Genomic DNA, 176,317 nt, shown 5'->3' on the forward strand with positions numbered 1-176,317 from the left:
ATTGCGTCGGCGTGGCACCTTTGAAGAAGTGAAGGCCGGTCGCAGCGAAGACGGCTACAACGTTTTAGTCATTGCCAACAGTGATGTCGGCGGGATTCAGCCGCAGATGCTTCTGAGCGCCTTCACTCTGTTTCTGGTGCCGGTGCCGGTGAGTTTCGACAGCACGGTGGTGTTCAGCCTCAGCCATGGCAAGCAGATACTGGGCGTCTACACCGTGAAGAACCACACCGAATCCTGGCGCGGCGCATTCAACGCCTCGGGCGGTCAGTTCGAACACATGCGCTTGATCAGCGACACGTTCATCGCGCAGATTCTCAAGGATCAGCCGTTCCACCGCGAAGCCATGAAACGCGCCGCCAGCCTCTGATCGACGGCCACAAACAATCCCACCCGGGGTGAACCGGGCGGGATTTTTTTCGTTCAGCGCAAGGTGTTCAGCAAGGCCTGCAATTGCGTACGCCCGGCCTCAGCCAGCGGGAACACCGGCAAACGCGGATCGCCGACTTCCAGACCGGTCAGTCGCAGACCGGCCTTGATCGTCGCCGGCAAGCCACCCTTGAGGATGAAGTCCAGCAGTGGCAACTGGCGGTAGAACAGCTCTCGCGCCTTGCCGAGATCCCCCGCCAGTGTGGCTTCGTACAAATCCAGATTGAGCTGCGGGATCAGGTTCGGTGCCGCCGTGCACCAGCCTTTGGCCCCGGCAGCGAAGGCTTCCAGCGCCAGCGGGTTGCAGCCGTTGTAGAACGGCACCCGGCCTTCGCCGAGCAGTTGCAGCTTGTGCATGCGCTGGATGTCGCCGGTGCTCTCCTTGACCATGGTCACGTTTTCCACGCCGTTGACGATGCGCAGGATCAGCTCCACCGACATGTCGGTGCCGCTGGTGGCCGGGTTGTTGTAGAGCATGATCGGCACGCCGATGCTGTCACCGATGGCGCGGTAGTGGGCGAGGATTTCCGCTTCGGTCAGCTTCCAGTAAGAGGCCGGCAACACCATCACCACGTCGGCGCCATGGGCTTCGGCAAAGCGTGCGCGGCGTACCGCTTTGGCGGTGGTCAGGTCGGACACGCTGACCACGGTCGGTACGCGCTTGGCCACGTGCCTGATACTGAATTCGGCGACCTGATCCCACTCCGCATCGCTCAGGTAGGCGCCTTCGCCGGTGCTGCCCAGTGGCGCAATGGCGTGGACGCCGCCGGCGATCAGACGGTCGATGGAGCGGCCGAGGGCCGGCAGGTCAACGCCTTCGCCGTTGGCGCCGAACGGGGTGATGGTGTAGCCGATGATGCCGTGAATGTTGGACATGAGAGTGCTCCGCAAGGATGAAGTGTTCAGTTCAGGCAATCGGCGTGCTGACGCAGGTTCTGCCGGGCGTAGTAGTTGAAGGCCGCGGCGTGGCGTTTCGGTTTCGACACCCAGTCATGCGCCTCGCGACCCAGCTCGGGAATGATCGGCTTGATCGTCCCGGCGGCCATCGCCAGCAATTGCAGCTTGGCGGCGCGCTCGATCAATTGCGCGATGACACAGGCTTCCTCGATGGTCGTCCCAGTGGACAGCTGTCCGTGGTGGGAAAGCAGGATCGCCCGCTTGTCGCCCAACGCCCCGGCAATCAGTTCGCCTTCTTCGTTACCCACCGGCACACCCGGCCAGCCTTCGAGGAACGCACAATCGTCGTACAGCGGGCACAGGTCCATGTGGGAAATCTGCAGCGGCACTTCCAGCATCGACAGCGCGGCAATGTGCGTTGGGTGAGTGTGAATGATGCAGTTCACGTCCGGCCGGGCGCGGTACACCCAGCTGTGGAAACGGTTGGCCGGGTTGGCCATGCCGTGGCCTTCGAGCACTTCGAGGTCTTCGTTGACCAGCAGCAGATTACTCGCGGTGATTTCATCGAAACCCAGCCCCAGTTGCTGAGTGTAGTAAGTGCCCGGTTGCGGGCCACGGGCGGTGATCTGCCCGGCGAGGCCCGAATCGTGGCCGTTCTCGAAGAGGATCCGGCAGGTCAGGGCCAGCTTTTGCCGGTCTGTCCACGTATTATCCGCCAGGCTTTTTTGCATCTGGGTCAGCGCTTGCTTGACCAGTTCGTCTTTGGGTAGTGCTAATGTCTTCGCCATATCCGTGTCCTGTGGTGGTTGCCATGGATGACACTTAAGAGGCTATATGACACTTTGTGTCATTGGCAAGGACAAATCGTCTTTCCTTTGCTGGATTAATCGCTTCGCATGTCTATCCGTTTGAAATTATTGAGAAAAAAACTTGGCGTAACCCTTGAGGCACTGGCCGAGAAATCCGGCATGACCAAGAGTTATCTGTCGAAGGTCGAGCGCGGGTTGAACACGCCGTCGATAGCCGCCGCGCTGAAACTGGCCAAGGCGCTGAACGTGAAAGTCGAGGAGCTGTTCTCCGAAGACAACGTCAGCCTCGACGGCTACAGCCTGGTGCGCAGCCACGAACGCCAGTCGCTGGCGGCCAACGACCACAGCCCCGGCTACGCGGTGCTGGCCCATCAGGTCAGTGAGCGCAGCCTGCTGCCGTTCATCATTTACCCGCCGAGCGAATTCACCGACAAAACCTTCAAGGAACACTTGGGCGAGGAGTTTCTGTTTGTCCACGAAGGCCGGGTCGAAGTGGACTTCGTGAACGAGCGGGTGCTGCTGGAACGGGGCGATGCGCTGCACTTCAATGCGCAGAAACCCCATCGCATCCGCTCAGTGGGCGAAGTGCAGGCGCAGTTGCTGGTGGTGGTGCACAGCAGCGAGGAGTGATCAGACCTCAACCGGCACCGACAGCTTGGGATTGCCCAGCGCATGGCTTTTGGAATCAAAGAACCGCAACGCGACGCCCGTGCCCTCGAACAGCTTCGCGTAATGCCGCTTCTGGTGCTGGATGAACGCCGCGCTGCGCGGGTAGATCGAGATCGCCACGGTCTTCGGTGTCGCCAGACGCAGGGCGCGCACGAGGTGGCTGTCCTGTTCGCCGAGGGCGTGGCCGAAGATGCACAGGTTGTCGCCGTGTTCGAGTAACTGGTCGTAGCAGAACGACAGATAATCGGAACTGCGGATGGTCTTGAGCTTGTCGGCGCTCGGCCCTTCGTTGACGAACAGCGGCACATCATCCAGCGTCTTGATCGTGTTGTTGATCGCGAAACTACCGAGCAGCGTGCCCTCGGTGGCGGTCAGCTTGCGTGCCGTGCCGTCTTGGTTGCGCACCAGATGCAGACCGCCGTGCAGGTACAGCAGACGCGGTTTTTCAGTGTGGCTTTCGCACAGATCGAAACTGGCGTCGGGGCCGTTGAACAGGTCGTCGATGACCTCGCCCTGATGTTGCAGGGCCCAGTAATTGAGCAAATCGTAATTGGTGGTGAACACCGTGCGATAACTTGCCAGCTCGCTGTTCAGGGTTGCCAGGGTCGACGCTTCGATCAGCCGCCACGGGATGTGTACCGCGTGCACGGTGTTGATCAGCGCTTCCTTGATCGCGTAGTAGCGGTTACGCGGCGCGGCCGAGCTGACGGCCAGCGCCTTGTTGACCCGACTGGTGGTTTTCAGCGCGCCGAGCACCTGCTCGAAGCTGCGCGTGTGCAGGGCGTCGAACACGCTCAGTTCCGACGGGCTCAACGGTTTTTCTTCCACCGTGCGGGCGTTTTCGAACAGCGAGTCGTAGCCGAAATCGTCCCACACCGCGCGGCTGGCGCCGTTGCCCAGCAGCAGGCCACTGAAGTCGGTGGTGGCGCGCAACGCGTTCCAGTCTTCGAGTGTGGCGTCGACATCCAGAAAATCGGTCATTGCAGGGCACGTCTCAAAACAGAGGGGCAGATGGACGGCGACTTTATCACGAGCGGGCATTGAGCCAGATCAACATCCGCCGTGACCGATCGGTCGATCCTTTGCGCACCCGCCGAATTGCAAGCATCGATTTGGCCCCAGCCAGGAGACGCGCCATGAGCAGCACCTTTTTCATTCCCGCGGTAAACATCATGGGCAGCGGCTGCCTTGACGACGCCATGAACGCGATCCGCAACTACGGTTTTCGCAAGGCGCTGATTGTCACCGATGCCGGGCTGGCCAAGGCCGGCGTGGCGACGATGATCGCCGAGAAACTGGCGATGCAGGACATCGATTCGGTGGTCTTCGACGGCGCCAAACCCAATCCGAGCATCGCCAACGTTGAGTCAGGACTGGCGCTGCTCAAGGAGAGTCGCTGCGATTTCGTGGTGTCCCTCGGCGGCGGTTCGCCCCACGACTGCGCCAAGGGCATCGCCCTGTGCGCGACCAACGGCGGGCAGATCCGTGACTACGAAGGCGTCGATCAATCGACCAAGCCACAACTGCCGCTGATCGCTATCAACACCACCGCCGGCACCGCCAGCGAGATGACCCGGTTCTGCATCATCACCGACGAAACCCGCCACGTGAAAATGGCCATCGTCGACCGCAACGTCACGCCGCTGCTGTCGGTCAACGACCCGGCGCTGATGGTTGCCATGCCGAAAAGCCTGACCGCCGCCACCGGCATGGATGCGCTGACTCACGCGATCGAAGCCTACGTCTCTACCGCCGCCAACCCGATCACCGACGCCTGCGCACTGAAAGCCATGACCCTGATCAGCAACAACCTGCGCCTGGCCGTGCGCGACGGCAGCGACCTGGCGGCGCGGGAAAATATGGCCTACGCGCAGTTCCTCGCCGGCATGGCGTTCAACAATGCCTCCCTTGGCTACGTGCATGCGATGGCGCACCAGTTGGGCGGTTTCTATGACTTGCCCCATGGTGTTTGCAACGCGGTGCTGCTGCCCCATGTGCAGACGTTCAACGCACAGGTCTGTGCCGGTCGTCTGACCGATGTGGCCCACGCCATGGGCGCCGACATTCGTGGCTTCAGTCCGGAAGAGGGCGCCAAAGCCGCGATCGATGCGATTCGTTGCCTGGCCAGGGACGTGGAGATTCCCGGTGGCCTGCGTGATCTCGGCGCCAAGTGCACCGACATCCCGGTGCTCGCCGCCAACGCCTTGAAAGACGCTTGCGGCTTCACCAATCCGCGAGTGGCGGATCAGCGGCAGATCGAGGAGATTTTCCGCAGCGCGTTTTAAGCGGGCTGATGATCGGGCGTTAACCTCGTGCAGAGCAACGCGCCAAATGCCAGAACGCAGCACAGCATCGATAGCGGCCACGCCTGCGGACCAGCGAGCAGGCTGGCCATCGCGCCGATCAGTGCAGCCATCAATTGGTGGATGAAACCGCTCAGGGCCATCGCGTAAGCGCCGGCAATCGGCGCTCCATCGTTGGCCCGTGACAGGCTGATGGGATAGTTCAGCGACTGACCGAACACGGCGACGCAGTAAGGAAACCAAAGCAGCCAGGCCATCGAGCTGGCCAACAGGCTGCCAGCCAGCATCACGCCAGTGCCTGCCATCACCAACCCGACCCCCAGTGTCATCAGCCGGTGTTGACCGGTACGCAGCACAAAGCGATTGACCGCCAGCGCCGCCAGAAAATAAGCCGCACTGATCGGCCAGCCCAACAGCCCGTATTCGGTCGTCGACCAGTTGAACGGGCCTTGCAGAATCAACGGCGCAGCGCTGTTGAACGCGATGATCACGCCATAACCCAGACCGCCCGCAAGCGCCGGCAGCAGAAACGCCCGATGGATCAGGATCGTTCGATAGACCTCCCAGGGCGAAGCGGTTGTGGGCGCTTCGATGAGTTTCGGGAAACTAAGGCGCGAGACTATCGCGGCCATCAACAGGCTGACCGCGCCCAGCAGATAAAAGATCGCCTGCCAGCCCAGCGTCACCTGAATGAGCGAACCGGCGTATTGCCCGATCCCGAGCGCGACAACGAACGAAATCGAAATCCACGACAACGCCTTCGCCAGCAGATCCCCCCGAAAGCTGTCACGAATCAGCACCCGCGCCATCACCGAAATGCCGCTGGCGCCGATCCCCTGAAGCAGTCGCAGCAACAGGAACGATTCCAGCGTCGCACCCTGCGGCAGTGCCAGATTCGCCAGGCCATAAATTCCCAGCGCCGCGAGCAGCACCGGTTTGCGGCCGATGCGCTGCGCCAGACTGCCCCAGAGCAGCATCGGCAGCGCCATGCCGATCAGGTACAGCGACAACCCCCAGGCCACCTGTGTTGCATCGACGTGCAAGTGCCCGGCGATCTGCGGCAACGCCGGCAGGTAAATGCTCATGCCCAACTGGGCGAGGAACACGGTGGAGCAGGTGATGAGCAGGATAAGTCCGGGGTTCATGAGTCGTCCGTGGGGGCAGAGATGTTCGCTTTCGGTCAGTAAAAAACCAAGCGAATGATACGTCAGGCCATAATCGGCTGTGTCCGGTAGTGCTGTGTGCCTTTTCAATTTTTCCTGTAAGCGTTGCCAGTGTTGAATGCAAGGCAATTGAGTGTCTGCACGGGGCGCAACCCGGCTATCCTGCCGGATCAACGAACCCACGTTATCGAGCTTGCCATGCTGCAAAAAAGCCTGATCCGCCGCCTCGACCTGATCACCCTGCAATTGTTCGTCGCCGTCCACGAGGAAGGCACGTTGACCCGTGCCGCCTCCCGCGAGGCGATTGCCGTGTCGGCGGCGAGCAAGCGTTTGATGGAACTGGAGGAAGCGCTGGGCATCAGCCTGTTCGTGCGCCAGGCCAAGGGCATGACCCTGACCCCGGCCGGCGAAACCCTGTTGCACCACGCTCGGCAGATGTTGTTCAACGTCGAGAAAATGGGCCTCGAACTGGGCGAGCACAGCCACGGTGTGCGCGGCTATGTGCGGATGCTGGCGAACCTGTCGGCGATCATTCAGTTTCTCCCCGAAGACCTGCGCGATTTCACCGCGCAACAGCCGCAGGTCAAGACCGATCTGGAAGAGCGGCCCAGCGCCGGCGTGGTTCAGGGCGTGCTCGATGGCGTGGCGGATCTGGGCATCTGTTCCAGTGACAGCGACATCAAAGGCCTGCACAGCGTGCGCTATCGCCGGGACAAACTGGTGGTGGTGATGCTGCCCGAGCATCCGTTGGCGGTGCGCGAATCCGTGGCGTTCAGTGAAACCCTCGACAGCGATTACGTCGGTCTGCACGCCGCCAGTTCGATCAATATGCGCACCCACGCTGCCGCGCGGCAGGCCGGCAAGGTGTTGCGCATCCGCATTCATGTGCCGGGCTTCGATGCCGTGTGCCGGATGGTGCAGGCCAACATGGGCATCGGCATCCTGCCGCAGCGGGCTTATGAGTTGTTCGGTCGGGCGCTGGGGCTGCAGGCGGTGCCGCTGACCGATGGCTGGTCGGATCGTGACTTGCTCGTGGTGGTGCGTGACGAGTCCGGGCTGTCGCCGGTGAGCCGGATCCTGTTCGAGCATTTGCGCGCAGCCAGCTGAGCGTTCGCGTTTGGCGAACGGCCGTTGCCGAGTGACGGCTGGATCGCAGCCATGACGTTCCTCTAGCCTTGGCCGCAATTCCAAGAACAAGAGGTACCCCGCGATGACTGCCCCTTTGAGTGCGATCAAAGTGATCGAAATCGGCACCCTGATCGCTGCGCCGTTTGCCGCGCGGATGCTTGCCGAATTCGGCGCCGAAGTGATCAAGATCGAAGCCATGGGTCAGGGCGACCCGCTGCGCAAATGGCGCAAGCTGCACGAAGGAACGTCGCTGTGGTGGTACCTGCAATCGCGCAACAAGAAATCCCTGGCGCTCAATCTGAAATCCGCCGAAGGCATCGAGCTGGTCAAGCAACTGGCGCGCGATGCCGACGTGATCATCGAAAACCTGCGCCCCGGCGCCCTGGAAAAACTCGGCCTGGGCTGGGACGTGCTGCACGCCCTGAACCCCAACCTGACCCTGGTGCGCATTTCCGGCTACGGCCAGACCGGCCCTTACCGTGACCGCCCCGGCTTCGGTGCGATCGGCGAGGCCATGGGGGGCATTCGCTACACCACCGGCACACCCGGTTCGCCCCCGGCGCGGGTCGGAGTCAGCCTCGGCGACTCACTGGCTTCGCTGCACGCGGTGATCGGCGCGCTGATGTCGCTGCTGCGGGTCAAGACCGGGCAGGGCGGCGGGCAGGTTGTCGATGTGTCGCTGGCCGAAAGCGTGTTCAACGTCATGGAAAGCCTGGTGCCGGAATACGACATGCTCGGCCATGTCCGCGAACGCAGCGGCGGCGCGTTGCCGGGCATCGCACCTTCCAATACGTACCTCACGGCTGACGGCTCCTACGTGGTGATCGCCGGCAACAGCGACCCGATCTACAAGCGCCTGATGCAGGTCATCGGTCGGGATGATCTGGCCGAAGCCGAAGAATTCGCCCACAACGACGGTCGTGCCGCGAAAAGTGGACTGCTCGACGCCGCCATCACCCACTGGACGAGCAGCCTGCCGATCAATGACGTACTGGCGGCGCTGGAAGCCGCCGAAGTGCCGGCCGGCCGCATCTACTCGGTGGCCGACATCGTTGCCGATCCGCACTATCAGGCCCGGGACATGTTGCTTGACGCCGCGTTGCCCGGCGGGGCGACCGTGAAGATGCCGGGCATCGTGCCCAAACTCTCGGAAACCCCCGGTGGTGTGAACTGGTCGGGCCCCGGCCTCGGTCAGCACACCGATGGCATCCTCGCCGGTCTCGGCCTGACCGCTTCTGACATCGAACGCCTGAAAAGCCAGGGGGTGGTGCAATGATCAGCGATTACTCGCAGACCCTGATCGTCCAGGAAGTCTCGCCCCGGGACGGCCTGCAGATCGAGCCGACCTGGGTCGAAACCGAAGACAAGATCGCCCTGATCGATCAACTGTCCCGGGCAGGATTCAGCCGCATCGAGGCCGGCTCGTTCGTCTCGCCGAAAGCGATCCCGGCCCTGCGCGATGGCGAGCAGGTGTTCAAGGGCATCCAGCGTCAGCCGGGGGTGATTTACGTCGCGCTGATTCCCAACCTCAAGGGCGCGCAACGGGCACTGGAGGCTGGCGCCGATGAACTGAACCTGGTGATGTCCGCCAGCCAGACTCACAACCTGGCGAACATGCGCATGCGGTGCGAAGCCTCGCTGGCGGCGTTTGGCGAGATCGTGAGCTTCGCCAGCGGCTCGGGCGTGCGGCTCAACGGCAGTATCGCGACGACTTTCGGTTGTCCGTTTGAGGGCAGGATTGACGAGGATCGCGTGCTGCAAATCGTCGAAGCCTATCAGGCACTCGGCATTCAGGGCATCACCCTGGCCGACACCACCGGCATGGCCAACCCGCGACAGGTCGACCGACTGGTGCGGCGGGTGTTGCAGCGGGTTTCGGCGGCGGATCTGACTCTGCACTTTCACAACACCCGAGGCCTGGGATTGTGCAACGTGCTGGCGGCTTACGAAGCGGGCGCCCGGCGTTTCGACGCGGCATTGGGCGGGCTCGGCGGTTGCCCGTTTGCGCCCGGCGCGTCGGGCAACATCTGCACCGAAGACCTGGTCAACCTCTGCGATGAAGTCGGCATTCACACCGGCATCGATCTGCCTTTGCTGCTGAAACTGTCCCGTGGCTTGCCCGCGCTGCTGGGCCACGAAGTGCCGGGGCAACTGGCCAAGGCCGGACGCAATTGCGATCTGCACCCGATCCCCACCTGATGTCACACGCTCACTGACTTACCCCCAACCAGACAACAAAAACAATCGGACGCCCACCGGCAGTCCGCCTGGAGAAAAAACTATGAGCCTCAATGTAATGGAGGCGGGCGCAAGCTCGTCCGTCGATCACGATGCCGAAAAAGCCCTGGTCAGCAAGGTCGCCTGGCGCCTGATGCCGTTGATCATGGTCTGCTACCTGTTCGCCTTCTTCGACCGCATCAACATCAGCTTCGCCAAGTTCCAGTTGCAGGCCGACCTGAGCCTGAGCGACACCGCTTACGGTCTCGGTGCCGGTCTGTTCGTGGTCGGTTACGTGCTGTTCGAAGTACCGAGCAACATGATGCTGTACAAGGTTGGCGCGCGGCGCTGGATCGCCCGGATCATGATGTCCTGGGGCGTGGCGACGGCGCTGATGGTGTTCGTCAACAGCGAATGGCAGTTCTACGTGCTGCGCTTTCTGATCGGCGCGATGGAGGCCGGTTTCGCCCCCGGCGTGCTGTATTACCTGACGCTGTGGTTCCCGCAGCACTTCCGTGGCCGCATCACTTCGATGCTGTTCCTGGCCTCGGCGTTTGCCGGGCTGGTCGGTGCGCCGTTCTCCGGACTGGTGCTGGAACACCTTGATGGCGTGTTGCAGATGCGCGGCTGGCACTGGTTGTTTCTGCTCGGTGGCGTGCCCTGTGTCGGCCTCGGGTTTTTGGTACTGACCTTGCTCAAGGACCGCATCGAGGACGCTCACTGGCTGACGCCGGAAGAGAAAAAACTGCTGGCCAGCCGCATCGCCCATCATGAACCGCACAAGAGCGGCGGCTCGTTGCTGGCGGCGCTGAAAATTCCGGGTTTCCTGACTTTGGGGCTGATCTACTTCCTGATCCAGGTTGCGTCCTACGGCTTGAATTTCTGGGCTCCGCAACTGATCCGCAGTGCCGGCACCGAGAGCCCGGTGATGATCGGCCTGCTGACCTCGATCCCCTACATTTGTGGTGCGATCAGCATGGTGGTGATCGGTCGTCTGTCCGATGCTACGGGTGAGCGGCGCAAGTTTGTCGCGGGGCTGGTGATCGTCGGCGCCATCGGCTTTTTCAGCGCGGGGATTTTTGCCAGCCACACCACGTTTTTGATCGTCGCTCTTGGCTTGTTGGGCGCCGGGATCATTGCGTCGATTCCGAGCTTCTGGACCTTGCCACCGAAACTGCTGGCGGGTGCCGGGGCCGGTGCGGCGGGCGGGATTGCGGTGATCAATACACTGGGGCAGTTCGGCGGCATCGTCAGTCCGGTGATGGTCGGCCGAATCAAGGACCTGACTGGCAGTACCACACCGGCACTGTATGTCATCGGTGTGGCGGCACTGATCGCGGCGGCGTTGCTGCTGTGGGGGCTGCCGCAGAAATTGCGCACACTCGACAAGTACTGAGTTTCCGGGCTGGTCGTTCCGATCACGCGAACGATCAGCCCGCCGGTGCCAAGGACCTGGCGGCCGAGTCACCAAACTGGATCAGCACCACTCCCGCCATCAACAACAGCGCTCCGAACAGGCGCGGCAACGTCAGATGTTTCTCTACCAGCCCGAACAGGCCGAAGTGATCCAGCACGATTGACGTGATCATTTGCCCGGCCAGGGCCAGCGCCAGAAATCCCGAAGCCCCCAGCTTCGGCAGCAACACCACCGCCAATGCGACGAAGCACACTCCGAACGCGCCGCCGGTCCACATCCACAGCGGCAGCTTGCTGGCGAGGGCCAGTGACGGCAACGGCAGGCGCAGGGCGACAATCACCGGCAACAAAACCAGCACGCTCACCACCAGCGAGGTGAACGTCGCCCACAGCGGATGCCCCAACCCCCGCGCCAGGTTGATATTGATCGCACTCTGAAACGGCACCACCGCCCCGGCAAATACTGCCAACAGCAGCAAACCGACCCACTGCATCGTTCCCATGATCGTTCTCCGGCAAGGTTTTGCTGGACTCTAGAGTATTCGTCGCGCAGATTTAAATTCTGTTTTGGTATCCGGAACATGCATCAGATGAATGATCTGCGGCGCATCGACCTCAATCTACTGGTGATCCTCGACGCCTTGCTCAGCGAGCAACACGTGACCCGCGCTGCCGAGCGTCTGCACCTGAGTCAACCGGCGGTCAGCCACGCGTTGGCGCGTCTGCGCGACTTGCTCGGTGATCCATTGTTGGTGCGTGCCGGTTCGGGGCTGGTGCCCACCGCGCGGGCGCTGGAGCTGGCGGCACCGCTGGCGGAAACCCTGGCTCAGGTGCAATCGCTGTTGGCGCCGAACACCTTTGATCCGGCCAGCGCCCGTCGGACCTTTCGCCTCGCGATGTCCGACTACGGCGCGGCGCTCATCCTGCCCGGGCTGATTCGCACCTTGCGCGCGGAAGCGCCGGGCATTGATCTGCAAATCAGCCACGCCAGCCGCGAAGGCATGGTCGAAGGCCTGCTTAACGGCGACATCGACCTTGCTGCCGGCGTGCTCCCTGAGTTGCCCGGCGAACTGCGCAGCACGCCGTTGTTCGAAGAGCGCTACGTCTGCCTCCTGGATCGTCAGAGCCTTCCCGCCGGAGGTGTTCTCGACTTGCCAACCTATCTCTCCCGTCCCCATGTCTTGCTGGAAATGCGCGGCAGCGGCACCCCGGAAATCGAACGCACCCTGACCGCCCTGCGTGAACGCCGCCGCGTCGCCATCAGCCTGCCGCACTGGAGCGTTGCGCCGCGGTTCATCAGCGGCACGGATCTGATCCTGACCGTGGCTTCGCGAGCGTTGAATGAGGTGGATGACGAATCGCTGATCGTCCTGCCGCCACCGTTTGAAATTGCACCGTTCACGTTTGTCTCGGCGTGGCACAAGCGGCGGTGCGGGGATCAGGCGTTGAACTGGTTGAATCGGCGGATTGAGCAGGGGATAGTGCGCGGCTGAAAAACATCAAGGAGCGGGGCGTGACAGTGAAGTCTGGGGTCGTTGGTTGGGTGGCGCTGTGTGGGGCGTTGATGGCGGGGCAGGTGTTGGCTGATTGTGTGCCTGCGCCGGTGATCGGTGATCTGGATTTCTCCGTGTGCAAGCAGTGGCCGGCGTATCCGGGGTTGAACATCAGCGCGGATGCGAAATTTGAGCGCAGCTCCGTGCCGGGTGGCACCGACACGAGCGGCACTTATGATTTCAATTTATCGCTCATTAAAAGCGACCAAACGGAACCGGTTGCCACTTATCACCAAGCCTCCGCTTTCTTCTCGGGTGGGGTGGCATTGCGAGATCTCTCGCTCGATACCGCGCGCTACAAGCTCACCCCTGAGGTACGGGCGTTTGGCGTTCGCGTGCAATTCACCAATGCCTCTCGCCTCAACCCGCTTGAGGAAACGCACCTCTCTCTTTATGTGAGAGAGGGCGATAAGTTACGTCCCGTGCTCAGTCAATTAGTGGTTTATGAGTACGGCGGCGAATGGGACGGTGATTGCGCCGGCGAGCGATATGAGACGACCAGAACGGTAGAAATCGCCAAGACCAGCTCCCATGGTTATGCCGATCTGATCATCAAAACCAAGACGACAGGGACGACCAATGTCGTCGAAGGCGACACTTGTGAAGATAAGATCAGTGTCAGCAGCCCTGAACTGACAACCCTTCACTACGACGGAAAATCATACGTTTTGCCTAAAGGTTTCAAAGCCATCGAGTGATACAGAGCCAACGCGACTTATTTCAAGGAAGAACAATGTTTACCCCAACCCGACTTCTCATCGTCCTAGGCTTCCTGGCCGTAACCACTCAGGCCCACGCCGCCTGTGAGATCAAGAAATTCGACGGTCACTCCCTGTCACGCTGCAAAGTGTGGCCGGCCTTCCCGGACAAGGCGATCTCGGCAAAATCTACCTTCGTGTCCGACTCCGAAGGTGATCACGACGGCGTTTTCGATCTTGAGTTGTCGCTCCTCAACGCCGCGAATGCCAAGCCTTTGGCGAGTTACGTCAAGCCTGGAGCCTATAACTCCGACGCGATCCGCTTCGATGACTTGAAGATCGATACCGCGCGATACCGCCTGGCGTCGGACGTTCGTGCCTTTGGCCTGCGTTCGGATTTCGCCGACCGTCTCTCAAGAGCCAACCCCTACGCGAAAACCGATTTGGCGCTGTATGTGCGCGAAGGCAGCAAGTTGCGACCGGTGCTGGAAGGTCTGGTCATTCGGAAAGAATTTGGCGAGGGTAGCGGGGAGTGCGAAACCAAGGACACGAAAATCCTCAGGACAGTGGAAATCGGCTCGTCCAGCCATAACGGGTTCGCTGATCTGATCGTCTCCTCAAGTGGTGTGGTGTACACCTCGACCCAGTCAGGCAAAGAGTGCGTTTCCAAAACCACCGACCTGACCAAAACCCAAATCACCCTGACCTACGACGGCAAGCAATACCTCATCCCCGAAGACCTCCGAGGTTACTGACCCGATGCTCACCGGCCTCAACCACCTGACCCTCGCCGTCACTGACCTGGACCGCAGCCTCGCGTTCTACCGTGACTTGCTGAAGCTGCGAGTCGAAGCCACGTGGGACGCCGGTGCCTACTTGTCGCTCCCGGGTCTGTGGTTGTGCCTGTCCCTCGATCCGAAGCGCCATCCCGAGCCCGCCGCCGACTACACCCACTACGCCTTCAGCATTGGCGCGGCGGATTTCCCGCTGTTCGTGCAACTGCTTCGCGCCGCCAACGTGCAGGAATGGCGCGACAACCGCAGCGAAGGCGCGTCGTTCTACTTCCTCGACCCGGACGGTCACAAGCTCGAAGCCCACGTCGGCGATCTGGCCTCGCGACTGGCCGCGTGTCGGCAAAAGCCCTACGCGGGCATGGGTTTTTTCAACGAGCCGTGATCATCCGTTAATCGCTGATATAGACTGGCGGCCACGTTTTCCGGGACTTGCAGGTTTTCCATGACTCCATCGTTGCTAATGGCCGTGCTGGCCTCCGGTTTCATCTACGGCATCACGCCGGGGCCGCGGGTGTGCTGGCGGTGTTCGGCATCGGCGCCGCGCGCGGGCGGCGGGCCGGGGCGGGGTTTCTGTGTGGGCATCTGCTGGGCGATGTGATCTGGTGCAGCACTGCGCTGATCGCGATTGTCGGCGCCCGGGAAATCGGCAGCACCGCGTTCGATGTGCTCGGCGTGCTCAGCGGCCTGTACCTGTTCTGGCTCGGCTGGCGCGCGGTGCGGGCCAAGCGCAGCAATGGCGATCAGCCCCAGGGCGCGGCGCGTCAACCGTTCTGGCACGGCATCCTGTTCGGCCTGACCAACCCCAAGGCTTACCCGGTCGCAGTGGCGACTTTCACCGCGCTGCTATCGAGCCGTGCCGAACTGCTCAACTGGTCGATGTTGCCGATGCTGATCGCCTTGAGTTTCCTCGGCGGATTGCTCGCCTACGCTATCCTCATTGGCATCGTCGGGGCGCGCCAGGTGCGCACGTTGTACCAGCGTCATGAACTGGCGATCACCCGGTTGTGCGGGATCATGTTCATCGGTTTTGCCATCAACGCGCTGGTGCATGCGCTGCCAGGGCTGATACCGAACAAGGCTTGAAAACATTCGCTGGGATGCGAGGTCGAGGTCATGGATGGTTGAACAGTGCTGCATTGCCCGGACACCCACGCTGAACCATGGAAAGCCGAAATTCTGCGCCATTGGCGAGTTACATCGATCTGTTGCTGGACGCCGTTTGTGCGGTAGACAAACAAGGTCGCTTCGTTTTTGTCAGTGCGGCCTGCGAGCGGATTCTCGGCTACACGCCTGACGAACTGATCGGCCAGTCGATGATCGACTACGTCTACCCGGCCGACCGTGAGCGCACCCTGGCCGCCGCGAGCGACATCATGGGCGGCGAGCCCAAGCACAATTTCGAAAACCGCTACGTGCGCAAGGACGGCAGCGTCGTGCACATCCTGTGGTCGGCGCGCTGGTCGGAAGTCGATCAACTGCGCATCGCCGTGGCCCGGGACATCACCGAACGCAAACTCGCCGAATCCCGTCAGGCGGCGTTGTACGCGATCTCCGAAGCGGCGCACGCGGCGGAGGATCTGCTGGCGCTGTTCAAGCGCATCCACCTGATCATCGGCGAGTGGCTGCCGGCGCTGAACTTCTCCGTGGCGCTGTACGACGAACATTGCGCGCAGCTGAATTTTCCCTATCACGTCGACGATGACGAGTTGCAACCGGAACAACCCGGCACCGTCACCGGGCGTCTGTGTGCGGAAGTGATCCGCAGCCGTCAGCCAATCCTCCTGACCCCGGATTGCCCTCACGCGCCGCCGGAGTTCGCCGCGCTGGTGGCCGGCCAGCAATCGCCGTGCTGGCTGGGCGTGCCGCTGAGTTCGAAAGACCGCACCATCGGCGCGCTGATCGTCAAAAGCCTGGCCGGCGGCGAGCGTTACACCGAGCGCGATAAGGAACTGCTGCAATACGTCTGCGCCCAGGTCGCCACCGCCATCGAACGCCAGCAACTGCACGCCCGCCTGCGGCGCATGGCGCAATATGACCAACTGACCCAGTTGCCCAACCGCGAACTGCTGCGCGACCGGCTCAAGGCTGCGCTGAACCATGCGCGGGAACAGTCCGGGCACATGGCGCTGCTGTATGTCGATCTGGATCGCTTCAAACAGGTCAACGACACGTTTGGCCATGGGGTCGGCGACATGCTGTTGCAGGCGGTGGCCAACCGGCTCAAGGGCTGCGTGCGCGAGACCGACACCGTGGCGCGGATCGGCGGCGACGAGTTCGTGGTGCTGTTGCACAGCGTCCACGCCGCCGACGATGCCGACAGCGTGGCGGAAAAAATCCGACAGGTACTGGTGCAACCCATGCGCCTGGACGGGCACAACCTGCACATCGAGCCGAGCATCGGCGTGGCCCGTTACCCCGAGCATGGCGATGAGGAACAGCAACTGTTTCGTCACGCCGATCAAGTGATGTACGCCGCCAAACGGCAGAATCATAAAAGGCTGGACAGCTGATCGGCGGGTCACCGTTCGTCGCGGCGACGGCAACTTTTCTAAACCTTTGTCAGTCAGGAAATTCTCAATCTAGGCGGGCACCTGCTCGCTTACGATCAATGCCAAGAGGTAGAGAATCATGCCTAACTCAAGAAACTCGAACTCGGGAAACTTCGCCAACGATCGAACGAAGGCGTCTGAAGCCGGTCGCAAAGGTGGGAAAACCACCACCACGACGGTCGACAAAGAGCCTAAAACCGACATGGGCCGCAAGCCTGCTCAGAAATCGAAGTAGTCGGCGAAGGTTGTTTTGATTGAGAGGCGGGGGCGCAAGCTCCCGCTTGAATCTGCACAGAAGGAGGGCGCGACCATGAGCCGGATGGCCACCCGAGTACGCCACATCAGTTTTGTCAGCCTGCTGGGGTTGTTCGCCAGCAGCGCGTTTGCCCAGTCGCCCGCCGACTTCATCAACGAAGCCTCGGCCAAAGGCATGGCCGACATCGAGGCCAGTCGTCTGGCACACAGCAAGGCCGAGTCCAAAGAGGTCAAGGACTACACCATCCAGGTCATCAACGACCGCACCACCGCCAATCAGCATCTGGCGAAAATCGCCAAGAAACTGGACCTGCCGGTTGCACCCCGCGAAGAAGTCGCCGACAAGGCCAAGACTTTGATGCCGGAGGTCAAAGAGGGCGCCAGCTTCGATCAGGCCTACGCTGCCAGCCAAGTCAAAGCCACCGAAGAAGCCATCGAACAGATCCAGCAGGAAGCGCAAACCACCGACGTGCCGGAGATCAAGGCGTTTGCCGACGAGACCCTGCCAAAACTGCAGAGTCATCTGGAAATGGCCCGAGCCCTTCAGGCCAGTCGCTGAATCCGCAGCAATGAAAACGGCGCTTTTTTAGCGCCGTTTTTTTTGCCTGTCAGCATTCATTCAGATCCTGCTTCGGCTTGCTCTTGTCCCCCAGACCTTCCAGGTCAAACACCTCGTTTTCACCCATCGCCCGGTAATGCCGACGCAACGCTTCCAGCTGCTTGAGATCCAGCGACTCCAGCCCGAGCATCGCGTTCTGCGCCTCCTTGTTCACCCGCAGCAGTTCATCGAGTTTCAAATGCAGGATGTCGGTGTCGCGGTTCTGGGTGTTCTGGATCAGGAACACCATCAGGAACGTGATGATCGTGGTCGAGGTGTTGATGATCAGTTGCCAGGTGTCGTTGTAATCGAAAATCGGCCCGCTCAACCCCCAGAGCCCGATCAGAATCAACGCCCCCATGAACGTCTTGGGGCTGCCGGCCCAGAGGGCGAGCTTCTGGGAGATTTTTGCGAATTTCATGGCTGTGTTCCTTGTGGGGGCGCTTGAAATTCAGACATCGGGGGTGGTGTGAAAATTCTACTTACAGTTTTCTGATCGTGTGGGTACAGCCAAGACTGCGCTCTTGGCTATATCGGACGTACGTAGGGGAAGGCAGCTCAACATGATCGCGGTATCGTGACGGCACTCGCTTTTCCACGTTCCGCCAAAACGTCCAAGACAGGAGAACGCAATGACCTGGTCCGCCAAGCAATACGTCACTTTCGAAGATGAACGCACCCGCCCGGCCCGCGACCTGCTGGCGGCGATTCCCACGGCCGAGGCGCGTTCCGTGGTTGATATCGGGTGTGGCCCCGGCAACTCGACCGAGTTGTTGGTGGAGCGTTTTCCGGGGGCGAAAGTGCAGGGGCTCGACAGTTCGCCGGACATGATCGATGCCGCGCGCAAGCGTCTGCCGCAGTTGCAGTTCGAGGTGGCGGACATCGATAAATGGGCGGATGCAGGGCCATTCGATGTGATCTTTGCCAACGCCGTTTTGCAGTGGGTGCCGGATCACGCGACGTTGTTGCCGGCGCTGGTGGGCAAGTTGGCGCAGGGCGGCACTCTGGCGATTCAGATGCCGGACAACCTCAACGAGCCGTCCCACCGGTTGATGCGTGAAGTGGCGGCCAACGGGCCGTGGGCCAGCAAACTGGCCGGTGCGGCGGGGCAGCGGACCGAGATGGCGGATGCCAGTTCTTATTTCTCGATGCTGCGGCCGCATTGTGCGCGGGTCGATGTGTGGCGCACCACCTATCACCATCAGTTGGCGGGCGGGGCTTCAGGCGTAGTCGAGTGGTTCAAGGGCAGCGGTTTGATTCCGTTCCTCAGTCCGCTGACGGAAGCCGAGCGGGCGGAATATCTGGCGCACTATCTGGCGGAGGTTGCCAAGGCTTATCCGGCGCTGGCGGATGGTTCGGTGTTGTTGCCGTTTCCGCGGTTGTTCATCGTTGCCACACGTTGAAATGAAAAAGGGCCGATTGGATCGGCCCTTTCTTTTTTGCGGTCAGCGCTGTACGGCGACCAGCATCATCATCGGTCGCTCACGCTCTTCAGCGAGGGCGGGTTGCGCAGCCACTTCGGCATCGCTCGGGCCCCATTCATTGACGTGTTGAATCGTGAATCCGGCGTCGATCAGCGCGTTAAGCAGCGTGCCGACCGTACGATGCTGCTTGATCACACCGTCGGCCAGCCAGTTCGTAACTCGCTCGCCTTCCATCTGATAACTGTCCAGTGGCCAGCGCTTGTTGCCTTCGCTGTCGATCAGCCAGCCCGGATTGCGCGGCGCCATGAAGATCGGGTGCTCGATGGAAAACACAAAATGCGCACCGGGTTTAAGTGCCGAATGCAGGTTGGCAAACAGCCCTGAGAGATCCTTGATGTAGTGCAGCGCCAGCGAGCTGTAGGCCAGATCGTAAGTGCATGCAGGCAAGTCGAGGTGTTCCAGGTCGGCACGTTCGTAGCGGATGTTTGCGGCCGAGGTGGTTTCCTTCGCCCGCTCGAGCATTTTCTCCGAGACATCCAGCCCCAGCACTTGGGCAGCTCCGTGTTCGCTGGCCCAGCGGCAGAACCAGCCGTAGCCGCAGCCCAGATCCACCACCTGCAAACCGTGCAGGGAGGGCAACAAGGCTTTCAGCGCCGGCCATTCCGGCGCAGCATCGAGGCCGCCGATGGAGCGGGTCATCTGGCTGTAGCCGTGGAAAAATTCGGGGTCGTCGTAGATGTTCTGGGTCATGGATTGCTGCTCTTTTGAATTTGATTTGGGTGGCTCGCAGGCCACGGTTTTGAATCCCTCGAACGGTGATGGCGCGTATTCGTCGATGGCCGCGCAGGGGGAGGGTGGTGGGCGATGGGGAAATGCTAGCGGGTCGTGGCGAGTGTGAGAACCGGCGGAGTGTTGGGGATCTGTAAACGCGGTTTTTCGATACGGGATGTTTAAAGAGTGGGTTCCGTTCACTGAACCTTCCCACAAGGTTTTCAGGTTGTCCGTCGGAAGTGCGGACTCTAGCCTGTGAGGGTCGCTGATGAATCGGCGATCGGGATTGGAACCCCGGCGACTTCCCAAAAAAGCAAAAGCAGCTTTCATGACGTATGCTTGCCCGCCTTCATGGTGTGCACTCTGTTATGGCGGCTGTGCGCGAGAGACTTCGAGTCTGTCGGGCTTTTGGCTTTTTTCGCCCGGGTTCCAACTCGTGTACAGCTGCCACCTCTTCGATTGGAACCGAGTAGGTCAGCTCCACCTATCGACTAGAAAGAAGCCATTATGAAGAAGCCAACCCCGAATCCCCCCGAAGTCGAAACCGACCCAACATCCCCGTACACCTCAGTCGACTCCAGAAAACTCAACGACGCCGCCAACCGCGCCCTCGATCACTACCTCTGCCCCGGCGCCCATGTCATGGGCACGACCAACCAACCCGACCCGATGTACTTCGCCAACCCGGCCTACGACACCGAATCCCTGCTGGCCAACGCCAGCGAATCACTGGGCTCGGCATCCGAGATGCTCAACAACTTCGCCGCCACCCTAGACCCCGCCCACCGCAGAACCGCGATAGGCATTGCGCAATTGGTGATGCTGGGTGAATTGGCGGTGAATCAGGCGCTGGATCATGTTGAGGTGAAGGACTGAAATGCAGCTGTTCTGGCAGGCATAAAAAAACCGGTCATCGCGACCGGTTTTTTCATTTTGGCGCTTTGGCAGAGCAATCTCAGCGAAGTCGCTCGACGTTTTCATCGATTCGTTTCTGGATAGTCTGCAACGTGTCCTGAGTGATGACGCCGGGGTACATCGTTTCTGCCATGGTCGCGAACTGATCAGCCACCTCGCAGAATCGGTTGATGATGCCGTCGGCCGTTTCAGCCGATACTTCCGCTTCCTCTGCAAGGTCGAGCATGGCTTTTCGTCCGATCTCCAATGCTTCGCCCATAACGTCCATCTGGTGGTATCCGCCGGGACCCTCACAGAAGGTCACATCGTAGGCGGGCGCCAGCGTCCATTGGCCCGATTTAGACATGATGTAGGCGAAGTTCTTCGGGTGGTCATCGCGGTTGTTGAACGCGACGTTGAAGATTACACGCTCAAACGCGAGCGCTTTCTCTCGTACGTCATTGGTGCAGAGATGGGTCGCACGCAAGAAGTTGACGTAGTCCAGCGCACCGGCATTCTGGAAGTCGGCGGCAGTGAAGGCCGCGAGACTTTGCATCGGCACGCGTAAGTCGTCTTCGCGATCAAAGCGTCTGGTAGCAAACGCTGCCAGCCCGTTCGGCAGGCTGAAGTACTGAGTTTCAGGTGTCTTTATTCCACACATCCGCAAGCATTCGGCGTAGACCATTTCGATGGCACATACCTCGGGGTGCTCCTGCCGGGCGGGAAACTTGACCAGCCAGGCCTCGAAGCCTGATCTGGCTATGGTGGTAAAGATGCCTGTTCTCGGATCGCGATAGACCAAGGCTTTTGGTCTGGCACCCTGCGGAGATCCACCCACCAGCAACAGCTGTTGCAAGAACTCGCCACCCTCACCCTTGAGGACTTCCTGCACCTCGGCAGCCAGCAGATCAATGGAGACCTCAACTTGCGGCTCCAGCGCCTCGGGTGCCACCGGCTCGAATGACATTGCGCCCATGGCATTGTTGCCGATGTAAGCGAGGCGCTCGAGTGGGCCGATGCGTGCGGAATTAAGGCCGCGCCGCTTGAACAAGCGATCCATCAGCAGCATGCCCCAGCCATCCGGCAGCGCATCGTAGACCGGTCCAGGCAAACCCAATTGATGGAGCGGAAAGTCCCGCCGTAACTTGGGGCCTTCCAATGGAAGTCTGTACGCCGACAATTCCAGGCCTCTGTTCTTTGCCTCGTCGCTGTACTCGAACACGATCAGTGGGCGACCGGTGATAGCCGTCGTGGAAACGAGCGTGCCCCACCGCCAGTGTTCACCCCAGCCATCGTAGTAGACGTCCACTTGTTCAAGCATTTCCTGATTTCCTTTTTATGCGCTGACGCCTGGAGCTGTCTTCGTAACGAAGGATGTCGTCCAGGCTGTCCAGTTTTGGCAAGAACAGGTCTTCGATTTCCTGGACGCGCCCCACAACCATGGCCACTCGGACTACGGTTTCGAAACTGACATTCCGCCCGGCTTCAAGGTTGGCCACCGTATTGGTGCCGACACCGGCGCGAGCAGCCACATCGGCTTGCGTCATCTGCAGGGCTATCCGCTCTGTGCGCAGGCGTTGGCAGAGCCGTTTGACGATCTCGCTTGGTTTGCTGAGGCTTAATTCCAGCATGGTGTGCCTTATGTCGCATAAAGGTCGGTTAATACCCAAAATTATAGAGTTAACCTTCATTGCGTCAAATCAGTTAACTCCATTTTGATATGGGTTAACTGCGATTAATGCTGATAAACCACAATTGTGCAGAATTAAATTGTCGGTGTTCAAACCGCTTCAGCTTGGCTTTACGTTGAGCACTCCATCGAAACCATTGCAATCGCATACCCTTGATCGTCTCTGGCCGAGAAGCAGCCGGGAAGAAATGCGGATATCTCCCTTGAAGCCGAACGCTTCGATAACAAGCGCTCACGACATGAGTGACTGACTGTCAGGAGCGTAAGCGCAGACGGGGGGAATTCAATCAACGTGTTGTTTCTGAATGGTTCAAGGCTGGCTTGCTCGCTGCCAAATCCGAGGCATAAAAAAACCGGCCCTGCAGGCCGGTTTTTCTGTTTGCGCATCCCCCGTCAAACCACAACGCAGGACATAAATTCGATTGGAGCGGGTGAAGGGAATCGAACCCTCGTTATCAGCTTGGGAAGCTGGAGTAATGCCATTATACGACACCCGCTCAGAGCGGCTGACTTTGTACCAGACTCGGCCACGGATTTGAAGTTTTCTTTGCACGCGAACTACGGAAAGTCCAGAAACAGAGCCGAAACCGGTCAATCGCGGGCAAGCGCTGCGGGCTGGAGGACGGCTGAATCTCAGCCTCGCAGGCTTGCTCGCGACGACACTGTTTCAAATGGCCAATGCATGGTGATCCTGGACAAACTGGTAACGCGTTCGGCTGGCCTGTTGCGCCGGTTTCAGGAAACCGAGCAGGGCGTTCTGGCTGTCCCGGCAGGCGGATTTGTGTTCCATGTCGAGGAAGTGCCCGGTGGCCTGCAGGGTGGTGAAGGTGCTCTGCGCGACGTGGTTGCCGAACAGGCGCGCATCTTCGGCGGCGGTGTATTCGTCCCATTCGCCGTTCAGGAACAGCACCGGTACGTTGATTTTCTTCGCCGCGTTCAAATAGCACTGACGATCGCTGTGCAGCACGTCGTTGATGTGGAAATGCATCTGCCCGTATTCGTGCTCGGCCAGGCTGCTGACGTGGCGATAGTTGAAGCGCTTGAACAGCGACGGCAGGTGTTTGCCGATGGTGTCGTTGACGAGGTGCCCGACCCGATCGCCGTCGCGTTTGCCGAGGCATTCGACACCGCGTTCGAGGTAATCAAGCATGTGTGCATTGATCACCGGGGAGAACGAGCTGATCACGGCTTTTTCGATGCGCCGAGGCTGATGCGCGAGGGCGACCATGGTCGCGGCGCCACCCCAGGAGAACGACAGCACGTGTTCGGCCGCGAAGTGATCGATCAGCTCCAGCAGGATCAGACCTTCGACTTCTTTCGTCAGATGTTTCTCGTGGCGGTTGTGGACTTTCGACTTGCCCGCGTAGGGCTGGTCGTAGCAAACCACGTTGAATTGCGGGTGCAGATTTTTCACGGTTTGTGCAAACGACGCAGTCGTGGCCATCGAGCCGTTGACCAGGATGATGGTCTTTTCTGCGGCGTCTGCGCGATAGAACTCCGTGTAAACCCGATACTGACCCTGTATATCCAGCACAGCGATTTCTGGCCTCATGTCATAAGACTCCTGGCAAGCAAGCGGGTATGCGCGCAAATGAGATTGCACGAGCTTTGTGACAGGTAGGCATATGCCTGGAATTTTGTGGCCCATGTCGATCCGATACGGCAGGTCGACGGGTGTTGTTATTGGCGGGCAGTCTGTCGGCTGAGGCGCAGCCCTTGAGGGCTGTCTACCGACAAAAAGTTTCTTGGATGTTATGTGTGACTCATCGGTCACAATTTGGCCGACGACCTGATTCAAGCAGGGGGATCCGGATCGCGCAAGTGCCGTTGGTAAATTGTTCGACAACTTCTGCTGAGCGGTCGGCTGCTTAGAACAAATGAATCTCTTCGGTGCGCAAAGCGCGGTACTCGCCCGGTTTTAGCGCGTGATCCAGCGCCAGCGGGCCCATGGATTCGCGGTGCAGGCGCAGCACTTTGTTGTTGAAATGGCCGAACATGCGCTTCACCTGATGGTAACGACCTTCGACGATGCTCAACCGCGCCGTTCGCGGGCCGAGCACTTGCAGCTGCGCCGGTTGGGTGGTCAGGTCTTCGAAGGCGAAGTAGATCCCTTCAGCGAACTTGATCGCATATTCCGGGCCGATCTCCTGTTCGGTCTCGACGTAATAGACCTTCGGCAGTTTGGTCTGCGGCTGGGTCAGGCGCCGCGACCAGCTGCCGTCGTTGGTGATCAGCATCAGCCCGGTGGTGTTGAAATCCAGACGCCCGGCGATGTGCAGGTCATCCTTGTCCGGTTCGTGGATCAGGTCGAGCACGGTCGGATGTTCGGGATCGCGGGTGGCGCTGACGCAGCCCTGCGGTTTGTTCAGCATGAAGTAGCGCGCCGGTTTGCCGGGTTGCAGCACTTCGTCGTCGACCTCCACGCGGCTGAACTCCAGGACTTCGCTGTGGGGATCGCTGACGACTTTTCCGTCAATGCGCACGCGCTTTTCCACCAGCAACAGGCGAACCTGTTTACGGTTGTAGCGGGGCAGGTTACTCAGGAAACGGTCGACGCGCATGATCAGGAATTGGCAGGAAGCGGGGCGCGCATCTTACGGGATCGACCGCCCGGCCGCTTGCAGTTGCGCCTCGACCTGAGCGCAGCGTGGGCACAGGCAGGACTTGTCGCGCAGTTCCGCCGGCAGGGCTTCGAGCACTGCCGGGTCGATGGAAACACCGTAGCACCAGCAGGCACGGTCGGCGGTGCGCGGGTCGGCCAGGGTGCAGTCGTTGCGGGCGCCGCAGGCCGGGCAGAGGTCAGGTGTGTTCTTGGCGTCAGGCATAGGTCGAGTGAGGCATTTCCACGCAGGTGCGGTTACGGCCGGTCTGTTTGGCCCGGTACATCGCATGATCGGCCCGGGACAGCAGACTGTGCAAGGTGTCATCCGGTTGCAGGGTGGTGGCGCCGATGCTGACGGTCAGATTCAGGGTGTGACCGTTGTAGGCATATTCATGCTGTTCGACGTGCTGGCGGATCTTCTCGGCAATCTTCTGACCGGTCTCGCCGTCGGTGTCCTTCAGCAGCACGATAAATTCCTCACCGCCCCAACGGCAGACAATGTCGGAATGCCGCAGACAACTTTGCAGGTCCCGGGCGAATCCGATCAGCACCTGATCGCCGGCCATGTGCCCGTAGGTGTCGTTCAAAACCTTGAAGTGATCCAGATCCAGCAGCAGCGCGGTCAGCGGTTTCGGCTCACGGTGCGCTTCGTGCAGCGCTTGCACGGCGAGCAGGTCGAAGCCGCGGCGGTTGGGAAGTTCGGTGAGGCTGTCGAGGGTGGCCTGAGCGTGGATCTTGTCCTGATAGCGCTTGATCAATCGATTGACCAGCGCCAGCACGATCAGCGTCACCAGCAGGCAGATCAGCAGGTTGAGATAGAGCGACTGGCGGATTTCACTCAGCGCGCCGTCTTCGCGTTTGTCGACGAACAAGTACCAGTTCAGCTCTGGAATAAACCGCACGTTGAGGAAATGCCCCTGGCCGTGGGTGGAATATTCGTAGCTGCCGCTGTGGGGTTTGGGCAGCTGGCTGACCAGGCTTTTCATGCTGTCGAGGTCGGTCAGGCTTTTCCCGACCCGCGCCCCTTCCGGCCCGCCCTCGGCGCCGGTCAGCACCAGTCGGCCGAAGGTGTCGACGAAGTACACACTGCGTTGATAGCGCTGCTGATACTTGTCGATTAGCTTGATCACCGCGTCCACCGTCAGCCCCACGCCAGCGGCGCCGATGAAGCGATTGTTGTAGTCGTAGACCTTGTAGTTGATGAAGAACGTCATGTTGTCTTTGTTGGCCAGATCCGGGTCGACATTGATCTCGTATGGATCCTTCATGTCGCGCACACGAAAGTACCAGGCGTCGCGCGGCTCGTCGATTTTCACCTGCTTTAGCACACCTTTGGCGTGGTAGTAAGTGTGGGTGCTGTTGGAGACGAAAAACGCGGTGTAGGCGCCGTAGTGGGTCATGACCTCGTCGAGGTAGCGGGTCATCTGGTCGCTGTCTTTCTCGCCGTTCACCACCCAGTCGCGCATGAAGGTGTCGCGGGACATCATCGAAGAAATAAGGATCGGTCTGACCAGGTCTTTCTGGATTTCCGAATAGACCGTGTCGGAGGTTAGCGGCAGTTCGGTGTTGACGATGTTGTCGCGGATCGACGCCCGCGAGGCGTAGTAGCTGAGCAGCGAGGTGGCGAGAAAACCTGCGCCGAGCAGGGCGACGAGGGTCAGTACCAGCGAACGTTGGGAGTGAAACGCAGATCTGAGCGGCATTGGCAATTCCGTTGACAGTGACCCGATGGGCAGCATTCTAGTGGCACGGCGGGGAAAAGACTGCGGGATTTGTGCCTGAAATGCGGGGGGATCAGCCGGGCAGGGGTGTCTGGAGAATGGCTCACTCATCCAGCCCCCTCCCGGAACGAGAGGGGGCCGCTGTTCGGATCAGTTTCCGGTTTGCAGATACGCTCGCCACCCACCCAAATGGCTGATGTCGGTTGCACCTTCCAGGCCGTAGGGTTCGCAGATGAATCCGCTTTCCCAGCGGCCATCCGCCAGTTGTACCTTGCCCAGACCCAGCGGCGCCGGGATGCCGGTCAGGAACGAGCCCAGCTCACGGCTCGGCAACTCCCAGACTTCCACTGCGATGGCCACGCCGCCTTCGGCCACGCGCAGCATGCCCGGGCGCAACGGCGGGCCGCCGGCCAGGGCATAGAGTTTGTAGTTCTTCGAGCTGTAGGTGGCCTCGATCAGGCGTGCGCCGCGTTGCCGCAACTGCCAGTTCAGGGCCAGTCCGTCCAGATGCGCACCGCAGACCACCAGTCGTGCACGGTCATGGCGCGCCGGGTTGTTCGGCGTCGGCAGCGCGGGATCCTGCTGGCGCTGCAAGGCATCGGCCACGCCCAGCAGATACTGATCGGTGAACGCTCGGCCAAACAGCGTTACACCCCACGGCAGCCCGTTGGCCATGAAACCGCTGGGCACGGCGACGGCAGCGTAATCGAGCAGGTTCATGAAGTTGGTGTAGTAGCCCAGTTCGGAATTGCGCAGCACCGGTTCGGCGTCGAGTTCCGCCAGCGTCACCGGACGACCGATGGTGGGCGTGAGCACGCAGTCGAGTCCTTCCAGTGCTTTATCGCAAACGGCTTTCAGCGCTTGCAGGCGATATTGCGCGCGGAACGTCTGCACGCCGCTGACGGCCGGTGCTTTGGCCAGCACCGCGCGGATCACCGGCAGCACTGCTTCGGGATTTTCTTCCATCAACTCGCCGGCCACGCTGTAGCGCTCGGCCACCCACGGCCCTTCATAGAGCAACCGCGCCGCTTCGAGGAACGGCGACAGGTCCAGTTCGACCGCTTCACCGCCCAGAGCTTTCAGACGGTCGATGGCATCGCCGAACAGCCGCGGGCCTTCCTCACAGCCGAAAAACGCCAGGTCTCGCGCACGCGGTACACCGAAGCGAAACGGCCGTGGCGCGCCGAACGCGGTGCCGTCGTTCCATGACGGATTGCTGCGGCTGTATTCGTCCCTCGGATCGAGGCGCGCGGTCAGCGCCAGCAGCTGACTGGCTTCCCGGGCCGTTGCGGTGAACGTGGTGACGCAGTCCAGCGTGCGACAGGCCGGCAGCACGCCGGCGGTGGAAATCAGGCCTTTGCTGGCCTTCAGTCCCACCAGATTGTTCAACGCCGCCGGCACCCGGCCGGAGCCGGCGGTGTCGGTGCCCAACGCGAAACTGGCTACACCGAGCGCCACGGCCAATGACGAACCGGCGCTGGAGCCGCCCGACGGATACTCCGGCAACACGCTGTTCGGGCAGGCGCCGTAAGGCGAACGGCTGCCGTTGAGGCCGGTGGCGAACTGGTCGAGGTTGGTCTTGCCCAGCGGAATCGCGCCCAGCGCCAGCAGCTGCTCGACGATGGTCGCCGAACGCTCCGGTACGTAGGCGAACGCCGGGCATGCAGCGGTGGTCGGGACACCGGCCAGATCAATGTTGTCCTTGATCGCAAACGGCACGCCATACAACGGCAGGCTGTCGAGATCGCGACCGTCGAGGGCGGCCAGATACGGCTCCAGTTCTTCGGCGCTGAGCAGATGGATGAACAGGTGATAGTCCGGGTTCAGCGCAGCGGCTTTTTCCCGCAACGCCAACAGCAATTGCCGGGGTGTGGTGTCGCCATTGCGGTAGGCCTGGCGCAGGGCATCGAGTTGCAGATTCATGGGTTGATCCTTTGGCAAATGGTTTCAGTCGAGTTCCAGCACCACGACCCGTTGTCCGGCACGCACCGCCGATCCCGGCTGCACGCGAATGTCCTGCACCACCCCGGCCATGGGCGCGAGCACGGGGATTTCCATCTTCATCGACTCCAGAATCACCAGCACATCACCGGCCGCCACGCGGCTGCCGACCTCGACCTGCACCTGCCAGAGATTGCCGGCAATGTGGCTGTCGATACTCTGCTGGCCGCTGGTCAGCGGTGTGTCTTCGCTGCTGCCCGGCACGGCTTCTTCGCTGTCGAAGTGCGCCTGGCCACTGGCGATCCAACGTTCGCGCTCAGCCTGGAAGGCACCCTGTTGCTGCGTTCGGAAGGCGTCGATGGTCTCGGCTTCGCGTTGCAGAAAGGCCTGGTAGTCGGCGAGGTTGAGCTGGCTCTGTTCGATGTTCAGGTCGAAACGCCCGAGGGGAAAATCCCGGCGGATACGCAGCAGTTCTTCGGCGCTGACCGGGTAGAAACGGATCTGATCGAAAAACCGCAGCAGCCACGGTTTGCCGTCGAACGCGGCGACTTCGCGATAGCGGTTCCACATCTGCAAGGTGCGCCCGACAAACTGGTAACCGCCGGGGCCTTCCATGCCGTACACGCACATGTAGGCGCCGCCGATGCCCACCGAGTTCTCGGCGGTCCAGGTGCGCGCCGGGTTGTATTTGGTGGTCACCAGCCGATGGCGCGGGTCGAGCGGGGTGGCGACCGGCGCACCGAGGTAGACGTCACCCAGGCCCATCACCAGATAGCTGGCATCGAACACCGTGCGCTGCACCTCGTCGAGATTCGGCAGGTCGTTGATGCGGCGGATGAACTCCAGATTGCTCGGGCACCACGGCGCGTCCTTGCGCACGGTGGTCATGTATTTCTCGATCGCCAACTGGCAGGCCGGATCGTCCCAGGACAGCGGCAGATGGACGATGCGCGACGGTACTTGCAAGTCCTGGGCGGCGCACACCGCATCCCATTCACCGGCGACGATGCCGAGCAGATCGGCCAGCGGCAATTGTTCGGGCTGGTAGTGGATCTGCAGCGAACGAATGCCCGGTGTCAGGTCGATCACGCCGTGCAGGTTTTTGCCTTCCAGCGCCTGCATCAGGGCATGGGCGCGAAAGCGCAGGACCAGATCCAGTTCCGGCGCACCTATTTCCAGCAGCAGATGGGTATCGCCGGACACACGGCCGACCAGCCGCTTGTCGTCCTGACCCAATTCCAGAACCACAGGCGAAACCAGGGCCTGTGGGAGCGGGCTTGCCAGCGATGAAGTTGACGCGGTGTCTGCTCGGGCCCCATCGCTGGCAAGCCAGCTCCCACAGGTGTCCCATTTGAGGGCGAGATCGCGTGCGGTCTTGAGATCGACGGGCACGAACTGCACTTTGTCCCCGGCCTTGAGTTGACCCAGTTGCCACAGATCGGCCTCGATCACCGTCACCGGGCACACGAAACCGCCAAGGCTCGGGCCATCCGGGCCGAGGATTACTGGCATGTCGCCGGTGAAGTCCACCGCACCGATGGCGTAGGGATTGTCGTGGATGTTCGACGGATGCAGCCCGGCCTCGCCGCCGTCGGCGCGCACCCATTCCGGTTTCGGCCCGATCAGGCGCACGCCGGTGCGGCTGGAGTTGAAATGCACTTCCCATTGCGTGGCGAAAAAGGTGCCGATGTAGTTTTCAGTGAAGTATTCAGGCGCGCCATGGGGGCCGTAGATGACGCGGATCCGGCGCACGGCAGGTAATTCGCTGACCTGATGGGGTGCCAGGGTCTGCCCGGCGCTTCGGTCGCTCAGTGGGGCCAGGTGCAGCACGTCCCCGGCACGCAGGGCTCGCCCGCCATGACCGCCGAACTGACCGAGGGTGAAGGTGCTTTTGCTGCCCAGATAGTCCGGCACCTGCAGGCCGCCGCGCAGGCACAGGTAGCTGCGGGCGCCGGCGTCGAGCAAACCGCCGAGATGTAACTGGCTGCCCGCTTCAATCAACAGCGCGGTGTTCATCGGCACCGCTTCGCCGTCGAGGGTCAGCGCCAACGGTGCTCCGGTCACCGCTACCACCGCGTCGCAATTGAAGCGCAGCAGCGGCCCGTTCATGGTGATTTCCAGTGCCGCCGCGCCTTCGGCATTGCCCAGCAAGCGATTGCCCAGACGCAACGCGCGACTGTCCATCGGCCCCGAGGGTGGCACGCCGACCGCCCAGTAACCGAGACGACCGGGGTAGTCCTGGACGCTGGTCTGGGTGCCGGCGCTCAGCACTTCAAACGTGTTGGCCCGGTACACCAGACCTTCCAGGCAACGGGTCCAGGGCTGACCGCTGGCAAACGGCGTATCTAGCAGAATCTGCCGCAGGTAATCGCGGTTGGTTTCCACGCCGTACAGCAGGCTGTCGCCGAGGGCCTGGTGCAGTTCGGCGCGGGCCTGTTCGCGGGTTGGCGCCCAACTGATGACTTTGGCGATCATCGGATCGAAGTAGGGCGGGATCTCGCAGCCAGCCTCGACCCAGGTGTCGATGCGCAGTTGAATACCGTTGGCCGCAGGAAATTCCACAGCGGTCAGCAGCCCTGGGCTCGGCTGGAAATCGCGCCCCGGATCCTCCGCGTACAGTCGCGCCTGAATCGCGTGGCCGTCCGGTTTCAGGCCCTCAAACAATGTGCTCAGCGGCGGCAGATCTCCCGCCGCCAGTTCAATCATCCAGCGCACCAGATCAACGCCCCACACCTGTTCGGTGACGCCGTGCTCAACCTGCAACCGGGTGTTCACTTCCAGAAAATAGAAGCGCTGCGCATCGCTGTCGAAAACGAATTCGACGGTGCCGGCGCTGCGGTAATTCACTGCTTTGGCCAGTTTGATCGCCGCCGCGCACAGCTCATCCGCCATGCCGTCGGGCAGGTTCGGTGCCGGGGTTTCCTCGAGGACTTTCTGATTGCGCCGCTGCACCGAGCAGTCGCGCACGCCAAGGGCGATCACTTCGCCATGGCCGTCGCCGAACACCTGGACTTCCAGATGCCGCGCACGCTGGATGTACTTCTCGATGAACACCCCGGCGTCGCTGAAATTGTTCTGGCCGAGACGCTTCACCGCCTCGAACGACTCGCTCAGTTCGCTGGCGTTACGGCACACGCGCATGCCGATGCCACCGCCCCCAGCGGTGCTTTTGAGCATCACCGGATAACCGACCTGCGCGCCGGCAATCAGCGCGGCGTCGAGGCTGTCGAGCAGTTCGGTGCCTTCGAGCATCGGCACGCCGTGCTGTTTGGCCAGGGCCCGTGCAGTGTGCTTGAGGCCGAACACCCGCAGTTGTTCCGGTGTCGGGCCGATGAAGGCAATGCCGTGGTTGGCGCAGGCTTCGGCGAACGCGGCGTTTTCCGAGAGGAACCCGTAGCCTGGGTGGATCGCGGTGGCGCCGCTGGCTTTGGCGATGGCAAGGATTTTTTCGACGGCCAGATAAGTGCCGGCCGCTGCGCCTTCACCGAGGCTGTGGGCTTCGTCCGCTTGCAGGATGTGCAGGCTGGCGGCATCGGCTTCGGAGTACACCGCGACGCCTTCAACGTGCAGTTCACGCAAGGTGCGCAGGATGCGGCAGGCAATCGCGCCACGGTTGGCAATCAGGACTTTTTTGAACATGGCAAAACCCCTGAAGGGGATGCGGGCCGTCCCGCAGTTTTTCGATGAGCGCCGGGGTCGTCCCCGACGGCAAAATCACAATTCGAAAGTCACCATTGACCTTGTGGGAGCGGGCTTGCCCGCGATGGCGGTGTGTCAGTCATCATCAATGTTGGCTGTGCCGACGCCATCGCTGGCAAGCCAGCTCCCACAGGGTTCAGGGGTGTTTTGGGGATTTCAGACACTGGCCGGAACGGGCCTGGCACAGGGCGAAAAGCCAACGGCGCAGACGGACGAATGTCAGTTCCATACCAGTAACTCCGCAGGCGTCGGGTTGTAGGCGTTGCACGGGTTGTTCAGTTGAGGGCAATTGGAGATCAGCACGATCACGTCCATCTCGGCGCGCAGGTCGACGTACTTGCCCGGCGCGGAGATCCCGTCCTCGAAGGTCAGGCCGCCGTCGGCGGTCACCGGTACGTTCATGAAGAAATTGATGTTCGGCCCGATATCACCTTTGCTCAGGCGCCCGTCGTGGGCACAGGCGCGCAGGTAATTGTCGCGGCAGCTGTGCATGTAGCGTTTTTCCAGGGCGTAGCGCACGGTGTTGCTCTCCTGCGCGCAGGCGCCGCCGAGGGTGTCGTGGCGGCCGCAGGTGTCGGCGATGATCGTCAGCATCGGGTTGCCAAGGTTGGAATACAAAACGCTGCCGGTGCTCAGGTAAACGCTGTTCTGGCGGCGCAATGTGCGTTGCACGTCATAGCGTTCACGGGGATTGGCGAGGCTGTAGAACAGCGTATCGACCGCCTGATTGCCTTCCAGGTCGAGGATGCGCAGGGTCTGGCCGGCCTTGACCTCCATCAGCCAGGGTTCGCCGGCAGGAATGGTGGCGCGGTACACCGCGGTGTCGGGTTGTTTTTGCGAAGTGGCGATAGCAACTGACATGGCGATGATCCTCAGGCAAACAAACGGTCGGTGTTGATAAATCCGCGCTCGTTCTCCGGGCGCGAGATACGGCAGTGCTCGGCGACGCTGGCGTCGGCGTTCATCCAGCTCAGCTTCAACGGTTTTGGCGCGTAGTCGGGCGACGGGTCCATCGGGTGTTGCAGGGCAGTGAGGACGACGAGGGTGTCCATCGGTGCGTACAGCTCGATGTGATCGCCGGCCTTCGAATGGCCTTCGACGAAATGGAAGCGCCCGGTTTCATCGACGTTGACCCGGCTGAACAGGTTGAGGGTCATCAGCAGGTCGGACAGGCCCAGGCCCCACTTGCCCAGTTCCACCAGCAGGTTGTCGGTGCCGTTGCGAAAGAAGCCGTTGCGCAGTTCCTGATAGCGGCCCTGGCCGTATTTTTCCGCGACCTCTTCAGCGCACAGCACGCCGCCGAGGCTGTCGCTCCAGCCACAAGTGTCTGCGGTGATTGCCGCCAGCACCCGGCCCATGTCCGAGTACAGGCAATGGCCTGCGGTCAGCTTGGCGGTGTGTTGGCACTTGAGGCTGTCGGGCAGGTTCAGGCGCTCGGTTTTCTCGTTGGCGTTGAGCAGGGTCAGGCTGACGTTGGCCCCACCGCGCAGGTCGGTCAGGCGCAGCAGCTGGCCGCGTTTCAGGACGAAGGAACGGTGGCCGCCACCGGGCAGGGTTTCCTCGGCGAAGGGTGGAAACAGTTGGGTCGAATCAGTCATGGGAGCAGTCCTCTCAGGCAATACGAAGCGTGCCGGCCAGCTCGGCGGGCAGGGCGTCGACGGCGGCGCGTTGGGCGCGTCGGTCACTGTTCAAAGGGATGTCGTAGGTGATGCGGGCGCCATAGGCGCCGGGGGCGTGCGGGTCGAGGCGGACCTTGTCGAACACCAGCAAACGGGTGCCGAGGCTGAAACCTTCGGACAGGTCGTGGGTGACCATGAACACCGTCAGTTGCGTCTCGCGCCACAGCTCCAGCAGCAGCGCGTGCATGTCCTTGCGAATGCCCGGATCGAGCGCACCGAACGGTTCGTCGAGCAGCAACACTCGCGGCTTCATGATCAACGCCTGGGCGATCGCCAACCGCTGTTGCATGCCGCCGGACAGTTGCGCCGGGTACTTGTCCAGCGCATGGCCGAGGCCGACTTTGTGCAGCAGCGCCCAGGCCTGTTCGCGGGCGTCCCGTTTGGCGCCGCCGAACAGACGTCCAAGCAGTGGCGCGCGAGGCAGTTCGAGGCCGAGGGCGACGTTGTCCAGTACGCTCAGGTGTGGGAACACCGAGTAGCGCTGGAACACCACGCCACGGCTCGCATCCGGCTCGCGCGCCAGTGGCTGACCGTCGAGCAGAATCTCGCCGCGACTGGCGGTTTCCTGACCCAGCAGCAGGCGCAGGAAGGTCGACTTGCCGCAGCCCGAGGCACCGACCAGCGTGCAGAACTCGCCCTCGTTGACGCTGAGGTTCAAGCCTTCCAGCACCACCTGGTCGGCGTATTGCTGCCAGACGTTTTTCACCGTGATGAAGCTCATTTGGCGGCCCCCTCATACCAGGGGAATGCCCGACGGGTCAGGTATTTGAGAGCCCAATCCATCAGCCAGGCAAGCAGGGTGATCCAGACCACGTACGGCAGGATCACGTCCATCGCCAGGTAACGGCGCACGAGGAAAATCCGGTAGCCCAGACCGTCGGTGGAGGCGATGGCTTCGGCGGCGATCAGGAACAGCCACGCCGAACCGAGCATCAGCCGCAGCGAGATCAGCAGGCGCGGCAACAGTTGCGGCAGAACCACACGCAGCATCAATGTCCAGGTCGAGGCGCCGAGGGTCTGGGCCTTGATCAGCAGTTCGACGGGGATGTCCCGCGCGCGCTGTTCCAGATCACGGGCCAGGGCCGGGGTGATACCGATCACGATCAGCATCACTTTCGACAGCTCGCCGAGGCCGAAGACGATGAACAGAATCGGCAGGATCGCCAGTGGCGGCACCATCGACAACACCGTCAGCAATGGCGAGAGCGGTGCGCCGAACAGCGGCAGGGTGCCGGCCGCCATGCCCAGGCACAACCCGGCCAGCGCCGCGATGCCGAGGCCGGTGGCCAGGCGTTGCAGGCTCGACGCGGTGTCCTGCCAGAGCAGGTATTCACCGGTGCGGCTGTCGGCGTTGAAGGCCAGGCGTTTCACCGCATCGGTCATCTGCACCGCGCTGGGCAGCAGTTTGTCGTTGGGGTTGTCCGCCAAGCGCTCGGCCGAGCCCATGAAGTAGGCGAACAGCACCAGGGCGAACGGCAGGATCACCAGCAACAGGCGACTCGGGCGATCCGGGTGGCGATTGATCAGGCGCATGGCCAAATCCTCCGTGGCTTACAGCTTGGCGTCGGCGGCCATCTGCACGTAGGTCGGATCGAAACGCAGCTTGAGGTTGCCGGTGTCGCCGCTGGTCACGCCGTTGGCGAACGCCATGCCGACCGCGCTGGTGTCTTTCGCGCCTTCACCGAGCAAACCGTGCTGGAACGAAAACTCGGCGACCCTGCGCATGGTTTCCGGCAGTTGCTTGCTGGTGGCGAACGCCAGGGCTTCTTTCGGTGTGGCGAACAGTTTGGTGGTGTCCAGTTGCGCCTGGAATCCGGCCAGATCGGTACCCGAGGCTTTTGCCATGTGCTCAAGTGCGGCTTTGCCCGCCGCGTTCTTGGCGTTCATCAAGTCGACCACTTCGAACCACGCGCCGGTCAGCGCCTTGCCCAGCGCCGGGTTGTCTTTGAGGGTGGCGCTGTTGACCACCATCATGTCCATGATTTCGCCGGGGATCTGGCTGGAGTTGAAGACTTCGGTCACACCGGGTTTGGCCTTGATGTCCGAGAGCATCGGGTTCCAGGTGGTGACGGCGTTGACCTGCTCGGTGTTGAAGGCGGCGGAAATGTCGGCGTCGGAGGTGTTGACCACTTTCAGGTCTTTCTCGGTCAGGTCCACCGAGTCCAGCGCGCGGGCCAGCAGGTAATGCGAGACCGACAGTTCGACCAGGTTGACGTCCATGCCCTTGAGGTCGGCGACTTTCTTGCCTTCGCCCTTGAGGACGATGCCGTCGTTGCCGTTGGAGAAATCGCTGACGATCAGCGCGGTGCTGTCGACGCCACCGGCGGCCGGAATGGTCAGCGCATCCATGTTGGTCATGGTGCAGCCATCGAACTGACCGGCGGTGTACTGGTTGATCGACTCGACGTAATCGTTGAGTTGCACGACATCAATCTTGATCCCGTACTTCTTCGCCCATTTGTCGACGATGCCCTGGCTGCCGGCGTATTCCCATGGCATCCAGCCGGCATAGATCGTCCAGCAGACGCTGAAGTGGTCTTTCTGCGCGGCGGGGGATTGAGTGCTGATGAGCGCGGCGAACGCGGCGGCGAGCAGGGCGGGCAAACGTAGTCGGGACATGGTGGCTTCTCCAGTTGATCGAGGGCGGACAGGAAGGCAACGCGGCACCGCGAACGGTGGCTTGTCTCCCGGGCTTTTGTCCCGCCGTGTAACCTCAACTGGAGGTCGCCAACTCTCGGACCAGCCACTCGCAGATGCGAGCCGGAACCCTAGTCAGCCATTGCAAATTGTGGTGCCGCGAACCTGTGATGACTCCTGCACGGGTTTGTTAAAGCGAGAGGCGTGCCAAGTTGCGGCGAGCCCTCTGCCACTTGGCTTGCGGGTGGATGGGCCAGGTTGGCGGGTGCAGACGACGCTTTGTGTTGGTGCGCGCTTGCACCGTCATGCAGCGTCCGGTGCCGCTGATCCGATGCCCGTGAGGCGTGGGCACTCGCTGCCGGTCCGCCAGTCAAAACTGTTGTCAGCCGGTCTGTGCCGACTGCTGTCACAGGTCTTTCAGGAGGCCGCCATGCGTATTTCAAAATTGCTGCGTCGGGTGCTGCTGGGAGCAGTGCTCGGTCTAGGGCTGTCCGGTTGTTACTACTACGCCGGCGGTTACGATGTTTACTCCACGCCTTATTACTATCCCGGCTATTACTCGCCCTATTACTACGGTGGTTATTACGGTCCGCGCTACTACGGTGGCGCCCGCTATTACTACGGCGGCCATGGCTATCGCGGCGGTTACGGACGGGGTTATCACGGCGGTGGATACCACGGTGGGCACCACTAATCAGCGGCTGAATGACGGCGTTTCTGCATGAACAAGGTTTCATCAATCACTTGTTTCAAGTTGTTGCAGAAACGCACCGGATGCCGAAATCGCTGTCAGATATCTCGTCAGTCGCCGAATGAAAGACTGACGCCTGCCAGCGTCGCTGGTGTGGCTACCCGCGGTCCAGGAGGCCGCCATGTATCGCCGAATTCTTCTGTTTACCGTGATGCTTTTTTCCCTTGGCGGATGCGTCCCTTATTCCTACGGAGATGGCTACTACAGCTCAGAGGTCTACACATCGCAGGCACCTTCGTATTACAGCGGTGGCACCTATTACAGCGGCGGCAGCACCTACTATTCAGCCCCGCGCTACTACCAGCCAGCCCCGCGCTATTACCAACCGGCGCCCCGTTATTATTCAGCGCCCCGTTACTACCAACCGGCTCCGCGCTACTACGAAAGCCGTCGCTGGCACGACCATGATCGCGGACGCTGGGACGACCACCGTCGCGGTGGCTGGGATGACCGCCGGGGTCGTGGCAATTACGACCGTCACAGTGGACGTGGCGATTACGGCCGACACGGCAACCGCTGGTAACCACCCGCAAAAAAGCGGCGCATTGAGCGCCGCTTTTTTTGTGCCTGTTTTTTTGCAATGCGTGTATCGCACCATCTCCTAGGAGGTTCTCGGAACCCTCCTACAGTTTTATTTCTGGGCATTTGTTAGCGTTTGTATGCATATGTTGATGTTGAAAAACTTCAATTTCATGGAGGTGTATAAGCGCGGGATATTGCTCGGATATGAATCTTCTTATCATTCATCAGAATTTTCCCGGTCAGTTTCGTCATGTGGCGTTGGAAGCATTGCGCAGGCGTCTGGGCGTCATTGCAATTGGACGCGATACAGCGCCAGGTATTGCCGGGGTAAAGTTATTTCGATATCGACCATCAAGGAATATGACTAATGACGCTCACGACTATTTGCATAGATATCAAGAGGCTGTTTCGGACGGGCAACAAGTTCAAAGAATATTGAAGAAGCTCAGCCATGCAGGCTTTCAGCCTGATGTAGTTCTCGCTCATCCTGGGTGGGGTGAATCGCTATTCGTCAAAGATGTGTATCCCGATGTACCTCTGGTTCATTTCTGTGAGTATTATTACCGAGCGCACGGGGCAGACTCTGGTTTTGATCCTGAATTTCCCAGTGCGATGGACGCGTCCTCAAGGCTTAGAGTCTTGAATTCGATGCATCTCCTGAATGTTGAACAGTGTGATGCCGGGATTGCACCTACACAATGGCAGCGCGGTCTTTTTCCTAAAACATATCAGTCTAAAATTCGCGTCATTCACGAAGGCATTGTTCAGTTTGCCGAATCAGAAAAGGTCGCGTCTGTAACGCTGCCGAGTGGGCGCGTGATAAAAGCAGGTCAGCCTATCGTGACTTATGTCGCCAGAAACCTCGAACCTTACCGAGGCTTTCATAGTTTTATGAGATCCATTCCCTATATTCAGGAAAAGTGCCCGAGCGCGCAGGTCATTGTAGTGGGTGGGGATGGTGTCAGTTATGGGCGGATGCCCATTGGATACCGGAACTGGCGAAGCAAGATGGTCGCGGAGGTGGATGTTGATATTTCCAATGTTCACTTTGTTGGGAAGTTGCCTTATCAAACATACAGGTCGGTTCTGAGTCTTTCAAAGGCTCACGTGTATTTGACATATCCGTTTGTTTTGTCTTGGTCTCTGTTGGAAGCCATGGCATCTGGCTGTGTTGTCATAGGTTCAAATACCGCTCCCGTGCAGGAAGTTATCGAAGATGGAATCAGCGGGATACTTGTTGATTTTTTTGACGCTGAAGAAATCGCCACGGCAGTGTGCAGGGTTTTAACGTCTTTCGCTGGTTTTGAGTCTGTGAAGGATGCGGCGAGGTTGAAGGCAAGCGAATTCGATGTGGTTAAAGGAGTAAGCGGTTACTTTGGAGTGTTTAAGGAGTTGATGAGGTGAGTTGTTTCAAGTGATGTGACTGGTCATTTTAAAATGGAGATTTGAAATGCTTAAGATGTCTCGCAAGGAAGTTTTTCGCCAGTGCAGAAGGGGAATTAAATATGGAGTGGTACTGGCGATCTGTTATTGGGTCGTTGATTTCTGTATCCGATGGGAGGAGGCCGCAGAAGCGCGGGAGATTTATCAGAAGAAACAAGGGGCGTGCAGCAAGAAGCTGGCGGGTATGGAGCAGGTCCCGATACTTGGCGGCAGCCTGCTGGATCGTACAAGGATTCCCGGGTTCTATTTTGGATCGACTTTAAGGAGCGACGGTTCCTGTATTGCCGATCTTCTTGATGGGTCATTCTGGTGGACGGGAAAAGAACTGGTTCCTGTGTATGAAACTCTTGGGGTAGAACCACCCACCAGCTGGACGCATTTCCACGTTACCGCCAGGCTTTTCACAAGAAGGGATACCACGGCACCGCACAACATGGGCGGGCGGCATGTGAATTGGCCGGATGAACTGATTGTTAAGCTGAAAAATTATCCAGGCTTGGAACTTTGGCTTACCGCGCCACCACCCAGTATTAAAAATGAATTCTCTGTTGTAACTTTTGTTATGCAGGACTGGCGCCGGCGTGATGGAACACCACGGACGATAAATTGTGATGGTTTGAATTCGCCAGAATCTAAAGCTTCGGCCAGTGGTTTGAGTAAGGCATATCTTCTGAAAATGAATAAGGAACAGTTGGAGAATTTGGAGTTTGGGAGTTTGCGTGCGTACTGTACGGTCGAGTTGCACAGTTTTGACTTTGCAGGTGGGGATGGCCGTATACATTTGGGTACAGAAGGATTACGGGGCGCTCCTGAAGCGCTTAAGTCTGTTAGTGACTATCTTTCACGTTCAATTATTACAGGGAAGTAAATATGACTTATATATTCAGCGATTTGGAAAAGACGGCAATTTTGCAGGCTGCAAATGTTTGTGATGGGATGGAATTCAATGTCGAGCGGCAAGAGTATCGTGCTGTGGCGGTAGAGGGGCGAAGCTGTGCTGTACTTTACCGCGCATTGTCAAATATTTTGGGTGAAAAATTTTTAGATTGTTCTGCGTTCGATGAGAACGTAATGGGCATTTTTAAAAATGCCAAACTCTGGCTCGATGTAGCAATTGATGCGAATGGCGGGGTGGGCGCTTACTCTACGTTGATCCGAGCCTACACCCTGCGGCAGGGGGAGTTGAGGCTAAATAAAAAGTTTAGCGATTTCAAGATGCAAGAGTCATCTAATCAGGTGGCTGTCAATCTCATGAATACGTTGATAAAAGGCTCCGTTGAGCATGATTTGGCGCCATGGGCTGTGCCCTCCATAAGCCAAATTGCAGCAATCGATGCGAGCGCTATTGGTAAAGTATTATTTCGTGAAGATGTTGGTGACATTGATACAGCTACCAGTCGTAATGCGGGATGGTCTGGAACAATCGGCTTCAGCCTGTTGGGTGGAGAAAAACCCTATGAAACCTGGCGATTGATCTCCGCCGGTGATCCGGACTCCCACATCAAAGGTAATCATGATCTCGCCAAGTTCAATAGGCGGGACGATCTAAAGAATATTCTGTTTGCCGTGGACTCATACAGTGTTGCATTGCAGGCAGTGATTAAAAACTTCGGGTCGAATATGGTTGAAAGCCTGTTTTCAGTCCTGCCCGAACAAATAAATATCGCTCTTGCCAGTGGCAGCATCAATCCGCTGATTCAGCATGTGGTGAAAGGTACGCCCATCTCACCCATTGTCAGCCTGATATTGCGATATAACCTGAATGATTTCTTTGACATGTTCAGGCGAACCTACGACGGGAACTCGGCCGCCACGCCTACCACCGACGAAACCTTCGCCTCCAATGCCTACACATTTTTCTCCGCACTTTCTCCGTCTCAATCGCAAAGCATCGTTACCAGTACCATTGGCGAGTATGGCAGTGCCAAGGACTGGGCAACGTTGGCCAGTCAGGCAACGCCCATCGGCGCCGCGTTACGCAATTCCCTCAAGCAACTAAGCGAAATCGTGATTGAGCGAGCCGACGGTTTTTCCGGACGCGAACTGGAGCTTTACGATCCCGAAACGGGGGAGGGTTTCATCACTGAGCAGTGGCTTGCTGATCGCTCTGAAATGCTGGCCCGGCTGATTGCCCGAACCAATGGATCGTTCGGTCGAAACACTGTCCAGACCTTTTCCTATTCGGATTTGGCTTCGGGCAAACAGGCCCCGATGACCACAGGCGTCTCAAACCCTCTGGTCATGTTTGGTGATGACGGCGGTCGATCATTTGGTGGCGGAACGAATACCGATCATCTTTACGGCGGTGGCGGCAACGATTCCATGAGCGGACTGTCTGGTAACGACTTTATCCAAGGGGCTCGCGGCAATGACTCTTTAACAGGAGGCGATGGCAATGATGCGTTGTACGGTATGGCCGGTGACGATGTGTTGGTGGGTGGCAAGGGTAACGACTCGCTGACTGGCGGGCCGGGTAACGATCGGTATGAGTTCTCCAGCGGAGATGGAGTCGACGAAATTTTTGATGCGCCCGTTGGGGGCGGATTGCTGATAAATGGACTTCCGGTCCCACCTCTCGAACGGAGTGCTCCGCTCAGCAATATCTGGCTTACGGAGGATCGAGCCATCACCTTGACGCTCATTGAAGATCTGGCTGAAACCACGCTGAACATTCAATACGGACTGAATGATCTCATCGTCATAAAGAACTTCAAGCCGGGGATGCTCGGCATTGATCTTCCTGATTACCAGAGCCAGACGTTCCCCGCTCCCGATCTGGTCCTTCAAGGCGACTGGAAAGTTAAAGATTCCGACCCGAATGTTCGTGGGGATCAGCCTTCCTATGATGAGTTGGGTAACGCCAAGCTTTTGCCCAATATTAAACAGAGAAACAAAGCCGACTTGCTTTACGGATCACCGAAAGACGACCTGATCGTTGGTCTTGGCGGGTCTGATCGATTGTTCGGCAAAGAAGGCAACGATCGTTTGTTCGGCGACAAGCAGTCGTCTCTTGAAAAAGCCTTTGCCGATGCAACAAAAGGAAAGGCCAGCCGCGGCGACTGGCTGGATGGTGGGCAGGGTGATGATTTGCTTGTGGGCACTGCCTCGCGAGATGTGCTGCTCGGTGGCAATGGTCAAGACACGCTGATTGGCGGAGCAGGTGATGACAATTTATCCGGTGATGAAGCAACGGGCGCACATGAGCAAAATTGGGAATACAAGCAGATCAACGTTCAAATCCCCGGTGGAGTCACTAGCTTTCGTACCGTCTTCGAGAACTCCTCTTTGAACCAACCCTTGGAGGGAGGCAATGACGTTCTCTATGGCCAAGGGGGCCGGGACTTTATCAATGGAGGCTGGGGAGATGATCTGCTTGACGGCGGAAGTGAAGACGACACGTTGGCCGGGGAGGGAGGTAATGACACGCTGGCTGGCGGGAGTGGCAATGACACATTGTTTGGAGACAACCTCGATTGGGGTGGCGGTCTCCACGGCATCCATCATGGCAACGATTTTTTGCAGGGCGGCGATGGCGATGACGCTCTAGCCGGCAACGGTGGTAACGACGTGCTGTACGGTGGCGCTGGCAATGATGTTCTGAACGGAGATGACAGCGTACTGCAAGGAATTTCGGGTGATGCGGCGCATTTTTTCGGGAGTGATTTTCTGGATGGCGGCGCGGGGGACGATACCCTCTGGGGCGGAGGTGCGGATGACTTACTTTTCGGTGGCAGCGGTAACGACGAATTGGTCGGTGATTACCATGAACACCCGATTCGTTATCACGGTGATGATTATCTCGATGGCGGTGCGGGTGACAACACACTCCGTGGGTTGGGTGGTTCCGACACACTGATAGGCGGATCAGGCGCCGACGCTCTGGATGGCGATGAGCCCAACTTGAAAGCGGGCGGAGCCAACGATGACTACATTCAAGGTAATTCAGGAAACGATACGCTCTGGGGTGGTTTGGGCGCCGATACGCTCTTGGGCGGTGCCGATGATGACTTTTTGATGGGGGACTACGAGCAAACATCCGAAGCAGAACATGGCGCCGATTATCTTGACGGCGGTTCAGGCAACGACACTTTGCTGGGCGGTGGCGGAAACGACACGTTGGTTGGCGGGGAGGGAGTCGATTATTTGCGCGGCGGCCCTGGCGATAACGTGTTTGAGGGTGGCGCCGGCAACGATTATCTGGAAGGGATGCAGGGCAACGATGTTTTCTACTTCGGAGTGGGCGATGGACTGGACGTTGTTACCGATACAGGTGGCAACAATCTTGTAAATTTTGGCGGTGGATTTTCTGCTGAGAACTTGCAGGCCGAGATCGTCAGTCTTGATGCGGGCATAGCGTTGCGGCTGTCGAATGGTACTGGTGACATTCTTCTGATTCGTCACCATGAAAATTGGGCAAGTTCTACGTTCAGGTTCAGCGATGGTGTGATCCTGAGTTTCCAGGATGTAATCAAATTAACGGTGCAACCGGTAGATGTAACGGATCCGTCCGCGACAATTGCTAGGGTGCCCGATGCCGGAAAAATTCAGGACATGGAGAGTGAGATCGTGGCAGTCGTCCAGACACTGCCCGATGACTTAGCCGCTTCTACTGAGAGGGAAGGTAGTGAAACCAGTCGTCACATCGACTGGGATAGTCTTTTTCTTTCGGAACTGAAAGCAAAGCGCTCAGCGGACAGGCAGGCATCAGGATTTGCACTGAACGATCAGGGTGTTTGGGTAAGAAATCATATTGCTACCGACGAAAGTGGCTATGCCATCAGCGCCGACCTGATCCATGAGGACGTTGAAGTCGGAGTCTTTTCCAATACACCTGAGTGGATGGGGGCGATTGCCGCAGACGCCGTGGTGAGTGAAAGGCAGTCAATCTCTGCAACGAAAACCACGTTCAAGTATGTAAAAGCTGAAGCTGCGCAATTACCGAAACAGAAGCCAAAATATTACCCCTCTGGCTCCAGTTATTCGGGGTTCTCGTTCAACTTGGGTGATGCTGTAGTCGAAGATATAGACCACTCGGGCGCCATTAAGGGGTGGTACGTGTACCCCGCTGGCAGTTTTGAAAATCATGAAACTGTTCGTAAAGCGTTTCGCTGGAGCTCTACTACCCAAACGATCAAGCATAAAGTTGTTCATGGTAATGACGCTGGCGGCAGGGTAAATCTCGAAGTGGGAAATCTCTTTCATGGCGGTGCAGGAGATGACTTGGTGGTTACCTATGCTGGTTCAGTGCTTGAGTACGGCGGGGTGAACGACAGGATCCCAGGCGCATTTTTATCAGCTGGCGCAGGCAACGACACACTGCTCGGTTCCGCGGGGGCCGATTTTTTGATCAGTGGATCGGGAGAAGATTGGCTTTACGGCGAAAACGGTCCCGACACTTACATAGTTGAAGCGCATGATGGCGCAACCACCATTATTGCCGATGTTCTTGACCCTGTTTTTTTGCGTCCCGAGGTTGGAGCCTCTGGGTGGCATGAAGAGTTTGGGGTGCTTGATATTGATACAGTCGTTCTTCCGGAAGAGGCGAAACCAGATAAGTTGAAGCTAACTTGGGGCGCTGTATTGGTTGAGACGGTAAATATCGAACTTTCACCCGCCCCACCACGTAACGCTCATCGTCAACCGCCTCGGGCCCAGATGTTGTACACGACACTCGATATCGAATGGGGCGGAACTCAAAAAGTACGAATCGTTTTGCCCAATCCGAATGACATCGGTGGTTCCGGAATTGAACGGGTGAGGTTTTCTGACGGATCGAGCATCAGTTTTAAAGATCTCGTCAGCCGATTAGGCATTGCCCCCGATACTTATCATCACGGCATCACCGTTCAGGACGCTGCTCAGGTTAAGTCCTTTCGAGAGAACCGTTTTCTACCGCTCGTGGGCGGTCGCGGTAATGACACCCTCAGAGGCGCTGGTGAAATAAGAGGGATGCAAGGGGATGATCTGCTCGGCGGTGGCTCAGGCGATGACGTGCTTTACGGTGGGCCGGGCAATGACACCTTGTCCGGTGGCGGGGGCAATGATGTTTATAAATATGATGGGCTTGGGCGAGATCTGGTAGTCAATGCCGGTGGCGGAACTGACGGTATAGATTTTTCGGAGGTCGGACTGTCGATTGGTCAACTCAAGTTCCACCGTGAACGGAATGATCTCGTCATCGTAGTGAGTTATGGCATGTCTCCAAAGATTCGTGTCTCCGAACACTTTTCAGGAGGCGGTGCCGCTATCAGCTTCATCAGCGTTCATGGAGAAGAAGGAACTGTTAAAAATTACACGGCGAATCAACTCGCTGAGCTGTTGCACCCTCTACCTCCCTTACGGGATGTAGAGGATATCTTGCCGAAAAATGATGAAGAGGCGTTGCGGGCAATGAAGGAAATAATCGCGTTTTACGAGTTGAATGTTTGATCGCAGATAGTTTCGCAACGGGCTCAAACTTCCCGCGACAGAGCTTAGGAGACTGCCATCGCGGGCAATGATCGGTTTTAGTATTGCGACAGATCCGCCAACGGATGCCGCCCCTCCCAGACCTTGTGAAAGTGCGCCTCGACCACCGCGTCCGGCACCCGGGCGATGTCCGGCCAGTGCCAGTGCGGTTTGTGATCCTTGTCGATCAGTCGTGCCCGGACTCCTTCGCTGAATTCCGGATGCCGGCAGCAATTGAGGCTCAGGGTGTATTCCATCTGAAAGACTTCGGCCAGCGACATGTGGCGGGCGCGGATGATCTGTTCCCAGACCAGATGCGCGGTAAGCGGCGAGCCTTCACTCATGGTTTTCGCCGCACGGGCAATCAACAGGTCGCTGCTGTCGCGATGCAGGCTGATGGCTTTCCAGGCACAGGTCACGTCGCTGACATCCAGCCATTCATCGATTTGCTGCCGACGCGGCAGCCATTGCGCCTCGGGCATCTGCGCCACGGCTTCCTGCTGCAACGCCTTGAGCAGGCTGTTGAGCTGCATCGCGGTCTGTTCCTGCCAGTTCAACTGCAACAGGCCGTCGATCAGTTCCTGCTGCTGTTCGTCGAGCAGGAAGCGGTCGGCCAGGTCCAGATCGATCGCATCGCGACCGTTCATGTGCGCACCGGTCAAACCAAGGAACAAGCCGAGCTTGCCCGGCAGCCGTGACAGAAACCAGCTGGCGCCGACATCCGGGTAAAGGCCGATGCTGATTTCCGGCATCGCCAGACGACTGCTCGGCGTGACGATCCGGATGCTCGCGCCTTGCAGCAGGCCCATGCCGCCGCCGAGCACATAACCATGGCCCCAGCAGATCAACGGTTTCGGGTAAGTATGCAGGCTGTAGTCCAGACGGTATTCAGCGTTGAAAAACTGGGCGGCCAGCGGCGGCACCTCGCCGGGATGGGCGCGACAGGCTTCCACCAGGCTGCGCACTTCGCCGCCGGCGCAGAAGGCCTTGGCGCCGTTGCCGCGCAGCAGCACGCAGACGATTTGCGGATCCTTGGCCCAGGCGTTCAGTTTGTCGCTCAGGGCGTGGATCATCGGCAGGGACAGCGCATTGAGCGACTTTTCGGCATCCAGCGTGGCCACGCCGATGCGCGCGCCGTCGGTGCCGGTGAGTTCTTCGAAGTGCAGATTCATCGTGACCTCGATCGGGAATTTGAACGATCAGTATGATCGCTGTGTGGGAAAGTGCCGGATCTGCGTCAGATCAATTGACAAGCGTGGTCGGCTTTCCTAGGGTTCGCCCCATTGTTTTTGCCGGGTATGACCATGACTGCTGACGACCGTATCAAACTCGAACCGAGCTGGAAGGAGGCACTGCGTGCCGAATTCGACCAGCCCTACATGGCAGAGTTGCGCACTTTTCTGCAGCAGGAGCGGGCGGCCGGCAAGGAAATCTATCCTCCGGGACCGATGATCTTCAACGCGTTGAACTCGACACCGCTGGACAAGGTGAAAGTGGTCATCCTCGGCCAGGACCCGTACCACGGCCCGGGCCAGGCTCATGGCTTGTGCTTCTCGGTGCAACCGGGCGTGCCGGCACCACCGTCGCTGGTCAACATCTATAAAGAGTTGAAGCGCGACCTGAACATCGACATCCCCAACCACGGCTATCTGCAGAGCTGGGCCGATCAGGGCGTGCTGATGCTCAACACCACCATGACCGTCGAGCGCGCCAACGCCAATGCGCACAAGGACAAGGGCTGGCAGTTCTTCACGGACCGGATCATTGAGGTGGTCAGCCAGAAACAACCGCATCTGGTATTCATGCTGTGGGGCGCCCATGCGCAGAGCAAGCAGAAGCTGATCGATGCCACCAAGCATCTGGTACTGACTTCGGTGCACCCGTCGCCGCTGTCGGCCTATCGCGGTTTCCTTGGCTGCGGGCATTTCAGCCGCACCAACAAATTCCTCGAGCAGAACGGCGAAGCGGCGATCGAGTGGCGCCTGCCATCGGTGGTTTGATGCTCAGGGCTGGCAGCTAATCTCGTTCCCATGCTTTGCGTGGGAACGCCTCAATGGACGCTCTGCGTCCGCTTTGGGACGCGGAGCGTCCCAGGCTGCATTCCCACGCAGAGCGTGGGAACGATCAGTAACCGGATCAGGCTTCGGAATTACGGTTCCAGTATTTGAACAGCGGTTCCGCCAGAAACAGCACGAACAACAACCGCATCACCTGCATTGCCGTCACCAACGGCACTGACAGTTGCAGGGTTTCCGCCGTTAGGCTCATCTCGGCGATCCCGCCGGGCATCATGCCCAGCGTCAGTGAGCGCAGGTCGAGCTGGGTCAGCGCACTCAATCCCAACGCCGCCAGGGTCGCGATTAACATGGTCAGCGCCGTGCCGATCAATGTGCGCCCCATGAACGATGGTGCGCGGCGGAAGAACTGCCGGTTGAAGTGGCAACCCAGGCCGCTACCGATCAACCACTGGCCAATCTGACTGCCGCCATTGGGCAAACCGATGTGCAGATCCCAGCCGATGCTCACCGCCGCGCTGACCAGCAGCGGGCCGAACAGCCACGGGTTGGGTTGACGCAAACGTTGCCAGAGCCAGGCGAGCATGCCGCCCGCCGGAAAAAGAATCGCCAGCCAGCGCCAATCGACGCTGCCGGCGTGTGAAATCGGTGTGCCGTCACCCAGCAGATATTTGAACGCCGCCGGTACACACAACACCACCACCAGCACCCGCAGACTCTGCCCCGCCGCGACATGGCTGAGCAGTGCACCGTTGCGGGCGCCGAGGTTGACCATCTCGCCGGAGCCGCCGGGCATGCTGGAGAAAAACGCTGTGGCGCGATCCTCGCCGGTTCGACGCATCAGCCACACGCCGACCACCGCCGAAAGGCTGGTGACCAGCGCGCCGAAGAAGATCAGGCCGAAGTGGCTGAGTACCTGCTCCATCACCAGCGGGGTGAAGTGCAGGCCGATACCGATGCCGACGATCCACTGGCCGCACTTGCGGCCACCAGGGATTTCGGTGAGTTGCCACGGAGTCAGGCAGCGCACCAGGATGATCGCCAGCAACGAGCCGACCATCCACGGCAGCGGCCAGCCGATCTGGCTGGCGATGAAACCGCCAAGCAGACCGACCAGCGGGGTTCCCCACCAGGTTTTGAGGGAGAGCCGATCAGACATCGGCAACGGCGCGTTGCGCGGCCGAGCGTTTGCGCCAGATGCGCAGCAGCGGCATCAGCAACATGATCGCGGTCAGCACCCAGACGCCGAAGGTGATCGGGCTCGACCAGAGAATCTCCAGCGCACCGTTGGAAATCGACAGCGCCCGGCGCAGGTTCTGCTCCATCAGGCCGCCGAGGATGAACCCCAGCAGGACTGGCGACAGCGGGAAGTCCAGTTTGCGCAGGATGTAGCCGAAGATGCCGATGCCGACCATCAGGAACAGATCGAACGTAGTCGCGTGCACGGCGTAGACGCCGATCCCGGTAATGATCGCGATCACCGGCACCAGTGCCCAGTTCGGCACGGCGAGGATGCGGGTGAAGATGCGGATCATCGGGATGTTCAGGATCACCAGCATGATGTTGGCGATGAACAGCGAAGCGATCAGGCCCCAGACGATGTCCGGCTGTTGCTGGAACAGCAGCGGGCCGGGGGTGATGTTGTACAGCGACAGGGCGCCGATCATCACCGCTGTGGTACCCGAACCCGGAACACCGAGGGTCAGCATCGGCACCAGCGCGCCGCAAGCGGAGGCACCGATGGCGGTTTCCGGTGCGGCGAGGCCGCGGGCGTCGCCCTGGCCAAACTTGCCGCTGGCACCGGCGATGCGTTTCTCGGTCATGTAGGCCACGGCGCTGGCGAGGGTCGCACCGGCACCCGGCAACACGCCCATGATGAAACCGAGCAGGCCGCAACGGATGTTCACCACGAACACCGACGCCGCTTCCTTGAAGTTGAACATCATCCGCCCGGTGGCTTTCACCGCTTCCTGGCCGCGGTGGGTTTTCTCCAGCAGCAGAAGGATTTCGCTGACCGAGAACAGACCCAGTACCAGCACCACGAACTGAATGCCGTCAGTCAGGTGAATGTTGTCGCCGGTGAAACGGTACACACCGCTGTTGGCGTCGATGCCGACACTGGACAGGAACAGACCGATCAACGCCGCGATAAAGGTTTTCACCGGTCGGTCACCGGCCATGCCGCCGAGACAGACAATCGCGAACACCATCAGTACGAAATATTCCGCGGGTCCGAAGGCTATCGCCCATTTCGCCAGCAGCGGAGCGAACAGCACCATGCCGCAGGTGGCGATGAAGGCGCCGATGAACGAACTCCACGCCGACAACGACAGCGCCACGCCGGCCAGGCCTTTGCGGGCCATCGGGTAACCGTCGAGGGTGGTCATCACGGTGGAGGCTTCGCCCGGAATGTTCAGCAGGATAGAGCTGATCCGGCCGCCGTATTCGCAGCCCAGATAAACCGCCGCCAGCAGGATCAGGGCCGATTCCGGCGGCAGTCCGAGGGCGAACGCGATCGGGATCAGCAGCGCCACACCATTGATCGGGCCCAGGCCCGGCAACAAGCCGACCACGGTGCCGATCAGCGTGCCGGTCAGGGCGGTGACCAGGTTGTACGGACTCAGCGCGACGCCGAAGCCCTGACCCAAATAACCGAGAGTATCCATATCAGTTCTCCAGAACGTCGAGCAGGCCGAGGGGCAGCGGTACGTCCATCACGCGGTCGAACAGCACGTACAGACCGATCGCCATCAGCGTTGTGACGATGACGCTCGGTAACCAGCGCCCGCCATACAGACGCGCCATCGGAATGCCGATCAGAATGCTGCTGAGAATGAAGCCCAGCGGCTCGAACAAGCCGGCAAACACCAGCAGCAGGGCGACGCAGATCGCGATCTTGGTCAGGGTTTCGCGATCCAGCGGCGGCTCGTCATCGCTGTGTTTGATCGGCGCCGGGCGAAACACCATGTACAGCAGCGCCAGGCTCATCAGGCCCAGCATCAACAGAGGGAATGCCCGAGGACCGACCGGTTCGTAGGAAAAAGCCGCCTGATACGGCCACGCCATCAGCGCCAGGCCGGCACAGGCCAGCAACAGCACCGAGGCAAAAATGCGTTGAATAAGCATGAGGGAACTCCTGCCATGGCCCCGCTGAAAGGGCCATGGACGCTAGACCGAGACGATCACTGAATCAGGCCGAACTCTTTGGCCAGCACCTTGTAGTCCGCCACTTGCTTCTTGACGTAGGTGTCCAGCTCGGGACCGGTCATGGCGAACGGGAAGAGTTCACGCTGATCGCGCAGCTTGGCGAAGTCTTCCGAGGCCAGCAGTTTGTCGAAGGAGTCTTTCCACCAGGCGTAGTCTTCATCGCTGACTTTTGGCCCGAGGTAGAAGCCGCGCACCACCGGCCAGACGATGTCGTAGCCTTGTTCACGCGCGGTAGGAATGTCCTTCATTTCCGGCTCATCCAGGCGTTTTTCGGCAAACACGGCCAGCAGGCGCATGTCGCCGCTCTGGATATGCGGCATGGAGTCGGAGATGTCGGTACTGCCGACCTGAATGTGGCCGCCGAGCAGGGCGGTGGCGATCTCGCCGCCCCCTTCGAGGGCGACGTAGCGCAGGTCGCGCGGGTTGATCCCGGCGGCTTTGGCGATCAGCGCAGTCTGCATCCAGTCCTGGCTGCCGACGGTACCGCCGGAGCCGATGACCACGGAGCTCGGATCTTTCTTCAGCGCCTGCACGAGATCATCGAGGGTTTTGTAGGGCGAATCGCTTTTCACCGCGATGGCGCCGTAGCTGGTGCCGACCGCGGCCAGCCAGCGTACGTTGGTTTCATCGAACCGACCGAACTTGCCCTGAGCCAGGTTGAGCAGCGAGCCGCTGGACCACGCCACCAGCGTGCCGGCATCGGCGGGACGCTGCGCTACCACCGCGTTGTACGCTACCGCACCGACGCCGCCGGGCATGTAGGTCACGCGCATCGGTTTGGTCAGCAGCTTTTCGTTGACCAGCGCGCTTTGCGCCAGTTTGCAGGTCAGGTCGAAACCGCCGCCGGGGGAGGCGGGGGCAATGCATTCCGGACGTTTCGGTTCGGCCATCAGTTGGCCGGCGAACAGCACGCAACCGGCGGCGAGGGCGAAACGGCGCAGGGATCGGTTCATGAGTGTCTCCACGGGAGTTGTTGTTTTTGGGGATGTTTCAGGTGCGGCAGTTTCGCGCGCGCAGGCTATCAGGCTCAGACCCGGACGGGTTGAACGCCGCGCAGCCGAGGATGGCGCTGACAAGCGAAAACGGGGAAATTCGAGAGGAAGAATGAAACGGGTCAACCTGAAGCTGTGTCGACAGCATGGTGCAGTACCTCGTTATTGTTCTTATTGGCGAAAACGCATCGAGGCGTTTTTCGAGAGCTACGTTTTGAAGCTACGGTGCAAGTACAGGCAAAACGGCGAAGGTCGGCAGTCGGGACCTTCGGTGAAACGACTCTAACGGCCCAACCTTTCGCTAACCTTTCAGTATTCTTTCGCGTGTTTTCGGGCTTCACAGTGGCGGTTGCGGCTGTAAACTCCGCCGCAAAGAATGGCGCCGGCCATCCCTGAATGAGGTAGAGATCCATGCGTGTCCTGCTCGTCGAAGACCATTTGCCGCTAGCTGAAAGCGTCGCCCAGGCGCTCAAGAGCACCGGTCTGACCGTGGACGTTTTGCACGACGGCGTGGCTGCCGACCTGGCCTTGGGCAGCGAGGAATACGCGGTGGCGATTCTCGATGTCGGCCTGCCGCGCATGGACGGATTTGAAGTGCTGGCGCGTCTGCGGGCCCGGGGCAAGAACCTGCCGGTGCTGATGCTGACGGCCCGTAGTGACGTCAAGGATCGGGTCCATGGGCTCAATCTCGGCGCCGATGACTACCTGGCCAAGCCGTTCGAACTCACCGAGCTCGAAGCGCGCGTCAAGGCGTTGCTGCGCCGCAGCGTGCTCGGCGGCGAACGCCAGCAGCGTTGTGGTGTGCTGGCCTATGACCTCGACACCCGGCGCTTCACCCTCGGCGATGAATTGCTGACGCTGACCTCTCGCGAGCAGGCAGTGCTCGAAGCGCTGATTGCCCGTCCGGGGCGGGTGATGAGCAAGGAACAACTGGCTGCGCAGGTATTCGGTCTCGACGAAGAGGCCAGCCCCGACGCCATCGAAATCTACGTGCATCGCCTGCGCAAGAAGCTCGACGGCCATTCGGTGGCCATCGTGACCTTCCGCGGCCTGGGCTATCTGCTGGAAAGCCGCGATGCATAAGCCCAGCAGCCTGCGCTGGCGGTTGCTGTGGAACCTCGCGTTGCTGCTGGTGGTGTTGATGCTCGCCAGCGGATTGAGCGCGTACTGGAACGGTCGCGAGGCCGCCGACACCGCCTATGACCGCACGCTGCTGGCCTCGGCGCGGACCATCGCCGCCGGTCTGTCGCAGCGCGATGGCAGTCTCAGTGCCGACGTGCCGTATGTGGCGCTCGATACGTTTGCTTACGACAGCGCGGGTCGTATCTATTACCAGGTCAACGACATCAACCAGAAGTTGATTTCCGGCTATGAAAATTTGCCGGGCCCGCCGCCAGGCACCCCGAGAACCGACAGCTATCCCGCCCTCGCGCGCTTTTACGACGCGAAATATCAGGGGCAGAACGTGCGTGTGGTGAGTCTGCTCAAGGCGGTCAGCGAGCCGAATATGAACGGCATGGCGGAAATCCGCGTTGCCGAAACCGATGAGGCACGCGTCAGCATGGCCCGCAGTCTGGCGGCCGACACCTTGCTGCGATTGGGCATGCTGGCGATTGGCGCGTTGTTGCTGGTGTGGTTTGCGGTGAGTGCTGCGCTACGGCCGATCGAACGTCTGCGCACGGCAGTGGAAGAGCGCCAACCTGACGACTTGCGTCCGTTGCCGCTGGTGGAAGTCCAGCATGAGTTGTCGCCGCTGGTGCGTGCGCTCAACCATTTCACCGAACGCCTGCGTGGCCAGTTCGAGCGGCAGGCGCAATTCATCGCCGATGCGGCCCATGAACTGCGCACGCCACTGGCGGCACTCAAGGCTCGACTTGAACTGGGCTTGCGCTCAAACGAGCCGCAGACCTGGCGCGACACACTGGAATCCTCGGCGCAAAGCACGGATCGCCTGACCCATCTGGCCAACCAGTTGTTGTCGCTGGCGCGGGTGGAAAACGGCGCCCGGGCGATCGCCGAGGGCGGGGCGCAGTTGCTCGATCTGAGTCAGTTGGCCCGCGAGCTGGGCATGGCCATGGCGCCACTGGCTCACGCTCGTGGCGTGGCGTTGGCGCTGGAAGCGGACGAGCCGGTGTGGCTGCGCGGCGAGCCGACATTGCTCAACGAGTTGCTGAGCAATCTGGTGGACAACGCGCTGGCGCACACGCCGCCGGGTGGCAACGTGATTCTGCGAGTCACGGCGCCGGCGGTGCTGGAGGTTGAAGACGATGGGCCGGGCATTCCGCTGGAAGAGCGGGATCGGGTGTTCGAACGTTTTTACCGGCGTAACCAGCAGGTGGCCGGTTCCGGGCTGGGGTTGGCGATTGTCGGGGAAATCTGCCGCGCGCATCTGGCGCAGATCAGCCTGCACGATGGTGAACAGGCGGGTTTGAAGGTGCGGGTGAGCTTTATCGCCAGTTGATCAATAGAACATCGACCGCGATTCTTCCAGATCGGCGCACAGCGCCTTGTTCTCCGGGTCGATGCCGAGCTTGCGGAATGCCGGCACGCTGAACGGATCGATGCGGGCCAGCGGGTGATCGGTGTCCTTGTGGCAATACAGGCTGGCCACTTGCACGATGTCGACGTAATCGATCTGCTGCGATTCGCGCTTGAGGTCCTGATACAGCCCCGGCAGCTCCACCAGGCGCTCCGGAAACTCCCAGACCCGCAGTAATTTGTCGCCGAGCAACGGGTGAATGTGATCGATCACATGGTTGAGGCTGACCGGATCCGACAGCAACTCGTAGTGATCTTCGGCATAGGTCAGGATCGGCAGCACGCCGATCTGATGAACCAGTCCGCCGAGCGCGGCCTGATCGGGCTTGAGCTGGGTATACCGACGGCACAGGGCGTAGCTGACGCCGGCGATTTCCAGGCTTTTGCGCCAGACTTCGCGCATCTTCTGTTCGACCACGTCGGAACGGGCGTGAAAGATCTGCTCCATCACCAGACCGATCGCCAGGTTGCTGCTGTAATTGACGCCGAGCCGGGTAATGGCGGTGTGCAGGTCGGTGACTTCCTGGGTGGCGCGCAGCAGCGGGCTGTTCACCACTTTGATCAGGCGCGCCGACAGCGCCGTGTCGCGGCCGATCACTTTGCTCAGGTCGCTGACGCTGATATCCGGATCTTCAGCGGCCTTGCGAATCTGCAGGGCCACTTCCGGTAACGTTGGCAGAACCAGGTCATCGTTATCGATGGCCTCAACCAAATCCTGTTGGACCTTATCCGCCAGCTCACTCATGTCGTTTCTCTAGGGTGTTGCAACAAATGCTGCGATCAACGCTGGATTTCGCGGTCGCGATCCAGTTCGTATGGCAGGTCGAGCAAGTGCAGCGCCGGACCTTCGGCCGAGCCCAGATGCAAGTCGCCCGCTTCGGCAGCTTCGGCCTGCAACACCGCCAGCAGTTCAATATTCTTTTCGGTACGGGCGGCCAGCACCACTTCGCCGATCGAACTGCCGTGGCTCGGGGCGAACAGCGCGGTGCCGGGCTCCGGCAACTCAGCGGCATCCAGTTTCACGCGATACAGGCGACGTTTGAGTTTGCCCAGGTACTGCATGCGCGCGACGATTTCCTGGCCGGTGTAGCAGCCTTTCTTGAAGCTCACACCGCCGACGGCCTGCAGATTGAGCATCTGCGGGATGAACAGCTCGCGGGTGCTCGGCATGACCTGGCCGATACCGGCGCGGATCTGGCCCAGCAGCCATTGATTGAGTTCGGCTTCGGTCAATTGCGCGCACAGCTTGCCTTTGACGGTGTCGGCCTGATCGGCAGGCACCCAGAGTTCGGCACGATTAGGGGAGACGCGAATCGCGATCAGCCCTTCGTGGCGGGCCACGCTGTCTGTTTCTGCCGGCAGTTCCAGACCCAGGCTGCTCAGGGCCGCATCGCCATGATCCAGACCGAAGCGCACCCAGGAGGCGCTTTCGTCGGTCAGTTTCGATTTGGAGAACACGGCGTACTTCTTCAGATCGGCCAGTTGCGGTTCCAGCAGCGCGCCGGCCATCGCCAGCAGCACGCCGTCGTCTTCGAGCACGATGCGGAAACTCGACTGCATCCGGCCTTTCTGTGTGCAGCGGGCACCAAGGCTGGCCTGGGTTTCGCTCAAGTAATTGATGTTGCAGGTCAGCTGGCCTTGCAGGAATTTGCCGGCATCCGCGCCGCGAACCGCGAGAACGCCTTCATGAGACAGGGTGCAGAAAAAAGCAGAATCGGCCATGGGTCATCGCAGGGTAAATAGACTGGGGCACATCATAAGGGGGTGGTGTTGAAATGGGTAGTTCATAAAGGATCGATGGCGCCCGACCAAAGCCGACTGTTCGGCCCGCTTCGGGCCTGTATACTTGCGGCCTATTTGAGGAGGGCTCCATGGTCGAACAAGTTGAACTGAATCGCCTCTTTTGGCACAGCCGTCGCGGCATGCTGGAACTCGACGTGTTGCTGGTGCCGTTCGTGAAAGAGGTCTACGCCAATCTGAACGAGGTGGATCGCGCGCTGTATGTCCGCCTGCTCGAGTGCGAGGATCAGGACATGTTCGGCTGGTTCATGGAGCGCAGCGAATCGGAAGATCCCGAGCTGCAACGCATGGTTCGCATGATTCTGGATCGTGTCCAGCCCAAGTAACACGTTCGAATGCCGCTGGCATGCCTCACGGCAGTTGCTGGCGGCGTATCTGCTGGCCCAAGCATTCGCGCTGGGTACTCTGCTTATATTGTCGATTCCGTTCTGGGCTTCTCTGCTCGGGGTATTCGCGTGTCTCGGTCATGCTGCCTGGGTGTTGCCGCGCCAGATCCTGCTGAGTCATCCCAAGGCATTTTGCCGATTGCGCCGGGACGCCGATGGCTGGCAGTTGTGGAACAAGGCCGATGGCTGGCGGGCGGTGCAATTGCGACCGGACAGCCTGGCGCTGCCATTGATTGTGGTGCTGCGCTTTCGCTTGCGCAGTGAGCGGCGGGTCAGGTCGATCTGTGTGCCCCGAGACTCGCAGGCGGCGGATCTGCACCGACGCCTGCGGGTACGCCTCAAGTTCAGCCGACGTAGGTGGGCGGCACCAGAATAGTGTCAAGTGCTTCGGGCAGCAGGTCTGGGTAGTCGAGTGTGTAATGCAGGCCCCGGCTTTCCTTGCGCTCCATGGCCGAGCGGATCATCAGTTCCGCTACCTGCGCCAGGTTGCGCAACTCGATCAGGTCGCGACTGACTTTATAGTTGCTGTAGAACTCGTCGATTTCATCCAGCAGCAAACGCACCCGATGCTGTGCCCGTTGCAGGCGCTTGTTGGTGCGCACGATGCCCACGTAGTCCCACATGAAGCGCCGTAATTCGTCCCAGTTGTGGGCGATGATCACGTCTTCATCGGAGTCGGTCACCTGGCTGGCGTCCCAGGCGGGCAGGGCACGCGGGATGGCGACGTCGGGCAGTTGCTCAAGAATGTCTGCTGCCGCCGAACGGGCGTAGACGAAGCATTCGAGCAGCGAGTTGCTGGCCATGCGGTTGGCGCCGTGCAGACCGGTGAAGCTGGTTTCGCCGATGGCGTACAGACCCGGCACGTCGGTGCGGCCCTGTTGATCGACCATCACGCCTCCGCAGGTGTAATGCGCAGCCGGTACGACCGGAATCGGTTGCTTGGTGATGTCGATGCCGAATCCGAGGCAGCGCTCGTAGACGGTCGGGAAGTGCGATTTGATAAAGGCTTCGGGTTTGTGACTGATGTCGAGGTAGACGCAATCGATACCCAGGCGCTTCATTTCATGGTCGATCGCACGGGCGACGATGTCTCTAGGTGCCAGTTCTGCACGTGAGTCGAAGCGTTGCATGAAGCGTTCGCCGTTCGGCAGCTTCAAATGGGCGCCTTCGCCGCGCAGGGCTTCGGTTACCAGGAAACTCTTGGCTTGCGGGTGGTAGAGGCAGGTGGGGTGGAACTGGTTGAACTCAAGGTTCGCCACTCGGCAGCCCGAGCGCCAGGCCATGGCGATGCCATCACCACAGGCGCCGTCAGGGTTGCTTGTATATAGATAGACTTTCGCGGCGCCGCCGGACGCCAGGATCACGAAGCGTGCGCCGAAGGTATCGACTTCCCCGGTTTTGCGGTTGAGTACGTAGGCGCCGAGGCAACGTTCGCCTTCCAGCCCCAGCCTGCGTTCGGTGATCAGATCGACCGCTACCCGCTGTTCGAGCAATTCGATGTTCGGGCGTTTTTTGGCTTGGGCCAGCAGGGTCGTGAATATTGCAGCGCCAGTGGCATCGGCTGCGTGGATGATCCGTCGATGGCTGTGACCGCCTTCTCGGGTCAGGTGGAATTCGAAGCCGCCGTCTTCGGTGCCGGACTGTTCGTCGCGAGTGAACGGCACGCCCTGGTCGATCAGCCACTGGATCGCCTCTTTGCTGTGCTCCACGGTGAAGCGCACCGCGTCTTCATGGCACAGGCCGCCGCCAGCATTGAGGGTGTCATCGACATGGGATTCGACGGTGTCGGTGTCGTCCAGCACGGCCGCGACGCCACCCTGTGCCCAATAGGTCGAGCCGTTGGCAAGATCGCCTTTGCTCAGGACGGCGATACGCAAGTGACCGGGCAGGGTCAGCGCAAGACTCAAACCGGCAGCACCGCTGCCAATCACCAGGACATCGTGTTGAAACTGTTGGCTCATTTCAGGATTCCGCTCAAAGCGACCCGGGTCGGGGTTGGCGCAGGACAGGCGGATGGGCGAGTCGAGACAGCCACACAGCCCACTAGTATATAGAGGGGTGGGGCGGCACAATAGCCGGGCGGATATGGCATTGTGAGACTACTGCGACGGAAAAATTCTGACGCTTTGTCGGAAGTTTTTTTCAGCGACTTTGGAAAAAAGCGACTGTATCGCAGATGAAACACGCTTTTTCCGCTCCCGGTTGCACAATGTCGACGCGGCACGTCTATAAATATTTGGAACTTTTGCCAGAGGCCCAAGATCAATAGACAGTTGCCCGAAACAAGGGACAGTGTCGGCTTCAATGCGGAACCTGCGGTTGGGTTCTTGCCGGCGAGCCGATGACAAGATTATTCGCGCAGCCGGTTCATCCCGCGCTGCGTTTTTCGTGCGTGCCAAATCAGAGCCCGCAGGAAACTTGCTTGGAGGGGGAGAACTTTTGCGAAAAGCCCGAGTCTATGTTTGCAAGTCCGGTCGTTTGGCCATGCAAGACTCCTCCGAGTTTATCGAGGAGTGTTCATGCTAACCCAGGAAGAGGATCAGCAGCTGGTCGAACGCGTTCAGCGTGGCGACAAGCGAGCTTTCGATCTGCTGGTGCTGAAGTATCAGCACAAAATTCTCGGGTTGATCGTGCGTTTTGTGCACGACACCCATGAAGCCCAGGACGTCGCACAAGAAGCCTTCATCAAGGCTTATCGAGCGCTTGGAAACTTCCGCGGCGACAGTGCGTTTTATACGTGGCTGTACCGCATCGCCATTAACACGGCGAAAAACTATCTGGTTTCACGCGGCCGCCGGCCGCCGGATAGTGATGTAAGTTCCGAAGATGCAGAGTTCTACGACGGCGATCACGGCCTGAAGGATCTCGAGTCTCCTGAACGAGCATTGCTGCGGGATGAGATCGAAGGCACCGTCCATCGAACCATTCAGCAACTGCCAGAGGATTTGCGTACGGCATTAACTTTGCGCGAATTTGATGGTCTGAGTTACGAGGACATCGCGAGCGTCATGCAATGTCCGGTTGGTACCGTGCGCTCCCGGATTTTCCGCGCCCGGGAGGCCATCGATAAAGCCCTGCAGCCGTTGCTGCAGGAGAACTAAAGACAGCGGCGACAGCCAAGAGAGGAACGCCATGAGTCGTGAAGCCCTGCAGGAATCGCTGTCCGCAGTGATGGATAACGAAGCGGACGAACTGGAATTGCGTCGAGTGCTTAACGCACTGGACGATGTTGAAACCCGTGAAACCTGGGCTCGTTACCAGATCGCTCGGGCAGCCATGCACAAGGATCTGTTGCTTCCGCGTCTGGATCTCGCTGCGGCTGTTTCTGCTGCGCTGGAAGATGAAGCCACCCCTGCGAAAGTGTCTCGCGGCCCATGGCGCAGTCTCGGTCGTCTGGCCGTAGCCGCTTCGGTGACCGTTGCCGTTCTGGCGGGTGTTCGTCTGTATAACCAGGATGAAATCGCTGGCGTTGAACTCGCCCAGCAATCCAATCAGCCTGTCCTTGCAACTCCTCAGGTCAAAGGCCCGGCGGTATTGGCAGGTTACAACGAGAGCTCCGAAGCTACTGGCCCGATGGCCAATGGCGTACTGCAAGGTCAGCCAGGCTGGCATGATCAGCGTCTGCCGGGTTACCTGCGCCAACACGCTCAACAGGCTGCCCTGAAAGGCACCGAGAGCGCGCTGCCTTATGCACGTGCAGCAAGTCTGGAAAACCGTTAAGGGGGATCATGCGCGCCATACCTCTACTTTCGCTTCTGCTTAGCGGCTGGTTCATTGTTCCAGCCCACGCCGACGAGGCTCAGGACTGGTTGACCCGCCTGGGCCAGGCCGAGCAGCAGCAAAGCTTTCACGGCACATTCGTTTACGAGCGTAACGGTAGTTTTTCTACCCACAACATCTGGCATCGCGTCCAGAATGGTCAGGTCCGCGAGCGTTTGCTTCAGCTCGACGGTTCGGCTCAGGAAGTTCTGCGCATTGATGGGCACACTCAATGCGTCAGCGGCACCCTGATTGCGGGTCTGGGGGATTCACCCAACTCTGCCGCCCGTCCGCTTGATCCTAAAAAGCTGAAGAACTGGTATGAGCTTGCCGTCATTGGCAAGTCGCGTGTGGCCGGGCGTGAAGCAGTGATTGTATCGCTGACGCCACGTGATCAGCACCGTTACGGCTTCGAACTGCATTTGGATAAGGAAACGGGTCTGCCGCTCAAGTCGCTGCTGTTGAACGACAAGGGGCAGTTACTCGAGAGATTCCAGTTTACGCGGCTGGATACCTCTGAAGTTCCCTCCGATAGGGACCTGCAAGCCAACTCCGATTGCAAGCCAGTAAATCTCGACAGCGACAAGGCTTCTGCGGTCAAGACCGCGCAGGTCTGGCGCTCTGACTGGTTGCCTCCTGGCTTCGAACTGACCAGCAGTTCCTCGCACAAGGATCCGGAAACCAAGACGCAGGTCAACAGTCTGATGTATGACGACGGTCTGGCCCGATTTTCGGTGTTTCTCGAGCCGTTGAACGGTGCAACCGTCACCGATACCCGGACTCAGCTGGGCCCGACCGTTGCTGTATCCCGCCGCCTGACAACGCCTCAAGGCGAAATGATGGTGACGGTAGTCGGCGAGATTCCAATCGGGACCGCCGAACGGATTGCCCTGTCGATGCGCAATGATGGCGCTGCAACCAGCAAACAGTGAGCTGATTCCAGCTATCTCCACTTCGTCTTCGAGACGTGAAATGTTTGCTGAGCATTTTCATTTGCAAAACACCCGAAAATTTTTTATAGGTCAGAGCCTCTCGGCTCTGGCCTTGTTTGTTGTTCCCGGAACAAAAATGCCGGCCTGTGGTTTCCGGTGTTCCTTGCTCCATATCGCTTAACCCTGCTCGTCGTAACGGGAGCTGTATGTCGATACCAAGCTTGAAGTCTTATCTCTCCATTTTCGCCACGGTGCTGGTGCTCGGTCAGGCTGTTCCTGCAGTCCATGCGGCTGGGGCGGCCAGCCCGGCCAACCTGCCTGATTTCACCCAACTGGTTGAACAGGCCTCGCCTGCGGTGGTGAACATCAGTACCACGCAAAAGCTGCCGGATCGCAAAGTGAACCAGCAAATGCCCGACCTGGAAGGCTTGCCGCCGATGCTGCGCGAGTTCTTCGAGCGCGGCATGCCGCCGCAACAGCGTTCTCCGCGTGGTGATCGCCAGCGTGAAGCGCAGTCGCTGGGGTCGGGCTTTATCATTTCGCCGGATGGCTACATCCTGACCAATAACCATGTGATCGCCGACGCCGACGAAATCCTCGTCCGTCTGGCTGATCGCAGTGAAATGAAAGCCAAGCTGATCGGCACCGACCCACGTTCCGACGTGGCGCTGCTGAAAATCGAAGGCAAGGATTTGCCAGTGCTGAAGCTGGGCAAATCCCAGGACTTGAAAGCTGGTCAGTGGGTGGTGGCAATCGGTTCGCCATTCGGCTTTGACCACACCGTGACCCAAGGCATCGTCAGTGCCGTCGGCCGCAGCCTGCCGAACGAAAACTACGTGCCATTCATCCAGACCGACGTGCCGATCAACCCGGGTAACTCCGGTGGCCCGCTGTTCAATCTGAACGGTGAAGTGGTCGGGATCAACTCGCAGATCTACACCCGTTCCGGTGGCTTCATGGGCGTGTCGTTCGCCATTCCGATCGACGTGGCCATGGACGTTTCCAATCAACTGAAAAGCGGCGGCAAGGTCAGCCGTGGCTGGTTGGGCGTCGTCATCCAGGAAGTGAACAAGGATCTGGCCGAGTCGTTCGGTCTGGACAAACCGGCCGGTGCACTGGTTGCGCAGATTCAGGATGACGGCCCGGCTGCCAAGGGCGGCCTGCAAGTGGGTGACGTGATCCTGAGCATGAACGGTCAACCGATCGTCATGTCTGCTGATCTGCCACATCTGGTCGGTGCATTGAAAGCTGGTGCCAAAGCCAATCTCGAAGTGATTCGTGACGGTAAGCGCAAGAATGTCGAGCTGACCGTAGGCGCCATTCCGGACGAAGACAAGGAGCTGGATGCCCTGCCTAAATCCGGTGCTGAAACCAACAGCAATCGTCTGGGTGTTTCGGTTGCCGAGCTGAGCGCCGAGCAGAAGAAAACCTACGACCTCAAAGGTGGTGTGGTGATCAAGGAAGTGCAGGATGGTCCTGCGGCCCTGATCGGTCTGCAACCGGGCGACATCATCACGCACCTGAACAATCAGGCCATCGGTTCTTCCAAGGAGTTCGCCGAGATCGCCAAGGCGCTACCGAAAAACCGTTCGGTGTCGATGCGCGTTCTGCGTCAGGGCCGTGCCAGCTTCATCACCTTCAAACTGGCTGAATGATCCAGTTGTCCGAGCAGTAAAAAAAACCGCCTCGAAAGAGGCGGTTTTTTTGTATCCGGAATTTGTCTCGGCGCGGGCTTAACCCATCATGTCCTTGACCATACGCTCTTGCTCCATCAGCTCGCGCTGACGGGCATCGATACGCGACGACAGCGGGAAGTTGCTGCCGGCCTTGCGCTTGGCGAAGTCCAGTTGCTGGATCGCCTGGCGATAATCGCCGACCAGCGCGAAATACTCGGCACGGGCCTGATGCAAGCCAATGATGTTGCCGGACAGTCCGCGGGTTTCTGCAACCTGGTACCAGACGTCTGGATCGTCCGGACGCGATTTCAACAAGCCTTCGAGTGCCTTCTCCGCATCGGCGGTTCGGTTCTGTTTCAGCAGCAGATCGACACGCACCTGATTCAGCGGATAGTTGCCAGGATACTGGCTGAGCATCCGGTCAACCCGGGACTGAGCATCGGGCAGTTTGTTGTTGGTGATGTCCAGGTCGATCTGCGCGAGGTTGTAGATGATCTCGTTCGGCGATTTATCCAGCAGTTGCTTGAGATTCTCCCGTGCTTCGTTCAACTGGCCGCCCTTGATCTGGGCGATCGCCAGACCGTATCGAGCCACGTCGTTTTTCGGGTTCTCATCCAGTTGCGCGCGGAAGCGCTTGGCACCAAGGCCCGGCGTTTCTTCATAGGTCAACTGCACCCGCGCCCGGATCAGTTGGTAGCGCTTGCTGTCTTCGATACCGCCGGGTTTAGCCTGTTCGGCGCGGTTGCGGGTGTCGGCGATCCGCGATTCGGTGACCGGGTGGGTCAGCAGGAATTCCGGCGGTTTGCCATCGAAACGATACTGGCGCATCAAACGCTCGAACATGGTCGGCATCGAGCGCGGATCGTAGCCGGCCTTTTCCAGGTTAAGGATGCCAATGCGGTCGGCTTCCTGCTCGTTCTGACGCGAGAAACGTCGTTGTTCCTGAATGGCTGCCGCTTGGGTGCCGGCAATCGCTGCAATCCCGGCATCGCCTGCGCCTGCCGCAGCGATCACGATACCAGCCAGCAGCGCTGCCATCATCGGTACCTGCATGCGCTGCGACGCCTCGACGCCTCGGGCAAAGTGGCGCTGAGACAAGTGAGCCAGTTCGTGGGCCAGTACCGAGGCATATTCACCTTCGGTCTGGGCGTTGAGGAACAGGCCACCGTTGACCCCGACGATCCCGCCCGGTGCGGCGAAGGCGTTCAGCTGCGGGCTGTTGATCAGGATGAACTCCAGGCGTCGGTCATTGACCTGGCTGGTTTCCACCAGCTTATAGACGCTGGACTCGACGTAGTCTTTGAGCTGTGGATCGTTGAGCTGCGAAACCTGGCTGCGCAGCAACGCCAGCCAGGCGCGACCCAATTGATATTCCTGTTGTGGCGAGACGATGGCAGAGCTGGCGTCACCGAGTGACGGCAGGTCGTCGGCGAAGCCCGGTGAGGCGAGCAGGCAAGCGAGCGTCAGCAGGGTAGGGCGCAGAAATGTCATGCACAAAGCCTTAGTCGACAAAGACCTTACTGTAGCCGGACACCGGGTCTGCGACCAGATATTCTAGGCAGCCTGACCACCTGATTCGGAGTGACGCATGACCGACGCTGTAGCCCATGACTGTGAACTGGACGCCAGTGGCCTGAATTGTCCGTTACCGTTGCTCAAGGCCAAGATGGAACTGAACAAGTTGCCCAGCGGTGCAATACTCAAGGTGATTGCCACGGATGCTGGCTCGCAACGCGACTTTCGCACCTTTGCCAAGTTGGCCGGTCATACGCTGCTGCGTGAAGAAGACGAGGCCGGTGTCTACCGTTACTGGCTGAAAAAAGCCTGAAACCGACCGCGTAAATGACCTAAGGAAAATTGATGTTCAAAGTGTTGCGCGACTGGATTCAGCGCTACTTCTCCGATGAAGAAGCGGTGGTGCTGGCGGTGCTGTTGTTTCTCGCCTTCACTGCTGTGCTCACGCTTGGCGGAATGCTTGCGCCGGTGCTGGCCGGCATGGTGCTGGCGTATCTGATGCAGGGGTTGGTGCTCACGCTCGAGCGCCTGCGTGTGCCCGGTGGGGCGGCGGTCGGTCTGGTGTTTGCGTTGTTCATGGGCGTGCTGATGGTGTTCATCGTCGTGGTGCTGCCGCTGCTCTGGCACCAGTTGATCACCCTGTTCAACGAGTTGCCGGGCATGCTTGCCAAGTGGCAATCGCTGCTGTTGCTGCTGCCCGAGCGCTATCCGCACCTGGTTTCCGACGAGCAGGTGCTGCAAGCGATCGAAGCGGCGCGGGGCGAGATCGGCAAGTTCGGCCAGTGGGCGCTGACGTTCTCGTTGTCGAGCTTGCCGCTGCTGGTGAACATCATGATCTATCTGGTGCTGGTGCCGATCCTGGTGTTCTTCTTCCTCAAGGACCGGGCAATGATCGGCGAGTGGGTGCGCGGCTATTTGCCGCGCGAACGGGCGCTGATCACCCGGGTTGCCGAGGAAATGAACCGGCAGATCGCCAACTACATTCGCGGCAAGGTCATCGAGATCGTGATTTGTGGTGGGGTGACCTACATCGCGTTCGTCGCGCTGGGGCTCAATTATGCGGCGCTGCTGGCCCTGTTGGTGGGCGTGTCGGTGGTGGTGCCGTATGTCGGTGCGGTGGTGGTGACCGTACCGGTGCTGCTGATTGCGCTGTTCCAGTGGGGCTGGAGCGATCAGTTCATCTATCTGATGGCGGTTTACGGGATCATCCAGACGCTGGATGGCAACGTGCTGGTGCCGTTGCTGTTCTCCGAAGCGGTCAACCTGCACCCGGTGGCGATCATTTGTGCGGTGCTGTTGTTCGGCGGGTTGTGGGGATTCTGGGGAGTGTTCTTCGCGATTCCGCTGGCGACGCTGTTCAAGGCTGTGCTGGATGCGTGGCCGCGCAAGGAGCCGGCGGTAGCGCCGCTGCTTTGAAAATGGAGCGGCGCCCGCGAGGGCGCCGACAGCATCAGGCCTTGTTCAGCGCCTGAGCAGCAGCCAGCACTGCATCCACATGTCCTGGCACTTTCACGCCGCGCCATTCCTGACGCAGTACGCCGTCCCTGTCGATCAGGAAGGTGCTGCGATCAACGCCCAGGTATTCCTTGCCGTAAAGTTTCTTCAGCTTGATCACGTCGAACAGCTGGCAGACGGCTTCTTCCTTGTCGCTGATCAGCTCAAACGGAAATTCCTGCTTGCACTTGAAGTTCTCGTGGGACTTCAGGCTGTCGCGGGAAATTCCGAAGATTTCCGTGTTGGCAGCCTTGAATGCTGCGTATTGATCGCGAAAGCCCTGGCCTTCGGTCGTGCAGCCCGGGGTGCTGTCCTTCGGATAGAAATAGATCACCACTTGCTTGCCCTTGAGGGCTGACAGTCTGACGGTCTGCCCGCTGGTGGCAGGTGCTTCGAAATCCGTAACCGGTTGGTCGATGACAACGGCCATGAAAGCTTCCTTACATTGGGTTCTGTGGGCGCCACGGTTCGATCAGTGCATCCAGGTTCATGGCGTCGGCGAAATCCAGGAACTGGTCGCGCAGCCAGCTGATCTGGGTGCCGGCGGGCAGGGTCACGGTGAACGTGGCGTTGAGCATGGTGCCGCCGGTCTGCGGTGCCTGATAGGTATCGCACGTCAGGTTTTCCAGCTCGACGTTGTGATCCATGAAGAACTGGCACAGCTCGTTGATGATGTCCGGACGGTACGCCGAAGACACGTAAGCCACGTACGGCAGGGCTTGCGGACGGTTTTCCAGGGCGGCGCTGCGCACCACGTTGACGGTGAACGCATGACGCTTGGCCAGCACCGGCAGGCTGCCTTCAAGGCGTGCCAGGGCGTCCCAGCTGCCGGAGACTTCGAGCACCAGCGCGCTGCACTCGCCGTGGCGGGTCAGGCGCGAGGTAACCACCGCGCAGCGGTTTTCATGGCTGGCGCGGCACAGGACGTTGGTCAGCTCCATGGGATTGGCGCCGAGGGCACTGATGACAAGGAATTGTTCGCGAACTGTGGGGGTGGACATGCAGCATTCCTAAAGCGATGAGCGGTCGGTAGGGAGAGGGCGTTGATTGCCGGGGCAATGCCTGTCCGGAAGGCCCGGTTCGTGTGGCGCTACGGCTTCATGAACAAGCAAGCGTACGGCAACGACACTGGAACGGGGCCCGGGAGGCCGAAACGGGAGGCTGGAACCCGGCGTACAAGCTGATCAGTACCGATCAAAGTCTGAAGGGTAGCGAAAAGCGGCGCCAAGGGGAATGGCGGCACAGTACTTCGCTTGTGCAAGCATCTTGGCGCCAGTACCATTACCGCTCTCTTTTTCCGGCAGGAGCGGTTTCATGATTGCGGGCAGTATGGTGGCACTGGTCACTCCCATGGATGCACAAGGGCGTCTTGACTGGGACAGCCTCAGCAAACTCGTGGACTTCCATCTCAAGAACGGCACCCATGCCATTGTCGCGGTCGGCACCACCGGCGAGTCGGCAACCCTTGATGTAGAAGAACACATCGCCGTCATCAAAGCCGTGGTCAAACAGGTCGCCGGTCGTATTCCGGTGATCGCCGGTACTGGCGCCAACTCGACCCGCGAAGCGGTCGAGCTCACCCGCAACGCTAAAGAAGCCGGCGCCGATGCCTGCCTGCTGGTCGTCCCGTACTACAACAAGCCGACCCAGGAAGGCCTGTACCAGCACTTCAAGCACATCGCCGAAGCGGTCGACATCCCACAGATTCTCTACAACGTTCCCGGCCGCACCTCCTGCGACATGCAGGCCGAGACCGTGATCCGCCTGTCCACCGTGCCGAACATCATCGGCATCAAGGAAGCGACCGGCGACCTGAAGCGTGCCAAGGCGATCATCGACGGCGTGAGCAAGGACTTCATCGTGCTGTCCGGTGATGATCCGACCGCAGTCGAGCTGATCCTGCTGGGCGGCAAGGGCAACATCTCTGTTACCGCCAACGTCGCCCCGCGCGAAATGGCCGACCTGTGCGAGGCCGCGCTCAAGGGCGACGCCGAGACCGCACGGGCCATCAACGAAAAACTGATGCCGCTGCACAAGGACCTGTTCATCGAAGCCAACCCGATTCCGGTGAAGTGGGCTTTGGTCGAAATGGGCCTGATGCACCAAGGCATCCGCCTGCCGCTGACCTGGCTGAGCGCTCCTTGTCATGAAACGCTGCGCTCGGCCCTGCGCCAGTGCAACGTCCTGGTTTAATTGAGGAAGTACAACGCATGAAGCGAATGGCCGGACTTTCCGCACTTGCCTTGATTATCTCCAGCACCAGTGGCTGCGGATGGGTCTGGGGCCCGGAAGGTTATTTCCGTGACCGTGGTAGCGATTACCTGGAAGCGCAACAGACTGCACCGATGCAACTGCCACCGGACGTCAGCACCTCCAAGCGCCTGGATCCGCTGCTGCCGATCCCGCGCAACGTGGCCGACGACACCGCCAAGGGTGAATACATCGTCCCGCGTCCTCAACCGCTGTCGACCGTTGCCGATGCCAGCGACTACTCGCTGCAGAAGAGCGGTGATTCCCGTTGGGTCATGGCCCAGCATCCACCGGCCGAAGTCTGGCCAGTGGCGGTGCAGTACTTCCAGGACAACGGTTTCCGTCTGGATGAACAGCGCCCGCAAACCGGCGAATTCACCACCACCTGGCAGCATTCCGACGAACTGTCCGCCGCCATGGCCAAGCGCCTGAGCGCCGCCGGCGTCAGCACCGACAGTGAAACCCGTGTGCGGGTGCGCATCGAGCCGGGCGTGCAGCGCAACACCAGTGAAGTCTACGTGGTCAGCGCCGAGCGTCCTGCCGGCAGCACCGCCAATGTTGATTTCACCAACCGTTCGGTCAACACCGGCCTCGACGCCGCGCTGGTCGACGACATGCTCGCGAGCATGAGCCGTACCTCCGAGAAGGGTGGTTCGGTGTCGATGCTGGCTTCGCGTGATTTCGATACCCCGAGCCGTGTCAGCCTGAGCGAAGACGGCAGCGGCAACCCGGTACTGAACGTCGGTACGGACCTGGATCGTGCCTGGTCGAGCGTCGGTCGTGCGCTGGAGCAGGGTGAATGGCGCGTTGAAGACATCAACCGCAGCCTGGGTCTCTACTACATCAACTTGTCCGAAAAGGCCGAGAAGAAAGACGAGAAACCTGGTTTCTTCAGCAGCCTGTTCGGCAGCGCGCCGACCAAGGAAGAAGTTGAAGCCCGTGCCGAGCGTTATCAGGTTCGCCTGAGCAAGGTCGGCGAGAACGTTCAGGTGACCGTCGAGAAAAACATCAACACCGTTGCGCCGGCCGATGTGGCCCGCAAAGTGTTGAGCGTGATTCAGGACAACCTGGGCTGATCCAATGCGTTTTGCCGTTCTCGGCAGCGGTAGCCAAGGGAACGGCACGCTGATCGCCAGTGCTGATACGTATGTGCTGGTGGATTGTGGTTTTTCCCTGCGGGAAACCGAAAAACGCCTGTTGCGCCTGGGTGTGAACCCGGCGCAACTGAGCGCGATACTCGTAACCCACGAACATGCCGACCACGTGCATGGCGTGGGTTTGCTGTCTCGGCGCTACAATCTGCCTGTCTACCTCAGTCGCGGCACACTGCGCGGGATGCGCAAACCGATTGAACCTGCCGGTTTCGTGACCGGTGGCGAGCAACTGCAGATCGGTGCTCTGAGCATCGGGGTCATTGCCGTGGCCCATGATGCGCAGGAGCCGACCCAGTACGTATTCAGCGATCAAGAGCAGCGGCGCTTCGGCCTGCTGACCGACCTGGGTTCCTACTGCGAGCGGGTGCTGGACGGTTATCGGGACCTCGATGCGTTGATGATCGAGTCCAATCACTGTCGCGACATGCTGGCCCGTGGTCATTACCCGTACTTTCTCAAGCAGCGGGTGGGCGGTGAGCTGGGACATTTGAACAACCATCAGGCGGCATTCCTGGTGGCCGAGTTGGGCTGGCAAGGCCTGCAACACCTGGTCCTGGCCCATCTGAGCAGCAAGAACAACCTGCCGCAGCTGGCCCGGCAATGTTTTGTCGACACCCTCGGGTGCGACCCGGACTGGCTGCAACTGGCCGATCAAGATTCAGGGCTCGACTGGCGCCACATCGCCTAGCCCATCTACTTAGCAAGCGGAGCCCATCATGGAAAAACGTGAAGAACTCTACCGCGGCAAAGCCAAATCGGTTTACAAGACCGACGACGCTGACCGCTTGATCCTGCTGTTTCGCAACGACACTTCGGCGTTCGACGGCAAGCGCATCGAGCAGCTCGACCGCAAAGGCATGGTGAACAACAAGTTCAACGCCTTCATCATGCAGAAACTCGAAGCGGCCGGCATTCCGACCCAATTCGACAAGCTGCTGGCCGACAACGAAGTGCTGGTGAAAAAACTCGACATGATCCCGGTCGAGTGCGTCGTGCGTAACTACGCCGCCGGCAGCCTGGTCAAGCGTCTGGGCGTCGAGGAGGGCATGAAGCTCAACCCGTACACCTTCGAACTGTTCCTGAAGGACGACGCCAAGGGCGATCCGTTCATCAACGAATCCCACGTTGTGGCCTTCGGCTGGGGCACCGCCGAGCAACTGGCGCGTATGAAAGAACTGTCGCTCAAGGTCAACGAAGTCCTGAGCAAACTGTTCGACGACGCAGGCCTGCTGCTGGTGGACTTCAAGCTGGAATTCGGCGTGTTCAGCGACGGCTCCATCGTCCTGGGCGACGAGTTCAGCCCGGACGGTTGCCGTCTGTGGGACAAGGACACCAAGAAGAAGATGGACAAGGACCGCTTCCGCCAGGGCCTCGGTGACGTCATCGAAGCCTACGAAGAAGTCGCCAACCGTCTGGGCGTACCGCTTTAATCGACGCAAGCATCTGATAGCACGGAAAAAATTTCGTCTGGGGGTTTCCCATTCAGCGAAAGTGTTGTTATGATGCGCGCCGTTGGAGAGATGCCAGAGTGGCCGAATGGGACGGATTCGAAATCCGTTGTACCTTCACCGGTACCTAGGGTTCGAATCCCTATCTCTCCGCCATATATAGAAAAAGCCCCGTAGCTGAGAAGCTACGGGGCTTTTTTGTTTGTACTGTTTTTGCTACTAAAGCTGCGCGCATGTTTTTCCTGCGTAGAGAAAAAAATCTGTCGCCGCTCCTGTGTACAACCTAGATCGGAGTCACCTGCTCAATCTGGTCGCAGCGCTGAAATCGTCTGGAATCTCAGGTATTGGACCGCGACTTTTTCTTTTGAGTAAGCGGTATGCAATGGGGCGACAGACGGATGTCTGATGCGGGTATACGGCTATGCCGCCTCATTGGCCACCTCGCGGACATCAAGAATGTCGTGGTCGTTCATAACGGACCGTCTCACCATCCTCAGGAAGATTTGAAGTGATCTCACCGATCACTTGAAACCCCGTGCCCTGCTCGGATTGTTCTCACAGCTACGCTGAATAGCTAGGTTTTATCGGAGTAGGGAGAAGCAGTCGCTTCTTGAGGTACCCATTGGCCTAGAGAAATTTTGTGATGTGGCGGTCTGAAAATAATGTAGGAAAACTTTCTATCTTGGCGGTCTTCGGAGGAATGCGCCGTATTGCATCAATATTGCATCGTAAAGTCGTACGACTTGTCTTTAATATTCTTACAAATTTATCCGATTTTCGGCTTCCATAGCCTTGGTGCTGATCGCACAGGTAAAGGTAGGCAATTGCGAATTTTAGATTGCGTGCCATGATTAGTAGAGAAAATTTCCAGAAGGATATTTCTTATGGCAGCTGTTGATCCTAGTCTTCGTGTAGTTGGAGGAGTGGAGGTCGGTGCGGGATTTGATGATATAACTGCAATTGATCGGACCCTCACCCCTCAGGTTGTAATCGCGCTTTGTGGGCCATTGGGTACTCCTTTGCATGAGGTTGCTAAAAATTTTAGAGATCTATTGCTTAGCACTGATTATGGTTATGAGCATGTAGAAATAATTAGGCTAAGCGATGAGATTAGAGCTAAATCGAATTTGTCTGGAGATTGCTCAGTAAAAGATTTGATTGAGGCAGGTAACGATTTGCGGAAGGACCATGGTAATGAGGTGCTCGCAAAGCTTGCGATTAGAAGGATCAGTATTGCAAGGGCTTCTGAGCAGGAGAAAGCGGCGGAAGCTAAAAAGTCCGAGCACCCTGATTTGTTTCGCACTGACTCAGATGATAGTTTGGTACCAAATGTTACTCTGAAATGGTGTCATATAATTGATTCGATTAAACATGTTGATGAGTTGCGGCTCTTAAGATCCATTTATGGGGAAATGTTGTACGTCGTAGGTGTGTATTCTCCGATAGAAATGCGAATTTCTCGTCTAGAAGGTGCTTTGAAGGGCGACGGGGTTCATGATCTGATAGATCGAGACTCTGGAGAGGAAATAGATCACGGCCAAAGGGTTGAAGATACGTTTCCTCAGTCGGATTTTTTTTTACGAGTTGAGAAAACTACAGACTCGCATCGAATTAGTAGAGTCAAGCGGTTTCTGGATTTGATGTTGGGGACAATGGTTGCAACCCCTACTGTAAATGAAAGAGCAATGTATGCTGCTTTTTCGGCAGCAAGGAATTCCGCATGCCTTTCTCGTCAAGTTGGTGCTTCAATTACAAGTTGTGAGGGGGAGGTGATTTCCACGGGCTGGAATGATGTTCCAAAGGCTTTTGGTGGTTTGTACCAGACAGAGGGAGATGGACTTAACTTTGATGAGGACCGCCGTTGTTGGAATTTGGATGGAGGTGTTTGCTCAAACGATCAGGAAAAAAAGGTAATCTCTAATTACATTGTAGATAAATTAATCGAGAGTGAACTGATTTCGTTGGATAAGAGAGAGGCTGCTTTAGCAGTGATCAGAGGGAAAACACAGCTCAAGAGTCTCATAGAATTCTCTCGTGCTGTTCACGCTGAAATGCATGCTCTTCTTAATGCAGGAGCGACAGACGGGGGCAAAATTCGCCACGGTAAATTGTTTGTGACGACCTACCCTTGCCACTCTTGTGCGCGACACCTGGTAGCTGCTGGCATCAGAGAAGTGATTTTTCTTGAGCCGTATCGTAAGAGCCTTGCTACCCGTCTTCACCAAGATGCTATAACTGAAAACGAGAGTGACGCGACGAAGGTTAGGGTGCTCCCTTTTGATGGTGTTGCGCCATCGCGATTCCTGAAATTCTTCTCTGCTCACCCCGCTGGTCGGAAAAAAGATGGGCGTATGATTCTCAGAGACGCGGAACCAGTGGCTCGCATATCAATGGAGGCAGTCTCGACTCTTGAAGGACTGGTGGTGAAGGGTCTAGAATCCCGGCGCCTTTGAAGGTGATGACTTGTGGAGCTGTTTATGGATCAGTCAGAGGATAAATGCGAAGCCGGATCTATGGCGCAGCTGTCCTTCAGTTTTGAGGCTGCAAGTTACGGAAATTCTGTTAGTAGCGTTGCTTCCTATGAAGGTGATCTGTCTACTTACAGAGGCTCAGCTAACGCAATTCAGACTAAAAGTGTAGTGCTTGCATTTCCTCAAGATCGAGCGGTTGGAGCTCAGTCTCGGCTTGTGCAGCGAATTGTTCAGCGTAATCGTTTTTTTTGATTATATAGCGTTATCAAATTACATTTAAAAGCCCCGTAGCTGAGAAGCTACGGGGCTTTTTCGTTTCTGATCCAACGCAATTCGACACCCCAACTACTTCTGCCCCAAATCCACCACCTCCCAACTATCATCCGGATCAAACCGCTTCATCGCCTTCGCCACTTTCTCCCCATCCGGCCCGAGGTCCTTCTGAAACACCTGGCCCTCATGGCTGATCATGAAACTCATCACCCCGGTGTCGGCATACTTCGCAGGCCAGGCGATCAAGGCGAATCCGCGACTCATCTTGTCTCCAATCAGATAGCTGTAGGCGCCGCCCGGTGCTGACGGGCCTTGGGCGTCGAGGATGCGGAAGTGGTAGCCGTGCCAGTCTTCGTCGTTGATAGCCTGGCCGAAGGCGGGGCCGAGGGGGCTGATCTGGCCGCTGTCGTCTTCTGGCCAATAGAGGCCGTCGTGTTTGCCGGGGGAGCTGAAGATTTTCTGTGCGTATTCGAGGGCGCCGTCGCCGTCGCGGTCTTCCGAGGCGTAGTCCATTTGGGCGTCGTGGTAGGCCAGCGCCGATTGCACTGCCGCCAGTTCGTTGCGGCCGATGCGACGGGCACGGATTTCGACCTGCGCAGCTTTCATGTCGAAGCGCCAACCGGTTTTGTCTTTGATGAGGGGGATGGGCAGCGTCCAGTGATCGGGCCCGACGGAGAGTACGGCCTTGTTGTCGCCGGTCTTTTCCAGGGTGTGCTGTTCGCGGTATTGCTGGAGGAAGGCATCGACATCGCTGCGCTGCACGCCTTCACGGGGAATGAAGCTGTGCCATTCCTCGCCCAGCAATTCAGTCAGGCGTTTTTGGTCGGCGTGTTGCGTACCGAGGGCTTCGACGAAGGCCTCAGCGGCTTTTTCCGGGGTTGGAAATACTTGCTGGGCCGAGGCGAAGCTCGAAAATGCGAGGCCGGCCGCGAGGATCAGGCAGCTCCTGAGCAGAGAATGAATGTTCATCGACGGCCACCTCCTCTCTGACGCATGCCCCCGCCGGATGGCCGGCTGATCTGATGTCCGGCTACGCGTGAGGTATTGGGACGTTGCGCAGAAATCTGGCTGGCCCGGCCACGATCAGCCTGGACGCGGGTCTGGGACGGAGAGCGCGCGCCGGCGAAGGCGTTGTTCCGCGCACTGCCCGCGGCGGTTCGGGCATGGGACGCACGGTTGTCACGTTGATTAACGCCCGGCTGCCGCGCCTCCCGCGTGTTGCCTTGAGCGCGGTCGGCGGCTCTAGGCCTGTCCGCGCCGCCTTGCATGCGATTGCCAACATTGGCGGATTGCGCTTCGCGGACTTGATTCCGGGCTTCCCGATTGCTGGTGGCGGGACGCTCGATACCGGCTTTGTCCATCGAGTTGCGAGCTCGCTCCCGAGCCTGGGCCCGCTGCGCGTTGTCACCGCGATAGGCGTCACGCTGAGCCGCGCCGTCCAGCTGCCGGCCATACTGCGCGCGACTGCGGTTGTCACGATAAGGCACGCCATCGCGATGCACGGTGTTGTGCTGCCACTTGTTCTGGTTGTTGGTGATGCGGTTATTGCCGTTGATGTTGTTGTAACGGTTTACATCGATGTCGATATCGTTGTTGCCCCAATCACAGTCGCCCCACAACGACGCGACAACCGCCACGCCCGTACCGAAGGCCAGCCCGGCCACCAGTGCCTGACCCGGGTAGTAAGCGGGTGGCGGCGGGTAATACACCGGCGGCGAGGCGGGATAAGGCCAGGTGCCGTAAGTGGTCGTCGGGTTATAGGTCGGGACGTAGACCACCTGCGGATCGGCGGGCTGAATGATGATGGTTGTGTTGTCGGCCGGCTTGGTTGTCCCGGCAGAGATGGGCGGCGTTACGTTCTGCACTGTCACGTTCTGATATTGATTGCTCTGCAGATTGCCCGCCGCCTGGGCCTGACGCCGCAAGCGCTGAACGCCGGCCATGAGTTCGTCAGGCTGGGCCAGAAAGGCATCCCCCAGACGTTGTACCCAGACCGGGTCCTGCCCCAGAGTCGCCAAGACTTGCGGGAACGCCACCAAGGCCTGCACGCTCGGATCCCACGTCTGGCTGGCCACTTGCTTGACCGCATCATCGCCCTTGGCGTCTGGATGCGCCTTGGACCAGCCCGCGGCTTCGGCAACTTCTCCCGGATAAGTGGCGGCCATCAGCACTTGAGCGAGCAGTGGGTCGGGATACAGGGCAATCGACGCGAGCATCTGGTCGAGCTGCTCTGTGGTAAACACGGCATCTTTGGCAGAAGCGGTGGCCGCCGCCGGAGCCGCAGGCGCATCGGCGGCCTGCAACAAGAGCGGTGCAGCGCTCAAGGCGAGCAGGAGCGACGCGGCGCGCAAGAGCGAACTGTGCATGACCTCTTCCCCACATCCAGATGGCAGGTTTGCAACACGCCAGGCATCAACGGCCGACATCGGACGTTGCGCCGTGATGGAGAATGGTTGGCGATTGGCATTCCGTCAAAAGTTGTACAGGCTTTTTCGAAATAAGCACGTTGCCTGTGAGTTACCGCACGTTTGCTTGCGTTTTGCGATAAATGACTAAACTTTCCGGTTCCAGGCCATGCAATGCCAACGAGCCTGGCTGTCGCTCCAACCCGAGAGGTCTGGTCATGGCAAAGGGAAAGAAGAAAGACTCGCCCCGAGAAAAACCTGAGGAACATACAAAGCTGTCAAACAAGGACTACCTTGCCGAGCTGCGCCGTCTGCATATCGAACTGGTGAAAATGCAGGAATGGGTCAAGGCCGAAGGCATCAAGATCTGCATCATCTTCGAAGGCCGTGACGGTGCGGGCAAGGGCGGCACCATCAAGGCGCTGACCGAGCGGGTCAGCCCGCGAGTCTTTCGCGTCATCGCGTTGCCAGCCCCGACTGATCGCGAGAAGAGCCAGATGTACCTGCAGCGCTATCTGCCGCATTTGCCGGCCGCTGGCGAAGTGGTGATCTTCGATCGCAGTTGGTACAACCGCGCCGGTGTCGAGCGGGTAATGGGCTTTTGCACGGACAAACAGGTCGAAAAGTTTCTCAAGACCGTGCCGCTGGTGGAGCGCGCAGTTGTCGGTTCGGGGGTGATCCTGCTCAAGTACTGGCTCAATGTCAGCCAGGAAGAACAGACCCGGCGCCTGGAGGCGCGGATTGTCGACGGGCGCAAGATCTGGAAACTGTCGCCGATGGACCTCAAGTCCTACAGCCGCTGGTATGACTACTCCCGGGCGCGGGACGACATGATCGAAGCGACCGATACCGATTACGCACCATGGCTGGTGGCCAACTCGAACGACAAGCGTCGGGCGCGGCTCAATATCATTTCCGACCTGCTCAGTCGCATCCCCTACAAAGAGGTGCCGCGAGAGAAGGTGAGATTGCCCAAGCGGCAGAAACCGGGGGGATACAAAGAGTCGGATTATCCCTTCAGGCACATTCCCGAAAGGTTCTGAAGCTACTTCAGAAGTCGCCGGAGCTGCCAACTCAGGCAGCCCGGCGTCCTGGACAGTCCTCAGATCTCCTTGACCGGCGTATCCCCCTGCACACCCTTGATCAATTCGATCACGTGCAGACAATCCGCCTTGTTCACATACGACTCGCCACTGGCGACCGTCTCGTGATTCCCCGCCCTCAATCTCCAGCGCCATTGGCCCTTGCCGGTGCTCGGGGTGCCTTTGGATTGCCTGTAAATCTCGAAATACATTCAGTTCGCTCCATGCGATTTATGTGCGACAGCCTGTGTGACGCCTCGACGCAAGCCTAGCGGAGCGCGGTTTTTTGGCTATCGGGGATTTGTTTCCAATCGTTCGTGAATGTTTCTGGAAGGCGCGGGCCAGAGCGCAGGGATCGTCCTCCGGATTGGCCGGAACGCCCTCGTTTCACCCTTGCATGACATTCCGGGCTGCTGCTTAATACGGTGCGGCTCATGGCGTCGAACAGCGTTCGGCGACCGACAATCACTATAAGAAAGAGCAGTCCATTGACCCATCCGCACGGAACGCAACACGCGGGCCCGGTGAAGTTGTCGCTGGTGATCCCCGTATTCAATGAAGAGGACAGCCTCGACGGCTTTCTCCTGCGCATTCGTCAGGTGTTCGCGCAAGAGACGCTGGTCGAACTGGAACTGGTGTTCGTCAATGACGGCAGTTCCGATGCAACGCTGGAACGTTTGCTGCATTGCCAGCAGAGCGATTCGCGCATCCGCATCGTCGATCTGAGCCGCAATTTCGGCAAGGAGGCGGCGCTTTCCGCGGGTTTGCAGATGGCCACCGGGCAAATCGTGGTGCCGATCGATGTCGATCTGCAGGATCCGCCCGAGGTCATCCTGCAAATGATCGAGCGCTGGCGCGAAGGTTTTGAAGTGGTGCTTGGCCACCGCATCAGCCGGCGCAACGACTCCTGGGCCAAGCAGACCTCTGCCAGTTGGTTCTATCGCCTGCACAACAAAATTGCCGAACAGTCATTGCCGGAAAACGTCGGTGATTTCCGACTGATGGATCGCTGCGTGGTCGACGCGCTGCTGACATTGCCCGAATCCCGGCGCTTCATGAAAGGCCTGTTCGCCTGGGTCGGATTTCGCACCACCCAGGTCGAGTACGAACGCCCGGAGCGGGCGGCGGGGCAGAGCAAGTTCAATGGCTGGCGACTGTGGAATTTCGCCCTGGAGGGCATCACCAGTTTCAGCACCGAACCGCTGCGGATCTGGACGTATCTGGGGGCGCTGGTCTCTCTGGTGTCGTTCGCCTTTGCGATGTTCATTGTGCTGCGCACGCTCATTCATGGCGTTGACTTGCCCGGTTACGCCTCGCTGATGGTTGCCGTGACGTTTCTCGGCGGCTTGCAATTGATCGGTATCGGCGTGCTCGGCGAGTATCTGGGCCGCACTTATATCGAAGCGAAGCGCCGGCCGGTTTTCCTGGTGCGCCGCATTTACGAATCCAAGGACTGACAGATGGATCTCAAGGAAACCGACATCCTCGGCGACAGCATCGGCGAGCATTGGTATTACTGCTCCAAAGCGGCCGCCACCCGCCGCTTGCTGGGTGAAACGCCGATCAAACGAATTCTCGACGTCGGCGCCGGTTCAGGATTTTTCTCCCATCACTTGTTGACCCACACGGCGGCGCGCGAAGCGTGGTGCGTGGACATCAGCTACCCGGCCGATTCAAGCGCCACCACCGTCGGCAAACCGGTGCATTACCGTCGCTCGATCGACAACGTCGACGCTGATCTGGTGTTGCTGATGGATGTGCTGGAGCACGTCGATGACGATCTAGGCCTGCTCAAATCCTACGTCGACAAAGTGCCGTCCGGCAGCCGCTTTCTGATGACCGTGCCGGCGTTCCAGTTCATGTGGAGCGGGCACGATGATTTTCTCGAACACAAACGTCGCTACACCCTGGGGCAATTCGAGGCTCTGGCGGGTAACGCCGGATTGACGGTGGAGCGGGGCGCCTATTACTTCGCAGTGGTCTTCCCGCTTGCGCTGGCGTCGCGCCTGTTACCCGGCGGCGCTCGAGGGGCGGCCCCGCGTTCGCAGCTGAAAAAACACCATCCGCTGGTCAATATGCTGCTGAAAACCCTGTGCAGTCTTGAGTTGCCGTTGATGGGCATCAACCGTGTGGGCGGTCTGAGTGTGTTCGTGCTGGCGCGCAAGCCGTGACGATACCCCAGAGATCCGCTTTGATTCAGCGCGGCCTGCGCTTCGCCGTAACCGGTCTGTTCGTTACGGCACTGCATGCACTGGTGGCGGTGCTGTTCATCAACTTCGTCAGTCCACAGCCTCCGTTGGCCAACGGCGTGGCTTTTGCCGTGGCAACGGTGGTGTCCTACGTGATCAACACCACCTGGAGTTTTTCCGCCCGGTTGCACGGCAAGACCCTGCGGCGTTTTTTGATGGTTTCGGCGGGCGGCTTCCTGTTGGCGATGTTCGTGGCCTGGGCGGCACAGAAGGCCGGGTTGCATTATCTGGCGGGTATCGGTGCGGTGGCGCTGACGATTCCGGCGTTCACGTTTGTACTGCATAACTTCTGGACGTATCGATGAGGGATTCACGCGAGCAGCCGGCTCTATTTCTATTGCCCGTGTTATTGGGTGTTCTGGTGTTTTTTCTGGTAGTCGGGCCGCAGGCGCTGAACCCGCAGAACATCGCCTGGCTGGAGCAGGGCGATCCGGCGACGCATTATCTGGGCTGGGTTTTTTTCCGGCATTCGCCGTGGACTTTTCCGCTCGGGCTCAATCCTTCTTACGGTTTGGAACTGGGTAGCGCGATCATTTTTTCCGACTCCATTCCACTGCTGGCGCTGTTGTTCAAACCATTCAATGCCTGGTTGCCGGACACCTTTCAGTATTTCGGTTTGTGGCTGTTGGCGTGTTGCGTGTTGCAAGCCTGGTTTGGCTGGAAACTGATTGGGCTGATGACGGCCAATCCCTTGATTCGACTTCTGGGTGCAGGGCTGCTGGCGTTCTCGCCAGCAATGTTCTTGCGCATGGGCGGGCACCTTTCACTGGCCGGCCATTTCCTGATCCTGGCCGCGCTGTACCTGGCGCTGCTGCCGAATCTGCGCCGGCGGCGCCTCGTCTGGGGAGTCTTGCTGGCGGTGACGGCATGGGTACACGCCTACCTGCTGGCCATGGTTGCGCTGATCTGGGTGGCGGATCTGCTGGGCAAGACTTTCAATCAGTCTTTGAGCCGGCGTCAGGGGTTGATCGAGGGCGGTACGCTTTTCGCTCTGGTGAGCGTGTGTTGCTGGCAGGCCGGTTACTTCAGCATTGCCGATGGTGCGGCCTCCGGCGGTTTTGGTTTGTACCGGATGAATCTGTTGTCGCCCGTCGACCCGGCTGGCTGGTCATTGATCCTGCCCGATCTGCCGAAGGGGAGTGGGGACTACGAAGGTTTCAACTACCTTGGCTTGGGCGTTCTCTTGTTGATGCCGCTGGCGCTGATGGCCTGGTTTCGGAACCGCCAATCGCTGAACCATCAGGTGCGTGGACGCCCATGGCTGTTGATGGCCCTGTTCGGTTTATGGCTGTTCGCGCTGTCGAATCAGATCGGCATCGGGGCGTGGAACCTCGGTTATCCGCTGCCGAAAAGTCTTGTCGCGCTGGCCAATATCTTTCGTGCCTCGGGCCGGATGTTCTGGCCGGTTCTGTACGTCTGCATCCTGGCTGCGATTTTTCTGGTGGTGCGCGGTTATCGACCGCGTATCGCCATTGGTCTGCTCGCGGTGGCGCTGCTGATCCAGGTCGCCGATAGCCGCAACGGCTGGATGGGGCTGCGGCAGGGAAAATTGGTGGCTCCTTCGTCGGTCTGGGCCAGCCCGATGACGGATCCTTTCTGGGCAAGTGCCGCTGCGCGTTATGCCAATGTCCGCAGCCTGATGCCACAGAACCAGGGTGAGCGCTGGCAGATGATCGCCGGTTTCGCAGCGACCCACGGGATGAAAACCGATGCGGTCTATCTGGGACGCATGAGCACTTCGGCGCTGGCGCGGGCACAGCAGAAAGCACGCGCGATGCTCGATTCGGGGCAATACGACGCGGACTCTCTGTACCTCCTGGACGACGATGCGCTGGTCGATGCCGCCAGAACCATCAACAGTGAAACCGATCTGCTGACGCGCGTGGATGGGGTCGCGGTGCTGGCGCCGGGCTGGAAACGCTGTGTGCAGTGTCTGTCCGTGCAGGATGAGGGGCGGCGGATGTCACTGATCCCCCTCACTCGCCCGGGACAAACTCTCACCTTCAATTATCGAAACCAACAACTGGTCAGCGGCTGGTCGACGCCTGAAAACTGGGGGACGTGGACGGAAGGGCAGCAGGCGAAGATGGAGTTGCGGGTCTTGCCTCCAGTGAGTTCGATCGTGATCGACGCATTGGCATTCATCCAGCCCCGGCACCCCGGCCAGCGGGTAATCGTCAGTCTGAACGGTCAACAGGTACTGGAGACCCGTTTGACGCAGTTTCAAGGCAATCGCCTGGAAGTTCCGATCAGCGCCGCGCTCAACCAGCGCCTCGGCAATGATGACCGGCTCGATATCGAATTACAGTTGCCGGATGCCGTCAGCCCGCGGCAACTGGGTATCAACGACGATTCGCGGATGATGGGCCTGGGGCTGAAGACGTTGACGGTGCAATGACGCAGCGTTTCGATGGACGCCGCCCCCGCGGCCTTTCTACACTGCCCGCAATCTGGGGATCGGGGGGCAATGGATGAACCGCAATGAACTACGCAAGGCCGACATCAACCTGATGGTGGTGTTCGAGACCTTGATGCTCGAACGCAACGTGACCCGGGCCGCCGAGAAGCTGTTTCTCGGCCAGCCGACCATCAGCTCGGCGCTCAACCGTCTGCGCACCATGCTCAACGATCCATTGTTCATCCGCGTCGGCCATCGCATGGAGCCGACCGCCCGTGCCGAAGACATCTATCGCCATCTCAAGCCTGCGCTCGACTCGTTGTCGGTGGCCCTTAGCCTGACCCGGGATTTCGATCCCGCCGTCAGCACCATGACCTTTCGCATCGGGCTGTCGGACGACGTTGAATTCGGACTGCTGCCACCGCTGCTGCGCGCCTTGCGCCAGGAAGCGCCGAGCGTGGTGTTTGTGGTGCAGCACGTCGATTACTGGCGGATTCCCGATCTGCTGGCCGCTGGCGACATCACCGTCGGCATCAGCCAGACCCGTGGTCTGCCGGCCAATGCCAAGCGCAAATTGTTGCGACACATTCAGCCGAGCATCCTGCGCGCCGACAAGTCCGACACGCCGCTGACCCTCGATGAATATTGCGCACGTCCCCACGTGCTGGTTTCCCACACCGCCAATGTCAGCGGCTATGCCGATGAGTGGCTGGCGGACATCGGTCGCACCCGTCAGGTGGTGCTGTCGGTGCCGCAGTACAGTTCGTTGCCGGCGCTGCTGGCCGGCACCGATCTGATCGCCAGCCTGCCGGACTACACCGCCGACGCCATGGCCGCGTCCGGGCTGCTGTTCAAGGAGCCGTTCCCGTTCAAGACTCCGACCCTCGATCTGTCGATGGTCTGGCTCAGCCACGTTGACAGCGACCCGGGCGAGCGCTGGCTGCGTTCGCGGCTGGAGCAATTCATGAGTGAGCGGCCGGTGATGTCGTCGCTGGAGTGAGTCAGGCATTGCTGTGTTATATGTACGACCTTTCCGCCGAACCACTGGAGCACCGAGATGCCGCACCTGCACCTGGAATACACCGCCAACCTGCCGCAACTGAACGCCGATGTTGCGTTGATCCGGCTCAACAACACCCTGGTGGGTTCCGGTCAATTCGGGGCGGAATTCGATATCAAGAGCCGTGCGCTCAAAGTTGAAACCTTCAAGGTCGGCACCGCCATGAACGAGCGCGCCTTTGTCGCGGTCAGGCTGGCGCTGCTCAGCGGTCGATCTTCGGAGATCAAGAAACAACTGTCGCAGAACCTGTTGGCGGTGTTGCAGGACCTGTGCGAATGGCCGGTCGGGGTCGAGGTACAGTTGAGTGTGGAACTGCTCGATATCGACCGCGAGTCCTACAGCAAAGTCGCCATCGGCGTGTAGGACTCAGGCCGCTTCCAGCTCCGCGCAGGTCTTGATGACCTGCTCGCGCAACCAGAGGTTGGCGCTGTCCTGATCGACGTTGTGGCTCCACTGCATGTCGAGGGTGAAGCCCGGCAGACCATTGGGCGCCTCGCAGTGCTGGAACACCGCGTCGTTGGTCAGCAAACGCTGAATGCGCCGGGGCAGGGTCAGGATGAAGTCGGTGCCGGTGATCATCTTCAGCGCCGCGCTGTAACTGTTGGAACGGGCGACGATCTGGCGTTTCTGCGCCTGCCGCGCCAGCCAGCCATCGACCATGTTGGTGGTCGACGTCCACGGTGTCGGGAAAACATGCCGGCGTTCGGTGAAGGCTTGCAGGCTCAGGCGCGGTTCCAGCGGCGTGGCGCGTTTGTCGAAGACGCAGACCAGGTCATCTTCCAGCAGCATGCGTGATTTCAGGTCGGCGTGACTGCGATGGAAGTTCGGACCGAAACAGATCACCAGATCGAGACTGCCGTCGCGCAACTCTTCGACCGGCACGTCGGTCTCGAACTTGTGCATGTTGATCATCACCGGCAAGTCATCGAAGTCGAAGCGTTTCAACATTCGCGGCAGGATCAGTTGTTCGAAGTATTCCGGTGCGCAGATGTTGAAGGTCACCGGTTGTGCCATCGGGTCGAAGGTCGGGGCGCCGGCGTGGCACAGGTTGATGCTTTCGAGGATTTTCTGCACATGGCCGTACATGCTGCTGGCCTTGTAGGTCGGGCGCATGCCCGTGCGGGTGTTGACGAACAACTCGTCCTCAAAACTGGTGCGCAGTTTTTTCAGGCAGTAACTGACGGTGGACTGGCTGACGAACAGCGCCTCCGACACATCGGTGACGCTGCTTTGCTCATACACGGCGACAAACACCATGAGATCCTGCATGTCGAGCTTTCTAAGCAAGTTACTGTTCAGCATCCGTTCCGTCTCGCTGTGCTCCTTGCGCCGAATCCGCGCAAACGTGTGCGCATGATCGTAACGGAACGATGGTGCCAGGAGAAAGCCCTGTAGGACGTTTCACGGTCAGTTGTGGGACAGAAAGTTTTAGTAACACGACGTGCCAACTTAAAGCCGGTGAAGATGGCCAGAAGCCTTTATCCAGACGGGTCGGCCAGATTATTCCATGTGTTGCGCGTAATGCCGTGGGTTGAAGCGCAGCACCATCAGCAGCATAAGCACCATCACTGCCGTCAGTGACCACCAGGCCCACTCGAAGCTGCCCAGTCGATCGCGAACCACCCCGGCCATCAGCGGCGACAGCCCGGCAATCAGGTAACCGATTCCTTGTACGAATGCGGTCAGCCCGCCGGCACGTTGCGGTTCGTCGAGGTGATCGAGGGACACGATCAGGCTCATCGGGAATAGCCCGCCGATGCCGAGTCCGAGCAGGCAGGGCCACAGCAGGCTCAGGTGCTGCGGGCTGAGGATCAGCCCCAGGAATCCGGCGATGATCAGGCCGAGCAGGGTGCCAAGCACCAGGCGTCGGTCACGGCTGCGATTGGCGATGGCGGGCACCACCAGCCCGGAAATCACCTCCATGGCCGTCAGAAAACCCAGCATCAGGCCGGCGTTTTGTTCGCTCCAGCCCTTTTCCACGTAGTACGGCGCCAGCCAGGCCAGCACGCAGGTGTAGGACGCGGTGCCCAGACCGAAGAAGATCGCGAGCAACCAGGCGCGGGAATTCGTGAAGAAAGATTCTTTTCTGACTACGGCCCGGGTGGTGTCCGGTGACGTGGCGCGGGTTGCCCACCACACAGGAATGGCGAGCAGTGCCAAAACCGCCCAGACGGCAAGCCCTGCCCGCCAGTTACCGGTTTGCATCAGCACCCATGGTGCGAACGAAGCGGCCAGCGCCGCGCCGCCCATGATCGAAGTGACGTAAAGCCCCATGCACAGCGCCACGTTGTCAGGAAACCGCGATTTGATCAGCGCGGGCATCAAGGCCTGGATCAGGGCAATGCCGATCCCGGCCAGCACGGCGCTGGCGATCAATCCTCCCGCCGAGTCGAGAAACAACCGTGACAGCGTCGCCAAGCCAATGATCAGCAACGACAGCAGTACCGTGCGGTGTTCACCGAGGCGCCGACTGACCGCCATGCCGAAAAACATCGCCAGCCCCATCGCCATCACCGGCAGCAGGGTCAGCAATGCTGCGAGACTGAAACTCAGCGCCATATCGCCGCGAATGGCCGAGAGCAAGGGCCCGACCGCCGCCATCGACGGGCGCAGGTTGAGGGCGACCAGGATGATGCCGAGCATCAGCCAGACAGCGGGGCGGGCAGTGGCGCGTACGTTTTCCATCGTCAGACCTTTGAACCAGAGGCTGCCGATTAGGCGGGCAGGCGAGCGGGGCGGCAAATCAGAAAGTCGGGAGCGCTATCGAGAAATTCGATACCGCGTTTTCGTTGCCCACGACTGAACCACAGCTGAACCATTCTCAAATACTCCAAAAGTTTCATGGTTATTTCATGGGCCAACTAATCGTTGGCTTCTTTTTCACAAAAAATTGATGGTTGCGTGCTTAAAGTTTGTGTGGTCTGAGTCAATGAAATTTTCACAATTGACGACGGCACTTCTTTCAAGGAAATCGCCCCTCGCCATGCTCAAGTTAAAAGCCGTGCGCCCGGAATGGGTGACGTTGTTTGCCAGCGCCTTTCTTTTGGCCGGATTCAATTTCGTTCTCTGGCAGCACCTGTTCGATATTACCGCTGCGGACGGCAAAGGCATTGCCATGCGCATTGCGTTCGGGGTGATGATCTTCGCGGCGTATAACATCGTGCTGACGTTGCTGGCGTTTCGACCCGTGTTGAAACCGGTGTTGACGTTGTTGTTCATGGTCAGTGCCGGCGTGGCTTATTTCATGAGCCAATACGGGGTCATGATCGATGCCGGCATGTTTCGCAACTTTGCCGAAACCAATGCCACTGAAGTGCGCGATCTACTGTCTTTGAAGTTGCTGGCTTATATTGTTTTTCTAGGTGTCTTGCCGTCCTGGTTGTTGTGGAAAGTTCCAGTCAACTATCGTCGTTGGCATCGCGAGTTATTAAGTAAAGTTGTGGTGAGTGTGGCGTCGGTTGCAGTCATTGGCGGCGTGGCGCTGGCCAATTATCAAGGGCTGTCGTCGCTGTTTCGCAATCACCACGAAATTCGCTTGATGCTGGTGCCGAGCAACTACATTGGCGCCTCGGCCGGTTATCTGCGTGAGCAGGTGGCCTCGGTGCATCAACCGTTCGTCACAATCGGTGAAGACGCCCAGCGCAACGCCGCCGTGCAGAACCATCCGCGCAAATCCCTGACGGTGCTGGTGGTGGGGGAGAGTGCCCGGGCGGAAAACTTCGGCATCCTCGGTTATGGCCGCGACACCACACCGAAACTGGACAAGGAAGCCGGCCTGATCGCTTTCACCGACGTGCATTCCTGCGGCACGGAAACTGCCGTGTCGGTGCCGTGCATGTTCTCCAACATGGGCCGCAAGAATTACGACGCCAGCAAGGCAAAGAATGAGGAAGGGTTGCTGGACGTGCTTAAACGGGCCGGGATCGACGTGATCTGGCGCGACAACCAGTCGGGCTGCAAAGGCACCTGCGATCGTGTCACCCTGCAGGATGTCAGCAATCTGAAAGATCCGGCGCTGTGCGCCAACAGCGAATGCCGCGACGAAATCCTGTTGCAGGGCCTGCAAAGCTTCATCGATCACCTGGACAAGGACACCGTGCTGGTCCTGCATCAGATGGGCAGCCACGGCCCGGAGTATTTCAAGCGTTATCCAAAGGAATACGAACACTTCACTCCGGTATGTGAGAGCAACGCGCTGAACAATTGCAGCCGCGAGAGCATCGTCAACGGTTACGACAACACGCTGGTGTACACCGACCATGTGCTGTCGAGCCTGATCGATGTGTTGCGCAGCAATCAGGACAAGGTCGATACCGCCATGCTGTACCTGTCCGACCACGGCGAGTCGTTGGGTGAGTACAACCTGTTCCTCCACGGTACGCCGTACATGCTGGCGCCGGAGCAGCAGAAACACGTGGCGATGCTGGCCTGGTTCTCCGACAGCTATCAGAAGTCCTACTCGGTCGACACCCATTGCCTGCAAATGAGCCGCGACAAGCCATTGAGTCAGGACAACCTGTTTCACTCGATGCTCGGTCTGCTGGAAGTCCAGAGCAAGGTCTACCAGCCCGATCTGGACATGTTTGCCGGCTGCCGGGGCGCGGTGATCGACGGGGTGTTGGCCAAGGACTGAGCCGGCAGACTCACTCTGTAAGACTATTCTTTCCCACAGGCAGGAGATTTCATCAAGCTCTTGCCCTGTAGAGGCGCGGAAAGCGCCGGTGGCGATATATACTGCGCGCCATTCTTGAAGGGAGAGCCGTGTGGCCATCGATATTCACTGGATTCGCGACAACGATAGCCTCGCGCAGTTTTGCGCCGAGTGGCAGCAGCTGCCGTTCGTTGCCCTCGACACCGAATTCATGCGGGTCGACACCTTCTATCCGATTGCCGGCCTGTTGCAGGTTGGCGACGGCAAACGCGCCTACCTGATCGACCCGCTGACCATCAACGCCTGGCAACCCTTGGCCGCGCTGCTGGAAAACCCGGCGGTGCTCAAAGTCCTGCACGCCTGCAGCGAAGACCTCGAAGTCCTGCTGCGCCTGACCGGCAGCCTGCCGGCGCCGCTGTTCGACACCCAACTGGCCGCTGCCTACCTGAACCTCGGGTTCTCGATGGGCTATTCGCGTCTGGTGCAGGAAGTGCTGGGCATCGAACTGCCGAAGGGCGAAACCCGGTCCGACTGGTTGCAGCGTCCGTTGTCCGACACGCAAATCAGCTATGCCGCCGAAGACGCCGTGCATCTGGCGGAGGTTTTCGTACAACTGCGTCCGAAACTGTCCGACGACAAATTCGCCTGGGTGCTGGAGGACGGCGCCGAACTGGTCGCCAACCTGCGCCGCGAGACCGATCCGTACGAGGTGTATCGCGAGGCCAAACTGGCGTGGAAGCTGTCCCGCGCCCAACTGGCTGTGCTGCGCGAATTGTGCGCCTGGCGCGAGCGCGAGGCCCGCGCCCGCGACCTGCCGCGCAATCGCATCGTGCGTGAACACTCGCTGTGGCCGCTGGCCCGGACCCAACCGGACAACCTCAGCGCGCTGGGCAAGATCGAAGACATGCACCCGCGTACCGTGCGTCAGGACGGCGAGTTTCTGCTTGATCTGATCAAGCGCTCTGGCAGTGTGGGGCCTGATCAATGGCCGCCAGCCGTGCCAGAGCCGTTGCCGATCGAAGCCGCCGCGCTGATCAAACAGCTGCGGGCGCTCGGTCAGGCCGAAGCTGAGCGTCTGGGCATCGCGCCGGAACTGATGCTGCGCAAGAAAACCCTCGAAGCGCTGGTCAAAAGCGGCTTCCCCGAGGGTCCTTACCAATTGCCTGATTCGCTGCGTGGCTGGCGCCGCGAATTGATGGGCCAGAAGCTGCTCGACAGCCTGGCCACCGCCGGAGAACAGCCTTGAAACGTATTTGTTCCATTTATCAAAGTTCGAAGAAAAGCGGCATGTACCTGTACGTGCTCAAGAGCGATGCGCTGGAGCGCGTGCCGGAAGGCCTGATGGCGGCGTTCGGCAAGGCCAGGCATTCCTTCGATCTGGTACTGACCCCCGAGCGCAAGCTGGCCAGCGAAGACATCGCCGTGGTCCTGGAAAACCTCGAAAAGCAGGGCTATCACCTGCAAATGCCACCGGCCGAGGAAGAGTACATCGAGCACTTGCCCGAAGAGTTGCTGCGACGCAACGATCCGGTCTGATCCGCGAGGCCCTGTCCTGGGCCTCTGGTAACCCCTGGAACGGTTTTTACGGCGACGGCTGCCACGAAGTGGACGGCCGCCTGCACGGTTTGCGAAAGGTTTGAAGATGCGCGTTCTGATTGCTGAACACGACCACGCGATATACGCCCGACTGCTGCGTCAGGCGGCCCCGGAGCTTGAAGTACTGACCAGCGGCGACTCCGCCGAACTGGCCCGCCAGGCCGTCGATTGCCCGGTGTGGCTGGGCCAGCCGGATCTGCTGGCGACCCTGTTGCGTCAGGGCCATCAGCCCCAATGGCTGCAATCGACCTGGGCCGGGATCACGCCGCTGCTGGCCGACGGCCTGCGCCGGGATTACCGCCTGACCCGGGCGGTCGGCATTTTCGGCCAGGTGATGGCTGAATACGTGCTGACCTACATGCTCGGCCACGAGCGCGAAGTGCTGGCGCGGCTGGTCAGCCAGGTCGAGCGCAAGTGGGACAACCGCACCGGCCAGAGTCTGGTCGGGCGCAAGGTGCTGATCGTCGGCACCGGTGACATCGGCCAGAGCGTGGCGCAGTTCCTGCTGCCGTTCGGCGTCGAGTTGTACGGCATCGCCAGCAGCGCCCGTGAGCAGGCGCCGTTTGTCGAAGTCGGTTCGATGGCGGACTTGCCGCGGCTGGTCGGCGAAGCGGATTACGTGGTCAACCTGCTGCCCAACACCGAGAACACCCACGACATTTACGATGCGGCGCTGTTCAAGCAATTCAAGCCGACCGGTTTGTTCATCAACGCCGGACGCGGTGTCGCGGTGGTCGATGCGGATCTGGTCGAAGCGTTGAAGGAAGGTCATCTGGCGGGCGCGGTGATCGATGTCTGCCGTCAGGAACCGTTGCCGCAACGGCATCCGTTCTGGACTGCATGGGGCTTGTTGCTGACGGGGCACAGCTCGGCGCCGACCTCGCCGCCGATGATGGTGCAGTTGTTTCTGGATAACGTGCGGGCGTATCAGGCGGGCGAAGCGTTGCGTGGGGAAGTGGATTTCGCACGCGGTTACTGACTAGAGATCGTTCCCACGCTCCGCGTGGGAATGCAGCCCGTGACGCTCCGCGTCACTGGACGCGGAGCGTCCCTTGAGGCATTCCCACGCAGAGCGTGGGAACGATCAAACGGGGCTTAGAGGGTGAAATCGCCTTCAGCCGCCAGTTCGCTCAGCGGACGACGCGGGCTCGGCGTTTCCCGTGCTTGCAGGTAATCCGCCAGGGTTGCCTTGTCACCCAGCTTGCCCACCGCTACGGCGGCATGCAGCGCATAACCTTCTGGAATGTTCAGCTCCTTGCGGGTCAGCTCCTGATCGAAGCCGGCCATGCCGTGGGTGTGCCAGCCGCTCAGGCTCGCTTGCAGCGCCAGATGGCCCCAGGCGGAACCTGTGTCGAAGGTGTGCCACAGCGCCGGTGTTTCCTCGGTCGCGCCCGGTGCGGTGAAGGTGGTTTTCGAAATCACGATCACCAGCGCCGACGCGTGCTGCGCCCAGCTGCGGTTGAATTCATTGAGCAGGCCCAGGTAACGCTCCCAGTTCGGCGTGTCGCGACGGGCGTAGAGAAAACGCCACGGCTGCGAGTTGTACGCCGACGGCGCCCAGCGTGCGGCTTCGAAGAAGCTCAGCAGGGTTTCTTCCGGGATCGCTTCGCCGGTGAAGGCGCGGGGCGACCAGCGATCAGTGAACTGCGGGTGAATGGCGTATTCGGCAACGCGAGGGTTGGCACTCATCGAAAGATTCCTTGCTACGTTTGAGAACAGGTTGGAAGCGAAACCCGGCGGGATCAGTTGGGCTGAACGATGGGGTTGTGGCGCAAGCCTGCAGATCACCGGATGCAACGCGGTCGAGCGTTTATGGCATCCGGCAAAGGCCTGGTGTGACCGGCAAAGCTACTTGGCCGCGCAAAAACTGACAAGCCCCGCACAACCGGCAGTCGCCAGCGCTTGGATCACGGGGCCTTGGGCACTAGACTGGCGGCCTTTTCACCACCTGATGTTGATGCTTGAGCCATGGCCGCCAAAGTCGAACCGTTCTGGATACGCAAAACCCTCGATCAACTCGATCACGAGGAATGGGAATCGCTGTGCGACGGTTGCGGCCTGTGCTGCCTGCAAAAGCTCGAGGATGAGGAAGACAACAGCGTCTATTACACGCGCATCGCCTGCAAACTGCTGGACCTGAAAACCTGCCAGTGCAGCGATTACCCGAACCGCATGAAGTTTGTCCCGGACTGCATCCAGCTCACCCCGGGCCAGGCGGAAGAATTCAAATGGCTGCCGCCGACCTGCGGTTATCGGCTGGTCAGCGAAGGCAAGGATCTGCCGCTGTGGCATCACCTGGTCTGCGGTGATCGCGACGCTGTACACCACGAACGGATTTCCCAGTCCGGGCGCATGCTCGCCGAAGGCAGCGTGCCGGAAGACGACTGGGAAGATCACCTGATTTTTCGCGCAGGCTGACGATTGACCCAGGAGCAGGTATGGCGACGGGATTGCGCCGGGCGCTGATCGTCACGCTGCTGGCGCTGAGTGCGCCGGTGTGGGCGGCGAAGAAAGTCGATCTGGATTATCAGGTACGCCTGCTGCCGCAGAGCGATCAGGCCGAAGTGCGCCTGACCCTGGCCAAGGGCGAAGTCGTGCGCAGCCTGGATTTCGACCTCGGCGACGGCAGCCACTACAGCGACTTCAAGGCCGACGGCCAGTGGCAACTGACGCCGGGCAAAGCGGCGCACGGGGTCTGGCGCCCGACGGCGGACAAGGCCAGCCTGACCTACCGCGTACGCATCAGCCACGGCCGCAAGAACGGCAGCTTCGACACGCGCATGACCCCGACCTGGGCGCTGATGCGCGGCGATGAACTGGTGCCGCCGGCCAAGCTTGATCAGCAGGATGGCATCGAGCTGGTCGCGCGCCTGCACTTCGAATTGCCCGACGGCTGGAAAAGCGTCGAAACCGCCTGGCCGCGCATCGGCAAGAACAAATTCCGTATCGACAATCCGTCACGCCTGTTCGACCGCCCGACCGGCTGGATGCTCGCCGGCCACCTCGGCAGCCGCCGCACGCGGTTGGGGGAAACCGAAGTCACGGTGGCCTCGCCGCAAGGGCAGGGCATGCGCCGGATGGATGTGCTGACGCTGCTGACGTTTGTCTGGCCGCAGGTGCAGGCGGTGTTTCCGCGCCATCCGAGCAAACTGCTGATTGTCGGCGCCAACGACCCGATGTGGCGTGGCAGCCTCGCGGCGCGAGAGTCGATCTACCTCAACACGCGGTTGCCGCTGGTCAGCGAAAACGGCAGCAGCGCCCTGATGCGCGAGCTGGTGCAGGTGTTCGGACGGATCAACGACGAGCAGCGCAGCGACTGGATCAGCGAGGGTTTTGCCGAGTATTACGCCATCGAACTGGTACGCCGTGCCGGGGGCATGAGCGACGAGCGTTATCAGGCGTTGCAGGCGAAACTGGCCAAGGACAGCCAGAAAGTCACGACCCTGCGCGGCGAGCAGATCAGCCCGGCGCAGCTGTCGAAAGCGGTGCTGTTGTTGCAGGAGCTGGACGGCGAGATTCGCCTGAAGACCCGCAACAAGCGCTCGCTGGATGACGTGCTGCGCGGCGCGATGCATCTGGGGACGGTGGATACCAAAGCGTTCGTGCAACTTGCCGAAAGCATTCTCGGCGAGTCGTCCAAAGTCCTTGATACCGCGTTACTGCAGTAAAACCGTCATCGCTGGCAAGCCAGCTCCCACAGGTTCGTGCGGTGAACGCTGATTTTTTGTCCCGCCCAAATCGGTTTGTGGGTTGGGCACTGATTTGTGCCCAACTCAAAACAGTGTGGGAGCTGGCTTGCCAGCGATGAGGCCATCAGCCTCAAGGCAAATCCAGGATCAAACCCCGGCTTTCGGCGATTTCACCGAGTCATTGCCGGTCACGGTGGCGGTCTTGGTCGCCGCCTCGGCATTGGCCTTGAGCTTGCTCAGTTCTTCACCGGCCCGCTCGATCTTCGCCCGCACGTTGTTCATGTCCTGACGGCTTTTCTCCAGCAGGCTTTTCACCGAACTGTGACCGGTAATGCCGCGGGCCATGGCCACGCCGCCAATCGCCACCTGAATCAGCCCGAATACCCCGCCACGGCGCAGGCCCTTACCGACCATGATCACGCCGCCGGCCAGCGAGCCGATGCGCTCCCAGCCTTCGACGTTCTGCTCAGGACGGCTCTGAAACGGGGTGGATTCGATACGTTCGACGCGTTTGAGCTCGGTCATGATCTTTCTCCAGGCAATGAGTAATGGATAAACAAGCTGACTGCGCAGGCGGTCAGCTCGTTCCATCGGATGTGCGGCGTTTCAGCGGAATTTCGGCCCGGAGCGGGTATTCAGGCCTTTGGCCATGCGGTCGTAGAGCACAACGTTGACCGTGGCGGCGAGGTTCATGCAGCCGGTGGTCGGGATGTACACGACATCTTCGCACCAGTCGCGGATCTCCTGATCCAGCGAGCCGTCTTCGGGGCCGAAGATGTACAGGGCGCGATCCGGGTGGGTGTATTCCGGCAGCGGGCGGGCGCCATCGACCAGTTCCACGGCGACCGGGACGCAATTGAGCGGCAGGATCTTTTTCAGGTCGTCGATGCCGATCAGCGGGATGTCGTAGTGCACGCGCTTGGTGTCGGTGACGAATTCGGCGGCGCGCTCATAGCGCTTGCCGGTGTAGAACACGGTCGACACGCCGTAGCAGCCTGCGGCGCGCATCACCGAACCGACGTTTTCCGGTGATTTGGGGTTATACAAACCAATGCAGCTGTACCGTTTGTCTGCCACGAGCGGGGTGCCTTCGGGAAAAAGAGGGCGATTATACGGGGATTGGGGGAGGGCGGGCAGATTCAGGATCTGCGGTGCTGATCGTTCCCACGCTCTGCGTGGGAATGCCTCAATGGACGCTCTGCGTCCGCTTTGGGACGCGGAGCGTCCCGGGCTGCATTCCCACGCGGAGCGTGGGAACGATCGGAGTGGTGGCTCAGTCTTCTTTCTTCATCAACCCGGCCAAGGCAGCAAAAGGGTTATGCGTAGCCTTGGCGATTTTCGGCGTGCTCAGCGAGCCTTCGCCAAAGTACTGCTGGTCGGTATAGCGCGAGTGTTCGTTGTCGTGGCAGTACAGGCACAGCAGTTCCCAGTTGGAACCGTCCTGCGGGTTGTTGTCGTGGTTGTGGTCACGGTGGTGCACAGTCAGCTCGCTCAGGCGCTTGCCGGAAAACTCACGGGCGCAGCGGCCGCACACGTGCGGGTACATCTTCAGGGCCTTGTCGCGGTAGCCCATTTCCTTGTCGCGCTGGTTGTCGGCGAGGATGCGATCCAGCTTCGAAGTGTTGGTCGGGGTGGACGAACTCATGGGTTCACCTTTGCAGAAGACTAATGACGGTTAGGGGGCAAGTTTAGCTCAGCCCTTGAGCTTCTCGGCAATCCAGATCGTGTGGCGCGTGCCCTTGTTGCCGTGGGCGAAGACCTGCACTTCCTCGGCCTTGAAACCGGCTTTCTTCAATTTGTCGGAAAACTGCCGGTCGGCGCTGGCCGACCATACCGCGAGCACGCCTTTGGGCCGCATCGCTTTGGCGCACGCGGCCAGGCCTGCGGCGGAATACAGCCAGCTGTTGGCCTTCTGGGTCAGGCCTTCGGGGCCGTTGTCGACGTCGAGCATGATCGCGTCGAAGCCGTTCGGCTCGCTTTGCAGCACCTTGGCCACGTCTTCCTGACGGATCACCGTGCGCGGATCGAGCAACGGACGTCCGGACTTTTCACCGAGCGGACCACGGTTCCACTCGACCACGCCGGGCACCAGTTCGGCGACCACCACTTCGGCGCTCTTGCCCAGATGCTTGAGCGCCGAGGCGAGGGTGAAGCCCATGCCCAGACCGCCGATCAACACCCGCGAGTTCGGCCGGCCGGCGACCTTGCGGCACGGGATCTCGGCCAGCGCATCTTCGGAACCGTGCATGCGGGTGTTCATCAATTGGCCGCCGTCGCCGCCCTGGATCTTGATGACGAAGTCCTCGCCATACTCGAACAGGCACAGGGCGCCGCCGTTGTCAGGGATCGGCGTGGTGTCGAGCAGAACGAAACGTTTCATGGAAATCTCTACAGGGGGGGAAGGCAAGCCGGCGCGTTGGGAGTAGCCTGAAGGCAGACTTCAGGCCAACGGAGCCCTTGATGAAGCGCACCATTCTAACGGTCATTACCCTGGCCGCGCTCTCGATAACTGCCGTACAGGCGCAACAGACGATTCCCGTCAGCCCGACACCGCAACCGGGCTCTCCCGGCACGGCGACGCCAACCCCGTATCCGCAGATCAGTCCTGTGCCGATTCCCAAGGCCGGCCCCGGCAGTGGCGGCCCGCCGCTGGTGCCGATCGAAATGCCCAGCCCGCCAACCAAGGATCAGCCCTTGCCGGGCCTGGAACAGAACGAGAGTAAACCCAAATCTCCGGGGGGCTAGATCTGCTGGGCGGCGAGCTGGCCGTCGGCCATGCGCAGGCGTTTGGACAGGGAGACGGCGAGGGCGCGGATGATCTTGGCGGCGATCTTCGGCGCGTCATTGAGCATTTTTTCCAGTGAGTCCTTGCCGAGGTTGAGCAACTGACAGTTGCTCGCCGCCACGCAGGTCGCCGAGCGGCGCTCGCCGTCGAGTACGGCCATTTCGCCGAACGCCCGGCCGCTGCGCAGGGTGGCCATGGTCACGACCTGACCGTCGCCACCGGTTTTCTGCACGGCCACCTGGCCGGTGTGGATGATGCACATGAAACTGCCGGCATCGCCTTCGCGAAAGATCGCTTCGCCTTCTGCCACGGTGCTGATGCTGAAGTAGCCCGAGGCAGCGGCAAAATCCGCCAGTTGCAATTGATCGAACAGGCCGCAGTCCATCAGCCAGTCGCGGATTTCGTTGTTCAGTAGGGTTGGTTCTGACATGTCGTCACAGTCTTTTTGTTTTCACGGTTTCCGCGCGTTACACATTCCTTGTGGGAGCGGGCTTGTCCGCTCCCACAGGGTTCTATGTGTATCGGCTCTTAATGTCTGGAATTAAGACCCAAGTGACCGGCGGAGTTCCTCAGGCGATGCCCAGAACCTTGAAAACAAATGCATATTCGAGCGCTACGTCACGTAATCCCTGATAACGCCCACTCATGCCGCCGTGGCCGGCGCCCAGTTCGGTCTTGAGCAGCAATGGATTGTCATCGGTCTTGGTCGCGCGCAATTTCGCCACCCACTTGGCCGCTTCCCAATACTGCACGCGGCTGTCGTTGTAGCCGGCGATCACCAGTGTTGCGGGATACGCCTGCGCGGTGACGTTTTCGTACGGCGCGTAGGCCTTGATCCGCTCGTAGACCTCCGGTTCTTCCGGGTTGCCCCACTCGTCGTATTCGGTGACGGTCAGCGGCAGATCCGGGTCGAGCATGGTATTGAGCACGTCGACGAACGGCACTTCGGCAATCGCCGCGCCGAACAGATCCGGACGCTGGTTGAGCACCGCGCCGATCAGCAAGCCACCGGCGCTGCCGCCGCTGATCGCCAGCTGTGGCGCGGTGGTGATGCCGTTGAGGATCAGGAATTCGGCACAGGCAATGAAGTCGCTGAAGGTGTTGTGCTTGTGCTCCTGCTTGCCGGCGCGGTACCAGGCTTCGCCCAGTTCACCACCGCCGCGAACGTGGGCGATGGCGAATGCCATGCCGCGATCCAGCAGGCTCAGGCGGGCGTGGGAGAACCACGGATCGAGGCTTGAACCGTAGGCGCCGTAACCGTAGAGGTACAGCGGCACTGCTTTGCCGACCATTTCCCGTTTCATCACCAGACTGATCGGCACCTGGGTGCCATCCGGCGCAGTCGCCCACAGGCGCTGGCTGACGTAGGCGTCGGCGTCGAACGGGCCGAGCACCGGGGTTTCCTTGAGGACGGTCTGTTCACCGGTGGCGAGGATCAGTTGCCGAACCTGAGCCGGACGATTCAGCGCTTCATAGCGCAGGCGAATGCGGTCGCTTTCGAATTCCAGGCTGTTTTGCACATAGAGGCTGTAGGCCGCGTCCGGTAATTGCACGCGATAAGGCGCCAGACCGTGTGGGCGAACTTCGATGATCGGCAGACCACCTTCACGCAGGCTCAGGGTCAGGGCTTCGGCGTTGAGGGTCACGCCATCGAGCATCACAGAGTCGCTGTGGGGAATCAGGTTCTGCCAGTCGGCTTCGCTCGGCGTGATGCCGGTGTCCGGCGCTTGATACAGGGCGAAGTTGATGCCATCGCGGTTGGTGCGGATGAACCAGGTCCACTCGCCATCGAGCTTGCCGTGATCGACGTCGTATTCGTGATCCTCGACCCGTGGCGCCAGGCAAGTGAACGGCTGCTGCGGCTGATTGGCGTCCAGTGCCCAGACTTCGCTGGTGGTCTTGCTGCCCAGCGACAACAGCAATTGCTGCTCGGAGCTGGCGCGGTAGCAATGCAGGAAGAAACGCCCGTCCGGTTCGTGGAATACCTCTTCGGCGGCGGTGCCGTCCAGGCGGTAGCGGAACAGTTTGTGCGGGCGATGGGTGTCGTCGAGCACGCCGAAGAACAGCGTCAGGCTGTCATTGGCCCAGGTCATGCTGCCATCGCAGTCCTGGAATTCCAGTTCGCTGACGCGCTCGCTGGATAATTCCTTCACGAACAGCGTGTAAATCTCGTCGCCCGAGGCATCGACGCTGTAGGCCAGACGCTGGTGATCCGGGCTGATGCTGAAGGCGCCGAGGGAGAAAAAGCCGCCGTTGGCCAGCGCGTTCGGGTCGAGCAGCAGCTGTTCGCGGCTTTCGTCGAGGGTCAGGCTGTCGTCGGCCGGACGCGGGCAGCGGTAGTGACGGGCGTATTCGTCACCTGCGGTGGTGCGGGTGTAATACAGGTACGGGCCCCATGGCGAGGGGAGGGACAGGTCGGTTTCGAGGATCCGGCCCTTGATCTCTTCGAACAGGGTTTCGCGCAGCTCGGCCTGATCGGCGGTCTGCGCCTGCTGGTAGTCGTTTTCAGCCTTGAGGTAGTCGAGCACCGCGTCGGTGTCGCGTTCCTGCAGCCAGGCGTACGGGTCGTGACCGGCGGCCTTGTGGGCAATCGGGGCGCTGCTGACGTTGGCGGATACGGGCATGGAAAGCTCTCGGACATGACAAATAAGGGCCGCACGGACGGCGGGGAAGCCTGACGTGCGAAAAGTCGTTACTATAAGCGCCTCTTTGCCTGCCTTGCCATGGACACCATGACCGAGAACGACTATCTGATCGCCTGGGGCCTTTACGCCTTTGCCGCCGTGGGCTGCCTGCTGGTGTGGATGCGCATGACCCGCTGGATGTGGCGCTGGCTGCGCGAGCCGCTGCGTGTGCTGATGGCGGTGTTGCTGTTCAGCCCGACCATCATTGACCCGGTGAAGGAAAAATTCGCCCCGGCCATCGCCATCACCGCGCTGGATCTGGCGTTCAAGGTCGGTAACAACGCCTGGCGCGCCATTTCCGAACTGCTCATGTACGCCATGATCGCGTTCGGCCTGTACCTGATTTTCGTGCTGATCCGTTTCCCGATCGAGCGCGCTTCGAACGCTCGCAAGGAACAGGCCGAAGCGGCTCGCGCAGCCGCCCGTGCCGAAGATGAGCGTGATGCCGATCAACCGTTCGGCGGCGCCGGCGATGACCGCTACGGTCGCCCGCCGGTACCGAGCAATCCGCAGCGCATGCGGGTCGAGCCGCGCCTGTAATCACGAGAGTCCGCACATGTGTGAATTACTGGGCATGAGTGCCAACGTGCCGACCGACATCGTGTTCAGCTTCACCGGGTTGATGCAGCGCGGTGGTCGCACCGGGCCACACCGCGACGGCTGGGGCATTGCCTTCTACGAAGGGCGCGGCTTGCGCCTGTTCCAGGACCCGGCGGCCAGCAGCGAGTCGGAAGTCGCCAATCTGGTGCAGCGCTATCCGATCAAGAGTGAAGTGGTCATCGGTCATATCCGTCAGGCCAACGTCGGCAAGGTCTGCCTGTCCAACACCCACCCGTTCGTCCGCGAACTGTGGGGGCGCAACTGGTGCTTCGCGCACAACGGCCAGCTCGCCGATTTCACCCCGATCAAAAGTTTCTACCGCCCGGTCGGCGACACCGACAGCGAAGCGGCATTCTGCGATTTGCTCAATCGCGTACGTGCAGCGTTTCCGGAACCGGTCGATATAGAGGTGCTGCTGCCGGATCTGGTCGCCGCGTGCGCCGAATACCGCAGCAAAGGCGTGTTCAACTGCCTGCTCAGCGACGGCGACTGGCTGTTCTGCTATTGCTCGACCAAACTGGCGCAGATCACCCGTCGTGCACCGTTTGGCCCGGCGCGGCTCAAGGACGTCGATGTGATCGTCGACTTCCAGGCCGAAACCACGCCCAACGACGTGGTGACGGTGATTGCCACCGAACCCTTGACCGAAAACGAAACCTGGACCCGCTACGAACCGGGCCAATGGAGCCTGTGGCGACGCGGCGAATGCGTCAGCCAAGGCACGACCGAATAAGGATTGCACCCCCATGTTGCTCAGTTATCTACGGCTGGTGTTGTTTGCGGCGGGCCTGTTGATCGGTGTCCAGGTGCCGGGCTTCATCAACGATTACGCCAAGCGGGTCGAAGCGCACCTGATCGAGGCGCAGACCGGTCTGCGCGGCTTCCAGGGCACCGCCGAGCAGTTCTTCAAAGGGGATATCCAGGCGCTGGTCGCCCACTATCGCGCCAGCGAAGACCCGGTGTTTCGCAGCGATGCCGACAGCTTGAGCACTTTGCTCAACCGTCAGCTGGCGCTGGACAAGCAATTCCAGGCGATGCAGGGCCCGTGGTACATCCGCTTCCTGCAGGTGGTGCTGGCCGCCGATCCGGACATCCGCAAGGAAACCTGGAATGGCTACAGCTACCAGATCCTGCTGACGCCTGAGGCGATGATCTGGGGCATGAGCGGCGCGTTGCTGCTGTCGTTCGGCCTGGAGTGCCTGTTCCGTCTGATCGACTGGGTGGTGCTGGGCGGCAAGCGCCTGCGCCAGAGCCGGCCGATCGAAGACCGGGATGTGCGCGGGCTCTGAGCCTTATGAAGATCGTTCCCACGTCGAGGCGTCGAACCGTCTGCGTGGGAATGCCTCAACGGACGCTCCGCGTTCGGCTTGCGAGGGACGCGGAGCGTCCCGGGCTGCATTCCCACGCAGAGCGTGGGAACGATCAACTTAGAACGATGTAATCCTTGCCCACCTTGCGCGCATATTCCTCCAGCACCTGCTGACACAGCGTCACAATCTCCTCGACCCATTCCCCACCGACCCGCCACGACACCACCACCTGCAGGTTCGGCGGGCGTTGTTCGATGTCGAGCAGGGTCAGTTCGCCCCGCGCCAGCTCCTCGGCCACCAGCACCGGCGGCAACGCGCCAATGCCGAACCCGTCGCGTAACAGCCGGGTAATCGCCGATACCGAATTCACACAGTTCAACCGTGGCGCCAACACACCTTGGGCCTGCATCAACGCCAGGATGTCCTGGTGCGGCCGGGAGTTTTTCGAGTAGGTGATGATCCGTTCCAGGGCCAGGTCGGCGAGGCTTTGGTAATCACGGTTGTAGATCGAGTTGCTGGCGACGATCCAGCCGATGGGGTGGCTGGCCAGTTCCAGGCTGCGCACGCTTTCCTGGCGCACCAGATCGGTTTGCAGGATCAGATCGAGAAAGCCTTTTTGCAGCTGATCGCAGAGGTTCAGCGAGGTATCCGCCACCAGCTCGATTTCCACCCGTGGGTACAGATCGGTCATCTGCGCCACCAGCGGGCTGAGCCAGGTGTGGATCACCGTGTCCATCACCCCGATCCGTACCCGGCCGACCTTGCTCGATCGGGTCTCGATCGACTGCTTCAGCGCCTGCATCGTGTCGAGCATCTGCTCGGCATAGTCCAGCACTTTCAAACCTTCGGGCGTCAGGCTGACGCCGCGTGAATCACGCAGGAACAGCTTCACCCCGAGCTCGCCTTCGAGCACCGCGATCCGGCTGGAGATCGAGGCCTGGGTGGTGAACAGCTTGTCGGCGGTCAGGCGAAAACTTTTCAGCCGGGCGACCCAGACGAAGGTTTCGAGAAACTTCAGGTTCATGGCATCAAATTTTTCTTATGTCTTGGGCGGGTTTTTATTCGTTGGACGCGACCGGGTGAAGCACCCAAGAATCGACGCATCCGGTTCCCACGATAGGCGTCGTCGGAGCTTCGAACAAGACCAATAAAAGCCTGCGGAGACATGCCATGAGTGCGCCCGACACCCTCGACCTCCCCAAGACTGCGGCCCGTTCCGGCCCGTTCGACTGGTATCGCAACATCAATCAGCAGGAGCGCCGGACCTTCTGGAGCTGCAAGATCGGCTACGGTCTGGACGGCATGGACACCCAGATGCTCAGCTTCGTGGTGCCGACCCTGATCGCGATGTGGGGCATCACCACCGGCGAAGCCGGCCTGATCCACACCAGCACCCTGATCGCTTCGGCCATCGGCGGTTGGGTGGCGGGGATTCTCTCCGACCGCATCGGCCGCGTGCGCACCCTGCAACTGACGGTCCTGTGGTTTGCCTTCTTCACTTTCCTCTGCGGCTTCGCCCAGAACTACGAGCAACTGCTGATCGCCCGCACCCTGATGGGCTTCGGTTTCGGCGGTGAATGGACGGCGGGTGCAGTGCTGATCGGCGAAGTGATCCGCGCCAAGGACCGCGGCAAGGCGGTGGGCATGGTGCAATCCGGCTGGGCCTTGGGTTGGGGCCTGACGGCAATTCTCTATGCGCTGCTGTTCTCGGTGTTGCCACCGGAAGATGCCTGGCGCGCACTGTTCATCCTCGGCATCGTGCCGGCGGTGTTCGTGATTTTCGTCCGCCGTCTGGTGAAGGACCCGGAGATTTATCGTGAAGCCAAAGCCAAACAAACCCCGGAAAGCCCGTCGAAGTTCTACGAGATCTTCGCCCCCGGCATGCTCTTCACCACGATTCGCGCCTCGTTGCTGACCACCGGCGCCCTCGGCGGTTATTACGCGATTACCTCCTGGCTGCCGACTTTTCTGAAGAACGAACGCGGTTTGAGCGTACTTGGCACCGGCGGTTATCTGGCGATGGTGATCATCGGTTCCTACGCCGGGTATGTGATCAGCGCCTATTTGACCGACCTGCTGGGCCGCAAGAAGAACTTCATCCTGTTCGCGGTCGGCTCGTTCACAATCGTTCTGCTCTACACCCAATTGCCGGTCAGCAACGGCGTGATGTTGTGGCTGGGCTTCCCGCTGGGCTTCTTCGCCTCGGGGATTTTCAGTGGCATGGGCGCGTTTCTCACCGAGCTGTTTCCAACCCGGATTCGCGGTTCGGGGCAGGGCTTCTGCTACAACATCGGCCGGGCGCTGGCGGCATTGTTCCCGCTGCTGATCGGGCTGCTCAGCCAGAAAGTACCGCTTAGTGTAGGCATCGGTGCCTTTGCGGCGGTGTCCTACGGCGTGGTGATCCTCGCGGCGTTGAGCCTGCCGGAAACCCGTGGCAAGCAACTGGACGCGCAGTAACTGATAACCTGCGACAACTGTCCTACAGCACAAAAAGATAACAGCTACAGGAGTGTTCACCGTGAGCCGCCTGCTATTGAACTGTGACATCGGCGAGAGCTTCGGCAGCTGGACCATGGGTCTGGACGCGGAAGTCATGCCTTTCATCGATTGCGCCAACATTGCCTGCGGTTTTCACGCCGGCGACCCGGGCATCATGCGCAAGACCGTCAGCCTGGCCCTGAGCCACGGCGTGCAGATCGGCGCGCATCCGGCCTATCAGGATCTGGTGGGGTTCGGCCGGCGCTCCATGGCGTACACCGCCCAGGAACTGCAAGACATCCTGCATTACCAGATCGGCGCCCTCGACGGTATTTGCCGTGCCCAGGGTGGCAAAGTCAGTTACGTCAAACCCCACGGCGCGATGTACAACGACATGATGGCGAACCCGGCGCAGTTGCGCGCGGTGATTCAGGCCATCGCGGCTTACGATCGCAGCTTGCCGTTGATGCTGATGGCCACCCGCGACAACACGGCAGCCCAGCAACTCGGTGACGAATACGGTGTGACGCTGTGGTTCGAAGCCTTCGCCGACCGCGCCTACGACAGCGCCGGCCGACTGGTCTCGCGACAACTGCCGGGCGCGGTGCACCACGATTGCGAAACCATCATCGGGCAAGCGCTGACCATCGCCCGTGGCGACAACCTCACCGCCAGCGACGGCAGCGCGCTGCACCTGCAAGCCAACACTTTGTGCGTGCACGGCGACAACGCCAGTTCAGTGGCGGCCGTGCAGCGCATTCGTCAGGCCTTGAACGAGCAGAGCGCACCATGAATCCGCGGGTGGAAGTGGTGGCGCTGGATTGCCTGATGCTGCGCCTGTTCGATGAAATCGCCGAAGCCAACATGCCGTGGATGCTCGCCGCCAGCGAGCGGTTGCGCACGGTGTTCGGCGAACATCTGATCGATCTGGTGCCGTCGTACACCACGTTGATGGTGCATTACGACTTGACCGAATTGAATCCGAGTCAGGCCCGGGAATTGATTGCCGAAGCGCTGATCGACCTGTCGCCGAATGCGCGCACCGGCGGCCAGTGTCACCTGCTGCCGGTGTGGTACGACCTGAGCGTCGGCCCGGAATTGAGCCTGCTGTCGCAACGCAGCGGTTTGTCGGTGGAAGAAGTGATCCGCCGCCACAGTGCCCGTGAATATCAGGTGTTCGCGCTCGGATTCGCACCGGGGTTTGCCTTCATGGGCCTGGTGGAAGAAGTCCTCGCGGCACCGCGTCTGAATACCCCACGCAAGAAAGTCGCCGCCGGCAGCGTCGGCATCGCCGAACGGCAGACAGCGGCGTATCCGGTGGTCTCTCCCGGTGGCTGGAATCTGATCGGTCGCACGCCGGCAAAACTGTTCGACCGTGAACGCGATGGCTACAGCCTCATGCAGCCCGGCGATACCGTGCGTTTCGAAGCGGTGAGCCATGCCGAATTCATCCGCCTCGGCGGTGACGACACGCCTCTGGAGGCCCTCGCATGAGCCGACTGACGATTGAAGCGAGTACGCCGTTGTGCCTGTTGCAGGATGCCGGACGGTTTGGCGTGCGCCATCTGGGCGTGACCCAGGGCGGCGCGGCGGACTGGCGGTCGATGGCCTGGGCCAACTGGCTGCTGGGCAATGGCCTGGACTTGCCGGTAATCGAAATTACCCTCGGCGGGTTTACGGTGGTGGCTGGAGAAGAATGCTTGCTGGCATTGGCCGGCGCCGATCTTGGCGCGCAGATCGATGGCGAGGCATTGGCGCCGTGGCGCAGTTTCAAGCTGCGCAAAGGGCAGACCTTGAAGTTCACCCAGCCGTTGCTGGGCGCGCGGGCCTATCTGGCGGCGCCCGGCGGTTTCAGTGCGCCGCAAGTGTTGGGCAGCAGTGCCACGGTCGTGCGCGAAGAACTCGGCGGGCTCGATGGTTTTGGCCTGCCGCTGGCCAAGGGCGCTTCGCTGAGTTATCAGGGTGAAACCCTGTTGGTGCGCGAGGTGCCGGCGGAGCATCGACCGGATCTGCACCTCGACGCGCCGCTCGATCTGGTGCTCGGCGCGCAGATCGGTCAGTTCAGCGGGCAGAGCCTGTTCGATGCATTCAACCGTGCCTGGACGCTGGACAGTCGTGCCGATCGCATGGGCATTCGCTTGCTGGGCACTGCGTTGCAGTATCAAGGCCAGCCGATGATTTCCGAGGGCATTCCGCTGGGCGCGGTGCAGGTGCCGCCGGACGGGCAGCCGATCGTATTGCTCAATGATCGGCAGACCATTGGCGGCTATCCACGATTGGGCGCATTGACACCGTTGGCGCTGGCCCGCCTGGCACAGTGTCTGCCGGGGGCGAAGGTCAGGTTGCGCCCGGTGGTACAGGACGTCGCACACCGGGAACACGTCGAATATCTGCGCCAGTTCAAACAACGCTAAAAGCATCGCTGGCAAGCCAGCTCCCACAGTGTTCGGCGGTGCTCACAAGATTTGTGTTCACCTCGATCCCTGTGGGAGCTGGCTTGCCAGCGATGGCGTCAGTCCAGACAACGAATTACTTGGACAGAAACCGCATCCCTTCTTCCAGCCCGCGCAACGTCAACGGATACATCTGATCCTCGATCAAATCCCGCACGATATTCGTCGATGAGGTGTAGCCCCACGTATCTTTCGGGTACGGATTGATCCAGATGAGCTTCTTGTACTTCTCCATGAAGCGCTGCATCCACACGTAACCCGGCTCTTCGTTCCAGTGCTCGACGCTGCCGCCGGCCTGGGTGATTTCATAAGGCGCCATGGCGGCGTCACCGATGAAGATCACTTTGTAGTCGGCGCCGTACTTGTGCAGCAGGTCCTGGGTCGAGGTGCGCTCGGAGGTGCGGCGCATGTTGTTCTTCCACACCGACTCATAAATGAAGTTGTGGAAATAGAAGTACTCCAGATGCTTGAACTCGGTCTTGCAGGCCGAGAACAGTTCCTCGCAGATCTTCACGTGGGCGTCCATCGAGCCGCCGATGTCGAACAGCAGCAACAGCTTCACCGTGTTACGCCGTTCCGGGCGCATCTGGATGTTCAGCAGGCCGGCGTCCTTGGCGGTATGGTCGATGGTGCCGTCGATGTCCAACTCTTCCGCCGCGCCCTGACGCGCGAATTTGCGCAGGCGGCGCAGGGCGACCTTGATGTTGCGGGTGCCCAGTTCCACGGAGTCGTCGAGGTTCTTGTACTCGCGCTGATCCCAGACTTTCACCGCTTTGCCCTGGCGTTTGCCGGCATCGCCGACCCGAATGCCTTCCGGGTTGAAACCGCCGGAGCCGAACGGGCTGGTGCCGCCGGTGCCGATCCATTTGTTGCCGCCGGCGTGGCGTTCCTTCTGTTCTTCCAGGCGTTTCTTGAACTCTTCGATCAGCTTGTCCAGACCGCCGAGGGACTGGATCTGCGCGCGTTCCTCATCGGTCAGCGAGCGCTCGAATTCCTTGCGCAACCAGTCTTCGGGAATCAGCGCCTGCAAGTGATCGTCGAGCTTTTCCAGGCCATTGAAGTAGGCGCCGAACGCACGATCGAACTTGTCGAAATGCCGTTCGTCCTTCACCAGAATCGCCCGGGACAAGTAGTAGAACTCGTCCATGTCGGCGAAGGTCACGCGCTGTTTCAGCGCGTTGATCAGGTCGAGCAGCTCGCGCACCGACACCGGCACCTTGGCTGCACGCATTTCATTGAACAGGTTGAGCAACATGGCGTCAGCCTCTTAGCGGGTGCCGCGACGGCTCATGAACGCCAGGCGCTCAAGCAGTTGCACGTCCTGTTCGTTCTTCACCAGCGCACCGGCCAGCGGCGGGATGGCTTTGGTCGGATCGCGCTCGCGCAGAACGGCTTCGCCGATGTTGTCGGCCATCAGCAGCTTCAGCCAGTCCACCAGCTCGGAGGTCGAAGGCTTCTTCTTCAGGCCCGGCACCTTGCGCACGTCGAAGAACACGTCCAGCGCTTCGCTGACCAGATCCTTCTTGATGTCCGGGTAGTGCACGTCGACGATTTTCTGCAGGGTGGTGCGGTCAGGGAAGGCGATGTAGTGGAAGAAGCAGCGGCGCAGGAAGGCGTCCGGCAGCTCTTTCTCGTTGTTGGAGGTAATGATGATGATCGGACGCTTCTTGGCTTTGATGGTCTCGTCGATCTCGTAAACGTAGAACTCCATCTTGTCGAGTTCTTGCAGCAGGTCGTTGGGAAACTCGATGTCGGCCTTGTCGATTTCGTCGATCAGCAGAATGACCCGCTCTTCGGACTCGAACGCTTCCCAGAGCTTGCCCTTCTTCAGGTAGTTGCGCACGTCGTGGACTTTTTCATTGCCCAGTTGCGAGTCGCGCAGACGGCTGACCGCATCGTACTCGTACAGGCCCTGATGGGCCTTGGTGGTGGACTTGATGTGCCAGGTGATCAGCTTGGCGCCGAACGATTCGGCCAGTTGCTCGGCGAGCATGGTCTTGCCGGTGCCCGGTTCGCCCTTGACCAGCAGCGGCCGCTCCAGGGTGATGGCGGCGTTGACCGCCAGCTTCAGGTCATCGGTGGCGACGTAGGCCTGGGTGCCTTCGAACTTCATCTGCTAATCCTCGAACGGTAACGCCGACCTGAACGGGCAGGGCGGGGGCGAAATAATCGGATGCCCGACTATAACGCGCGGCCCGGTCGACTGTGAACGCAGACGGCTTATTCAGTCTCTGAATGGGGCGTCACATGTTGACTCAGTTTCGGCACGAGGCCAGTATTCAGGTATCGCCGATTTGGCGATAGCCTTCGGGCATGACTACCAAATACCGATTTCGCGATAAATACCGCATTCAGTTGCGCGAGAAGGATCACCCGCCACCCCATGTTCACCTGACCGGTGGCGGAGTGGATGTGATGCTGAGCCTGGAAACCGTCGAGGTCATGATGGGCAAGGCACCGCCACTGATCGTCAAGGAAGCGTTGGCGTGGGTTTCGGCCCATCAGACGCAATTGCTGGAGGACTGGAAACGATGTTACCCATGAAGCGGCCTAGATTGGCGGCGGTGCAGGCTATTGGCGATGCTTGTCTGTCGTTGACCTTTATTGATGGCCAACGGCTGAACCTGGACTTGAGCCGCGATCTGCAAACCTATCCGGGGCTCGCTCCGCTACTGGACGCTGAAGTGTTCGCAAGCGCTGAGTTGGGTGACGACGGCTGGAGCGTGGAGTGGCTGGAGCCGGATATCCAGATTGGTGCCGATACCTTGTACCGGGACGCGCTCGCGCAAAATGCGCCCGACGAAAACACACGGATTTTCATGGATTGGCGCGCTCGCACCGGTCTACCGTTGAATGAGGCGGCCGAAGCGCTGGGTGTCAGCGCCCGCAGCATCAGTCGCTACAGTAATGGTCGGGAAGCGGTGCCGCGATCATTGGCCCTGGCCTGTCTGGGTTGGGATTCGTTGCAGGAGAAGCCTGCACTGATCGCGGCAGAGGATACCGGGCACTACATCGTCAACCGAAAAACTTAGCCCGCATCCGGCTTCGGCCGTTCATACCGGGCATTGAAGGCCTGGATGAACCCATTGCGCAAAATCTGCAAAAACGCTTCGAACGCGTTGATATCTTGCTGATGCACGCTGCCGCTGAGTTCGACGCGGGTGGCGAACTGGTTCTTGCCCTGGTTTTTCAGCACGGTTTCCGTGCCGCCGACCAGTGCTTCCCAGATCGAACGGAAGATCCCCTTGTTCTTGTTCTCGACATCTTGCTGCCAGTTGAACACGTCCACGTCGCGCAGCAGCGGTTTGATGTAGCCCTTGAGCTGGCCCTTGTTGGCGGCGGCTTCGATGACCACGTCGCCGTGGCCGGCGTTGAAGTCGAATTTGCCATAGGCCGAGGCGAAGTCGTTCATGCGCTTGAGTTCGATGTCGCGGGCCCGCAGGCGAAATTCGAAGTCTTCGAAATCGCTCAAGGGGTCGAAGGTGGCTGTGGTTTCCAGCGGGGCATGCCCCAGCAGCAGGGCCTTGCCTTCGAAGCGAGCGTCGCGTTTGCCCTCCTTGTCGACCACGTTGGTCAGGTTGTAAATGCTGGCGTCGACGTTGGTTGCATTCATGTTTACCGGTGGTTTGGAGTTGAAGTTGCGAAAGCTGATCCGCCCATCGCTGATCTGCACTTCGTCGAGCGTGATAGGCAACAGTTTGCCCAGTTGCTCACGCCAGTCGGTGCCCTGACCGGTCTGGGAGTTCTGCTTGTTGGCACCACCATCGACGAAGTTAACCTGAGGTTTAAAGAATTTAACCTGTGCCACGACAGCATGGTCGTACCAAAGCGAGTGCCAACTGACAGACAGGTCGATAACCGGCGCATCGACGAATGGCACCGGCACCTTGCCGTCGGCCTTGACGATTTTCAGGCCATTGATCTTGTAGGCCCCGCGCCAGAGCGCCAGGTCCACGTCGGTGATCTGGCCGCGGTAATCGCCCATGTTGGCCAGTTTGTCATTCAGATAGTCGCGCACCAGATAGGGCAGGGCGATGTGCAGGGCGATCAGCAGAACAACGGTGGTGGCAAGAGTCCACAACGGCCAGCGGTAGCGACGCTTCATGGCAATAGATCCCGGACGGTATAAGGCGGTTGACTGCCGCCTGCCGCAGACGTTCGACCGAACTGGACTGACAAAGGCAACAGGCTTACCTTGGAGAGCTGAATTCAACGCTGCACAAGGACCCAGCCATGAGCCGTATTTTTGCTGACAATGCCCATTCCATCGGCAACACGCCGCTGGTGCAGATCAACCGCATCGCGCCCCGTGGCGTGACCATTCTGGCCAAGATCGAAGGTCGCAACCCGGGCTACTCGGTCAAGTGCCGGATCGGTGCCAACATGATCTGGGACGCCGAAAGCAGCGGCAAACTCAAGCCGGGCATGACCATCGTCGAGCCGACCTCCGGTAACACCGGCATCGGCCTGGCCTTCGTGGCGGCCGCTCGCGGCTACAAATTGCTGCTGACCATGCCGGCCTCGATGAGCATCGAACGGCGCAAGGTGCTCAAGGCGCTGGGTGCGGAACTGGTGTTGACCGAGCCAGCCAAAGGCATGAAGGGCGCGATCGAAAAGGCCGCGGAGATCGTCGCCAGCGATGCCGGCAAATATTTTATGCCGGCCCAGTTCGATAACCCGGCCAACCCGGCCATTCACGAAAAAACCACCGGTCCGGAAATCTGGAACGACACCGACGGTGCAGTCGATGTGCTGGTAGCGGGCGTCGGCACTGGAGGAACCATCACCGGCGTGTCGCGGTATATCAAGAATACGGCGGGCAAACCGATTCTGTCGGTGGCGGTGGAGCCGGTGTCTTCGCCGGTGATTACCCAGGCGCTGGCGGGCGAAGAGATCAAGCCGAGCCCGCACAAGATTCAGGGCATCGGCGCCGGGTTCGTGCCGAAGAACCTTGATCTGTCGATGGTTGACCGGGTCGAGCTGGTGACGGATGACGAGTCCAAGGCCATGGCGCTGCGCCTGATGCAGGAAGAAGGGATCCTGTGCGGCATTTCCTGCGGTGCGGCCATGTCGGTGGCGGTGCGTCTGGCGGAGACCCCGGAAATGCAGGGCAAGACCATTGTGGTGGTGCTGCCCGACTCCGGTGAGCGTTATCTGTCGAGCATGCTTTTCAGTGATCTGTTCACCGATCAGGAGAACCAGCAGTAAGGGGCGCGTTGATTCAGGTCAGCCAGGGTTCAGGATCGTTATGTTAATAAGTGCTTTGTTGCGCAATTCTTAACACTGAATCTTGAGTCGGGCGGGTTTTTCCCGGAGCCGGTAGTGTTTATCATGGCCGGCCGCCATCTCGGGCAAATGACGTGGCGTGGCGTTGTCTTATTTCAAGGAGTTGTTGATGACCTTTTCGTTAGCCGCCAAGGTGTCGGTGTTGCTGCTGTTTGTGGGCAGCATCCTCTACGTGCATTTGCGCGGCAAGGCGCGTTTGCCGGTGCTGCGGCAGTTCGTCAACCATTCGGCGCTATTTGCCCCGTACAACGCCTTGATGTACTTGTTCTCGGGCGTGCCATCCAAACCGTATCTGGATCGCAGCAAATTCCCTGAACTGGACGTGTTGCGCGATAACTGGGAAACCATTCGCGACGAAGCCATGCATCTGTTCGACGAGGGCTACATCCGCGCGGCCGAGAAGAACAATGACGCCGGTTTCGGCTCGTTCTTCAAGAAAGGCTGGAAGCGTTTCTACCTCAAGTGGTACGACAAACCGCTGCCTTCGGCCGAAACCCTGTGCCCGAAAACCGTGGCGTTGGTCAGTGCCATTCCCAACGTCAAAGGCGCGATGTTCGCGCTGTTGCCGGGTGGAAGTCATTTGAACCCGCACCGCGATCCGTTCGCCGGTTCCCTGCGTTATCACCTGGGCCTTTCGACGCCGAACTCCGACGACTGCCGGATTTTCGTCGACGGTCAGGTCTACGCCTGGCGCGACGGTGAAGACGTGATGTTCGACGAGACCTACGTGCACTGGGTTAAAAATGAAACCGAACAAACCCGCGTCATCCTGTTCTGCGACATCGAGCGGCCGTTGAGCAACCGCCTGATGACCCGCATCAACCGCTTCATCAGCGCCTGGCTGGGCCGCGCCACGGCACCGCAGAACCTCGACGACGAACGTGTTGGCGGGATCAACCAGGCTTATGCGTGGAGCAAGAGTTTCAGCGACAAGTTCAGTGGTGCGGTCAAACAGTGGAAACGCCGCAATCCAAAGACCTACCGCGTAATGCGGCCGGTGCTGGCGGTGGTGGTGTTGACGTTGCTGGGGTATTGGCTATTTGGTTGAGGCTGGATTTAAAAGCATAAAAAACCGCTCGTTTGAGCGGTTTTTTGTCTTCGGAATCAGGGACGGCCAGCAAGTAAGCTTGGTTCATCGATAGCGGTGCCGGTAGCAATGATCTGTAGGAGCCGTCGTTGACTGGCTGTCAGAACCGTTGGATCAGATTCACCCCTTATTGCATGCACTTTTTTCTTTCTGGGGGATTTTTTTATTTCTTTGCGCATATTCCCACCTTGGCTGATCAATATTTGAGCGTTTTTCACAATACTAGGCTCCCTACTGTTTTGACAAGGCGACCCTCGTTATCCAAACCGAAGCCGAGCTGTTCGTAAATTGGTAGTGCTCCCTGGAATGGTTCTTGAGCCTCGATCAAGCTACTGCCAATGATGCGGGCGTATTGCTCAATTGCCAGAACGGATAGCGGTGCAACACGGTTCTTCAATGGATGTGTTTCTCTTGGCCGCCCCTCCAGTCGTACGATTCGGATGCGTTGTCGACTTTTATTCGGGTTGGCAAAGCAAAGTCCGCACAGTTCAGATTCAAACCAGATTGCGATGTCGAGAGCGAGAGGTTCGCGCGCTTTCCATCCAATGACTTCTTCCCATGAAAAATGCGGGCTCTCCCAACACTCAAAAGCACTCAGCGCCAACGAGTCGATGGGTTCGAAACGTACTTTCGAAAGGTCAAGCGTTGTGGGACCAGCCATCTCCAGGTCAATCTGGAGTTGAGTCGTGGCAAGGCGGGCAAGCTTCCTGGCTTGCGATTTGTACAACTGATACCGCAGATGATTACGTTCCCTTGGCATATGATCTCGCGCATTCCATGTCCCCCATCAATGGTCGTTGCAATTGCAAACGAGCCTATGCGCCTGCCTCCTGCCTGTCGCTACTGGCCCTTTGTCCAATTCATTGCAATCCATGTCGCGGGCTGGTTATAGTCGGCGCTCGTGAGTCCCACGACTCACCTTTCAACCCTTCAAAAAAGATCAGCCCAGATGCCTGCATCCCTCATCAACGCGGTAGTCGATTCAGCGGTCAACGCTGGCGTCGTGCCGTGCGGGAATCAGCAGCCTGTGCAGATCAGTCATTACCCTCCACCTGTCAGTAGCACGCCGGTGTGCGCAGTCGTATCACCGCCGGGCGTTGGTGTTTCGGGCTGATCAGCGTTATCTGCTGACCCCTGTGCCCGCCTGAAAAAACCTACTGAATTTCAGCTTCGGCTGAGTTGGCTATTTGCCTGACTACAGGTGGTATTCATGTTTGTCCTTTCGAAAAAGTCCGCGCTCGCGGCGGCGTCCACGAGCCTGTTCGTTCTGCTGTGGAGCAGCGGGGCGATCTTCTCCAAGTGGGGGCTGGCCCACGCTTCGCCCTTTGCCTTTTTGCTGATCCGTTTTGTGATTGCCCTGTGCGGGCTGGTGCTGCTGGTGCCGTTGCTCAAGCTGAAACTGCCCAAGGGCGGCAAGCCGATGCTGTACGCGATGGCTACCGGGGTGGTGCTGTTGGGGGCTTATCAGATTTTCTATCTGCTGGCGCTGGACCTGAAGGTCACGCCCGGAGTGATGGCGACCATCATGGGCGTGCAGCCGATCCTCACGGTGGTGATCATGGAGCGGCAGCGCTCGGCGAGCCGGATCTTTGGTCTGGCGTTGGGATTGGCCGGTCTGATCATGGTGGTTTATCAGGGCATCGGTCTGGCCGGGATGTCGCTGGCGGGGATGTTGTTCGGGCTGCTGGCGCTGGCGAGCATGACCTTCGGCTCGATCATGCAGAAACGCATCACCGACAATCCCCTCGGCACGCTGCCGGTGCAGTACTTGGCCGGTCTGCTGCTGTGCGGGATTTTCGTGCCGTTCCAGCCGTTTCACTTCGAGCACAGCGCCGGTTTCATCGTGCCGGTGTTGTGGATGGGGCTGGTGGTTTCCGTGCTGGCGACGTTGCTGCTGTATCGACTGATCGCGCGGGGCAATCTGGTGAATGTCACCAGTCTGTTCTATCTGGTGCCGGCCGTGACGGCGGTGATGGACTACCTGATCTTCGGCAATCGTCTGGCGGCGTTGAGCGTGCTGGGGATGCTGTTGATCATCGTCGGTCTGGTGTTTGTGTTCCGTAAGTCGGCGTAGACCGCCGCGCATGAAAAAGGCCCGGGAGGAAACTCCCGGGCCTTCGTGCATCTGCAAATCAGCGAGTGGCGATTTCTGCCGGTTTCACCGCCGCCGGTTTCAACACCAGCCACAGCGCAATGGCGATCAACACCCCGCCATACACGTGGGCCATCGACAGCGGCTCATCGAGAAACAGCGCCCCCCACAACACGCCGAACGGCGGAATCATGAAGGTCACGGTCATCGACTTCACCGGCCCGATGGAGCTCAGCAGGCGGAAGTAAATGATGTAGGCAAACGCGGTGCAGCCCAGACCCAGGCCCAGCAGCGACAACCAGACACTCCAGCCGCCCCAGCTCACCGGCGGCGCAGTGATGACGCTGTAACCGAACAGCGGCAACAGAAACAGGGTCGCTCCGAGCATGCTGCCCAGCGCCGACAGACGGCTGTCGAGCCCGCCGGCCTGATCCAGCCAGCGTCGGGCGAGGAACCCGGCGAAGCCGTAGCAGGTGGTTGCGAGCAGACAGGCAACCGCACCCATCAGCAGCTGCAGATCGAAGGCGACCGGCCCGGCGCGAGTCAGCACGCCCACCCCGAGCAGGCCGAGGAACACCCCGGCCAGTTTGGCCAGCGTGAGTTTTTCACTGAAGAACAAACCGCCGATCAACACGCCCATCAACGGGGTGGTGGCGTTGAAGATTGCCGAATAACCGGCGGGCAGCACCTGAGCGGCGACGGAGTACAGCGTCGCCGGCACGCCGGAGTTGATCACGCCCAGCAGCATCACGGTCTTGAGCTTGCCTTTGAAATCCCAGCTGATACGCATCAGCCCGAGGATCACCAGCAGGCCGACGGCGGCAATCGAAACACGGAAAAATCCGGTGGGAATCGTACCGATCGCCGGAGCGATGATGCGCATGAACAGGAAGCTCGCGCCCCAGATGGCGGCCAGCGACAGCATGCGGAATATATCGACAGGGCTCACGGGCCACTCCTTCCTTGATCGGGACGAGAGTGTTGCCGAGGGCCCCGGCGATGGCAACCGCTAATCGGGCATTTAATCTTCTGATCAGATCACGAAGCGCGTCACCAGGGCGTTCAGGTCGACGGCCAGCCGCGACAGTTCCTGACTGGCGGCAGACGTCTGGGTGGCGCCGGCAGCAGTCTGGGTCGACAGGTCGCGGATGGTCACCAGATTCTGATCGACTTCCCGCGCCACCAGCGCCTGCTGCTCGGCGGCGCTGGCGATCACCAGGTTGCGCTGGTTGATCTGCGAGATCGACGCGGTGATTTTCTCCAACGCCTGACCGGCGCTGTTCGCCCGACGCAGTGTGTGGCTCGCCTGTTCGGCACTGCTTTGCAAAGCCCCGACAGTGGCACCGGTGCCTTGCTGGATGCTGCTGATCATCAGCTCGATTTCTTCGGTAGAGTTCTGCGTGCGCTGGGCCAGCGAGCGGACTTCATCGGCGACCACCGCAAACCCTCGTCCGGCCTCGCCGGCCCGCGCGGCCTCAATGGCCGCGTTAAGCGCGAGCAGATTGGTCTGCCCGGCGATGCCGCGAATCACCTCCAGCACCTTGCTGATGTCCTGGGCCTGAGTCGCCAGGCCCTCGGCCTGTTCGGAGGCGCCGAGCACGGCGCTGACCAGTTCCTGAATCGAACTGATGGTCTCGCTGACCTGTACATGCCCGTGCTTGCTGTCCTCGTTCGAGGCTTCGGACGCTTCGGCACTGGACACCGCATTGGCGGCCACTTCATCGACCGCCGTGCTCATCTCGGTGACCGCCGTGGCAGCCTGTTCGATCTGGTCATTCTGCTGTTGCAGGCCGCGGGTGCTCTGTTCCATCACCGAACTCATTTCCTCGGCAGCGGAGGCCAGTTGTTGGGCCGACTCGCTGATGCCGCGAATGGTCGAGCGCAGATTGCCCTGCATCTCGGCCAGAGCCGTGAGCAACTGCCCCGCTTCATCGCGCCCCGCGCTTTCGATGCGACCACTGAGGTCTCCCGAAGCAATCCGTCGTGCCACGTTCAGCGCCTGATTGATCGGCGCGGTGATGCTGCGGGTCAGCAACCAGGCCAGCAGCAACGTGGCAATCAGCGCGACGACGATGATTGTGGCGACGATCCACAGCGCCTGCTGGTACATCGCCGCCGCGGACTTGGCGGCGGTATCCGCGCCTTGTTGGTTGAGCGTGATCATTTGCTCCAGAGTCTTGTCGAGCACCGTGCCCTGGGGCGCCAGTTCATTGGTGAGGCGCGCGTAGGCCTGATCGTTTTGTCCAGCGTCGAGCTGTTTGATGATCTGGTCGAGGATGCTCAGGTACTTGGCGGTGTCTGCGCTCAGGCCTTCCAGCATCGCCCGCTCTTGATCACTGGCAATCAGGCCTTTGTGGTCGTCGAGGCGCTTGAGCAATTCCTGGCGTTGCGCCGTGAGAAGGCCTTTGCTGCGTTCGCGCACGGCAGCCTGGGTGCTGGTGATCAGGCGCAGGGACTCAAGACGGATGCTGGCGATGTTCGCCGCCGCGTCATGGATGCTTTCGATGCTGGGCATCCACGATTCCTCGATCACCGCCGCGCTCTCGCGCAGGGTTTTCATCTGGCCCAGACCAAACAGGCCGACCACCACCAGCAGACTGGCCAGAACGGCAAAACACAAACTGGCGCGCAAACCGATGCGCAGATTCCGGATAGACATCAATGTGCTCCTTGGGCTTTGGGGGAGAGAGGTCGTCCTCGTGGGCCGAGGATCTTGTTATGAGGCGGGTGATGGCAGGCTGTATATCAAAGTGCCACTATTTTGGTAAAACGAGTTTTCAGCCGGCTGCGTCTGCAATGGAAAGGATTTAACCAACCAGGCAAACGCGCGGATTAGAGATGTCGAGTCCGAATTGGATCCTAAACCCCGACAAATCGCGGGCTGACGCCCAGTGGCGGGGAGAACCCTAAGGGGCGTTTACTGACCGAACGGTCGATTAAAAAAACTTTGATAAAAACTATGTCGTTGTACAACCCGCAAGAGGATTTCGCCGAAATTGCGCTTCTCCTGCAGCCGCTTCCGTGGCTAAGCTCAGGCCTTCGAGCACAGATTCTCCAATTCCCGCAGAGGTCTCATCCATGCCGCAGCAATGGCCAGCCACCGACATCGCCCGCCTGATCCTCGATGGGTTTGACGATTACCGCGAGCATTTCCGGCGGATCACCGACGGCGCCCGGGAGCGCTTCGAGCAGGCCCGCTGGCAGGACACGCAAACCGCGTCGGCGGCCCGGATCAACCTCTACGAAGAAAAGGTCGGTGAAACCGTCGCCCGCCTGCGCGAGTATTTCGAGCCGGACACCTTGATGGACGTCACCTGCTGGCCGCTGGTGAAAAGCGCCTACATCAGCATCATCGACCTGCGCTTCGACGATGAGCTGTCCGAGACCTGGTACAACTCGATTTTCTGCGGCCTGTTCAGCCACGACCTGATCAGCGACGGCTGCATGTTCATCCACACCACGCGCCCGAGCCTGCGCCGCGCGCGGGCCGCACAGACCCGCACCTACAAGCCCCATGGACAGATCTCGAGCATGCTCGCGAGCATCTTTGCCGATTATCGCTTCAGCGAGGCCTACGCCGATTTGCCCGGCGACTTGCAGCGCCTGGAAGCGCAACTGCGCGAGAACCTGCCGGACTGGGTGTGCAAGGATCCGGAGCTGAGTGTCGAGCTGTTTTCCTCGGTGCTCTACCGTAACAAGGGCGCGTACCTGGTCGGGCGCATCTACACCAGTGACGATCAATGGCCACTGGTGATTCCATTGCTGCACCGCGAGGGTCGGGGGATTCAGATCGACGCATTGATCACCGACGAAGCGGAGGTGTCGATCATCTTCTCCTTCACCCGTTCGTATTTCATGGTGGATGTGCCGGTGCCGGCGGAATTCATTGGCTTCCTCAAACGCATCCTGCCGGGCAAGCACATCGCCGAGCTGTACACCTCGATCGGTTTTTACAAACACGGCAAGTCCGAGTTCTACCGCGCCCTGATCAATCACCTGGCCAACACCGATGACCAGTTCATCATGGCGCCGGGCGTGCGCGGCATGGTCATGAGCGTGTTCACGCTGCCGGGCTTCAACACCGTGTTCAAGATCATCAAGGACCGCTTCTCGCCGTCGAAAAACGTCGACCGCGCCACGGTGATCGAGAAGTATCGACTGGTAAAAAGCGTCGACCGGGTCGGGCGCATGGCCGATACCCAGGAATTCGCCGACTTTCGTTTTCCCCTGAGCAAGTTCGAGCCCGCGTGCCTGGCGGAACTGCTGGAGGTTGCGCCGTCCACGGTGTCGCTGGAAGGTGAAACCGTGCTGATCCGCCACTGCTGGACCGAGCGCCGGATGACCCCGCTCAATCTCTATCTGGATAACGCCAACGAAGCCCAGGTGCGCGAAGCACTGGAGGATTACGGCCTGGCGATCAAGCAACTGGCGGCGGCCAACATCTTTCCCGGCGACATGCTGCTGAAGAACTTCGGCGTCACCCGCCATGGCCGGGTGGTGTTCTACGACTATGACGAGATCTGTTTCCTCACCGAAGCCAACTTCCGCCACATCCCGGCACCGCGCACGCCGGAGGACGAAATGGCCTCCGAACCGTGGTACTCGATCGGTCCGCTGGATGTGTTCCCCGAGGAGTTTCCGCCGTTCCTGTTTGCCGATGCGGCGCAGCGCAAATTGTTCGATCAGTTGCATGGCGAGTTGTATAACGCCGATTACTGGAAGGGATTGCAGGAGGCGATTCGGGCGGGGAAAGTCATCGATGTCTTCCCGTATCGGCGCAAGGGCCTGGATAACGAATAACCCGTTAATGATCGTTCCCATGCTCTGCGTGGGAATGCCTCACCGGACGCTCCGCGTCCGCTTTTGGGACGCGGAGCGTCCTTGGCTGCATTCCCACGCAGAGCATGGGAACGATCACAGTCAGGCGTAAATCTGCGACAATCGCGTCCTTGCGCCACTAGACGACCGAATTGCGTACCCGATGACCGACGAATCGCCCTCCATCGACAAACTGCTGAAAAACCTCGATCACGCCATGCTCGCCGACCGCCACCGGCTGCGGCGGCAGTTGCTTGAGCTGCGCAAGAAACCCGACGAAGCCAAACTGGTCCAGTGGGTGGCGCGGATGCAGGCGTCCTGCGATCAGGTGCTGGCGCGCAAGGCCAGCCTGCCGGTGATCCGTTACGACGACAGCCTGCCGATTGCGGCCAAGCGTGACGAAATCAAGAAGGCCCTGGAAAAGCATCAGGTGCTGATCATCGCCGGCGAAACCGGCTCGGGTAAAACCACCCAGTTGCCGAAAATCTGTCTGGAGATCGGTCGCGGCCAGCATGGCTTGATCGGCCACACCCAGCCTCGGCGAATTGCTGCGCGCAGTGTGGCCAGTCGGGTCGCCGAAGAACTCGGTACGCCGCTGGGCGCGCTGGTCGGCTATCAGGTGCGCTTCGAAGACCAGAGTGATTCCAACACCCTGATCAAACTGATGACCGACGGCATCCTGCTGGCGGAAACCCAGAACGATCGCTACCTCGAACGCTACGACACGATCATCGTCGACGAAGCCCACGAACGCAGCCTCAACATCGACTTCCTGCTCGGTTACCTGAAAACCCTGCTGCCGCGTCGTCCGGATCTGAAAGTCATCATCACCTCGGCGACCATCGATCTGGAGCGTTTCTCCAGGCATTTCGACGATGCGCCGATTGTCGAAGTGTCTGGCCGTACTTTCCCGGTGGACACCTGGTATCGCCCGCTGACGCTTGAGCAGGACGAAGAGGGCAACCGTGTCGAAGACGACCTGACTGTCGATCAGGCGATCCTCGCTACTCTCGACGAAATCGCCGCCTATGAGCGCAGCGAGCGCCGCAGTCCCGGTGATGTGCTGGTGTTCCTGCCCGGCGAGCGTGAGATCCGCGACGCCGCCGACATGCTGCGCAAGGCCCAGCTCAAACACACCGAAATCCTGCCGTTGTACGCGCGCCTGTCGCCGGCTGAACAGCAGCGGATTTTCCAGTCGCATCCGGGCCGTCGCGTGGTGCTGGCAACCAACGTCGCCGAAACCTCGCTGACCGTGCCGGGCATCCGTTACGTGATCGACAGCGGCACCGCGCGCATCAGTCGCTACAGCTACCGCGCCAAGGTTCAGCGGCTGCCGATCGAAGCGATTTCCCAGGCCAGCGCCAACCAGCGTAAAGGTCGCTGCGGCCGGGTCGAGCCGGGTATTTGTGTGCGCTTGTACAGCGAAGAGGATTTCCTCGGTCGCCCGGAATTTACCGATCCGGAAATCCTGCGTACCAACCTCGCGGCGGTAATTTTGCAGATGCTCCATCTGCGCCTCGGCGAGATCACCGATTTCCCGTTCATCGAGCCGCCGGACGGCAAGGCGATCAGCGATGGTTTCAACCTGCTGCAAGAACTCTCGGCGGTGGATCGCAACAGCCAGCTGACCCCGCTCGGCCGCCAGCTGGCGCGCCTGCCGGTGGACCCGCGCATGGGCCGCATGCTGCTGGAAGCGGCAAAACTCGGCAGCCTGCAGGAAGTGCTGATCGTCGCCAGCGCCATGTCGATTCAGGACCCGCGCGAGCGTCCGCCGGAGCGTCAGCAAGCCGCTGATCAGGCCCACGCGCAGTGGAAGGACGCCGATTCGGACTTCGCCGGGCTGGTCAATCTGTGGCGTGGCTTCGAAGAACAGCGCCAAGCGTTGACCGCCAGTCCGCTGCGCAATTGGTGCCGGAAGAATTTCCTCAATTATCTGCGCCTGCGCGAGTGGCGTGATTCCCACCGTCAGTTGAGCCTGATCTGTCGCGACTTGCAGCTGAGCCTGAACAAAGAGCCAGCGGATTATCCGAAGCTGCACAAAGCGGTGCTGGTCGGCCTGCTCAGCCAGATCGGCCAGAAAACCGAGGACGGCGACTATCTTGGCGCCCGTCAGCGGCGGTTCTGGATTCACCCGTCGTCAGGCATAGGCAAGAAACGCCCGCAGTGGGTGATGACCGCCGAACTGGTGGAAACCACCAAGCTCTACGCGCGGATGGTGGCGAAGATCGACGCCGACTGGATCGAGCCGCTGGCCGGGCACCTGATCAAGAAGAACCACTTCGAACCTCACTGGGAGAAGAAGCGCGGCCAGGTCGTGGCGTTCGAGCAGATCACCCTGTTCGGCCTGATCGTGGTCGGTCGCCGGCCAGTGCATTACGGCCCGGTGGATCCCGTGGTTTCGCGGGAGCTGTTCATCCGCGAAGGTCTGGTGCGGGGCGAGATTCAGTCCCGGGCCAAGTGCCTGACCGCCAACAAGCAATTGCTCGAACAGCTCGACGAACTGGAAGCCAAGGCCCGTCGCCGGGACATTCTGGCCGACGAGGAAACCCTCTTCGGGTTCTACGACGCGCGACTGCCGGCGGAGATTCACCAGACCGCGACGTTCGATAGCTGGTATCGGGTCAACAGCCAGAAAGATCCGCAACTGCTGATCATGCGCGAGGAAGACGTGCTGGCCCGCGAAGCCAGCGAAGTCACCGCCCAGCATTATCCGGACACGCTGCACATCGGCGATCTGGAACTGGCTCTGAGTTATCACTTCGAACCGAATCACCCGCGCGACGGTGTGACCCTGCGTGTGCCGGCGCCGCTGTTGCCGATGCTGCCGCCGGAGCGCCTGGAGTGGCTGGTGCCGGGGCTGATCGAAGCCAAATGCATTGCGCTGGTGCGCAACCTGCCCAAGGCATTGCGCAAAAACTTCGTGCCGGTGCCGGACTTCATCAAGGCCGCGCTGCAACGCATGACCTTTGCCGAAGGTTCGTTGCCGCAAGCGCTGGGCCGTGAACTGCTGCGCATGACCGGTGCGCGGGTCAGCGATGAGGCTTGGGCCGAAGCGGCGCAGCAGGTTGAAAGCCACCTGCGGATGAACCTGGAAATCGTCGACGGCCAAGGCAAGTTCCTAGGCGAAGGCCGGGATCTGGCCGAGCTGACCGCACGTTTCGCCGAAGCCAGCCAGGCTGCGTTGGCCGTGCCGCAAAGTGCGAAAAGTCAGCAACCGGTGGAGGCCAAGGTCTTCGCGCCGGTGGCGGAAAAGACTCAGCAGAAGATCGCCGGGCTGTCGATGACGGTCTATCCGGCGTTGGTGGAAGAGGGCGGCACGGTCAAGGAAGGGCGCTTCTCGACGCCGGCCGAAGCTGAATTCCAGCACCGCCGCGCCTTGCAACGCCTGCTGATGCAACAACTGGCGGAACCGGCCAAGTTCCTGCGCGGCAAGTTGCCGGGCCTGACCGAACTGGGTTTGCTGTACCGCGAGCTGGGTCGGGTCGATGCGCTGGTCGAAGACATTCTGCTGGCCAGCCTCGACAGCTGCATTCTCGAGGGCGAAGACCCGTTGCCGCGTGACGGCGCAGGTCTGGCGGCGCTGGCCGAGCGCAAGCGCGGCAGCTGGACCGAACACGCCGAGCGCGTGGCACGGCTGACGCTGGAAATCCTCAAGCTCTGGCACGGTCTGCAAAAACGCTTCAAGGGCAAGATCGATCTGGCTCAGGCCGTGGCGCTTAACGACATCAAGCAGCAGCTCAGCCATCTGGTGTATCCGGGCTTCGTCCGGGAAACGCCGATGCTCTGGCTCAAGGAGTTACCGCGCTATCTGAAAGCGGTCGAGCAGCGTTTCGAGAAGCTGGGCGCGCAGGTGCAGAAGGATCGGGTCTGGAGCGGCGAACTCGCCGGGCTCTGGACGCAATACCAGACCCGCGCCGCCAAACATGCTCAGGAAGGCAAACGCGATCCGCAACTCGAGCTGTATCGCTGGTGGCTGGAGGAGTATCGGGTTTCGCTGTTCGCCCAGCAGTTGGGGACGAAAGTGCCGATCTCCGACAAGCGGCTGAACAAACAATGGACGCAGGTCGAACCCTAGCGAGTGCCTGATCGCTCCCACGCTCTGCGTGGTAGCGCTTCCCCGGACGCTCTGCGTCCGCTTTTGGGACGCGGAGCGTCCCTGGCTGCTTTCCCACGCGGAGCGTGGGAACGATCAGCAAACTTGAGAATGGGGCCAAAACCTTGGGTTTATGGCAAACTTCGCCACCATAAATGCCGTTTTCGCGTCCCAGAGCCTTTGCCGGGCCGCGCAGCGGAATAAAGCGATGCCTGGTTTTTGCGTCCCTTGATACGGGAATGGACCCTTTGCGTGTTGGCACGTCGGTGCCAGCACTTTCTGCCTGAACAGATTAGAGAAACGACCATGCATAACGTCGTCATCAGCGGCACCGGCCTGTACACCCCGGCCAACAGCATCTCCAACGAAGAGCTGGTGCAGTCCTTCAATACCTACGTCGCCCAGTTCAATGCGGACAACGCCGAAGCCATCGCCAGCGGCGAAGTCCAGGCCCTGACCGAGTCCAGCGCCGCGTTCATCGAAAAAGCTTCCGGCATCAAGAGCCGCTTTGTCATGGACAAGGATGGCATCCTCGACCCTGCGCGCATGGCGCCACGCCTGCCGGAGCGTTCCAACGACGAATGGTCGGTGCTTTGCCAGATGGCCATCGGCGCTGCCGAGCAAGCCCTGCAACGTGCCGGCAAGACCGCCGCCGACATCGACGGCGTGATCGTCGCCTGCTCCAACCTGCAACGCGCCTACCCGGCCATCGCCATCGAAGTCCAGGAAGCGCTGGGCATCCAGGGTTTCGGTTTCGACATGAACGTTGCCTGCTCGTCGGCCACCTTCGGCATCCAGCAAGCCGCCAACACCGTGCAACTGGGCCAGGCCCGGGCAATCCTGATGGTCAACCCGGAAGTCTGCACCGGCCACCTGAACTTCCGTGACCGCGACAGCCACTTCATCTTCGGTGACGCGGCCACCGCCGTGATTATCGAGCGCGCCGATCTGGCAACCTCCAAGCACCAGTTCGACGTGGTCAGCACCAAACTGCTGACCAAGTTCTCCAACAACATCCGCAACAACTTCGGCTTCCTCAACCGCGCAGCGGAAGAGGGCATCGGCGCCCGCGACAAACTGTTCGTGCAGGAAGGCCGCAAGGTGTTCAAGGATGTTTGCCCGATGGTGGCCGAACTGATTGGCGAGCATCTGGAAGAGAACAAGCTCAATGTCGGTGACGTAAAGCGCTTCTGGCTGCACCAGGCCAACCTGAGCATGAACCACCTGATCGTGCGCAAGCTGCTGGGCCGCGAAGCCACCGAAGAAGAAGCCCCGGTGATTCTCGACACCTACGCCAACACCAGCTCCGCCGGTTCCGTGATTGCGTTCCACAAATATCAGGACGATCTGGCGGCCGGTTCGCTGGCGGTGCTGAGTTCGTTCGGTGCCGGTTACTCGATTGGTAGCGTGATTCTGCGTAAACGTTAAGAGCGAGTTCATTTCCTCTTAATCGCGCTGACGTTTCCTACATCCGAATCGGCGCGAACGCTGTAATTTTCGAACGTGGCGGCAGGCGAATAGTCCTGCCGCTATTCTTTCGAAGACAGAAAAAGGGGAATGATGGATGGCGGTAGACGACACCCGACTACTTGAGCGCCTGCTCGCCGGTGAGCAAAAGGCATTCAAGGAACTGGTCAGTACCTATCAAAGCCCTATGCGCGCGGTCGCGTACGCGATTGTCGGCCAGCGCCATGTCGAAGAAGTGGTGCAGGATGCCTGGCTGTCGGTGGTGCGTCATATCAGTCGCTTCGAGGGGCGCTCCAGCCTCAAGACCTGGCTGCTGACCATTACTGCCAACTCGGCCAAGAGCCGCTACAAACTCAATCGTCGCGAAGTATTGCTGGATGATCTGCCGTCCCCCCACGGCACCATCGACGACGATCGTTTTTCTCCCGGCGACGGCCACTGGCTGGTCGCACCGTTCGCCTGGCACCAGGACACCCCCGAGGCATTGCTGACCGAAGGCGAGCTGCGTGAATGCCTGGAGCATACGTTGCTCAGTCTCTCCGAACTTCAGAGCAGTGTGCTCACGCTGCGCGAGCGCCAGGGTCTGGAGCTGGAGGAGATCTGTAATCTTCTGGAGATCTCGCTCTCCAATGTCCGCGTGCTGCTGCATCGGGCGCGTTTGAAGGTCTTTGCGACCGTGGAGCATTTTGAGGAGACGGGAGAATGTTGACCTGCAAGGAGCAAGTGGCGCGATCCAGCGATTATCTTGATGGCCAGTTGAGCTTTCGCGAGAAACTGATGGTGCGTCATCACCTGATGTTCTGCCGCAATTGCCGGCGATTCATTCGCCAGATGCGTTTGATGCAGGCGACTTTGCGAGCGATGCCGCAAAAGCCTGAAGAGGGCGTGGACGCCTTGGCCGAGCAGCTGGCAGAGCTGCGGCGCAAGGATCGATCCTGAAAACACAGACTGGCGCGGCCGCAGCGAACGGATGATGGGGATCGCTGCGGCCGCGCCAGTCTGTTGAACAAAAGCTGCTTCAAGCTGCAAGTGAGGCATTCACTTGCAGCTTGAAACTTGCCGCTTGTCGCTGATTTTTTAGAACTTCGCTTCCGCATCCAGCTGCAGGGTGTTGGTGTCTGCATCACGCTGGGTACGGCTGGAGAAGTCGGCCTTGGTCAGGAAGTAAGTCGCGCCAATGGCGAAGTTCTTGTCGATGTCGTAACCGACCTTGAACTTGTGGCCACGGGAACCGGTGGTGCCGTTGGCGAAGTCCGAATCGGTGAAGGCGCCGACCACAGCGTTACGCTGCACGTCACGATAGTTGTAGTCGAGGTTCAGGCCGAAGACTTTCGATTTGGCACCGACCAGCCACGCGGTGTCCTGATCGGTCACTGCATCGTTGTTCTTCACGTACTGGCCATAGAACGACAGCGGCATTGGCAGGCCGCCGATGTCGACCTGGCTGAAGCCTTCGTACAGACGGAATTCGTTGTTCGCCGAGTTGCCGTTGACGGCCAGGGCGCACGGCGTGGAGGTGCCGGTGCAACGGCTGTCTTCGTCGTTCTGGTAGGCGTAGACGCTGCCGCCCAGGGTCAGTTTCAGGTTGTCGGTGATGGCGAAGCGGCTGCCCAACTGACCGGCGGTCAGACGCAGGTCATGACGGAATTGCACGCCGTCGCCGTCCACGTTGTCCTTGAGATTGTAATTACCCAGGCTGCCGAACAGCTCGACGCTGCTGCCCAATGGATACTTGTAGGTAACGGCCAGACCTTCCGGGTTGATGTCGCTGTCCCAGATCACGTCGCCCATGCTCACCCACGGTTGCAGCATCTTGCCGCCGATGATGTGCAGGTTCTTGATCTGATCCGGGTGGTAGTCGATGTAGCCCAGGTCGAGCCAGATCTGCTTCTTGTCGAAGTAGTTGTCCTGGTCCTGGTTGGTCGAACGGGCGTCGTCGCCGCCGCCGGTGGCGATGCGGATGCCGGTGTCGACTTGCGGGTTGATCTCGGTGTAGGCACCCAGACGGGCACGGATGCGCTGGCGATCCTTGTCGCGGCCGCCGTTATTCGGTTCGCCGTCGATCTTGATGGTTTCCTGACGGATACGCACGTCGCCCTTGAATTGGGTCTTGGCGGCCCAGGCCAGTTTCTGGTCGAAACTGCTGAGCTCGTTGGTTTTCTTCGCGGTCGCCGCGATTTGCTCGTTGGTCTCTTGCTGCGCCTGCTGCGCGATTTGCTGGGCCTTCTGATCCTTGGCCAGTTCAGTTTGCAGCTCAACGTACTGCGCCTGGGAAATCGAACCGTTAGCCTTGAGCATGTCGAGCAGTTTGGCGTCGACTGCGGCACTGGCCGGTACACTCATGGCCAGCAACAGGCCACCGCACAGGGCCGCCGCAGTTTTCGTGGAAGCAAGACGCATAGCAATCTCCGAAGATGAAAAGGGGATGGCTGAACCATCCTGGGCACAACCGACGGTTTGACGGTCGGAAAACAGTGTCCGGGGTAGAACCCGGCGCTCTAAAAACAGGCGCCAGTATCGCGATGGTTTATGACAGAGCAGTGGCACGATGATGGCAGGTTGATGACGATACAAAATGGCCGTGAACTATTGATCCAGAGCGCTGTCGCGCAATCTGACGTGGGCAACGCCCGGCCGATCAGCGATACTCGCCGGGCGTTCACGCCCGAAAGTGGAGAGGAAAATGCCGCTGCAACGTCTGCACAAACTGTCGGAAATTCCAGCGTCCGACTGGGATGTTCTGGTCCCGCAAAACCAGCCGTTTCTGCGCCATGCGTTTCTTTCTGCGCTGGAGGACAGCGGCAGCGTCGGCCCGCACACCGGTTGGCAAGCGGAGCATTTGCTGCACGTCGAAGCGGGGCGGGTGATCGCGGCGTTGCCCGGTTATCGCAAGTGGCATTCCTACGGCGAATACGTGTTCGACCACGGCTGGGCCGATGCCTGCGCCCGGGCCGGCATCGATTACTACCCCAAATTCTTGAGCGCGGTGCCCTTCAGCCCTGTCAGTGGCCCACGGTTGCTGGCAGCGAATGTCGAGGACGGATTCGAACTGCTCAAGAGCCTGCCGGGGTATCTGGAAGTCGAAGAGCTCTCCAGTGCTCACATCAACTTCACCGACGCGTTCACCGATGCCGCCATGGCCGAGCAGCCGGGCTGGCTGCAACGCATCGGCTGTCAGTACCACTGGCAGAATCGCGGCTACCGCGACTTTCAGGATTTCCTCGACGTGCTCGCCTCGCGCAAGCGCAAGCAGATGCGCAAGGAGCGCGAACAAGTGGCGGGGCAGGGTTTCGAGTTCGAATGGCTGGAAGGACGCGAGCTGGACGAGGCGCAGTGGGATTTTGTCTACGCCTGTTACGCCAACACCTACGCGGTACGCCGGCAGGCGCCGTACCTGACGCGGGAATTCTTCAGCCTGCTGGCCGAGCGCATGCCGGAATCGATTCGCGTGGTCCTGGCCCGACAGGGCTCACGGCCGGTGGCGATGGCGTTCAGCCTGGTGGGCGGCGACAGTTTTTACGGACGCTATTGGGGATGCCTGGCCGAGTTCGACCGGCTGCACTTCGAGACCTGTTTCTATCAGGGCATGGACTATGCGATTGCCAATGGATTTCAACGTTTCGATGCCGGTGCCCAGGGTGAGCACAAACTGATTCGCGGTTTCGAACCGGTGATCACCCATTCCTGGCATTACCTGCGCCATCCCGGTTTGAAAGCCGCGGTCAAAGACTTCCTGCACCAGGAGCGCGCCGGTGTACTGGCCTATGCCGAAGAGGCGAGGAGCGCCTTGCCGTATCGGCAGGTCTGATCCTCGCCGGCTCCTTCAGCTGTCTTCCTTGCCCAGCCAGCGATAGAGCACGCCGCCGACCACCGCTCCCAGCAGCGGCGCGACCCAGAACATCCACAACTGGGCGATGGCCCAGCCGCCGACCATCAGCGCCGGGCCCGTGCTGCGGGCCGGGTTGACCGAGGTGTTGGTGACCGGGATAGAGATCAGGTGGATCAGCGTCAGGGCCAGGCCGATGGCGATCGGTGCCAGACCTGCCGGGGCGCGTTTGTCGGTGGCGCCGAGGATGATCACCACGAACATGGCGGTCATCACCAGCTCGGTGACGAACCCGGATGCCATCGAGTATTTGCCCGGCGAGTGTTCGCCATAACCGTTGGAGGCAAGGCCTGCGGCGATGTCGAAACCTTCCTTGCCGCTGGCGATGTGGTAGAGCAGGGCCGCTGCCAGAATCCCGCCGATCACCTGGGCGATGACGTAGGCAGGCAGTTCTTTGGCCGGGAACCGACCGCCGACGACCAGACCGACCGACACGGCCGGGTTGAGGTGACAGCCGCTGATGTGGCCGATGGCAAACGCCATCGTCAGCACCGTCAGACCAAACGCCAGGGCGACCCCCAGCACTCCGATTCCCAAGGGTGAAGACGCGGCAATGACCGCACTGCCGCACCCGCCCAACACCAACCAGAACGTACCCAACAACTCAGTGACTGAACGTTTGAACAGAGACATGACAGAGTCCTTGATAGGCGTGCTATCGAGACTGCATCCAGTGGTGCGTCCCTGCAGATTTACGACAGGTTCCGTTCCGGAGCCTTCGCTGATTACAGCAGGGTTTCAGGGGATTTCCAGCAGGCGATAAAAAACCGCCAGAGCCCGTGGTTAAAGGGCTCTGGCGGTTTTTGTGTTTTGACGCAGGATCAATCGATGCCGACAAACCCTCCGGTCTGGTGCGCCCACAACCGCGCATACAATCCGCCGTGGGCCAGCAGTTCGGCATGGTTGCCGCTTTCGGCGATCTTGCCGTTTTCCAGCACCACCAGCCGGTCCATGCGGGCAATGGTCGAGAGGCGGTGGGCGATGGCGATCACGGTCTTGCCCTGCATCAGGGTTTCCAGGCTTTCCTGAATCGCCGCTTCGACTTCCGAGTCCAGGGCCGAGGTCGCTTCGTCCATGATCAGGATCGGTGCGTCCTTGAGCAGCACCCGCGCGATCGCGATCCGCTGACGCTGACCACCGGACAGTTTCACCCCGCGTTCGCCGACATGCGCATCGAATCCTGTGCGCCCCTCGGCGTCCGACAGCAGCGGAATGAACTCATCGGCACGGGCCTTGCGCACCGCTTCCCAGAGTTCGGCGTCAGTGGCGTCGGGCTTGCCGTACAGCAAGTTGTCGCGGATCGAACGGTGCAGCAGCGAAGTGTCCTGGGTGATCATGCCGATCCGCGCGCGCAGGCTTTCCTGGCCGACTTCGGCGATGTTCTGGCCGTCGATCAGGATCCGCCCGCCTTCGACGTCGTACAGGCGCAACAGCAGGTTGACCAGGGTCGATTTGCCGGCGCCGGACGGGCCGATCAGACCGATTTTCTCGCCGGGTTTGATGGTCAGGTTGAGGTCGCCGATGATGCCTTTCTTCTTGCCGTAGTGAAAATCCACGTGCTCGAAACGCACTTCACCACGGGCCACGGCCAGTGGTTTGGCTTGCTCCCGGTCGGTGACGCTGACCGGTTGCGAGATAGTCTGCAGACCGTCCTGGACCATGCCGATGTTTTCGAAAATGCCGGTGACCACCCACATGATCCACCCGGACATGTTGACGATGCGGATGACAAGGCCGGTGGCCAGGGCGATGGCGCCGACGCTGATCAGCGATTGCGTCCACAGCCACAGGGCCAGCGCGGTGGTGCCGACGATCAACAGGCCGTTCATGGTGGTGATGGCCACGTCCATGCTGGTGACCACGCGGCCGGCCAGTTGGGCTTTTTCGGTCTGTTCCTGGATCGCTTCGCGGGCGTAGTGCTGCTCGAAGTTGGTGTGGGCGAACAGCTTCAGGGTGGCGATGTTGGTGTAGCCGTCGACAATCCGGCCCATCAGCTTCGAGCGCGCGTCGGAGGCTTCCACCGAACGGTCCTTGACCCGTGGCACGAAGTAATAGAGCGCGCCGATGTAGGCGGCGATCCACGTCAGCAACGGGATCATCAGGCGCCAGTCGGCCTCGGCGAACAGCACCAGCGAACTGATCGCGTAGATCAGCACATGCCACAACGCGTCCACCGCTTGCACGGCGGAATCGCGCAGCGAGTTGCCGGTCTGCATGATGCGCTGGGCGATGCGCCCGGCGAAGTCGTTCTGGAAGAAGTTCAAGCTCTGCTTGAGCACGTAACTGTGATTCTGCCAGCGAATCAGGCTGGTCATGCTCGGGCTAAGGGTCTGGTGTACCAGCATGTCGTGCAGCGCCAGAAACAGCGGGCGTAGCAGTAACGCTACCACCGCCATCCACGCCAGTTCGACGCCGTGCACCTTGAAGAAGTCGACGTTCGGCGTACCCTGGGCGAGGTCGATGATGCGGCTCAGATAACTGAACAGCGCCACTTCGATCAGGGCTCCAAACAGGCCGACGATCAGCAGGGCGACGAAACTCGGCCAGACCTGCTTCAGGTAATAGGTGTAGAAGGGCAGAACGCGGTCCGGCGGGGATGCCGTAGGCGCATCGCGGAATATGTCGATCAGTTGTTCGAAACGGCGATAGAGCATCAGATAACCGCCCGGAGCACGGGCTCTCCTTTTATCAGTGTGAGCGGCGTGACATCAGCCAGCGCCGCTCGATATGCCCTGTAAAGCTTAGTCGATGCGCTTGGCCGACTTGATGATCACAGGGTCGATCGGCACGTTTTGCATGCCCTGTTTGGTGGTGGTCTGGGAGTTGACGATGATGTCGACCACGTCCATGCCCTTGACCACTTTGGCGAACACCGCGTAACCGGCGTCACGGCCCGGATCGAGGAAGGCGTTGTCGGCCACGTTGATGAAGAACTGGCTGGTTGCCGAGTCCGGGTTGGAGGTACGGGCCATCGACAGGGTGCCGCGAACGTTATGCAGGCCGTTGCTGGCCTCGTTCTTGATCGGGGCCTTGGTGTCTTTCTGTTGCATCTGCTGGGTGAAGCCGCCGCCCTGGGCCATGAAACCCGGGATCACGCGGTGGAAAATGGTGTTGTTGTAGAAACCGCTGTCGACGTACTCGAGGAAGTTCTTGGTACTGATCGGCGCCTTGACCGGGTCCAGTTCGATTTCGATCTGGCCGTTGGTAGTGTCCAGCAGCACGTGCGGCGCTTTCGCCGGCGTGGCAGCCATCAGGTTGGCGGCGAACAGCACGGTGCCGGCGGCGAGGGCGAGTTTTTTCAGCATGGGTCAGTGATCCTGAGGGTGATTATCGGCTGTGGCGAGGAACTCCAGCAGCGTTTGATTGAAGCGTTCGGGCTGGTCGAGCGGGGTGGCGTGGCGTGAATCGGCGATCACCACCAGCCGCGCATCGGGCAGCAGTCTGACATAGGTTTCTTTCAGCGAAACGGGGGTGTAGTCCCGGTCGGCGCTGACGACGAGGGTTGGACAGGTGACCCGGGAAAGGTGTTCCTGAACCCCCCAGCCAACAATCGCATCGAAGCTGGCGAGATAAGCACGTTTGTCGTTTTTTGCCCAGCGCTCTGCCATCTTCTGGCACAAATCCGCCTGCTCCGGTTTGGGGAACAGCCTGGCGCCAAGGGCCTTGCCGATGGTGGCGAGGCTGAGCAGGCGCATCAGGCTCCAGCGCTTGAACCACTGCCAGTAATCGTCGCGGCTGCGCAACTTGACCTCGGGGGCACTGTTGACGATGGTCAGGCTCTTGAGCATCCGGGGCTGATCGACAGCGAACTGGAAGCCGATCATGCCGCCCATGGACAGCCCGACGTAGTGCACCGGGCCAAGCTTCAGGTGTTCGATCAGGGCAACGATGTCGGCGCTGAAGCCGGCGATGCTGTAGCGCTCGCGGGGCTTGTCGGAGCGACCGTGACCGCGCACGTCCGGGACGATCACCCGGTAATGCGCGGCCAGTACCGGGATCTGCATTTCCCAGTCCAGGGTGCTGGAGCCCAGACCGTGAACCAGCAGCAACGGAACGCCGTGGCCATATTCCTCGTAGTGCAGGTTGCAACCTTCATGCTCGAAATACGCCATCGGTGAACTCCGTGTCAGGCTTGTTCGGGGGCGGCGAACGGTGCGTCCAGCGGCAGGGTGTCGAAGGTGCGCAGCAGTTCGATCAGGATTTGCGTGGCTGGGCCCAAGGGTTTGTCCTTGTTCGAATACAGATAGAAACTGGAGTTGCGATTGCCGCCTCTGTCCAACGGTAGCAGCTTGAGCGAGCCGTCTTTCAGTTCCCGCTCGATCATGTGGCGTGGCAGCCAGGCGAATCCCAGGCCGCTGCTGACGAACGTCGCGGCCGTGGCGAGGCTGCCGACGGTCCAGCGCTGCTCGGCGCCGAGCCAGCCGACGTCCCGGGGTTGCTGGCGGCCGGAGTCGCGGATCACCACTTGCATCTGGGTTTCCAGGTCCTGAAAGCTCAGCTCGCGGTTGAGCCGGTGCAGCGCATGGTCAGGATGGGCGACGGCGACAAATTCGACATCGCTCAATTCCGCGCCGAGGTAACCGGGAATGCTCAGGCCGGTGATGGCCAGATCGGCCACACCTTCAAGCAGCACTTCTTCGACGCCCGACAGCACTTCCTCACGCAGACGCACCCGGCAGCCACGGCTCTGCGGCATGAAAGCGGTCAATGCGCGCACGATACGGGCGCTGGGGTAGGCGGCGTCCACCACCAACCGCACTTCGGCTTCCCAACCCTGCTCCATGTGATGGGCAAGGTCTTCCAGCTGGCTGGCCTGTTTCACCAGCTGTCGCGAGCGGCGCAGCAGCACGCCGCCGGCTTCGGTCAGTACAGCCTTGCGACCGTCGATGCGCAACAGCGGCACGCCGAGCTGATCCTGCATGCGGGCGACGGTGTAGCTCACCGACGATTGCGAACGGTGCAGGGCCTCGGCGGCCTGGGCGAATCCGCCGTGGTCGACCACGGCCTGCAACGTTCGCCATTGATCAAGGGTCACGCGGGGCGCTTTCATCAATAGCTCCTCTTGTCCTAAGCTGGCGGTCCCTCATGGAGACTGCCGAATGAAAAAATTCTGTTGTGTGTTGCTGGCGCTGCTTCCGCTGACTGCGTTCGCGTACCCGATCGATGTGGAGAAAGATCTCAACGGCCTGAAGATCGACTACAACGCGTTTGACACCGATAACGACATCGGCTCCATCCAGGTCAACAACTACGGCGACGTCGACGCGACCTGCAAGGTGGTGTTCACCAACGGCCCGGAAGCGCCGCGTACCCGCAACATCGAAGTGGCTGCGGGTAAGCATAAGAACGCCACGGCCAAGTTCACCCGGACCATCATCAAGCTGCGCATCAAGCTGAGCTGCACCCCGAAATAGCGTCATGGGCCTGTGGGAGCGGGCTTCCACAGGCTGCGGCTTGCATCTAAACGAATTTTTCGATGCTTTGCAGCAATTATTTGCGCTTTTTCATCGATACGGCACTGTTTAACCTTCACTCCATCGACTTACAACATTCTCGGATGGAGGCTACACAACATGTCCCGCGTTCTGATCATCGAAAGCAGCGCCCGCCAGCAAGACTCGGTTTCCCGTCAACTGACCCAGACCTTTATCGGTCAATGGAAAGCGGCGCATCCGGCCGATCAGATCACCGTACGTGACCTCGCCGTGAACCCGGTGCCGCACCTGGACATCAACCTGCTGGGCGGCTGGATGAAGTCCGCCGAGCAGCGCAACGACAGCGAGCAGGCCTCGCTGGACCGTTCCAACGAATTGACCGATGAATTGCTGGCCGCCGACGTGCTGGTGATGGCTGCGCCGATGTACAACTTCGCCATCCCGAGCACCCTGAAAGCCTGGCTCGACCACGTCTTGCGTGCCGGCGTGACCTTCAAGTACACCGAAACCGGCCCGCAAGGCCTGCTCAGCGGCAAGCGTGCCTACGTGCTGACCGCTCGCGGCGGCATCTACGCCGGCGGCCCGGCGGATCATCAGGAACCGTACCTGCGTCAGGTGATGGGCTTCATCGGCATTAATGACGTGACCTTCATCCACGCCGAAGGCATGAACCTGGGCGGCGACTTCCAGGAGAAAGGCCTCAACCAGGCCAACGCCAAACTGTCCCAGGTCGCCTGATATGTTAATCGCCAGATAATCGCCGATTGTTCTAGTGACCTGGCGCAACCCCTTCAAGGCTCTACGCGCATCGAACCTCCCTTTGCACTTGTTGCTCCTGAGTGCTGTAGCCCGATTGAACGCTTTAGCGAGATCGGGCTTTTTTTTGCCCGGGATTTAGCGATGGCCGGCAAAAAACGCTATCGTCGCCGCCATTCGAAATCGAGGCGAGCATGGGCTATCTACTTTTTGTCACGCTGATCCAGGCGTTTTCCTTCAGTCTGATCGGCGAATACCTGGCCGGTCATGTCGACAGCTACTTCGCGGTGCTGGTGCGTGTGGTACTGGCCGGGCTGGTGTTCATTCCGCTGACCCGCTGGCGCTCGGTGGAACCGGCGTTCATGCGCGGCATGCTGCTGATCGGCGCGTTGCAGTTCGGCGTGACTTACGTCTGCCTGTATTTGAGCTTCCGGGTGCTGACGGTGCCGGAAGTGCTGCTGTTCACTATCCTCACGCCGCTGCACGTGACGCTGATCGAAGACGCGCTCAACCGACGCTTCAACCCGTGGGCGCTGATCGCGGCACTGGTGGCGGTCGCAGGCGCGGCGGTGATTCGCTACGACCGGATCAACCCGGACTTCTTCATGGGCTTTTTGCTGCTGCAACTGGCCAACTTCACCTACGCCGCCGGGCAGGTGCTGTACAAGCATCTGGTGGCGAAACACCCGAGCGATCTGCCGCATTACCGTCGTTTCGGTTTCTTCTACCTCGGCGCACTCGCGGTGGCGCTGCCGGCGTTCCTGCTGTTCGGTAAATCCAACTTCCTGCCGGAAGCGCCGCTGCAATGGGGTGTGCTGGTGTTCCTTGGTCTGGTCTCCACCGCACTCGGTTTGTACTGGTGGAACAAGGGTGCTTGCCTGGTCAACGGCGGCACCCTGGCGGTGATGAACAACCTGCATGTACCGGTTGGGTTGCTGCTGAACCTGCTGATCTGGAATCAGCACGAGGAGCTCGGGCGGTTGTTCCTCGGTGGCTGCGTGATTCTGGCGGCGGTGTGGATCAGCCGGTTGGGGATTCGCCAGTCGGCGCCAATTGCTCCACCAGAAACGCGATAAACGCCCGAGTCTTCTGCGGCACTCGTCGCGCTGACGAATACACCGCGTTGATGGTGATCGCCGGCGCCTGCCATTCGCACAGCACCGGCACCAGCCGCCCGGCCGCCAGTGCCTCTTCGACGATGAAGTCCGGCAGCAGCGCAATGCCCATGCCGGCCTCGGCCGCTTGCGCCAGCAAGTCGCCGTTGTTGGCGTGCAGCGGCCCGGTCACGTTGACCCGCTGCGTTTCTTTGCCGTTGCACAGTTGCAGGCTGACGCCGCTCTGCAGATAGCCGTAGTTCAAGCATTGATGTGAGCGCAGATCCTGCGGGGTCTGCGGCGTGCCTGCGCGTTCGAGGTAAGCGGAGGAGGCGACCATGATTCGTGGGGCGGGCGCCAGTTGCCGGGCGATCATGGTCGAGTCGGGCAGGCTGGCGATGCGGATGGTCACGTCGAAGCCGCCGCGCACCGGATCGACCTGCTGGTCGCTGAGCACCAGTTGCAGTTCGATGTTCGGGTGTTGCTCATTGAACAGCGGAATCAGCTTGCCCAGCCGCCGCAGGCCGAACGACATCGGTGCGTTCACCCGCAACACCCCGCGCAATTCGCCAACTCCGTCCCGAGCTCGCTGCTCGGCCTCGTCCAGCGCCGCAATCACTTCCCGCGCCGCTTCGAAATACTCGGCACCGGCCTCGGTCAGGTGCAGGCTGCGGGTGGTGCGTTGCAGCAGTTGCACGCCGATGGCTTCTTCCAGCGCCTGAATCTGTTTGCTGACTTTCGAGCGTGGCACGTCCATGGCACGGGCGGCGGCCGCGAAGCCGTTCTCGCCGACCGTCACCACGAAGGCGCGCATGCATTCGATGCGATCCATGATTGTCCCTATTTTAGAATCAATGATTCTCGATTTTAGGGAATTGTCCCTTTATCGGCTAGCCCCTAAAGTGACATCCAAGCCGAGACAACAACGCCGCAGACGGCAAAACGCCTCGACTCACCAATACCCAATCGAAACTTTGAATCGACATCAAAAGGAACGCGCCATGTCTATCCGTGAACTGCTGAACCCAACCAACTCCGCCCTGATCCTGATCGACCACCAGCCGCAAATGGCTTTCGGCGTACAGTCGATTGACCGTCAGACCCTGAAGAACAACACCGTTGGCCTGGCCAAGGCTGCCAAGATCTTCAACGTGCCGACCATTTACACCTCGGTCGAAACCGAAAGCTTCAGCGGCTACATCTGGCCGGAATTGCTGGCAGTACACCCTGAGCAGAAACCGATCGAGCGCACCTCGATGAACTCCTGGGAAGACAAGGCGCTGGTTGACGCCGTGAAGGCCACCGGGCGCAAAAAGCTGATTATCGCCGCGCTGTGGACCGAGGTTTGCCTGACCTTCCCGGCTCTGGAAGCCCTGGCTGAAGGCTACGAGGTGTACATCGTCACCGACGCGTCCGGCGGCACCACCAAGGAAGCCCATGACATGTCGGTACAGCGGATGATTCAGGCCGGCGCGGTGCCGGTGACCTGGCAGCAAGTGCTGCTCGAGTACCAGCGTGACTGGGCGCACAAAGACACTTATCAGGCAGTGATGGACCTGGTGCTGGAACACAGCGGCGCATACGGCATGGGCGTCGACTACGCCTACACCATGGTGCACAAGGCACCGCAGCGGCAGGCCTGATAAATCGGCGGGAAAAAAAAGACGCAACCAAGGTTGCGTCTTTTTTTGCATTTGAAGAAAGCGCTACATCAGATGTTTTTCGGCTTCTGGAATGTGGCTCGCGCCAAGGACTGCCGGCAACAACCCCGACCGCAAATCCCCACCGCTCGGCTGCTGATACAGGCTCAACCCAAACTCCGGCAGCACCGCCAGCAGGTAATCGAAAATATCCCCCTGGATCCGCTCGTAATCGGCCCACACCGTGGTCGTGGTAAAGCAGTAGATTTCCAGCGGAATGCCCTGGGCGGTGGTTTGCATCTGGCGGACCATGCAGGTCATGTTCGGCTGGATTTCCGGATGGCTCTTCAGGTAAGCCAAGGCATAGGCGCGGAAGGTGCCGATGTTGGTCATGCGCCGGCGGTTGGCCGACATCGCCGCGACGTTGCCCTGGGCTTCGTTCCAGGCCTTGAGCTCGGCTTTCTTGCGCCCCATGTAAGCGGTCAGCAGGTGCACCTGGGAGAGTTTTTCTTCTTCGTCGTCGCGGATGAAGCGCACACCGCTGGCGTCGATGAACAGGCTGCGCTTGATCCGCCGCCCGCCGGACTGCTGCATGCCGCGCCAGTTTCTGAACGACTCGGACATCAGGCGCCAGGTCGGGATGGAAACGATGGTCTTGTCGAAGTTCTGCACCTTGACCGTGTGCAGGGTGATGTCGACCACGTCGCCATCGGCGCCGACCTGCGGCATTTCGATCCAGTCGCCGACCCGCAGCATGTCGTTGCTGGTCAGTTGCACGCTGGCGACGAACGACAGCAGGGTGTCCTTGTAGACCAACAGGATCACCGCCGACATCGCACCCAGACCCGACAGCAGCAACAGCGGCGAACGGTCGATCAGGGTGGCGACGATGATGATCGCGCCGAACACGTACAGGACCATTTTCGCCAGTTGCACATACCCCTTGATCGAGCGGGTGCGGGCGTGTTCGGTGCGGGCGTAGATGTCCAGCAGCGCATTGAGCAGGGCGCTGACCGACAGCAACAGGAACAGAATGGTGAACGCCAGCGCCACGTTGCCGAGGAACACCGTGGCGGTCTTGCTCAGTTCCGGCACCAGGTGCAGGCCGAACTGGATCACCAGCGATGGCGTCATCTGCGCCAGACGCTGAAATACCTTGTTATGGCGAAAGTCGTTGATCCAGTGCAACGCGGGCTGGCGACCGAGCATGCGGCTGGCATGCAGGATCAGATAACGCGCCACTCGTCCGAGTACCAGCGCGATCACCAATAACAGGAGCAGTGCCAGGCCGGCGTGCAGGAGCGGGTGCTGTTCGAGGGCACCCCAGAGGTCTTGGGCATTGAGCCAGAGCTGTTTGAAATCCATGAGTGAAACGATTCTTCTGTAAGACGCGACGGGCGATTAGAGCATTTAAGACGCTGTGTATTACCGTTGGAGACAAATCGAGCAACAAAAAAGCCACTGATTACGGCGGATTTCACAAAGAAACTCGGCCTGAGCGCTCGAAACCGGTAACCTATGCAGCTGATTTTTTGCATATCTTCGAGGTAGCACCCGTGTTTTCCCAATTCGCCCTGCACGAACGCCTGCTCAAAGCCGTGGCCGAGCTGAAATTTGTCGAGCCAACGCCTGTGCAAGCCGCGGCCATTCCGCTGGCGCTTCAGGGGCGTGACCTGCGGGTGACGGCGCAAACCGGTAGCGGCAAGACCGCCGCTTTCGTCCTGCCGATCCTCAACCGCCTGATCGGCCCGGCCAAGGTTCGCGTCAGCATCAAGACCCTGATCCTGCTGCCGACCCGCGAGCTGGCCCAGCAGACCCTGAAGGAAGTCGAGCGCTTTTCGCAGTTCACTTTCATCAAGTCCGGCCTGATCACCGGCGGTGAAGACTTCAAGGTCCAGGCCGCCATGCTGCGCAAGGTGCCGGACATCCTGATCGGTACCCCGGGCCGGATGATCGAGCAACTGAACGCCGGCAACCTCGACCTGAAAGAAGTCGAAGTGCTGGTGCTCGACGAAGCCGACCGCATGCTCGACATGGGTTTCGCCGAAGACGTGCAGCGTCTGGTCGACGAATGCCCGAACCGTCAGCAGACCATGCTGTTTTCCGCCACCACTGGTGGTTCCGGCCTGCGCGAGATGATCGCCAAGGTGCTGAACAACCCTGAGCACCTGCAGCTCAATGCGGTCAGCCAACTGAACGACACCACCCGTCAGCAGATCATCACCGCCGACCACAACCAGCACAAAGAACAGATCGTCAACTGGCTGCTGGCCAACGAGACCTATCAGAAGGCCATCGTCTTCACCAATACCCGGGCCATGGCCGACCGCATCTACGGTCGCCTCGTCGCCCAGGAATACAAGGCGTTCGTGCTGCACGGCGAGAAAGACCAGAAGGATCGCAAGCTGGCGATCGACCGTCTGAAGCAGGGCGGCGTGAAGATCCTGGTGGCCACCGACGTGGCGGCCCGTGGTCTGGACGTTGACGGCCTGGATCTGGTGATCAACTTCGACATGCCGCGCAGCGGCGACGAATACGTGCACCGCATCGGTCGTACCGGCCGTGCCGGCAACGACGGTCTGGCGATCTCGCTGATCTGCCACGGCGACTGGAACCTGATGTCGAGCATCGAGCGTTATCTGAAGCAGAGCTTCGAGCGCCGCACCATCAAGGAAGTCAAAGGCACCTACGGCGGACCGAAAAAGGTCAAGGCCTCGGGCAAGGCTGTCGGCGTGAAGAAGAAAAAGACCGATGCCAAGGGCGACAAGAAGAAAACCGCCGCCAAGACCCCGACCAAACGCAAGAGCGCCAACCGTCCGAAGCCGGACGCTCTGGTGAGCAGCGATGGCATGGCCCCGCTGAAACGCCGCAAACCGGCAGCGCCAGCGGCGGAATAAGCCGTTTCAGGCAGGCAAAGAAAAACCCGGACATGGTCCGGGTTTTTTATTGCCAGCGTTTATCAACTGCCCAGCAGGCCAGTGGTGTCGGCATCAAAACGCCGCTTGGCCTGATCGGCTGCCGGTTTGAGCTGTGCGAACAGGGCGGCCTCGCTGTACAGCCCGGTCAGTGCCAGTTCCTTGGGGGTTGGCTCGATCGGGATCAGCACGTCTTCACCCGCCGCGTGCAGCCAGATCGCCACAAGGTGCAGCGCCGACACAAACAGCATCCGCAGCTCAACGGTTTTGCCTTTCAGTTGCGGCGATTGCTCCGCCAGTTTCAGCGCATCGACCGTGGCGCTCGCCAGGTTGCCGTGGTTCAACGAGGCGAACTCGACGTGACCGCGTACTTCGGCCAATTGCGCATCGGCAATCGATACCCCGCCGGAAAACACCAGGTAATGCCAGTCACCCACTCGGGCGTTTTTCAGGCCTTTGCCCTGGCTCAGGTCGTCCAGACTGAGCGAGTAGCCGCGATAGGCCTCGCTTAGGCTGATCCCGGCAGGCGCAGCACTGGCGAACTGGCGATTGACGCCGAAGCCCTGGGTCTGCAACGCGGCCTGCAGGGCCGGACGCAAGGTCTGTACGCCGTTGGAAGGCGCTTTTGGATAAGTCAGTTTCATGATGCCGCCCCCTGGTTTTTCGCCGTGAAGTAAGTGTGGGTCCAGTTGCCGCCACCGTTGTAGGAACCGGGGAAGGAATTCAGCGCGCGGGTCGAATAGCCGTAAATCGAATCCGCGACCAGCACGTAATTGCCGTTGGTGCCGTAGATCGCCAGAAAGTGCGCTCCGCCGCCGTACCAGGCACAGCGCAGGCCGACGGGGCGACCCATGTTGATCTGGTTCTGGATGGCCGACATTTGCAGCGAGCCCGAATTCATGCCGTTGAAACTGCGGGTGATTTTCAGCGCAACGTCGAGATAGCCATACACGTTGCACGGCCCCGGTTGATTGCAGCAGTTGCGATCCAGCGCGGCGCTGGCAACGGCGCATTGGGTCCACGACCCGGTGCCGTAATAATTGCCGACCGAGGCGGAAGCCGCAGCCCAGCACCAGTTGGTCTGGGTCTGTTGCTGCATGGTGAAGTTCAGGCTGGCGGCCGCCAAGGCACGGTTTTGTGCAGCCGCTTCGACCTCGACCAGTTGCGGGTCGAGCAGATGGCCGATCAGACATTCGGGCAGGGTGTTGCCGGTGAATGCCGTTGTTTCAGTGGTTAACATTTTTCAATCCTCCATGAATGAAAACAAACGTTCCGCGTTTGCGGGATAACGGTATTGCCGAGCGATCAGTGCTAAAGGGTTGCCATCTCCGATGGCCGGTTCCGATCAGGCTCGGGGTAACCCTAGGTGTGAATATGCATTTGTGCAAATAACAAAATGCACTAATGCAAGTTTCCGGACAAAAGAAAGCAGGCTCTGGTATCGATCCAGCCTGATCGATGCCAAAGCCTGCCGTTGTCTGCGCGGGTGCTATCCCTCGGTTTTCTTCTCGGCCGAACCCAGTTCCTTCAAGCGCTGATCAATCAACTGGCATTTGTCCGGCAGATCGGCGGAGGCCGTACCCAGATCCATTTTCTGCAACTCGGCATTGATCTCCTTGGCCTTGGTCGGGTTTTGCTCAGTGAGCTTCGCGACTTCCTTGGCCAGTTGCTCGCGTTTGGCGGTGGCTTCTTCCGGCGTACAGGCCCAGACGGGCAGGGCGCAGGCAAGCGTGGCGGCGAGGGTGAGCTTGAGCAGGTTTTTCATGGGGGCAGGCCTCAGTTCCGGTTAAGGCGGGTTACCCGGTTGAGGGTTTTGGCCAGCGAAAAGTTCACTGCGACTAGCGTTGGGGTGATGCCTTTGTCAAATGTCGACGTCGGCAATTGAAATGCCTATGCATCGGTTGAATACATCGACAAGAAGATCGTCATCACCGTGGTAGGAGTGAATACACGCCTTGATCCATTCGTCTTGATCGCATGGATAGATCGCTTCAAACAAGGTGCGGTGCACTCGTTTTAAAGTTGCAAGGCTGTAGGGAGGAGGAATGAATTCCAAACGCGCAGAGGCGACTTCATTGATGTAGCGTTCTGCTTCATCTAGGTCTTCGGCATTGCGCAAGTCGAGCAAATTGACAAGAACATCAGTGCCCGGATAACAATCCGGGGCTTGGTCAGAACCGTATTTATCGTTGCTCAAGCTTTCAAGAGCTGGACCGCTCTCAAAGCAGCGGCCCTTGTGGGAAGTTTGATATCGCCATCAGTGGGAGATGGAACAAAGCCTTCCAGGCGCAGGCTGGCCGCGAAATTGGCTCTGCGTTGCTTCGCGAACCAGGCTTTCTTGGTTTGCAGACTCAGCTTTTCCATATCGGCCTCTTGATGCGGGAATGTGCCAATTATAGTCGAACGAAGCCGTGTCGGCTCGTTCGACCTAGCATCGCACATCCTGCGGCACCATTGAACCCGTCCACGCTGACGGGCTACCCATCACGGCAGCAACTGGATTTTGCGGCGCCGTCGTAGCGATCATGATGCCGCACCCATTCCATGATCTCGTCCTCGTTCCGGCCCTTGGGCGTAAGGTCGAGAAAGTTGTACGCACCGACCAGCATGTCCAGACCTCGGGCGTACGTTGAGTAGGTGTGGAAAATGTCGCCGTTGTCGGCGCGATAAAACACGCTCAGCCCCGGCATTTCTTCCTCGGCGCTGTCGGTCTTTTCGTAGTTGTACGTAGCCTTGCCTGCTTCGACATCCTCAGCGCGGGCGCACACGCCAAAGTCGTAGTTGAAATCGCAACCGTTGGACGACACCCATTTGAATTTCCAGCCCATCCGGCGCTTGAACGCCTGGAATTCGGCGAACGGTGCGTGGGACACCGCCACCAGCGCAATGTCGTGATGGGCCAGGTGCAGGTTGGCGCCGTCGATGTGGTCGCTGAGGAATGAACAGCCCGGGCAGCCTTCCTCCCAGCCCTTGGCAAACATGAAGTGGTAAACGACGAGTTGGCTGTGGTTACCGAACAGATCGACGAGTTTCAATTCGCCGTTCGGTCCCATGAAGCGGTAATCCTCGTCGACCTTCACCCAGGGCAGGGCGCGGCGTTTGGCGCTGAGGCGGTCGCGTTCCCTGGTGAAGGCTTTTTCATCGGCCAGATGCTGCTTGCGGGCGGCGAGCCATGCTTCGCGCGACACCACCGGATGATTCTCAACGTTCATGATGATTTCTCCTGCGGGGGTTGAAACCGTCTGTCTCAGACTAGTCGTTCAACCACTCGGGAAATCGACAGACCGCCGGTCGGTCGGGGCGCCGAATAATCCTGAACGGTGACGCCACGCTCCGGTCACAACCTGTGAACGCGCCAAAAAATCACGCGCACCGGAGGTTGAATCAGGATGACGACTTATAACTGGGATTTGATTGAGCGCCTGCTGCATGAAGTGCAGAACGGCGCGGGCCACAGCTTCGCGCCACGGTCATTCGCCGAAGACTATGCGGCGGAGAAAGCGGCGGCGGGCGAGGCGATCGAGAATCTGGATCACCTGAAAACGCTGGCCTGCGACTATGAGCAATTGCTGTTGTTGCGCGGTTACATTCAGCCCCGTGGCGAAGACGAGGGCAGTACCGGCAACAACTTCAGCCTGACCCCGCGTGGCTCCAGCCTGTTGAGCCTGATCGACAGCAGCATTCCCGGCAACGATCATCCGCGTCAGGTGCTCGATGAGCAGGAAGATGCGCTGGATGAGCTGACATTCGATGAGGTGGCCTCCAAAGCGCAGATAGCCTGAGGCTTTGCACAAAAAATGTGGGAGCGATTTTGCTCGCTCCCACATGGGTTTTTCAGTGATCTCAGCTTTTTTGTGCGGCCTTCAGGCACTTCAAGTCATTGAAATCCTTGCGCACCCCCTCAATCTTTTTCAACAGGCGCTGGCGTTGCTGCGGGGTGCTGTCAGCCATTAGATCAACGAACAGCGAACGGGCCTGCGCTTCGGTATTGGCGTAGGCCTTTTGGTAATCCGCTGTCCATAAACGTTCGCGATTGACCAGAAGCGTCTCGATCCGCTGTGGGAATTCAGGACTTTTGCGTTGCGCCACCGCCGCGCTGAACTGCTTCTGCCAGTGAGCACGGTTGGCAATCCACTGGGTGTTCTGATCGCCCAGAGCGGTCGACCAGGCCATCACCCGCTGTTCCTGCTTCGCGCTCAACGGGCCGAGCAAATCGTTGAGACGCTTGTCCATGCGCGCGCCACGTTCGGCAATCTGCTGCGACAGCGGAGGCTTGAGGTATTCCTGCTCGCGCTTTTGCAGGTCTTTGGCAAAGGCGTCGTTCATTTCAGCGACCTGCCGATCATCCAGGCCTTGCAGCAATTCAATCGCCGACGGGGTGATTTCCCGGGCGGTTTCGGCGATTGCCTGCTTGGCCTCTGCGGTGCGGGCCTGAAGTGCGGCGTCGGTGACCTGATTGGTCTCGACCATGGTTTGAAGGCGATCGAGCCAGTCCAGATAACCCGGTAACTGTGTGGTGCAGTGCCAGCTCAGGTGTTCCCTGAGGCGTTCGTTGAACCAGCCTTTCTGCTCGCCGTTCATGTCCAGGTAGTCGCTGAGCGTCCACGGAATGATCACATCGAGATTGCGATAGGCCAGGCCGACGCGGCTGCAAGCGCCGAGGGCGAGGGTCAGGATCAGTAGAACGGCGAGGCGTTGGAACCAGCTAGACATGGGCGAATCCTTGCGAAAGCCAGCCTTGAGGGTCTGATTCTCATCTGAACACAGGAGGGGCCCGGCAGTTCAGCCAATCAAAAGAACGGGCGTTCGGCCTTGAGTGTGACCAGTCCGTCGCACTGACTGTTATGCCCGGAATAGGCCGAGCAATCGCTGCCGCTGAGGCTCGAATTGCTGTAGATCAGGTCAAGATCGATGCCCATGAACGGCCGGGAAAGTTTCACCGACCAATCGGTAAAACTGCTCACATAACCGCCGTCCACCGAGACCGGCGTGTTGAGCTGATGGGTGGTGTATTTCATGCTGATCCCTATGCCGAACGGCTGATTGCCGCCCAGGTCGGCAAACAGGGTGTTGTTCTGTTTATCGGGATCGTTGCTCAGGGCGATGCCGATCCGGCTGCCGAGCAGGGTCAGGCCACCGAACAGTTCCTGGCTGTCGAGGGTGTCGACCTTGGGATAGCTGTAATGGATCATCCCGACTTCGTAGCCGAGGGTTTGATCGAAAGGTTGTTTAAAGCCGACGTAGGAATCGATTTCGAGATTCTTCCCCGGCGTGAGACCCATGCTCGGTGCGTACTGGCCGACATACAGGCCGCTGTCGTGGCTCAGGTCCAGGCCGCCGTGGAACGAACCGACCGCCGAAGGCTTGACCAGCCCTTGGGCCATGCTGCGGCTGGGCGTGGTGCCGAGTTTGAGGTCGAAGTCGCCGAGCTCACGCTGGAAAATCTGCGCATGCGCCGCTGGGCTCGCCAGCAGGCCTACAAGTAATAAACAGAAGGGTTTGAGCATGCGTCACTCCTTGAATAGCGAGCGCAGGCTGGTAAACCTGCTGAAACGCTTGATCCAGACGCGTGCAAGGATACCGGCGAATGATCGGCATCGAGGGCCGTTCGTCGATTTCTGCGGTTTTGAATGTTTGATTAAACGCGAGAGAGGTCTTGCGAGGGATCCGGTCCAGACGCTTCGAAGCTCAAAGCGCCTTTGGACAGGTGTGCTGCGGGGTGTTACTTCTTGCCCAGGCTGATCTGCTTGGACGGGCCGAACGTCTGGCCGCTGACGCCCTTGGCAATTTGCTGAATCTCGCCGCCGGACTTGAGGAATGCCGCGATCTGATCGTTGATCGATTCGCTGGTTTCAACGGCTGGAGCTGGCTTTGCTTTGCTGGTGGATGCTTTTACACGCATGGCGGCCATTAACCTGTAGAAAAGTAACTCGGCCAGGCATCGTACAGGAATAACTTGACAATTGCTTGGTAAATATCCCCCGGAATAACCCGGCTTGCAGGTGGATTATTCTCGATTAATTATTCGAAATATCTCGCTAACCTGCTGTTTTAACTAACAACATTTAGGCGATTCCATGATGTTCGGCGGTGTCGGGAGCGCGTGAAAGCCATCACGCTGGCCTGACGAGCGGCGCCCATCCAACGCGAAATCCAGGAAAATCAAGGCTTCCCACAGATTTTCGCGCGGCCGGCCGATCGGACGGCCAACCAGCACGGCAAAACCGGGTAGAATGCCGCCCACGCAATGAGGGTATTGGAAATGGCTTTAGTCGGGCGTTACAACAGTTTGCAAGTGGTTAAACACACTAACTTCGGTTTATATCTGGACGGCGGTGCGGACGGCGAAATTCTTTTGCCCAACCGTTATATCCCCAAAGATATTCCCAGCGAAGATGAAGACTGGCTCAATGTTTTCATTTATCTGGACAGCGATGACAAACTTATTGCCACCACTGAAAAACCAAAAGTTCAGGTCGGTGAATTTGCCAGTTTGAAAGTTGTTGAAGTCAACAGCATCGGCGTGTTCCTCGATTGGGGCCTGCCGAAGGATCTGCTGCTGCCTTACTCCGAAGAAAAACGCCAGATGACTGCCGGCGAGTACTGCGTGGTGCATGTCTACCTCGACAAGCACACCCGCCGCATCACCGCCACCGCGCGTCTGGATCGTTATCTGGACAAGACCCCGGCCAACTACAGCGCGGGCCAGGAAGTCGATCTGCTGGTTGCCGAAGCCACCGACATGGGCTTCAAGGCGATCATCAACAACAAGCACTGGGGTTTGATTCACAAGAATGAAATCTTCAAGTTCATGCGGGCCGGCATGCGCGAGAAAGGCTTTATCAAGGAAGTGCGCGCCGACGGCAAGATCAGCCTGAGCCTGCAACCGGTAGGGCAGGAAGCGGCCAGCAGCCTGAACTCGAAGATCCTCGCCAAGTTGCGCGAAAACGATGGCACCCTGGCCGTCAGCGACAAGAGCGATCCGGCACTGATCAGCAGCCTGTTCGGTGTCAGCAAGGGCAACTTCAAGAAGGCTATCGGTTCGTTGTACAAGAACGGCCAGATTGTCATTCACGCCGATCGCATTGAACTAACCTGAGCCTGACGTGGCCCATGTTGCATGGGCTTACTTGAGGTCGGGCAGATGAAAAAAGCGCTGATTGCCTACGTTGCCACATTGCTGGCGTTTCTTTTGCTCGACGGGCTCTGGCTCGGCGTGTTGATGGCGCCGACCTATCGCGAACTGCTCGGTTCGTTGATGCTTGAAAAACCGTTGCTGGTGCCGGCAGCGGTTTTTTATTGCCTGTACGTTTTCGGCTGCGTGGTGTTTGTGGTGTTGCCGTCGCTGACCTGGCAACGCGCCGCTCGTTTTGGAGCGCTGCTCGGGCTGGTCGCTTATGGCACTTATGACCTGACCAACTGGGCGACCTTGCGCGGCTGGTCAGCACAGGTGTCGCTGATGGATTGGGCCTGGGGGACGTTTGCCACGGCGCTGGCCTGTGCGGTCGGATTTTTTGTGACCAGCCGGGTTGGTAGGTCAGTCCGTTGATTTCGGTCGCCTGAACTGACGCCATCGCTGGCAAGCCAGCTCCCACAAGTGATATGGAGTTTCTGCAAACCTGAGCACGACAAGGACTTTGTGGGAGCTGGCTTGCCAGCGATTGACGGCGCAGCCGTCAGCCATTCAGCTCTGACGCTCCATGAGAATCAAATGTCTTTTCCAGACGGCTTTTTCGAGCTGACTGGTTAATAATCCCCTCACTATTTTTTTTCGCCCCGGACAAAGAGCCGGGGCTTTGTTTGACCATTGGAAAAGCTGCCATGTCGTGTGTGTTCGAGGTGTCGAGGTGAGCGTCAGTCGGCGCAGTGCCGACGGGTTCGCCCTGCAAGTGATGATCGGCCTGTGCCTGATCTGGGGCGTGCAGCAGGTGATGATCAAGTGGGCGGCGACCGACATTGCGCCGGTAATGCAGGCGGCGGGGCGGTCGGGAATTTCCGCGTTGCTGGTAGGGTTGCTCATCTGCTGGAAGGGCGGTTGGGATCAGGTCGGCAACACTTGGCGCGGCGGCTTGCTGGCCGGTGCCTTGTTCGGTCTGGAGTTCCTGTTCATCTCCGAAGGCTTGCAGTTGACCACGGCGGCGCACATGTCGGTGTTCCTCTACACCGCGCCTATTTTCACCGCGCTGGGCGTGCATTTCCTGTTGCCGAGTGAGCGCTTGCGGCCGGTGCAATGGTTGGGGATCTTCATGGCATTCGTCGGGATCGCCGTGGCGTTTGCCGGCGGCGTGTCGTGGGACAACCTCGACCGCCGGATGTTGATGGGCGATGCCCTCGGCGTGCTGGCCGGTGCCAGTTGGGGCGCGACCACCGTGGTGGTGCGCGCTTCGCGTCTGTCGGAAGCGCCGGTGACGCTGACCCTGTTCTATCAACTGATCGTCGGCTTCATCGGCCTGTTGCTGATCGCGCTGCTCAGCGGCCAGATCACCCACGTCAGCCTGACCGTCGTAGCCGTGGGCAGCGTGCTGTTCCAGGGACTGGTGGTGTCGTTCTTCAGTTACCTGACCTGGTTCTGGCTGCTGCGCCGTTATCTGGCGGCCAACCTCGCGGTGTTTTCCTTCATGACGCCGTTGTTCGGCGTCACGTTTGGTGTGGTGTTGCTCGGCGAAGAACTGAGCCTGAACTTCATCATCGGCGCCGTGCTGGTGTTACTCGGCATCACCTTCGTCAGCGCGGAACAGTGGGTGCGTCGGCGCCTGCGCAAAGCCCTCGGTCAGCCGTAACGGATTTGCACGCCAGACCGCCGGCAATCAGCAGGCCGCTGCCGGCGATCACCAGCGCCGGTTGCAGGCCACCGCTGAAATGGCTGCTGACCGCCGCCAGCAACGGCCCGCTGAGCTGACCGACGGCGAAGCACGCGGTGAGCAGGCCGGCGTTGCGCTGGGTGGCGTGGGGCGCCAGTTCCCGGGAGCGTTGCATCACCAGTTGCATGCAGGCCAGGAACGGCGTGCCGCACAGGATCACACCGAGTGCCAGGCCGAGGCCGCTGCCCAGCAGGCAAGCGAACACACCGGCGGCTTGCAGCCATAACGTCGCCATCAGCCAGTGCCGGGTGGTTTCCGGATCGTGCCGACGCAAACTCACCAGCAGAACCCCGATTGCCGCGCCGAGGCCGAAGCACGGCCAGAACAGATCGGCCTGCCACTGTCCGTGAAACTGCGCGTTGGCCATCTGCGACAGGAACGTGGCCGGGATGATGTAGCCCACGCCATACAAGGCATACACCACCGCCAAACGCCCAATGCCGCGATTCGACGAACTCACGGCAGTCGGAGTGGCCGGCACACCGACACCCGGTTGCGGCAGGATCCGTACGATCCCCAGCAACATCAGCAGTGCCGCGGCGGCATAGATCAGCCACAAGGTAGCGGAAGTCTGCTGCGCCAGATGTGAGAACAGCGCCAGCAACCCCGTCAGAAAAATTCCCAACCCCGGCCCGGCAAACACCAGCGCGCCCAACCGTGGACGACCCGCCGCCGCAGCCAGCGGCTGACTCAGCGCAGTAATCATCACCAGCACCCAGGCGCTCGCGACACCGGTGCCGAAACGCAGCAGCAAATGCGACCAGAAACCGTTGGCCCAGAACGACGCCAGCGTCAGCAGCACACACAACCACAGGCCGCCGTGCAGGCGCCGCTGCACCTGATCGGGCCGGCGGGAAAACATCGCATCCACCGCGCCGAGCAGGTAACCGAGGTAGTTGGCCGCCGCAATCAGACCGGCGGCGGTCAGGTCGATCTGGCCTTCGCTGAGCAGGTGCGGCAGTTGCGGGGTGAGGGCGAAACGCCCGATGCCCATGGCCATCATCAGGGCAATGAAACAGGCGGATAAGCGAATCAGCGGGGACATGGTCTGAATTCCGTTGGAGGTTCAATGACCGTCAGGCTAGGACTGATTGACTTTCTTTAAAATTGAATAATAGTGAGTAACTTGTTCAGTTCGGGAGAAAGGTTGTGGAATTCAGCCAATTGCGGATCTTCCAGGCCGTGGCGGAGGAGGGCTCGATCACCCGTGCCGCCGAGCGTCTGCATCGCGTGCCGTCGAACCTGTCGACCCGGCTCAAACAGCTGGAGGAGCAACTGGGTGTTGAACTGTTCGTCCGTGAACGTCAGCGTTTGCAGTTGTCGCCTGCGGGAAAAGTCCTGCTGGACTACACCGGCAAACTGTTCGCCTTGCGCGATCAGGCCAGTGCGGCGGTGATGGGCGGGCAACCGGCGGGGGATTTCGTGCTCGGCACGCTGTACAGCACCGCCGCGATCCATTTGCCGGCACTGCTGGCGCGGTATCACAAGCAGTATCCGGCGGTGAATCTTCAGGTGCAGTCCGGGCCCAGTGGTGAACTGCTTGAAGGCCTGCTCACCGGTCGCCTCGATGCGGCGCTGGTGGACGGCCCGCCGCAACTGGCCGGGATCGACGGGGTGCCGCTGTGCAATGAACGGCTGGTGCTGATCAGCGAGGCCGATCACCCGCCGATACGCAGCGCCAGGGATGTCGAAGGTCGGGCGGTGTTCACCTTCCGTCATGGCTGCGCCTATCGCGCGCGGCTGGAAGCGTGGTTCGCGCATTATCAGGCGGCAATGGGCCGGGCGATGGAGATCGAGTCCTATCAGGGCATGCTCGCCTGCGTGATTGCCGGCAGCGGCGTGGCGCTGATGTCGGAGTCGATGCTCGCCAGCCTGCCGGGTCGCGAAAGCGTGGCGGTGCATCCGCTGGCCGAGCCTTTTGCCAGTGCGACAACATGGCTCATGTGGCGCCGGGGCATGGTCGGCGCCAACCTCAATGCGTGGATCGAACAGCAGCAGGCGCTCTATCCCGTGGCTGGCGAAGACGTGCAGGAAACGGCTTGAACGAACGGTCAGGGATTTGGATCAATTCAGTAACAGATCATTGCGGATTTGGCCGAGCATTACGTAGGACTTCGGACTATTATCAGTGCGAAGCGGCCTCAGAATTCCGGACGCTCAGCACCACCCTGAAGGGGGCATGACGATGAAAGAGAAAATTCAAAACTGGCTGCACGATTTGGGTGTTGCCCTCGGCTTGATCGAACCGCCTCTGCAACCGGTCCCGATTCGCACCGATGACGAACAGCGTCGGCGTCAGCCACGTCGGCGGTAATGCCCCGCTTTGAAGGGTCAAAGGTTTTAAACGACAAAAGATCGCACCCGGTCGTCGCTCCATGGAGTGGCGGTCGGGTGCGATTTTTTTCAATGAGTCCGATGTTGATCGGCCTTCATCAAAGTGTATCAACGCGACCATTTGCCATTAATCTCGCACAGAAACTTTGCGGTAAAAGCAATAAAGAGCGCTCATCCGTAATGAGACCGGATGAGCGAATTCACACTCAGGTGTTGCCTGGATACTGAACGTCGGCGTTGCCCAGGTGTGCTTCGGGGAAATAGGGGCTGCCCGCAGCAAATCTTACGTAATAACTTACGTTGCCCGAGACGTGTTCGACTATAAAAGAAAACGTGTTTGGCGAACTTCGCGAGAATTTCATGTCCCTCGTTCCTTCTGGATGTGGAGCATACACACTGACAGCACCATTACTGGATTCAGCCATAGACCCATTGATCGTTACAGTGTCTCCAATTTCGAGCTTGGCAGGGACTGTCCCAGCAGGCGGATGTACAGTAGCCATCTTTTTCACCTTTCAATTTGTTTATGTGGTGGGAAACCTCTCTCAGTGAGAGGCTTCCACGACTGAAAGGTAGAGTCAGCTTGTACTCGGCAGCTACTGTCAGAAATATCAGTTTCGACGAGCGGTCGCCTGAGCGCTCAGCAAGAAAAAAGCGTACGACAACCGATCGCAATTTCATGGAGTGGCGGTCGGGTGCGATCTTTTGTTTTCAGTGACGCCCGATTTCCATCAGAAACCGGCTCAGGTCATTCACGGTTTTCGCAGTCTTGAGCATCCGATCCTCTTCGGCGGTGAAGGCCGTCAGTCCGAATTCATCTTCCAGATGGAAGATCAGATCCTCGATATCCGCTTTTTCCAGCCCCAGTTGCGCAAGGCTGGTGTGGTCGTCGAATTCACGATTTTCCAGCAGGCGCAGGATGAAGCGGTGCACGGCAGCACGCACGGCAGCTCTTCTCATGGCAGATTTTTATTGTGGTTGATCTGACTGAAGTACAGCAGGCCTCAAGCGTGCCGGCGCAACCATTCGTCAATCATCCCGCGCAGGTGCTCTCCGGAAAAACTGCCGAAGTGCCCGCCATGCACCGTGCGGATCTTCAACCCCTGCAAGCGCCGCAGGCTGGCGGCGTAGTCGTCGAGGTTGGAATGGTAGGCGTCCTCGATCAACGGCCCGTCGTAAATGATGTCGCCGCTGAACAGGGTTTCGCTGGCCGCTTCGTAGAGGCTGATCCCGCCCGGTGAATGCCCCGGCGTGTGCAGCACCTGCAACGTGCGGTTGCCCAGGTCCAGCACATCGCCATCCTCGACAAACCCGGTGGCCGGCGCCGCCTTGACCCGGTATTCGGCGTAGCACAACGGGCAATCCGGGTGCGCTTCGAACATGTCGTCGCCGACGAAGGCCCGGCTCAGATCATTCTCACCATCCGGCGCCGCCAGAATGTCCGCCTCGGCCGGATGTACCAGCCGTTCGGCAAATTCGTGATGTCCGGCGATGTGATCGAAATGGCAATGACTGGCTACTGCCACCAGCGGCCGCTCGGTCAGCCACGGCAGTTGCTCGCGCAGGCTGACCAGTCCGGAACCGCTGTCGAGCAGCAAATCCTTGTCCCGCCCCTGAACATGCCACAGGTTGCAGCGGTAGAACGGGCGGATGAACGGCTCGTGAATCAGCCGAATGCCGTCGCTCAGGTGCTGCACTTCGAACCACTGATCGCGAGAAACAATCTTCATCAAGCATTTTCTCCAGACGAAAAAAACGGGTGTGGCAACCGACGCCACACCCGCCGAAGAAAGCATCAAGTCGTTATAGCGAGCTTAGACCGCGCTGGCCACCGGGGCAGGGCGACGGGAAAACAGGCTGACCACCACAAAACTCACCAGACCCACAGCCAGGCTGTAGTAGATCGGGGTGTTGGCATCCAGACCGTCCTTGAACATGAACAGCAGTGCCGTGGCGAAACCCAGGCCCATGCTGGCGATGGCGCCGGCGGTGGTCGCGCGTTTCCAGAAGATCGCACCGATCAGCGGGATCAGCATGCCGCCCACCAGCAGGTTGTAAGCGAGGGTCAGGGCGCTGATCACGTCGTTGACCACCAGCGCGATGCCCAGCACCACCACACCGGTCAGCAGGGTGAACAGACGGTTCACCCCCAGGCTCGACTGTTTGCCGCCACGCAGTTTCGGCAGCAGGTCTTCGGTCAGGGTGGTGGCGGCGGCGAGCAGGCCGGCGCTGGCGGTGGACATCATCGCGGCCAGGGCAGCGGCGATCACCAGACCACGGATACCGTCCGGCAGCGACAATTTGACGATTGCGGCGAAGGCGTTGTTGACGTTGTCCAGATCCGGGATCAACACGTGTGCAGCCATGCCGATCAGGGCGCAGGCCAGACCGTAAAGGATGCAGTAGATGCCCGCGAAGCTACCGGCGTACTGAGCCACTTTTTCGTTCTTGACGGTGAACACCCGTTGCCAGATGTCCTGACCGATCAGAATGCCGAAGAAGTAGATCATGAAGTAGGTAATGATCGTGTCCCAGCCGATGGTGGTGAAATTGAATGCCGCAGCCGGCAGCTTCAGCACCAGTTCGTCCCAGCCGCCGACACGGTACAGGCAGATCGGCAACAGGATGAACATCAGGCCAACGGTCTTGATGATGAACTGGACGATGTCGGTCAGGGTCAGCGACCACATGCCGCCGATGGCCGAGTACACCACCACCACGCCACCGCCGAGCAGTACCGAGACCCAGAACGGCAGGCCGAACAGCACTTGCAGCACGGTGCCGATGGCGAGGATCGAGGTCACGCCGATCATCAGTGCATAGGCCAGCATGATTGCCGCGCTCGCCGAGCGGGCCATCGGGTTGTAGCGTTTTTCCAGCACTTGGGTAACGGTGTAGATCTTCAGTTTCAGCAGCGGCTTGGCCAGGAACAGGTTCAGCGCCACGATGCCGCAACCCAGTGCCGCGCACAGCCAGAAACCGGAAATGCCGTGCACGTAGCCCAGACGCACGGTGCCGACGGTGGACGCGCCACCGAGAACGGTCGCGGCCATGGTGCCCATGTACAGGCTTGGCCCGAGGTTACGCCCGGCCACCAGGAAGTCCTCGTTGGTCTTGGCCTTGCGCATGCCGAAGTAGCCGAGCAAGAGCATGCCGGCGGCGTAGATGAGGACGACGAATAAATCCAAAGCCATGATGGCGTGTCTCCGATTGTCTTTTTTATGGTGAAACAAAATTGGTTCTATGAGGCTGCCCTTGTGGGAGCAAGCCCGCTCCCACAGGGTTGATCAGGCAGCCTGACGCAGCGCCGCTTCAGCCGGCGCATGCGCGCCTTTGCTGCGGGGATCCTTCGGGCCGTAGACCAGCGCCGGTTCCGGGAACAGGCTCAGCAGCATCAGGTACATCACCGAGGCCAGACCGAGGGTCACCAGCAGGCTGATGTCGATGCCGCCGGCCAGTTCACCGAGCGGGCCGACAAACTGCCCCGGCAGGTTGACGAAGCACAGGCCGACCGCCGCGCTCGGGATCCACGCGCCCAGGCCACGCCAGTTCCAGCCGTGGCTGAACCAGTAGCGTCCGCCTTGCTCGCCGCGCGTGAACACTTGCAGGTCGTCCGGGCAGTAGAAGCCGCGACGTACCACCAGGCCGATGATCATGATCACCATCCACGGGGTGGTGCAGGTGATGATCAGCACCGCGAAGGTCGACACGCTCTGCACCAGGTTCGCCGCAAAGCGCCCGATGAAGATGAAGGCAATCGACAGCACGCCGATCAGCAACGTCGCCTTGACTCGCGACAGCAGACGCGGGAACACGCTGGACATGTCCAGCCCGGTGCCATACAGCGACGTGGTGCCGGTGGACATGCCGCCGATCACCGCAATCAGGCACACCGGCAGGAAGAACCAGCTCGGCGACACCGCCAGCAGACCGCCGACGTAATTGTTGGCCGCGATGTAGTCCGGCGCCTGGATCGCCACGATGGTGGCGGTGGTCAGGCCGAACAGGAACGGGATGAAGGTAGCGATCTGCGAGAAAATCACCGCCGCCATGATCCGCTTGCGCGAGGTTTCACGCGGGATGTAGCGGGCCCAGTCGCCGAGGAACGCGCCGAAGGAAATCGGATTGCTCATGGCCACCAGCGCGGCGCCGATGAACGCGGCCCAGAAGCCCGGCTGGCCGAGGCTGACGGTACCGGCGTAGTGCGAATCGAAAGGACCGGCGAAGGCGAAGATGCCCAGCAGGAACAGCAGGCTCGCGCTCCACACCGCGACCTTGTTCACCCACAGCAGGAAGCGGAAGCCGTAGATGCACACGGTCAGCACCAGAATCGCGAACAGACCGTAGGCCAGGCCCAGGGTCAGGTCGGTTTCCGGCAGGCCGATCAGGCGTTTCGCACCACCGATCAGCGCATCTCCCGAACTCCACACCGAGAGCGAGAAGAAGGCGATGGCGGTCAGCAGTGACAGGAACGAACCGACGATCCGCCCGTGCACGCCGAAGTGCGCACCGGACGACACGGCATTGTTGGTGCCGTTGAGCGGACCGAACAGGCCCATCGGTGCGAGGATCAGCGAGCCAAGCAGCACGCCCGAGACAATCGCCCAGACGCCCGCCTGAAAGGACAGGCCGAACAGCACCGGGAAACTGCCGAGCACGGCGGTGGCAAAGGTATTCGCGCCGCCAAAGATCATGCGGAACAAGTCCACGGGACCGGCGGTGCGTTCGTTGTCCGGGATCTGTTCGACCCCGTGGGTTTCAATCTGCGTAAGGCTTTGGTCGTTGTTGTTGTTATTCATGATCTGCTCCGATCATAAAGGCGCGCTCATCGTGCGTGAGCGTCACCTGTCTTGGCTAAGGGGATGGCAGCCCTTCCGGCATTGCGGACAAATGTTCGTGGCAGGCCAGCCAATGGCCTTGTTGTTCTAGGCTCGACGCTTGTTTCTTGAAAACAATCGTCTCGCGCTCCTGGCTGAAGTGTTGCTCCCCTTGCATGCGCAGCTCGGTGGCCACGTCATGGATGAAAATCGCCACGTCACCCTGCAGGCTGACGAAGGCGTTGCTCGAAGTGCAGGACAGCACCTCGAAGCCATCCTCGGCGCGCCAGTTGTCCCACAACGCCTGATAGGCATCGCGCGACAGCAGGGGCTGTTCGAGGGTGTAGAACACGAAGCTCGCATCGGCGCTGAACGCGCCGAAGTAGGCTTCGCGATCGTTGCGGGCGAAGGCGGACACCAGATCGGCGGCCGCTTTCAGAACCTGATCACGTTCGTTCATGACCCGAGCCTCAGCGGTGGACCACGCCCGGCAGTACGCAGAGCATTTCGTACAGCAGGTTGGCGGCCAGCAGCGAGGTGTTGCCGGTGGTGTCATAAGCGGGCGAGACTTCTACCAGATCGCAGCCGATCAGGTCGAGGCCCTGACAGCCGCGAACGATTTCAATCGCCTGAATGGTCGTCAGACCACCGATTTCCGGGGTGCCGGTGCCAGGCGCCCAGGCCGGGTCGATGCCGTCGATGTCGAAGCTCAGGTACACCGGGCCGCCACCGACTTTCTCGCGCACTTCGGCCATCAGCGGTTCCAGCGACTTGTGCCAGCACTCTTCGGCCTGCACCACGCGGAAGCCCTGATCGCGGCTCCAGTTGAAGTCGTCAGCGGTGTAGCCCTGCGCCCGCAGACCGATCTGCACCACGCGGTCGCAGTCCAGAAGACCTTCTTCGACCGCACGACGGAAGGTCGTACCGTGGGCGATCTTCTCGCCGAACATGTGATCGTTGACGTCAGCGTGGGCATCGATGTGCACCAGACCGACCTTGCCGTGCTTTTTGTGGATCGCACGCAGGATCGGCAGGGTGATGGTGTGGTCGCCACCCAGGGTCATCGGGATCACGTTGTGCTCGAGGATGTTGTCGTAGGCCTCTTCGATGATGCGCACGGCGTCGAGCAGGTTGAAGGTGTTGATCGCCACGTCACCGATGTCGGCAACCGACAGCGAGTCGAACGGCGCTGCGCCGGTGGCCATGTTGTAAGGGCGGATCATCACCGATTCGGTGCGGATGTCGCGCGGCCCGAAGCGGGTGCCGGGGCGCAGCGAAGTACCGATGTCCAGCGGCACGCCAACGAAGGCAGCGTCCAGGCCGGCAGCGGTCGGTACATGGGGGAGTCGGAGCATGGTGGCGATGCCGCCGAAGCGCGGCATTTCGTTGCCGCCCAGTGGTTGGTGAAGAATCTTGTCCACGGGTAGGGCCTCATCGTCTTTGTTTTATTTATGTCGGCGCACCGCATTCGCAAGGTCACGGGCACCGCTGTGGGCCGATTCTGCGAAATGTAGTGGGGCGGAAGAATCGCTACGGGCAAATACTTAGTTCAGAAATTTCTAAACTAATGCCAGACTTCCCCCGTGCGCTCGTCACTGATCGTTCCCACGCTCCGCGTGGGAATGCCGCCCAGGACGCTCTGCGTCCGCTTCACGGCTGTGACGCGGAGCGTCACGGGATGCATTCCCACGCAGAGCGTGGGAACGATCTATGGAGAACGATCCTTGGAGTAGACATGGCCAACGCTTTACCCGACCTGAAACTGTTGCGCATCTTCGTCAGCGTCGTGCGTCATCAGGGGTTTGCCAACGCGCAGCAGGAACTCAACCTGTCGACCTCGGCGATCAGCACCTACATGAGCCAGCTCGAAGCCGCGCTCGGTCTGGTGCTGTGCCATCGCGGGCGCGGTGGTTTCAGCCTGACCAGCAAGGGCGAACTGTTCCATCAGGAAACTCTGCGCCTGCTCGCCGAGCTCGAAGGTTTCGAGCAATACGCCGCTGCGCTCAAGGGCGAACTGCGCGGCACGCTGAACCTCGGGGTGATCGACTCGACGGTCAGCGACAAGGCCCTGCCGTTCGCCGAAGCCATCGGCGCCTACAGCCAGGAACACCCGGCGGTGCATTTGCATCTGTCGGTGATGAGCCCGTATGAACTGCAACTCGGTGTGCAGGACAATCGTCTCGACCTGGCCATCGGTGCATTCTCCACGCGCATGAGCGGTCTGGTGTACATGCCGCTGTACCGCGAGCAGCACTGGCTGTATTGCAGCAACCGGCACCCGCTGTTCAACGAACGGCGGATTCCCGAACAGGTCATTACCCAGCAACGGATGGTCGGGCGCGGTTACTGGAGCCAGGCCGAACTGGCGCGCCACGGCTTCAAACACAGCGCCGCGACCGTGGAAAGTATGGAAGCGCAGCTGATTCTGGTGTTGTCCGGCGCCTACATCGGTTACCTGCCGGAGCACTACGCCCAGGCCTGGGCCGACAAGGGCGATTTGCGGGTGCTGCTGCCGGCCACCTTCGGCTATCAGGCACCGTTTTCCATGATCATGCGCCGTGGCCGCAGCCGCGAGCCGCTGATCCAGACTTTCCGCGATCTGCTCAAAGCGCAGCTCAATCAGGCATAAAGAACATGTCCAGACCCCAATGCCCGCGCTGCCTGCGCCCACAAACCCATTGCCTGTGCCCGCTGATCCCCAGCCTCGACAGCCGCACCCGGGTGTTGCTGTTGCAGCACCCGAGCGAGGTCAATCACGCACTCAACACCGCACGGCTGGCGGCGCTCGGTTTGAACAATGCCGAGCTGATCGTCGGTGAGGTTTTCGAGGATTTGCCCGCGCTGCTGAACCGACCGGGCTATCGGGCACGGTTGTTGTTTCCGGCGGACAATGCGCAACCGATGCAGGCTTACGCCGCGTCCGATGAACCGCTGTTGCTGGTGGTGCCGGACGGCACGTGGCGCAAGGCGCGCAAGATGTTGCACCTCAATCCCTTGCTGGCGGCGTTGCCACGGGTGACGCTGGCCGAGGGCGGAGTTTCACGGTATCGGCTGCGCAAGGCACCGGGGCCGGGGGCGCTGTCGACCATCGAGGCGATTGTTCAGGCGTTGCAGACGCTGGAAGCGCCGGCGTCGTTCGAGCCGCTGCTCAAGCCGTTCGAGGCGCTGATCGAGGGGCAGATTGCAGCGATGGGGGAGGCGACTTTCCAGAAGAATCACGGAGGCTGATCGGACGGGTACTGATCGCCTGATCGTTCCCACGCTCCGCGTGGGAATGCCGCCCGGGACGCTCCGAGTCCCTTCGCGACGGTGACGCAGAGCGTCACTGGATGCATTCCCACGCAGAGCGTGGGAACGATCAACGTGAGAGCGATCAATCACTAGCGCTCGCGCATCGCCTCGGTCCGGGCCTTGAGCACCGGTTTGAGCAGGTAATCCAGCACGCTTTTCTCCCCGGTAATAATGTCCACCGTCGCCACCATCCCCGGAATGATCAACAGCGGTTTCACATCCCCGCCCAAATGGTTTTTGTCGGTACGCACCTGGATCAGGTAGAAGCTGTTGCCCTTGTCGTCGGTGATGGTGTCGGCGCCGATCAGCTCAAGCTTGGCGCTGAGCCCGCCGTAGATCGTGTAGTCGTAGGCGCTGAACTTGACCATGGCTTTCTGGCCCGGGTGCAGGAACGCCACGTCCTGCGGCCGGACTTTGGCTTCGATCAGCAGGTTGTCTTCCAGCGGCACGATTTCCACCATGTCGCTGCCCGGCTGCACCACGCCGCCGATGGTGTTGACCTTCATTTGCTTGATCACCCCATGCACCGGCGAGGTCACCGTGGTACGGCTGACGCGGTCGTCGATGGCGATGCTCGAAGCAGTGATTTTCGACAGGTCGGTACGTTTCTCGTTGAGCTCCTTGGCCGCTTCGGAGCGGAAAGTCTGTTCCGATTCGTCGATCTTGCTGCGGATCTCGGCGATGGCCGATTCGGCGCGGGGAATGGCCAGGGTCGTGGCGTTCAGGGAACCGCGGATTTCCACCGCACTGCGCTTGAGCCGCAGGATCTCCACCGGCGACACGGCGCCAGTCTTGACCAGCGGTTCGGACATGTTCATTTCCTGATTCACCAACGCCAGGCTTGAGCTGTACTGACCCTGTTTCGAGCGAAACTCCGCCAGCTCCTGAGTCTTCTGCCGCAGCTGTTCGCTGAGGGTTCTCTGTTCGCTGGCCAGCCGCCGCTGCCGTTGCTCGTACAGCGAACGCTCGTCCTCGGCCACTTGCGGCGCCTTGGCGATCACTTCGTCCGAGAGCTTGAATGGCCGGCCTTCGGCTTCGGCGGACAAGCGTTCGACCTGCGCGGTCAAGGCATAACGATCGGCCTCGCTCTCACCCTTGTTCGACAGAAACCGCGTGTCGTCCAGGCGCAGCAGTTTGTCGCCCTTGTCGACCATCTGCCCTTCGCGCACGAAGATCTCGGTGACAATCCCGCCCTCAAGGTTCTGGATCACCTGGACCTTGCTCGACGGAATGGCCTTGCCTTCGCCCATGGTCACTTCCTGCAGCACCGCGAACTTGGCCCAGACCAGCGCACTGATCAGCAGCGCCGCCGCCAGCCACACGGTGATGCGCGACCAGCGTGGCGAATCCTGCAACGAGGCGCCGGCGGTTTCCGGCATGAATTCGGCTTCGGCGCTTTTACCGAAGCTGTCGAAATAACCGCGGGGTTTTGAAGAGGAAGAAGCAGACATGGGGCAACTCCTAGACCGCTGCCGAGCCGACCCGGCCCTTGCGCAACGCATCGATGACCGCTTCTTTCGGACCGTCGGCGACGATCCGGCCGTTGTCCAGCACCAGCAACCGGTCCACCAGGCTCAGCATCGAGGTGCGGTGGGTGACCAGCAGCAAGGTTTTGCCTTGCACCCAGCCGTGCAGCTTCTGGCGCAGGACGTCTTCGCTGCTGTTGTCCATGGCGCTGGTGGGTTCGTCGAGCAGCATGATCGGCGGGTCTAGCAGCAGCGCCCGCGCCAGTAACACCGCCTGGCGCTGGCCGCCGGAGAGCAATTGCCCGCGCTCGCCAACCGGCCGGTCGAAGCCTTGCGGGTGCTGCCGTGCAAGCTCGGTAACGCCGGTCAGTTCGGCCACTTCGAGCATCCGCGAATCGCTGATGTAGCGCGCGCCGAGGGTCAGGTTGTCGCGCAGGCTGCCGGCCAGCAGCGGCAGGTCATGGGCGACGTAACCGATCTGCTGGCGCAGGTCGGCGACATCCAGCTGCCGCAGGTCGAGGCCATCGAGCAGCAACTGGCCTTCTTCCGGTTCGTAGAAGCCCATCACCAGCCGCGCCAGGGTGCTTTTGCCCGAGCCGCTGCGGCCGATGATGCCGATCCGTTCGCCGGGTTTGACGCTGAAACTGACGTTGCTCAAGGCCGGGGTGTTCTGGCCGTTGTAGTGGAAGGTCACGGCGTTGGCGTCCAGCGCGCCTTGCAGTTGCGTGCGCTCCAGCGGCCGCTGTTTGCCGTCGCGTTCCTGAGGCAGGGACATCAGCGCGTCGGTGCTTTTCATGGTCAGTTGCGCTTGCTGGTAGCGGGTGATCAGCCCGGCGATCTGGCCTAGCGGCGCGAGCACGCGGCTGCCGAGCATGTAAGTCGCCACCAGTGCGCCGACGCTGAGATTGCCGGCGATGATGCTGTAGACCCCGGCCACAATCGTCGCCATCCCCGAAAACTGCTGGATGAACAGCGTGCCGTTGGTGGCCAGCGCGGAGAGATTACGGGCGTGGCTGTCGAGGCGGGTGAGGGCGCCGTGGGTGCTTTCCCATTTGTGCTGGCGCTCGCTTTCGGCGCTGCACGCCTTGAGGGTTTCCAGTCCGCCGAGGGTTTCGATCAGCAACGCCTGACGCTCGGCGCCGAGGCTCAGGCTTTTCTGCACGGTGTCGCGCAGGCGGGCTTGAATGATCATCGCGAACACGATCGTGATCGGAAACGCCAGCAGCGGAATCACCACCAGCCAGCCACCGAGCAGGCCGATCACCACCAGCATCAACACCACGAAGGGCAGATCGATCAGGCTGGTCAGGGTGACGGCGGTGAGGAATTCGCGCAGACCCTGAAAGTCGTGAATGCTCTGGGCAAAGCCGCCGATGGTCGCTGGCCGGGCCTTCATCGCCATGCCGGTGATGCGCTCGAATAAAGTGGCGGAAAGGATCACGTCGGTCTTCTTGCCGGCGGTGTCCAGCAAGTGCGCGCGCACCACCCGCAGCACCAGTTCGAACCCGGTGCCGATCAGCAGCCCGATCGACAGCACCCACAACGTTGAGGTGGCCTGGTTCGGCACCACGCGGTCGTAGGTCTGCATGACGAACAGCGGCACCATCAGGCCCAGCAGGTTGATCAGGAAACTGGCAAGAATCGCATCGCTGTACAGCCATTTCGACAGCTTCAGGGTGTCGCGAAACCACGCCTGCACCCGTGGCACCAATGGCGAGCGCAGGTCTTCCAGTTCATGCCGGGGCCGGGCGAACAAAGCCTGGCCGCTATAGTGTTCGGTGAGTTCTTCACGGCTGACCCATTGCTCGCCGCCGTCGGCTTCGCTGGGCAGGATCAGCGCCTTGCCATCTTCGCTAAAACGCCGCAGCACTGCCGTGCGCCCGTTGCCCAGCAGCAACAGCACCGGCAGGTTCAGCGGTGAAATGTCCTTGAGTTCCCGGCGCAGCAAGCGCGCCTGCAACCCGGCCCGGGCTGCGGCGCGGGGCAGCAGGTCCAGGCTCAGGCGTTGTTTGTCCAGGGGCAGCCCGGCGCTCAGGCTGGCGCGACTGACTGTCGCGCCATGGAGCTTGCAGAGGATCAACAGACCGTCGAGCAACGGGTCATCGAAGCTCAGCCGCGGATCGATCCCGGTGTTACCGGGTTGCATGCTGGTCATATTGATCGCTCCCGTTGAGCTGGCTCGGCTATCCACATCAACCCTTTGTTACTGCGAGGCGTTCAACCGTACTGATCGTTCCCACGCTCTGCGTGGGAATGCCTCTAGGGACGCTCCGCGTCCAGTGACGCGGAGCGTCACGGGCTGCATTCCCACGCGGAGCGTGGGAACGATCAAAAACACAGCCTTCGGCAGCGTGGTTATTTCAGTTCAGGCAAGCGTGCTTCGTTTTTCACCTCGGTCGCGGCAATCGCATCGGCCGGCAGCACCACGCGCTGCTTGCTCAACAACTGGCCCATGTTCGCCAGCACGCGGTACATCGAGTATTCCTCGGTGTAGCGGATTTCGGTGTAGCGACGGTTGGCGTTGTACAGCTCGTTTTCACTGTCGAGCACGTCCAGCAGGGTGCGCTGACCGAGGCCGAACTGATCCTGATACGCGGCGCGTACACGCTTGGTGGTTTCGGCGTATTCGCGGGCGGTCGGGGTTTGCTTCTTGGCGTTGAGCATGGCGTTCCACGCCAGGTGAATGTTCTCGTTGAGCTGACGCAGGGCGTTGTTGCGGATGTCCATCGCCTGGTTGATCTGGTGCGCGTCGGAGGCCAGTCGAGCCTTGTCGCTGCCGCCACGGAACAGGTTGTAGTTCATCACCACGCCGACCCGCCATTCGTTGTCGTGGCCCTCGTCGCCCTGCACGTTGTTGTTGGCGCCGACCGCCGCTTCTGCGTCGAAGCGTGGATAGAACGGCGACTTGGCAACTTCATACTGGCTCTCGGCCGATTGCACGTCGGCCTGGGCGGATTTCAGGTACGGGTTGTTCTCGACCATGCTCTGCTGGGCTTCGGGTAGCGTGGCGGGCAACTCGCCGCGGGTCGAAGCCGGCGTTTCCAGCTCATCGGGCATGCGTCCGACCACGCTGTAGAAGTTGGATTCGGCGTCGGCCAGATCGACTTCGGCGGTGTCGAGGTTGTTCTGGGCCAGCGCCTTACGGGCGACCGATTGATCGGAGTCGGCGGTGCTGCCCACGCCGCGCTCGGTGCGCAGGCCGATCTGGTCGTTGACCCGCAAGTGCGCCTGCAGGTTGTTCTTGGCCAGGGTCACCAGTTCGCGACGCTTGAGCACTTCGAGGTAGACCTCGATGGTGCGCAGCGCCAGGTCCTGGGCGGTGCCTTGGGCGTAATAGGCGCGTGAGTTGGAGACGCCCTTGGTGCGCTCGACTTCGTTGGCGGTGTTGAAACCGTCGAACAGCATCTGCCGCAGCCGCAGTTCGGACTGGGTGTAATTGAGGATTTCGGTGTGATGGTTACCGAAGGCCCGGGTGTTGGTGTTGTCGCTGTAGCCGCGCCCGTAAGCAGCGTTCAGGTCCACCGACGGATAGAAGCCGCCCTTGGCGACCTTCACCTGTTCATCAGCCGACAGGCGCGCATCCACGCGCGAGGCCAGTTCGGGGTGGGTGGCAATGGTGCTCTGAATCGCCTCGGTGAGGTTCATGGCCTGGGCTTGAGAAGTGCAAGCCATGGCCAGCAAAACCGCGCTGCAGAGGGGGGTTAGTACGCGCATGGGTGCATCTCCCTGAGTCCTGATGGTGTTTCGCTGTCGCCAATTTATTGACGATATTTTTAGTAAAAAGCGTTTCATGCCTGTAACAACAGAGCTAAGAACATCCTGAAGCGTAGCTAAGAAAAAATTTTCATAAGGGTTATGCCAAAAAAAACTTATGCGCTTCGCCAAATCCAGCACATTGTTCCACTCGAAAGCCTTTGTTTTATGCGCTTTAGGGAGCACAGAAAGGCTTGAGGAAAGTTCCACTCACTTTGCGACATACGGCGAAGTACTGCTAAAGGGGAGGGACGCGTAGCGGCTGATGAGCGACAGTTTTTTGTCACTCGGGTGATTCACCACCGTTACGTAGCGTTAGTGGGCCTGCTGCATCGAACAGAGATTCCAAGTGCTTGATGGCGCTGGCGTTTCTGGATTTGCGCAACCTGCGAAACGAACTGTCGAGGTGCGAGCGTCGCCCCGACAACCCGCTTGAGCCATGGGCTGCTTCGCGAACCAGCGCCGACGGTGGTCGGCAGCGGAGGAATGCACATGGCAACGCTCATCGGGATCGTCACTAAAGTCATTGGTCAGGTTTTCGCTCAATCGGCAGACGGCAGTCGGCGCCCATTGGTCGAAGGCGATCGGCTGTTTGCAGGGGATCAATTGATCACCGGGGCGGAGGGGGCGGTTGCCGTCCATCTGCAAAATGGCCAGGAACTGACCCTCGGTCGCGACAGCAGCCTGACCATGACCGGCCAGTTGCTCGCCGATCAGGCGGCACATGTCAATGCACCGGAAGCGGTGACCCCGAGCGAGTCGCAACTGACCGACGTCGAACAGATCCAGAAAGCCATTGCCGCCGGCGATGACCCGACCCAATCCGCCGAAGCGACCGCGGCCGGCCCCGGAGCCACCGGTGGTGCGCCGGGCGCGCTGGGTGGCGGTCACAGTTTCGTGTTGTTGACAGAAGTGGCGGGCCGGGTCGATCCGGTCATTGGTTTCCCCACCGCCGGCTTCAACGGCATTCCCGAGTTTCCCGAAGAGCGGCATAACGCCGTGATCGACAACGGTGACGGCCAGGCCGCACCGATTGTTCCGCCTCCACCCCCAGTCAACAATCCGGTCACACTCACCGGGCTGTCTGTTGCCGGTGGCGAATTGAATCTCAACGAAGCCAATCTGCCCGACGGTTCCGCTGCCAATCCGGGCGCGCTGACCCAGACCGGCAGCTTCACGGTGTCGGCGCCGGACGGTCTGAGCAGCCTGAGCATTGGCGGTATCAACGTGATCGTCGGCGGCGTGCCGATCGGTTTCCCGCAATCGATCACCACGCAACTGGGCAACACTCTGACCATTACCGGCTACAACCCGGCCACCGGCACGGTCAGTTACAGCTACACCCTCAACGGCAACGAGACCCACGCAGCGGGCGACGGCGCCAACAACCTCAGCGAACAATTCACCGTGATCGCCGGCGACAGCAATGGCGACACGGCCACCGGCACGCTGGACGTCAACATCACCGACGACGTGCCGAAAGCGTTTGATGACAACAATGGCACGGCCTCAGAGACCCAGCTGACGCTGACCGGCAACGTCCTGACCAACGACGTGCAGGGTGCTGACCGCGTGCCTGTCGGCGAAAACGCCGGCCCTATTACCCCCGGCACCTTTGTCGGGACTTACGGCACGTTGGTGCTCAACGCCAACGGCACCTACACCTACACGCTCAACACCAACGATGCGGACTTCAAAAACCTGCATGGCGGTGGCAATGGCACCGAGACGTTCACTTACACCCTGACCGATGCCGACGGCGACACCAGCACCGCCAACCTCGTCCTGCAGATTCACAACAACGACGACCCGGTGGTTATCAACGGGTTGAACGTCGAGGGCGGCGAACTCACCGTCTACGAAAAAAATCTGAGCGACGGCAGCAGCCCCGATACTCCAGCGCTGACCCAAAGCGGCACCTTCACCATCACCGCGCTGGACGGCGTCACCACGCTGACCATCGGCGGCATCGCCGTGGTCACCAATGGCGTGGCCGCCGGCTTCCCGCAATCGGTGACCACGCCACTGGGCAGCACGCTGACGATCACCGGCTTCAACGCTGCAACCGGCGTTGTCAGCTACAGCTACACCCTGGTCGATAACGAAGCGCATCCAACCGCCAACGGCGCCAACGTGCTCAACGAGCAATTCGCCGTGACCGTAGTCGATGACAACGGCACCACCGCCAATGCGACGCTGGACGTGAACATCGTCGATGACCTGCCAAAAGGCGTGGACGACAGCAACGCCGGGACTGCTTCGGAAACCAACCTCACGCTGAGCGGCAACGTCCTGACCAACGACGTGCAGGGTGCTGACCGCGTGCCTGTCGGCGAAAACGCCGGCCCTATTACCCCCGGCACCTTTGTCGGGACTTACGGCACGTTGGTGCTCAACGCCAACGGCACCTACACCTACACGCTCAACACCAACGATGCGGACTTCAAAAACCTGCATGGCGGTGGCAATGGCACCGAGACGTTCACTTACACCCTGACCGATGCCGACGGCGACACCAGCACCGCCAACCTTGTGCTGCAGATTCACAACAACGACGACCCGGTGGTTATCAACGGGTTGAACGTCGAGGGCGGCGAACTCACCGTCTACGAAAAAAATCTGAGCGACGGCAGCAGCCCCGATACTCCAGCCCTGACCCAAAGCGGCACCTTCACCATCACCGCGCTGGACGGCGTCACCACGCTGACCATCGGCGGCATTGCCGTGGTCACTAACGGCGTAGCCGCAGGTTTCCCACAATCCATCGTCACCCCGTTGGGCAGCACCCTGACCATCACCGGTTTCAACGCTGCAACCGGCGTTGTCAGCTACAGCTACACCCTGGTCGACAACGAAGCGCACCCGACTGCCAACGGCGCGAATGTGCTGAACGAGCAGTTCGCCGTGACAGTAGTCGATGACAACGGCACCACCGCCAACGCCACGCTGGACGTAAATATCGTCGATGACCTGCCAAAAGGCGTGGACGACAGCAACGCCGGCACGGCCTCGGAAACCAACCTCACCTTGAACGGCAACGTCTTGACCAACGACGTGCAAGGCGCCGACCGCGTGCCTGTCGGCGAAAACGCCGGCCCGATCACGGCGGGCACTTTCACCGGGACTTACGGCACCCTGGTGCTGAACGCCAACGGCACTTACACCTACACGCTCAATACCAGCGACGCCGATTTCAAAGCCCTGCACGGCGGTGGCAACGGCACTGAAACCTTCACCTACACCATCACCGATGCCGACGGCGATACCAGCACCGCGAACCTCGTCTTGCAGATCCACAACAACGACGACCCGGTGATCATCAACGGCCTCGACGTGAATGGCGGCGAACTCACCGTCTACGAGAAAAACCTCAGCGACGGCAGCAGCCCCGATACTCCAGCGCTGACCCAAAGCGGCACATTCACCATCACCGCGCTGGACGGCGTCACCACGCTGACCATCGGTGGCATCGCCGTGGTCACCAATGGCGTGGCCGCAGGCTTCCCGCAATCGGTGACCACGCCACTGGGCAGCACGCTGACGATTACCGGCTTCAACGCGGCGACGGGCGTCGTCAGCTACAGCTACACCCTCATCGACAACGAAGCGCATCCAACCGCCAACGGCGCCAATGTGCTCAACGAGCAATTCGCCGTCACCGTAGTCGATGACAACGGCACCACCGCCAACGCCACGCTGGACGTGAACATCGTCGATGACCTGCCAAAAGGGGTGGACGACAGCAACGCCGGGACTGCTTCGGAAACCAACCTCACGCTGAGCGGCAACGTCCTGACCAACGACGTGCAGGGCGCCGACCGCGTACCGACCGGCCCGAATGCCGGCCCGATCACGGCGGGCACTTTCACCGGGACTTACGGGACATTGGTGCTGAACGCCAACGGCACTTACACCTACACGCTCAATACCAGCGACGCCGATTTCAAAGCCCTGCACGGCGGCGGCAACGGCACTGAAACCTTCACCTACACCATCACCGATGCCGACGGCGATACCAGCACCGCGAATCTGGTGCTGAACATCCACAACAACGACGATCAGGTCTACCTCAACGGCCTCGACGTCAACGGTGGCGAACTGACCGTCTACGAGAAAAACCTTAGCGACGGCACCAGCCCCAACACCCCGGCGCTGACCCAGAGCGGCACCTTCACCGTCACCGCACTCGACGGTCTGCAAACCCTGACCGTGGGCGGCATCGCCGTGATCACCAACGGTGTCGCGGCAGGCTTCCCGCAATCGGCGGTCACCCCGCTGGGCAGCACGCTGACCATCACCGGATACGACCCGGCCACGGGCGTGGTCAGCTACAGCTACACCCTGGTGGATAACGAAACCCATCCGACCGCCAACGGCGCCAACAGCATCACCGAGAACTTCAACGTGGTGGCGACCGACACCGACGGCAGCACGGCGACCGGGCAGATCAACGTCAACATCATCGATGACCTGCCGACCGCCAAACCCGACGCGACGTCGGTGCAGGAGGGCGGCACCGTCAGCGGCAACGTGCTGGACAACGACATCGGCGGCGCCGACGGCCCGGCAGCCAGTGGCGCGGTGGTGGGCGTGCGCGCCGGCTCCGACACCTCGACCTCGGCCATCGGCGGCCTCAACAGCAACATCAACGGCACCTACGGCTACCTGACCCTCGACGCCAACGGCAATGCGGTCTACCACAGCAACCCGAATGCCGTGAGCGGCCCGGGTGCGGTGGACGTGTTCGTGTACACCGTGCGCGATTCCGACGGCGATGAAAGCACCACCACCATCACCATCGACGTCTACAACAGCAAACTGTGCGCGGTCAGCGACACCGACGTCACCGTCTACGAAAAAGCCCTCGACCTGACCAAGGACGGGCAAGACCTGGCCCCTGGCACGGTCACCGGCAGCGACCCGACCAGCACCGGGGAAACCGCGTCCGGCACGCTGGTCGGTTCGGTCACCGGCGCGGTCGGTGCGATCAGCTACGCGCTGGTCGGCAGCGCCACCGGCAACTACGGGCAGATCGTGCTCAACCCCAACGGCACGTACACCTACACCCTGACCTCACCGGCCAGTACCACCCCGCACGCCGACGATGGCGCCAACACCCTGACCGAAACCTTCACCTACCAGGCCACCGATTCGCTGGGCAACGTCGTTACCAGCACCATCGTGGTCAACATCGTCGATGACGTGCCGAAGGCGATCAACGACAGCAACGCCGGCACCGCGTCGGAAACCCAGTTGACCCTCAACGGCAACGTGCTGACCAACGACGTGCAAGGCGCCGACGTGGTGGCGACCGGCCCGAATGCCGGCCCGATCACCCCCGGCACCTTCACCGGCACTTACGGCACTCTGGTGCTTAACGCCAACGGCACGTACACCTACACGCTGAACACCAACGATGCAGACTTCAAAAACCTGCACGGCGGTGGCAACGGCACCGAGACCTTCACCTACACCCTGACCGATGCCGACGGCGACACCAGCACCGCCAACCTGGTGCTGAATATCCACAACAACGACGATCCGGTGGTCCTCAACGGCCTCGACGTGTATGGCGGCGAGCTGACTGTCTATGAGAAAAACCTCAGCGACGGCACCAGTCCCAACACCCCGGCACTGACCCAGAGCGGCACCTTCACCGTCACCGCTCTTGACGGTCTGCAAACTCTGACCGTGGGCGGCATCGCCGTGATGACCAACGGCGTGGCGGCCGGCTTCCCGCAGTCGACCGTCACCCCGCTGGGCAGCACGCTGACCATCACCGGTTACAACCCGACCACCGGCGTGGTGAGTTACAGCTACACCCTGGTGGATAACGAAACCCATCCGACCGCCAACGGCGCCAACAGCATCACCGAGAACTTCAACGTGGTGGCGACGGACACCGATGGCAGCACCGCCACCGGGCAGATCAACGTCAACATCATCGACGACCTGCCGACCGCCAAGGCCGACACCGGCTCGGTGGCGGAGGGCGGCACGGTCAACATCAGCGTGCTGGGCAATGACATCAGCGGCGCGGATGGCGCGGCGATCGTGGTCGGCGTGCGCGCCGGCGGCAACACCGCGACCTCGGCCATCGGCGGCCTCAACAGCAACATCAACGGCAACTACGGCTACCTGACCCTCGATGCGGCCGGCAATGCGGTCTATCACAGCAATCCGAACTCGGTGAGCCCGCCGGGCGCCACCGACACTTTCACCTACACCATCCGCGACAGTGACGGCGACGAAAGCACCACCACCATCACCGTCAACGTCGCCGACAGCAAACTCGTGGCTTCGACCGATCAGGACGTGACCGTCTACGAGAAAGCTCTCGACCTGACCCAGGACGGACAAGACCTGGCCCCCGGCTCGGTCACCGGCAGCGACCCGAGCAACACCGGCGAAACTGCCAGCGGCACACTGGTCGGTTCGGTCAGCGGCGGCAGCGGGGCGATCACCTACACCCTGGTCGGCAGCGCCAGCGGGATTTACGGGCAGATCCAGCTCAATGCCGACGGCACCTACACCTACACCCTGACCTCGGCGCCGAAAACCATGCCGAACGCCAACGACGGGCCGAACACCCTGAGCGAAAGCTTCACCTACAGAGCCACCGATGCGCTGGGCAACAGCACCACCAGCACCATCGTGGTCAACATCGTCGACGACGTGCCCAAAGCGGTGGCGTCGGATCGTTCGGTGGCGGCGGTGGAGATCGACTCCAACATCCTCATCGTCCTCGACATCTCCGGCAGCATGGCTGACGCCTCCGGCGTACCGGGCCTGTCGCGGCTGGAACTGGCCAAGCAGGCGATCAGCGCCTTGCTCGACAAGTACGACGATCTGGGCGATGTGAAAGTGCAGCTCGTCACCTTCAGCAGCAACGCCACCGACCGCACTTCGGTGTGGGTCGATGTCGCGACGGCCAAGACCCTTCTGGCCGGCCTCAGCGCGGGCGGCGGCACCAACTACGACGCTGCCGTGGCAACCATGTACAACGCGTTCAACACCTCGGGCAAACTCACCGGGGCACAGAACGTCGGTTACTTCTTCTCCGACGGCAAACCCAACGAGGGTGACATCGGCACCGCCGACGAAGCGACGCTCAAGGCGTTCCTCGATGCCAACAACATCAAGAACTACGCGATCGGCCTGGGCAGCGGCGTGAGCAACGCCAACCTCGATCCGCTGGCGTACGACGGCATCACCCACACCAACACCAACGCGGTGGTGGTCACCGATCTCAACCAGCTCAACTCGGTGCTCTCCGGCACGGTTGAGGGCGCGCCGGTCACCGGTTCGTTGATCGGCGAGGGCGGTACGTTCGGCGCCGATGGCGGGTTCATCAAATCCATCGTGGTCGACGGCACCACCTACACCTATGACCCGAAAGCCAACGGCGGCCAGGGTTCACTGGGCGCCAGCGGCGGCGCCAACCACGGCACGTTCAACACGGTGAACAACACCCTGAGCATCGCCACCAACAACAGCGGCACCCTGGTGGTCAACCTCGACACCGGCGACTACAGCTACACCTCGCAAAAAACCACCGCCGTGGTGATCACCGAGAACATCGGCTTCACCCTCAGCGACAACGATGGCGATCTCTCCAGCTCGACGCTGACCGTGAAAGTGATCCCCAACGCGCCTCCGGTGGCGGTGGACGACCACATCATCACCAACGTGCTGTCGGGCAACATCGTGGTGCCGGGCGAGCTGTTGCTGGCCAACGACACCGACCCGAACGGCGACACCCTCAACGCCACGCCGACCTCGTTCAACACCGGCTGGATCTCAAAATCGGCGGACTTCACCGGCAGCGGCGCGATCAGCTTCACCGGCACCAATGCGAACACCGCCGCCAACCAGAACCTGGCCAACGTGCGCAATGCGTTCAGCGCCAACGCTGCGACCATGACCGCCGTGCTGGTGGTCAGCGGCTACCTCGGCGCGGTCACCAACACCAACGCCAACGATGAAGACCGCATCACCGTCAACCTGCGCCAGGGTGAAACCCTCAACCTGGACCACAACCTGGCGGCCGGTCACATCACCATGGAGTACTCGATCAACGGCGGCGCCTGGATCGCCCTATCCGACGGCCAGACCCTGACCGCGACGTCCGACGGCGTCTACCAGATCCACATCACCAACATCAGCAACACCACGGGCAACAACGTCAACGCGGCAGAGAACTACCAGTTGACCATGACCCTCAACTACGCCGGGGCCCACGACATCACCCCGGACTACCACGGCACCTACACCGCCAACGACAACCATGGCGGCAGCGACACGGCGAACGTGACCATCAGCTATCAGGACGGCCACACCCTCACCGGTACCTCGGGCGATGACGTGCTGGTGGCCGGCACCGGCGACAACATCATCAACGCCGGCGACGGCAACGATGTACTGACCGCAGGCTCCGGCAATAACGAACTGCACGGCGGAGTCGGCAACGACTTGCTCTACAGCGGCCCGGGCAACGACCTGCTCGACGGTGGCAGCGGCATCGACACCGCCAGCTACGCCCATGCCACCGCCGGGGTGACGGTCAACCTCGGCCTGCTCGGTGCGCAAAACACCATTGGCGCCGGGACAGACACCCTGACCGGTATCGAAAACCTGGTCGGCTCGAACTTCAACGACAGCCTCACCGGCGACAACAATAACAACGTGATCAACGGCGGCCTGGGCAACGACATCCTCAATGGCGGCGGGGGCGATGACCTGCTGATCGGCGGGATGGGCAACAACACCCTGACCGGCGGGCCGGGCGCCGACACCTTCCAGTGGCTCAAGGGCAACAGCGGTCACGACCTCGTTACCGACTTCACCCCCGGCACCGACAAGCTCGACCTGTCGCAACTGCTGCAAGGTGAAAACGGCACGTCGGCGTCACTGGATGACTACCTGCACTTCACCGTCACCGGCAGCGGCGCCTCGGTCATGACCAGCATCGACGTCAGTGCCATGGCCGGCGCCACGCCGAACCAGACCATCGACCTGGCCGGCGTCAACCTCGCCAGCCACTACGGCGTGACGCCGGGGGCGGGCGGTTTGATCGCCAGCGGGCATGACACGGCGACGATCATCAACGGGATGCTCAATGATCATTCGTTGAAGGTGGACACGGTCTGATCTGATCGCTGAAACGACAAAACCCGCCGTCCCGATCAAACGGGACGGCGGGTTTTTTGCGCGCGGATCGTTCCCACGTCGAGGCGTCGAACCGTCCGCGTGGGAATGCAGCCCGGGACGCTCCGCGTCCCAAAGAGCGGACGCAGAGCGTCCATTGAGGCATTCCCACGCAGAGCGTGGGAACGATCAGGCGGCGATCATGCTACGGCGGGCGCCTCAGCCTTCAACTCCAGATTATCCAGCACGCGATTCACCGCCAGCTCACCCAGCATGATCAGTTGCGCAATCCCCAACAGCACATGCCGCTGCGACCCGTCCACCAGCCCGGCGAAGTCATTGGCCATGGTCTTGGCCGAGGTCAGGGTTTCACAGGCGTCTGCCAGCAACTCTTCGCTGTCGATACCGGGCGCGATGAGGTAGCGGGTGTTGGGTTTGAGCAGCGGTTTTCGGGGGAGGAGGGGATTGAGGTAATGGTCGAGCGCACGCTCGGCGGCTTCGTGAAATTTTTTGGAATCGAGGGTTTCGTAGGGGGAAGTCGAATCGACTTCGGGCGGGTTTGGCGTTGGTTTGATCATTGTGAAGCTCCTTGAGATATGGAGCCGTCATCCATCGCTGCTAAACGAAGAGGGTGGCGGCTGAACGCGGGTTAGCAGACCAGGCTCAAGGATCCCGGCGCACCGAAGTGCCCCACGTCAGCCGCCATAACAAACACTGGCGACACCAACGTGCCTTGAAGTTAACCGGGCTGCTAAACCCGATCGCTGTTTTTCAGCGACCGCCAAACAATAGAACCCGCCCCCAAGGCGCACAAGCCGGCGGATTCTGGCGGATGCGTAGGCAAAGGCGCAAGGTGGCGTGGCTTTGCGGATATAAACTTCAACACTCTTCAACAAATGCATCCTCAGCAGGTAGAACTACCAAATCCGCCCGCCCGGTTGAAAGGGCGCGTGGGTTTCCCTGATGGGAGCAGGCAATTAAACAGGGTCACTTTCCATCCCCCGATTTTCCTTGTGTGGTGAGTATTGAGCGGCACTCTCGACAGAGCGCCGCTCGACCAGACCGGGGGGGCGGGTTCAGACCGACGTTTTTGACTGGCTCAAACGGCTGGCCATGAGCGCTTGTCCACGTGAAGCCGGGGTTGCGAGATAGGACACCGTCCCGTTGAGTGGAGGCTGTACGGTACTGCTGTCTCCACCTCCTGCGGCTTGCCCCCAGGTCACGACTCGACCGTCGGCGGTTAGCGCTGTGAAACCATGGGTATTGGCGTAGATCGCTACGACGTCGGTCAATTGCGCCGCGACCGGAGCTGTATTCCCGCCCACCGTTGCATTACCCCATGCCGCCACCGTTCCATCCTTGTACAGCACGGCAAATGCGTCGGATGTGCCCGCGATCTGAACAACATCATCCCGGGCCGCGATGGCGGCGGGCACGATACCGGCAGCATTGGTTTCGGGCCATGCAACCACATGACCGTTTTCTCGCAGCGCTGCGAAGGCGGCCCAGGTTCCGACGACTGAAAAGATATCCGTCAGGGAGGCTATCAGCGTGGGAACTGTCCCCCCTTGCGCAGCAGGGCCCCAGGCGACGACCTGTTTGGTGTCGAGCAGGGCACAGAATGAATAGTGATTGGCACAGGCAAGTTGCGTGATATTGGTCAGGCCGGCAATGGTGGCCGGTACCGCGCCACCATAGGTTGCGTGGCCCCAGGCGACTACCGTGCCGTTTGTTCTTCTCGCCGCGAAGGCATATAAACTGCCGAGAAGCTCGTCGATATCGTCGAGCGTATCTATCGGTGGAGTCACGGTTCCGCCATGGGCGGCCACGCCCCAGGCCTTGACGTGGCCTGTAGCCAGTCGTACTGCAAAGGCATATCCGGCAGGGGTTACCTCGACAGCATTGGTAATGGCCTTGACCTCGGCACTTGTCGTTCCTCCGTTAACTATTGTGCCCCAGGCATGGACGGTTCCATCACCCTTGATCCCCGCGAAAGCAGTGGTATTGCCGACAACCTGGGTGAAGCCCGTTGGATTGACTGTACTCATGTCACTGCCCTCACCTGCGGTGTTGCTCCAGGCGATGGTGGTGTTGTTGCTGCGTCGGGCTGCATAGGTACTGCGTGTGCAGCTCACTTCCACAATGTCGTTCATGGTGATGATAGTGGGCGGGATGGTACTGCCATTGGCAGGCAAACCCCAACCCGCCATATTGTTCTTGTCTCGAAGCGCGACGAACGCTGCCTGGCCGGTGACGGTGCTTTCGCTGCCATTGCCGTAGATGTTCGCTTCACTAATCGTGAAGTGGTCGTCGAGAGTACGTACCTGAAGAGGTTCCTGTGGGGAGGTATCGAGCCAGTTCTGGCCCTTGGTCCAGGTGCTGCTATTGGCGTATTTCCACTCGGCCAGGATCGGTTTGTCGGTCGTGGCATCAAATGCCATCAGCCAGCGGCTGGCTCGCGAAGCCCAATACACGCTGCGGTTGTGGCGGGCACCCATGACCTTCAGTTTGCCCGCTCCGATCACATTGCTTACGTCGTATACCGCCGGGACTGAAGGGTCATCGGTACCACCTGCCTTGCGTTTGACGGTATAAGTCAGCTCGATAGTGTTGCCATCTTCAGCAAGGATCACGCTGTGAGGCACTTTGATCGACGACAGCTCTTTGTCCGCCTCTGTGGGCTTGACCGGGTACGCAGGAAGGGTGGTAGGAGATTTTCCCGTCACGGTAACGATGACTTCGTCGTCTGCCTTCAGTCCAGCGGAGGCGTTGATGATGATTGTTGCACCAGCCGTTACGTGATCAGGATTCAATTGATCACCTTTTGCTTCCTTGAACTCGGCCGGGGCCAGTCGCTGTTGCTGTGAGGTTCCGATCGTAAATACTTTTGGATTCGAATAACTGGTCTTGCCCGATTCAAACCGAACGATGTGATAGCGGATACTCAACCGTTCACCGCGACGGGCCTCAAAATACTGCAGTACAAACGCCGCATTGAGCGGAAATTTCACGGGTTTACCGGCGCTCAGTGAG

162 protein-coding genes, 2 tRNA genes, 2 pseudogenes and 1 riboswitch (1 of these 167 only partly in view) are annotated in these 176,317 nt (G+C 60.3%); of the genes and pseudogenes, 85 read left to right on the forward strand and 81 right to left on the reverse strand.

The features are described from left to right. Positions 1-367 carry the 3' portion of a hypothetical protein gene (locus CAF77_RS20630; protein ID WP_064383015.1) on the forward strand. It extends 158 nt beyond the left edge of the window, so the window shows 367 of its 525 coding nt (coding positions 159-525); the start codon falls outside the window, past its left edge; the stop codon is at positions 365-367. Between the two features lie 53 nt (positions 368-420). On the opposite strand, the gene CAF77_RS20635 is transcribed toward CAF77_RS20630, so the two are convergent. After that, complete coding sequence (locus tag CAF77_RS20635) at positions 421-1,302, reverse strand: dihydrodipicolinate synthase family protein (protein ID WP_064383017.1); 882 nt, start codon at positions 1,300-1,302, stop codon at positions 421-423. A gap of 26 nt (positions 1,303-1,328) precedes the next feature. Then, positions 1,329-2,111, reverse strand: a complete 783-nt coding sequence (locus tag CAF77_RS20640; RefSeq protein WP_007957912.1) for an aldolase — start codon at positions 2,109-2,111, stop codon at positions 1,329-1,331. Positions 2,112-2,219: 108 nt separating this feature from the next. Between CAF77_RS20640 and CAF77_RS20645 the strand changes: the two genes are divergently transcribed. Next, positions 2,220-2,762, forward strand: a complete 543-nt coding sequence (locus CAF77_RS20645; protein ID WP_011332854.1) for a helix-turn-helix domain-containing protein — start codon at positions 2,220-2,222, stop codon at positions 2,760-2,762. Here the strand turns inward: CAF77_RS20645 and CAF77_RS20650 are convergent, their stop codons facing one another. Beyond that, positions 2,763-3,782 (reverse strand): DUF4917 family protein, encoded by a 1,020-nt coding sequence (locus CAF77_RS20650; RefSeq protein ID WP_064383019.1) that lies wholly within the window; start codon positions 3,780-3,782, stop codon positions 2,763-2,765. Positions 3,783-3,937: 155 nt separating this feature from the next. Here CAF77_RS20650 and yiaY point away from each other — a divergent pair, with 155 nt between their 5' ends. After that, positions 3,938-5,086 carry an L-threonine dehydrogenase gene (yiaY, locus tag CAF77_RS20655; RefSeq protein WP_085655543.1) on the forward strand — a complete coding sequence of 383 codons (1,149 nt, stop codon included), beginning with the start codon at positions 3,938-3,940 and terminating at the stop codon, positions 5,084-5,086. Here yiaY and CAF77_RS20660 read toward each other — a convergent pair. Further along, on the reverse strand, positions 5,083-6,249 hold the full coding sequence (locus tag CAF77_RS20660) for an MFS transporter (RefSeq protein WP_064383022.1): 1,167 nt from the start codon (positions 6,247-6,249) through the stop codon (positions 5,083-5,085). The two genes, yiaY and CAF77_RS20660, sit on opposite strands and share 4 nt — an antisense overlap. Before the next feature lie 216 nt (positions 6,250-6,465). On the opposite strand from CAF77_RS20660, the gene CAF77_RS20665 reads away from it, so the two are divergent. The 4 genes from CAF77_RS20665 to CAF77_RS20680 all read left to right on the forward strand — a co-directional run bounded on the left by CAF77_RS20665 (position 6,466) and on the right by CAF77_RS20680 (position 11,008). After that, positions 6,466-7,374 carry a LysR family transcriptional regulator gene (locus CAF77_RS20665; RefSeq protein ID WP_085655542.1) on the forward strand — a complete coding sequence of 303 codons (909 nt, stop codon included), beginning with the start codon at positions 6,466-6,468 and terminating at the stop codon, positions 7,372-7,374. A gap of 103 nt (positions 7,375-7,477) precedes the next feature. Further along, positions 7,478-8,671 carry a CaiB/BaiF CoA-transferase family protein gene (locus CAF77_RS20670; RefSeq protein WP_085655541.1) on the forward strand — a complete coding sequence of 398 codons (1,194 nt, stop codon included), beginning with the start codon at positions 7,478-7,480 and terminating at the stop codon, positions 8,669-8,671. After that, positions 8,668-9,594: a hydroxymethylglutaryl-CoA lyase gene (locus CAF77_RS20675; protein ID WP_085655540.1), complete on the forward strand. Its 927-nt coding sequence runs from the start codon at positions 8,668-8,670 to the stop codon at positions 9,592-9,594. The genes CAF77_RS20670 and CAF77_RS20675 overlap by 4 nt, the downstream gene beginning before the upstream one ends. Positions 9,595-9,676: 82 nt before the next feature. Continuing rightward, positions 9,677-11,008 (forward strand): MFS transporter, encoded by a 1,332-nt coding sequence (locus CAF77_RS20680; RefSeq protein ID WP_011332861.1) that lies wholly within the window; start codon positions 9,677-9,679, stop codon positions 11,006-11,008. A gap of 34 nt (positions 11,009-11,042) precedes the next feature. Here CAF77_RS20680 and CAF77_RS20685 read toward each other — a convergent pair whose 3' ends face one another. Then, a complete protein-coding gene (locus CAF77_RS20685) occupies positions 11,043-11,531 on the reverse strand; it encodes a DMT family transporter (RefSeq protein ID WP_085655539.1) in 489 nt (162 codons plus the stop codon). A gap of 78 nt (positions 11,532-11,609) precedes the next feature. Between CAF77_RS20685 and CAF77_RS20690 the strand changes: the two genes are divergently transcribed. From CAF77_RS20690 to CAF77_RS20725, 8 genes and pseudogenes are all read left to right on the forward strand, one after another. Further along, a complete protein-coding gene (locus CAF77_RS20690; protein ID WP_170928997.1) occupies positions 11,610-12,521 on the forward strand; it encodes a LysR substrate-binding domain-containing protein in 912 nt (303 codons plus the stop codon). Between the two features lie 20 nt (positions 12,522-12,541). After that, entirely contained in the window at positions 12,542-13,279 is a 738-nt protein-coding gene (locus tag CAF77_RS20695; RefSeq protein WP_085655537.1) for a hypothetical protein, read from the forward strand. Positions 13,280-13,314: 35 nt separating this feature from the next. Continuing rightward, positions 13,315-14,034, forward strand: coding sequence for a hypothetical protein (locus CAF77_RS20700; protein WP_085655536.1), 720 nt, complete (start codon positions 13,315-13,317; stop codon positions 14,032-14,034). A 4-nt stretch (positions 14,035-14,038) separates the two neighbouring features. Beyond that, on the forward strand, positions 14,039-14,455 hold the full coding sequence (gene fos / locus CAF77_RS20705; protein ID WP_085655535.1) for a fosfomycin resistance glutathione transferase: 417 nt from the start codon (positions 14,039-14,041) through the stop codon (positions 14,453-14,455). 60 nt (positions 14,456-14,515) lie between these two features. Continuing rightward, positions 14,516-15,156, forward strand: a pseudogene (locus CAF77_RS20710) (LysE family translocator). Between the two features lie 77 nt (positions 15,157-15,233). Then, positions 15,234-16,583, forward strand: a complete 1,350-nt coding sequence (locus CAF77_RS20715) for a bifunctional diguanylate cyclase/phosphodiesterase (RefSeq protein WP_085655534.1) — start codon at positions 15,234-15,236, stop codon at positions 16,581-16,583. A gap of 118 nt (positions 16,584-16,701) precedes the next feature. After that, positions 16,702-16,857, forward strand: a complete 156-nt coding sequence (locus CAF77_RS20720; protein WP_077045875.1) for a KGG domain-containing protein — start codon at positions 16,702-16,704, stop codon at positions 16,855-16,857. A gap of 75 nt (positions 16,858-16,932) precedes the next feature. After that, positions 16,933-17,436: a DUF4142 domain-containing protein gene (locus tag CAF77_RS20725; protein WP_011332869.1), complete on the forward strand. Its 504-nt coding sequence runs from the start codon at positions 16,933-16,935 to the stop codon at positions 17,434-17,436. 49 nt (positions 17,437-17,485) lie between these two features. Here CAF77_RS20725 and CAF77_RS20730 read toward each other — a convergent pair whose 3' ends face one another. Next, entirely contained in the window at positions 17,486-17,896 is a 411-nt protein-coding gene (locus CAF77_RS20730) for a low affinity iron permease family protein (RefSeq protein WP_039772727.1), read from the reverse strand. A gap of 211 nt (positions 17,897-18,107) precedes the next feature. Here CAF77_RS20730 and tam point away from each other — a divergent pair, with 211 nt between their 5' ends. Further along, positions 18,108-18,878 carry a trans-aconitate 2-methyltransferase gene (gene tam, locus CAF77_RS20735; RefSeq protein ID WP_085655533.1) on the forward strand — a complete coding sequence of 257 codons (771 nt, stop codon included), beginning with the start codon at positions 18,108-18,110 and terminating at the stop codon, positions 18,876-18,878. Positions 18,879-18,920: 42 nt separating this feature from the next. On the opposite strand, the gene CAF77_RS20740 is transcribed toward tam, so the two are convergent. Then, positions 18,921-19,649: a bifunctional 2-polyprenyl-6-hydroxyphenol methylase/3-demethylubiquinol 3-O-methyltransferase UbiG gene (locus tag CAF77_RS20740; protein WP_085655532.1), complete on the reverse strand. Its 729-nt coding sequence runs from the start codon at positions 19,647-19,649 to the stop codon at positions 18,921-18,923. A 528-nt stretch (positions 19,650-20,177) separates the two neighbouring features. Between CAF77_RS20740 and CAF77_RS20745 the strand changes: the two genes are divergently transcribed. Beyond that, entirely contained in the window at positions 20,178-20,546 is a 369-nt protein-coding gene (locus tag CAF77_RS20745) for a DUF6124 family protein (protein ID WP_085655531.1), read from the forward strand. 79 nt (positions 20,547-20,625) lie between these two features. Here the strand turns inward: CAF77_RS20745 and CAF77_RS20750 are convergent, their stop codons facing one another. The 14 genes from CAF77_RS20750 to CAF77_RS20815 form a co-directional block, all read right to left on the reverse strand. Next, positions 20,626-21,885, reverse strand: coding sequence for a type II toxin-antitoxin system HipA family toxin (locus tag CAF77_RS20750; RefSeq protein WP_085655530.1), 1,260 nt, complete (start codon positions 21,883-21,885; stop codon positions 20,626-20,628). Next, positions 21,878-22,195, reverse strand: a complete 318-nt coding sequence (locus tag CAF77_RS20755; RefSeq protein ID WP_064384151.1) for a helix-turn-helix transcriptional regulator — start codon at positions 22,193-22,195, stop codon at positions 21,878-21,880. Before CAF77_RS20755 ends, CAF77_RS20750 begins: the two co-directional genes overlap by 8 nt. 482 nt (positions 22,196-22,677) lie before the next feature. Next, a tRNA-Gly gene (locus CAF77_RS20760) sits at positions 22,678-22,751 on the reverse strand. A gap of 170 nt (positions 22,752-22,921) precedes the next feature. Continuing rightward, positions 22,922-23,806, reverse strand: a complete 885-nt coding sequence (locus CAF77_RS20765) for an alpha/beta fold hydrolase (RefSeq protein WP_011332879.1) — start codon at positions 23,804-23,806, stop codon at positions 22,922-22,924. Positions 23,807-24,122: 316 nt separating this feature from the next. After that, complete coding sequence (locus CAF77_RS20770; RefSeq protein ID WP_011332880.1) at positions 24,123-24,815, reverse strand: pseudouridine synthase; 693 nt, start codon at positions 24,813-24,815, stop codon at positions 24,123-24,125. Positions 24,816-24,848: 33 nt separating this feature from the next. Continuing rightward, positions 24,849-25,079 carry a cysteine-rich CWC family protein gene (locus tag CAF77_RS20775; protein WP_085655529.1) on the reverse strand — a complete coding sequence of 77 codons (231 nt, stop codon included), beginning with the start codon at positions 25,077-25,079 and terminating at the stop codon, positions 24,849-24,851. Then, positions 25,072-26,559, reverse strand: coding sequence for a sensor domain-containing diguanylate cyclase (locus CAF77_RS20780; protein WP_085655528.1), 1,488 nt, complete (start codon positions 26,557-26,559; stop codon positions 25,072-25,074). Before CAF77_RS20780 ends, CAF77_RS20775 begins: the two co-directional genes overlap by 8 nt. A 168-nt stretch (positions 26,560-26,727) precedes the next feature. Beyond that, entirely contained in the window at positions 26,728-28,500 is a 1,773-nt protein-coding gene (atzF, locus tag CAF77_RS20785) for an allophanate hydrolase (RefSeq protein ID WP_085655527.1), read from the reverse strand. Between the two features lie 24 nt (positions 28,501-28,524). Continuing rightward, a complete protein-coding gene (uca, locus tag CAF77_RS20790; RefSeq protein WP_085655526.1) occupies positions 28,525-32,157 on the reverse strand; it encodes an urea carboxylase in 3,633 nt (1,210 codons plus the stop codon). A 279-nt stretch (positions 32,158-32,436) separates the two neighbouring features. Beyond that, on the reverse strand, positions 32,437-33,078 hold the full coding sequence (locus tag CAF77_RS20795; RefSeq protein ID WP_085655525.1) for an urea amidolyase associated protein UAAP2: 642 nt from the start codon (positions 33,076-33,078) through the stop codon (positions 32,437-32,439). 11 nt (positions 33,079-33,089) lie between these two features. Further along, positions 33,090-33,815 (reverse strand): urea amidolyase associated protein UAAP1, encoded by a 726-nt coding sequence (locus CAF77_RS20800; RefSeq protein ID WP_085655524.1) that lies wholly within the window; start codon positions 33,813-33,815, stop codon positions 33,090-33,092. Positions 33,816-33,828: 13 nt separating this feature from the next. Beyond that, complete coding sequence (locus CAF77_RS20805) at positions 33,829-34,617, reverse strand: ABC transporter ATP-binding protein (protein WP_085655523.1); 789 nt, start codon at positions 34,615-34,617, stop codon at positions 33,829-33,831. Then, on the reverse strand, positions 34,614-35,429 hold the full coding sequence (locus CAF77_RS20810) for an ABC transporter permease (protein ID WP_085655522.1): 816 nt from the start codon (positions 35,427-35,429) through the stop codon (positions 34,614-34,616). Before CAF77_RS20810 ends, CAF77_RS20805 begins: the two co-directional genes overlap by 4 nt. A gap of 18 nt (positions 35,430-35,447) precedes the next feature. Then, positions 35,448-36,515, reverse strand: coding sequence for a putative urea ABC transporter substrate-binding protein (locus tag CAF77_RS20815; RefSeq protein WP_085655521.1), 1,068 nt, complete (start codon positions 36,513-36,515; stop codon positions 35,448-35,450). A 63-nt stretch (positions 36,516-36,578) separates the two neighbouring features. Then, a riboswitch (guanidine-I (ykkC/yxkD leader) is annotated at positions 36,579-36,679 on the reverse strand. Positions 36,680-36,963: 284 nt separating this feature from the next. Here CAF77_RS20815 and CAF77_RS20825 point away from each other — a divergent pair. The 5 genes from CAF77_RS20825 to CAF77_RS29635 all read left to right on the forward strand — a co-directional run bounded on the left by CAF77_RS20825 (position 36,964) and on the right by CAF77_RS29635 (position 45,678). Next, positions 36,964-37,227, forward strand: coding sequence for a hypothetical protein (locus CAF77_RS20825; protein WP_064383076.1), 264 nt, complete (start codon positions 36,964-36,966; stop codon positions 37,225-37,227). A gap of 178 nt (positions 37,228-37,405) precedes the next feature. After that, entirely contained in the window at positions 37,406-37,807 is a 402-nt protein-coding gene (locus CAF77_RS20830) for a hypothetical protein (protein WP_085655520.1), read from the forward strand. Positions 37,808-38,010: 203 nt separating this feature from the next. Further along, positions 38,011-39,210 (forward strand): glycosyltransferase family 4 protein, encoded by a 1,200-nt coding sequence (locus CAF77_RS20835; RefSeq protein ID WP_085655519.1) that lies wholly within the window; start codon positions 38,011-38,013, stop codon positions 39,208-39,210. A gap of 46 nt (positions 39,211-39,256) precedes the next feature. Further along, positions 39,257-40,117, forward strand: coding sequence for a hypothetical protein (locus tag CAF77_RS20840; protein WP_085655518.1), 861 nt, complete (start codon positions 39,257-39,259; stop codon positions 40,115-40,117). 2 nt (positions 40,118-40,119) lie between these two features. Continuing rightward, positions 40,120-45,678, forward strand: a complete 5,559-nt coding sequence (locus CAF77_RS29635; protein WP_085655517.1) for a calcium-binding protein — start codon at positions 40,120-40,122, stop codon at positions 45,676-45,678. Positions 45,679-45,755: 77 nt separating this feature from the next. Here the strand turns inward: CAF77_RS29635 and CAF77_RS20850 are convergent, their stop codons facing one another. Further along, positions 45,756-46,868, reverse strand: a complete 1,113-nt coding sequence (locus CAF77_RS20850) for an enoyl-CoA hydratase/isomerase family protein (protein ID WP_039772698.1) — start codon at positions 46,866-46,868, stop codon at positions 45,756-45,758. Between the two features lie 132 nt (positions 46,869-47,000). Here CAF77_RS20850 and ung point away from each other — a divergent pair, with 132 nt between their 5' ends. Next, positions 47,001-47,696, forward strand: coding sequence for a uracil-DNA glycosylase (ung, locus tag CAF77_RS20855; RefSeq protein WP_085655544.1), 696 nt, complete (start codon positions 47,001-47,003; stop codon positions 47,694-47,696). Between the two features lie 136 nt (positions 47,697-47,832). On the opposite strand, the gene CAF77_RS20860 is transcribed toward ung, so the two are convergent. Genes CAF77_RS20860 through CAF77_RS20875 form a run of 4 tightly spaced genes read right to left on the reverse strand, consistent with a single transcriptional unit; the run spans position 47,833 to position 51,871 of the window. After that, the gene (locus CAF77_RS20860; protein ID WP_064383086.1) at positions 47,833-48,870 is read right to left on the reverse strand and encodes an AbrB family transcriptional regulator; all 1,038 of its coding nucleotides are present in this window, start codon (positions 48,868-48,870) and stop codon (positions 47,833-47,835) included. Further along, entirely contained in the window at positions 48,863-50,377 is a 1,515-nt protein-coding gene (locus tag CAF77_RS20865) for a tripartite tricarboxylate transporter permease (protein ID WP_011332894.1), read from the reverse strand. Before CAF77_RS20865 ends, CAF77_RS20860 begins: the two co-directional genes overlap by 8 nt. A 1-nt stretch (position 50,378) precedes the next feature. Continuing rightward, complete coding sequence (locus tag CAF77_RS20870) at positions 50,379-50,837, reverse strand: tripartite tricarboxylate transporter TctB family protein (protein ID WP_011332895.1); 459 nt, start codon at positions 50,835-50,837, stop codon at positions 50,379-50,381. Positions 50,838-50,893: 56 nt separating this feature from the next. Continuing rightward, on the reverse strand, positions 50,894-51,871 hold the full coding sequence (locus CAF77_RS20875) for a tripartite tricarboxylate transporter substrate binding protein (protein ID WP_011332896.1): 978 nt from the start codon (positions 51,869-51,871) through the stop codon (positions 50,894-50,896). Positions 51,872-52,321: 450 nt separating this feature from the next. On the opposite strand from CAF77_RS20875, the gene CAF77_RS20880 reads away from it, so the two are divergent. Both CAF77_RS20880 and CAF77_RS20885 read left to right on the forward strand, forming a co-directional pair. Continuing rightward, a complete protein-coding gene (locus CAF77_RS20880; RefSeq protein WP_007957980.1) occupies positions 52,322-52,993 on the forward strand; it encodes a response regulator in 672 nt (223 codons plus the stop codon). Then, positions 52,986-54,371, forward strand: coding sequence for a sensor histidine kinase (locus CAF77_RS20885; RefSeq protein WP_064383088.1), 1,386 nt, complete (start codon positions 52,986-52,988; stop codon positions 54,369-54,371). Before CAF77_RS20880 ends, CAF77_RS20885 begins: the two co-directional genes overlap by 8 nt. Here CAF77_RS20885 and CAF77_RS20890 read toward each other — a convergent pair whose 3' ends face one another. After that, positions 54,372-55,193 carry an HDOD domain-containing protein gene (locus tag CAF77_RS20890; protein ID WP_039772686.1) on the reverse strand — a complete coding sequence of 274 codons (822 nt, stop codon included), beginning with the start codon at positions 55,191-55,193 and terminating at the stop codon, positions 54,372-54,374. Positions 55,194-55,228: 35 nt separating this feature from the next. After that, positions 55,229-56,170 carry a folate-binding protein YgfZ gene (locus CAF77_RS20895; protein WP_085655516.1) on the reverse strand — a complete coding sequence of 314 codons (942 nt, stop codon included), beginning with the start codon at positions 56,168-56,170 and terminating at the stop codon, positions 55,229-55,231. Positions 56,171-56,319: 149 nt separating this feature from the next. Here CAF77_RS20895 and CAF77_RS20900 point away from each other — a divergent pair, with 149 nt between their 5' ends. Then, positions 56,320-56,574, forward strand: a complete 255-nt coding sequence (locus CAF77_RS20900; RefSeq protein ID WP_007957989.1) for a succinate dehydrogenase assembly factor 2 — start codon at positions 56,320-56,322, stop codon at positions 56,572-56,574. Next, positions 56,558-57,010: a protein YgfX gene (locus tag CAF77_RS20905; RefSeq protein ID WP_085655515.1), complete on the forward strand. Its 453-nt coding sequence runs from the start codon at positions 56,558-56,560 to the stop codon at positions 57,008-57,010. Before CAF77_RS20900 ends, CAF77_RS20905 begins: the two co-directional genes overlap by 17 nt. Here CAF77_RS20905 and nadB read toward each other — a convergent pair. After that, entirely contained in the window at positions 56,979-58,595 is a 1,617-nt protein-coding gene (nadB, locus tag CAF77_RS20910; RefSeq protein ID WP_085655514.1) for an L-aspartate oxidase, read from the reverse strand. The two genes, CAF77_RS20905 and nadB, sit on opposite strands and share 32 nt — an antisense overlap. A 558-nt stretch (positions 58,596-59,153) precedes the next feature. Here nadB and rpoE point away from each other — a divergent pair. From rpoE to CAF77_RS20930, 4 genes are all read left to right on the forward strand, one after another. Continuing rightward, entirely contained in the window at positions 59,154-59,735 is a 582-nt protein-coding gene (gene rpoE, locus CAF77_RS20915; RefSeq protein ID WP_003172477.1) for an RNA polymerase sigma factor RpoE, read from the forward strand. A 31-nt stretch (positions 59,736-59,766) separates the two neighbouring features. Beyond that, complete coding sequence (locus CAF77_RS20920) at positions 59,767-60,354, forward strand: sigma-E factor negative regulatory protein (protein WP_011332903.1); 588 nt, start codon at positions 59,767-59,769, stop codon at positions 60,352-60,354. Between the two features lie 8 nt (positions 60,355-60,362). Beyond that, positions 60,363-61,325, forward strand: a complete 963-nt coding sequence (locus CAF77_RS20925; RefSeq protein WP_085655513.1) for a MucB/RseB C-terminal domain-containing protein — start codon at positions 60,363-60,365, stop codon at positions 61,323-61,325. Positions 61,326-61,531: 206 nt separating this feature from the next. Continuing rightward, positions 61,532-62,980, forward strand: coding sequence for a DegQ family serine endoprotease (locus CAF77_RS20930; RefSeq protein ID WP_085655512.1), 1,449 nt, complete (start codon positions 61,532-61,534; stop codon positions 62,978-62,980). Between the two features lie 78 nt (positions 62,981-63,058). On the opposite strand, the gene CAF77_RS20935 is transcribed toward CAF77_RS20930, so the two are convergent. Further along, positions 63,059-64,492 (reverse strand): M48 family metalloprotease, encoded by a 1,434-nt coding sequence (locus CAF77_RS20935; RefSeq protein ID WP_085655511.1) that lies wholly within the window; start codon positions 64,490-64,492, stop codon positions 63,059-63,061. A 97-nt stretch (positions 64,493-64,589) separates the two neighbouring features. Between CAF77_RS20935 and CAF77_RS20940 the strand changes: the two genes are divergently transcribed. Continuing rightward, a complete protein-coding gene (locus CAF77_RS20940) occupies positions 64,590-64,829 on the forward strand; it encodes a sulfurtransferase TusA family protein (protein WP_011332907.1) in 240 nt (79 codons plus the stop codon). Between the two features lie 32 nt (positions 64,830-64,861). Beyond that, positions 64,862-65,932 carry an AI-2E family transporter gene (locus tag CAF77_RS20945; RefSeq protein WP_064383099.1) on the forward strand — a complete coding sequence of 357 codons (1,071 nt, stop codon included), beginning with the start codon at positions 64,862-64,864 and terminating at the stop codon, positions 65,930-65,932. 34 nt (positions 65,933-65,966) lie between these two features. On the opposite strand, the gene CAF77_RS20950 is transcribed toward CAF77_RS20945, so the two are convergent. After that, positions 65,967-66,440: a peroxiredoxin gene (locus tag CAF77_RS20950; RefSeq protein ID WP_064383101.1), complete on the reverse strand. Its 474-nt coding sequence runs from the start codon at positions 66,438-66,440 to the stop codon at positions 65,967-65,969. Between the two features lie 10 nt (positions 66,441-66,450). Further along, positions 66,451-67,011, reverse strand: coding sequence for a glycine cleavage system protein R (locus CAF77_RS20955; RefSeq protein WP_007958014.1), 561 nt, complete (start codon positions 67,009-67,011; stop codon positions 66,451-66,453). A 313-nt stretch (positions 67,012-67,324) separates the two neighbouring features. On the opposite strand from CAF77_RS20955, the gene dapA reads away from it, so the two are divergent. The 6 genes from dapA to CAF77_RS20990 all read left to right on the forward strand — a co-directional run bounded on the left by dapA (position 67,325) and on the right by CAF77_RS20990 (position 73,315). Continuing rightward, positions 67,325-68,203, forward strand: coding sequence for a 4-hydroxy-tetrahydrodipicolinate synthase (dapA, locus tag CAF77_RS20965; protein ID WP_007958015.1), 879 nt, complete (start codon positions 67,325-67,327; stop codon positions 68,201-68,203). A 17-nt stretch (positions 68,204-68,220) separates the two neighbouring features. Next, the gene (gene bamC, locus CAF77_RS20970) at positions 68,221-69,336 is read left to right on the forward strand and encodes an outer membrane protein assembly factor BamC (RefSeq protein ID WP_064383102.1); all 1,116 of its coding nucleotides are present in this window, start codon (positions 68,221-68,223) and stop codon (positions 69,334-69,336) included. A gap of 4 nt (positions 69,337-69,340) precedes the next feature. After that, the gene (locus CAF77_RS20975; RefSeq protein WP_064383105.1) at positions 69,341-70,102 is read left to right on the forward strand and encodes an MBL fold metallo-hydrolase; all 762 of its coding nucleotides are present in this window, start codon (positions 69,341-69,343) and stop codon (positions 70,100-70,102) included. A gap of 28 nt (positions 70,103-70,130) precedes the next feature. Then, complete coding sequence (gene purC / locus CAF77_RS20980) at positions 70,131-70,844, forward strand: phosphoribosylaminoimidazolesuccinocarboxamide synthase (protein ID WP_007958019.1); 714 nt, start codon at positions 70,131-70,133, stop codon at positions 70,842-70,844. An 84-nt stretch (positions 70,845-70,928) separates the two neighbouring features. Next, positions 70,929-71,018, forward strand: a tRNA-Ser gene (locus CAF77_RS20985). A 728-nt stretch (positions 71,019-71,746) separates the two neighbouring features. Beyond that, complete coding sequence (locus CAF77_RS20990; protein ID WP_084777048.1) at positions 71,747-73,315, forward strand: anti-phage dCTP deaminase; 1,569 nt, start codon at positions 71,747-71,749, stop codon at positions 73,313-73,315. Between the two features lie 363 nt (positions 73,316-73,678). On the opposite strand, the gene CAF77_RS20995 is transcribed toward CAF77_RS20990, so the two are convergent. Further along, complete coding sequence (locus CAF77_RS20995) at positions 73,679-74,575, reverse strand: DUF2950 domain-containing protein (protein ID WP_085655510.1); 897 nt, start codon at positions 74,573-74,575, stop codon at positions 73,679-73,681. Continuing rightward, positions 74,572-75,972 carry a DUF3300 domain-containing protein gene (locus CAF77_RS21000; RefSeq protein WP_064383109.1) on the reverse strand — a complete coding sequence of 467 codons (1,401 nt, stop codon included), beginning with the start codon at positions 75,970-75,972 and terminating at the stop codon, positions 74,572-74,574. The genes CAF77_RS20995 and CAF77_RS21000 overlap by 4 nt, the downstream gene beginning before the upstream one ends. A gap of 257 nt (positions 75,973-76,229) precedes the next feature. On the opposite strand from CAF77_RS21000, the gene ppk2 reads away from it, so the two are divergent. Beyond that, positions 76,230-77,054 (forward strand): polyphosphate kinase 2, encoded by an 825-nt coding sequence (ppk2, locus tag CAF77_RS21005; RefSeq protein ID WP_064383111.1) that lies wholly within the window; start codon positions 76,230-76,232, stop codon positions 77,052-77,054. Positions 77,055-77,113: 59 nt separating this feature from the next. On the opposite strand, the gene CAF77_RS21010 is transcribed toward ppk2, so the two are convergent. Beyond that, positions 77,114-77,305 (reverse strand): DUF1508 domain-containing protein, encoded by a 192-nt coding sequence (locus CAF77_RS21010; protein ID WP_064383113.1) that lies wholly within the window; start codon positions 77,303-77,305, stop codon positions 77,114-77,116. Positions 77,306-77,581: 276 nt separating this feature from the next. Between CAF77_RS21010 and CAF77_RS21015 the strand changes: the two genes are divergently transcribed. The 6 genes from CAF77_RS21015 to CAF77_RS21040 all read left to right on the forward strand — a co-directional run bounded on the left by CAF77_RS21015 (position 77,582) and on the right by CAF77_RS21040 (position 83,163). Continuing rightward, positions 77,582-78,550, forward strand: a complete 969-nt coding sequence (locus CAF77_RS21015) for a glycosyltransferase family 2 protein (RefSeq protein ID WP_064383115.1) — start codon at positions 77,582-77,584, stop codon at positions 78,548-78,550. Positions 78,551-78,553: 3 nt separating this feature from the next. Then, complete coding sequence (locus CAF77_RS21020; RefSeq protein ID WP_064383116.1) at positions 78,554-79,264, forward strand: bifunctional 2-polyprenyl-6-hydroxyphenol methylase/3-demethylubiquinol 3-O-methyltransferase UbiG; 711 nt, start codon at positions 78,554-78,556, stop codon at positions 79,262-79,264. A 20-nt stretch (positions 79,265-79,284) separates the two neighbouring features. Further along, positions 79,285-79,647 (forward strand): GtrA family protein, encoded by a 363-nt coding sequence (locus CAF77_RS21025; RefSeq protein WP_223290644.1) that lies wholly within the window; start codon positions 79,285-79,287, stop codon positions 79,645-79,647. Further along, positions 79,644-81,740 (forward strand): DUF6311 domain-containing protein, encoded by a 2,097-nt coding sequence (locus CAF77_RS21030; RefSeq protein WP_085655509.1) that lies wholly within the window; start codon positions 79,644-79,646, stop codon positions 81,738-81,740. The genes CAF77_RS21025 and CAF77_RS21030 overlap by 4 nt, the downstream gene beginning before the upstream one ends. A 73-nt stretch (positions 81,741-81,813) precedes the next feature. Continuing rightward, on the forward strand, positions 81,814-82,740 hold the full coding sequence (locus CAF77_RS21035; RefSeq protein ID WP_011332920.1) for a LysR family transcriptional regulator: 927 nt from the start codon (positions 81,814-81,816) through the stop codon (positions 82,738-82,740). A 57-nt stretch (positions 82,741-82,797) separates the two neighbouring features. Then, positions 82,798-83,163: a 5-carboxymethyl-2-hydroxymuconate Delta-isomerase gene (locus CAF77_RS21040; protein WP_064383123.1), complete on the forward strand. Its 366-nt coding sequence runs from the start codon at positions 82,798-82,800 to the stop codon at positions 83,161-83,163. A gap of 3 nt (positions 83,164-83,166) precedes the next feature. Here CAF77_RS21040 and CAF77_RS21045 read toward each other — a convergent pair whose 3' ends face one another. Then, positions 83,167-84,102, reverse strand: a complete 936-nt coding sequence (locus CAF77_RS21045; protein ID WP_085655508.1) for a LysR family transcriptional regulator — start codon at positions 84,100-84,102, stop codon at positions 83,167-83,169. A gap of 198 nt (positions 84,103-84,300) precedes the next feature. Next, positions 84,301-85,485, reverse strand: coding sequence for a cyanate transporter (locus CAF77_RS21050; protein WP_085655507.1), 1,185 nt, complete (start codon positions 85,483-85,485; stop codon positions 84,301-84,303). 298 nt (positions 85,486-85,783) lie between these two features. Between CAF77_RS21050 and CAF77_RS21055 the strand changes: the two genes are divergently transcribed. From CAF77_RS21055 to CAF77_RS21070, 4 genes are all read left to right on the forward strand, one after another. After that, complete coding sequence (locus CAF77_RS21055) at positions 85,784-87,433, forward strand: phosphoethanolamine transferase (protein WP_085655506.1); 1,650 nt, start codon at positions 85,784-85,786, stop codon at positions 87,431-87,433. Positions 87,434-87,563: 130 nt separating this feature from the next. Next, a complete protein-coding gene (rnd, locus tag CAF77_RS21060; RefSeq protein WP_007958043.1) occupies positions 87,564-88,697 on the forward strand; it encodes a ribonuclease D in 1,134 nt (377 codons plus the stop codon). Further along, complete coding sequence (locus CAF77_RS21065) at positions 88,694-88,987, forward strand: YcgL domain-containing protein (protein WP_039772642.1); 294 nt, start codon at positions 88,694-88,696, stop codon at positions 88,985-88,987. The genes rnd and CAF77_RS21065 overlap by 4 nt, the downstream gene beginning before the upstream one ends. Before the next feature lie 106 nt (positions 88,988-89,093). Continuing rightward, complete coding sequence (locus CAF77_RS21070) at positions 89,094-90,026, forward strand: D-2-hydroxyacid dehydrogenase (protein ID WP_085655505.1); 933 nt, start codon at positions 89,094-89,096, stop codon at positions 90,024-90,026. A 116-nt stretch (positions 90,027-90,142) separates the two neighbouring features. On the opposite strand, the gene CAF77_RS21075 is transcribed toward CAF77_RS21070, so the two are convergent. Further along, positions 90,143-90,736 carry a nitroreductase family protein gene (locus CAF77_RS21075; RefSeq protein ID WP_011332926.1) on the reverse strand — a complete coding sequence of 198 codons (594 nt, stop codon included), beginning with the start codon at positions 90,734-90,736 and terminating at the stop codon, positions 90,143-90,145. A gap of 279 nt (positions 90,737-91,015) precedes the next feature. Here CAF77_RS21075 and CAF77_RS21080 point away from each other — a divergent pair, with 279 nt between their 5' ends. Further along, positions 91,016-91,465, forward strand: coding sequence for a YcgN family cysteine cluster protein (locus CAF77_RS21080; protein WP_007958058.1), 450 nt, complete (start codon positions 91,016-91,018; stop codon positions 91,463-91,465). Positions 91,466-91,485: 20 nt separating this feature from the next. Then, the gene (locus CAF77_RS21085; RefSeq protein WP_085655504.1) at positions 91,486-92,715 is read left to right on the forward strand and encodes a hypothetical protein; all 1,230 of its coding nucleotides are present in this window, start codon (positions 91,486-91,488) and stop codon (positions 92,713-92,715) included. A 168-nt stretch (positions 92,716-92,883) separates the two neighbouring features. On the opposite strand, the gene CAF77_RS21090 is transcribed toward CAF77_RS21085, so the two are convergent. The 4 genes from CAF77_RS21090 to CAF77_RS21105 form a co-directional block, all read right to left on the reverse strand. Further along, complete coding sequence (locus CAF77_RS21090) at positions 92,884-93,261, reverse strand: DUF2892 domain-containing protein (protein WP_064383132.1); 378 nt, start codon at positions 93,259-93,261, stop codon at positions 92,884-92,886. A gap of 81 nt (positions 93,262-93,342) precedes the next feature. Next, on the reverse strand, positions 93,343-93,813 hold the full coding sequence (locus CAF77_RS21095; protein ID WP_085655503.1) for an RNA methyltransferase: 471 nt from the start codon (positions 93,811-93,813) through the stop codon (positions 93,343-93,345). A 196-nt stretch (positions 93,814-94,009) separates the two neighbouring features. Further along, complete coding sequence (locus CAF77_RS21100; protein ID WP_007944009.1) at positions 94,010-94,381, reverse strand: YajD family HNH nuclease; 372 nt, start codon at positions 94,379-94,381, stop codon at positions 94,010-94,012. Between the two features lie 48 nt (positions 94,382-94,429). After that, positions 94,430-95,116: a hypothetical protein gene (locus tag CAF77_RS21105; protein ID WP_011332930.1), complete on the reverse strand. Its 687-nt coding sequence runs from the start codon at positions 95,114-95,116 to the stop codon at positions 94,430-94,432. 80 nt (positions 95,117-95,196) lie between these two features. On the opposite strand from CAF77_RS21105, the gene CAF77_RS21110 reads away from it, so the two are divergent. Further along, a complete protein-coding gene (locus CAF77_RS21110; protein ID WP_085655502.1) occupies positions 95,197-95,481 on the forward strand; it encodes a hypothetical protein in 285 nt (94 codons plus the stop codon). Here the strand turns inward: CAF77_RS21110 and CAF77_RS21115 are convergent. Next, a complete protein-coding gene (locus CAF77_RS21115) occupies positions 95,478-95,951 on the reverse strand; it encodes a cyclic nucleotide-binding domain-containing protein (RefSeq protein ID WP_007956482.1) in 474 nt (157 codons plus the stop codon). The two genes, CAF77_RS21110 and CAF77_RS21115, sit on opposite strands and share 4 nt — an antisense overlap. A gap of 139 nt (positions 95,952-96,090) precedes the next feature. Beyond that, entirely contained in the window at positions 96,091-98,145 is a 2,055-nt protein-coding gene (locus CAF77_RS21120; protein ID WP_064383138.1) for a S9 family peptidase, read from the reverse strand. A 99-nt stretch (positions 98,146-98,244) separates the two neighbouring features. Between CAF77_RS21120 and CAF77_RS21125 the strand changes: the two genes are divergently transcribed. Genes CAF77_RS21125 through CAF77_RS21135 form a run of 3 tightly spaced genes read left to right on the forward strand, consistent with a single transcriptional unit; the run spans position 98,245 to position 100,094 of the window. Beyond that, positions 98,245-98,745: a hypothetical protein gene (locus CAF77_RS21125; protein WP_064383140.1), complete on the forward strand. Its 501-nt coding sequence runs from the start codon at positions 98,245-98,247 to the stop codon at positions 98,743-98,745. Positions 98,746-98,761: 16 nt separating this feature from the next. After that, positions 98,762-99,538 (forward strand): class II glutamine amidotransferase, encoded by a 777-nt coding sequence (locus CAF77_RS21130; RefSeq protein WP_025110635.1) that lies wholly within the window; start codon positions 98,762-98,764, stop codon positions 99,536-99,538. Between the two features lie 13 nt (positions 99,539-99,551). After that, positions 99,552-100,094 (forward strand): DUF2937 family protein, encoded by a 543-nt coding sequence (locus tag CAF77_RS21135; RefSeq protein WP_007956487.1) that lies wholly within the window; start codon positions 99,552-99,554, stop codon positions 100,092-100,094. 133 nt (positions 100,095-100,227) lie between these two features. Here the strand turns inward: CAF77_RS21135 and CAF77_RS21140 are convergent, their stop codons facing one another. Further along, positions 100,228-101,139 (reverse strand): LysR family transcriptional regulator, encoded by a 912-nt coding sequence (locus CAF77_RS21140; protein WP_085655501.1) that lies wholly within the window; start codon positions 101,137-101,139, stop codon positions 100,228-100,230. Between the two features lie 146 nt (positions 101,140-101,285). Between CAF77_RS21140 and CAF77_RS21145 the strand changes: the two genes are divergently transcribed. The 4 genes from CAF77_RS21145 (at position 101,286) to CAF77_RS21160 (ending at position 105,007) form a co-directional block, all read left to right on the forward strand. Beyond that, positions 101,286-102,572, forward strand: a complete 1,287-nt coding sequence (locus CAF77_RS21145) for an MFS transporter (RefSeq protein WP_085655500.1) — start codon at positions 101,286-101,288, stop codon at positions 102,570-102,572. 61 nt (positions 102,573-102,633) lie between these two features. Then, positions 102,634-103,386 carry a 5-oxoprolinase subunit PxpA gene (locus tag CAF77_RS21150; protein ID WP_064383145.1) on the forward strand — a complete coding sequence of 251 codons (753 nt, stop codon included), beginning with the start codon at positions 102,634-102,636 and terminating at the stop codon, positions 103,384-103,386. Then, positions 103,383-104,087, forward strand: coding sequence for a 5-oxoprolinase subunit PxpB (pxpB, locus tag CAF77_RS21155; RefSeq protein WP_085655499.1), 705 nt, complete (start codon positions 103,383-103,385; stop codon positions 104,085-104,087). Before CAF77_RS21150 ends, pxpB begins: the two co-directional genes overlap by 4 nt. Beyond that, positions 104,084-105,007, forward strand: a complete 924-nt coding sequence (locus tag CAF77_RS21160; RefSeq protein WP_085655498.1) for a biotin-dependent carboxyltransferase family protein — start codon at positions 104,084-104,086, stop codon at positions 105,005-105,007. The genes pxpB and CAF77_RS21160 overlap by 4 nt, the downstream gene beginning before the upstream one ends. 115 nt (positions 105,008-105,122) lie before the next feature. Here the strand turns inward: CAF77_RS21160 and CAF77_RS21165 are convergent, their stop codons facing one another. Together CAF77_RS21165 and CAF77_RS21170 are read right to left on the reverse strand one after the other, a co-directional pair. Next, positions 105,123-106,301: a VWA domain-containing protein gene (locus tag CAF77_RS21165; RefSeq protein WP_007956512.1), complete on the reverse strand. Its 1,179-nt coding sequence runs from the start codon at positions 106,299-106,301 to the stop codon at positions 105,123-105,125. Positions 106,302-106,313: 12 nt separating this feature from the next. Beyond that, complete coding sequence (locus CAF77_RS21170; RefSeq protein WP_007911294.1) at positions 106,314-107,159, reverse strand: MoxR family ATPase; 846 nt, start codon at positions 107,157-107,159, stop codon at positions 106,314-106,316. Between the two features lie 200 nt (positions 107,160-107,359). Here CAF77_RS21170 and CAF77_RS21175 point away from each other — a divergent pair, with 200 nt between their 5' ends. Together CAF77_RS21175 and CAF77_RS21180 are read left to right on the forward strand one after the other, a co-directional pair. Then, on the forward strand, positions 107,360-107,590 hold the full coding sequence (locus tag CAF77_RS21175; RefSeq protein ID WP_064383150.1) for a DUF4160 domain-containing protein: 231 nt from the start codon (positions 107,360-107,362) through the stop codon (positions 107,588-107,590). After that, positions 107,578-108,078, forward strand: coding sequence for a helix-turn-helix domain-containing protein (locus tag CAF77_RS21180; RefSeq protein WP_064383152.1), 501 nt, complete (start codon positions 107,578-107,580; stop codon positions 108,076-108,078). The genes CAF77_RS21175 and CAF77_RS21180 overlap by 13 nt, the downstream gene beginning before the upstream one ends. Here CAF77_RS21180 and CAF77_RS21185 read toward each other — a convergent pair. After that, positions 108,075-109,151 carry a DUF748 domain-containing protein gene (locus tag CAF77_RS21185; protein ID WP_064383154.1) on the reverse strand — a complete coding sequence of 359 codons (1,077 nt, stop codon included), beginning with the start codon at positions 109,149-109,151 and terminating at the stop codon, positions 108,075-108,077. The two genes, CAF77_RS21180 and CAF77_RS21185, sit on opposite strands and share 4 nt — an antisense overlap. 128 nt (positions 109,152-109,279) lie before the next feature. On the opposite strand from CAF77_RS21185, the gene cysK reads away from it, so the two are divergent. Both cysK and CAF77_RS21195 read left to right on the forward strand, forming a co-directional pair. After that, positions 109,280-110,254 carry a cysteine synthase A gene (gene cysK / locus CAF77_RS21190; protein ID WP_064383157.1) on the forward strand — a complete coding sequence of 325 codons (975 nt, stop codon included), beginning with the start codon at positions 109,280-109,282 and terminating at the stop codon, positions 110,252-110,254. Positions 110,255-110,441: 187 nt separating this feature from the next. Beyond that, positions 110,442-111,380 (forward strand): aspartyl/asparaginyl beta-hydroxylase domain-containing protein, encoded by a 939-nt coding sequence (locus CAF77_RS21195; RefSeq protein WP_064383158.1) that lies wholly within the window; start codon positions 110,442-110,444, stop codon positions 111,378-111,380. Positions 111,381-111,436: 56 nt separating this feature from the next. Here the strand turns inward: CAF77_RS21195 and CAF77_RS21200 are convergent, their stop codons facing one another. Together CAF77_RS21200 and CAF77_RS21205 are read right to left on the reverse strand one after the other, a co-directional pair. Further along, a complete protein-coding gene (locus CAF77_RS21200; protein WP_084777050.1) occupies positions 111,437-111,637 on the reverse strand; it encodes a hypothetical protein in 201 nt (66 codons plus the stop codon). Then, complete coding sequence (locus tag CAF77_RS21205; protein ID WP_085655497.1) at positions 111,634-112,179, reverse strand: hypothetical protein; 546 nt, start codon at positions 112,177-112,179, stop codon at positions 111,634-111,636. The genes CAF77_RS21200 and CAF77_RS21205 overlap by 4 nt, the downstream gene beginning before the upstream one ends. A 450-nt stretch (positions 112,180-112,629) precedes the next feature. On the opposite strand from CAF77_RS21205, the gene CAF77_RS21210 reads away from it, so the two are divergent. Then, entirely contained in the window at positions 112,630-113,493 is an 864-nt protein-coding gene (locus CAF77_RS21210) for a DMT family transporter (protein ID WP_064383162.1), read from the forward strand. Between the two features lie 58 nt (positions 113,494-113,551). Here the strand turns inward: CAF77_RS21210 and CAF77_RS21215 are convergent, their stop codons facing one another. Next, positions 113,552-114,460, reverse strand: coding sequence for a DMT family transporter (locus CAF77_RS21215; protein WP_011332947.1), 909 nt, complete (start codon positions 114,458-114,460; stop codon positions 113,552-113,554). An 84-nt stretch (positions 114,461-114,544) separates the two neighbouring features. Beyond that, the gene (locus CAF77_RS21220; RefSeq protein ID WP_085655496.1) at positions 114,545-116,170 is read right to left on the reverse strand and encodes a methyl-accepting chemotaxis protein; all 1,626 of its coding nucleotides are present in this window, start codon (positions 116,168-116,170) and stop codon (positions 114,545-114,547) included. 419 nt (positions 116,171-116,589) lie between these two features. On the opposite strand from CAF77_RS21220, the gene aceK reads away from it, so the two are divergent. The 5 genes from aceK (at position 116,590) to CAF77_RS21250 (ending at position 124,828) form a co-directional block, all read left to right on the forward strand. Beyond that, positions 116,590-118,311, forward strand: a complete 1,722-nt coding sequence (gene aceK, locus CAF77_RS21225; RefSeq protein ID WP_064383167.1) for a bifunctional isocitrate dehydrogenase kinase/phosphatase — start codon at positions 116,590-116,592, stop codon at positions 118,309-118,311. Positions 118,312-118,492: 181 nt separating this feature from the next. Next, complete coding sequence (gene hrpA / locus CAF77_RS21230; protein WP_064383169.1) at positions 118,493-122,404, forward strand: ATP-dependent RNA helicase HrpA; 3,912 nt, start codon at positions 118,493-118,495, stop codon at positions 122,402-122,404. Between the two features lie 324 nt (positions 122,405-122,728). Next, positions 122,729-123,850, forward strand: a complete 1,122-nt coding sequence (locus CAF77_RS21240; protein WP_011332951.1) for a beta-ketoacyl-ACP synthase III — start codon at positions 122,729-122,731, stop codon at positions 123,848-123,850. Positions 123,851-123,986: 136 nt separating this feature from the next. After that, positions 123,987-124,598 carry an RNA polymerase sigma factor gene (locus CAF77_RS21245; protein WP_064383171.1) on the forward strand — a complete coding sequence of 204 codons (612 nt, stop codon included), beginning with the start codon at positions 123,987-123,989 and terminating at the stop codon, positions 124,596-124,598. Further along, positions 124,592-124,828, forward strand: coding sequence for an anti-sigma factor (locus CAF77_RS21250; RefSeq protein ID WP_064383173.1), 237 nt, complete (start codon positions 124,592-124,594; stop codon positions 124,826-124,828). Before CAF77_RS21245 ends, CAF77_RS21250 begins: the two co-directional genes overlap by 7 nt. Before the next feature lie 138 nt (positions 124,829-124,966). On the opposite strand, the gene CAF77_RS21255 is transcribed toward CAF77_RS21250, so the two are convergent. Next, positions 124,967-126,289 carry a putative porin gene (locus CAF77_RS21255; protein ID WP_011332954.1) on the reverse strand — a complete coding sequence of 441 codons (1,323 nt, stop codon included), beginning with the start codon at positions 126,287-126,289 and terminating at the stop codon, positions 124,967-124,969. Positions 126,290-126,572: 283 nt separating this feature from the next. Here CAF77_RS21255 and CAF77_RS21260 point away from each other — a divergent pair, with 283 nt between their 5' ends. Beyond that, the gene (locus tag CAF77_RS21260; RefSeq protein ID WP_064383175.1) at positions 126,573-127,697 is read left to right on the forward strand and encodes a GNAT family N-acetyltransferase; all 1,125 of its coding nucleotides are present in this window, start codon (positions 126,573-126,575) and stop codon (positions 127,695-127,697) included. Between the two features lie 15 nt (positions 127,698-127,712). Here the strand turns inward: CAF77_RS21260 and aqpZ are convergent, their stop codons facing one another. The 5 genes from aqpZ to CAF77_RS21285 all read right to left on the reverse strand — a co-directional run bounded on the left by aqpZ (position 127,713) and on the right by CAF77_RS21285 (position 132,825). After that, positions 127,713-128,408, reverse strand: a complete 696-nt coding sequence (aqpZ, locus tag CAF77_RS21265) for an aquaporin Z (RefSeq protein ID WP_064383176.1) — start codon at positions 128,406-128,408, stop codon at positions 127,713-127,715. 188 nt (positions 128,409-128,596) lie between these two features. Continuing rightward, complete coding sequence (locus CAF77_RS21270; protein ID WP_085655495.1) at positions 128,597-130,429, reverse strand: ABC transporter ATP-binding protein; 1,833 nt, start codon at positions 130,427-130,429, stop codon at positions 128,597-128,599. An 87-nt stretch (positions 130,430-130,516) separates the two neighbouring features. Then, positions 130,517-131,080 (reverse strand): peptidylprolyl isomerase, encoded by a 564-nt coding sequence (locus CAF77_RS21275; RefSeq protein WP_064383181.1) that lies wholly within the window; start codon positions 131,078-131,080, stop codon positions 130,517-130,519. Positions 131,081-131,083: 3 nt separating this feature from the next. Beyond that, a complete protein-coding gene (locus CAF77_RS21280) occupies positions 131,084-131,887 on the reverse strand; it encodes an alpha/beta fold hydrolase (RefSeq protein ID WP_064383183.1) in 804 nt (267 codons plus the stop codon). A 14-nt stretch (positions 131,888-131,901) separates the two neighbouring features. Then, the gene (locus CAF77_RS21285) at positions 131,902-132,825 is read right to left on the reverse strand and encodes a LysR family transcriptional regulator (protein WP_011332960.1); all 924 of its coding nucleotides are present in this window, start codon (positions 132,823-132,825) and stop codon (positions 131,902-131,904) included. 49 nt (positions 132,826-132,874) lie between these two features. Here CAF77_RS21285 and CAF77_RS21290 point away from each other — a divergent pair, with 49 nt between their 5' ends. The 3 genes from CAF77_RS21290 to CAF77_RS21300 all read left to right on the forward strand — a co-directional run bounded on the left by CAF77_RS21290 (position 132,875) and on the right by CAF77_RS21300 (position 135,042). Then, positions 132,875-133,189, forward strand: a complete 315-nt coding sequence (locus CAF77_RS21290) for a hypothetical protein (RefSeq protein ID WP_011332961.1) — start codon at positions 132,875-132,877, stop codon at positions 133,187-133,189. A gap of 159 nt (positions 133,190-133,348) precedes the next feature. Next, entirely contained in the window at positions 133,349-133,948 is a 600-nt protein-coding gene (locus tag CAF77_RS21295) for an FMN-dependent NADH-azoreductase (protein WP_064383187.1), read from the forward strand. A 212-nt stretch (positions 133,949-134,160) separates the two neighbouring features. Beyond that, positions 134,161-135,042: a carboxylate/amino acid/amine transporter gene (locus CAF77_RS21300; RefSeq protein ID WP_064383188.1), complete on the forward strand. Its 882-nt coding sequence runs from the start codon at positions 134,161-134,163 to the stop codon at positions 135,040-135,042. On the opposite strand, the gene CAF77_RS21305 is transcribed toward CAF77_RS21300, so the two are convergent. After that, positions 134,987-135,892, reverse strand: coding sequence for a LysR family transcriptional regulator (locus CAF77_RS21305; protein ID WP_064383190.1), 906 nt, complete (start codon positions 135,890-135,892; stop codon positions 134,987-134,989). The genes CAF77_RS21300 and CAF77_RS21305 overlap by 56 nt on opposite strands. 169 nt (positions 135,893-136,061) lie before the next feature. On the opposite strand from CAF77_RS21305, the gene CAF77_RS21310 reads away from it, so the two are divergent. Then, positions 136,062-136,703, forward strand: coding sequence for a hydrolase (locus CAF77_RS21310; protein WP_007956548.1), 642 nt, complete (start codon positions 136,062-136,064; stop codon positions 136,701-136,703). Positions 136,704-136,766: 63 nt separating this feature from the next. On the opposite strand, the gene CAF77_RS21315 is transcribed toward CAF77_RS21310, so the two are convergent. After that, positions 136,767-138,065 (reverse strand): mechanosensitive ion channel family protein, encoded by a 1,299-nt coding sequence (locus tag CAF77_RS21315; protein WP_011332965.1) that lies wholly within the window; start codon positions 138,063-138,065, stop codon positions 136,767-136,769. A gap of 191 nt (positions 138,066-138,256) precedes the next feature. Between CAF77_RS21315 and CAF77_RS21320 the strand changes: the two genes are divergently transcribed. Continuing rightward, complete coding sequence (locus CAF77_RS21320; protein WP_011332966.1) at positions 138,257-139,597, forward strand: DEAD/DEAH box helicase; 1,341 nt, start codon at positions 138,257-138,259, stop codon at positions 139,595-139,597. Between the two features lie 62 nt (positions 139,598-139,659). On the opposite strand, the gene CAF77_RS21325 is transcribed toward CAF77_RS21320, so the two are convergent. From CAF77_RS21325 to CAF77_RS21350, 6 genes are all read right to left on the reverse strand, one after another. Then, complete coding sequence (locus CAF77_RS21325; protein ID WP_064383191.1) at positions 139,660-140,259, reverse strand: hypothetical protein; 600 nt, start codon at positions 140,257-140,259, stop codon at positions 139,660-139,662. Next, a complete protein-coding gene (locus tag CAF77_RS21330; protein ID WP_064383194.1) occupies positions 140,256-140,855 on the reverse strand; it encodes a papain-like cysteine protease family protein in 600 nt (199 codons plus the stop codon). The genes CAF77_RS21325 and CAF77_RS21330 overlap by 4 nt, the downstream gene beginning before the upstream one ends. A 249-nt stretch (positions 140,856-141,104) precedes the next feature. Beyond that, positions 141,105-141,380: a hypothetical protein gene (locus CAF77_RS21335; protein ID WP_011332969.1), complete on the reverse strand. Its 276-nt coding sequence runs from the start codon at positions 141,378-141,380 to the stop codon at positions 141,105-141,107. A gap of 96 nt (positions 141,381-141,476) precedes the next feature. Beyond that, positions 141,477-141,812 carry a hypothetical protein gene (locus CAF77_RS21340; protein ID WP_084777054.1) on the reverse strand — a complete coding sequence of 112 codons (336 nt, stop codon included), beginning with the start codon at positions 141,810-141,812 and terminating at the stop codon, positions 141,477-141,479. Further along, the gene (locus tag CAF77_RS21345; RefSeq protein WP_007956564.1) at positions 141,809-141,979 is read right to left on the reverse strand and encodes a YhfG family protein; all 171 of its coding nucleotides are present in this window, start codon (positions 141,977-141,979) and stop codon (positions 141,809-141,811) included. Before CAF77_RS21345 ends, CAF77_RS21340 begins: the two co-directional genes overlap by 4 nt. A 113-nt stretch (positions 141,980-142,092) precedes the next feature. After that, entirely contained in the window at positions 142,093-142,827 is a 735-nt protein-coding gene (locus CAF77_RS21350; RefSeq protein ID WP_064383196.1) for a thioredoxin family protein, read from the reverse strand. A gap of 177 nt (positions 142,828-143,004) precedes the next feature. On the opposite strand from CAF77_RS21350, the gene CAF77_RS21355 reads away from it, so the two are divergent. Then, positions 143,005-143,397, forward strand: a complete 393-nt coding sequence (locus CAF77_RS21355; RefSeq protein ID WP_064383197.1) for a hypothetical protein — start codon at positions 143,005-143,007, stop codon at positions 143,395-143,397. A gap of 61 nt (positions 143,398-143,458) precedes the next feature. Here CAF77_RS21355 and CAF77_RS21360 read toward each other — a convergent pair whose 3' ends face one another. The 3 genes from CAF77_RS21360 to CAF77_RS21370 all read right to left on the reverse strand — a co-directional run bounded on the left by CAF77_RS21360 (position 143,459) and on the right by CAF77_RS21370 (position 145,526). Beyond that, positions 143,459-144,328 (reverse strand): DUF6279 family lipoprotein, encoded by an 870-nt coding sequence (locus CAF77_RS21360; protein ID WP_085655494.1) that lies wholly within the window; start codon positions 144,326-144,328, stop codon positions 143,459-143,461. Positions 144,329-144,405: 77 nt separating this feature from the next. After that, the gene (locus tag CAF77_RS21365; protein ID WP_064383203.1) at positions 144,406-145,122 is read right to left on the reverse strand and encodes a TorF family putative porin; all 717 of its coding nucleotides are present in this window, start codon (positions 145,120-145,122) and stop codon (positions 144,406-144,408) included. A gap of 215 nt (positions 145,123-145,337) precedes the next feature. Then, on the reverse strand, positions 145,338-145,526 hold the full coding sequence (locus CAF77_RS21370) for a hypothetical protein (protein WP_016985943.1): 189 nt from the start codon (positions 145,524-145,526) through the stop codon (positions 145,338-145,340). 351 nt (positions 145,527-145,877) lie between these two features. Between CAF77_RS21370 and CAF77_RS21375 the strand changes: the two genes are divergently transcribed. From CAF77_RS21375 to CAF77_RS21385, 3 genes are all read left to right on the forward strand, one after another. Continuing rightward, complete coding sequence (locus CAF77_RS21375; RefSeq protein WP_064383204.1) at positions 145,878-146,714, forward strand: S1 RNA-binding domain-containing protein; 837 nt, start codon at positions 145,878-145,880, stop codon at positions 146,712-146,714. Positions 146,715-146,759: 45 nt separating this feature from the next. After that, positions 146,760-147,164 carry a DUF2177 family protein gene (locus tag CAF77_RS21380; RefSeq protein ID WP_064383207.1) on the forward strand — a complete coding sequence of 135 codons (405 nt, stop codon included), beginning with the start codon at positions 146,760-146,762 and terminating at the stop codon, positions 147,162-147,164. 298 nt (positions 147,165-147,462) lie between these two features. After that, complete coding sequence (locus CAF77_RS21385; protein WP_064383209.1) at positions 147,463-148,395, forward strand: DMT family transporter; 933 nt, start codon at positions 147,463-147,465, stop codon at positions 148,393-148,395. Here CAF77_RS21385 and CAF77_RS21390 read toward each other — a convergent pair. After that, the gene (locus CAF77_RS21390) at positions 148,340-149,521 is read right to left on the reverse strand and encodes an MFS transporter (RefSeq protein ID WP_064383211.1); all 1,182 of its coding nucleotides are present in this window, start codon (positions 149,519-149,521) and stop codon (positions 148,340-148,342) included. The two genes, CAF77_RS21385 and CAF77_RS21390, sit on opposite strands and share 56 nt — an antisense overlap. 104 nt (positions 149,522-149,625) lie before the next feature. Between CAF77_RS21390 and CAF77_RS21395 the strand changes: the two genes are divergently transcribed. Beyond that, positions 149,626-150,519, forward strand: a complete 894-nt coding sequence (locus tag CAF77_RS21395; protein WP_064383213.1) for a LysR family transcriptional regulator — start codon at positions 149,626-149,628, stop codon at positions 150,517-150,519. 142 nt (positions 150,520-150,661) lie between these two features. Continuing rightward, positions 150,662-150,790: a PA1414 family protein gene (locus tag CAF77_RS29560; RefSeq protein WP_003184145.1), complete on the forward strand. Its 129-nt coding sequence runs from the start codon at positions 150,662-150,664 to the stop codon at positions 150,788-150,790. A 731-nt stretch (positions 150,791-151,521) separates the two neighbouring features. On the opposite strand, the gene CAF77_RS21400 is transcribed toward CAF77_RS29560, so the two are convergent. The 6 genes from CAF77_RS21400 to speB all read right to left on the reverse strand — a co-directional run bounded on the left by CAF77_RS21400 (position 151,522) and on the right by speB (position 157,048). Further along, a complete protein-coding gene (locus tag CAF77_RS21400) occupies positions 151,522-151,770 on the reverse strand; it encodes a phosphopantetheine-containing protein (protein ID WP_039772540.1) in 249 nt (82 codons plus the stop codon). A gap of 44 nt (positions 151,771-151,814) precedes the next feature. Next, on the reverse strand, positions 151,815-152,540 hold the full coding sequence (locus CAF77_RS21405; protein WP_064383215.1) for an MBL fold metallo-hydrolase: 726 nt from the start codon (positions 152,538-152,540) through the stop codon (positions 151,815-151,817). A gap of 84 nt (positions 152,541-152,624) precedes the next feature. Then, on the reverse strand, positions 152,625-154,004 hold the full coding sequence (locus CAF77_RS21410; RefSeq protein ID WP_085655493.1) for a sodium:solute symporter: 1,380 nt from the start codon (positions 154,002-154,004) through the stop codon (positions 152,625-152,627). Positions 154,005-154,097: 93 nt separating this feature from the next. After that, positions 154,098-155,609 (reverse strand): cytosine permease, encoded by a 1,512-nt coding sequence (locus CAF77_RS21415; protein WP_064383219.1) that lies wholly within the window; start codon positions 155,607-155,609, stop codon positions 154,098-154,100. Between the two features lie 55 nt (positions 155,610-155,664). After that, a complete protein-coding gene (locus tag CAF77_RS21420) occupies positions 155,665-156,087 on the reverse strand; it encodes a nuclear transport factor 2 family protein (protein WP_064383221.1) in 423 nt (140 codons plus the stop codon). Between the two features lie 10 nt (positions 156,088-156,097). Next, positions 156,098-157,048, reverse strand: coding sequence for an agmatinase (gene speB, locus CAF77_RS21425; protein WP_007956591.1), 951 nt, complete (start codon positions 157,046-157,048; stop codon positions 156,098-156,100). 314 nt (positions 157,049-157,362) lie between these two features. Between speB and CAF77_RS21430 the strand changes: the two genes are divergently transcribed. Next, positions 157,363-158,256 (forward strand): LysR family transcriptional regulator, encoded by an 894-nt coding sequence (locus tag CAF77_RS21430; protein ID WP_039772530.1) that lies wholly within the window; start codon positions 157,363-157,365, stop codon positions 158,254-158,256. A gap of 5 nt (positions 158,257-158,261) precedes the next feature. Then, positions 158,262-158,855 carry a tRNA-uridine aminocarboxypropyltransferase gene (locus CAF77_RS21435; RefSeq protein WP_064383222.1) on the forward strand — a complete coding sequence of 198 codons (594 nt, stop codon included), beginning with the start codon at positions 158,262-158,264 and terminating at the stop codon, positions 158,853-158,855. Between the two features lie 152 nt (positions 158,856-159,007). Here the strand turns inward: CAF77_RS21435 and CAF77_RS21440 are convergent, their stop codons facing one another. The 3 genes from CAF77_RS21440 to CAF77_RS21450 form a co-directional block, all read right to left on the reverse strand. After that, the gene (locus CAF77_RS21440; protein ID WP_011332984.1) at positions 159,008-160,369 is read right to left on the reverse strand and encodes an HlyD family type I secretion periplasmic adaptor subunit; all 1,362 of its coding nucleotides are present in this window, start codon (positions 160,367-160,369) and stop codon (positions 159,008-159,010) included. Between the two features lie 10 nt (positions 160,370-160,379). Continuing rightward, a complete protein-coding gene (locus CAF77_RS21445) occupies positions 160,380-162,539 on the reverse strand; it encodes a type I secretion system permease/ATPase (protein ID WP_064383224.1) in 2,160 nt (719 codons plus the stop codon). Between the two features lie 200 nt (positions 162,540-162,739). Next, positions 162,740-164,098, reverse strand: a complete 1,359-nt coding sequence (locus tag CAF77_RS21450; RefSeq protein WP_064383226.1) for a TolC family outer membrane protein — start codon at positions 164,096-164,098, stop codon at positions 162,740-162,742. Positions 164,099-164,629: 531 nt separating this feature from the next. Here CAF77_RS21450 and CAF77_RS21455 point away from each other — a divergent pair. Further along, positions 164,630-173,287: a retention module-containing protein gene (locus CAF77_RS21455; protein ID WP_064383228.1), complete on the forward strand. Its 8,658-nt coding sequence runs from the start codon at positions 164,630-164,632 to the stop codon at positions 173,285-173,287. Positions 173,288-173,484: 197 nt separating this feature from the next. Here CAF77_RS21455 and CAF77_RS21460 read toward each other — a convergent pair whose 3' ends face one another. Further along, positions 173,485-173,862 (reverse strand): DUF6124 family protein, encoded by a 378-nt coding sequence (locus CAF77_RS21460; protein WP_064383229.1) that lies wholly within the window; start codon positions 173,860-173,862, stop codon positions 173,485-173,487. Positions 173,863-174,360: 498 nt separating this feature from the next. Further along, a pseudogene (locus CAF77_RS21465) lies at positions 174,361-176,317 on the reverse strand (hypothetical protein); the annotation flags it as partial.

It is taken from the genome of Pseudomonas sp. R15(2017) (assembly GCF_002112685.1).
Taxonomy (GTDB): domain Bacteria; phylum Pseudomonadota; class Gammaproteobacteria; order Pseudomonadales; family Pseudomonadaceae; genus Aquipseudomonas; species Aquipseudomonas glycinae.

Coding starts and splice junctions, on each gene's coding strand:
- CAF77_RS20660 (WP_064383022.1), bottom strand. CDS start 6,249: ATGAACCCCGGACTTATCCTGCTCATCACCTGCTCCACCGTGTTCCTC.
- CAF77_RS21075 (WP_011332926.1), bottom strand. CDS start 90,736: ATGAGTGCCAACCCTCGCGTTGCCGAATACGCCATTCACCCGCAGTTC.
- pxpB (WP_085655499.1), top strand. CDS start 103,383: ATGAATCCGCGGGTGGAAGTGGTGGCGCTGGATTGCCTGATGCTGCGC.
- CAF77_RS21405 (WP_064383215.1), bottom strand. CDS start 152,540: ATGAAGATTGTTTCTCGCGATCAGTGGTTCGAAGTGCAGCACCTGAGC.
- CAF77_RS20755 (WP_064384151.1), bottom strand. CDS start 22,195: ATGCTGGAATTAAGCCTCAGCAAACCAAGCGAGATCGTCAAACGGCTC.
- CAF77_RS20865 (WP_011332894.1), bottom strand. CDS start 50,377: ATGGATACTCTCGGTTATTTGGGTCAGGGCTTCGGCGTCGCGCTGAGT.
- ppk2 (WP_064383111.1), top strand. CDS start 76,230: ATGGCAAAGGGAAAGAAGAAAGACTCGCCCCGAGAAAAACCTGAGGAA.
- CAF77_RS21250 (WP_064383173.1), top strand. CDS start 124,592: ATGTTGACCTGCAAGGAGCAAGTGGCGCGATCCAGCGATTATCTTGAT.
- fos (WP_085655535.1), top strand. CDS start 14,039: ATGCTCACCGGCCTCAACCACCTGACCCTCGCCGTCACTGACCTGGAC.
- CAF77_RS20700 (WP_085655536.1), top strand. CDS start 13,315: ATGTTTACCCCAACCCGACTTCTCATCGTCCTAGGCTTCCTGGCCGTA.
- purC (WP_007958019.1), top strand. CDS start 70,131: ATGGAAAAACGTGAAGAACTCTACCGCGGCAAAGCCAAATCGGTTTAC.
- CAF77_RS21390 (WP_064383211.1), bottom strand. CDS start 149,521: ATGTCCCCGCTGATTCGCTTATCCGCCTGTTTCATTGCCCTGATGATG.
- CAF77_RS21445 (WP_064383224.1), bottom strand. CDS start 162,539: ATGACCAGCATGCAACCCGGTAACACCGGGATCGATCCGCGGCTGAGC.
- CAF77_RS21210 (WP_064383162.1), top strand. CDS start 112,630: ATGTTTGTCCTTTCGAAAAAGTCCGCGCTCGCGGCGGCGTCCACGAGC.
- CAF77_RS20990 (WP_084777048.1), top strand. CDS start 71,747: ATGGCAGCTGTTGATCCTAGTCTTCGTGTAGTTGGAGGAGTGGAGGTC.
- CAF77_RS20870 (WP_011332895.1), bottom strand. CDS start 50,837: ATGCTTATTCAACGCATTTTTGCCTCGGTGCTGTTGCTGGCCTGTGCC.
- CAF77_RS20635 (WP_064383017.1), bottom strand. CDS start 1,302: ATGTCCAACATTCACGGCATCATCGGCTACACCATCACCCCGTTCGGC.
- CAF77_RS21255 (WP_011332954.1), bottom strand. CDS start 126,289: ATGCGTCTTGCTTCCACGAAAACTGCGGCGGCCCTGTGCGGTGGCCTG.
- CAF77_RS21100 (WP_007944009.1), bottom strand. CDS start 94,381: ATGAGTTCGTCCACCCCGACCAACACTTCGAAGCTGGATCGCATCCTC.
- CAF77_RS21010 (WP_064383113.1), bottom strand. CDS start 77,305: ATGTATTTCGAGATTTACAGGCAATCCAAAGGCACCCCGAGCACCGGC.
- CAF77_RS21170 (WP_007911294.1), bottom strand. CDS start 107,159: ATGAAGTTCGAAGGCACCCAGGCCTACGTCGCCACCGATGACCTGAAG.
- CAF77_RS21220 (WP_085655496.1), bottom strand. CDS start 116,170: ATGTCTATCCGGAATCTGCGCATCGGTTTGCGCGCCAGTTTGTGTTTT.
- CAF77_RS21365 (WP_064383203.1), bottom strand. CDS start 145,122: ATGCTCAAACCCTTCTGTTTATTACTTGTAGGCCTGCTGGCGAGCCCA.
- nadB (WP_085655514.1), bottom strand. CDS start 58,595: ATGAGCCAACAGTTTCAACACGATGTCCTGGTGATTGGCAGCGGTGCT.
- CAF77_RS21070 (WP_085655505.1), top strand. CDS start 89,094: ATGCGCGTTCTGATTGCTGAACACGACCACGCGATATACGCCCGACTG.
- CAF77_RS21380 (WP_064383207.1), top strand. CDS start 146,760: ATGAAAAAAGCGCTGATTGCCTACGTTGCCACATTGCTGGCGTTTCTT.
- CAF77_RS20810 (WP_085655522.1), bottom strand. CDS start 35,429: ATGCGCCTGATCAATCGCCACCCGGATCGCCCGAGTCGCCTGTTGCTG.
- CAF77_RS20835 (WP_085655519.1), top strand. CDS start 38,011: ATGAATCTTCTTATCATTCATCAGAATTTTCCCGGTCAGTTTCGTCAT.
- CAF77_RS21125 (WP_064383140.1), top strand. CDS start 98,245: ATGGACACCATGACCGAGAACGACTATCTGATCGCCTGGGGCCTTTAC.
- CAF77_RS21080 (WP_007958058.1), top strand. CDS start 91,016: ATGGCCGCCAAAGTCGAACCGTTCTGGATACGCAAAACCCTCGATCAA.
- CAF77_RS21110 (WP_085655502.1), top strand. CDS start 95,197: ATGAAGCGCACCATTCTAACGGTCATTACCCTGGCCGCGCTCTCGATA.
- CAF77_RS21435 (WP_064383222.1), top strand. CDS start 158,262: ATGTCCAGACCCCAATGCCCGCGCTGCCTGCGCCCACAAACCCATTGC.
- CAF77_RS21440 (WP_011332984.1), bottom strand. CDS start 160,369: ATGTCTGCTTCTTCCTCTTCAAAACCCCGCGGTTATTTCGACAGCTTC.
- CAF77_RS20685 (WP_085655539.1), bottom strand. CDS start 11,531: ATGGGAACGATGCAGTGGGTCGGTTTGCTGCTGTTGGCAGTATTTGCC.
- CAF77_RS21350 (WP_064383196.1), bottom strand. CDS start 142,827: ATGAACGTTGAGAATCATCCGGTGGTGTCGCGCGAAGCATGGCTCGCC.
- CAF77_RS20645 (WP_011332854.1), top strand. CDS start 2,220: ATGTCTATCCGTTTGAAATTATTGAGAAAAAAACTTGGCGTAACCCTT.
- CAF77_RS21115 (WP_007956482.1), bottom strand. CDS start 95,951: ATGTCAGAACCAACCCTACTGAACAACGAAATCCGCGACTGGCTGATG.
- hrpA (WP_064383169.1), top strand. CDS start 118,493: ATGACCGACGAATCGCCCTCCATCGACAAACTGCTGAAAAACCTCGAT.
- ung (WP_085655544.1), top strand. CDS start 47,001: ATGACTGCTGACGACCGTATCAAACTCGAACCGAGCTGGAAGGAGGCA.
- CAF77_RS21330 (WP_064383194.1), bottom strand. CDS start 140,855: ATGTTAACCACTGAAACAACGGCATTCACCGGCAACACCCTGCCCGAA.
- CAF77_RS21050 (WP_085655507.1), bottom strand. CDS start 85,485: ATGGAAAACGTACGCGCCACTGCCCGCCCCGCTGTCTGGCTGATGCTC.
- CAF77_RS20770 (WP_011332880.1), bottom strand. CDS start 24,815: ATGCGCGTCGACCGTTTCCTGAGTAACCTGCCCCGCTACAACCGTAAA.
- CAF77_RS21240 (WP_011332951.1), top strand. CDS start 122,729: ATGCATAACGTCGTCATCAGCGGCACCGGCCTGTACACCCCGGCCAAC.
- CAF77_RS20880 (WP_007957980.1), top strand. CDS start 52,322: ATGCGTGTCCTGCTCGTCGAAGACCATTTGCCGCTAGCTGAAAGCGTC.
- atzF (WP_085655527.1), bottom strand. CDS start 28,500: ATGAATCTGCAACTCGATGCCCTGCGCCAGGCCTACCGCAATGGCGAC.
- CAF77_RS20950 (WP_064383101.1), bottom strand. CDS start 66,440: ATGGCCGTTGTCATCGACCAACCGGTTACGGATTTCGAAGCACCTGCC.
- CAF77_RS21000 (WP_064383109.1), bottom strand. CDS start 75,972: ATGCACAGTTCGCTCTTGCGCGCCGCGTCGCTCCTGCTCGCCTTGAGC.
- CAF77_RS21410 (WP_085655493.1), bottom strand. CDS start 154,004: ATGGCTTTGGATTTATTCGTCGTCCTCATCTACGCCGCCGGCATGCTC.
- CAF77_RS20715 (WP_085655534.1), top strand. CDS start 15,234: ATGGAAAGCCGAAATTCTGCGCCATTGGCGAGTTACATCGATCTGTTG.
- CAF77_RS20815 (WP_085655521.1), bottom strand. CDS start 36,515: ATGTCCCGACTACGTTTGCCCGCCCTGCTCGCCGCCGCGTTCGCCGCG.
- CAF77_RS21295 (WP_064383187.1), top strand. CDS start 133,349: ATGTCCCGCGTTCTGATCATCGAAAGCAGCGCCCGCCAGCAAGACTCG.
- CAF77_RS21400 (WP_039772540.1), bottom strand. CDS start 151,770: ATGAGAAGAGCTGCCGTGCGTGCTGCCGTGCACCGCTTCATCCTGCGC.
- CAF77_RS20935 (WP_085655511.1), bottom strand. CDS start 64,492: ATGACATTTCTGCGCCCTACCCTGCTGACGCTCGCTTGCCTGCTCGCC.
- CAF77_RS20795 (WP_085655525.1), bottom strand. CDS start 33,078: ATGTCAGTTGCTATCGCCACTTCGCAAAAACAACCCGACACCGCGGTG.
- CAF77_RS20920 (WP_011332903.1), top strand. CDS start 59,767: ATGAGTCGTGAAGCCCTGCAGGAATCGCTGTCCGCAGTGATGGATAAC.
- CAF77_RS20750 (WP_085655530.1), bottom strand. CDS start 21,885: ATGCTTGAACAAGTGGACGTCTACTACGATGGCTGGGGTGAACACTGG.
- CAF77_RS20720 (WP_077045875.1), top strand. CDS start 16,702: ATGCCTAACTCAAGAAACTCGAACTCGGGAAACTTCGCCAACGATCGA.
- CAF77_RS20875 (WP_011332896.1), bottom strand. CDS start 51,871: ATGAACCGATCCCTGCGCCGTTTCGCCCTCGCCGCCGGTTGCGTGCTG.
- CAF77_RS21140 (WP_085655501.1), bottom strand. CDS start 101,139: ATGAACCTGAAGTTTCTCGAAACCTTCGTCTGGGTCGCCCGGCTGAAA.
- CAF77_RS20690 (WP_170928997.1), top strand. CDS start 11,610: ATGCATCAGATGAATGATCTGCGGCGCATCGACCTCAATCTACTGGTG.
- CAF77_RS21430 (WP_039772530.1), top strand. CDS start 157,363: ATGGCCAACGCTTTACCCGACCTGAAACTGTTGCGCATCTTCGTCAGC.
- CAF77_RS20640 (WP_007957912.1), bottom strand. CDS start 2,111: ATGGCGAAGACATTAGCACTACCCAAAGACGAACTGGTCAAGCAAGCG.
- CAF77_RS20975 (WP_064383105.1), top strand. CDS start 69,341: ATGCGTTTTGCCGTTCTCGGCAGCGGTAGCCAAGGGAACGGCACGCTG.
- CAF77_RS21345 (WP_007956564.1), bottom strand. CDS start 141,979: ATGGAAAAGCTGAGTCTGCAAACCAAGAAAGCCTGGTTCGCGAAGCAA.
- CAF77_RS20780 (WP_085655528.1), bottom strand. CDS start 26,559: ATGCCGCTCAGATCTGCGTTTCACTCCCAACGTTCGCTGGTACTGACC.
- CAF77_RS20725 (WP_011332869.1), top strand. CDS start 16,933: ATGAGCCGGATGGCCACCCGAGTACGCCACATCAGTTTTGTCAGCCTG.
- CAF77_RS20805 (WP_085655523.1), bottom strand. CDS start 34,617: ATGAGCTTCATCACGGTGAAAAACGTCTGGCAGCAATACGCCGACCAG.
- rpoE (WP_003172477.1), top strand. CDS start 59,154: ATGCTAACCCAGGAAGAGGATCAGCAGCTGGTCGAACGCGTTCAGCGT.
- CAF77_RS21105 (WP_011332930.1), bottom strand. CDS start 95,116: ATGAAACGTTTCGTTCTGCTCGACACCACGCCGATCCCTGACAACGGC.
- CAF77_RS21455 (WP_064383228.1), top strand. CDS start 164,630: ATGGCAACGCTCATCGGGATCGTCACTAAAGTCATTGGTCAGGTTTTC.
- CAF77_RS21175 (WP_064383150.1), top strand. CDS start 107,360: ATGACTACCAAATACCGATTTCGCGATAAATACCGCATTCAGTTGCGC.
- CAF77_RS21370 (WP_016985943.1), bottom strand. CDS start 145,526: ATGGCCGCCATGCGTGTAAAAGCATCCACCAGCAAAGCAAAGCCAGCT.
- CAF77_RS21120 (WP_064383138.1), bottom strand. CDS start 98,145: ATGCCCGTATCCGCCAACGTCAGCAGCGCCCCGATTGCCCACAAGGCC.
- CAF77_RS20765 (WP_011332879.1), bottom strand. CDS start 23,806: ATGAGGCCAGAAATCGCTGTGCTGGATATACAGGGTCAGTATCGGGTT.
- CAF77_RS20830 (WP_085655520.1), top strand. CDS start 37,406: ATGTATCGCCGAATTCTTCTGTTTACCGTGATGCTTTTTTCCCTTGGC.
- CAF77_RS20890 (WP_039772686.1), bottom strand. CDS start 55,193: ATGAGTGAGCTGGCGGATAAGGTCCAACAGGATTTGGTTGAGGCCATC.
- CAF77_RS20800 (WP_085655524.1), bottom strand. CDS start 33,815: ATGACTGATTCGACCCAACTGTTTCCACCCTTCGCCGAGGAAACCCTG.
- CAF77_RS20675 (WP_085655540.1), top strand. CDS start 8,668: ATGATCAGCGATTACTCGCAGACCCTGATCGTCCAGGAAGTCTCGCCC.
- CAF77_RS21205 (WP_085655497.1), bottom strand. CDS start 112,179: ATGCCAAGGGAACGTAATCATCTGCGGTATCAGTTGTACAAATCGCAA.
- CAF77_RS20745 (WP_085655531.1), top strand. CDS start 20,178: ATGAAGAAGCCAACCCCGAATCCCCCCGAAGTCGAAACCGACCCAACA.
- CAF77_RS21355 (WP_064383197.1), top strand. CDS start 143,005: ATGACGACTTATAACTGGGATTTGATTGAGCGCCTGCTGCATGAAGTG.
- CAF77_RS21420 (WP_064383221.1), bottom strand. CDS start 156,087: ATGAACGAACGTGATCAGGTTCTGAAAGCGGCCGCCGATCTGGTGTCC.
- CAF77_RS20680 (WP_011332861.1), top strand. CDS start 9,677: ATGAGCCTCAATGTAATGGAGGCGGGCGCAAGCTCGTCCGTCGATCAC.
- CAF77_RS21130 (WP_025110635.1), top strand. CDS start 98,762: ATGTGTGAATTACTGGGCATGAGTGCCAACGTGCCGACCGACATCGTG.
- CAF77_RS21145 (WP_085655500.1), top strand. CDS start 101,286: ATGAGTGCGCCCGACACCCTCGACCTCCCCAAGACTGCGGCCCGTTCC.
- CAF77_RS21085 (WP_085655504.1), top strand. CDS start 91,486: ATGGCGACGGGATTGCGCCGGGCGCTGATCGTCACGCTGCTGGCGCTG.
- CAF77_RS20860 (WP_064383086.1), bottom strand. CDS start 48,870: ATGTCTGATCGGCTCTCCCTCAAAACCTGGTGGGGAACCCCGCTGGTC.
- cysK (WP_064383157.1), top strand. CDS start 109,280: ATGAGCCGTATTTTTGCTGACAATGCCCATTCCATCGGCAACACGCCG.
- CAF77_RS21020 (WP_064383116.1), top strand. CDS start 78,554: ATGGATCTCAAGGAAACCGACATCCTCGGCGACAGCATCGGCGAGCAT.
- CAF77_RS21260 (WP_064383175.1), top strand. CDS start 126,573: ATGCCGCTGCAACGTCTGCACAAACTGTCGGAAATTCCAGCGTCCGAC.
- uca (WP_085655526.1), bottom strand. CDS start 32,157: ATGTTCAAAAAAGTCCTGATTGCCAACCGTGGCGCGATTGCCTGCCGC.
- CAF77_RS20995 (WP_085655510.1), bottom strand. CDS start 74,575: ATGAACATTCATTCTCTGCTCAGGAGCTGCCTGATCCTCGCGGCCGGC.
- CAF77_RS21275 (WP_064383181.1), bottom strand. CDS start 131,080: ATGCTGAAAAAACTCGCCCTCGCCGCCGGCACCGTGCTGTTCGCCGCC.
- CAF77_RS20850 (WP_039772698.1), bottom strand. CDS start 46,868: ATGAATCTGCACTTCGAAGAACTCACCGGCACCGACGGCGCGCGCATC.
- CAF77_RS21270 (WP_085655495.1), bottom strand. CDS start 130,429: ATGCTCTATCGCCGTTTCGAACAACTGATCGACATATTCCGCGATGCG.
- CAF77_RS21030 (WP_085655509.1), top strand. CDS start 79,644: ATGAGGGATTCACGCGAGCAGCCGGCTCTATTTCTATTGCCCGTGTTA.
- CAF77_RS21195 (WP_064383158.1), top strand. CDS start 110,442: ATGACCTTTTCGTTAGCCGCCAAGGTGTCGGTGTTGCTGCTGTTTGTG.
- CAF77_RS21315 (WP_011332965.1), bottom strand. CDS start 138,065: ATGGATTTCAAACAGCTCTGGCTCAATGCCCAAGACCTCTGGGGTGCC.
- CAF77_RS20740 (WP_085655532.1), bottom strand. CDS start 19,649: ATGACCCAGAACATCTACGACGACCCCGAATTTTTCCACGGCTACAGC.
- CAF77_RS20925 (WP_085655513.1), top strand. CDS start 60,363: ATGCGCGCCATACCTCTACTTTCGCTTCTGCTTAGCGGCTGGTTCATT.
- CAF77_RS20825 (WP_064383076.1), top strand. CDS start 36,964: ATGCGTATTTCAAAATTGCTGCGTCGGGTGCTGCTGGGAGCAGTGCTC.
- CAF77_RS20900 (WP_007957989.1), top strand. CDS start 56,320: ATGGTCGAACAAGTTGAACTGAATCGCCTCTTTTGGCACAGCCGTCGC.
- CAF77_RS29560 (WP_003184145.1), top strand. CDS start 150,662: ATGAAAGAGAAAATTCAAAACTGGCTGCACGATTTGGGTGTTGCCCTC.
- CAF77_RS21335 (WP_011332969.1), bottom strand. CDS start 141,380: ATGAAAAACCTGCTCAAGCTCACCCTCGCCGCCACGCTTGCCTGCGCC.
- CAF77_RS21280 (WP_064383183.1), bottom strand. CDS start 131,887: ATGGCGTATTTCGAGCATGAAGGTTGCAACCTGCACTACGAGGAATAT.
- CAF77_RS21180 (WP_064383152.1), top strand. CDS start 107,578: ATGTTACCCATGAAGCGGCCTAGATTGGCGGCGGTGCAGGCTATTGGC.
- CAF77_RS21135 (WP_007956487.1), top strand. CDS start 99,552: ATGTTGCTCAGTTATCTACGGCTGGTGTTGTTTGCGGCGGGCCTGTTG.
- CAF77_RS21090 (WP_064383132.1), bottom strand. CDS start 93,261: ATGACCGAGCTCAAACGCGTCGAACGTATCGAATCCACCCCGTTTCAG.
- CAF77_RS20945 (WP_064383099.1), top strand. CDS start 64,862: ATGTTCAAAGTGTTGCGCGACTGGATTCAGCGCTACTTCTCCGATGAA.
- CAF77_RS20895 (WP_085655516.1), bottom strand. CDS start 56,170: ATGGCCGATTCTGCTTTTTTCTGCACCCTGTCTCATGAAGGCGTTCTC.
- CAF77_RS20665 (WP_085655542.1), top strand. CDS start 6,466: ATGCTGCAAAAAAGCCTGATCCGCCGCCTCGACCTGATCACCCTGCAA.
- CAF77_RS20670 (WP_085655541.1), top strand. CDS start 7,478: ATGACTGCCCCTTTGAGTGCGATCAAAGTGATCGAAATCGGCACCCTG.
- CAF77_RS20650 (WP_064383019.1), bottom strand. CDS start 3,782: ATGACCGATTTTCTGGATGTCGACGCCACACTCGAAGACTGGAACGCG.
- CAF77_RS21450 (WP_064383226.1), bottom strand. CDS start 164,098: ATGCGCGTACTAACCCCCCTCTGCAGCGCGGTTTTGCTGGCCATGGCT.
- CAF77_RS21375 (WP_064383204.1), top strand. CDS start 145,878: ATGGCTTTAGTCGGGCGTTACAACAGTTTGCAAGTGGTTAAACACACT.
- CAF77_RS21035 (WP_011332920.1), top strand. CDS start 81,814: ATGAACCGCAATGAACTACGCAAGGCCGACATCAACCTGATGGTGGTG.
- CAF77_RS21245 (WP_064383171.1), top strand. CDS start 123,987: ATGGCGGTAGACGACACCCGACTACTTGAGCGCCTGCTCGCCGGTGAG.
- CAF77_RS20840 (WP_085655518.1), top strand. CDS start 39,257: ATGCTTAAGATGTCTCGCAAGGAAGTTTTTCGCCAGTGCAGAAGGGGA.
- CAF77_RS21310 (WP_007956548.1), top strand. CDS start 136,062: ATGTCTATCCGTGAACTGCTGAACCCAACCAACTCCGCCCTGATCCTG.
- CAF77_RS21360 (WP_085655494.1), bottom strand. CDS start 144,328: ATGTCTAGCTGGTTCCAACGCCTCGCCGTTCTACTGATCCTGACCCTC.
- CAF77_RS20930 (WP_085655512.1), top strand. CDS start 61,532: ATGTCGATACCAAGCTTGAAGTCTTATCTCTCCATTTTCGCCACGGTG.
- tam (WP_085655533.1), top strand. CDS start 18,108: ATGACCTGGTCCGCCAAGCAATACGTCACTTTCGAAGATGAACGCACC.
- CAF77_RS20940 (WP_011332907.1), top strand. CDS start 64,590: ATGACCGACGCTGTAGCCCATGACTGTGAACTGGACGCCAGTGGCCTG.
- CAF77_RS21055 (WP_085655506.1), top strand. CDS start 85,784: ATGCTCAAGTTAAAAGCCGTGCGCCCGGAATGGGTGACGTTGTTTGCC.
- CAF77_RS20885 (WP_064383088.1), top strand. CDS start 52,986: ATGCATAAGCCCAGCAGCCTGCGCTGGCGGTTGCTGTGGAACCTCGCG.
- yiaY (WP_085655543.1), top strand. CDS start 3,938: ATGAGCAGCACCTTTTTCATTCCCGCGGTAAACATCATGGGCAGCGGC.
- CAF77_RS21415 (WP_064383219.1), bottom strand. CDS start 155,609: ATGAATAACAACAACAACGACCAAAGCCTTACGCAGATTGAAACCCAC.
- CAF77_RS20730 (WP_039772727.1), bottom strand. CDS start 17,896: ATGAAATTCGCAAAAATCTCCCAGAAGCTCGCCCTCTGGGCCGGCAGC.
- bamC (WP_064383102.1), top strand. CDS start 68,221: ATGAAGCGAATGGCCGGACTTTCCGCACTTGCCTTGATTATCTCCAGC.
- CAF77_RS21290 (WP_011332961.1), top strand. CDS start 132,875: ATGAAAAAATTCTGTTGTGTGTTGCTGGCGCTGCTTCCGCTGACTGCG.
- CAF77_RS21285 (WP_011332960.1), bottom strand. CDS start 132,825: ATGAAAGCGCCCCGCGTGACCCTTGATCAATGGCGAACGTTGCAGGCC.
- CAF77_RS21165 (WP_007956512.1), bottom strand. CDS start 106,301: ATGTTGCTCAACCTGTTCAATGAAATGCGTGCAGCCAAGGTGCCGGTG.
- CAF77_RS20775 (WP_085655529.1), bottom strand. CDS start 25,079: ATGCCTGACGCCAAGAACACACCTGACCTCTGCCCGGCCTGCGGCGCC.
- CAF77_RS29635 (WP_085655517.1), top strand. CDS start 40,120: ATGACTTATATATTCAGCGATTTGGAAAAGACGGCAATTTTGCAGGCT.
- CAF77_RS21040 (WP_064383123.1), top strand. CDS start 82,798: ATGCCGCACCTGCACCTGGAATACACCGCCAACCTGCCGCAACTGAAC.
- CAF77_RS21045 (WP_085655508.1), bottom strand. CDS start 84,102: ATGCTGAACAGTAACTTGCTTAGAAAGCTCGACATGCAGGATCTCATG.
- aceK (WP_064383167.1), top strand. CDS start 116,590: ATGCCGCAGCAATGGCCAGCCACCGACATCGCCCGCCTGATCCTCGAT.
- dapA (WP_007958015.1), top strand. CDS start 67,325: ATGATTGCGGGCAGTATGGTGGCACTGGTCACTCCCATGGATGCACAA.
- CAF77_RS21325 (WP_064383191.1), bottom strand. CDS start 140,259: ATGAAACTGACTTATCCAAAAGCGCCTTCCAACGGCGTACAGACCTTG.
- CAF77_RS21160 (WP_085655498.1), top strand. CDS start 104,084: ATGAGCCGACTGACGATTGAAGCGAGTACGCCGTTGTGCCTGTTGCAG.
- CAF77_RS21300 (WP_064383188.1), top strand. CDS start 134,161: ATGGGCTATCTACTTTTTGTCACGCTGATCCAGGCGTTTTCCTTCAGT.
- aqpZ (WP_064383176.1), bottom strand. CDS start 128,408: ATGTCTCTGTTCAAACGTTCAGTCACTGAGTTGTTGGGTACGTTCTGG.
- CAF77_RS21185 (WP_064383154.1), bottom strand. CDS start 109,151: ATGAAGCGTCGCTACCGCTGGCCGTTGTGGACTCTTGCCACCACCGTT.
- CAF77_RS20955 (WP_007958014.1), bottom strand. CDS start 67,011: ATGTCCACCCCCACAGTTCGCGAACAATTCCTTGTCATCAGTGCCCTC.
- CAF77_RS21460 (WP_064383229.1), bottom strand. CDS start 173,862: ATGATCAAACCAACGCCAAACCCGCCCGAAGTCGATTCGACTTCCCCC.
- CAF77_RS21305 (WP_064383190.1), bottom strand. CDS start 135,892: ATGGATCGCATCGAATGCATGCGCGCCTTCGTGGTGACGGTCGGCGAG.